General features: G+C 44.7%; 179 protein-coding genes, 5 tRNA genes, 3 rRNA genes, 1 other RNA gene and 2 other annotated features (1 of these 190 cut by a window edge). Of the genes, 122 read left to right on the top strand and 66 right to left on the bottom strand.

Annotated elements, in window-relative coordinates; translation table 11 throughout:
- Nucleotides 1–39: 39 nt before the first annotated feature.
- The gene (gene leuA / locus OCU50_RS01845; protein WP_060467116.1) at nt 40–1,587 is read right to left on the bottom strand and encodes a 2-isopropylmalate synthase; all 1,548 of its coding nucleotides are present in this window, start codon (nt 1,585–1,587) and stop codon (nt 40–42) included.
- Nucleotides 1,588–2,154: 567 nt separating this feature from the next.
- On the opposite strand from leuA, the gene OCU50_RS01850 reads away from it, so the two are divergent.
- The 9 genes from OCU50_RS01850 (at nt 2,155) to ilvN (ending at nt 15,143) form a co-directional block, all read left to right on the top strand.
- Complete coding sequence (locus OCU50_RS01850) at nt 2,155–2,814, top strand: TetR/AcrR family transcriptional regulator (RefSeq protein ID WP_060467232.1); 660 nt, start codon at nt 2,155–2,157, stop codon at nt 2,812–2,814.
- Nucleotides 2,814–4,151 (top strand): efflux RND transporter periplasmic adaptor subunit, encoded by a 1,338-nt coding sequence (locus OCU50_RS01855; protein WP_060467117.1) that lies wholly within the window; start codon nt 2,814–2,816, stop codon nt 4,149–4,151. The genes OCU50_RS01850 and OCU50_RS01855 overlap by 1 nt, the downstream gene beginning before the upstream one ends.
- A complete protein-coding gene (locus tag OCU50_RS01860) occupies nt 4,148–7,255 on the top strand; it encodes an efflux RND transporter permease subunit (RefSeq protein ID WP_060467118.1) in 3,108 nt (1,035 codons plus the stop codon). The genes OCU50_RS01855 and OCU50_RS01860 overlap by 4 nt, the downstream gene beginning before the upstream one ends.
- 210 nt (nt 7,256–7,465) lie before the next feature.
- Entirely contained in the window at nt 7,466–7,990 is a 525-nt protein-coding gene (locus tag OCU50_RS01865) for a phosphatase PAP2 family protein (protein WP_060467119.1), read from the top strand.
- 53 nt (nt 7,991–8,043) lie between these two features.
- Nucleotides 8,044–9,099: an MJ1255/VC2487 family glycosyltransferase gene (locus OCU50_RS01870; RefSeq protein ID WP_060467120.1), complete on the top strand. Its 1,056-nt coding sequence runs from the start codon at nt 8,044–8,046 to the stop codon at nt 9,097–9,099.
- A gap of 346 nt (nt 9,100–9,445) precedes the next feature.
- The gene (gene leuO, locus OCU50_RS01875; protein WP_060467121.1) at nt 9,446–10,405 is read left to right on the top strand and encodes a transcriptional regulator LeuO; all 960 of its coding nucleotides are present in this window, start codon (nt 9,446–9,448) and stop codon (nt 10,403–10,405) included.
- A 234-nt stretch (nt 10,406–10,639) separates the two neighbouring features.
- The gene (locus OCU50_RS01880; protein WP_060467122.1) at nt 10,640–12,448 is read left to right on the top strand and encodes an AMP-dependent synthetase/ligase; all 1,809 of its coding nucleotides are present in this window, start codon (nt 10,640–10,642) and stop codon (nt 12,446–12,448) included.
- A 459-nt stretch (nt 12,449–12,907) separates the two neighbouring features.
- Nucleotides 12,908–14,647 (top strand): acetolactate synthase 3 large subunit, encoded by a 1,740-nt coding sequence (locus OCU50_RS01885; protein ID WP_060467123.1) that lies wholly within the window; start codon nt 12,908–12,910, stop codon nt 14,645–14,647.
- Between the two features lies 1 nt (nt 14,648).
- Nucleotides 14,649–15,143: an acetolactate synthase small subunit gene (gene ilvN, locus OCU50_RS01890; RefSeq protein WP_060467124.1), complete on the top strand. Its 495-nt coding sequence runs from the start codon at nt 14,649–14,651 to the stop codon at nt 15,141–15,143.
- Nucleotides 15,144–15,814: 671 nt separating this feature from the next.
- Here the strand turns inward: ilvN and pykF are convergent.
- Nucleotides 15,815–17,227: a pyruvate kinase PykF gene (gene pykF, locus OCU50_RS01895; RefSeq protein ID WP_060467125.1), complete on the bottom strand. Its 1,413-nt coding sequence runs from the start codon at nt 17,225–17,227 to the stop codon at nt 15,815–15,817.
- A gap of 429 nt (nt 17,228–17,656) precedes the next feature.
- Between pykF and OCU50_RS01900 the strand changes: the two genes are divergently transcribed.
- A complete protein-coding gene (locus OCU50_RS01900) occupies nt 17,657–18,427 on the top strand; it encodes a DeoR/GlpR family DNA-binding transcription regulator (protein WP_060467126.1) in 771 nt (256 codons plus the stop codon).
- 101 nt (nt 18,428–18,528) lie between these two features.
- A complete protein-coding gene (glmS, locus tag OCU50_RS01905; protein WP_060467127.1) occupies nt 18,529–20,361 on the top strand; it encodes a glutamine--fructose-6-phosphate transaminase (isomerizing) in 1,833 nt (610 codons plus the stop codon).
- A 115-nt stretch (nt 20,362–20,476) separates the two neighbouring features.
- Here glmS and OCU50_RS01910 read toward each other — a convergent pair whose 3' ends face one another.
- From OCU50_RS01910 to rpsU, 6 genes are all read right to left on the bottom strand, one after another.
- Nucleotides 20,477–21,745 carry an O-acetylhomoserine aminocarboxypropyltransferase/cysteine synthase family protein gene (locus tag OCU50_RS01910; RefSeq protein WP_060467128.1) on the bottom strand — a complete coding sequence of 423 codons (1,269 nt, stop codon included), beginning with the start codon at nt 21,743–21,745 and terminating at the stop codon, nt 20,477–20,479.
- A gap of 205 nt (nt 21,746–21,950) precedes the next feature.
- Nucleotides 21,951–22,026, bottom strand: a tRNA-Ile gene (locus OCU50_RS01915).
- Between the two features lie 165 nt (nt 22,027–22,191).
- Complete coding sequence (rpoD, locus tag OCU50_RS01920) at nt 22,192–24,033, bottom strand: RNA polymerase sigma factor RpoD (protein ID WP_017055998.1); 1,842 nt, start codon at nt 24,031–24,033, stop codon at nt 22,192–22,194.
- A 99-nt stretch (nt 24,034–24,132) separates the two neighbouring features.
- Entirely contained in the window at nt 24,133–25,884 is a 1,752-nt protein-coding gene (dnaG, locus tag OCU50_RS01925; protein WP_060467129.1) for a DNA primase, read from the bottom strand.
- A 119-nt stretch (nt 25,885–26,003) separates the two neighbouring features.
- Complete coding sequence (locus tag OCU50_RS01930; RefSeq protein ID WP_017056000.1) at nt 26,004–26,447, bottom strand: GatB/YqeY domain-containing protein; 444 nt, start codon at nt 26,445–26,447, stop codon at nt 26,004–26,006.
- Nucleotides 26,448–26,472: 25 nt separating this feature from the next.
- Nucleotides 26,473–26,688: a 30S ribosomal protein S21 gene (gene rpsU / locus OCU50_RS01935; protein WP_004396009.1), complete on the bottom strand. Its 216-nt coding sequence runs from the start codon at nt 26,686–26,688 to the stop codon at nt 26,473–26,475.
- Nucleotides 26,689–26,946: 258 nt separating this feature from the next.
- On the opposite strand from rpsU, the gene tsaD reads away from it, so the two are divergent.
- Both tsaD and OCU50_RS01945 read left to right on the top strand, forming a co-directional pair.
- Entirely contained in the window at nt 26,947–27,966 is a 1,020-nt protein-coding gene (gene tsaD, locus OCU50_RS01940; RefSeq protein ID WP_060467130.1) for a tRNA (adenosine(37)-N6)-threonylcarbamoyltransferase complex transferase subunit TsaD, read from the top strand.
- A 98-nt stretch (nt 27,967–28,064) separates the two neighbouring features.
- Nucleotides 28,065–28,880 (top strand): alpha/beta fold hydrolase, encoded by an 816-nt coding sequence (locus OCU50_RS01945; RefSeq protein ID WP_060467131.1) that lies wholly within the window; start codon nt 28,065–28,067, stop codon nt 28,878–28,880.
- 93 nt (nt 28,881–28,973) lie between these two features.
- Here the strand turns inward: OCU50_RS01945 and plsY are convergent, their stop codons facing one another.
- Nucleotides 28,974–29,570 (bottom strand): glycerol-3-phosphate 1-O-acyltransferase PlsY, encoded by a 597-nt coding sequence (gene plsY, locus OCU50_RS01950; RefSeq protein WP_060467132.1) that lies wholly within the window; start codon nt 29,568–29,570, stop codon nt 28,974–28,976.
- A 138-nt stretch (nt 29,571–29,708) separates the two neighbouring features.
- On the opposite strand from plsY, the gene folB reads away from it, so the two are divergent.
- The 3 genes from folB to OCU50_RS01965 are packed head-to-tail and all read left to right on the top strand — an operon-like array spanning nt 29,709 to nt 31,365.
- Nucleotides 29,709–30,068 (top strand): dihydroneopterin aldolase, encoded by a 360-nt coding sequence (gene folB / locus OCU50_RS01955; protein WP_060467133.1) that lies wholly within the window; start codon nt 29,709–29,711, stop codon nt 30,066–30,068.
- The gene (gene folK, locus OCU50_RS01960) at nt 30,065–30,547 is read left to right on the top strand and encodes a 2-amino-4-hydroxy-6-hydroxymethyldihydropteridine diphosphokinase (protein ID WP_060467134.1); all 483 of its coding nucleotides are present in this window, start codon (nt 30,065–30,067) and stop codon (nt 30,545–30,547) included. Before folB ends, folK begins: the two co-directional genes overlap by 4 nt.
- 14 nt (nt 30,548–30,561) lie before the next feature.
- Nucleotides 30,562–31,365 (top strand): undecaprenyl-diphosphate phosphatase, encoded by an 804-nt coding sequence (locus tag OCU50_RS01965; RefSeq protein WP_017056006.1) that lies wholly within the window; start codon nt 30,562–30,564, stop codon nt 31,363–31,365.
- Between the two features lie 100 nt (nt 31,366–31,465).
- Here the strand turns inward: OCU50_RS01965 and OCU50_RS01970 are convergent, their stop codons facing one another.
- Complete coding sequence (locus OCU50_RS01970) at nt 31,466–32,782, bottom strand: multifunctional CCA addition/repair protein (RefSeq protein ID WP_060467135.1); 1,317 nt, start codon at nt 32,780–32,782, stop codon at nt 31,466–31,468.
- 36 nt (nt 32,783–32,818) lie between these two features.
- Here OCU50_RS01970 and OCU50_RS01975 point away from each other — a divergent pair, with 36 nt between their 5' ends.
- Both OCU50_RS01975 and OCU50_RS01980 read left to right on the top strand, forming a co-directional pair.
- Nucleotides 32,819–34,489 carry an ExeA family protein gene (locus OCU50_RS01975; RefSeq protein WP_201023936.1) on the top strand — a complete coding sequence of 557 codons (1,671 nt, stop codon included), beginning with the start codon at nt 32,819–32,821 and terminating at the stop codon, nt 34,487–34,489.
- Nucleotides 34,489–35,439: a general secretion pathway protein GspB gene (locus OCU50_RS01980; protein ID WP_060467137.1), complete on the top strand. Its 951-nt coding sequence runs from the start codon at nt 34,489–34,491 to the stop codon at nt 35,437–35,439. Before OCU50_RS01975 ends, OCU50_RS01980 begins: the two co-directional genes overlap by 1 nt.
- 120 nt (nt 35,440–35,559) lie before the next feature.
- Here OCU50_RS01980 and OCU50_RS01985 read toward each other — a convergent pair whose 3' ends face one another.
- The 3 genes from OCU50_RS01985 to OCU50_RS01995 all read right to left on the bottom strand — a co-directional run bounded on the left by OCU50_RS01985 (nt 35,560) and on the right by OCU50_RS01995 (nt 38,449).
- Entirely contained in the window at nt 35,560–36,171 is a 612-nt protein-coding gene (locus OCU50_RS01985) for a TIGR04211 family SH3 domain-containing protein (protein ID WP_060467138.1), read from the bottom strand.
- Between the two features lie 205 nt (nt 36,172–36,376).
- Nucleotides 36,377–37,639, bottom strand: coding sequence for an inorganic phosphate transporter (locus tag OCU50_RS01990; RefSeq protein WP_060467139.1), 1,263 nt, complete (start codon nt 37,637–37,639; stop codon nt 36,377–36,379).
- 129 nt (nt 37,640–37,768) lie between these two features.
- A complete protein-coding gene (locus OCU50_RS01995) occupies nt 37,769–38,449 on the bottom strand; it encodes a TIGR00153 family protein (protein WP_017056012.1) in 681 nt (226 codons plus the stop codon).
- Nucleotides 38,450–38,656: 207 nt separating this feature from the next.
- On the opposite strand from OCU50_RS01995, the gene OCU50_RS02000 reads away from it, so the two are divergent.
- Entirely contained in the window at nt 38,657–40,174 is a 1,518-nt protein-coding gene (locus OCU50_RS02000; protein WP_060467140.1) for a CYTH and CHAD domain-containing protein, read from the top strand.
- 39 nt (nt 40,175–40,213) lie between these two features.
- Here the strand turns inward: OCU50_RS02000 and OCU50_RS02005 are convergent, their stop codons facing one another.
- Nucleotides 40,214–40,963: a potassium channel family protein gene (locus OCU50_RS02005; protein ID WP_060467141.1), complete on the bottom strand. Its 750-nt coding sequence runs from the start codon at nt 40,961–40,963 to the stop codon at nt 40,214–40,216.
- Nucleotides 40,964–41,060: 97 nt separating this feature from the next.
- Between OCU50_RS02005 and OCU50_RS02010 the strand changes: the two genes are divergently transcribed.
- The 3 genes from OCU50_RS02010 (at nt 41,061) to hldE (ending at nt 46,921) form a co-directional block, all read left to right on the top strand.
- Nucleotides 41,061–42,317 (top strand): methyl-accepting chemotaxis protein, encoded by a 1,257-nt coding sequence (locus OCU50_RS02010; RefSeq protein ID WP_060467142.1) that lies wholly within the window; start codon nt 41,061–41,063, stop codon nt 42,315–42,317.
- 203 nt (nt 42,318–42,520) lie between these two features.
- Nucleotides 42,521–45,370, top strand: a complete 2,850-nt coding sequence (gene glnE, locus OCU50_RS02015) for a bifunctional [glutamate--ammonia ligase]-adenylyl-L-tyrosine phosphorylase/[glutamate--ammonia-ligase] adenylyltransferase (RefSeq protein ID WP_060467143.1) — start codon at nt 42,521–42,523, stop codon at nt 45,368–45,370.
- Between the two features lie 120 nt (nt 45,371–45,490).
- Nucleotides 45,491–46,921, top strand: a complete 1,431-nt coding sequence (gene hldE / locus OCU50_RS02020) for a bifunctional D-glycero-beta-D-manno-heptose-7-phosphate kinase/D-glycero-beta-D-manno-heptose 1-phosphate adenylyltransferase HldE (RefSeq protein WP_060467144.1) — start codon at nt 45,491–45,493, stop codon at nt 46,919–46,921.
- A 94-nt stretch (nt 46,922–47,015) separates the two neighbouring features.
- On the opposite strand, the gene tolC is transcribed toward hldE, so the two are convergent.
- Nucleotides 47,016–48,341 (bottom strand): outer membrane channel protein TolC, encoded by a 1,326-nt coding sequence (gene tolC / locus OCU50_RS02025; RefSeq protein ID WP_060467145.1) that lies wholly within the window; start codon nt 48,339–48,341, stop codon nt 47,016–47,018.
- 227 nt (nt 48,342–48,568) lie between these two features.
- Here tolC and nudF point away from each other — a divergent pair, with 227 nt between their 5' ends.
- From nudF to parC, 6 genes are all read left to right on the top strand, one after another.
- A complete protein-coding gene (gene nudF / locus OCU50_RS02030; protein WP_060467146.1) occupies nt 48,569–49,198 on the top strand; it encodes an ADP-ribose diphosphatase in 630 nt (209 codons plus the stop codon).
- A 4-nt stretch (nt 49,199–49,202) separates the two neighbouring features.
- Nucleotides 49,203–49,643, top strand: coding sequence for a DUF1249 family protein (locus OCU50_RS02035; RefSeq protein ID WP_060467147.1), 441 nt, complete (start codon nt 49,203–49,205; stop codon nt 49,641–49,643).
- A gap of 59 nt (nt 49,644–49,702) precedes the next feature.
- A complete protein-coding gene (gene cpdA / locus OCU50_RS02040) occupies nt 49,703–50,527 on the top strand; it encodes a 3',5'-cyclic-AMP phosphodiesterase (protein WP_060467148.1) in 825 nt (274 codons plus the stop codon).
- Between the two features lie 31 nt (nt 50,528–50,558).
- Entirely contained in the window at nt 50,559–51,164 is a 606-nt protein-coding gene (gene yqiA, locus OCU50_RS02045; RefSeq protein ID WP_060467149.1) for an esterase YqiA, read from the top strand.
- Between the two features lie 239 nt (nt 51,165–51,403).
- On the top strand, nt 51,404–53,284 hold the full coding sequence (gene parE, locus OCU50_RS02050; protein ID WP_060467150.1) for a DNA topoisomerase IV subunit B: 1,881 nt from the start codon (nt 51,404–51,406) through the stop codon (nt 53,282–53,284).
- A 3-nt stretch (nt 53,285–53,287) separates the two neighbouring features.
- Nucleotides 53,288–55,546, top strand: coding sequence for a DNA topoisomerase IV subunit A (gene parC / locus OCU50_RS02055; RefSeq protein ID WP_060467151.1), 2,259 nt, complete (start codon nt 53,288–53,290; stop codon nt 55,544–55,546).
- A 156-nt stretch (nt 55,547–55,702) separates the two neighbouring features.
- Here parC and degS read toward each other — a convergent pair whose 3' ends face one another.
- The 3 genes from degS to zapG form a co-directional block, all read right to left on the bottom strand.
- On the bottom strand, nt 55,703–56,767 hold the full coding sequence (gene degS, locus OCU50_RS02060; protein WP_060467152.1) for an outer membrane-stress sensor serine endopeptidase DegS: 1,065 nt from the start codon (nt 56,765–56,767) through the stop codon (nt 55,703–55,705).
- 211 nt (nt 56,768–56,978) lie between these two features.
- Nucleotides 56,979–58,334, bottom strand: a complete 1,356-nt coding sequence (locus tag OCU50_RS02065; protein ID WP_060467153.1) for a DegQ family serine endoprotease — start codon at nt 58,332–58,334, stop codon at nt 56,979–56,981.
- A gap of 126 nt (nt 58,335–58,460) precedes the next feature.
- Nucleotides 58,461–58,916 (bottom strand): Z-ring associated protein ZapG, encoded by a 456-nt coding sequence (zapG, locus tag OCU50_RS02070; protein WP_060467154.1) that lies wholly within the window; start codon nt 58,914–58,916, stop codon nt 58,461–58,463.
- A gap of 219 nt (nt 58,917–59,135) precedes the next feature.
- Here zapG and zapE point away from each other — a divergent pair, with 219 nt between their 5' ends.
- The 8 genes from zapE (at nt 59,136) to sspB (ending at nt 65,474) form a co-directional block, all read left to right on the top strand.
- Nucleotides 59,136–60,239, top strand: a complete 1,104-nt coding sequence (gene zapE, locus OCU50_RS02075) for a cell division protein ZapE (RefSeq protein ID WP_046223873.1) — start codon at nt 59,136–59,138, stop codon at nt 60,237–60,239.
- 247 nt (nt 60,240–60,486) lie between these two features.
- The gene (gene rplM / locus OCU50_RS02080; RefSeq protein ID WP_017056029.1) at nt 60,487–60,915 is read left to right on the top strand and encodes a 50S ribosomal protein L13; all 429 of its coding nucleotides are present in this window, start codon (nt 60,487–60,489) and stop codon (nt 60,913–60,915) included.
- A 13-nt stretch (nt 60,916–60,928) separates the two neighbouring features.
- Nucleotides 60,929–61,321, top strand: coding sequence for a 30S ribosomal protein S9 (gene rpsI / locus OCU50_RS02085; RefSeq protein ID WP_004740758.1), 393 nt, complete (start codon nt 60,929–60,931; stop codon nt 61,319–61,321).
- A 331-nt stretch (nt 61,322–61,652) separates the two neighbouring features.
- Nucleotides 61,653–62,243, top strand: a complete 591-nt coding sequence (gene petA, locus OCU50_RS02090; RefSeq protein WP_017056030.1) for a ubiquinol-cytochrome c reductase iron-sulfur subunit — start codon at nt 61,653–61,655, stop codon at nt 62,241–62,243.
- On the top strand, nt 62,243–63,508 hold the full coding sequence (locus tag OCU50_RS02095) for a cytochrome b (protein ID WP_017056031.1): 1,266 nt from the start codon (nt 62,243–62,245) through the stop codon (nt 63,506–63,508). Before petA ends, OCU50_RS02095 begins: the two co-directional genes overlap by 1 nt.
- Nucleotides 63,505–64,242 carry a cytochrome c1 gene (locus OCU50_RS02100; protein ID WP_017056032.1) on the top strand — a complete coding sequence of 246 codons (738 nt, stop codon included), beginning with the start codon at nt 63,505–63,507 and terminating at the stop codon, nt 64,240–64,242. The genes OCU50_RS02095 and OCU50_RS02100 overlap by 4 nt, the downstream gene beginning before the upstream one ends.
- Nucleotides 64,243–64,339: 97 nt before the next feature.
- On the top strand, nt 64,340–64,975 hold the full coding sequence (sspA, locus tag OCU50_RS02105) for a stringent starvation protein SspA (RefSeq protein WP_017056033.1): 636 nt from the start codon (nt 64,340–64,342) through the stop codon (nt 64,973–64,975).
- 19 nt (nt 64,976–64,994) lie between these two features.
- Nucleotides 64,995–65,474, top strand: coding sequence for a ClpXP protease specificity-enhancing factor (sspB, locus tag OCU50_RS02110; protein WP_201023937.1), 480 nt, complete (start codon nt 64,995–64,997; stop codon nt 65,472–65,474).
- A 150-nt stretch (nt 65,475–65,624) separates the two neighbouring features.
- Here the strand turns inward: sspB and OCU50_RS02115 are convergent, their stop codons facing one another.
- Genes OCU50_RS02115 through OCU50_RS02130 form a run of 4 tightly spaced genes read right to left on the bottom strand, consistent with a single transcriptional unit; the run spans nt 65,625 to nt 69,042 of the window.
- The gene (locus OCU50_RS02115) at nt 65,625–66,230 is read right to left on the bottom strand and encodes a BON domain-containing protein (RefSeq protein WP_060467156.1); all 606 of its coding nucleotides are present in this window, start codon (nt 66,228–66,230) and stop codon (nt 65,625–65,627) included.
- A 16-nt stretch (nt 66,231–66,246) separates the two neighbouring features.
- On the bottom strand, nt 66,247–66,837 hold the full coding sequence (locus OCU50_RS02120) for a phosphoheptose isomerase (RefSeq protein WP_010434705.1): 591 nt from the start codon (nt 66,835–66,837) through the stop codon (nt 66,247–66,249).
- 2 nt (nt 66,838–66,839) lie between these two features.
- Entirely contained in the window at nt 66,840–67,238 is a 399-nt protein-coding gene (locus OCU50_RS02125; protein WP_017056036.1) for a YraN family protein, read from the bottom strand.
- Nucleotides 67,225–69,042, bottom strand: a complete 1,818-nt coding sequence (locus tag OCU50_RS02130) for a penicillin-binding protein activator (RefSeq protein ID WP_060467157.1) — start codon at nt 69,040–69,042, stop codon at nt 67,225–67,227. The genes OCU50_RS02125 and OCU50_RS02130 overlap by 14 nt, the downstream gene beginning before the upstream one ends.
- A gap of 61 nt (nt 69,043–69,103) precedes the next feature.
- Here OCU50_RS02130 and rsmI point away from each other — a divergent pair, with 61 nt between their 5' ends.
- The 22 genes from rsmI (at nt 69,104) to OCU50_RS02240 (ending at nt 97,942) form a co-directional block, all read left to right on the top strand.
- Nucleotides 69,104–69,970: a 16S rRNA (cytidine(1402)-2'-O)-methyltransferase gene (gene rsmI, locus OCU50_RS02135; protein ID WP_060467158.1), complete on the top strand. Its 867-nt coding sequence runs from the start codon at nt 69,104–69,106 to the stop codon at nt 69,968–69,970.
- A gap of 176 nt (nt 69,971–70,146) precedes the next feature.
- An RNA gene (gene rnpB / locus OCU50_RS02140) (RNase P RNA component class A) lies at nt 70,147–70,586 on the top strand.
- 227 nt (nt 70,587–70,813) lie between these two features.
- Complete coding sequence (rsmH, locus tag OCU50_RS02145; RefSeq protein WP_060467159.1) at nt 70,814–71,764, top strand: 16S rRNA (cytosine(1402)-N(4))-methyltransferase RsmH; 951 nt, start codon at nt 70,814–70,816, stop codon at nt 71,762–71,764.
- A gap of 3 nt (nt 71,765–71,767) precedes the next feature.
- Nucleotides 71,768–72,085 carry a cell division protein FtsL gene (ftsL, locus tag OCU50_RS02150; RefSeq protein WP_060467160.1) on the top strand — a complete coding sequence of 106 codons (318 nt, stop codon included), beginning with the start codon at nt 71,768–71,770 and terminating at the stop codon, nt 72,083–72,085.
- Nucleotides 72,082–73,839: a penicillin-binding transpeptidase domain-containing protein gene (locus tag OCU50_RS02155; RefSeq protein ID WP_060467161.1), complete on the top strand. Its 1,758-nt coding sequence runs from the start codon at nt 72,082–72,084 to the stop codon at nt 73,837–73,839. Before ftsL ends, OCU50_RS02155 begins: the two co-directional genes overlap by 4 nt.
- 18 nt (nt 73,840–73,857) lie before the next feature.
- Entirely contained in the window at nt 73,858–75,342 is a 1,485-nt protein-coding gene (gene murE / locus OCU50_RS02160; RefSeq protein WP_060467162.1) for a UDP-N-acetylmuramoyl-L-alanyl-D-glutamate--2,6-diaminopimelate ligase, read from the top strand.
- The gene (locus OCU50_RS02165; RefSeq protein ID WP_060467163.1) at nt 75,342–76,715 is read left to right on the top strand and encodes a UDP-N-acetylmuramoyl-tripeptide--D-alanyl-D-alanine ligase; all 1,374 of its coding nucleotides are present in this window, start codon (nt 75,342–75,344) and stop codon (nt 76,713–76,715) included. Before murE ends, OCU50_RS02165 begins: the two co-directional genes overlap by 1 nt.
- Nucleotides 76,712–77,794: a phospho-N-acetylmuramoyl-pentapeptide-transferase gene (gene mraY, locus OCU50_RS02170; protein ID WP_017056044.1), complete on the top strand. Its 1,083-nt coding sequence runs from the start codon at nt 76,712–76,714 to the stop codon at nt 77,792–77,794. The genes OCU50_RS02165 and mraY overlap by 4 nt, the downstream gene beginning before the upstream one ends.
- Before the next feature lie 62 nt (nt 77,795–77,856).
- Nucleotides 77,857–79,173: a UDP-N-acetylmuramoyl-L-alanine--D-glutamate ligase gene (murD, locus tag OCU50_RS02175; RefSeq protein ID WP_060467164.1), complete on the top strand. Its 1,317-nt coding sequence runs from the start codon at nt 77,857–77,859 to the stop codon at nt 79,171–79,173.
- 22 nt (nt 79,174–79,195) lie between these two features.
- Nucleotides 79,196–80,392, top strand: a complete 1,197-nt coding sequence (ftsW, locus tag OCU50_RS02180) for a cell division protein FtsW (RefSeq protein ID WP_060467165.1) — start codon at nt 79,196–79,198, stop codon at nt 80,390–80,392.
- Nucleotides 80,393–80,404: 12 nt separating this feature from the next.
- Nucleotides 80,405–81,466, top strand: a complete 1,062-nt coding sequence (gene murG / locus OCU50_RS02185) for an undecaprenyldiphospho-muramoylpentapeptide beta-N-acetylglucosaminyltransferase (RefSeq protein ID WP_060467166.1) — start codon at nt 80,405–80,407, stop codon at nt 81,464–81,466.
- 13 nt (nt 81,467–81,479) lie between these two features.
- The gene (murC, locus tag OCU50_RS02190) at nt 81,480–82,940 is read left to right on the top strand and encodes a UDP-N-acetylmuramate--L-alanine ligase (protein ID WP_060467167.1); all 1,461 of its coding nucleotides are present in this window, start codon (nt 81,480–81,482) and stop codon (nt 82,938–82,940) included.
- Nucleotides 82,941–83,131: 191 nt separating this feature from the next.
- Nucleotides 83,132–83,911, top strand: coding sequence for a cell division protein FtsQ/DivIB (locus OCU50_RS02195; RefSeq protein WP_060467233.1), 780 nt, complete (start codon nt 83,132–83,134; stop codon nt 83,909–83,911).
- Nucleotides 83,904–85,172 (top strand): cell division protein FtsA, encoded by a 1,269-nt coding sequence (gene ftsA / locus OCU50_RS02200; protein WP_017056050.1) that lies wholly within the window; start codon nt 83,904–83,906, stop codon nt 85,170–85,172. Before OCU50_RS02195 ends, ftsA begins: the two co-directional genes overlap by 8 nt.
- 31 nt (nt 85,173–85,203) lie before the next feature.
- On the top strand, nt 85,204–86,436 hold the full coding sequence (ftsZ, locus tag OCU50_RS02205) for a cell division protein FtsZ (protein WP_046223883.1): 1,233 nt from the start codon (nt 85,204–85,206) through the stop codon (nt 86,434–86,436).
- A gap of 95 nt (nt 86,437–86,531) precedes the next feature.
- Nucleotides 86,532–87,449 carry a UDP-3-O-acyl-N-acetylglucosamine deacetylase gene (gene lpxC, locus OCU50_RS02210; RefSeq protein ID WP_017056052.1) on the top strand — a complete coding sequence of 306 codons (918 nt, stop codon included), beginning with the start codon at nt 86,532–86,534 and terminating at the stop codon, nt 87,447–87,449.
- Nucleotides 87,450–87,837: 388 nt separating this feature from the next.
- Nucleotides 87,838–90,564, top strand: coding sequence for a preprotein translocase subunit SecA (secA, locus tag OCU50_RS02215; protein ID WP_060467168.1), 2,727 nt, complete (start codon nt 87,838–87,840; stop codon nt 90,562–90,564).
- Nucleotides 90,565–90,746: 182 nt separating this feature from the next.
- Complete coding sequence (mutT, locus tag OCU50_RS02220) at nt 90,747–91,145, top strand: 8-oxo-dGTP diphosphatase MutT (protein ID WP_017056054.1); 399 nt, start codon at nt 90,747–90,749, stop codon at nt 91,143–91,145.
- Nucleotides 91,146–91,236: 91 nt separating this feature from the next.
- A complete protein-coding gene (dapB, locus tag OCU50_RS02225; RefSeq protein WP_017056055.1) occupies nt 91,237–92,061 on the top strand; it encodes a 4-hydroxy-tetrahydrodipicolinate reductase in 825 nt (274 codons plus the stop codon).
- Nucleotides 92,062–92,565: 504 nt separating this feature from the next.
- Nucleotides 92,566–93,720, top strand: coding sequence for a glutamine-hydrolyzing carbamoyl-phosphate synthase small subunit (carA, locus tag OCU50_RS02230; protein WP_060467169.1), 1,155 nt, complete (start codon nt 92,566–92,568; stop codon nt 93,718–93,720).
- 16 nt (nt 93,721–93,736) lie between these two features.
- The gene (gene carB / locus OCU50_RS02235) at nt 93,737–96,967 is read left to right on the top strand and encodes a carbamoyl-phosphate synthase large subunit (protein ID WP_060467170.1); all 3,231 of its coding nucleotides are present in this window, start codon (nt 93,737–93,739) and stop codon (nt 96,965–96,967) included.
- Nucleotides 96,968–97,162: 195 nt separating this feature from the next.
- Nucleotides 97,163–97,942, top strand: a complete 780-nt coding sequence (locus tag OCU50_RS02240) for a TSUP family transporter (protein ID WP_017056058.1) — start codon at nt 97,163–97,165, stop codon at nt 97,940–97,942.
- On the opposite strand, the gene OCU50_RS02245 is transcribed toward OCU50_RS02240, so the two are convergent.
- From OCU50_RS02245 to gltB (OCU50_RS02290), 10 genes are all read right to left on the bottom strand, one after another.
- Nucleotides 97,893–98,738 (bottom strand): LysR family transcriptional regulator, encoded by an 846-nt coding sequence (locus tag OCU50_RS02245; RefSeq protein ID WP_060467171.1) that lies wholly within the window; start codon nt 98,736–98,738, stop codon nt 97,893–97,895. The genes OCU50_RS02240 and OCU50_RS02245 overlap by 50 nt on opposite strands.
- A gap of 174 nt (nt 98,739–98,912) precedes the next feature.
- Complete coding sequence (locus OCU50_RS02250; RefSeq protein ID WP_060467172.1) at nt 98,913–99,530, bottom strand: TRIC cation channel family protein; 618 nt, start codon at nt 99,528–99,530, stop codon at nt 98,913–98,915.
- A 77-nt stretch (nt 99,531–99,607) separates the two neighbouring features.
- On the bottom strand, nt 99,608–100,477 hold the full coding sequence (gene btuF, locus OCU50_RS02255; RefSeq protein ID WP_060467173.1) for a vitamin B12 ABC transporter substrate-binding protein BtuF: 870 nt from the start codon (nt 100,475–100,477) through the stop codon (nt 99,608–99,610).
- A gap of 1 nt (nt 100,478) precedes the next feature.
- Nucleotides 100,479–101,432 carry a cobalamin biosynthesis family protein gene (locus tag OCU50_RS02260; RefSeq protein WP_060467174.1) on the bottom strand — a complete coding sequence of 318 codons (954 nt, stop codon included), beginning with the start codon at nt 101,430–101,432 and terminating at the stop codon, nt 100,479–100,481.
- A gap of 10 nt (nt 101,433–101,442) precedes the next feature.
- Nucleotides 101,443–102,138, bottom strand: coding sequence for a 5'-methylthioadenosine/S-adenosylhomocysteine nucleosidase (gene mtnN / locus OCU50_RS02265; protein ID WP_060467175.1), 696 nt, complete (start codon nt 102,136–102,138; stop codon nt 101,443–101,445).
- A gap of 125 nt (nt 102,139–102,263) precedes the next feature.
- Nucleotides 102,264–102,692, bottom strand: a complete 429-nt coding sequence (locus OCU50_RS02270; RefSeq protein ID WP_060467176.1) for a DUF1499 domain-containing protein — start codon at nt 102,690–102,692, stop codon at nt 102,264–102,266.
- A gap of 164 nt (nt 102,693–102,856) precedes the next feature.
- Nucleotides 102,857–104,269 (bottom strand): FAD-dependent oxidoreductase, encoded by a 1,413-nt coding sequence (locus tag OCU50_RS02275; RefSeq protein ID WP_060467177.1) that lies wholly within the window; start codon nt 104,267–104,269, stop codon nt 102,857–102,859.
- A gap of 16 nt (nt 104,270–104,285) precedes the next feature.
- Nucleotides 104,286–108,749 carry a glutamate synthase large subunit gene (gltB, locus tag OCU50_RS02280; protein WP_060467178.1) on the bottom strand — a complete coding sequence of 1,488 codons (4,464 nt, stop codon included), beginning with the start codon at nt 108,747–108,749 and terminating at the stop codon, nt 104,286–104,288.
- A gap of 423 nt (nt 108,750–109,172) precedes the next feature.
- Nucleotides 109,173–110,642, bottom strand: coding sequence for a glutamate synthase subunit beta (locus OCU50_RS02285; protein ID WP_060467179.1), 1,470 nt, complete (start codon nt 110,640–110,642; stop codon nt 109,173–109,175).
- The gene (gltB, locus tag OCU50_RS02290) at nt 110,642–115,189 is read right to left on the bottom strand and encodes a glutamate synthase large subunit (protein ID WP_060467180.1); all 4,548 of its coding nucleotides are present in this window, start codon (nt 115,187–115,189) and stop codon (nt 110,642–110,644) included. Before gltB (OCU50_RS02290) ends, OCU50_RS02285 begins: the two co-directional genes overlap by 1 nt.
- A gap of 530 nt (nt 115,190–115,719) precedes the next feature.
- Here gltB (OCU50_RS02290) and mnmL point away from each other — a divergent pair.
- The 4 genes from mnmL to OCU50_RS02310 all read left to right on the top strand — a co-directional run bounded on the left by mnmL (nt 115,720) and on the right by OCU50_RS02310 (nt 121,475).
- Complete coding sequence (mnmL, locus tag OCU50_RS02295; RefSeq protein ID WP_060467181.1) at nt 115,720–116,673, top strand: tRNA modification radical SAM protein MnmL/YtqA; 954 nt, start codon at nt 115,720–115,722, stop codon at nt 116,671–116,673.
- Between the two features lie 93 nt (nt 116,674–116,766).
- On the top strand, nt 116,767–118,518 hold the full coding sequence (locus OCU50_RS02300) for a GGDEF domain-containing protein (protein ID WP_060467182.1): 1,752 nt from the start codon (nt 116,767–116,769) through the stop codon (nt 118,516–118,518).
- Nucleotides 118,519–118,690: 172 nt separating this feature from the next.
- Nucleotides 118,691–121,024 carry an aerobic respiration two-component sensor histidine kinase ArcB gene (gene arcB / locus OCU50_RS02305; protein ID WP_060467183.1) on the top strand — a complete coding sequence of 778 codons (2,334 nt, stop codon included), beginning with the start codon at nt 118,691–118,693 and terminating at the stop codon, nt 121,022–121,024.
- Nucleotides 121,025–121,031: 7 nt separating this feature from the next.
- The gene (locus OCU50_RS02310; RefSeq protein WP_060467184.1) at nt 121,032–121,475 is read left to right on the top strand and encodes a hypothetical protein; all 444 of its coding nucleotides are present in this window, start codon (nt 121,032–121,034) and stop codon (nt 121,473–121,475) included.
- Between the two features lie 134 nt (nt 121,476–121,609).
- Here OCU50_RS02310 and arcA read toward each other — a convergent pair whose 3' ends face one another.
- Nucleotides 121,610–122,326, bottom strand: a complete 717-nt coding sequence (gene arcA, locus OCU50_RS02315; RefSeq protein WP_017056076.1) for a two-component system response regulator ArcA — start codon at nt 122,324–122,326, stop codon at nt 121,610–121,612.
- A 577-nt stretch (nt 122,327–122,903) separates the two neighbouring features.
- Between arcA and OCU50_RS02320 the strand changes: the two genes are divergently transcribed.
- On the top strand, nt 122,904–123,389 hold the full coding sequence (locus tag OCU50_RS02320; RefSeq protein WP_017056077.1) for a putative 4-hydroxy-4-methyl-2-oxoglutarate aldolase: 486 nt from the start codon (nt 122,904–122,906) through the stop codon (nt 123,387–123,389).
- A gap of 45 nt (nt 123,390–123,434) precedes the next feature.
- Here OCU50_RS02320 and OCU50_RS02325 read toward each other — a convergent pair whose 3' ends face one another.
- Nucleotides 123,435–123,911, bottom strand: a complete 477-nt coding sequence (locus OCU50_RS02325; RefSeq protein WP_060467185.1) for a hypothetical protein — start codon at nt 123,909–123,911, stop codon at nt 123,435–123,437.
- A 318-nt stretch (nt 123,912–124,229) separates the two neighbouring features.
- Nucleotides 124,230–124,349 (top strand) — a sequence feature (Thr leader region).
- 29 nt (nt 124,350–124,378) lie between these two features.
- Between OCU50_RS02325 and thrA the strand changes: the two genes are divergently transcribed.
- From thrA to thrC, 3 genes are read left to right on the top strand one after another with little or no spacing between them, the layout of a single operon-like run.
- On the top strand, nt 124,379–126,838 hold the full coding sequence (thrA, locus tag OCU50_RS02330) for a bifunctional aspartate kinase/homoserine dehydrogenase I (RefSeq protein WP_060467186.1): 2,460 nt from the start codon (nt 124,379–124,381) through the stop codon (nt 126,836–126,838).
- Nucleotides 126,839–126,855: 17 nt separating this feature from the next.
- The gene (gene thrB, locus OCU50_RS02335; RefSeq protein WP_060467234.1) at nt 126,856–127,812 is read left to right on the top strand and encodes a homoserine kinase; all 957 of its coding nucleotides are present in this window, start codon (nt 126,856–126,858) and stop codon (nt 127,810–127,812) included.
- The gene (thrC, locus tag OCU50_RS02340) at nt 127,809–129,092 is read left to right on the top strand and encodes a threonine synthase (RefSeq protein ID WP_060467187.1); all 1,284 of its coding nucleotides are present in this window, start codon (nt 127,809–127,811) and stop codon (nt 129,090–129,092) included. The genes thrB and thrC overlap by 4 nt, the downstream gene beginning before the upstream one ends.
- 77 nt (nt 129,093–129,169) lie before the next feature.
- On the opposite strand, the gene grcA is transcribed toward thrC, so the two are convergent.
- Entirely contained in the window at nt 129,170–129,547 is a 378-nt protein-coding gene (gene grcA, locus OCU50_RS02345) for an autonomous glycyl radical cofactor GrcA (protein ID WP_017059315.1), read from the bottom strand.
- A 326-nt stretch (nt 129,548–129,873) separates the two neighbouring features.
- On the opposite strand from grcA, the gene nfo reads away from it, so the two are divergent.
- The 3 genes from nfo (at nt 129,874) to OCU50_RS02360 (ending at nt 132,499) form a co-directional block, all read left to right on the top strand.
- Nucleotides 129,874–130,782 carry a deoxyribonuclease IV gene (nfo, locus tag OCU50_RS02350; protein ID WP_060467188.1) on the top strand — a complete coding sequence of 303 codons (909 nt, stop codon included), beginning with the start codon at nt 129,874–129,876 and terminating at the stop codon, nt 130,780–130,782.
- 395 nt (nt 130,783–131,177) lie between these two features.
- Nucleotides 131,178–131,858 (top strand): uracil-DNA glycosylase, encoded by a 681-nt coding sequence (gene ung / locus OCU50_RS02355; RefSeq protein WP_060467189.1) that lies wholly within the window; start codon nt 131,178–131,180, stop codon nt 131,856–131,858.
- A gap of 89 nt (nt 131,859–131,947) precedes the next feature.
- Entirely contained in the window at nt 131,948–132,499 is a 552-nt protein-coding gene (locus tag OCU50_RS02360; RefSeq protein WP_029626949.1) for a hemerythrin domain-containing protein, read from the top strand.
- A gap of 145 nt (nt 132,500–132,644) precedes the next feature.
- Here the strand turns inward: OCU50_RS02360 and OCU50_RS02365 are convergent, their stop codons facing one another.
- Nucleotides 132,645–132,833 carry a DUF3545 family protein gene (locus OCU50_RS02365; RefSeq protein ID WP_017056103.1) on the bottom strand — a complete coding sequence of 63 codons (189 nt, stop codon included), beginning with the start codon at nt 132,831–132,833 and terminating at the stop codon, nt 132,645–132,647.
- 711 nt (nt 132,834–133,544) lie between these two features.
- On the opposite strand from OCU50_RS02365, the gene OCU50_RS02370 reads away from it, so the two are divergent.
- Both OCU50_RS02370 and yaaA read left to right on the top strand, forming a co-directional pair.
- A complete protein-coding gene (locus OCU50_RS02370) occupies nt 133,545–134,972 on the top strand; it encodes an alanine/glycine:cation symporter family protein (RefSeq protein WP_060467235.1) in 1,428 nt (475 codons plus the stop codon).
- Nucleotides 134,973–135,199: 227 nt separating this feature from the next.
- Entirely contained in the window at nt 135,200–135,976 is a 777-nt protein-coding gene (gene yaaA, locus OCU50_RS02375; RefSeq protein WP_060467190.1) for a peroxide stress protein YaaA, read from the top strand.
- Between the two features lie 113 nt (nt 135,977–136,089).
- On the opposite strand, the gene srmB is transcribed toward yaaA, so the two are convergent.
- Nucleotides 136,090–137,355 carry an ATP-dependent RNA helicase SrmB gene (gene srmB, locus OCU50_RS02380; protein WP_060467191.1) on the bottom strand — a complete coding sequence of 422 codons (1,266 nt, stop codon included), beginning with the start codon at nt 137,353–137,355 and terminating at the stop codon, nt 136,090–136,092.
- 107 nt (nt 137,356–137,462) lie between these two features.
- Entirely contained in the window at nt 137,463–138,191 is a 729-nt protein-coding gene (locus OCU50_RS02385; RefSeq protein ID WP_060467192.1) for a tRNA1(Val) (adenine(37)-N6)-methyltransferase, read from the bottom strand.
- 314 nt (nt 138,192–138,505) lie between these two features.
- Between OCU50_RS02385 and brnQ the strand changes: the two genes are divergently transcribed.
- On the top strand, nt 138,506–139,819 hold the full coding sequence (brnQ, locus tag OCU50_RS02390) for a branched-chain amino acid transport system II carrier protein (protein WP_060467193.1): 1,314 nt from the start codon (nt 138,506–138,508) through the stop codon (nt 139,817–139,819).
- 121 nt (nt 139,820–139,940) lie between these two features.
- Here the strand turns inward: brnQ and fldB are convergent, their stop codons facing one another.
- A complete protein-coding gene (fldB, locus tag OCU50_RS02395) occupies nt 139,941–140,462 on the bottom strand; it encodes a flavodoxin FldB (protein WP_060467194.1) in 522 nt (173 codons plus the stop codon).
- 150 nt (nt 140,463–140,612) lie between these two features.
- Between fldB and xerD the strand changes: the two genes are divergently transcribed.
- From xerD to OCU50_RS02440, 9 genes are all read left to right on the top strand, one after another.
- Complete coding sequence (gene xerD / locus OCU50_RS02400; protein WP_060467195.1) at nt 140,613–141,527, top strand: site-specific tyrosine recombinase XerD; 915 nt, start codon at nt 140,613–140,615, stop codon at nt 141,525–141,527.
- Between the two features lie 26 nt (nt 141,528–141,553).
- Nucleotides 141,554–142,333, top strand: coding sequence for a thioredoxin fold domain-containing protein (locus tag OCU50_RS02405; RefSeq protein WP_060467196.1), 780 nt, complete (start codon nt 141,554–141,556; stop codon nt 142,331–142,333).
- Between the two features lie 80 nt (nt 142,334–142,413).
- Nucleotides 142,414–144,150 (top strand): single-stranded-DNA-specific exonuclease RecJ, encoded by a 1,737-nt coding sequence (gene recJ, locus OCU50_RS02410; RefSeq protein WP_060467197.1) that lies wholly within the window; start codon nt 142,414–142,416, stop codon nt 144,148–144,150.
- Nucleotides 144,151–144,385: 235 nt separating this feature from the next.
- Nucleotides 144,386–145,484 (top strand): peptide chain release factor 2 gene (gene prfB, locus OCU50_RS02415; protein WP_099049808.1). Its coding sequence is split into 2 segments (ribosomal slippage): nt 144,386–144,460 and nt 144,462–145,484, totalling 1,098 coding nucleotides; the frame shifts between segments, so codons are not numbered across the junction.
- A gap of 80 nt (nt 145,485–145,564) precedes the next feature.
- Nucleotides 145,565–147,097: a lysine--tRNA ligase gene (gene lysS / locus OCU50_RS02420; protein WP_017056113.1), complete on the top strand. Its 1,533-nt coding sequence runs from the start codon at nt 145,565–145,567 to the stop codon at nt 147,095–147,097.
- Between the two features lie 272 nt (nt 147,098–147,369).
- Nucleotides 147,370–148,704, top strand: a complete 1,335-nt coding sequence (gene vpsR / locus OCU50_RS02425; RefSeq protein ID WP_060467199.1) for a cyclic-di-GMP-binding transcriptional regulator VpsR — start codon at nt 147,370–147,372, stop codon at nt 148,702–148,704.
- 341 nt (nt 148,705–149,045) lie between these two features.
- Nucleotides 149,046–149,168 (top strand): hypothetical protein, encoded by a 123-nt coding sequence (locus tag OCU50_RS02430; RefSeq protein WP_260167372.1) that lies wholly within the window; start codon nt 149,046–149,048, stop codon nt 149,166–149,168.
- Between the two features lie 109 nt (nt 149,169–149,277).
- Complete coding sequence (locus OCU50_RS02435) at nt 149,278–149,529, top strand: hypothetical protein (RefSeq protein WP_046223909.1); 252 nt, start codon at nt 149,278–149,280, stop codon at nt 149,527–149,529.
- 193 nt (nt 149,530–149,722) lie between these two features.
- Nucleotides 149,723–150,034, top strand: coding sequence for a DUF6482 family protein (locus tag OCU50_RS02440; protein ID WP_046223910.1), 312 nt, complete (start codon nt 149,723–149,725; stop codon nt 150,032–150,034).
- A 44-nt stretch (nt 150,035–150,078) separates the two neighbouring features.
- Here OCU50_RS02440 and mutH read toward each other — a convergent pair whose 3' ends face one another.
- A complete protein-coding gene (mutH, locus tag OCU50_RS02445) occupies nt 150,079–150,744 on the bottom strand; it encodes a DNA mismatch repair endonuclease MutH (RefSeq protein ID WP_046223927.1) in 666 nt (221 codons plus the stop codon).
- Between the two features lie 617 nt (nt 150,745–151,361).
- Between mutH and rppH the strand changes: the two genes are divergently transcribed.
- Genes rppH through OCU50_RS02470 form a run of 5 tightly spaced genes read left to right on the top strand, consistent with a single transcriptional unit; the run spans nt 151,362 to nt 156,672 of the window.
- The gene (rppH, locus tag OCU50_RS02450; protein ID WP_017056118.1) at nt 151,362–151,880 is read left to right on the top strand and encodes an RNA pyrophosphohydrolase; all 519 of its coding nucleotides are present in this window, start codon (nt 151,362–151,364) and stop codon (nt 151,878–151,880) included.
- 2 nt (nt 151,881–151,882) lie between these two features.
- On the top strand, nt 151,883–154,132 hold the full coding sequence (gene ptsP, locus OCU50_RS02455) for a phosphoenolpyruvate--protein phosphotransferase (RefSeq protein ID WP_060467200.1): 2,250 nt from the start codon (nt 151,883–151,885) through the stop codon (nt 154,130–154,132).
- An 8-nt stretch (nt 154,133–154,140) separates the two neighbouring features.
- Nucleotides 154,141–154,932: a sulfite exporter TauE/SafE family protein gene (locus OCU50_RS02460; RefSeq protein ID WP_060467201.1), complete on the top strand. Its 792-nt coding sequence runs from the start codon at nt 154,141–154,143 to the stop codon at nt 154,930–154,932.
- A gap of 57 nt (nt 154,933–154,989) precedes the next feature.
- Complete coding sequence (gene lgt, locus OCU50_RS02465; protein WP_010434825.1) at nt 154,990–155,811, top strand: prolipoprotein diacylglyceryl transferase; 822 nt, start codon at nt 154,990–154,992, stop codon at nt 155,809–155,811.
- Nucleotides 155,812–155,820: 9 nt separating this feature from the next.
- Nucleotides 155,821–156,672 (top strand): thymidylate synthase, encoded by an 852-nt coding sequence (locus tag OCU50_RS02470; RefSeq protein WP_060467202.1) that lies wholly within the window; start codon nt 155,821–155,823, stop codon nt 156,670–156,672.
- 315 nt (nt 156,673–156,987) lie between these two features.
- Here OCU50_RS02470 and OCU50_RS02475 read toward each other — a convergent pair whose 3' ends face one another.
- The gene (locus OCU50_RS02475) at nt 156,988–158,133 is read right to left on the bottom strand and encodes a Na/Pi symporter (protein WP_060467203.1); all 1,146 of its coding nucleotides are present in this window, start codon (nt 158,131–158,133) and stop codon (nt 156,988–156,990) included.
- 387 nt (nt 158,134–158,520) lie between these two features.
- On the opposite strand from OCU50_RS02475, the gene nhaR reads away from it, so the two are divergent.
- Both nhaR and OCU50_RS02485 read left to right on the top strand, forming a co-directional pair.
- Nucleotides 158,521–159,411 (top strand): transcriptional activator NhaR, encoded by an 891-nt coding sequence (nhaR, locus tag OCU50_RS02480; RefSeq protein ID WP_060467236.1) that lies wholly within the window; start codon nt 158,521–158,523, stop codon nt 159,409–159,411.
- Nucleotides 159,412–159,511: 100 nt separating this feature from the next.
- Nucleotides 159,512–159,805 carry an ArsR/SmtB family transcription factor gene (locus OCU50_RS02485; protein WP_060467204.1) on the top strand — a complete coding sequence of 98 codons (294 nt, stop codon included), beginning with the start codon at nt 159,512–159,514 and terminating at the stop codon, nt 159,803–159,805.
- A 330-nt stretch (nt 159,806–160,135) separates the two neighbouring features.
- On the opposite strand, the gene rpsT is transcribed toward OCU50_RS02485, so the two are convergent.
- Nucleotides 160,136–160,396: a 30S ribosomal protein S20 gene (rpsT, locus tag OCU50_RS02490; RefSeq protein ID WP_017056126.1), complete on the bottom strand. Its 261-nt coding sequence runs from the start codon at nt 160,394–160,396 to the stop codon at nt 160,136–160,138.
- 252 nt (nt 160,397–160,648) lie between these two features.
- On the opposite strand from rpsT, the gene murJ reads away from it, so the two are divergent.
- From murJ to ispH, 6 genes are all read left to right on the top strand, one after another.
- Nucleotides 160,649–162,211: a murein biosynthesis integral membrane protein MurJ gene (gene murJ, locus OCU50_RS02495; protein WP_060467237.1), complete on the top strand. Its 1,563-nt coding sequence runs from the start codon at nt 160,649–160,651 to the stop codon at nt 162,209–162,211.
- A gap of 70 nt (nt 162,212–162,281) precedes the next feature.
- Nucleotides 162,282–163,217, top strand: coding sequence for a bifunctional riboflavin kinase/FAD synthetase (gene ribF, locus OCU50_RS02500; protein WP_060467205.1), 936 nt, complete (start codon nt 162,282–162,284; stop codon nt 163,215–163,217).
- A 63-nt stretch (nt 163,218–163,280) separates the two neighbouring features.
- A complete protein-coding gene (gene ileS, locus OCU50_RS02505) occupies nt 163,281–166,157 on the top strand; it encodes an isoleucine--tRNA ligase (protein ID WP_060467206.1) in 2,877 nt (958 codons plus the stop codon).
- Nucleotides 166,158–166,315: 158 nt separating this feature from the next.
- On the top strand, nt 166,316–166,816 hold the full coding sequence (gene lspA / locus OCU50_RS02510) for a signal peptidase II (protein ID WP_060467207.1): 501 nt from the start codon (nt 166,316–166,318) through the stop codon (nt 166,814–166,816).
- Nucleotides 166,817–167,001: 185 nt separating this feature from the next.
- Nucleotides 167,002–167,433, top strand: coding sequence for an FKBP-type peptidyl-prolyl cis-trans isomerase (gene fkpB / locus OCU50_RS02515; RefSeq protein ID WP_082710315.1), 432 nt, complete (start codon nt 167,002–167,004; stop codon nt 167,431–167,433).
- A gap of 176 nt (nt 167,434–167,609) precedes the next feature.
- Nucleotides 167,610–168,566 carry a 4-hydroxy-3-methylbut-2-enyl diphosphate reductase gene (gene ispH, locus OCU50_RS02520; protein ID WP_060467239.1) on the top strand — a complete coding sequence of 319 codons (957 nt, stop codon included), beginning with the start codon at nt 167,610–167,612 and terminating at the stop codon, nt 168,564–168,566.
- 151 nt (nt 168,567–168,717) lie between these two features.
- On the opposite strand, the gene btsR is transcribed toward ispH, so the two are convergent.
- The 3 genes from btsR to OCU50_RS02535 all read right to left on the bottom strand — a co-directional run bounded on the left by btsR (nt 168,718) and on the right by OCU50_RS02535 (nt 172,970).
- Nucleotides 168,718–169,449 carry a two-component system response regulator BtsR gene (gene btsR, locus OCU50_RS02525; protein WP_060467208.1) on the bottom strand — a complete coding sequence of 244 codons (732 nt, stop codon included), beginning with the start codon at nt 169,447–169,449 and terminating at the stop codon, nt 168,718–168,720.
- Nucleotides 169,450–169,543: 94 nt separating this feature from the next.
- Nucleotides 169,544–171,214 carry a sensor histidine kinase gene (locus OCU50_RS02530; protein WP_060467209.1) on the bottom strand — a complete coding sequence of 557 codons (1,671 nt, stop codon included), beginning with the start codon at nt 171,212–171,214 and terminating at the stop codon, nt 169,544–169,546.
- A gap of 262 nt (nt 171,215–171,476) precedes the next feature.
- Nucleotides 171,477–172,970: a carbon starvation CstA family protein gene (locus OCU50_RS02535; RefSeq protein WP_060467210.1), complete on the bottom strand. Its 1,494-nt coding sequence runs from the start codon at nt 172,968–172,970 to the stop codon at nt 171,477–171,479.
- 354 nt (nt 172,971–173,324) lie between these two features.
- Here OCU50_RS02535 and OCU50_RS02540 point away from each other — a divergent pair, with 354 nt between their 5' ends.
- A complete protein-coding gene (locus tag OCU50_RS02540; RefSeq protein ID WP_060467211.1) occupies nt 173,325–173,675 on the top strand; it encodes a DUF2799 domain-containing protein in 351 nt (116 codons plus the stop codon).
- A gap of 113 nt (nt 173,676–173,788) precedes the next feature.
- On the opposite strand, the gene murQ is transcribed toward OCU50_RS02540, so the two are convergent.
- Genes murQ through OCU50_RS02560 form a run of 4 tightly spaced genes read right to left on the bottom strand, consistent with a single transcriptional unit; the run spans nt 173,789 to nt 178,344 of the window.
- Nucleotides 173,789–174,709, bottom strand: coding sequence for an N-acetylmuramic acid 6-phosphate etherase (murQ, locus tag OCU50_RS02545; protein WP_060467212.1), 921 nt, complete (start codon nt 174,707–174,709; stop codon nt 173,789–173,791).
- Between the two features lie 45 nt (nt 174,710–174,754).
- Nucleotides 174,755–175,867 (bottom strand): anhydro-N-acetylmuramic acid kinase, encoded by a 1,113-nt coding sequence (locus tag OCU50_RS02550; RefSeq protein ID WP_060467213.1) that lies wholly within the window; start codon nt 175,865–175,867, stop codon nt 174,755–174,757.
- Nucleotides 175,864–176,748 carry a glucosamine kinase nucleotide-binding domain-containing protein gene (locus OCU50_RS02555; RefSeq protein WP_060467214.1) on the bottom strand — a complete coding sequence of 295 codons (885 nt, stop codon included), beginning with the start codon at nt 176,746–176,748 and terminating at the stop codon, nt 175,864–175,866. The genes OCU50_RS02550 and OCU50_RS02555 overlap by 4 nt, the downstream gene beginning before the upstream one ends.
- Before the next feature lie 3 nt (nt 176,749–176,751).
- Complete coding sequence (locus OCU50_RS02560) at nt 176,752–178,344, bottom strand: sodium:solute symporter (RefSeq protein WP_060467215.1); 1,593 nt, start codon at nt 178,342–178,344, stop codon at nt 176,752–176,754.
- Nucleotides 178,345–178,591: 247 nt separating this feature from the next.
- Between OCU50_RS02560 and OCU50_RS02565 the strand changes: the two genes are divergently transcribed.
- The 4 genes from OCU50_RS02565 (at nt 178,592) to tyrA (ending at nt 183,006) form a co-directional block, all read left to right on the top strand.
- Nucleotides 178,592–179,440, top strand: a complete 849-nt coding sequence (locus tag OCU50_RS02565) for a MurR/RpiR family transcriptional regulator (RefSeq protein ID WP_060467216.1) — start codon at nt 178,592–178,594, stop codon at nt 179,438–179,440.
- An 11-nt stretch (nt 179,441–179,451) separates the two neighbouring features.
- Nucleotides 179,452–180,441 carry a beta-N-acetylhexosaminidase gene (gene nagZ, locus OCU50_RS02570; RefSeq protein WP_060467217.1) on the top strand — a complete coding sequence of 330 codons (990 nt, stop codon included), beginning with the start codon at nt 179,452–179,454 and terminating at the stop codon, nt 180,439–180,441.
- 246 nt (nt 180,442–180,687) lie between these two features.
- A complete protein-coding gene (locus OCU50_RS02575) occupies nt 180,688–181,761 on the top strand; it encodes a 3-deoxy-7-phosphoheptulonate synthase (RefSeq protein WP_060467218.1) in 1,074 nt (357 codons plus the stop codon).
- Between the two features lie 117 nt (nt 181,762–181,878).
- Complete coding sequence (gene tyrA / locus OCU50_RS02580) at nt 181,879–183,006, top strand: bifunctional chorismate mutase/prephenate dehydrogenase (protein WP_060467219.1); 1,128 nt, start codon at nt 181,879–181,881, stop codon at nt 183,004–183,006.
- Nucleotides 183,007–183,162: 156 nt separating this feature from the next.
- Here the strand turns inward: tyrA and OCU50_RS02585 are convergent, their stop codons facing one another.
- The 3 genes from OCU50_RS02585 to ettA all read right to left on the bottom strand — a co-directional run bounded on the left by OCU50_RS02585 (nt 183,163) and on the right by ettA (nt 186,349).
- The gene (locus OCU50_RS02585; RefSeq protein ID WP_060467220.1) at nt 183,163–184,173 is read right to left on the bottom strand and encodes a M23 family metallopeptidase; all 1,011 of its coding nucleotides are present in this window, start codon (nt 184,171–184,173) and stop codon (nt 183,163–183,165) included.
- A gap of 49 nt (nt 184,174–184,222) precedes the next feature.
- Entirely contained in the window at nt 184,223–184,591 is a 369-nt protein-coding gene (locus tag OCU50_RS02590; protein ID WP_060467221.1) for a PilZ domain-containing protein, read from the bottom strand.
- 90 nt (nt 184,592–184,681) lie between these two features.
- Nucleotides 184,682–186,349, bottom strand: coding sequence for an energy-dependent translational throttle protein EttA (ettA, locus tag OCU50_RS02595; protein WP_017629779.1), 1,668 nt, complete (start codon nt 186,347–186,349; stop codon nt 184,682–184,684).
- A 263-nt stretch (nt 186,350–186,612) separates the two neighbouring features.
- Between ettA and OCU50_RS02600 the strand changes: the two genes are divergently transcribed.
- Both OCU50_RS02600 and trpR read left to right on the top strand, forming a co-directional pair.
- The gene (locus tag OCU50_RS02600) at nt 186,613–188,562 is read left to right on the top strand and encodes a transglycosylase SLT domain-containing protein (protein WP_060467222.1); all 1,950 of its coding nucleotides are present in this window, start codon (nt 186,613–186,615) and stop codon (nt 188,560–188,562) included.
- A 171-nt stretch (nt 188,563–188,733) separates the two neighbouring features.
- Nucleotides 188,734–189,027, top strand: a complete 294-nt coding sequence (gene trpR, locus OCU50_RS02605; RefSeq protein WP_060467223.1) for a trp operon repressor — start codon at nt 188,734–188,736, stop codon at nt 189,025–189,027.
- Nucleotides 189,028–189,143: 116 nt separating this feature from the next.
- On the opposite strand, the gene yjjX is transcribed toward trpR, so the two are convergent.
- The 5 genes from yjjX to OCU50_RS02630 form a co-directional block, all read right to left on the bottom strand.
- The gene (gene yjjX / locus OCU50_RS02610) at nt 189,144–189,668 is read right to left on the bottom strand and encodes an inosine/xanthosine triphosphatase (protein ID WP_060467224.1); all 525 of its coding nucleotides are present in this window, start codon (nt 189,666–189,668) and stop codon (nt 189,144–189,146) included.
- On the bottom strand, nt 189,631–192,009 hold the full coding sequence (locus OCU50_RS02615) for a bifunctional diguanylate cyclase/phosphodiesterase (protein WP_060467225.1): 2,379 nt from the start codon (nt 192,007–192,009) through the stop codon (nt 189,631–189,633). The genes yjjX and OCU50_RS02615 overlap by 38 nt, the downstream gene beginning before the upstream one ends.
- Before the next feature lie 347 nt (nt 192,010–192,356).
- A complete protein-coding gene (gene pheA / locus OCU50_RS02620) occupies nt 192,357–193,532 on the bottom strand; it encodes a prephenate dehydratase (RefSeq protein WP_060467226.1) in 1,176 nt (391 codons plus the stop codon).
- A gap of 12 nt (nt 193,533–193,544) precedes the next feature.
- Nucleotides 193,545–193,666, bottom strand: a sequence feature (Phe leader region).
- A gap of 110 nt (nt 193,667–193,776) precedes the next feature.
- Nucleotides 193,777–194,112 carry a ribosome hibernation-promoting factor, HPF/YfiA family gene (gene hpf, locus OCU50_RS02625; RefSeq protein WP_060467227.1) on the bottom strand — a complete coding sequence of 112 codons (336 nt, stop codon included), beginning with the start codon at nt 194,110–194,112 and terminating at the stop codon, nt 193,777–193,779.
- A gap of 467 nt (nt 194,113–194,579) precedes the next feature.
- Nucleotides 194,580–195,308, bottom strand: coding sequence for an outer membrane protein assembly factor BamD (locus tag OCU50_RS02630; protein ID WP_060467228.1), 729 nt, complete (start codon nt 195,306–195,308; stop codon nt 194,580–194,582).
- Nucleotides 195,309–195,445: 137 nt separating this feature from the next.
- Between OCU50_RS02630 and rluD the strand changes: the two genes are divergently transcribed.
- From rluD to mepA, 11 genes are all read left to right on the top strand, one after another.
- Nucleotides 195,446–196,420, top strand: coding sequence for a 23S rRNA pseudouridine(1911/1915/1917) synthase RluD (gene rluD / locus OCU50_RS02635; protein ID WP_017056156.1), 975 nt, complete (start codon nt 195,446–195,448; stop codon nt 196,418–196,420).
- A 2-nt stretch (nt 196,421–196,422) separates the two neighbouring features.
- Entirely contained in the window at nt 196,423–197,163 is a 741-nt protein-coding gene (gene pgeF / locus OCU50_RS02640; protein WP_060467229.1) for a peptidoglycan editing factor PgeF, read from the top strand.
- 142 nt (nt 197,164–197,305) lie between these two features.
- The gene (gene clpB, locus OCU50_RS02645) at nt 197,306–199,879 is read left to right on the top strand and encodes an ATP-dependent chaperone ClpB (RefSeq protein WP_060467230.1); all 2,574 of its coding nucleotides are present in this window, start codon (nt 197,306–197,308) and stop codon (nt 199,877–199,879) included.
- A 667-nt stretch (nt 199,880–200,546) separates the two neighbouring features.
- Nucleotides 200,547–202,099 (top strand): 16S ribosomal RNA (locus OCU50_RS02650).
- Nucleotides 202,100–202,166: 67 nt separating this feature from the next.
- Nucleotides 202,167–202,243, top strand: a tRNA-Ile gene (locus OCU50_RS02655).
- A gap of 14 nt (nt 202,244–202,257) precedes the next feature.
- Nucleotides 202,258–202,333 (top strand) — tRNA-Ala (locus OCU50_RS02660).
- 444 nt (nt 202,334–202,777) lie between these two features.
- A 23S ribosomal RNA gene (locus OCU50_RS02665) occupies nt 202,778–205,670 on the top strand.
- Nucleotides 205,671–205,796: 126 nt separating this feature from the next.
- Nucleotides 205,797–205,912, top strand: a 5S ribosomal RNA gene (rrf, locus tag OCU50_RS02670).
- The 16S, 23S and 5S rRNA genes sit together here with 4 tRNA genes alongside, the layout of an rRNA operon.
- A gap of 67 nt (nt 205,913–205,979) precedes the next feature.
- Nucleotides 205,980–206,056, top strand: a tRNA-Asp gene (locus OCU50_RS02675).
- Nucleotides 206,057–206,090: 34 nt separating this feature from the next.
- Nucleotides 206,091–206,167 (top strand) — tRNA-Trp (locus OCU50_RS02680).
- A gap of 310 nt (nt 206,168–206,477) precedes the next feature.
- Nucleotides 206,478–207,314, top strand: coding sequence for a penicillin-insensitive murein endopeptidase (gene mepA, locus OCU50_RS02685; RefSeq protein ID WP_060468435.1), 837 nt, complete (start codon nt 206,478–206,480; stop codon nt 207,312–207,314).
- Between the two features lie 272 nt (nt 207,315–207,586).
- Here the strand turns inward: mepA and OCU50_RS02690 are convergent, their stop codons facing one another.
- The 3 genes from OCU50_RS02690 to rdgC all read right to left on the bottom strand — a co-directional run bounded on the left by OCU50_RS02690 (nt 207,587) and on the right by rdgC (nt 210,401).
- The gene (locus OCU50_RS02690) at nt 207,587–207,841 is read right to left on the bottom strand and encodes a YfhL family 4Fe-4S dicluster ferredoxin (RefSeq protein WP_017056160.1); all 255 of its coding nucleotides are present in this window, start codon (nt 207,839–207,841) and stop codon (nt 207,587–207,589) included.
- Between the two features lie 20 nt (nt 207,842–207,861).
- Nucleotides 207,862–209,280, bottom strand: coding sequence for a prephenate-dependent tRNA uridine(34) hydroxylase TrhP (trhP, locus tag OCU50_RS02695; RefSeq protein ID WP_060468434.1), 1,419 nt, complete (start codon nt 209,278–209,280; stop codon nt 207,862–207,864).
- A 206-nt stretch (nt 209,281–209,486) separates the two neighbouring features.
- Nucleotides 209,487–210,401, bottom strand: a complete 915-nt coding sequence (gene rdgC, locus OCU50_RS02700) for a recombination-associated protein RdgC (protein WP_060468433.1) — start codon at nt 210,399–210,401, stop codon at nt 209,487–209,489.
- A 194-nt stretch (nt 210,402–210,595) separates the two neighbouring features.
- Here rdgC and phoB point away from each other — a divergent pair, with 194 nt between their 5' ends.
- Genes phoB through OCU50_RS02715 form a run of 3 tightly spaced genes read left to right on the top strand, consistent with a single transcriptional unit; the run spans nt 210,596 to nt 213,589 of the window.
- Entirely contained in the window at nt 210,596–211,285 is a 690-nt protein-coding gene (gene phoB / locus OCU50_RS02705; protein ID WP_004735064.1) for a phosphate regulon transcriptional regulator PhoB, read from the top strand.
- A gap of 31 nt (nt 211,286–211,316) precedes the next feature.
- Nucleotides 211,317–212,615 carry a phosphate regulon sensor histidine kinase PhoR gene (gene phoR, locus OCU50_RS02710; protein ID WP_060468432.1) on the top strand — a complete coding sequence of 433 codons (1,299 nt, stop codon included), beginning with the start codon at nt 211,317–211,319 and terminating at the stop codon, nt 212,613–212,615.
- Complete coding sequence (locus OCU50_RS02715) at nt 212,612–213,589, top strand: PstS family phosphate ABC transporter substrate-binding protein (RefSeq protein ID WP_060468431.1); 978 nt, start codon at nt 212,612–212,614, stop codon at nt 213,587–213,589. Before phoR ends, OCU50_RS02715 begins: the two co-directional genes overlap by 4 nt.
- A gap of 15 nt (nt 213,590–213,604) precedes the next feature.
- Here OCU50_RS02715 and ppx read toward each other — a convergent pair whose 3' ends face one another.
- Both ppx and ppk1 read right to left on the bottom strand, forming a co-directional pair.
- Nucleotides 213,605–215,062 carry an exopolyphosphatase gene (ppx, locus tag OCU50_RS02720; RefSeq protein WP_235588152.1) on the bottom strand — a complete coding sequence of 486 codons (1,458 nt, stop codon included), beginning with the start codon at nt 215,060–215,062 and terminating at the stop codon, nt 213,605–213,607.
- A gap of 115 nt (nt 215,063–215,177) precedes the next feature.
- Complete coding sequence (ppk1, locus tag OCU50_RS02725; protein WP_060468430.1) at nt 215,178–217,277, bottom strand: polyphosphate kinase 1; 2,100 nt, start codon at nt 217,275–217,277, stop codon at nt 215,178–215,180.
- A gap of 202 nt (nt 217,278–217,479) precedes the next feature.
- On the opposite strand from ppk1, the gene OCU50_RS02730 reads away from it, so the two are divergent.
- The 4 genes from OCU50_RS02730 to phoU all read left to right on the top strand — a co-directional run bounded on the left by OCU50_RS02730 (nt 217,480) and on the right by phoU (nt 223,044).
- The gene (locus OCU50_RS02730; RefSeq protein ID WP_060468429.1) at nt 217,480–219,711 is read left to right on the top strand and encodes an ABC transporter permease subunit; all 2,232 of its coding nucleotides are present in this window, start codon (nt 217,480–217,482) and stop codon (nt 219,709–219,711) included.
- 44 nt (nt 219,712–219,755) lie between these two features.
- Nucleotides 219,756–221,450 carry a phosphate ABC transporter permease PstA gene (gene pstA, locus OCU50_RS02735; protein ID WP_060468428.1) on the top strand — a complete coding sequence of 565 codons (1,695 nt, stop codon included), beginning with the start codon at nt 219,756–219,758 and terminating at the stop codon, nt 221,448–221,450.
- A gap of 1 nt (nt 221,451) precedes the next feature.
- Nucleotides 221,452–222,270: a phosphate ABC transporter ATP-binding protein PstB gene (gene pstB, locus OCU50_RS02740; RefSeq protein ID WP_017056170.1), complete on the top strand. Its 819-nt coding sequence runs from the start codon at nt 221,452–221,454 to the stop codon at nt 222,268–222,270.
- Nucleotides 222,271–222,345: 75 nt separating this feature from the next.
- On the top strand, nt 222,346–223,044 hold the full coding sequence (gene phoU, locus OCU50_RS02745; protein WP_060468427.1) for a phosphate signaling complex protein PhoU: 699 nt from the start codon (nt 222,346–222,348) through the stop codon (nt 223,042–223,044).
- 130 nt (nt 223,045–223,174) lie between these two features.
- Here the strand turns inward: phoU and OCU50_RS02750 are convergent, their stop codons facing one another.
- Entirely contained in the window at nt 223,175–223,924 is a 750-nt protein-coding gene (locus OCU50_RS02750; RefSeq protein WP_060468426.1) for a copper homeostasis protein CutC, read from the bottom strand.
- 315 nt (nt 223,925–224,239) lie between these two features.
- A complete protein-coding gene (locus OCU50_RS02755) occupies nt 224,240–224,848 on the bottom strand; it encodes a peroxiredoxin C (RefSeq protein ID WP_004740353.1) in 609 nt (202 codons plus the stop codon).
- Nucleotides 224,849–225,056: 208 nt separating this feature from the next.
- On the opposite strand from OCU50_RS02755, the gene OCU50_RS02760 reads away from it, so the two are divergent.
- A complete protein-coding gene (locus OCU50_RS02760; protein ID WP_060468425.1) occupies nt 225,057–225,962 on the top strand; it encodes a hydrogen peroxide-inducible genes activator in 906 nt (301 codons plus the stop codon).
- A gap of 102 nt (nt 225,963–226,064) precedes the next feature.
- Here OCU50_RS02760 and OCU50_RS02765 read toward each other — a convergent pair whose 3' ends face one another.
- Together OCU50_RS02765 and OCU50_RS02770 are read right to left on the bottom strand one after the other, a co-directional pair.
- The gene (locus OCU50_RS02765; protein ID WP_060468424.1) at nt 226,065–228,005 is read right to left on the bottom strand and encodes a HAMP domain-containing methyl-accepting chemotaxis protein; all 1,941 of its coding nucleotides are present in this window, start codon (nt 228,003–228,005) and stop codon (nt 226,065–226,067) included.
- Nucleotides 228,006–228,269: 264 nt separating this feature from the next.
- The gene (locus tag OCU50_RS02770; protein ID WP_060468423.1) at nt 228,270–228,713 is read right to left on the bottom strand and encodes a CBS domain-containing protein; all 444 of its coding nucleotides are present in this window, start codon (nt 228,711–228,713) and stop codon (nt 228,270–228,272) included.
- A gap of 335 nt (nt 228,714–229,048) precedes the next feature.
- Between OCU50_RS02770 and queA the strand changes: the two genes are divergently transcribed.
- Both queA and tgt read left to right on the top strand, forming a co-directional pair.
- The gene (queA, locus tag OCU50_RS02775) at nt 229,049–230,101 is read left to right on the top strand and encodes a tRNA preQ1(34) S-adenosylmethionine ribosyltransferase-isomerase QueA (protein ID WP_060468422.1); all 1,053 of its coding nucleotides are present in this window, start codon (nt 229,049–229,051) and stop codon (nt 230,099–230,101) included.
- Between the two features lie 190 nt (nt 230,102–230,291).
- Nucleotides 230,292–230,686: the 5' portion of a tRNA guanosine(34) transglycosylase Tgt gene (gene tgt / locus OCU50_RS02780; protein ID WP_017056177.1), read on the top strand. Its footprint extends 742 nt past the window's final position; 395 of the gene's 1,137 nt are visible here — the first part of the coding sequence; its start codon is at nt 230,292–230,294; the stop codon falls past the right edge of the window.

Below are 230,686 nucleotides of genomic sequence, written 5' to 3' on the forward strand. Positions count from 1 at the left end.
AAGCCAATAACATTGGCTCTAGGGCTCTGTTATTGGATATTAAACTGTCGCGATTCTTTGCTGTTTCATTTCTGCGATGGTGTCTGCGCGCTGAATACTATTAATAACGTGCAGTAGCGCTTGACCAGAAGCTTCAACGATATCGGTTGAAACGCCCGTACCGTGGTACTTGCGGCCTTTATAGTTAGCAATAATATCGGCTTGGCCTAAACCATCTTCGCCTTCACCTTTTGCGGTTAGGTCGAATTTGTCTAGTACGATTTCATAACCCGTTAAGCGGTAGATGCATTGGTATAAGGCATCAACAGGGCCGTTACCAACAGCCGCTTCGCATTTCTCTTCATCTCCACATTGCAGTTTGATGCTGGTGGTGGACATAACACTACCAGATTGTACGCTTAGGTAATTCAGTTTATAGAAGTCGTCTTCATCACGTAGGTTTGCGAAGTGCATTAGTGCTTCTAGGTCGTAATCGAACACTTGGCCTTTGCGGTCAGCAAGCTTTAAGAAGTCTTCGTACAATGAATCTAGGTTGTACTCATTGTCTTTGTAACCCATAGCGTCCATGTGGCTCTTAACGGCAGCACGGCCACTGCGGCTTGTTAGGTTCAATGCCTTGTTTTTCAAGCCAATAGACTCAGGGGTCATGATCTCATAAGTGTTTTTGTTCTTTAGCATGCCATCTTGGTGAATGCCTGAAGAGTGGCTGAATGCGTTAGCACCAACGATAGCTTTGTTGTCTTGAATTGGCATATGGCAAAGCTGGCTAACCAACTTACTGGTACGGTGAATCTCTTTATGATCCAAACCAGTATGAACACCCAAAAGCTCTTGGCGAGTTTTGATGATCATCGCGACTTCTTCTAAAGAACAGTTACCCGCACGTTCACCAATACCGTTAATCGTGCCTTCAATTTGGCGAGCACCCGCTTGTACCGCCGCAATGGAGTTAGCAACCGACATTCCTAAGTCATCGTGGCAGTGCACCGAGATGATGGCTTTATCAATGTTTGGAACTCGGTTGAATAGGGTTTGGATAATACCGCCAAACTCATTAGGCACTGTGTAGCCTACCGTGTCTGGAATGTTGATGGTTTTCGCGCCCGCGTTGATGGCGGCTTCCACCATGCGACATAGGTTATCAATTGGAGTGCGGCCTGCATCTTCACAAGAGAACTCAACATCATCAGTGTAGTTACGAGCGTGTTTAACGGCTTTAACTGCCATCTCAACCACATCGTCATAGCTACGACGTAGCTTATCTTGCACGTGAACTGTTGAGGTTGAAATGAAGGTATGGATACGGAATTGATCTGCGACTTTTAGTGCTTCTGCAGCGGCATCTATATCCTTGGCAACGGCACGAGAAAGCGCACAAATTCGGCTATCTTTGATGTGTTTCGCAATCGTTTGAACCGATTCGAAATCACCGGGAGAAGAAACTGGGAAGCCAGCCTCAATAACGTCCACACCCAGCCTCTCAAGAGCGTAAGCGATCTGTAACTTCTCTTTTACCGTGAGACTTGCTGCAAGAGCTTGCTCGCCGTCACGTAAGGTCGTATCAAAAATTATTACTTGATCGTTCATGGGTGCTTCCTTATATCGACAATAAATCGATTGCTATCCAAATTATTATTAAGAATGATGTTCTTTTAAAAGTGCCAGTTACAAAAAAACCCGCTCAGCGCGGGTTTTAATATTTGTGTAGTTCTTGACCCACAACTTACCCGCGCGATTGGTTCACGATAAGGAGAAGTTTCAGCAGTCGAGAAGAAGAAAAAATCATTACACAAATATCCGTAAATAAACTGTTAACACCATATTTACCGCAATTTATTCTGAGCGTCAAACGAGAAAATCCAATATCAGTGTGCTTTGGTGGTGTTTTTGTTTGGTTTGTGCTGTTTTTTGTTTCCATGTTAGATGTATCGACTGATTGGTGGTTTTGTACTGGCGGGTTAGTTTATCGATTGGCTTATGTATAGGTTAAAACTTTGTAGTAAATCTTTTTGTCGGAACGATTCATCACTAAATCGAATGTATGAGCAAATTAATTAATCAATCGATTAAATAGTGAGTAATTAATGTTCTACTACTGTGTTGATTTATCCCTATAATTAATCGTGTGATTAATTAATAGGATAGGTCTCAATGATGGCAGCGCGTAAAGCAGGACGACCTCAACAAAACCTTGATGTCAGGCAGCTACTCATCGAGCACGCTCGAGATCTGTTCGTTATTCAACCTTACGATAAAGTCTCGACACGTTTAATTGCAGAGCGTGCTGGAGTGAACATTGCGATGATCCGTTACTACTTTGGCAATAAAGCCGGATTGTTTGAAGCGATGCTGCGTGAAACGCTACGTCCGATGCAAATACAGATGCAGAAGTTGGTGACAGAGAGCAGCCATGAGAATTTTCTTGATTTAATGCGAACTTATTATAAAGAGATGGTTAAGGTGCCTAAGTTTCCTCGCTTGATTGCCCAAGTGATGAATATGCCTCCCTCTGAGGTTCAAAGAGAGTTGTTAGAAAAAGTATTTCAGGATGTGGCTAAGCCAGCCCAAGATGTCATCTTTGAAAAGTTAGTCGAGCAGGGCATATTGAAGAAGAACATGGATCCAAAACTGTGTCGCGTTTCGTACATTAGCCTGATGGTATTTCCTTTTATCGCACCGCCACCTTTGTTAGCGATCCACGGTATTGAGCTTAACGAAGCCTTTCTTAATCGTTTAATTGAACACAACATTCAATTGATGACCGAAGGCTTTATCAATGTATCTAGCGCTACTCCCTTGCAGGAATCAAGATAATGAAAATAAGTAAAAAACTCCTCTTTTTTCCAGCACTAGCAGTTGGTGTTATTGGTTTGGTGGTTGCGATTAATTTTAAGCTTGATCCGCCGACTAAACCCGCGGGAGATAGGGCTCGTTTAGTCGAAACGGTCAGCTTAGAACAACAGATGATCGCGCCGTTGGCGGTGGGCTTTGGCAGAGTGGTGCCTAAGGTTGAATGGAAAGCGATTGCCGAGGTGACAGGGCAGATTGTGTACCGTCATCCTGATCTAGAAAAGGGCCAAATTATTGCAGCGGGTACTGAGGTACTAAAGATCGACCCTTTGGATTACGAGTTAAAGTTGGTGCAAGCTGAAGCGGATCTTAAATCAAGCCAGACCTCACTCGCGAAGTTGAATCAAGAAGAAGACAACCTTAAGCAGACTCTTAAGATCGAAAAGAATCGTTTAGTGATCAGTAACAAAGAGCTGCAACGTAAACAGGATCTTCGTAAGAAAGGGCTTACCTCGCAATCGGATGTCGATCTACAACAACAAAGCGCCCTCTCTCAACAGAAGTTGGTGTTAGATATACAGAACCAAATCGCTTTGATGCCAGATGAAAAGCGCGTCGCGGAAGCGGTGATTAAGGTTAATGTATCTAAAGTGAAAGAGGCGCAACGTTCTTTGGATAAAACGGCCATCACTTTGCCGAGATCCATGCGAATCGCTCAGGTTGATATTGAACAAAACCAAGTGGTTAATCTTCAGCAAGAGATGTTTGTTGCTCACGGGATTTACGTTATGGAAGTTGAGGCGCAACTCTCTATTCACGATATGCAAACTTTAGCCTCAAGCTTTACTCAGTTCCCTCGTGATGCAGCAGGCATTCCTAACCCTTACCAAGTGCCGATTAAAGCGACGATCCAGATGAATAGTGGCAGCTTGAATCTGAGCTGGCCTGCGAAAGTCGCAAGAATCAGTGAAACCGTTGATGAAAACCAAGCCACAGCGGGGATCATTCTTGAAATCAATCAAGATTATTCAGCCCTACAGCCAAGCAGTGCCACCCCATTAGTGAATGGTATGTTCGTCAAAGCGGAGATTGAAGGTATGGCGAACCTGAGTTGGGTTGTACCTGAGCGTGCTTTGCATGGCGATAAGATTTATCTGATGGATGACAGCCAACGTTTGCAAGTGGTGAGTGTTGAAGTGCTGTATCGCAGAGACAACCAAGTGGTTGTGAGTGGCGAGCTACAAGCCGGAGACAAGCTGATTCTTAATGATGTTCTGCCTGCTATTGAAGGTATGTTATTGAAAGAGTCTCGTCCAAATGATGATGACCTTTCCGCTGATACTGAGGAGAGCGTCTCATGATCAAGTTCTTCTCTAGGCACCCAACCGCCGCTAATTTGTTGATGCTTGGGTTGCTGATCATGGGTTTGGCTTCTTTGTCCACCATCAAGCGCGAAACCTTCCCCGCGTATGATCCACCTTATATTATGGCGGCGATTGTCTATCCCGGCGCTTCGCCACAAGAAGTAGAAGAGAGCTTGTGTGTAAGAATGGAAGACGCGGTCGATGGCTTGGCTAACATTGAAGAAACTCAGTGTGAAGCGATCGAAGGCAGTGCCCGTTTAATCCTCAAGTTGAATGAGAAAGCAGATATCGGTCGAATGCTGGTGGACGTGCAAACTCAGATCAACTCGATCAATGACTTTCCTACTGAGATTGAATCACCAGTCGTACAAGAGTTGGATTGGAACGAACCGGTTGTTGATATCGCGATTACTGCAGAAACCTCATGGCCAGAACTTAAGGCATACGCGGAAGATCTAAAGCGCACCATCAAGCTCGATTATGACGTTTCATTAGTTGAAGTCAGTGGCTTTTCCGATCATCAATATCGTGTGGAACTGGATACCCAAGCCATTCGTCAGTTAGGTTTGAGTGTTGGAGATATTGCCGATCAGATTGGTCGTCAAAACGTAAAACTGCCTAGTGGTAACGTTGAAACGCCAGATAAAAACTTCCTGATTCGTTTTGATGAAAGACGAATTACACCTGTTGAACTGGAAAGCATTGTGGTTGGATCGGCGCCGAATGGTTCAGTGATCCGTTTACGAGATATTGCCAAGATAACCGATCGCTTTGAACTTGATGAGCAAAAAGTGTTATTTGATGGCAAACCATCGGCTCTGTTAAAGATCAGCAAGAACAAAGAAGATGATGCGCTACGAATTAAAGAAAACGTAACGCGATTCGTAGAAGATCAAAGTGCGATTGCTCCTGATGGCGTGACACTGCAAATGACCAATGATCTCTCGTCGGTACTTTGGGATCGTTTAACCATGATGGTACGCAATGGCTGGCAAGGTATTGTGCTAGTGTTTGCCACTATGTGGCTGTTCTTCAGTTTACGCTACTCGTTCTGGGTGGCGGCTGGCCTGCCGGTAGCCTTCCTTGGAGGCTTGTTTTTGATGGCCAATCTTGGCTTGTCGATCAACATCATGTCTCTAGTCGGCTTGTTGATGGCGATCGGTATTATGATGGATGACGCCATAGTAATAGCCGAATCGATCGCCTCCCATTTAGAGCGGGGACAAAACGTTGATGACGCGGTATACAACGGCGTTAAGAAAGTGCTCCCCGGTGTGTTGTCTTCTTTCCTAACCACAGTCTGTATTTTCGGTAGTTTACTATTCCTTGATGGGGAAATGGGCGCGGTGCTTAAAGCCGTACCTCAAGTGCTTATTTTGGTGCTCTCCTTGAGCTTGATTGAAGCCTTTCTTATTCTGCCAAACCACTTATCTCATTCATTACATAAAGAAAAAAATGATAAGCCAGCGCTGCGCTTCAAAGTGGTGCTGCTAGAGAAATTCGAGAACTTCCGTAATACCACTTTGATGAACATGGTCGAGAAGGTCGTGATATTCCGCTACGCCTTTATGGGCGGGGTGATTACCTTATTGCTTTTATCTATCTCTTTGATTGCTGGTGGGGTTGTGAAATTTCAGCCTTTCCCTGAGTTGGATGGCGATATTGCCGAGGCACGTATCATTCTTCCGCCGGGCGCATCACTCTCTCAAACCGAGAGAGTGGTCGACAAAATCATTGCGTCTGCTGAACGTTTGAACGCCCAGTGGAGCGAAGAGGTCGAAGAAGGCAACACACTGGTTGAGCACATCACCAGCCAATTCAATGCCAACGCAGATGCTAATGAATCAGGCCCGCACTTGGCCACAGTGCGTTTAGACTTACGTGGATCTGAGAGCCGTAACACGGTTATCGATGACTTCATTGATGCGTGGCGAGAGGATATTGGTGATCTGGCCGATCCTATTTCATTGGTGTTCAAGCAGCCTACTATGGGGCCGGGCGGTCGTTCGATTGAAATTCGCGCCAAACATGATGACCTAAGTGCATTGAAATCGGCTTCTTTGGATATTCAGGAATACCTCAATCAGTTTGATGGCGTGCACGGCGTGCTGGATGACATGCGCATGGGTAAAGAAGAGATCTTAGTGAAGCTGCGTCCGGGCGCTGAAACCTACAACGTGAATGGGCAGATGATTGCTTCCCAATTACGTGCTGCCTTCTTTGGTCAGACCGCAGATGAGATTCAAATTGGGGTTGAGAATATCTCGATCGAAGTGCGTCTTGATAAAGAGCAAGCCGGTGATTTACAACAACTGGCTAATTTCCCAATCATCACGGCTGATGGCAGTCAAATCCCGTTGGCGGCATTGGCAACGTTAGATTTTCAACGTAACTATGTGCGAATCCAACGTATTGATGGGCTGAGAACCATCAGTATCTTTGGTGACATAGATAATAAGAAGGCGAGCTCTTCCGCGATTTTGGCTCAGTTCCAAAAAGAAGAAGCGGCTAAGCTGATTCAAAAATACCCGGGCTTACGTTTTGATTTCGAAGGCGAAGCTAAAGATGCCGCTAAGACTGGAGCTTCGATGGGCAAAGGCTTCTTACTCGGCTTATTCGGTGTGTTTGCGATTCTTAGTTATCAGTTCCGAAGCTACTTGGAACCTGTGGTCGTGATGTTGGCGATTCCACTGGCGTTCATTGGTGTTGTTGTTGGTCACTGGTTGTTAGGTCATGCATTGAGTATGCCAAGCATGATGGGCTTTGTGTCGCTCGCAGGGATCGTGGTCAATGATTCGATCTTGTTGGTGCAATACATACGTCACCATGTCGATGAAGGGGATAGCGTGCATGATTCGGTTGTTAAAGCCAGCCGTGAACGTTTCCGTGCGGTATTTTTAACGTCTATGACCACCGCTGCCGGTTTGCTACCGCTATTAACGGAAACCAGCTTACAGGCTCAGGTTATTCAACCTCTGGTGATTTCTATCGTATTCGGGATATTTGCTTCAACCCTGTTGGTTCTGTTTATGATCCCAGCGGCCTATTCGATATTGGCTGACTTTGGTTTGGTTAAGAAGCACGAACCCCTTTCTCTATAGAGCTTTGAAGCCATAAAGTAAGCAATAAATGATAAAGCGGCCTAGAGTCGCTTTATTTTTATGAGAGATGAGTAAGCCATCCGATACGGCTGGATCAGCCACTTCTCAACCATGGAAAATTTCATTTTAGTTCATTCAAAACGTCACTTAACTGTCATTTGTGAGGCATAACTTGATCCTTAACTGAATAAGGATTGTTAAGGAGATCGTATGCGTACTATCGAACCTATTGTCCGCTGGGATGTGGCATTTTCTATTTTCTGTTTAAAGAGTCGTTATAGCGGACAACATGCAACACTCAGTAAAGCCGTGTCTCATACTGGAGATGGACACCTTTACGTTTTCATCGCTCTGATTGCATTACTGGCTGATGGCTATACGGGACGACAGTTTTTAATGGTTGGCTTGGCGGCCTTTGCTATTGAACTGCCTATCTATTGGCTAGCAAAAAATACTCTGAAACGACGTCGACCAGCGGAATTTTCCTCGTTACTTCATTCTCACATTGTGCCGTCAGACAAGTACAGCCTGCCATCAGGGCATGCCGCAGCTGCTTTTGTGATGGCGACCTTAATTGGGCATTTTTATCCAAGTCTATACTTATTTAGCTTGAGCTGGGCTGTCGCGATTGCTGGTTCTCGAGTCTTACTTGGTGTGCACTTTTTAACGGATATATTAATTGGCGCAGCCTTAGGTATTGCTTGTACCAGCCTCGCCATTAACTTCATTTTGTAAGTATTTCGTTGGTAACAACGATGAGTTTGAGTGTTCAAGTTAAAGGAAGATTCATGAAAATCTTATATGGCGTACAAGGTACTGGCAATGGTCATATTGCGCGCGCACGAGCAATGGCAGTGGCTTTTCGTCAACATAATATCGATGTTGATTTTCTCTTTTCAGGGCGTGAAGAGAGTCAGTACTTCTCAATGGAAGCGTTTGGAAACTATCAAACTCGCCATGGTTTAACTTTTTACAGTGAACAGGGGAAGGTTAAATACGGCAAGACATTGATGAAAAATAATATCTGGCGATTTCTCAGTGAGACTAATCAGCTCGATCTGACATCGTATGATTTAGTGCTTAACGATTTTGAGCCGGTGACCGCTTGGGCCGCAAAAAGACAGGGTGTGCCTTGCATAGGAATAAGTCACCAGAATGCGTTCCGTTATGATGTCCCAAAAGAAGGAGGAAACTGGCTAGAACACTCCGTGATCCGACATTTCGCCCCAACAGAGCACAGCATTGGGCTGCATTGGTATCACTTTGAACAGCCAATATTACCACCTATCGTTCACACGCTAGCTCGTCATGAAAAAACGATAGATCAACAACACTTCACTTTGGTCTACTTGCCATTTGAGAATCGGGATGCGATCTCTGAATTACTAATGAAATTCATTTCTCACAATTTTGTCTGTTACCACCCGAGCGTGATTGAGCCTAACCGAATCGAAAATATTGAGTTCAAACCACTCAGCCACACAGGCTTCCAGCTCGACCTAAATCGCTGCTCTGGTGTGGTAGCCAATGGTGGATTTGAATTGCCATCTGAAGCTTTAACGTTGGGTAAGAAATTGCTCCTTAAACCGCTCGAAGGGCAGTTCGAACAACAGAGCAATGTGGCGACGCTAGAGGCGCTTGGATTGGCTCAAACAATGAGTTTTTTAGACGCCGCTATCTTACGTGAATGGCTCAGCGAAAAGCAGGCTGAAGTGGTTACTTATCCAGATGTCGCAAATGCGCTCGTTGAATGGATATTGGCGGGAGATTGGTCCCATCAAGATGACTTAAGAAAACAACTTTGGGACAAGGTGGACTTCCCTAGTTATGTCTCGCTCACCTAACTCATAAGTGGTGTTTTTGAATGTACTGGTTAAATAATTCATGACTTCAATGGGTGGTGTGAAATGTAGCCAAACGATAGAACAGCTAAATAAGTAGCAATGATACTCATAAATACAGCATTTTATGTTTTTTTATAATTATTCAATTATTTGATTTTTAAGCACTATTTAATTGCGGAGGTAAAATAAAATTATTCTTTATCAATCTTGTTGTTAGCTCGAGATGTATTGGTTAATAGTAGTGGTAATTCGAAAAATATCGATATGATAAATATAAGAACTGGTGGTTATCTATTCCCACACCATTACCAATTTAACGCTGTCGAACTGACCAGAGGCAATTTGAATGTTAGAGAAAAAAGACGCAATGAGTGCAATTGCAAGCTACAGAATGGAAAGCACACTTCGTGGAGTAGATTTAAACCTTTTGACTGTATTTGATGCCGTAATGCAAGAGCAAAACATTACGCGTGCAGCTCATAATCTGGGAATGTCTCAGCCTGCTGTAAGTAATGCGGTTGCTCGCCTAAAAGTGATGTTTAACGACGAACTATTCATGCGTCAAGGTCGTGGTATTCAACCGACTCAACGTGCTCGTCAATTGTTTGGCCCAATCCGCCAAGCGCTGCAGTTAGTGCGCAATGAATTACCAAGCTCGGTATTCTCTCCAGAATCGTCTTCTCGTTTGTTTAAGCTGGCAATTTGCAGCCCTTGTGACATGCGTTTTGCTCCTAAGATCATGTCGAGAATCCATGGACAAGCGCCTAGTGTTAAATTGCACATGGATGCCGAATTTGATCGTCAGCTCTCTGAGCGTATGCGTTACCAAGAAATCGACTTCGTGATTGATTACGCTCGTTTTGATGAGCAGGGCTTCTCAAGTACTGAAATCTTCCAGGATGAGTTGGTTGTTGTTGCATCTGTTTCTCACCCTCGTATTAAAGGTGAAGTAACAGCGGCTGAGTTACTTAATGAAAAGCACGCTAAACTGTCTCGTATTCATGGCCAACGTAGCTTCTCAGAGCAAGCGTACCGTGACCTAAATTGTATGCCTTTTTACGAAGGTACGAGCTTGAGTAACGTTCTATACGTTGTTGGTCAATCGGAACTTGTCACGATTGCTCCGCGCTGGATGGTTGAACATGCAGCGAATAAAGAGCAGCTGCAGATCCTGGATTTCCCATTCAATAACGCAGCGATTTCTGGCTTCCTAAGCTGGCACGAATCAAGTGAAAAGGACAAAGGACACATTTGGTTACGAGATCAGTTAATGATGATCTGTGGCGAAGTCGTGGCACTTAACTAGACACTAATCCCTATGTTTTATAAGCCCTAAGCTAGGGGTCTGGCTTGGGGCTTTTTTGTACCTACTATTTTTTGTTGATAGGGCTTATGTTAGTAGAGAGCTTATGTTGATAGAAAACTTAGCGTGAGACGTACTATTACTGATAACTTTGAGCTTCATCAGTTGCCTTTTCCATGATCAGAGGTACACTTGTGCGCTCAAAAAAGCTTACAGGTGTAAGCCAAAGGTAAAGAGATGGCCAATTTAGATTTTCATATCGTAAAAAGACTGCGTGACCAAGTAGCCCAAGGCGGCAACCGTGTAGCTTTGAAGCATAAAGTAGACAATGTATGGCAAGGTATTAGCTGGGAACTGTTTGGACAACAAATCGATACGCTTTCATTAGCACTATTGGCTCAAGGACTGAGAGTTCAAGATAAGATCGGTATCTATTCAAACAATATGCCTCAGTGGACAGTGGCAGATTTTGCCTCTTTACAAGCCCGTCTTGTGACCGTTCCGATTTATCCAACCAATACCGCGGCGCAGTCTTCTTACATTATCCAAAATGCGGATGTGAAGATCTTATTTGTTGGCGAACAAGTTCAGTTTGATGCGGCAGTGAAGCTCTTTGATGAATGTGAACAACTCGAAGTCGTTGTTGCTATGTCTGACGATATCGACCTTCAAGACCACAGCTTTGCTGTCTCTTGGAAAGAGTTTATGGCTTGTGGTGTAGAATCACAGCAAGCTGAACTTGATACTCGTCTTGCCGATGCAAGCATGGACGACTTGCTGACCCTTATTTATACCTCTGGTACCACTGGCCAACCAAAAGGCGTAATGCTTGATTACACCAATATTGGCTACCAACTAGAAGGCCACGATGAGCGTCTTAGTTTAACGAAAGACGATGTCTCATTGTGTTTCTTACCTTTATCACACGTATTTGAGCGTGCTTGGACTTTTTATGTCCTTTATAAAGGCGCAACTAACTGTTACCTGCAAGACACCATGCAAGTTCGTGATGCGTTGAGCGACGTTAAACCAACGGTTATGTCTGCGGTTCCTCGCTTCTACGAGAAGATCTTTTCAGCGATTCACGAGAAGGTATCCAAAGCACCGTTTATCCGTAAAGTGCTCTTTACTTGGGCGGTGAACATGGGGGCTAAGCTCTCTGTTTGTCACCAAGAAGGTCGCACGCCATCGTTGCTCCTTAAAAAGAGTCATGCGCTAGCCGATAAGCTTGTGCTATCGAAACTACGCGCCTTGCTAGGTGGCAACATCAATTTCATGCCATGTGGCGGTGCGAAGCTGGATGAAACCATTGGTCGCTTCTTCCATGCTATCGGTATCAACGTAAAACTTGGCTACGGCATGACAGAAACCACGGCGACAGTATCGTGTTGGGATGATCGTTGCTTTAACCCTGACTCTATTGGTATGTCGATGCCGGGCGCAGAAGTAAAAATTGGTGCTAAGAACGAGATTCTTGTTCGTGGACCAATGGTGATGCGCGGTTACTATAAAATGCCAGAAGAAACAGCAAATACTTTTGACGAGCACGGCTTCCTGAAAACCGGTGATGCGGGCCATTTTGATGAAAACGGTAACCTGTTCATTACCGATCGCATTAAAGAGTTGATGAAGACCTCTGGCGGTAAGTACATTGCCCCACAAGTGGTTGAAGGTGCGATTGGTAAAGATCACTTTATCGAACAGATAGCTGTTATTGCTGACACGCGTAAATTCGTTTCTGCATTGATTGTCCCTTGTTATGACTCGCTAGAAGAGTATGCCAAAGAGCTTAATATCAAATATCACGACCGCGTTGAGCTGGTTAAGCATCACCAAATCGTCGAGATGCTAGAGAAGCGTGTGAATGACCTGCAACAAGAACTGGCTAAGTTTGAGCAAGTGAAGAAATTCAAACTACTGCCAAAAGCGTTTTCTATGGATGATGGCGAGCTGACGCCAACTCAGAAATTGCGTCGTAAGGTTATCAATGATAAGTATCAAGACGAAATCGAAGAAATGTACACTGAAAAGCCGAAAGATAAGTAGTTTTCTACTTAGATAAAGTTTCAGTTGTTTAAAAATCCCCCTACGAATGTGATTGCATTTTTAGGGGGATTTTTGGATCTATAGACTCAGTATAATGTGCGAAAGCGCACATCAATAAGGCTGTTATTTATCGATAAATAGCGATCTTTTTAAATATTAAGTGCTTTTTTTTTATTACCCATAAGTTTTTTAAACTGGTTGTTGAGCTTGGTTTGGATTTTATTTGTTGTTTTCAGCTAATAGTTGGTTGTTTGGCACAGTTGACGAATAATAGTGGTTAGACCCGATGATAATAAAGCGTTAAAGTTGTTTCGTATTACTGTTTGTTGTTATCACGATAGACAGACATAGCCGAAAAAGTGGAAGTATTTCGAATTAGGCTACGAATAAGCCCTAGACTATGAAAAACCAGCCCAACATGTTAACCAAATGTGATTGGAAACTGGTGAGGAGAGCAATATGACAACAAAACCTGAAACAGCCATGTTATCCGGCGCTGAGATGGTGGTGCAGTCTCTAATTGAAGAGGGTGTAGAACAAATCTTTGGTTACCCAGGTGGTTCTGTACTTGATATCTATGATGCCCTGCATGCTAAAACTGCTGAAATTAAACACGTATTAGTACGACACGAACAAGCCGCGACCCATATGGCCGATGGTTATACTCGTTCTACCGGTAAACCCGGTGTAGTACTTGTATGTTCTGGTCCTGGCGCAACTAATACCGTTACTGGTATTGCAACGGCCTACATGGACTCAATCCCAATGATCGTTATTTCTGGTAACGTACCAAATAACCTTATTGGTAACGACGCCTTCCAAGAGTGTGACATCGTGGGTGTATCCCGTCCGATTGTTAAACACAGCTTTTTAGTAAAGAAAGCGGAAGACATTCCAGACGTCGTTAAAAAAGCATTCTATATTTCAACGACAGGACGTCCCGGTCCTGTGGTTATCGATTTGCCAAAAGATATCCTAAATCCACAAATCAAACTTCCTTATGAATACCCAGAAACCATCAAAATGCGTTCGTACAATCCAACGCTTACTGGGCACAAAGGACAGATCAAGAAAGCATTGAAGGCACTTCTTGAAGCGAAAAAACCGGTACTTTATGTCGGTGGTGGTGCTGTTATTTCTGAGGCAGATAAGCCATTGTTAAAATTGGCAGAAGCTCTGAATTTACCCGTTGTCAGTACTTTAATGGGGCTTGGTGCTTTCCCGGGTACCCATGAGAACTCTTTGGGTATGCTGGGCATGCATGGTTTGTATGAAGCCAATATGGCGATGCACAATGCCGACTTGATCTTTGGTATCGGTGTACGTTTCGATGACCGTACTACCAATAACTTAGATAAGTACTGCCCTGATGCGAAGATCATGCACATTGATATCGACCCATCTTCTATCTCTAAGAACGTTAAAGTGGATCTACCGATTGTAGGCTCAGCAGAGAAAGTATTAGAGAGCATGGTGAACCTACTTATTGAGCAAGGCGGAACCAATGACGCGCAAGCGATGGAAAGCTGGTGGAGCGAAATAAAACAATGGCAAGAACGTGATTGCTTAGCGTATGACAAATCTTCTGAGCGCATTAAGCCACAGCAAGTTATTGAAACACTTCATAAAGTAACCAATGGCGATGCGTATGTTGCTTCAGATGTTGGTCAACACCAAATGTTTGCTGCATTGTATTACCCATTCAATAAACCACGCCGTTGGATTAACTCGGGCGGCCTAGGCACGATGGGCTTTGGTCTACCTGCGGGGATGGGCGTTAAGTTTGCTAAGCCAGAAGAAGAAGTGGTGGTCGTAACCGGTGACGGCAGTATTCAAATGAACATCCAAGAGCTGTCGACTGCGCTGCAATACAATATCCCAGTTAAGATTATTAACTTGAACAACCGTTTCTTAGGAATGGTTAAACAGTGGCAAGACATTGTTTATCAAGGTCGTCACTCTAACTCATATATGGACTCTGTTCCTGATTTTGCTGCTATCGCAGAGGCATATGGCCACGTCGGTATGCGCATTTCATCTCCGGATGAGCTGGAATCAGGTTTGGAAAAAGCACTGGCGATGAAAGACCGTTTGGTATTTGTCGATATCAGTGTTGATGATACCGAGCACGTATACCCAATGCAGATCAAAGGCGAGGGTATGGATAACATGTGGCTAAGCAAAACGGAGAGAACATAATATGAGACACATCATTTCACTATTAATGGAAAACCAACCCGGTGCGCTTTCTCGTGTGGTTGGCTTGTTTTCTCAGCGTGGCTACAACATCGAGTCGTTGAACGTATCTCCCACTGACGATCCAACGCTTTCTCGCTTGAACGTAACGACTAACTCGAACGAAATGCAGCTAGAGCAGATTCAGAAACAGCTGCACAAGCTTATCGACGTACTTAAGGTACAAGAAGTCTCTGAGCTTGAGCATATCGAACGTGAATTATTGATGGTAAAAGTACGTGCGAGCGGTTTTGCTCGTGCAGAAGTGAAACGTACCGCGGATATTTTCCGTGGCCAGATTGTGGATGTGACGGCTTCGCAGTATACGGTGCAAATGGCCGGTACCAGTGAGAAGCTGGATGCTTTCATTCAGGCGTTGTCTGAAGTAACGGAAGTACTTGAAGTGGCTCGCAGTGGGGTTGTTGGCATCGCTCGTGGTGAGCGAGCGTTAAAAGCATAAACAAGACTTATTTTAAGAGATAATGTTAAAGCCGCTTTTTTAAGCGGCTTTTATTTTGTCAACTTTGTCACTTTTCCATCTGAACAAAACAAGGTACTACTGCTATTCCATGTACCTTGCCCCCTTCTCAGCATCCTCTAAGGTAAGAGCCAGTTGTGCCTCCAAATATTTTATTAGGCGGGGTTCTTATCCATAGGCTACGGTTTTTGTATGATTAGACTAAAGTCTAATGTTGGCGATAATTTGAGCTAAACTGAAAAATAAGGAAACTACCTTGCTTCACATAGCACCCTATTAAATGGTGCAACAAATTAGAGTGTTTATTAGATGTAATAGGACGACACCGGTAACTTAATTTAACTGGTTAGCTAGACTTATCAATAACTTGAAAGGTAGCTGTCGAATTAGGTGAGTTGGAGCAAGAGTTTGAGGATCATACTGTCTGGTTAAAAGAGGCGTGGTATGTTTGTCGATTTTTTAGTGAGGTTAACCATAGGCACATTAGTCATACTTGGCTTTCAACTGAGTGCACTGTATTTTTTACCTATGGTTGTGCTGCTCAATACACATCATAAAGAGTTTTTTGGGTGGTAGTTCAGTCGTCATGCTGGATGCAAAAAAAACGGAGCTATCAGGCTCCGTTTTTATATTTTATGCGAATCGGTTCATTCTTATAGAACGTGAACCGATGCCGTGTTTGTAGTACCAGAAGCGACTAGAGCACCAGAAACCATTACTACGATGTCGCCTTTGTTACCTAGGCCAGATTGTAGAGCGATTTCTTTACCGTTGATGTAGAACGCGTCTGTGTTCTCGATAGAGTCAACAAGAACTGGTTTAACACCTTTAGTAAGAACTAGCTGTGCAGCTGTCTTTTCGTTCGTTGTTAGAGCAAGGATGTTTGCAGTTGGGAAGTACTTACGTACTGAACGTGCAGATTTACCGCCTTCAGTTGCAACAACGATTAGAGGAGCTGCTAGCTTCTCTGCTGTGTCTACCGCGCCTTTACATACTGCTTCAGTGATGCGTAGACGTGGGCTGTCTAGACGAGAACCTAGCTCAGCTTTAAGCGCTGAATCAGTGCGGTTCGCGATTTGAGCCATGATAGTAACAGCTTCAACTGGGTACTTACCTTTAGCCGTTTCACCAGAAAGCATTACTGCATCAGTACCATCCATGATTGCGTTCGCAACGTCACCCGCTTCTGCACGAGTTGGACGTGGGTTGCTGATCATAGAGTCAAGCATTTGAGTTGCTGTGATAACCATCTTACGTGCACGGTTACACTTCTCGATCATCATCTTCTGAGCGAAGATGACTTCTTCAGCTGGGATTTCAACACCTAGGTCACCACGAGCAACCATGATGCCGTCAGAAGCTTCAAGGATTGAATCGAAGTTATCGACACCTTCTTGGTTTTCAATCTTAGAAATGATGTGGATGTTCTCGCCGCCGTTAGCATTTAGCAGCTCACGGATTTCTTTAACGTCTTCTTCTTTACGGATGAAAGAAGCAGCAACGAAGTCGACGCCTTGCTCACAACCAAACTTAAGGTCAGCTTTGTCTTTCTCAGAAAGAGCAGGAAGTTGAACAGAAACGCCAGGAAGGTTAACACCTTTGTTTTCGCCTAGAGCACCGTTGTTAAGAACTTTACACTTAACTTCAGTATCTGTTGTTGCGATAACTTCCATTTCGATTAGGCCGTCATCAACAAGGATAGTGTTACCTGCAGCTAGGTCTTTAGCGAAACCTAGGTAAGTTACAGCTACTACGTTTTTGTTACCAACAACTGTTGCGTCAGTTGTAAAAGTGAACTCTTGACCAGCGACTAGATCTACGTCGTTACCATCTTCAAGTTTGATAGTACGGATTTCAGGACCTTTAGTATCTAGAAGGATAGCAAGTTGCTCACCTTTGTTTTCCATTACTTTACGGAAGTTCGCGATACGAGTGCCGTGCTCTGCGAAATCACCGTGAGAGAAGTTAAGACGCATAACGTTCATGCCAGCATCTACTAGTTCAGTTAGCTTCTCTACAGATTCAGTTTTAGGGCCAATCGTACATACGATTTTGGTCTTTTTCATGGAAGGTACTCTCCGGTAAGTATTGTTACAATTTGAAATTTATTTAAGTTCTGAAGATTGGTCCGCTACCTCAACATTTTGTGCCTGTTGAGTAAAAGTTTCGGACTATCACTATTGTCTTCAGAGTTGTAAGTCTTTCATCTATTTTAGTCATTTTATGACCAAAAGATTTTGATTCAACATCGGGTTTCTGTGACTTACGCCAATATATCAGGGGTAAGTTGCAAAAAAATAACGGTCAGTTCTGTAATTTTTTTTCTTTTCGGGTGCGGATTCTACCACCTAATGAGTTCAATATCACTGCTTAACAATTGTCTTAGGACAAGGTTTTATCTCTATTTATTAATTTTTTAGATCAAAATAAATGGACTAAATGGTTTCGTTGTAATTATAATATGTTTCATATCGAAACTTTGTGGCTTTTATTTAATGTCGAAACGAAACACTCAGCTCAGAAGACATGCGATTTCTAACCTAGTGAGCGAAAAAGGCGAGGTTAGTGTTGATGAATTATCCGCTAAGTTCGAAACCTCAGAAGTCACTATTAGAAAGGACCTTGCGTCTTTAGAGAAAAACGGTCAGCTTTTACGCCGTTATGGTGGTGCGATTTCTCTTCCGAAAGAAGTTGTCAACGAAGAGCTAGGTCAACAAGTTTCGACTCGAAAGGTTTTATTAGCAAAAGCCGCTGCAGATTTAATTCGCGACCATAACCGTATTGTTATCGATAGCGGAAGCACTACTGGCGCCCTAATTCAGCAACTCAATAGCAAGCGTGGTTTAGTGGTGATGACCAATTCATTGCACGTTGCTAATGCGCTTAATGAACTTGAAAGTGAACCGACATTATTAATGACGGGTGGTACTTGGGATACCCATTCGGACTCTTTCCAAGGAAAAGTCGCGGAGTCTGTACTTCGAGCTTACGATTTTGACCAGCTGTTTATCGGGGCTGATGGTATTGACCTAGATAGAGGCACAACTACGTTCAATGAACTGGTTGGCCTGAGTAAAGTTATGGCTGAAGTGTCACGAGAAGTCATTGTGATGGTTGAGTCGGAAAAGGTGGGGCGAAAGATCCCGAATTTAGAACTGGCATGGGAACACATCGACATTCTGATTACCGATACAGACTTAGGCGAAGAATCCCAAGCATGTATTGAATCACATGACGTTCGAGTGATCTTGACCGATCCAGCTTAAAAACAAATTTTAAGTATTTACCTTCCTATTATTGATCTTAATAAAGATATGGCCTTTGCTTGCTGCCAATAGGAATAAAACAAAATTGATGGAGTAAAAATATGTGTGGAATTGTTGGTGCAGTAGCACAGCGTGATGTAGCTGAGATTTTAGTGGAAGGCTTACGTCGCCTAGAATACCGAGGTTATGACTCCGCGGGTGTGGCTGTGGTTGATAATGAATCCAATTTAACTCGTGTACGCCGCCTTGGTAAAGTACAAGAGTTAGCCGATGCAGTAGAAGAGCAACACGTGACGGGTGGTACGGGGATCGCTCATACACGTTGGGCGACACATGGTGAACCATCTGAAGCGAATGCTCACCCACACATGTCTGGTGATATTGCTGTTGTGCACAATGGCATTATCGAAAACCATCAAGCACTACGCGCTATGCTACAAGAACGTGGTTACGAATTTACTTCACAAACCGATACTGAAGTTATCGCTCACCTAGTTGAGTGGGAACTTCGTACATCGGCTTCTCTCGTTGAAGCGTTGCAAAAAACAGCAAAGCAGTTAGAGGGGGCATACGGCACGGTAGCGGTTGATCGTAAAGATCCTAGCCGTATCGTTGTTGCTCGTTCTGGTAGCCCGATCGTTATCGGTTTTGGTGTCGGTGAGAACTTCCTAGCCTCTGATCAACTGGCGCTACTAAACGTCACTCGCCGTTTCATGTACCTAGAAGAAGGTGATGTTGCTGAGGTGACTCGTCGTGATGTCACGGTATTTGATGTAGCGGGCGAGCGTGTTGAGCGTGAAATCGTTGAATCAAACGCTGAACATGATGCTGGTGATAAAGGTCAATACCGCCACTTCATGCAAAAAGAGATCTTCGAACAGCCAACCGCGCTGATCAACACAATGGAAGGTCGTATCTCTGAAACTTCGGTTACCACTAACGCAATTGGTGTTAAAGCTGAAGAGATCCTAAGCAAGGTTGAACATGTTCAGATCATCGCATGTGGTACGTCTTATAACTCAGGCATGGCTGCGCGTTACTGGTTTGAATCTCTAGCGGGCGTAAGCTGTGACGTAGAGATTGCTTCTGAATTCCGTTACCGTGATTTCGTTGTTCGTCCGAACAGCTTACTCGTCACTCTGTCTCAGTCTGGTGAAACGGCTGATACGCTTGCTGCCCTTCGTCTTGCAAAAGAGAAAGGTTACATGTCAGCAATGACGATCTGTAACGTTGCGGGTTCTTCGTTAGTTCGCGAATCTGACTTTGCCTTCATGACTCGCGCAGGAACGGAGATCGGTGTTGCTTCTACTAAAGCTTTCACTACCCAACTAGCAGCGATGCTGATGATGGTCACTTCAATTGGTCGTTTACAAGGTCGCATCAATCAAGAGAAAGAAGCGGAAATCGTTCAAGCACTGCACCAACTGCCTGCGGATATCGAGAAAGCATTGGCGTTTGATAAAGAGATTGAGGCGCTAGCCCCTGACTTTGCCGATAAGCACCACACATTGTTCCTAGGTCGTGGCGAGTTTTACCCAATCGCAATGGAAGCGTCTCTTAAGTTGAAAGAGATCTCTTACATTCACGCAGAAGCCTACGCGGCAGGTGAACTTAAACACGGCCCTCTAGCGCTTATTGATGCAGACATGCCAGTAGTGGTCATTGCACCAAGCAACGACTTGCTAGAGAAGCTGAAATCAAACGTTGAAGAAGTACGTGCTCGTGGCGGTTTACTTTACGTATTCGCAGACCAAGACGCTGGCTTTGAAAGCGATGAGAACATGAAGATCATCAAGATGCCTCACGTAAATGAAGTTACAGCACCTATCTACTACACAGTACCGATGCAGTTGTTGTCTTACCACGTGGCATTAATCAAGGGTACCGACGTTGACCAACCTCGTAACCTTGCTAAAGCCGTTACCGTTGAGTAATCGTAAGCTTAGCTAGAAACATAGATAATAAGAAGCCCATCCTGTGATGGGCTTTTTTGTACCTGTTATTTTTCATGCAACATGGCACTTTAATCTCTTGGTGTCGCTACCTTGATTAAGCGTTAAGAGCCTGCTCTAGGTCAGCCAAGATATCTTCGATGTGCTCAATGCCTACTGAAAGACGAATCATTTCTGGTGATACACCGGCTTGCTTTTGTTCCGCTTCGCTTAGTTGACGGTGTGTTGTGGAAGCTGGGTGGCAAGCAAGAGACTTGGCATCGCCAATGTTTACTAGGCGCTTGAAGATTTGCAGCGCATCATAGAAGCGAACTCCCGCTTCATAACCGTCTTTCAAGCCAAAAGATAAAATAGCCGATGGCTTACCCTGCATGTATTTTTCAGCAAGCGGATAGAATTCCGAACTAGGCAGGCCGGCATAGCTTACCCAACTTACTTTTTCATGTTGTTTGAGATATTCCGCCACTTTCAATGCGTTCTCTGTGTGTCGATCCATACGTAACGACAACGTCTCCAAGCCTTGCATTAACATGAAAGCATTCATTGGTGACAGTGCTGAACCTGTATTACGCAATGGTACGGTTCGAGCGCGACCAATAAAGGCGGCCTCACCAAAGGCTTCGGTATACACCACACCGTGGTAAGAAGGCTCTGGCTGGTTAAATACAGGGAAACGATCTTTGTGATCTGCCCATGGGAATTTACCCGAGTCGACAATCACACCACCTAAGGTTGTACCGTGACCACCAACGTATTTGGTGAGTGAGTGCACCACGATATCAGCGCCAAAGTCGATAGGCTTGCATAGCACTGGAGTCGCGACTGTATTATCAACAATCACAGGTACACCCTGTGCGTGAGCAAGCTCAGCGACACGCTCTAAGTCGATGATATTACCAGCTGGGTTACCGATACTCTCACAGTAAACTGCTTTGGTTTTTTCATCGATCAGTGCCGCTAAGCTTTCTGGTTTGTCGTCTTTGGCAAAGCGAACTTCTATGCCTTGGTTTGGCAGCATGTGTGCAAACAGGGTGTACGTACCGCCGTAAAGCTGAGGCGTTGAGACAATGTTGTCACCGATCTGTGCTAACGTCTGAATCGCGTAGTTGATCGCCGCGCTGCCTGCACTCACGACTAAGCCTGCAATCCCACCTTCTAAGGCCGCCATGCGTTTTTCCAGCACATCATTGGTCGGGTTCATTATACGAGTGTAGATATTACCTGGCACTGCAAGGTTGAATAGGTCGGCACCGTGTTGTGCATCATCGAACTCATACGCGACGGTTTGATAAATAGGAGTTGCAACTGATTTAGTTGTTGGATCGGTTTCGTAGCCGAAGTGAATCGAGAGTGTTTCGTCTTTCATGAGTCTTCCCTGAACGAGTGAACGATTTGTGTACGCTCATATTGCCGATTTTTTTATAAAAGAAAAGTAAGCTTAGTCACAGAGAGTCAATTGGAACTATGTTCGGCGTGATTAGCAATTTGCGGGAAGTGTTGGGAGCACTAGTTAGACTGTTCCAGAAAAGCAAAAAGCCAGAGCAGTGTGAACTGTTCTGGCTTTTCTAATTTGGTGGCCCCTCCCAGATTTGAACTGGGGACCGAACGATTATGAGTCGTGCGCTCTAACCACTGAGCTAAGGGGCCGTATAGGGCATAGATTATAGGGGAACCGTTTAATGGTGTCTAGACTCTATCGGGGCCAATTCCGCTTACATCTTAGCCACTTAAATCACGCAGGCACAAAAAAGGTGAGCCAACGCTCACCTTTTCTATTTTAAGCTTAAAAGCTAACCACATTAAGGCGTGTGATTATTCGTCTAGGAAGCTGCGCAGGGTTTCTGAACGGCTTGGGTGACGAAGTTTACGCAGTGCTTTTGCTTCGATCTGACGGATACGTTCACGAGTAACGTCGAACTGCTTACCCACTTCTTCTAGAGTGTGGTCAGTGTTCATGTCGATACCGAAACGCATACGCAGTACTTTTGCTTCACGAGGAGTTAGGCCCGCAAGAACGTCTTTCGTTGCACCGCGTAGGCTTGTTGCCGTTGCAGAGTCTAAAGGTAGCTCAAGAGTCGTATCCTCGATGAAATCACCTAGGTGCGAATCTTCGTCGTCACCGATTGGTGTCTCCATTGAGATTGGCTCTTTAGCGATTTTCAGTACTTTGCGAATCTTATCTTCAGGCATTTGCATGCGCTCAGCCAGTTCTTCCGGTAGTGGTTCACGACCCATCTCTTGTAGCATTTGACGAGAGATACGGTTTAGTTTGTTGATCGTTTCGATCATGTGAACCGGAATACGGATAGTACGAGCTTGGTCAGCAATCGAACGAGTGATTGCTTGACGGATCCACCACGTAGCGTAAGTAGAGAATTTGTAACCACGACGGTATTCAAACTTATCTACGGCTTTCATTAGGCCGATGTTACCTTCTTGGATTAGATCCAAGAATTGTAGACCACGGTTTGTGTACTTCTTAGCAATCGAGATTACTAGACGTAAGTTTGCTTCAACCATCTCTTTTTTCGCACGACGAGCTTTCGCTTCACCGATAGACATACGACGGCTGATATCTTTAATGCTTTGAACCGTTAGAGACGTTTCACGCTCGATCATATCCAGTTTTTGGATAGAACGACGGATGTCGTGCTCGTTACGTTTGATCTTTTCAGCGTATGGCTTGTCTGAAGCAAGAACTTCATCCAACCATGCTTCGCTAGATTCATTACCAGTAAATAGGGCAATGAAAGATTTCTTCGGCATTTTGCCGTACTCAACGGTTTGACGCATGATTAGGCGTTCTTGAGTACGTACTCGATCCATTGACGTGCGAAGTTCATTTACTAGGTAGTCAAACTGTTTTGGCGTCAGACGGAATTCTTTGAATACGTCTTGCATCATTGTTGTTGCAAGTGTTGCTTTCGGGCTCTCGTGGCCGTATTCATTGATTGCTAGCTGACGGTTTTGATAGCTAGTACGAAGTGCTGTAAACTTCTCAAGAGCAAGTTCAGGATCGATACCTGTATCTTCTTCCTCTTCCTCGTCGTCTTCAGCGTCTTCTTTGTCTTCGTCTTCCAGATCTGTTTTAGCAAGCTCTGAACCGATGTGTGTTGCCGTTGGCGCTGCAGTGCCATCGTCATCAGGGTCAACAAAGCCATTAATCAGGTCTGTTAAACGAATCTCTTCTGCTTGTACGCGGTCAAACTGTTCCAAGATGTATGGAATGGTGCCAGGGTATTCAGCAACAGATAGTTGAACCGTATTGATACCATCTTCAATACGTTTCGCAATGTCGATTTCGCCTTCACGAGTCAGTAGTTCAACGGTACCCATTTCACGCATGTACATACGAACTGGGTCTGTAGTACGGCCAATCTCGCTTTCTACGCTTGAAAGCGCAGCAGCAGCAGCTTCAGCTGCATCTTCATCTATATTGGCATCGTCATCATTCAGTGCTAGATCATCAGCATCAGGTGCAGTTTCTACTACCTTAATACCCATGTCGTTAATCATTTGAATGATGTCTTCTACCTGTTCAGAATCCACGATTTCTGCAGGTAGGTGGTCGTTTACTTCGGCGTAGGTCAGATAGCCTTGTTCCTTGCCTTTAATAACAAGTAATTTAAGCTGTGACTGCGGATTTTGATCCATAGATGATATCCAACTTCAGGTCTGGTGAAGGACGTTGCATTCTCAAATGCAAACCAATTATGTTAACAAATTTATTAAATGCTGACTAATCAAACAGGGTTACGCTTTTAGATCTAGCATTAAAGCTAGCAGCTCCCTTTTTTCTTCGGCTGATAAACCGACACTTCTTGCTTTGGCCTGCAGGTTTTCAATTTGTTTTTCAACGCACTGGGCAAGGATGTTGTCCAATGAATCTAAAAATATGTCTTCTTGGTTGTCTTCAACGAGGGGGATTTCCCAACTCGCAAGACGAGACAGAAGAGCCTCATGTTTGCTTTCTCGCCAATTTTCTAATAATTGGCCTGTGCTGATATGGGGGTTCACTTGGCAGATATCAAGTACTTCGACGAATAAACTTAGTCCCGGCAGTTGTAAGCCTTTGACACTTGATAAATCCGGTACCATATCAGCATAGTTCGGATTTTGGATAAGCAAAGCGATAACTTCACGCATCGGAGTGCGCTTGAGCTCTTTATGCGGTTGAGGTGTCGGGTTCTTGTTATGAACGCGAGCACGTCTCAATTGATTATCAAATCCAGTTCGTTCGTCTAGCAATTTCTCGAGCAATTCTTGGAAGTAACTGTCAGGAATTTTATTAATCAAGGCGCTAGCGTGTGCACGCAGTGCTGATTTTCCTTCTGTCGTTCCTAAGTTTAGCTTATGTATTTCGATAAGGTTATCGAACAAATAAGTCGAGAGTGGTGTCGCATTTTGTACCAGTTGTTCAAAAGCGTCTTTGCCGTGTTCTCGTATATAGCTGTCTGGATCTTCACCATCGGGTAAAAAAAGAAACTTCAGCGTGTTACCTGTTTTTAGATACTCTAATGCGTTTTCTAATGCACGCCACGCCGCTTCTTTGCCTGCTCGGTCACCATCGTAACAACAAACCACGGTACTGGTTTGTCGGAACAACATTTGAACGTGATCACCCGTTGTAGAGGTGCCCAGTGATGCGACTGAGTAATCAACACCATATTGCGCTAGTGCGACGACATCCATGTAACCTTCAACCACAAGTACTTGCGGCGGTTCACGGTAGGCTTGTAACACTTCATAAAGGCCGTAAAGCTCTTTACCTTTATGGAAGATCGGCGTTTCTGGTGAGTTTAGGTATTTCGGTGTGCCATCTTCTAAAACACGACCACCAAACCCGATTACTCGGCCGCGACGATCGCGAATCGGGAACATCACGCGTCCACGGAATCGGTCGTATCGGTTGCCTTTATCGTTCTCTATTAACATGCCGCCAGTGACGAGCATGTCTTGGGATTCTTTTTGCTGCCCAAAATTTTTACGAACCAAGTCCCACTCGTCGGCCACATAACCAATGCCAAACTTCTGGACGATTTCGCCAGACAGACCACGATTTTTTAGGTATTCAATCGCAGGTTTGTTGGCTGATATTTTGAGTTGTGAGCGATAGAACTGGCTGATGCCGCCCATCAAATCATAGAGGTTACGTTTTTGTTCGCTGTTGGCTCTTGGTGTTGTTGATATTTCGCCGCTGCGTTGCTCCCTTGGAACATCTAAGCCTAGAAATGAAGCAAGCTCTTCAATCGCCTCTACAAAGTCGAGGCGTTCGAACTCCATCATGAAGTCGATGGCATTACCATGCACGCCACAACCAAAGCAGTGATAAAACTGTTTTTCTTGGCTTACGCTGAAAGAGGGAGTCTTTTCGTTGTGAAATGGGCAACAAGCACCATAGTTTTTGCCTTTTTTCTTAAGTTTCACGCGTGCGTCCACAATGTCGACAATGTCGAGACGCGCTAGGAGGTCATCGATGAAACTACGCGGGATGTGTCCTGCCATAAAACCTTAGAAAAATGCACTAACTGAGAGTGTGGGTCATAATAGTGTGAATAGGTTATAGATACAAACAAGCCGTGCGTTCCGAAGGATTGCACGGCTTGTTGCAATTTGATTTGGGATTAAGCGAGTTTAGAGCGAACTAAACCACTCACTTTACCCATATCTGCACGCCCTTGAATTTGTGGTTTCAAGATAGCCATTACTTTACCCATGTCTTGCATGCCCGCTGGTTGAGCTTCAGCGATTGCGCTATCAAGTAGTGCAATAACTTCTTCTTCTGTTAACGGTTGAGGCATAAAGCCTTCAAGTACAGCAATTTCTGCTTGTTCCACGTCAGCAAGATCTTGACGATTTGCTAATTCATATTGAGCAACAGAATCGCGACGTTGCTTAACCATTTTAACTAATACAGCAAGGATGTCGTCGTCGTTCAGAGTGATCCGTTCGTCAACTTCACGTTGCTTGATTGCTGAAAGAGCTAAGCGGATAGTACCAAGGCGCGGTTTGTCCTTGGCTTTCATCGCTAATTTTTGCTCTTCTTTGAGTTGTTCAATAAGAGCCATAACTCAGTCCTTATGGATTAAGTTATTAGTACAGGCGAACGCGACGTGCGTTTTCGCGAGCTAGCTTCTTAGCGTGACGCTTTTGAGCTGCTGCTTTAGCGCGTTTGCGAACTGTAGTTGGCTTTTCGTAATGCTCGCGACGGCGAACTTCAGAAAGGATACCTGCTTTTTCACAAGAGCGCTTGAAACGACGTAGTGCAACGTCGAACGGTTCGTTTTCACGTACTTTAACTATTGGCATATGCCTTTCACCTCAGGGGTTATTCATTATCGCTGGCCACTCAGTACCAAATCAGAGAAGTTACCCATCGAGCTAACTCTCTATTCGCGTTTGGCCATTAACCAGCTTGATCAAAAATGGTGCGGAATTTTAATCCGATCACAGTGGCTTTGTAAAGCACTTTGTCGATTATAGTCTGTACAATATTTGTTTGAAGCGCTTAGGCAGGGTAATATTGCGCTAATTTCCCATTTTAGATGAAAGCGTGCCGAGAAAATTATGCGCATTATTGGTATTGAAACCTCTTGTGATGAAACAGGAATCGCGATTTATGATGATGAGCAAGGGCTGCTTTCTCATCAACTATACAGCCAAGTAAAACTGCACGCCGATTATGGTGGTGTGGTGCCTGAGCTAGCTTCGCGTGACCACGTGAAAAAGACCATTCCACTGATTAAAGCAGCATTAGCGGAAGCGAACCTAACGTCGAAAGATATTGACGGTGTGGCTTACACGGCTGGCCCTGGTTTGGTTGGCGCACTGCTTGTAGGTGCAACCATTGGCCGCAGTATTGCTTACGCTTGGGGTGTGCCTGCGGTGCCTGTTCACCACATGGAAGGTCATCTTCTTGCGCCTATGCTAGAAGATAACCCGCCACCATTCCCATTTGTGGCTCTGCTGGTTTCTGGCGGTCATACCATGATGGTAGAAGTGAAAGGCATCGGTGAGTATCGAATTCTTGGTGAATCGATTGATGATGCTGCCGGTGAAGCGTTTGATAAAACGGCTAAGCTGATGGGCTTAGATTACCCTGGTGGCCCGTTGTTATCTCGACTCGCAGAAAAAGGCACACCAGGTCGCTTTAAGTTCCCTCGTCCAATGACAGACCGCCCGGGCCTAGACATGAGTTTTTCTGGTCTGAAAACCTTTGCAGCGAATACGATTCGTGACAACGACAATGATGATCAGACTCGTGCGGACATTGCTTACGCGTTCCAAGAAGCGGTTTGTGCGACCTTGGTCATCAAATGTAAGCGTGCCTTGGTAGAGACGGGCATGAAACGTATAGTGATTGCTGGTGGTGTAAGTGCCAACAAACAATTGCGTGTTGAGCTTGAAGCACTGGCCCAAAAAGTTGGTGGTGAGGTGTACTACCCACGCACTGAGTTCTGCACTGATAACGGCGCCATGATTGCTTACGCAGGTATGCAACGCCTGAAAAATGGTGAAACAGCCGATTTATCCGTTCACGCCACACCGCGTTGGCCGATTGATCAACTCGAGCCAATTGCTGAATAAAGCAGAGTGTTTGACATGCGGTCGCCTTGTGCGGCCGTTTTTATGTATCGTCGATTTATATACTTGAACGATATGCGTAGTAGATATTAGGGAAGAAAATGAAACAGTTCATTGTAGACAATCAATCGATGGCTTACCTAGATGAAGGTGAGGGCCCGGTTGTTGTATTGGGCCATAGCTACCTTTGGGATAGCGCGATGTGGAAGCCACAGATTGAGGCGTTGAAAACTCAGTACCGTTGTATTGTGCCAGAGCTTTGGTCTCATGGTGAGTCTCAAGCTGCACCGAACTCGATGCGTAACTTGAAGGACTACGCTCAGCACGTGTTGTCATTGCTGGATCATTTGGACATCGAAGAGTTCTCTGTTGTTGGCTTATCGGTTGGTGGCATGTGGGGAGCCGAGTTAGCGGAGCTAGTACCAGCGCGAATCAAGTCTTTGGTTCTAATGGATACTTTCGTTGGTCTAGAACCAGAAGTGGCTCACACGAAATATTTCCACATGTTAGATACCATCACCCAAACAAAGATGGTGCCTCAACCGATTGTAGAAGCGGTTGTGCCATTGTTCTTTGCTAACGATGCTCAAACAAACACCCCCGATTTGGTTGCAGGCTTTACTCAGCAGCTATCGGCTCTTGAGGGTGAGCAAGCTGAAGAAGTCGCACGAGTTGGTCGCATGGTGTTTGGTCGCCGAGATATGATTGAAGCAGTAGAGAATTTTGCTCTGCCGGTTTTGATTGCCGTTGGACAAGAAGATAAACCGCGTCCGGTACTTGAGTCTTACTTAATGCACGATTGCATTACTGGCAGTGAACTGGTGGTGATTCCTGACGCTGGCCATATTAGCTCGCTAGAGCAACCAGAGTTTGTGAATAAGATGTTGAAAGGCTTTTTAGACAAGCACCTACTTTAAGCTATTCAGAGTCGAGTATCATTACTTGGCTGTAGCTTTATTCGACTTAAACTTGCTTTTTCTACTTGCTTCGGCATAGACATATAGAGCGGTTTAAGTCGATTTTTTTTGTCCGATTTTTGGTTCACTGCCATCGAGTAGGCGACGGATATTCTGATGATGACGCAGCACGATCAAGCAACATAGCATGGCGACTGGCAGCGTATATTGAGGTTTGACTAACCAAGCGTAAAACGGGGCAAGTAGCACAGTGACTATTGCTGCTAAAGAAGAGTAGCGAAACAAAAACGCCATCACTAACCAAGTCGCCATGATCATTCCCGTTAGATCGAATCCAATTGGGGCGATGGCGCCAAGTGCCGTTGCGACGCCTTTTCCACCTTTGAAATGGAAAAATATTGGGTACATATGACCAAGGCATGCGGCTATTGCGACAACACCTAAGATGATTGGATCGATATTGAGATAATAGCCAAGCCAGACGGGAATAGTGCCTTTTAGCATGTCACAGAGTAGTACTGATGCCGCGGCACCTTTGCCTCCGACACGTAACACATTGGTTGCTCCGGGGTTATTCGAGCCCACCGTTCTTGGATCTGGGAGCCTTAAGACTCGGCATATCAAGACCGCGCTAGAGATTGAACCTAGTAAATAGGCAGCAATGATCATGATAAGAGCCAATGGGGTCATGTCTGTCCTTAAACGGTTATAAGCTTAACGGTGGGAAAATAATGCTCAATCTAAGAGTAATTGGTATCATATCTGGAATTACGCTAATAATACGTTTTTTTCCCCAATATGGGTATCCGACCTCTAAAAGGACAAGTCATGGCACTGGATAAAGTTTTCATTGAACAGCTAGAAGTAATTACAACGATCGGTGTTTACGATTGGGAGCAAGAGATTAAACAAAAACTTGTGCTCGATATTGAAATGGCTCATGACAACCGCCCAGCTGGCAAGAGTGATGATGTGGTTGATGCTTTGGACTACTCGACAGTGAGCACGGCTGTACTTGAACATATTGCTAATGGCCGATTCCTATTGGTTGAACGTGTGGCAGAAGAAGTCGCTGAATTAATCATGACTCAATTTTCAGTGCCTTGGGTTAAGATCCGTTTAGCGAAACCGGGCGCGGTACCACAAGCAAAAGCCGTTGGCGTGATCATCGAAAGAGGTCAGGCATGACAATAGCCTATGTTGGTGTTGGCACGAACATAGACCGCGACAAGCATGCAAGGGTGGCATGGACGGAGCTTCAATCGTTAGGGACTAACCTTAAATGCTCTAAAATCTATCACTGTGAGCCTGTCGGTTTTAATAGCCACTCGTTTTATAACTTTGTGATAGAACTCGACACATTACTCTCATTGACTGAATTTTCACAGCAACTGCGTAAAATTGAGTTTAAATGGGGTCGTTCTCAAGATGCGCATAAACTTCAAGATCGAAAGCTCGACCTTGATATTGTGCTGTTTGGAGAGGTGGTTTCTGAGAGTGATCCAGAATTACCACGCAGTGATATCTATAAATACCCTTTTGTAACACAACCACTTTATGATCTCTGTCCTGCGAGAGTGATCCCGCAAGACGGAAGAACTGTCCGTGAAATATGGCAGAAGATGCAGCAATTAGACTCGCTCTCTGTCGTAGATATAAAATTATAATTTTAAGGTAAGTAATGAGTTATTTTGAAGCGTTTATGTTGGCGTTGGTACAAGGCTTTACTGAATTTCTACCTATTTCCAGTTCTGCACACTTAATTCTTCCTTCCGCTGTATTAGGTTGGGAAGATCAAGGCTTGGCTTTTGATGTCGCTGTCCATGTCGGTACTTTGGCGGCTGTGGTGATCTATTTCCGCAAAGAAGTTGTGTCTCTTTTGAGTGCTTTCTTTGGCTCGGTATTTAAGGGCGATCGCAGCAAAGAAGCGAAGCTGGCGTGGATGATCATTCTCGCGACGATTCCAGCCTGTATCTTTGGTCTGCTGATGAAAGATATTGTTGAGCTTTATTTACGCAGTGCGTGGGTCATTGCCACGACCACAATTGTCTTTGGTCTGTTGCTATGGTGGGTCGATAAAAACTCAAGTCTGCGTGATGATGAATATCAAGCAGGTTGGAAAAAAGCGTTGTTTATTGGCCTCGCTCAGGCAATGGCGATCATTCCGGGGACATCGCGCTCTGGTGCGACCATTACCGCGGCACTTTATCTTGGTTTTACTCGTGAAGCCGCGGCTCGATTCTCATTCTTAATGTCTATTCCAATCATCACTTTGGCTGGTGGTTACTTAGGTCTAAAGCTGGTGACGAGTGGTGATCCAATCCATGTAGGTACTTTGCTTACGGGTATCGCGGTTTCTTTTATTAGTGCTTATATCTGCATTTACTTTTTCTTGAAGCTTATTTCGCGGATGGGCATGACACCGTTTGTTATCTACCGCTTGATTCTCGGTTTTGGTCTGTTTGCTTTCTTAATGATGCAGTAGCACTCGACTTACGTAGACAAATGTTGCGTCCTAAAGATTGAAACGAAAAAACCCGCTTAGTCGCGGGTTTTTTAATGCATGGTAATCAGCGTTATGAAGATCAATGATCTGCAAGTTCTGATAGGGCGTTTTCAATCGCGGTAGCTCTACGCTTCTCTTGCTCTTCTCGAATATCTTTACCTTGAAAACCATCGGCAATAATCGCTTTCACTTCGACTTGTAACGCGGCTTGATAAGCTGCCTCAAAACGTGCTTTCTGAGGATAAGGCTGATCTTCTAATCCTTTACGACCAGCATGGTCGGCTTGGCAGCAAAGCAATATGTCGTTGAGCCTGTCTGGTTTACGCCAAACATCAAACTTGTTCAGAACCTTGAGGAAGGTCGTCGGTTTGAGCTCTCCTGCACGGTGAATATTAGAGTGTTGCTCACACACTAACAGTGCGAGATCTCTAAATTCATTAGGCACTCTTACTCTGCCACATAGCTTCTTAATGACCTTCAAGCCAGTATGACAGTGCATTTTGTGGCTTGGCCACTCGCTTTCTGGCGTAATACCTTTACCTAAATCATGCACTTGAGCGGCAAAGCGTACTGGTAACGATGGGCTTAATAGCGCAGCTTGTTGAGCCACCATCAGAGTGTGAATACCCGTGTCGATTTCTGGGTGCCACTTTTCAGGTTGAGGTACGCCAAACAAGGCATCAATTTCTGGAAGAACGACCGCTAATGCACCGCACTCTCTTAAAACCGAGAGGAACACTTCAGGGTGTGGTGTACTGAGTGATTTGTGCCACTCTTGCCAAACTCGCTCTGCGGTAAGGTGTGCCAGTTCACCTGATTGCACGATCTCACTCATCATCACCATGGTTTCAGGTGCGACTGTAAAGTTGAGGTGGTGAAGTTTGGCAGCGAAACGCGCAACACGCAGCACACGAAGCGGGTCTTCAACAAAAGCATCGGAGACATGTCTTAAAATGCGATTTGAGAGATCTTGTTGGCCGTGGTACGGATCGTAAAGCTGGCCTTTGTCATCTTGAGCGATGGCGTTGATCGTCAGATCTCGACGCATCAGATCTTCTTCTAGGCTTACGTCTGGGGCAAAGTAACATTCGAAGCCTGTGTAACCAGAACCTGACTTTCTTTCGGTACGAGCCAGTGCGTGTTCTTCCTTGGTTTTTGGGTGCAAGAATACGGGGAAATCTTTTCCCACAGCAGTAAAGCCGAGGTTTTCCATCTCTTGAGGGGTACTCCCTACCACGACCCAATCTCTATCATAACTGTCAATATTAAGCAGTTTATCGCGCACTGCTCCACCGACAAGATAGCGTTGTAGGCCATGACCTTTTGGTAGGCTATCGTATATTTGCAACTTATCACCTCGAAATGTTTTATCACTGCTGGACTTTACGGCAAGCAATGGTACTTTCCATTAATCGTAATTATAGGGCAGCACATGTATAAGGAATATTTTGGCTTCGTTGAGATGCCATTTTCGATTGTACCAAATTCTCGCTATTTGTTTTTGAGTCAGCGCCACCAAGAGGCAATGCAGAACCTACAAGCCGGTTTAGGCGAGGGTGGGGGCTTTGCAATGCTTACTGGTGAGGTAGGTACTGGTAAAACAACGGTCGCTAAGGCGATGTTGTCTTCACTCGATAGTCAGACTCAAGCTGGCCTTATACTCAACCCTACGTTTTCCAATACCGATTTGCTTGAAGCTATCTGTGATGAGTTTGAGGTGGAATACCCTGAAAAAGCATCGCTCAAGCAGCTGAGTCAGGCGATTCATCACTTTCTGCTTGATAGCCATGCCGACGGTATTCAAACCTTATTGGTCATTGATGAAGCTCAGCACCTCGCTGCCGATGTGTTGGAGCAGTTACGCCTTCTAACCAATTTGGAAACTGATAGTCGTAAACTGTTAAAAGTGCTGCTGGTTGGCCAACCAGAATTGCAGCAACATCTACAGACCACGCAATTGCGTCAGCTTGCTCAGCGCATTACTGGTCGTTATCATCTATTGCCTCTTAACACTGAAGAAACCGGCAAGTACATCGCGTTTCGTTTGGAAACTGCAGGCGGCGAGCAGATGTTGTTTTCCAACCGTTCTATCAAGCTGATCGCTCAATACACTCATGGCATTCCAAGATTGATTAACTTGGTGTGTGATAAAGCATTGCAGCTAGCTTTCCATGATGGTGAGCAAACGCCTTCAAATGAGACGGTTAACCGAGCTTGTCAGCAGATTATGGCTTTTCAAGCTGAGGTGTATCACGTTGAAAGCCCTCGAGTTTCCCACGTAGCAACTAAATTATTTCAATACGTAGGAATTGCCACGTTAAGTGTTGGCCTCGCGGTAGCGACGTTTAACTTCGCCCCAGCATACATAGATTCATGGTTACCGCCTAAAAGTTCAGGCGAAGCACCAGCTCCAGTATCTGCAAAAGCTCAGCGCTCTTTGGTAGCAGAGGCTCCCAAATTAGTCGTTGAGCCTGAACCTTCTAAGTTTGAGTTACCCAAACATATTCAGCAGCACTTGATGCTGGGAACTAACCGATCTCTTGCGATTCAGGATCTTTATACCCTGTGGGGGTATCAATCTTCTCTGCGAGATGGCTTGTGTTTAAGTGAGCCACAAAGCGTATTTGTGTGTGAGCAATATCAATCCAATTTAGAGTCGTTGATAGCGCTTGCGGTACCTGTAGTACTTCACCTCAAGGTAGATAAAGAGTCCGTGTTTGCGGTACTTTATGGCGCGTCTGAGGATTCAGTGGAACTACTCGTTAATGAAAAGCTATTGGTGATGCCGAAGCAATCCTTAAAGAAAATTCGGCAAGGCGATTATGTCGTGATTTGGAAACAGCCGCTAAGAGAGATGCTTAAACAAGGGCATCAAGGTGAGGCGATTGCGTTGCTTGATCTGTTACTGTCTGAAGTCTTGGGTGAAGGTGTCTCTGGCAGTGATGTGTTCGACAATGAGTTAAAAATGAAAGTTGAAGCTTTTCAGGCTTGGCAGGGGATATCTGTAGACGGCATCGCTGGAAAACAGACGTTAACAAGATTACAAAGATTAGCTCAACTTGATTCTCCCAAGTTGATGTCACTAGAAGGGGGCGAAAGCTAATGTCACGTATTATGCACGAGCTCAAACAGTCGTCTCACAAACAGTCTTCTATTAATAAACCCGCCTTCAAAGGCTACCAGAATCATCATGTTCCTAATTCTGCAAAAGGGGTTAGCAACAAACGAGGTTCATCGTTAGCGATGGGGTTGCTCTTAATCTTGGTTCCTTCTTTGTTGGTGGGTGGCTTTCTGGTTTATCAATCACACAGCCAACAACAGGTGTTCTCGGCCAATCACCCCGTCAGTCTCGTGCAACCAGAGTCAAAGACTCAGCCTGAGCTTGAAACTCAAACGATTGAAACCAGAACACAGACTGAAGCTACAGCGGTGGAAGCGGATGAAGCGTTGTTTGCTGTTCGTGTAGCGCCGACAAGTAAGACGTTAAAAGCATTACCTCGCCAAGAAGTGTATGCACACGTTGATCTTGAAAGTACCAATGTCGCAGCCGACACAGCAGTAGTGATGGCCAATACTAATAGCACAATGCAAACAACAGCCAGTGCTGAGTCAGGTCGTGCTCAACCAACGGTTCAGTCAAGTATGATCGGTGAGAGTAACGAATTGCAATCGGATAGTGACTTGCTGAAAGGGTTAGACTTTAGTGAGTTACCACCAGAGTTGGCATTGAAGCTTGAATCCATCATGGGCGAGCAACAAAGTGCGCCTGAGCCGATGGATTCACGACCAGTAAAACAGGTGGGATCTCAAGTCATTGAGTTAGAGTATCATCGCAACAGTTTGTCTGGGGTGTTACCTAAGTTAAACCTACAAACTCATATGTATTCTAGTAGTGAAACCAAACGCTGGGTCAAAGTGAATGGCCAAGAAGTGGCTCAAGGAGATTGGATAGGACAAGACATTCAGCTGTTAGAGGTTAAGCCTCAATCGGTGATCATTGAGTTCAACCAGCAGAAGATAGAGATCCCAGCCCTGTACGAATGGCAAGGCTAGTGGAAAAGCGAGGTTGTTTGAGTTGATGACCAAAGTGACAGGCAAATAAAAAGGAGCACCGCGGTGCTCCTTTTTGATATTCGATACTGAGTTCACTGTACCTGACACAAAACGATAAGCTTACGCCCAACCGTTTGGCGACTTTCTGCGACGAGGCATAATGTGTGGCAGGATAAGGCCAAGAAGTAAACCAACACCAGCAACACCACCACCGTACATGAAGTACTTCAATAATAGGTCATCTTTCTGAGTATCGAGTTTAGCACGCAGTTCACGGTTTTCTGTTTGAGAGCTCGTGAGCTGTTGGCTAATCTCGCTGTAGTTTTGCTCAAGTTCAGCAATTTGCTTGTTACGAGACTCTAGAGAGCTGGCTAGACCAGCTTTTTCACTGTCAGCACTTTGGCGTGCATTGGCTAGTTTACCCTTTACCTCTGTTAACTCTTTCTCTAATTTCGGCATGCGCAGTGCCATACTTTCTTGAGTGCTTACAAACTTACTCTCAACCCAACCTTTACGGCCACGGCTGTCTTGGATCTGAGTGTAACCCGTGCTTTTGTTGGTTTGTAGATATGTAATCTTTTCACCAGCGTCAACACTGCCGATAATACGGTAGGTATTGTTTGGGCCAGAATGCATATAAGTAAACAGTTTGTCAGCAATATAACGGTCTTGTGCAAAGGCAGCTGGAGCCGCAAGCATTGCGAACAAAACTAAGCTAATCAGTTTTTTCACAGTAAATCCCTTAACGATTCAAATTGGGTAGGCGTATGAGTCTGCCTCAATCAGCAAATGATATTTAGTTTTTTTATGTGGTGCAACAAAGAAGGGAGGCAAAGCCTCCCTTTCTGTGCGTTTGAGTCAATAATGACATGACATTTACATATCATTACTGAAACTTACCGTTTTCTGACGCTAGTGCTTACTAGCGTAAGGGCTATTACATGGTAAACATAGCCTGAATTGCATAAAAGAATACAACAGCAAGTAGAGCACCTGCTGGCAGTGTTACAATCCAAGAAGCTACGATGTTACGCACAACGCCTAGGTTTAACGCTGCGATACCACGAGCAAAGCCTACACCTAATACCGCACCCACCAATGTTTGTGTGGTAGAGATTGGAAGGCCAGTACCAGAAGCCAGTACAACCGTACATGCTGTAGCTAACTGAGCGGCAAAGCCACGGCTAGGTGTTAGTTCTGTAATACCAGTACCCACCGTCGCCATTACTTTATGACCCATTGTTGCAAGACCCACAACGATACCAATACCGCTGAGTGGAAGAATCCACCATGCGATAGTGCTCTTACCTGAGATTTCACCCATGTGTTCAACGGTTGAAACAACCGCAGATAGAGGACCAATCGCGTTAGCTACGTCGTTTGAACCGTGTGCGAATGCCATTGCACAAGCAGTGATAACCATAAGTACGCTGAAGATGCCTTCAACGCCAGCAAAGCCATGGTCTTCTTCGCGATTAGCAAATTTCTTTTGAATGTATAAGTAACCGCCAACCATGACTAGAGCAGAAACACCAGCTGCCCATAACCAGGCTTCAGTGCCGCTTAGGTGAAGACCAACGTGTTTAAGACCTTTCTTGATCGTTACAAGTGCAATAACCATTGTCGTAATGAACATGTACACAGGTACAAAACGCTTAGCGTTAAACAGCGGGTTTTCTGTATCGAATATCAGTCGCTGAGCACTGACAAAAATGAGATAGGCGAAGATACCGGAAATTAACGGTGTGACAATCCAACTACCCACAATACCTTGGACGCTGTTCCAGTCTACAGCTTCAGTACCTACAGACACACAAGCAAAACCGATGATTGCACCGATGATAGAGTGAGTCGTTGATACTGGCCAGCCCATGTATGATGCTAGAAGCAACCATGTACCAGCAGCCAGTAGCGCAGACATCATACCGTACACAAGTACATCCGGTTGATGAGCGAAGAGAGATGTTTCGATAACACCTTTACGGATAGTGTCAGTGACTTCGCCACCCGCAAGGTAAGCACCTGCGAACTCAAAGATCATTGCGATAATGATCGCTTGTTTTACGGTTAGAGCTTTAGAGCCTACTGAGGTGCCCATTGCGTTCGCAACGTCATTTGCACCAATACCAATAGCCATCAAGAAACCGAAAGCTGCTGCAACAATAATCAGGACAGTGCCGTAGTTAGCAAGGATATCCATCGTAATACCTAGTTGTTTGATAACAAGCGGAGCAAATTTAGACGCAAAAAACCGCTCAGCGAGAGAAATACTCAGCGCATAAGTGGTTTGGTTGAAAAAGTGCTCTTCGTTATATGGTTAACGTATGATTTAAGATCGAGAAAGCATTACTTCAAGACGAGCGCCGACACGCTGTGCTTGATCTGCAATACCACCAACCCATTCAAGAATCTTGTATAAGAACATGATGTCAACTGGATTCAGATCGCCTTCAATCGCCATTAGCTGCTGGCGTAGTTCGATCTGCATCGCGTCGGTATCATCTTCAATAACATCTAATTGATGAATCATTTCAGCAACGAGTGTTACTTCACGGCCTTTAAAGCCAGTTTCAAGTAATTCGTCTAGTTCATTGATTACTTTTTGTGCTTGGTTCGCTGCATCTAGGCAACGTTTAACGTAAGCGATGAAGTTCTGTTGCATTGGAGCTGGAATGACAAGTTGGCGACCATATACACGGCCGGCAATGTCTTTCGCTAGGTTTGCAAGTTTGTCTTGTTGAGTTAATAGCTCCAACATATCGGTGCGATCAACTGGCATAAACAAACCGCGAGGAAGTTTCAGGCGAATTTCACGTTTTAGTACGTCAGCTTCTTTCTCAAGGTGAGAAATTTGAGCTCGAATTTCTGATGCTTTTTCCCAATCACCTTTTGAAGATACTTCAAAGAAATTAATCAGGTGAGAACAACATTCGTTCACGCATACCACGTGACGCTGCAAAGGTTTAATTGGGGACTTTGCAAATAACCCCATAATTGTATTTACTGGCATGGTCATCCAACCTAATAAATAATAACCTTAAAACAACATACACCATATTCACGGTGAAATGTTAAGCGATGGCTACAAAGTCGCGCATGTTAACCTAATCAATCTCTCATTAAAACTGTTTTAGATCATCATAAGGGCGATATTTCTGACTTGCCGAGTGTTCAAATTGGCAATATCCTGTCCCTATCTTCACAGAAAGGTATAACTATGGAAACCGAGATAGAACTGAAGTTTTTTGTTTCGCCTGATTTTTCAGAGACTTTACGCAATAAAATTTCTGAAACTAAAGTACTTCAGCACAGTTGTCGTGAGCTAGGTAACATCTACTTTGACACCCCTGACAACTGGTTACGTAAGCACGATATCGGCTTGCGCATTCGACGCTTTGATGACGTATTTGTACAAACCGTAAAGACTGCAGGACGTGTCGTTGCTGGCTTGCATCAAAGGCCTGAATACAATGCCGAACACGACAATAACGAACCTAAGTTATCTTTGCACCCTGAGGACATTTGGCCAGAGGGGAAAGATATCGACACGCTGCAAGCTGAGCTTACGCCTCTTTTCTCTACTAACTTCACTCGTGAACAATGGTTGATTGGCATGCCTGATGGTAGCCAGGTTGAGGTTGCGTTTGACCAAGGCTTTGTTGAGTCTGGTGAACTGCAAGAGCCTATTTGTGAAGTTGAGTTAGAACTTAAATCAGGTCAAACGGACGCTCTGTTTACTCTATCTCGTCAATTCTCTGAGCATGGTGGCATGCGCCTCGGTAACCTCAGTAAGGCAGCCAAAGGGTATCGTCTTGCTCAAGGTTATCAAGGAGATGAAGTGACTCCTTTAACCTTAGTTGATACCGACAAAAGTGACACCGTTGAATCGTGTTTTATTCAATCGTTAGAGCATGCTCTCGCTCATTGGCATTACCATGAGCAGATTTTCACAGAACGCCAATCAATAGAAGCACTGCATGAGATCAGTCATTCGCTGAGTTTTATTCGTCAAACCTTCACCATTTATGGCGGTATTGTACCAAGACGTGCAAGTGCTATTTTACGCCAAGAGCTTAAGTGGCTTGAGCAAGAACTCGACTGGCTAAAAACCTATGACCACTTTGAAGATTTGCTGGAAGATAAAGGCCATGTCCTGCGTAAGTTAGATGCCCGTAAGTTTTTAGTGACTGAGCTGAAAGAGATGCAAGAGCAACTTCCAGACCGCGAAGAGCTACTTACCTTACTGAGCTCTTCTCGCTACACAGGGCTATTATTAGACCTAAGCCGTTGGATTTTATCTCGTGGTTGGCAGCCATTTTTAGACGATAAAGCTCGTGAGCAAATGGCTCGTGGCATTGAATGGTTTTCGGTGCAACAGCTTGATCGTACATGGGCCGATCTCATGGAGGTTTTTCCACCAGAACGAGTGATGACCAGCCAAGCGTATATTGACCAACAATACCGTTTGATGCGCAGTCTATATACTGGCGTCGGTTTTGCGAGCTTATACGACGATGATGAACGTAACAGTTTCCGCTTACCGTGGGCCGACATGGTACAAGGGATTGATGATTTGCTGATGCTAAGAACGCTAGAGCCGCTGACTGAAAAGTTGGAAGGCGATGAGAAAGTTCAGCTGGAACGTTGGTTAGCTCGCCAAGAAGTTTCCATCTTGCATGCAATGGAGCAGACGCGCCAAATCAGTGTAGAGGTTGAGCCGTACTGGCAAGACTAAATCCCACACCAATATGAATGATAAAATAGGGCTTCGGTCCTATTTTTTTGTTTGTTGCTCAAGCCTTTCTAGTCGTTCGAGTATCAATTGTTGCTGCTCTACAATCATATCCAGCTTACGTTCTTTATTCTCCAATTGCTGATTTTGTAAATCGGTTGGAGAAGTAATGAGTGAGGTTATCAAACCTGAAATCATACCAAAAACACCTACCCCACAAACGATAACTAGAGAAGCCACCAATTTTCCTGAATTGGTCACCGGAAAGTGATCGCCGTACCCTACGGTACTGATCGTTACGAAAGCCCACCACAACGCATCATAGCCGGTAGTAATGTTCGCGTTAGGATCTTTGTGTTCTAACAAAAGAATGGTACCGGCGCCGATAGTAAGCAAAATTACCAATAACAGAATGATTGAGGCGAGTGTGGTCTCTCTGCGGTTGCGAAATAGTTCTCTGAAAATGCGCTTACTGGAGCGTAATACCAAGATGACACGCAATATCTGAAATATACGAGCGAAACGAAGCGGTTCGATCATTGGGATGCTCGCTAAAAAGTCGATCCAATGAACTTTTAAGAATTCGGTTTTGTTTTGTGATCTGAATAGGTCTATTGTGAGCTGAAAAAGAAAAACACTACAGATTATAAAATCGAGGCCGATAAGGACTTGTTTCGATTCTTTATCAATAGGTGCAAACAATAAGCTTGAGATCACAAATAACGCTAAGAAAGAGAGAATCAGTGATAATAAGCTCATCGGCTTGGTTGTGTCTTTGATACTATTTAACATTCATACGAGGCTCAAAATAAATTGCGAATTTTGACTGACATAGCCATCTCGCGGATATAGAAGCCATCAATATATAAGAGTTAATGGAGAACTGACAATGACTAAAGTGTCATTCAAGCCGTGGGAAAGGGTAATCTCTGACGTTCGTCTCGTTCCGAAAATGATCATGCTGATGGTATTCAGCACGATTTTGATCATTTCAAAGCAGTTATGGGACGCCAGTACGTTTTACGATTCATTGCTTGCCGCAACAAACAATACCCAAGTTGCCCAGCAGCATTATGAAACTTACCTCGTTCAAGTCGCTTGGCAAACCGCCTTGATGATCATCGTATTTGTGGTTCTTCTATTAGCAGCGGCTCGCGTTATGCTCCGTCAAACACAATACCTGAATGATGCAATCAAAACGATGGCAGACAAGAATTTGTCAGTGCCAATTCATATGGATTGTAAGGATGAATACGGCGATGTGGCACGCGAACTCGAAAAAACGCGAGTTCAATTGAACGACATGATCAAAACTCAGGTAGCCTCTTCTAATGAGTTATTTGCTTTGACAGAAGTGATGACCATCAGTATGTCGGAAACCAAAGATTCGGCTCAAGAAGAGTTCAATGAGATCGATCAGCTTGCGACAGCAATGAGTGAGATGACGTCAACGGTACAAACCGTAGCCGAACATGCACAAAGTGCCTCTTCTCTAACAGAGCAGGCATCAGGTCAAGCTCTTACTGGTCAGAAGTTCGTTCAGGGATCGGTTTCTAAGATGAGTGAACTGTCTTCCGACATCGCAGCATCAGCAGCGGCGGTAAACCAAGTTGAAGAGCGCGTTGATTCAATCGGCAGCGTGGTTGGTACTATCCAAGGTATTTCAGAACAAACCAACTTACTGGCGTTAAACGCAGCGATTGAAGCGGCGCGTGCTGGTGAAGCGGGTCGTGGTTTTGCAGTCGTTGCCGATGAGGTTCGTAATCTTGCACAGCGAACTCAGCAAGCGACAGTAGAAATCCAAGACATGATCAGCCACCTACAAAGCAGTGCTAACTCAGCGGTTGAGCTCATGGAGAAAAGTGTTGTGGAGGCGGCCGAAGGCGTTGATCTGGTGACGAATGCAGGCTCTGAGCTTGATGGTATCGTCAGCCAAGTCAACCAAATCAATGATATGAACTTCCAGATCGCAACCGCTGCGGGCCAACAAAGCAGTGTTGCTGAAGAGATGAGCGTTAACCTGACCAATGTTCGTGAACTTGTTGAAGCATCTGTAGTGGTGGTTGGCGAGCTTCTTGAGACTTCCCAGCTTATGGAAAGCAACGCGCAAGAGCTCGACGGTAAGATCAAACTGTTTAAGGTTTAACCTTTAAAGCCTAATCTTTGTCTCTAAGAATTAGGCTTAGAGACAAAGGCCTAACTCGATAAGTTCACCGATAAAACGCCCACATTACTCATGTGGGCGTTTTTTATTGGCGTAACTTTGGTATAACTTATCTTTAGTTATTAATACTATTTACTTAAGAGCAGAACTGACTGTTCAGCGCGCAGCTAACACAAGGAAGAAACATGCTATTGCCTTCTCAACTCGTCACTCATTCGCAGTCTGCTTTTGAGCAATTGTTAGAACATCAAAGTGAAGCCATTAGTCATTGGCCCGAGCCATTGATTGACGACCTTAAGTATGTATTAGGTTTGAGCTGTTTTATTGGTGATAGCTTACAACGTGATGCGGTTTTATCTAACACCTTTCCGACCATGTTGGCATGTGAAGAGCGAGCTGAAGGTTATCGTGAGCGATTGGCCGAATTGCTGTCTGGTTGTGCTGATGAAATGAGTGGTCAGCATGTGTTGCGTCAATTCCGTAATCGAGAAATGACTTATATCGCCTGGCGTGACTTCATGGGCTCTTGGGAGCTAGAGAGGAGCTTAAATCATTTATCGATGTTGGCTGAGGCGATGATCTTCGAAACCTATCAATGGCAGTACGATATTTGCTGTAAGGAATGGGGCACGCCTTGCAACGAACAAGGTGAAGCACAGCCGATGCTGATCATTGGTATGGGCAAGCTAGGTGGCGGTGAGCTCAACTTCTCTTCTGATATCGACCTGATTTTTACTTATCCTGAAAATGGTGAAACGCAAGGCGCAAGACGTAGTATCGCCAATGCGCAGTTTTTTACTCGTTTAGGCCAGCGTATTATCAAGGCGCTTGATCAGCAAACCTTTGATGGATTCTGTTATCGAGTTGACATGCGTTTGCGCCCGTTTGGTGAGAGTGGCCCATTGGTGATGAGCTATGCCGCACTTGAGGATTATTATCAGGAACAAGGCCGTGATTGGGAACGTTATGCGATGGTTAAGTCGCGAGTGATGGGGAGTGAAATGTACCCCGAATACCAAGAATTACGCCAGATGTTGCGGCCATTTGTGTTCCGTCGCTATATTGACTTTAGTGCGATTCAGTCGCTTCGCCGCATGAAGTCGATGATCAGCAGTGAAGTACGCCGTCGTGGTTTATCAAACAATATTAAACTTGGTTCTGGTGGTATTCGTGAAGTTGAGTTCATTGCTCAGGTCTTTCAGTTAATTCGTGGTGGGCGCGAACCGAGTCTTCGTAGTCGAGGCTTGTTGAAAACGTTAAGTGCTATTGAATCTCTCCAGTTATTAGAGGCCGAAGAAGTTGACCATTTACGCAATGCTTATATGTTCTTGCGTCGACTTGAAAACCTATTACAAGCCATGGCTGACAAGCAAACTCAAACCTTACCAGATAGTGAGCACGAACAACTGCAGCTTGCTGTTGCGATGCAATTTTCTGATTGGGATAGCTTGATTACTGCAACTCGTGCACATATGGCGAATGTACATACCGTATTTGAAGATCTTATTGGGATGGAAGAAGAGGATGCGAACCCCGTCGCGAGTTACTTCAACGAGTTGTGGGATATGGCTCATAAACCCGATGTGATTGAGCATGTATTAGAACACGACATCGCGGTAGTTAGTCCGCCAGAAGCGGCGAAAACGATCATTCAGTTTAAAGCTGACCTTGCTAAGAAAACCCTTGGTCCACGTGGGAGGGAGGTCTTAAATCGTTTAATGCCTAAAGTCTTTCAAGCTCTGTATACCAATAAGTATGCAGAGTTTGGTTTGTCTCGGGTATTGCATCTATTGCACAAAATAGTCACGCGTACCACTTATCTCGAGCTATTAGATGAACACCCTGCTGCATTGACTCAGTTAGTTCGATTGTGTACTGCCAGCCCGATGATCTCGGAACAACTTGGTCGTTACCCTATTCTTTTAGATGAACTTATCGACCCTCAACAGCTCTATCATCCTGTGCCATTAGAGTCCTACAAAACAGAGTTGCGTGATTATCTTGCTCGTATTCCTGAAGATGATATGGAGCAGCAGATGGAAGGTCTGCGTCAATTTAAACAGACTTGTATTCTCCGAATCGCCGCCGCTGATATTGCGGGCGTACTTCCGGTGATGAAAGTGAGTGATCACTTGACGTATTTAGCTGAAGCGATTGTTGAGGCGGGTGTCAATCAAGCTTGGTTACAGGTGTCAGCGAAGTTTGGTGAACCTACTCATCTGAAAGACCGCGAAGGTCGTGGGTTTGCGGTTATTGGCTATGGCAAGGTGGGAGGCTGGGAACTTGGCTATAATTCCGATCTCGATATCGTATTCATGCACGACTGCCCTGTCGATATCTATACTGATGGTAAGAAAGAGATCGATGGACGTCAGTTTTACCTCAGGTTGGCACAGCGTATTATTCATATTTTCTCAACCAGAACCGCTTCTGGGATTTTATACGAAGTGGATACTCGTCTGCGTCCTTCGGGTGCCTCTGGTCTAATGGTTAGCCCAACCGATGCCTTTGATGAGTACCAACACAAAGACGCTTGGACCTGGGAGCATCAAGCTTTGACTCGCGCCCGTATGATTTTCGGAGATGAACGGTTGGCTACAGCGTTCAATAAAACGCGTCATGAGGTGTTGTGTCTTCCACGTGACGAAGCCACTTTAAAAAAGTCGGTTGTTGATATGCGTGAAAAAATGCGTGGTCATCTAGGTGGAAAAAAAGCCGGTCGTTTCATGCTTAAGCAAGATGCGGGTGGGATTACTGATGTTGAGTTTTTAGCGCAATACTTAGTGCTGCGATACAGTAATGAAAAGCCGAAACTTACTCGCTGGTGCGACAATGTGAGAATCTTTGAAAGTTTGCTGTCGCAAGGGATTATGGACGAGCAACAAGGTATGGCATTGACCAATGCCTATACGACGTTGCGTGATGAAATTCATCATAGAAACTTACTTAATCTGGATGCCGACGTAGCGATTGATAAGTTCGAAATGGAAAGAGAACATGTGGTTCAAGCTTGGAAGCAATGGATGGAAGTATAAGTTGTCTTTTGCTTATCTTTCGCAGTGCCTATCGAGATAGGCTTTACTGATTTTTATATGTTTTAGCCACTGTAATCGGTGTGCTAGACTCTAGCCAGATTCGATTTTTGGAGTTCAACAATGAAACCAATTCTACCTGACTACAGCCAATCAGGTGTTCTTATTGTCGGTGACGTCATGCTTGATCGTTACTGGTATGGCCCAACTGGCCGTATTTCACCAGAAGCACCTGTCCCTGTTGTAAAAGTAGAAAATAACGAAGAGCGTCCAGGTGGTGCTGCCAACGTTGCAATGAATATTGCTTCTCTTGGTGGCCATGCTCATGTTGTTGGCTTAACGGGTAAAGATGAACCAGCCGAGGTGTTAAAAGATACCTTGGCGGCTTTAAAGGTTAAGTGTGATTTTGTTGAGTTGAAAGATTACCCAACGATTACCAAACTGCGCGTGATGAGCCGTGGTCAGCAGTTGATTCGTCTTGATTTTGAAGAGAAATTTGAGAACACGGATCCTGAACTTATTTTGTCTCGCATGGAACAAGCACTTCCTAATGTACGTTCGGTAATCCTATCTGACTACGCCAAAGGCGCTTTGGAGCATGTGCAGAGCTTTATTCAAAAAGCACGTGCTGCGAACGTTCCGGTTTTTATCGATCCCAAAGGTGCCGATTTAGAACGCTACCGTGGTGCGACTCTGCTTACGCCAAATATGGCAGAATTCGAGCTGGTGGCAGGAAAGGTTAAGTCAGAAGAAGATCTCATCGAGAAGGGTATAGCCTTGATTGAGAAGTATGACTTTGAAGCCTTGTTGGTGACTCGTAGTGAGCACGGTATGACACTGCTGCGTAAAGGTCAGGCACCATTCCACTTGCCGACTCAAGCGAAAGAAGTGTATGACGTGACGGGTGCTGGCGATACGGTTATCTCGGTACTGGCGGCTTCCGTTGCGGCGGGCAAACCACTGGATGAAGCGTGTGCGTTAGCAAATGCGGCAGCTGGAGTGGTTGTTGGTAAGCTAGGTACATCGACGCTGTCTACGATTGAGTTAGCGGAAGCGATTCACGGTAGCCAAGATACAGACTACGGCGTGATTTCTGAAGCTGCATTGGTTGAAGCGGTGAAACGTGCTCGTGCGAAAGGCGAGAAAGTGGTAATGACCAATGGTTGCTTTGATATTCTGCATGCTGGCCATGTTTCTTACATGAACCATGCTGCTGAATTGGGTGATCGTTTGATCGTTGCAGTGAATACTGATGAGTCAGTGAAACGCTTAAAAGGGCCAGGTCGCCCTGTTAATCCAACCGATCGTCGTATGGCGGTATTGGCTGGCTTAGGCGCTGTTGATTGGGTGGTTCCGTTTTCTGAAGATACACCGCAACGTTTGATTTCTGAGGTATTGCCAAGCATTTTAGTGAAAGGTGGCGATTACAAACCTGAAGAGATCGCGGGTGGTGCTGAAGTGATTGCGGCTGGTGGTGAAGTGAAAGTGCTTAACTTTGAAGATGGTTGCTCTACGACTGAAATCATCAAAGCGATCAAAGGTGGTCGAGGCTAACGTTCTGTCTTTTCGCTTCTAAGCTATAGCTTTTAATAGATAATAAAAATGCCGCTCAATGAGCGGCATTTTTGTAACGGTAACTTATTAAGAATTACTTACTTGCTACTTTTAGACCGGCATTTACATCAACAATGTCTTGTTCGCTTAGCGTACCAACTGCTTGGCGAAGCTGAAGTACACTTAGGATGTAATTGTAACGAGCATCTGAAAGGTTTTTGTTCGCATCGTATAGACGACGAGTCGAATCCAGTACGTCAACGATAGTACGAGTACCAACGTCAAAACCGGCTTCTGTTGCTTCTAGAGCAGACTGAGCAGAAACCACAGATTGTTCGTAAGCGCGTAGAGCACCAATTGAAGCACTGATGTTGTTGTTGAATGCACGTACGTCTTTTACAACGCTACGGTAAGTTGCTTCTAGATCTTCACTTGCTGCAACGTAGTTGTATTCAGCCTGTTTAGTCAAAGAAGTTGTGTTACCACCCGTGTATAGAGGCACAACTAAGTTTAAGCCTAGGTTTAGGTTGTCTTGATCATAATTTTGAGAGCTGTTTGATTGATCTGACAGGGAGTAGCTACCATCTAACGTTAAGCTTGGTAAGTGACCTGAGCTTGCTAGAGAAATGTTATCTTTTGCTACGTCTTGAGAGATACGTGCAGCGAGTAGGCTAAGGTTCTTTTGTTCCGCTTGTTCTACAAGTGCCACTGCAGACTCAGAAGATTTGCTTGCTGAGAAGCGATCCGTATCTAGGATGCTTAGGTTAGCGTGTTCTTGACCTGTAATCTCACGTAGACCTTCGTAACTATTCGTTAAGTCGTTTTCTGCAAGCACTTCATCAGCTAAAACACCATCGTATTGAGCTTGCGCATCATGTACATCGGTAATTGCTGAAAGCCCCACTTCAAAACGCTGCTTAGTTTGTTCTAGTTGACGAGCAACCGCTGCTTTTTCTGCACGAACAAACTCTAGGTTATCTTGAGCTCGAAGTACTTCGAAGTATGCTGTCGAAACACGAAGAATCAAAGCTTGTTGTTCGGCCGCGTAAGCTGAATCAAATTGACGAGCCGTTTTTTCTGCTGTATCTAGCGTGATCCATGAAGAGCGTTGGTAAAGCTCTTGAGTGAAGCCGATCGCTGCTCCCCAAGTGTTGTTATCAATACTTGAGCTACCTGTACCAGAGATATCTCTATCACCACGGTTAATGTCGTAGTTCGCTGTTAGATTAATTTGTGGTAACAAATCACTACGGCTTGACGTTACTGCTTCAAAAGCGGCATCGCGCTGCGCTGCTGAACGAAGAAGTTGTGGATCGTTCTGTTTTGCTTGGTCGTAAACTTCAGCTAGCGTATCAGCGAAAGCTGACGAACTCAGGCTGCCAATTGCTGCACTGATAAATAGTGGAAGCAGTTTTTTCATTTTCCCATTCCTGCCTTTCATAGAATTTTCTTTAAAAGAGTTTAACCCAGTTTGGTGGTGATTTACTCGAAACTTTGCACTTTTTTACAGTTAACTGTCCACTTGTGCAATATTTATTTTTTAAAACTTAACTTTAATTATAAATTTTATACAAAAAGTTGAACCTTATCCTTGGTAGTTAACTCGGACAATGAGTAAACTGTAAAGATCACTTAGCGAGGTACCAAATGCAACAGTATGACAAGCAACGACATGAGTTTACTCCGCAAGATGTGGAAATAGTCTCAAAAGAGACGCTGTTTCGTGGTTTTTTCAAAATGGTTAAATATACATTTAAACATAGACTGTTTGAGGGGGGCTGGAGCCAACCAATAGAACGTGAGATGTTTGAGCGTGGTCATGCTGCCGCTTTGTTACCTTATGATCCTGTGCGCGATGAAGTCGTGATCGTTGAGCAGATTCGCGTTGGCGCTTTAGAGCATGAGAACCCATGGCAATACGAAATTGTTGCTGGAATTATTGATACGGATGAGCCTCCGCAAGACGTTGCTCGTCGAGAAGCGATGGAAGAGGCGGGAGTTGAAGTCGGATCTGTACTACCTATTACTTCGTATTACCCTTCATCTGGTGGCTGCTCAGAAAAGCTCGATGTTTTTGTTGGCTGTGTTGATGCAACCACAGCAAAAGGGGTACACGGGTTGGATTACGAAGGTGAAGACATTCGTGTACAAGTGATGAGTCGCAAAGCCGCTTATCAGTTAGTAAAAGATGGTGTGTTTGAAAATGGAGCCACGATCATTGCGTTACAGTGGCTGCAATTGAACTACCAAGAATTACAATCAGAGTGGGTAGATTAACGTCATGCCAAATATAGCGGTCAAAAAACCGTATCATGTTGATCTTGCTGAGTTGATGCGAGTTTATGAGACGAACTACGCCAAACTCAACGCTCTGTTACCGGTTGGGCATGAGGTTGGCGACGTTCGCTGCTATCAAGCCGTTAATATGGTTTATCAGTTGACAGTGAATGAGGTCACAAAATACACCACATTAATAGACATATGTCAGAGTGACGCGATGCCAGTGTTTCCTTTGCCAAAAATGTCTGTCAGGCTATATCACGACGCTCGAGTTGCAGAAGTGTGCGCTAGTGGGGACTTTTCACGAGTCAAAGCGAAGTATGACTACCCCAACGCTAAGCTTCTGCAAAAGGATGAGAAGTTTCAATTGAATAAATTTCTTGGGGAATGGTTAACGTTTTGTTTAAAAACCGGTATCAGCCGAGCCCCAATTGCTTTTTAATTGAGCCTATTTAAAGAACACTTTAAAGTCTAAACAGTAACGTATCTGGATTTGTTATTTTGGAATTATTACACACTTCAAAATTTGATGAGAGCAGTATTAAGCTTGTTCAGCTAACGGACACGCATTTGTTTGCGCCGAGCAATGGCAGCTTATTAAGCATCAACACTCAAGATAGCTTTCGTGCTGTAGTCGATGGCATTGTTAGTCAAGGCTTTGACTATCAAGCGGTTCTGGCAACTGGTGATATCTCTCAAGATCACAGCGCTGAATCGTACCAGAAATTCGAGTCAGGAATTCAGCCTTTGGAAAAGCCATGTTACTGGCTGCCCGGAAACCATGACTTCAAGCCTAATATGGGCAGTGTTTTACCATCACCACAAATACAGTGTGTTGAGCATGTCTTGCTAGGCGATAACTGGCAGATGGTTATGCTGGACTCACAAGTGGTTGGTGTGCCGCACGGCCGCCTCAGCGATCAGCAACTTGATCTGCTAGAGCAAAAATTGTCGGAATTCCCTGAGCGTAATACTTTGGTTCTTTTACACCACCACCCGCTCTTGGTTGGCAGTGCATGGCTGGATCAACATAACCTGAAAGATGCAGAGCAATTTTGGGGTGTGGTCCAACAGCATACCAATGTAAAAGCCGTACTTTGTGGACACGTTCATCAGGACATGAATCGAGATCATCATGGTGTACAAGTCATGGCAACCCCGTCGACTTGTGTGCAATTTAAACCCAACTCGAATGACTTTGCGGTGGATACCTTGTCTCCAGGCTGGAGAGAGATTGAATTACATCAAGATGGCACGGTAAGCACGCAAGTTCGCCGTTTACCTCATGGACAATTCTTACCTGATTTTGATGCGGCTGGTTATTGATGCCAGTGAAGAACGATGTAGGAGGCTATTAATGTCTGATTCTAATCAGCAAACTGCTAAGCCACCGCTGCTTCTCTATATTCACGGTTTCAACAGCTCATCACGTTCTCACAAGGCGACAGTGATGGCTGACTACTGTGCAGAGTATCGTGCTGATATTAAGGTGATTACGCCTCAGCTGCCGAGTTTCCCTCAGCAAGCAGCACTTCATTTGCAGCAGTTGGTGGAACAGTATAAAGATCAATACCAGATAGCATTAGTCGGCAGTTCGTTGGGGGGCTACCTTTCAACATGGCTTAATAGTCACTATGGTTTTAAAGCGGTGGTTGTTAACCCTGCGGTGAGACCTTATGAGCTTCTTGCTGATTATTTGGGTGAGCAAGTAAATCCTTACACAAATGAACGATATGTACTGGAAGCAAAACATATCGAGGAATTGAAGGCGTTAGAGGTTCCGGCTCTCGAAAAACCGAGTGACTTCTGGTTACTTCAACAAACGGAAGACGAAGTTCTGGATTACCGACAAGCGGTAGAGAAGTACCAAGGTGCAACACAAACAGTAGAAGAGGGTGGGGATCATAGCTTTGTTGACTTTGAGCGCTACCCACAACAAATTATCACCTTTCTAAAGCTATAATCTGCTTTACTGGTTGATCGATTCTCTCTTGTTTGCCTGTTATTTCATCTATCAATGGTGAAATATCATAGTTTGATGTCTTAGTTTTTGAACTAGCTTGACATCATTACTCAGCTTCCAGACTATATTCCCCAATACTTCGCTCGTTCGCTCTACTATGACGGTTCATAGTAATGATTCTGCTTTAGTGAAACTAGAGCCAGTGAACTGACGCAAACTTTTTGAGTAAACTCCGTATTATGACTGAACAATATAATGCAAAAGACCTCGAGGTACTTGAAGGTCTCGATCCTGTGCGACACCGCCCGGGAATGTATACCGAGACAGAAAGACCGAACCACCTTGCCCAAGAAGTCATTGATAACTCGGTCGATGAAGCACTAGCGGGACACGCTAAGAAAATTAAAGTTGTGCTTCATGCAGACCAATCGCTAGAAGTTACTGATGACGGCCGTGGTATGCCCGTTGATATTCACCCTGAAAAAGGGATTTCTGGTGTTGAGTTGATCCTAACTAAGCTCCACTCCGGCGGTAAATTCTCAAACAATAACTACAAGTTTTCTGGTGGTTTACACGGTGTCGGTATCTCGGTTGTAAACGCACTTTCAAAACGCGTTGAAGTGACAGTGCGCCGAGAAGGCCAGGTTCACGAGATCGCACTTGAAGGGGGTCATGCCGTAACAGAACTGACCGTAACAGGTACTTGCGGCAATCGTAACAGTGGTACATCCGTACATTTCTGGCCCGATCCTAAATACTTCGATAGCCATAAGTTTTCGACACTTCGCCTTATCAACAACCTACGAGCGAAAGCAGTACTTTGCCCTGGTTTAGAAATCACCTTTGTCGACAAAGTGGGTGGTGAAGAACACAAATGGTTCTATGAAGATGGTTTAAAAGACTACCTTGCCGAGGGCGTGAAAGGTTACACCTTACTGCCTGAAGATCCGTATGTCGGTGAGTTTGTTGCTGAAACGGAAATGGCGAATTGGGCGATCATCTGGCAGCCAGAAGGCGGTGAAATGATCACCGAGAGTTACGTGAACTTAGTACCGACCAAGCAAGGGGGTACACACGTAAACGGTCTTCGCCAAGGTCTGCTTGATGCAATGCGTGAGTTCTGTGAATTCCGTAATCTTCTGCCTCGTGGCGTGAAGCTAACCGGTGACGATATCTTCGACCGTTGTTCATACGTACTGTCGGTGAAGATGCAAGATCCGCAGTTTGCTGGTCAAACAAAAGAGCGTTTGTCTTCTCGTCAAACCGCTGCGTTTGTTTCTGGTGTCGTAAAAGATGCCTTCAGTCTATGGTTGAATGAAAAACCGCAATTGGCAGAGCAACTGGCTGAAGCTTGTATTGCTAATGCTCATCGCCGTATGCGTGCGAGCAAAAAGGTTGTGCGTAAGAAGATCGCGTCAGGCCCAGCACTGCCGGGTAAGCTTACCGACTGTTCGGTTCAGGATTTAAGCCGCACTGAGATCTTCTTCGTGGAAGGGGACTCGGCGGGTGGTTCTGCGAAACAAGCGCGTGACCGTGAGTTCCAAGCAGTGATGCCACTTCGCGGTAAGATCTTAAATACATGGGAAGTATCTGCTGACCAAGTATTGGCTTCACAAGAAGTACACGACATCTCGGTTGCTTTGGGGATCGACCCTGATAACGATGATTTGTCAGGCCTGCGTTACGGTAAAATCTGTATCCTTGCCGATGCAGACTCGGATGGTCTTCATATCGCGACACTACTCTGTGCACTGTTTACTCGCCATTTCCCTGCTTTGGTTGAAGAAGGGCACATCTATGTGGCAATGCCTCCTCTGTATCGTATCGATTGCGGTAAAGAAGTGTTCTACGCACTCGATGATGCAGAGAAAGATGGTGTGCTTGAGCGACTATCGCAGAAGAAAGCCAAAATTAACGTGCAACGATTCAAAGGTCTGGGTGAAATGAATCCACTTCAGTTGCGCGAAACCACCATGGATCCAAATACTCGTCGCCTTGTTCAATTAACGATTGATGACAGCGAAGCGACCAATGAGATGATGGACATGCTGCTTGGTAAGAAACGTGCAGATGATCGCCGTACATGGCTACAGACTAACGGTGATATGGCCGAGGTATAATGGATGTCTAACGAAATTACATTTGATGGCGTTGAACAATTGCCTATGCGCAAGTTCACCGAAGACGCTTACTTAAACTACTCAATGTACGTGATCATGGATCGTGCATTGCCTTATATCGGCGATGGCTTGAAGCCCGTTCAGCGCCGTATTATCTACGCGATGTCTGAGCTTGGTCTATCGGCCGCATCGAAATATAAGAAATCGGCACGTACCGTTGGTGATGTACTAGGTAAGTATCACCCACACGGTGACTCTGCTTGTTACGAAGCGATGGTATTGATGGCACAGCCGTTCTCTTACCGCTACCCATTGGTAGACGGTCAAGGTAACTGGGGTGCTCCGGATGATCCGAAATCATTTGCCGCAATGCGTTATACCGAAGCGAAACTGTCTAAGTTTGCTGAAGTTTTGCTGAGTGAACTAGGTCAAGGTACGGTTGAATGGCAACCAAACTTTGATGGCACGATGAAAGAGCCACAAATGCTGCCAGCTCGTCTGCCCCATATTCTACTGAACGGTATCACTGGTATTGCGGTTGGTATGGCGACGGATATTCCACCGCATAACGTGCGTGAAATTGCCGAGGCAACCATTAAGTTGATCGATAGCCCTAAATCTGAGCTATCGGACATTATGGAAAGCGTGCAAGGTCCTGACTATCCAACGGAAGCAGAGATCATCTCGCCGAAATCGGATATTGAAAAGATCTACCGTACTGGCCGTGGCAGCATCAAGATGCGCGCTGTTTGGCACAAAGAAGGCTCTGATATTGTTATCACCGCTCTGCCTCATCAAGTGTCAGGCGCTAAGCTACTTGAGCAAATCGCTAACCAGATGCGCGCTAAAAAGCTACCAATGGTTGACGATCTGCGTGATGAGTCAGATCACGAGAACCCAACGCGTATCGTTGTGGTTCCACGCTCGAATCGTATCGATTGTGATCAGTTGATGAGTCACCTGTTTGCTTCGACGGACCTAGAGAAAAACTTCCGCGTTAACTTGAACATGATTGGCTTGGACAGTCGCCCTCAAGTTAAAGGTCTGGTTCAAATTCTAAAAGAGTGGATTGAATTCCGTCGTACAACGGTTCGTCGTCGTTTGCAATACAGACTCGATAAGGTACTCGCTCGCCTGCACATCTTAGAAGGCTTGCTGGTGGCTTACCTGAATATTGATGAAGTGATTGAGATCATCCGTACAGAAGACGAACCATGTCCTGTATTGATGAGCCGCTTCAATATTACAGAAACACAAGCGAATGCTATCTTAGATATAAAACTTCGTAACTTAGCCAAGTTAGAAGAGTTTAAGATTCGTGCTGAGCAAGAAGAGTTAGAAGCAGAGCGTGATAAGCTTGAAAAGCTATTGGGCTCTGAGCGTCGTTTAAACACGCTGATCAAGAAAGAAATTCAAGCGGATGCTGAAAAGTATGGCGATGACCGTCGCTCACCATTGATTGAGCGTGCTGAAGCCAAAGCACTCACAGAACGTGATTTAGTTCCGAGTGAACCGATCACGGTTGTGCTTTCTGAGAAAGGCTGGATTCGTCATGCTAAAGGGCATGAGGTTGATGCTGAAGGCTTAAACTATAAGTCTGGTGACAAATTCTTAGCAAGTGCTAAGGGTAAGAGTAACCAACAAGCGGTGTTCTTGGGTAGTGACGGTCGAAGTTACTCCCTTGAATCACACTCACTACCGTCGGCGCGGAGCCAAGGTGAGCCTATTACCGGTCGCTTGAACGTTAGCCCTGGTACCTCTATCCGTCAAGTAGTGATGGGTGAGGATGATCAGCTTTGGTTAGTCGGTTCAGATGCCGGATACGGCTTTGTTTGTAAGGGGGGCGATTTGCTGTCTAAGAACAAGAGCGGTAAAGCGTTGGTGAACTTGCCACAAGCTTCTGAAGTGATGATGCCAAGTCCGATTGCTGACTTGGACAGTAACCAGATCTTAGCGATTACGAACCAAGGGCGTATGTTGCTGTTCCCGATTAAAGACCTACCTCAACTGACTAAAGGTAAGGGTAACAAGATCATCAACATTCCTTCTGCGAAAGCAAAAGAGCGTGAAGAGTTTGTGTCGCATTTGATGGCTATCCCAGAGAATGCAACGCTGACAATCTACGCGGGTAAACGTAAGCTTGGCTTAAAACCAGCGGATCTTGAAAACTTCCGAGGTGAGCGTGGTCGTCGTGGTGGCTTATTGCCGAGAGGATTACAGCGAGTGACTCGCGTCGATATCGATGACCCAAGCGAGTCATAGAAAAAAGAGTCGCGTGATGTCATGATTGATAAAAGAAAACCCAGCTTGAAAGCTGGGTTTTTTGTTTATGTGTTCTAGCTCATTAAGCTGTGTAGATAAAACAAATTGTATAGATAAGACAAACCGTGTAGAGAGCGGCTAAGTGTGATACTTGATTTACAGGCGCGTGTCTTCGGCGATGGTGACCTTAAGTGTCTTGCTTTCACCTTGTCGTAATACGCCGACATCGATGACCGTGCCCGGTCGCAGATCAGTCACGATGTCCATAACACTCTGACGGCCATTAACTTGAGTATTGTTGATACTGACAATAATATCTTGTGCTTCAAACCCCGCATCGGCTGCTGGGCCGTTCGGATCTATGCCTAATACAACAATCCCGCCAATGTTCTTAGTTCCAAGCAAACGTGATGTGACTGAATTGATGTCTTGCCCATCGATGCCGATATAACCACGAATGACACGACCATCAGCGATGATCTTCTCCATGATTTTATTAGCAAGTGGATAGGGGATCGCAAAAGAGATTCCGTAGGTTTCCATATCGGTGGCTTGTTGGAACGAAGCTGTATTAATGCCGACTAGTTCACCTTGTGAGTTCACCAATGCCCCGCCTGAGTTACCTTCGTTAATTGCCGCATCGGTTTGAATAAAGGCTTGGTGACCGTCAGCACTGATTGACGATCGGCCTGTTGCCGAGATGATACCAAAGGTTGTCGTTTGACCTAGGTTGTACGGATTGCCGATAGCCAGTACCACATCCCCGACATTGGCTTTGTAATTGGGGTTAAGTGGAATCACCGGTAGGTTATCACCGCTGACTCTAAGTATCGCGATATCGGTACGCTTGTCTGAGCCGACAAGTTGCGCGGCGGCTACGCGTCCATCTTGAAGTGCGACTACAATTTGGTCAGCCTGAGCAACAACGTGGAAGTTGGTAATGATGTAACCTTTTTCGCTGACAATAACCCCAGAACCTAAACCTTGAGTGAGCAGCTTGCTGCGATCGCTTTCTGCGTACTTACGGCTATAAATATTTACTACCGCAGGTGCTGCACGGCGTACAGCTTGGTTAAACGAAATCTGAAGCGAGGTAATATTATCGACTTTAGGGCTTGTCACATCTGAAACAATTGCTGGCCTTAAGCTTGGAAATACGAGAAGAATAAGCACCGCTGAAACGAGTCCAAGGGAAATAGAACGAAATAGAAAGGACAGCATGTTTCCCTCTTCAACAAGTAAGGTATGAAGCATCCGTAGATGGATGATTGACTTGATTACTAGGGCGTGTCGGTCTTTCGCTGTCAAAATTAGCTCGCAAGGTCAACACGTCCTAATGAAGCATAGCATTTTGATTCATCTAAAGAAAAGGGAGACTGAGTAAGTTTAAAGCAAACTTACTGAGCCTCCCTGTTATTACGCTGACTTATAGTTATCGAATAACGAGGTAAATAGTCCTATCGCCTCGCTGGATATTAAGCGCCAATATGCCTGGTTGTTTCTCTAGGAGTGCTCTAAATTCAGCAAGATTCTTAATTGGTTGACGGTTTACGCCAATGATGATGTCGCCTTTGATCAGTTGGTACGCTTCTGCTGGTGAGCCCTGAGCTACACTCGATATTTTAACGCCCGTTACTGAGTCACTTTCGGTTGTGTTAGTAAGCTCGGCACCGGCAAGTCCTTCATGAAGTTTTTCTGCTTGTGTTTTACTATTGGTCGATTCACCAAGAGTTACGTCAAAGCTCTTACGCTTTCCGTCACGAACCACACCAAGCTCAATCTGTTTGCCTGCACCTAAGGTTGCCACTTTAGCTCTTAGCTCACTAAAGGTATCAATACGCTTGCCATTGATAGAAACAATAATGTCGCCCGCTTCGAGACCTGCTTTGTCTGCGGCGCTATCGGGGACAATTTGGCTGACAAAGGCACCTTTACTGGATTCATATCCCAGCGCCTCTGCTAACTCAGAGGTGATTTCTCCGCCTTGAACACCAAGCATGCCGCGTTTTACTTCACCGAAATTGAGAATCTGTTCTGTCAGGTTTTTCATCATATTGGATGGGATAGCAAAACCGATACCGACATTACCTCCATTCGGACCAAGGATGGCGGTGTTAATACCAATCAGTTCACCGTTAAGATTCACCAGTGCACCACCAGAATTACCACTGTTTATCGCGGCATCCGTCTGGATGAAGTTTTCAAAGTTTTCTAGATTTAGGCCGCTACGACCTAGTGCAGAAACAATACCGGATGTCACCGTTTGCCCAAGTCCAAATGGGTTACCAATTGCGACACTAAAATCACCGACTCTTAACTTGTCTGAGTCTGCGACTGTTATCTGGGTAAGGTTCTTGGCTTTTTCGAGTTTAAGCAGTGCGATATCAGACATCTGGTCGCCACCGATGAGCTCGGCATCGTACTCTCGGCCATCATGAAGTTTTACTTTGATATCGTCGGCACCATTAATTACATGGTAATTGGTCACGATATGGCCTTTCTTAGCATCAATGATGACACCAGAACCTAACCCACGGAACGGCCGCTCTCGTGTTTGTTCTGGACCAAAAAAGAATTGAAATTGTTCAGGAATTCGCTGACGTTGTACCTGTTTGCCTTTGACGGCAATACTCACTACAGCGGGGGTAACTTGTTCAAGCATAGGGGCCAAACTCGGTAACTGTTCATTACCGACATTTAGGGGAAGTGCAGCTGTCGCTTGAATTGGGGTGATGATTGAACTTAAGCTTAAGGTCAGTACTGATAAAGCAAGCAAAGGTTTTTTCATCATAAACTCCTCTCTAGTTAAGGTCTTACATCTCTCATATTTGGTATAAGTATGAGAAGTTTCAAGTGACCTGAGTGAAAGTTATGACTCAAAAACCTTTGTAAAGTTCACTGAATTGTTAAATGTTTACGATGCTTTTGCTGTGACAACATCTGGAGTATCAATGATTTCTTTCTTTTGTTCTTTAAATAAACCCGTTGCACCATTGGCGTAATCTTTAGGTTGCTCTTCAAGCGTTTCCTTTTTAGATGTCGATTTCTCTTGCGGCTTATCTGAATGGGCAGCAGCTGTTTTTACAAACGGGTTGTCTTGCTCGGGCATGTTTGGGATTAGCTCTGAGCTTGTTTTCTCCATGTGTTGATACAGTTTCGTGTAGTCCTTACCTAAGGTATCTAACATTTCTGCTGATTTCGCAAAGTGATCTGCAAGCTCTTGTCGTTGCTGTTCAAGGGCAAACTTTGCGCTATCTAATTCTTTCTGTACGTTCTTTTGTTTTTTGTATTCAGGTGTCATAAAACGAGAAATAGCGACTCCTAAAATAACTCCTACTAGTAAACCGGCAACGGCATACATCCAAGACATAACAGCTCCTTATTATTGTTTTTTAACATGTTTATTACTGCTTGGTTACACGTGATACTGCTCCATGGTACTATGAGAAAGCCGCAGTATAAAGAGAAATGCGTGTGCGCTACCTAGCAGTTTGATGCTGATTTATTCGCCGCATGTCATGGTCTCTCATACTGTTTAGGTGCATTTTTCTTCGCTGTCTGATGTCGCTTTCATTGTGGAAATATCGTCATGAATCCCGTTAAAAAATACGAACAAGATATAAAAGAACATGGATTTCAAAGAGATCCAGCACAAGAGCAAGCTGTTAAATCTTTAGATGAACTTTTTCATCAATTCCAAGATTACATGAATACGCCCATTCCTCAACTGACTCGATTTCAGAAATTACTGGGCAAAAAAACAGAATTACCACAGCCACCTAAAGGTCTCTATTTTTGGGGCGGTGTCGGGCGTGGGAAAACTTATCTAATGGATACGTTTTACGACGCACTACCAACCACTAAAAAAATGCGAGTCCACTTCCACCGTTTTATGTATCGCGTACATGACGAGTTAAAAGCGCTCGGGAATGTCAGTGATCCATTGCCTTTAGTTGCGGATAAGTTTAAGCAAGAAGCGGATATTGTCTGTTTCGACGAATTCTTCGTTTCAGACATCACCGATGCGATGATCCTAGGCACCTTGTTCCAAGAGTTATTCGCTCGAAACGTTATCTTGGTGGCGACCTCTAATATTCCACCTGCGGATCTGTATCGCAACGGGTTACAGCGAGCGCGTTTCTTACCGGCCATTAAGCTCATTCAAGACAACTGTCATATCCTTAATGTCGATAGTGGCATTGATTATCGTCTACGTACTTTAGAGCAGGCTGAGATTTATCATTACCCGCTGGATAGCCAAGCGAATATCAATCTCGAAAAATATTACGCCCAGTTAGTTGGTGACGATAAAGAAAAGTTCACACAGATTGAGGTTAATCACCGTCAGCTGGATGTCATTAAAGTGAGTGATGGCGTTTTACACGGCACTTTCGCTCAGCTTTGTCAGTCGGCGCGTAGCCAAAATGACTATATAGAGCTATCTCGGGTTTATCACACCGTTCTGTTGGCGGATGTTGTGCAAATGGGCGCAACTTCAGATGATGCAGCAAGACGCTTTATTGCGTTAGTGGATGAGTTCTATGAGCGCAACGTGAAATTGATTATTTCAGCGGAAGTTGAGCTAGAAAAATTGTATACCCATGGCCAGCTAGAGTTTGAATTTAAACGTTGTCAGTCTCGTTTAATCGAAATGCAGAGCCATGAATATTTGGCAAAAGAACACTTAAGTTAGCTGTGATTATCTCGAATAAGAAATAGAATTAAAAAAATCGTGATTTTGTTCAAAAAGAGGTGATTTTTTCTTCGCTCTTCTCTATAATCCTGCGACCTACCGTTACTGCGGGCCTCTAGCGATGAGTAAAATCACGTTATGCCAAGAGTTTTCCAACACTCGAAGGGGTGATGAATGGTAACTCTTAGACAGTGGGAATACGCGAGTATTCCTTAAGTGTAAATTTTTTAAATAGGTAATTATTAGCATGAAAACTTTCGTTGCTAAACCAGAAACTGTAAAACGCGACTGGTATGTTGTAGACGCTGAAGGCAAAACTCTTGGCCGTCTAGCAAGTGAAATCGCTTCTCGCCTTCGTGGTAAGCATAAAGCAGAATACACTCCTCACGTAGACACAGGTGATTACATCATCGTTGTTAACGCTGAGAAAGTTGCTGTAACTGGTAACAAAGCTAAGGGTAAGGTTTACTACCGTCACTCTGAGTTCCCAGGTGGTCTTAAGTCTATCACTTTCGAAAAGCTGATCGACAAGAAGCCAGAGATGGTTATCGAACTAGCTGTTAAAGGTATGTTACCACGTGGTCCTCTAGGCCGCGCAATGTACCGTAAGCTAAAAGTATACGCTGGTGCTGAGCACAACCATGTTGCTCAACAGCCACAAGTACTAGACATCTAAGGGGATTAAGACAATGGCAGAGAATCAATACTACGGCACTGGTCGTCGCAAAAGCTCAGCAGCTCGTGTTTTCATCAAACCAGGCTCTGGTGAGATCGTAATCAACAAGCGTAGCCTTGATGTTTACTTCGGTCGTCCAACTTCTCGTATGGTTGTTAAACAACCTCTTGAGCTAGTTGAACTAACTGAGAAACTTGACCTTTACATCACCGTTTCTGGTGGTGGTATTTCTGGTCAAGCTGGCGCAATCCGCCACGGTATCACTCGCGCTCTTATGGAGTACGATGAAACTCTACGTCCTGCTCTACGTGCAGCTGGCTATGTTACGCGTGACGCTCGTTGCGTTGAACGTAAGAAAGTTGGTCTACGTAAAGCACGTCGTAAACCTCAATTCTCTAAGCGTTAATTTTTCTTTACGAAAAAGTACACGCTCTCAGTTTTATTACTGGAATTGTGGTTCAAAGCTCGGCTATATGCCGGGCTTTTTGTTTTTATCCCCCCCTCTAAATGCTTTCCATCCCTCGTTTTATTTCCAAATTCTTATATTTTGAAAGCTTTTGTAACCCAATGTGCGCTTTGCCTCATGATTGTTACAAAAAGGTAGCTTTATCTTGTCAAAAAGTAGGGTTTTATTTATCATTTGCCGTCAATAAATAGAACTAAATACATATTTTGTTAGCCATGCTCTTTAATCGGAATGATTTCAATCCATAAAGAGCAAATGGGAGAATGTTTGGATGAGCAACGCGCCTTTAAATAACGGTCGCAGGCGTTTCTTAACCGCAACAACAGCCGTTGTTGGTGGTTTAGGAGCAGCTGCTGTAGCCGTGCCTTTTATAAAATCATGGAACCCGAGTGCCAAGGCGAAAGCTGCCGGTGCACCGGTGGAAGTGGAAGTCAGTAAGTTAGAACCGGGACAAATGGTTCGTGTCGAGTGGCAAGGTAAGCCTGTATGGGTTGTACGCCGAGCTGAATCGGTACTTGAGAACCTAAAATCGATCGGTGGTCAACTTCGTGACCCTCAATCTGAAACTGAACAACAACCAGAATACGCACAGAACGAGTTCCGTTCGATTAAGCCGGAATTCTTCGTTGCTGTTGGTTTCTGTACACACTTAGGTTGTTCTCCTACTTATTTGCCTGATTCTTTCGCAGAGCAAGTTCAGGGTGTTAAGTCTGGTTTCTTTTGTCCTTGTCATGGTTCAAAGTTTGATATGGCAGGTCGAGTATTCCAAGGTGTACCGGCACCGTTGAACCTTGTGGTGCCAAAGCATATGTATTTGAGTGACACTAAGATCATGATCGGTGTGGACGAGGGAGACGCATAATGCAAGGACTTCTTGATTGGGTAGAGAAACGTCTACCCGCGATGAATGCTTATAAAAAGCACTTATCTGAATACCCAATGCCTAAGAACTTTAACTTTTGGTACCTTTTTGGTTCTTTAGCAATGTTGGTACTGGTTAACCAAATCCTTACCGGTATTTGGCTAACAATGAACTACGTACCATCTGGCGATGGCGCATTTGCATCTGTTGAATACATCATGCGTGATGTGGAATACGGTTGGTTACTGCGTTATATGCACTCGACGGGCGCTTCGGCATTCTTCGTCGTTATCTACCTGCATATGTTCCGTGGTCTAATCTACGGTTCTTACCAAAAACCTCGTGAGTTACTTTGGATCTTCGGTATGTTGATCTTCTTAGTACTTATGGCTGAAGCTTTCATGGGTTACTTACTACCATGGGGTCAAATGTCTTACTGGGGTGCTCAGGTAATCATATCTCTATTTGGTGCAATCCCTGTTATTGGTGATGACCTAACGCTGTGGATCCGTGGTGACTACATCATCTCTGGTGCAACGCTGAACCGTTTCTTCGCACTGCACGTTATCGCTCTACCAATCGTACTATTGCTGCTTATCGTACTTCACGTATTAGCGCTGCACGAAGTGGGTTCGAATAACCCTGACGGTATCGAAACTAAGCTTCCTAAAGGTACAATGGGCGACGACTATAAAACTCAGTTCCCATTCCACAAGGATTATACGAAGAAATATGACATCATCGATTCTATTCCTTTCCACCCATACGGGACGGTAAAAGATATGGTTGGTGTTGCTGGTTTCCTATTCTTGTTCTGTTATGTATTGTTCTTTAACCCAGAGATGGGTGGATACTTCCTTGAGCCGCCTAACTTTGAAGCTGCAAACCCACTGAAAACACCAGAGCATATTGCTCCAGTTTGGTACTTCACACCGTTCTATGCTGTACTTCGTGCTGTTCCTGATAAGCTGATAGGTGTCTTAGCAATGGGCGCATCTATTGTGGTGCTATTCCTACTGCCATGGTTTGACCGTTGTAAAGTGCGTTCTTACCGTTACCGTAGCAAACTGCATTTAATTAATATCATCCAATTCACAATAAGCTTTATTGCCCTTGGTATACTTGGTGCGCTTCCAGCAACGCCAACGTATACGCTGCTGGCTCAAATATTTAGCTTAGGTTACTTCATGTTCTTCGTTCTACTGTGGTTCTACAGTAAAAATGAAGTGACGAAACCATTACCAGAAAGGGTGACATTCAAATGAAAAAGTGGATTGTAATTTTATTTGCTATGTTGCCGTCACTGGCGATGGCAGCGGGTGCAAACGTACCATTAGACAAAGCGAACAATGATTTAACTGACAAAGCTTCATTGCAAAACGGCGCTAAGCTGTTTATGAATTACTGTTTCGCTTGTCACTCAACGCAGTACCAACGCTATGAGCGTGTTGCGAATGATTTAGAGATCCCTGTCGATCTAATGAAGGAAAACTTGATTTTCGATCCGGAAGCGAAAGTCGGTAGCTTAATGATTAACGCTATGCCATCAGAACAAGCGGCAAGTTGGTTTGGTGCTCCGCCACCTGACCTAACCTTAGTGGCTCGTGTGCGTGGTGCTGACTGGCTATACACGTACCTTCGTACTTTCTATGAAGATCCGTCTCGTCCATTTGGTGTGAACAACATTGTTTTCCCAAGTGTTGGTATGCCGCATGTTCTTGAAGAGCTGCAAGGTATTCCAACGCCAATCTACGATACTCATATGGTCGATGGCGAAGAGGTAACAGTAGTTGTTGGTACTGAAACTGACGGCTCTGGCGAACTCAGTACTGGTGAATACGACGAAGCGGTTCGTGACCTTGTGAACTTCTTGGTTTACTCGGGTGACCCAGTTCAACTTGAGCGTCACGCTATGGGTTGGTGGGTAATGGCCTTCTTAGTCATCTTCACTATCATCGTGATTCTGCTGAAGAAAGAGTATTGGCGTGATGTGCACTAATTGTGCTATAATGCCTCGCTAATTTCCAAATTATGTTAATGTTCAATGGAGGCTTTAGGCCTCCATTGTTTTTATTTAAAGTGTACTGGAGGGCTCCATGGCTGTAGCTGCCAATAAACGTTCTGTGATGACTCTTTTCTCAAGTGCCTCTGATATGTATAGCCATCAGGTGCGCATTGTTCTTGCTGAAAAAGGCGTAAGTGTTGAAGTTGAGTTGGTTGATGAGAAAAATCTCCCAGCAGAGCTTGTTGAATTGAACCCGTACAAATCAGTACCTACTCTTATTGATCGTGAGCTTGCTCTATATGACTCAAAGATCATTATGGAATATCTTGATGAGCGTTTTCCTCATCCGCCATTGATGCCTGTATACCCGGTTGCTCGTGGTAATAGCCGTCTAATGATGTACCGAATTGAGCGTAACTGGTATTCAGTTGCAGAGAAGGTAGTTAAAGGCAATGCTGAAGAATCTGAAGCAGCTCGCGTTAAACTGCGCAACGACCTACTGACTCTTGCTCCTATCTTTGCTGAATATGAGTATTTCATGAGCGAAGAGTTTAGCTTAATTGATTGTTACCTAGCTCCGCTACTATGGCGTTTACCCGAGCTTGGTATCGAACTGATTGGCCCTGGTTCTAAAGAGCTTAAAGTGTACATGAACCGCGTCTTTGAACGTGACTCATTCCTAGCTTCTTTAACTGAAGCTGAGCGTGAGATGCGACTGGTTCGCTAGCGTTATGGATATTTCAAATATGACACCACGCCGACCATATATGCTTCGTGCATTTTACGACTGGCTGGTTGATAACGAACTGACTCCACACCTTGTTGTTGAAGCAACCTTGCCGGGTGTACGAGTTCCAGAAGAGTTTGTTCAAGATGGTCAGATCATTCTGAACATTGCGCCTCGTGCGATTGGACAACTCGAACTGGGTAACGAAGCTGTGACATTTAGCGCTCGCTTTAGCGGTCGTCCACACTCTGTGATTGTGCCACTTTACGCAGTACAAGCAATTTATGCTCGTGAGAATGGTGCTGGTACCATGTTTGAACCTGAAGAGGCCTACATGGAAACGTTTGAAGAAGGGATTGAAGAAGCTCCTTTTGAAGAGGCAGAAAAAGGACCATCTTTGAGCGTAGCAACGGCAGACGTCGATGCTGAAGAGCCTGACTCAGATTCTGAGCCACCTCGCCCAGCGAAAGGCCGTCCAAGCCTTCGTGTTATCAAATAGCGTTAGTTAAAATAGCGACCAAATAAAAAAGCAGCGACTCGTCGCTGCTTTTCTTTTTTTGTTTTCTGATTCGGTCGCCAATAAATTTGACTGTTTTAGCTTAGCGACGTTCTAACACTAATGTCTTCCAATATTGATCATATGAGCTAGTTAATTAACAGAAGCTTCTTCGTCACCATATTCAAAGGCGCGTATTACCTGTTTTACCCCTGAGATATTGCGTGCGACTTCTGTCGCGATATCTGCATGCTCTCGAGAAACCAATCCAAGCAGAAATACTTCTGAATCTTCAGTAATTACCTTCACTTTTATACCGTTTAGCTCTGATTTAGCTAACAACGCTGATTTCACCTTAGTGGTAATCCAACTGTCGTTACTGATGGCACTGATAGACAATGGCTGCTTAACGCGAACCTGATTGTGGATGCTCTCTACACCAGCCACATCTTTGGCTTGGTTTTCAAAAGCACGACGCTCAGCGTCTGTGGTCGCTTGTCCCATCAATACCACTGAACCTCGGTAAGAGCTCGCGGTGATGCGAACATTGCCACGGTAGGGTTGTTTATTGGTAATAGCTGCTACTTCAAATTCGATATTGTTGTCGTTCCAAATCTCTTTGGTTGTTCGAGTATCAGTGACTAAGTTCGCAGTGGTTGCTGCACCAGCAATGAAAAGGCCAGCACAACCAGATAGGGATAGTGTAAGTAGCGAAACACTAATCAGCTTAAATAGCTTCATAGAGGTTAATGATTTCATTGTGATGCTCCGTATATCACTCTTCGTGAGCTGGGAAGAGTACTTGATCGATTAGGTCACATAGGCAGTGTAGTGTCACCATGTGTACTTCATGAATGCGCGCGGTACGGTGTGAAGGGATACGAATCTCGACATCGTGTTCACCAAGCAGGCCAGCCATCTCGCCACCATCTTTACCCGTAAAGGCGATGATTGTCATGTCTCGAGTAACCGCCGCTTCCATTGCCTTAATGATGTTCTTGCTGTTACCGCTGGTCGAGATTGCCAGTAAAATATCACCGGTTTGACCAAACGCGCGTACCTGCTTAGAGAAGATCTCTTCATAGTGGTAGTCGTTGGCCACTGCCGTTAACGTAGTGTTGTCTGCCATTAGTGCCATAGCTGGAAGGCTAGGGCGCTCGGTTTCAAAGCGATTGAGCAGGCACGATACAAATTGCTGAGCATTCGACGCCGAACCACCATTACCACAACAAAGAATTTTGTTCCCGTTCAGCAAGGTCGCAACCATGGCTTGAGCGGCATGCGTGATTGCGTCTGGCAGAGCTTCTGCTGCCGCAATTTGGATTTGAATACTTTCTGTAAAACTTTCTTTAATGCTGTCTAGCATGTTTATCCTTGGGTAATCGCGTTTTGAATCCAGTTGATATTGTCATTCGGCCCTTCAATGGCAACGATATCAAACCTGAAATCTGTAGAGTGCACCGACAGGCCTTGCTTCATCAGCCAGATATTAGCTGTTTTGAGCAGCTTCTGTGACTTTTTGGCTGTTACCATTTCAGCGGCATGTCCGTAGCGGGTCTGCTTGCGGTATTTTACCTCAGCAAACACAACCGTGTTGTTATGGCGCATTATAAGATCAATCTCACCACATTTTGCTATGAAGTTTTCTTGAACTAACGATAAACCGTGGTTTATCAGATAAGATTTTGCCATAGCCTCGTATTTATCACCCACTTGTTTGTGGGTGATTGTTGGTTTAGTTAAACATTTTCGGCTAAAAAGCCCCATGTTCTGCCCAACTGATTTCACGTTGTACAACGCAGTTGTTATCGATGGTCAATACACCGGTTTCACCAGGAATACTGTGCCCCTGAACGGCTTTCATCAATGGCAGTGCACCCATCAGGTAGTAAGCATCCATCCCTAGCGCTTGTAGACGCTTTTGGCCGTTTGAGTTGGCTGGCCATAGGTCATTTAGCTCTTTGTTCAGTTCGTTTTTGTTGTCAACTAACAGAGGAATGTCGCTGTAAAAAACACCTGTTAGATCTTCATACTGCCTATCACCGCTATTACTACGTGAGTTTGAGAACAATGCGGGTTGGTCTGCATCAGGATTAATTGCAACCTCGATGAAAGGTTTGATTAGCGTGAGTTCTGAGTTTTTAGCCACAATGTAGACGGAATCTATATCGCGACGACTGCGAGGCTCGGTTTCTAGGTCTAGGTTCAGTAGTCCATCCATTTGAGCGATACGCTGCTGGCTTTCTTGTAATCCGAATACCTGATTCACATTGCGTTGTAATTGGCGTTTGTCAGAGAAAAAGCTCATGGCGACATCGTTGTTACTGTATTTTTTCCACTCTTTCTTAAACGCTTGCTCAACTCTGTCACCTAGGCGCCCTTTCGGAGCTAGGATTAGCGGGTACTTATAGCCTTGAGAAAAAAGGTGTTTCGCGGCTTGAGCGACTTCTTGCTCTGGCGACAAGGCGAGATAGCAAATATTGCTATGCGGTTCTAGTTGAGTTGGGATGTTTAGCGCAAGTGCTGGAATTGCATTTTCATGATCTTGTTGTGTTTCTTGAAGCTTGACAATGTTGTTCTTAATGAGCGGGCCAACAATAAAATCTACGTTGTTTTCTTCCAACGTTGCTTTTATTTCAGCGATGCTTTGGGTGTTGGTGTCCAACACCGTTAGCGTTGCGTCTTTTTCACGCTCTTTGTCATTCATCATAGCGAAAATGAAGCCATCACGGACGAGTTGTGCTTGCTTACCATACTTACCCGTTAATGGTAGCAATAGCGCGGTACTGGTTGGTTTACTGATCTCTAAAGCGGCAATGTCATTGATTGCTTGGGGTGTGTAGGTCGCGGCAGGATGACGCGGGTTCTCTGCCAACCAATCAGACAGTGTTTTCTGTAGTTCAGGAAGGTTAGCATTCAGTGTTTTAGTATAAATAGACAGTTGTAACCAACCAGCAAGAACGTCTTCTGTTGGCGACGTTTTGAGTTCAAGAATCTCGTATTGAGAGTAGCTATTCAGGTTTTGCCAAATACGGTTAGCGGTTTGCTGTTGGCTTTCGTCGTCGCTGTCAGCGTATTCAGAGTAAAGGACTAGCTCACGAGCCGCTTCGAAATATTCGCTTTTCATCTCTAAAAGATTCGCGCGTAGCTCGTGATAATCTTTCCATTGCTCGTCGGGAAGCTTCCACCAAGGCTGAAAGTTCAGTTGTTTATAGGCTTGACCTGGTTGCGAGTTATTAACCAACAGCTGCGCTCGAGCTAGTTGCCATTCGGCTTGCTGGACTTCACTCAGCTCTTGTCTCGCTAAGCGTTTGATAAGCAGAGTTGCTTGATCGGTTTTTCCTGCTTGCACAGAAGCTTTAAGCGCCATGATTAACCAGTCGTTTTGTAGACTACCTTTGCTACTATCCGCCTGGATCATATAACTTTCAGTTGATTGCGCGGGATCGAGTGTGATATCAACACGCGTTGGTGCTTGAGGACCTGAAGAACAAGCCGCCAATGTAATTGCTAATGCAATTGGAGTGAGTAAGCGTGGTACACTGAGTCTCTTATGGTTCATCGTTGCCATGAGTTCTTTAAATTCCGTATCAATTTGTATCTATATTAATCGTTGAAGTGATGGTAAACAAATGACAGATAACAAAACCTTGCTCACAGAGAGCCCAACTCTCTATATTGTGCCAACCCCCATCGGAAATTTGGGAGATATCACTCAAAGAGCAATTGAAATTTTATCAAGTGTCGATGTTATTGCAGCCGAAGACACACGTCACACGGGTAAGCTTCTCGCTCACTTCAATATACCGACCAGAACGTTTGCTCTACATGATCATAATGAACAAACCAAAGCGCAAGTTCTAGTTGAAAAGTTATTAGAAGGTCAGTCTATCGCATTAGTCTCTGATGCGGGAACCCCTTTAATCAGTGACCCAGGTTACCATCTTGTATCGCAATGTCGTCAAGCGGGTGTGAGAGTTGTGCCACTTCCTGGTGCTTGTGCTGTGATTACGGCGCTCAGTGCTTCAGGTTTGCCGTCTGATCGTTTCAGTTTTGAAGGCTTCTTGCCACCAAAGAGCAAAGGCCGTAAAGACAAATTCTTAGAAATTGCCAAGGCAGAGCGCACGTGTATCTTCTATGAATCACCGCATCGTATTTCCGACTCTCTGCAAGACATGCTAGAGATTCTAGGGCCTGAACGTGAGGTTGTGTTGGCGCGTGAGTTGACTAAGACCTTTGAAACGATTCAAGGTCTGCCACTCGGTGAGCTGATTGAGTGGATTGAAGAAGATTCGAACCGTAAGCGCGGTGAAATGGTGCTACTGATTCATGGTCACCGTGAAGCAGCAACCACAGAACTGCCTGATGAAGCGACTCGCACGTTGGGAATTCTAACCAAAGAACTGCCCCTTAAAAAAGCAGCGGCTATGACGGCCGAGATCTATAACCTGAAAAAGAACGCTTTATACAAATGGGGCTTAGAGCATCTAGACAACTAGAGCGCGCTTTACAGAGTCGCTAACTTGTATTGAAAAGCTTCTGAGGAGTGAGGGGAATACCGTCGCTCCTTTTTTTGTGCCTAAATTGTGTGGAATTTGTGCACTTGCTTAACGGTTTGCAGCATATTTGTGATCTCGCTAGACACTGCACATTAATCTCTATACAATCCGCCCTCGGAGTTGAACGGGTAATCGCTGCTTTATTGATGTCCTTCGGGAGACTGACATTGAGGTCCTTCGGGAAACTGATGTTGAAGTCCTTCGGGAGACTGGTAAAGGGGAGGAACGTCCGGGCTCCATAGAGCAGGGTGCCAGATAACGTCTGGGGGGCGCGAGCCCACGACAAGTGCAGCAGAGAGAAGACCGCCGATGGCCTCATTTCTTCGGAAGAGGCACAGGTAAGGCTGAAAGGGTGCGGTAAGAGCGCACCGTGCGACTGGCAACAGTTCGTAGCAAGGTAAACTCCACCCGGAGCAAGATCAAATAGGCCCTCACATAGCATTGCTCGTGTTTGGGGGCGGGTAGATTGCTTGAGCCTGTGAGCGATTGCAGGCCTAGACGAATGGTTACCGCCGCGCAAGCGGAACAGAACCCGGCGTATGTGTCAACTCCACCTATATAAAGAACCCATCATTACTTAACGGTAGTGATGGGTTTTTTGCTTTATATTGACGTAAATGATTTAGATTTCCTTAAAATCTTTCATCCTGATATAAATTTGGGGCAAAAATTCCAAAGCCTGTACACAATATGGTGGAGATACAGTGTGAAATCAGTACACTAAAACGTTAATAGAACCAATTATTGCCGAACTAATGGCTCAATCCACTCACTGAGAAGACTATGACAGAAGCATTCAAACATATTTCAGTATTGCTTAACGAATCTATTGACGGACTTGCGATAAAACCTGACGGTACCTACATTGATGGTACCTTTGGACGTGGTGGTCATAGCCGTACAATCCTGTCTAAACTGGGCGAGAATGGGCGACTCTTTAGTATCGATCGCGATCCACAAGCGATTGCTGAAGCACAAAAGATTGATGACCCTCGTTTTACGATTATTCATGGCCCATTTTCAGGTATTGCTGAATACGCAGAGCGTTATGATTTAGTCGGTCAAGTGGATGGTGTTTTATTGGATTTAGGTGTCTCTTCACCGCAGTTGGATGATGCTGAACGTGGGTTTAGCTTTATGAAAGACGGCCCATTGGACATGCGTATGGATCCAACTACGGGTATTCCGGTATCGCAATGGTTAGTTGAAGCGGATCTTGATGACATCACATGGGTTATCCGTGAATTCGGTGAAGATAAACACGCTCGTCGTATCGCGAAAGGCATCATTGCTTATCAAGAGAACGAAGAGAACGAACCGTTAACGCGTACTGGCCAATTGGCTAAGCTTATCTCTGATGTAGCGCCAAAAAACTTCAAAGAGAAAAAGCACCCAGCCACCCGGGCTTTCCAAGCATTCCGTATTTACATCAACAGTGAGCTTGAAGAAATTGATACGGCACTAAAAGGTGCGGCAAGTATCCTTGCTCCTGAAGGCCGTTTGTCGGTTATCAGCTTCCACTCACTGGAAGATCGCATGGTGAAACGCTTTATCCGTAAAGAGAGTCAAGGCCCTCAAGTACCTCATGGTTTACCACTGACAGAAGATCAAATTAAAGCGCTAGGCAGTGCCGACCTTAAGCCTGTTGGTAAAGCGATTAAACCATCGAAAGATGAAGTGGATGAGAACACTCGTTCACGTAGTTCAGTACTACGAATTGCAGAAAAACTTTAGTCAATGAAGACCTCTAAGCCTAATTTAGCCAAGATAATATTTTTTGATTTGATCTCTGTGGGCAAGGTCCCATTGGTGCTTCTTATCTGTATCTTTGCGAGTGCGATGGGGGTCGTTCTCACAACACATATGTCACGTCAGGCGATCACGCAAAAAGACACGGCATTGGTAGAGCGAGAGCAACTTGATGATGAGTGGCGTAATTTAATGCTTGAAGAGACAGCACTGGCTGAACATAGTCGTGTTCAAGCATCGGCAAAAAGAGATTTAGACATGAAACGTCCAGACTCTGACAAAGAAGTTGTGATCACACTAAAATGACCGCTAAAAAGGAAAAAGCACGCACGAGAGCTGTTAATAAATCAACGAAAGAGCGTGTGAAGAGCGAAAAGGGTTCTAATCCAACTCTAATTAAATGGCGTTTTAACGTCGTTATTGCTTTCGTGTTCCTTGCCTTTTCGACATTGGTTGCCCGTGTGGCCTATATCCAAATCATTGAACCAGATAACTTGATTCGCCAGGGCGACCTTCGTTCTGTACGTGTGAAGGCAATTCCTTCTGCTCGCGGTATTATCTCAGACCGCAATGGCGAACCGCTTGCGGTTAGTGTTCCGGTTGAAGCGGTATGGGCTGACCCAAAAACTATTTTCGATAAAAATGGCATGGCCCAAATCGATCGTTGGTATGCGTTAGCGGATGTACTTGGTTTAGAACGACAATCGATGATCGATAAAATCTCTAGTAACAAGTCCCGTCGATTTATTTATCTGCAAAGGCAAGTTAGCCCAGCGATGGCTAAGTATATCCGTGATCTAAAACTGGTCGGCGTTGGTCTTAAAGCGGAATCTCGTCGTTATTACCCTGCGGGTGAGATCAGTGCGCACTTGATTGGTGTGACGGGTATCGATGGTCATGGGCTTGAAGGCGTAGAGCGCAGCTATGATCAATGGCTCACTGGTGAAGCGGGTAAGCGAACAATACGTAAAGACCGTTATGGCCGTGTGGTAGAGAATATTGCATTAGAGGAGCGTGAACAAGGTAAGCAATTAGAGCTCACCATTGATCAGCGTTTACAAGCAATAGCCTATCGAGAAATTAAGCAAGCGGTCGCTGATCATAAAGCGACTTCGGGTTCTGCAATTTTATTGGATGTAAAAACTGGCGCTGTTTTGGCAATGGTTAATGCTCCTTCGTATAACCCGAATAACCGTGCTGACCTGCAAAGTTTTAAGATGCGTAACCGTGTCTTAACCGATGCGATGGAACCGGGTTCGACAGTGAAACCTTTCGTGCTTTTAGCCGCACTAGAAAATGGCACAGCTAACCCTGATACGGTTATCAATACTGGTAATGGCATCATGCGTATTGGTGGTAGCCGTGTTCGTGATACATCGAAAGTTGGCAAAGCTGATTTAGCAACGATTTTAAAGAAGTCGAGTAACATCGGTGTAGCAAAATTGGCGCTTGATATGCCACTAGAAGCTTTGCTTGGGATGTATAGTTCTGTCGGATTGGGTGAAATGTCTGGTCTAAACCTAGTAGGGGAAACCAGTGGTATCTTCCCGAATCGACGCCGTTGGTCTAAGTTTGAAATTGCCACCTTATCATTTGGTTACGGGCTATCTGTGACGCCGCTCCAGTTAGCGCATGCTTATGCGACACTGGCGAATAAAGGCTTGTATGAGCCGATTCATATTATTAAGAGTAATGATCGGAGTTTCTCTAAGCAGATCATCAAGCGCGAGAACGCTGAACTGGTACTGCAAATGCTAGAAGGGGTAACCCAAAAAGGCGGTACGGCAACAAGAGCCGCAGTGCCTGGTTACCGAGTGGCCGCCAAGACGGGTACATCTCGTAAAGCCGAAGCTGGTGGCTATAGTGATGAGTATATCGCTGTTACATCAGGTTTTGCCCCGGTTAGCGACCCAAGAGTTGCACTGGTTGTGGTGGTCAATGAGCCTCAAGGCGATCTTTACTACGGTGGGTCGGTAGCCGCTCCCGTTTTTTCTGAAATCATGAAGGGTGCACTGCAAATACTGAATATCCCTGCTGATGAAAACAAATTTCAAGAATAGAGCCAATCAGGATTCAATATGAGTAATAGCCTCACGCTGTCATCTTTACTTTCTCCTTGGGGGGATTTTAGTTCACCTGAACTGGATGCGATTACGGTTGAGCAGTTGGAGTTGAATAGCCGCATAATCAAAGACGGTGATATTTTTGTTGCCATCGTTGGACATGCCGTTGATGGTCGTCGCTTTATCGACAAAGCGGTCGCGCAAGGTGCAAAAGCCGTAATAGCACAAGCGGGTGATGATAAAACTCATGGCTTGGTCGAGTGGTTAAATGCAGTTCCTGTGGTTTATGTTTCAGAGCTAAATTCAATTCTCTCTGAACTGGCTGGTCGAGTTTATTCTTCTCTAGCGACCAAATTGATTGGCGTTACAGGCACCAATGGCAAAACCACCATCACCCAGTTGATTGCTCAATGGCTAGATCTAGTCGGTCAACGCTCTGCGGTGATGGGCACCACAGGTAATGGCTTCTTAGATAATCTAAAAACAGCCGCTAATACCACAGGCAGCGCGATTGAAATACAGCGCACACTGAGTGAGTTGGCTGAAGAAAATGCCGTTTATACCGCGATGGAAATCTCTTCTCATGGTTTGGTTCAAGGCCGAGTAAAAGCGTTGGATTTTGAGGTTGGTGTATTCACTAACCTGAGTCGTGATCACCTTGATTACCATGGCACGATGGAAGAGTACGCATTGGCTAAGAAGAGCCTGTTTACTCAACACAAATGCAAGCATGCAGTGATCAATGTGGATGATGAAGTAGGCAAAGCGTGGCTGTCAGATTTGCCCAATGCGATAGCCGTTTCACTGTCGCCGTTAACGGGCTATCAACAATCAATATGGGCATCTGATGTCGCTTATGCAGAAACCGGTATTCAGCTGTCTTTCGATGGTCGTTGGGGACAAGGGAAGCTTTCTGTTCCACTGATTGGTCAGTTCAACGCATCAAATGTTCTGGTTGCTTTTGCGACTCTGCTTTCGTTGGGTATCGACAAGCAAACCTTGCTCGACACTGCACCTCAGCTTCAACCTGTCATTGGTCGTATGGAGCTATTCCAAGTGCCGAACAAAGCAAAAGTGGTTGTCGATTACGCGCATACACCAGATGCACTAGAAAAAGCATTAGCAGCATTGCGCGTGCATTGCTCTGGGCAACTGTGGGCAATCTTCGGTTGTGGTGGTGATCGCGACACAGGTAAGCGCCCAATGATGGCGATAACGGCAGAGCAGTTCGCCAACAAAATTATTATTTCAGATGACAATCCTCGCAGCGAAGATCCTGCTTTGATTGTTAAAGACATGCTAGCTGGTTTAAATGAACCAGAATCGGCGTTCGTCGAGCATGATCGCTATCAAGCGGTTAAGTTTGCTTTAGAGCAAGCGGGTCGCAATGACATTATTCTTTTGGCTGGTAAAGGCCATGAGGATTACCAAGTATTGAAAGACGAAACGATCCATTACTCAGACCGGGAGTCTGCGCTTCAACTTTTAGGTATTTCATAATGATTGATGTATCACTCGAGCAGATTTGTTCTGCTGTCGGCGGTGAGCTGATTGAGGCTGGCAAGTCAAACCATAGCGTAATTAATGCCGTTTCTACTGATACTCGCACCGTTGAAGAAGGTGCACTGTTTGTCGCTATCGTTGGTGAACGTTTTGATGCACATGATTTTTGCCATCAAGCAGTGGAGGCAAATGCGAGCGCGTTGTTAGTCGAACGAAAACTTGACCTAAATATTACTCAAATTGTTGTTGAAGACACTAAACTGGCTTTAGGTCAGCTAAGTGCCTGGATTCATGAACAATGTAATGTCCCAACCATGGCGATTACAGGCAGCTGCGGTAAGACGACCGTTAAAGAAATGGTCGCAAGTATTCTACAGCAACGTGGCAAGGTGCTGTTTACAGCAGGCAACTTCAATAATGATATTGGTGTACCACTAACCTTGTTACGCAGTGAGCCAAGCGATAATTATACCGTGATCGAGTTAGGCGCTAACCATATCGGGGAGATAGCCTACACCACACAACTGGTGAAACCGCAGGTAGCTTTGGTGAACAATGTCGCCGCGGCGCATTTAGAAGGCTTTGGTTCTATTGACGGTGTGAAACAAGCGAAAGGTGAAATCTTTCAGGGGCTTGCTACCGGTGATACTGCTATTGTTAATTTAGAGAGTAACGGTGGCGACTTTTGGTGTGAAGTACTTGCAGATAAAACGGTACTGACATTTTCAGAAAACGATAACACGGCGGATTACTTTGCTAAGAATCTTCGCATTAATGAGCTAGGTGAAGCTTGTTTTGACATGCAAACGCCACAAGGCGCTATGCCTGTTGAACTCGGCATTATCGGCCAACATAACGTAGCGAATGCGTTAGCGGCTACAGCGTTGAGTATTCAATTTGGTGCCACGCTGGATGAAGTAAAAAATGGTTTAGCGAATCTTATCTCGGTTAAAGGACGAGTTGAGGTTCAACAATTAAGTCAGAATATCAAGCTGATAGATGACAGTTATAACGCCAGCGTGCCAGCAATGAAGGCGGCAGCTAAATTGCTGTCAAGCTTCAAAGGTCAACGTTGGCTAATTTTAGGCAATATGGCTGAATTAGGTGATGAAAGCCTTGCACTTCACCGTCAAGTCGGTGAATATGCTGCCCCATTCGCTTTTGAGCATGTACTCACTTACGGTAATGATACCAAAGTGATTAGTGAGATCTGTCATGGTACTCACTTTGACACGCATCAAGCGATGATCGCGCACATAGAGCAGCACTTATGCTTGCCAGAAAACGCGTCACATACCTTGTTGGTAAAAGGCGCAAATAGTGCAGGAATGAGTAAAATAGCCGCTGCTTTACAGGAGAACTTTTCATGATAATTTGGCTTGCAGAGCTACTACAGCCACACTTTTCTTTTTTCCGTTTGTTCGAATACTTATCGTTTCGTGCAATCGCGAGTATTTTGACTGCTTTGTGTCTGTCGTTGTGGATGGGACCTCGTTTAATTGAGCGTCTGCAAATGCTACAAATTGGTCAAGTTGTTCGTAATGATGGACCTGAATCTCACTTTAGCAAACGTGGTACACCGACCATGGGTGGTGTGATGATCTTAGCTGCGATCATTATTACAGTATTGATGTGGACTGATCTTTCGAACCCTTACGTTTGGGCCGTATTAGTTGTACTTGGTGGTTACGGTGCGGTCGGTTTTGTTGATGACTATCGTAAGGTGGTTCGCAAGAATACCGATGGCCTGATTGCTCGTTGGAAATATTTTTGGCAGTCGGCTATTGCATTGGTTGTGGCGTTTGCTCTGTATGCTCATGGGCAAGATACCGCGGCAACACAACTGGTTGTTCCTTTCTTTAAAGAAGTGATGCCACAGTTAGGATTGTTGTACATAGTACTGACGTACTTTGTTATTGTTGGTACCAGTAATGCGGTAAACCTAACGGACGGTCTAGATGGCTTAGCTATTATGCCTACGGTTATGGTGGCGGCTGGCTTTGCTGTGATTGCTTGGGCAACGGGTAACGTTAACTTTGCGGCGTACCTACACATTCCCTACATTCCATACACATCTGAACTGGTTGTGGTTTGTACGGCAATTGTGGGTGCTGGGCTTGGTTTCTTATGGTTCAACACATACCCTGCTCAAGTATTTATGGGCGATGTTGGCTCCCTAGCGCTGGGTGGTGCATTGGGTGTCATTGCTGTGTTAGTTCGCCAAGAGTTGGTACTGGTTATTATGGGTGGTGTTTTTGTGATGGAAACCTTGTCCGTTATTCTGCAAGTGGGTTCTTACAAACTGCGTGGTCAGCGTATTTTCCGAATGGCACCGATTCACCACCATTATGAACTTAAAGGTTGGCCGGAGCCGCGCGTAATCGTACGTTTTTGGATCATCTCAATGGTATTAGTACTGATTGGTCTAGCGACATTGAAAGTCCGTTAATCCTAAGCGAGCCTCTCAACTCGTAGAGGCTCTTTCAAACTATTAAGAGCGTCTTGTTTAAAATGGAACGTTGGCAGAATATTCAAAATGTAGTGGTTGTAGGGCTCGGTATTACCGGGCTCTCTGTCGTTAAACATCTCGTAAAATATCAGTCTCATACTCATGTGAAGGTGATTGATACTCGTGAGCGACCGCCGGGCAGAGAATCATTACCTGAATCGGTGAAACTGCATTCTGGAAGTTGGAATAGCCAATGGTTAGCGGAAGCTGACTTGGTCGTTGCTAACCCAGGTATCGCCTTAGCGACGCCAGAAATTCAAGATGTTGTTCAAGCGGGCACGCCTGTTGTTGGTGACATCGAGTTGTTTGGTTGGGCGGTGAATAAACCTGTTGTGGCAATTACAGGTTCAAATGGCAAGAGTACGGTGACCGATCTAACTGGTGTGCTTGCTAAAGCTGCTGGTCTTAACGTGGGTGTTGGTGGCAACATTGGTATTCCAGCTTTAGACCTTCTTGAGCTCGATGCCGATTTATATGTCCTTGAGCTATCAAGCTTTCAATTAGAGACAACATCGAACCTAAACCTAGTGGCGGCAGCGTTTTTGAACCTGTCAGAAGATCATATGGATCGCTACCAAGGTATGGACGATTATCGTGATGCCAAGTTAAGAATTTTTAATCATGCTCTGTGTGCGATTGTAAACCGCGAAGACAAAGAGACTTATCCAGAGCATACGATGCCGTTGGTGACATTTGGTCTCGATAACCAAGAGTTTGGTGTTGCAACGAGTAGTGGCATCGAATGGCTAGTGGATAGCAATGAACTGATAATTCCTACCCAAGATTTAACATTGGTTGGACGTCATAATGTGGCGAATGCGTTAGTCTCTTTAGCACTATTGAAGCAAGTAGGTATTGATTACAGAAAGAGCCTTGAAGCTCTGAAAGCTTACAATGGCTTAACTCATCGTTGCCAAGTGGTGGCTGATAAACGCGCGATCAAGTGGGTCAATGACTCAAAAGCGACCAATGTGGCCAGCACATTAGCGGCTCTTACTGGTTTAGAGTGTCAAGGTACTTTGTATCTCTTGGTAGGCGGTGTGGGGAAAGGTGCCGATTTTAGTGAGCTTAAACCTGTGTTATCAGAACTAGAGCGTGTTCAACTATGTTGCTTCGGTGAAGATGCGATGCAGTTTATGCCTCTGCACCCATCGGCTAAGACGTTTGAAACTATGCGCGATATTATCGAGAGCATTTTTAAACAGCTCGCTCCGGGGGATATGGTGATGCTGTCTCCTGCTTGTGCAAGCTTCGATCAGTTTAATAATTTCATGGCGAGAGGTGATGCGTTCACTGAACTTGCTCATGAGTATGCTTAACGTGTTGAAGGACTAACATTTAGTGCTAAGAGTGAAAGAGATTAACCAATTCATTTGGCAATGGCTGAACCGTGCCACACCAGAGGCACTTTACGATCGTCAATTGGTATGGATTGCTCTTGGATTGATGTTAACGGGGTTGGTGATGGTAACGTCGGCTTCGTTTCCTATCAGCGCTCGCTTAACCGATCAGCCATTTCACTTTATGTTTCGTCACGCCATCTTCCTTGTTTTGGCGTTAGGCGTGTCCAGCGTGATTCTACAGATACCGATGAAGCGCTGGTTTCAATACAGCACGTATCTACTGGGTTTATCATTCTTTCTACTGATCGTGGTATTGGTCGTAGGTAAATCGGTTAACGGTGCATCGCGTTGGATTCCACTTGGGCTGTTTAACTTACAACCTGCCGAAGTCGCTAAATTATCGCTGTTTATCTTTATGGCTGGCTATTTGGTTCGAAAACAAGATGAGGTGAGAAAAACCTTCTTTGGTGGTTTTGCTAAGCCCATCATGGTGTTTGGTGCCTTCGCTGTGTTGCTACTGGGTCAACCCGATTTGGGGACGGTCGTCGTAATGTTGGTGACCTTGTTTGGTATGTTATTCATTGCGGGGGCTAAGCTCTCACAGTTCATCGCACTGATGGTTGCTGGTATTGCCGCTGTGGTTGGTTTGATTGTGGTTGAACCTTACCGTGTCCGACGTGTGACCTCATTCTGGGAGCCTTGGAATGACCCGTTTGGCAGTGGTTACCAGTTAACTCAATCACTCATGGCGTTTGGCCGTGGAGATTGGATGGGGCAAGGTCTCGGCAACTCAGTTCAGAAGTTAGAGTACCTTCCAGAAGCACATACCGATTTTGTATTTGCTGTATTGGCTGAAGAGTTGGGTTTTGTTGGCGTGACTTTAGTGCTGATTCTTATTTTTAGTTTGGTCTTTAAAGCGATCCTAATTGGGAAGAAAGCCTTCGAGAGCGACCAATTATTCAACGGCTATCTTGCCTTTGGTATTGGCATTTGGTTTGCTTTTCAGACACTTGTTAACGTCGGCGCTGCTTCAGGTATCGTTCCAACGAAAGGTCTAACATTGCCGTTGATCAGCTATGGTGGTTCAAGTCTCATTGTGATGTCAGTTGCTGTTTCCATGTTGTTACGTATCGATCACGAATGTCGATGGCAAGAAAAAGAACAAACAGATAATCAAAACGAATCAATAGAGTAAGAATCTAACGTGATGAAACAAAATAAAAAACTCTTAGTGATGGCTGGTGGTACTGGCGGTCACGTTTTTCCTGGGTTGGCGGTGGCGAAAAAGCTTCAGCAACAAGGTTGGGAAATTCGATGGCTAGGTACGGCGGACAGAATGGAGGCTGACTTAGTGCCAAAGCATGGTATTGAGATAGACTTCATCAAAGTTAAAGGCCTTCGTGGTCAAGGCATTAGCAAATTAATTAAAGCACCATTTCAGATTATTAATGCCATACTTCAAGCAAGACAGCACATCAAAGCGTGGCAACCAGATGTAGTGCTTGGCATGGGCGGATACGTCAGTGGGCCTGGCGGTATTGCAGCTTGGTTGTCTGGTATTCCGGTGGTTTTGCATGAACAAAATGCGGTGGCAGGTTTAACCAACCAATGGCTTTCTAAAATAGCGAAAAAGGTCTTCCAAGCTTTCCCTGGCGCTTTCTCTACAGCAGAAGTCGTGGGTAACCCAGTACGTGAAGATGTTGTGAGTCTTCCTGAACCAGAGCAACGCATGGCAGAGCGTGATGGCGATATTCGCATCTTGGTGATGGGCGGTAGCCAAGGGGCTAAAATACTTAACGATACTCTGCCAATGACCTTGGCTCAGTTGGGTTCTGGTTTTACTGTGATGCACCAAGCCGGAAAAAATAATCAACAACAGGTCATGGATCAATACAAATCACATTCTGTAAATAATGTTCAAGTGACAGAATTTATTGATGATGTGGCGCAAGCTTATGAGTGGGCCGATCTACTAGTGTGTCGCTCAGGCGCATTAACCGTCTCGGAAGTGTCAGCAGCGGGTGTGGGTTCTATCTTTGTTCCGTTTATGCACAAGGACAGGCAGCAAGCTCTGAATGCCGATCACCTAGTTGAATGTGGCGCCGCGTTAATGATTGAGCAGCCTCAGTTGACGGCTGATAAGCTAGCGAGCACTATCGCTCAGCTTGATAGAAATGAATTAAAAATGATGGCTACAAAAGCTCGTCAAGCAGCTAAGCTTGATGCCGATGTGACCGTCGCTGAAGCGATTAAAGCTTTAGCAAAATAATGAGATTGAATTGATGACGATTGAACATACCCAAGACTTAGCGCAAATCCGTGCAATGGTGCCAGAGATGCGCCGTGTTAAATCTATCCACTTCATTGGCATTGGTGGCGCCGGAATGAGCGGGATAGCTGAAGTCTTGCTGAATGAAGGCTACCAAATTACCGGGTCTGATATTGCTCAAAATCTAGTGACTGAGCGTTTGATTAGCAAGGGCGCGACTATTTATATCGGTCACCAAGCAAGTAATGTTGCTGATGCTAGTGTGGTGGTGGTTTCAACCGCTATCAACGAAGAGAACCCAGAAATTATTGCCGCTCGTGAAGCGCGCACACCGATTGTTCGTCGTGCAGAAATGCTGGCTGAGCTGATGCGTTTTCGTCATGGTATTGCTGTGGCAGGTACGCACGGTAAAACAACGACCACAGCGCTAGTGACACAGATTTACTCGGAAGCGGGTTTAGATCCAACTTTCGTCAACGGTGGCTTGGTGAAAAGTGCGGGTACTAATGCTCGTTTAGGCTCAAGCCGTATTCTTATCGCTGAAGCTGATGAAAGTGACGCATCGTTTTTACACCTGCAACCAATGGTCAGTATTGTAACGAATATTGAAGCTGATCACATGGACACCTACGGCGGTGATTTTGAAACGCTAAAGCAGACCTTTATTGATTTCTTACATAACTTACCATTCTATGGTCAGGCGGTGATGTGTATTGATGATCCTGTAGTACGTGAGCTTATTCCTCAGGTTAGCCGTCAAATCATTACTTACGGTTTCTCAGAAGACGCCGATATTCGTATTGAAAACTACGTACAAGAAGGTCAGCAAGGTAAGTTCACAGTGGTACGTGAAGGTAAGGCTAACCTAGATATCACGCTAAACATTCCAGGGCGCCACAACGCACTGAATGCATCTGCCGCGATTGCGGTTGCTACTGAAGATGACATCAGTGATGAGGCGATCCTAAAAGCGATGGCGGGAACGGAAGGTACTGGTCGTCGTTTTGATCACCTTGGTGAATACGAAACAGGGAACGGCGTGGCAATGTTGGTCGATGATTATGGCCATCACCCGACTGAAGTGAATGTAACCATTCAAGCGGCTCGCAGTGGTTGGACTGATAAACGTCTTGTGATGATTTTTCAACCTCATCGTTACAGCCGAACGCGAGATCTGTACGATGACTTTGCAAATGTTCTTGATCAAGTTGATGTCTTAATCTTATTAGATGTTTATTCAGCAGGTGAGAAACCTATTGCTGGTGCTGACGGGCGTTCATTGAGCCGAACTATTCGCGGGCGTGGTAAGATTGACCCAATTTTCGTGGCTGATATCAATACTCTGCCATCGGTTTTAGCGAACGTAATTCAAGGTGGAGACCTTGTTTTGACGCAGGGTGCAGGTGATGTTGGTCGTGTAGCCAAGCAGCTTGAATCGTTACAATTAGATATAAATAAGATGTTGAACGCGTAACAAAATACTGTTTACAGACTGTGGTTGATCGCTCACTTCTTGCGATTGACCTAAAATTGACCAAAAATCTTCTTATCAACGTTTGATAGTTTGATTTTGCTCAGTATAATTCATAGGTTAAAGTAAGTACTTTTACCTCTATTATGAAGATAGGGAATAGAATTGCGAACCAACTACAGGGAATGCGGGCTTTGGTAGAAAGTACTTTTAGCGAAAACCGCCACCTATTCAGTTTACCATCGCTCAAGAAACATGCCCTAGAAGGGTCTTTTTTTGTCATGGTATTGCTATTCATTGGGTTTCTTTTCTATACCACACTGACTTGGATGTGGGACGATCAACGATTGCCTCTCTCCAAAATAGTACTTCAAGGCGACTTAACTTACGTAACCGCTGGTGATGTTCAACATGCATTTAGCGAGATTGAGCATATCGGTACATTCATGTCACAAGATATCGGTGTATTGCAAGAAAGTTTGGAAGCGTTGCCTTGGGTATCAGTTGTCTCTATTCGTAAACAGTGGCCAGACACAATAAAAGTATTTTTGACTGAATATCAAGCGGCAGCAATCTGGAATGGCAACATGCTGCTGAATGAAAATGGTCAGGTATTTAATGGTGATATCGGCCTTTTGAAGGGCGATAGAGTTAAGCTTTATGGCCCTGACGGCACCAGCCAAGTAGTAATAGAAAAGTGGCGACAGATAACCCCTTTGATTAATAGTTTAGGGTTGACGGTTACCTCGCTCGTTCTCAATGAGCGTCGTGCTTGGCAAATAATCCTAGATAACGGTATCCGTTTAGAGCTAGGTAAAGATTCTTTAGATGAGCGTGTTGAACGCTTCATTTCGCTTTATAACGAATTAGGAAGTAAAGCGAATCAAGTGAGCTACATTGACCTCAGGTATGATACGGGAGCCGCTGTAGGCTGGTTTCCAGAGCAAGAGTTAGAAGAGAGCACAGATGACTAAGACCGCAGATGACAACATAATCGTTGGTCTTGATATAGGCACTGCGACCATATCAGCTCTGGTTGGTGAAATACTGCCTGATGGTCAAATCAATATCATTGGTTCAGGGCAAAGCCCATCCAGAGGTATGGATAAAGGTGGTGTAAACGACCTAGAGTCGGTAGTGAAGTCGGTTCAGCGAGCTATTGATCAAGCAGAGTTGATGGCTGAATGCCAAATCAGCAATGTATTTATCTCGCTATCGGGCAAGCACATCGCAAGCCGAATTGAAAAAGGCATGGGCACTATCTCTGATGAAGAGGTGTCTCAAGACGATATGGATCGAGCGATCCATACCGCGAAATCAATTAAAATAGGTGATGAACAGAGAATTCTGCACGTAATTCCACAAGAATTTACCATTGATTATCAAGAAGGAATTAAGAACCCTCTTGGTTTGTCTGGTGTTCGAATGGAAGTCAGTGTTCACCTAATTTCTTGTCATAGCGATATGGCAAGAAATATTATTAAAGCTGTCGAACGATGTGGTCTCACTGTAGAGCACATCGTGTTTTCAGGACTTGCCTCAAGTAATGCGGTAATTACTGAAGACGAGAGAGAGCTTGGAGTGTGTGTGGTTGATATCGGTGCTGGTACGATGGATATTTCCATTTGGACTGGCGGCGCACTGCGACACACAGAAGTCTTTTCCTACGCAGGAAATGCAGTAACCAGTGATATTGCCTTCGCTTTCGGCACGCCAGTAAGCGATGCTGAAGAGATAAAAGTAAACCACGGTTGCGCTCTGAGTGAACTCGTAAGCAAGGATGATTCTGTTAACGTCCCAAGTGTTGGTGGTCGTCCATCGAGAAGTTTGCAAAGACAAACTTTGTCGGAAGTGATTGAACCACGTTACACTGAACTTATGGGGCTTGTTAACCAAACTATTGATACGGTTCAATTGCAGCTACGAGATGAAGGTATTAAACACCACCTTGCAGCTGGCGTCGTTCTCACTGGTGGAGCAGCACAAATTGACGGGTTGGTAGAGTGTGCGGAACGTGTTTTCCGCAATCAAGTTCGAGTTGGTAAGCCATTAGAAGTTAGTGGCTTAACTGACTATGTTAAAGAGCCGTATCATTCTACGGCGGTTGGTTTACTTCATTACGCAAGAGATTGTCAGATCAGTGATGAAGGTGATTACAGCGAACCTAAGCGTTCTGCACCTTCAATGTCTGGTTTATTTGGCAAATTGCGTAATTGGATACAAAAAGAGTTTTAACCTGAGTTGCAGGAAAAAACGGAGATAACACATGTTTGAACCGATGATGGAAATGTCTGACGATGCAGTAATTAAAGTCGTTGGAGTTGGTGGCGGTGGCGGTAACGCTGTTGAGCACATGGTACGTGAATCAATCGAAGGCGTAGAATTCATCAGTGTTAACACTGATGCACAAGCACTTCGTAAAACAAGCGTGAGCAGCGTGATCCAAATTGGTGGTGATATCACTAAAGGTTTGGGCGCTGGTGCAAACCCACAAGTAGGCCGTGATGCAGCTCTCGAAGATAGAGAAAGAATTAAAGAAGTTCTAACTGGCGCCGATATGGTATTTATCGCAGCTGGTATGGGCGGTGGTACAGGTACAGGTGCTGCTCCAGTTATTGCTGAAGTTGCGAAAGAGCTTGGTGTACTAACGGTTGCTGTTGTAACTAAACCGTTTAGCTTTGAAGGCAAAAAGCGTTTAGCGTTTGCTGAGCAAGGTATTGAAGAGCTTTCTAAGCATGTGGATTCTTTAATTACGATTCCAAATGAAAAGCTACTTAAAGTACTTGGCCGCGGCGTAACACTGCTAGAAGCTTTCGCAAGTGCAAATGATGTACTTAAAAACGCGGTACAAGGTATTGCTGAGCTAATTACTCGCCCTGGTATGATTAACGTCGATTTCGCGGATGTTCGCACCGTAATGTCGGAAATGGGTCATGCAATGATGGGTAGCGGTATCGCAAAAGGTGATGACCGTGCTGAAGAGGCCGCTGAAACGGCAATTTCTAGCCCATTACTAGAAGATATCGATCTAGCTGGTGCGCGTGGCGTTCTTGTGAACATCACAGCAGGCCTAGATATGCGTCTAGATGAGTTCGAAACTGTGGGTAATACAGTTAAGGCATTCGCATCTGATAATGCAACAGTAGTGATAGGTACTTCTCTAGACCCTGATATGACGGATGAAATCCGTGTAACTGTTGTAGCAACTGGTATCGGCACTGAGAGAAAACCAGACATTACTTTAGTTGCTGGTGGTAATACTAAAGTTGCGTCAACCCCTCAACCACAGGTAGCGGCTCAAACAGCAGCAAAAGTGGAAGAGAAAGTGGCACAGCCATTGCAAGAAAAAACTGAGGTAAAATCTCAAGTTAAGCAACAGCCAACAACGTCGTCACCGGCTTCTTCAGGTTCAGGCGCTAGCCAAAATGCTGCACCTAAAGCTGAGAAAGAAAGTGGGTATTTAGATATACCAGCATTTTTACGACGTCAGGCTGACTAGCAAACACCCAAAATTTGACTATAGTCGAATTAATGGTAAAATCCGCGGTCGGTAAATACTGGCCGTGATTTGTAGCACTGATAAGAGGCAAGCAGATGATCAGACAACGTACTCTGAAAGAAATTGTGAAAACAACTGGTGTGGGTCTCCACTCTGGTCGTAAAGTCACACTTACTCTTCGCCCGGCAGCTGCAAATACAGGCATTGTTTACCGTCGTACTGATGTAAATCCACCTGTAGATTTCCCAGCTGATCCAGCATCAGTTCGTGACACTATGTTATGTACTGCTCTTGTTAATGATGAAGGCGTACGTATTTCTACAGTGGAGCACCTTAACGCCGCTCTAGCGGGTATGGGCATCGACAACATTATTGTTGAAGTGGATGCACCAGAGATTCCAATTATGGATGGTAGCGCAAGCCCATTCGTATACTTGCTACAGCAAGCGGGTGTAGAAACACTGAATACAGCGAAGCGTTTTATTCGAATCAAAAAGCCTGTTCGTTTTGAAGATGGTGATAAGTGGGCAGAATTTGTTCCATTTAACGGTTTCCGCATGGACTTTGAGATCGACTTTAACCATCCTGCTATTGAGTCTGACGAGCAACGTTTATTATTTGATTTCTCTTCACAAGGTTTTGTGAAAGAAATTTCTCGTGCTCGTACGTTCGGCTTTATGCGTGACATAGAATATCTACAATCTCAAAACCTAGTACTTGGCGGCAGCTTCGATAATGCTATCGTACTTGACGAATACCGAATTCTTAATGAAGAAGGCCTTCGTTTTGAGAATGAGTTTGTAACACATAAAGTGTTGGATGCGATTGGTGACCTTTACATGTGTGGACACGCTATTATTGGTGAGTTCCGAGCATACAAATCAGGTCATGGCCTAAACAACCAACTATTACGTGCAGTACTTGCTGACGCAGAAGCTTGGGAGTGGGCAACATTTGAAGAAGAAGCTGGCTCTCCTGTTGCATTTGCTGAACCAGGAATGGTTCTAGCGTAATTATTGTTTACAATAATATAAGATTTCGAAAACCAGGTCATTGACCTGGTTTTTTTGTATCTAGAAAATAGATACAGTGTCGTTAACCTACGGAAATTGTTGGACAATGGGTCGTAGTTTGCTTAATCCATCAGCAATTAGAAAGAAAAGTTCCAAGCACATCAAACAAATGGTGTTCTAAATGGTCGTTAGTGTGAAAATTACTTACACTAAAGGGCATTAATTTTAACTCAAGCCTTGAAAACTCTACTCTCAAGTACAATATCAAAGATACTAGATTTATCTCAGTATCCTTGGTTAGTAACTGAAGACTAGTTCATAGCTAGTAGAGACTGACGGCATTTAAAATAGATCGCGGACGATCTGAGAACGAAGAGATTCCAAGCACATGATTACTAAGCTGCTGACAAAGGTAATTGGCAGTCGCAATGACAGAACACTGCGCCGCCTTAGAAAAATTGTAAAAGAAATTAATAACTACGAACCAACGTTTGAAGCCCTTTCTGATGAAGAGCTAAAAGCAAAAACGGTTGAGTTTCGTGAGCGCTTAGATAAAGGTGAATCGTTAGATCAACTTCTACCTGAAGCTTTCGCTACGGTACGTGAAGCGTCTAAGCGTGTTTACGGTATGCGTCATTTTGACGTGCAATTGATTGGTGGCATGGTTCTAAATGCCGGCCAAATTGCAGAGATGCGAACTGGTGAAGGTAAAACCCTTACTGCAACCCTACCTGCTTATCTAAACGCCCTTCCAAGTAAAGGTGTTCACGTAGTAACGGTGAACGACTACCTAGCGAAGCGTGATGCGGAAACAAACCGTCCATTATTTGAATTCCTTGGTATGACGGTTGGTGTCAATGTGCCAAACATGGCTCCACCAGAGAAAAAAGAAGCCTACCAAGCTGATATTCTATACGGAACAAACAACGAGTTTGGCTTTGACTACCTACGTGACAACATGGCTTTCCGTGCTGAAGATCGTGTTCAACGTGAACGTTTCTTCGCTGTTGTCGATGAGGTTGACTCCATCTTAATTGATGAAGCTCGAACTCCGCTAATCATCTCTGGCCCAGCTGAAGATAGTTCAGAACTTTACACGCGCATTAACACTCTGATTCCTAGCCTTGAGCGCCAAGATAAAGAAGATTCAGAAGAGTACCGTGGTGAAGGTCACTACACCATGGACGAAAAATCGAAGCAGGTTCACCTGACTGAAAATGGTCAAGAGTTTGTTGAAGAGTTAATGGTGAAAAATGAGCTAATGGAAGAGGGGGATACACTTTACTCTCCAACCAATATCAGCCTGCTTCACCACGTAAACGCGGCTCTTCGTGCGCATGTATTGTTTGAGAAGAACGTAGACTACATCGTTACTGATGAAGGCGAAGTGGTTATCGTTGATGAACATACTGGTCGTACAATGCCAGGTCGTCGTTGGTCTGAAGGTTTACACCAAGCGGTTGAAGCTAAAGAAGGTGTGAAAATTCAGAATGAAAACCAAACACTAGCATCGATTACCTTCCAGAACTTCTTCCGACTGTACGAAAAACTGTCTGGTATGACAGGTACAGCCGATACTGAAGCTTTCGAATTCCAGTCTATCTACGGCCTCGAAACGGTGGTTATACCAACCAACAAACCTATGGTTCGTAACGATATGCCTGACGTGGTTTATCGTACTGAAGAAGACAAGTTTAATGCGATCATCGAAGACATTAAAGATCGTGTAGCGGCTGGTCAGCCATCACTGGTTGGTACAGTTTCTATCGAGAAATCTGAGCTACTGTCTAACGCACTGAAAAAAGCAAAAATTAAGCACAACGTTCTAAACGCTAAGTTCCACGAAATGGAAGCCGAGATCGTTGCACAAGCAGGTACGCCAAGCGCGGTAACTATCGCAACTAACATGGCCGGTCGTGGTACCGATATCGTGTTAGGTGGCAGCTGGCAGGCACAAATTGAGAAGCTGGATAACCCAACTCAAGAGCAGATCGACAAGATCAAAGCTGACTGGAGAGTCATCCACGATAAAGTACTTGAGTCTGGTGGTCTGCACATCATTGGTACTGAGCGTCATGAATCTCGACGTATCGATAACCAGCTACGTGGTCGTTCTGGTCGTCAAGGTGATGCCGGTTCTTCTCGCTTCTATCTATCAATGGAAGACTCTCTGCTACGTATCTTTACATCAGATCGTATGGCTGGCCTTATCCAAAGTGGTATGGATGAAGGCGAAGCGATCGAATCTAAGATGCTTTCTCGCTCAATTGAAAAAGCTCAACGTAAAGTAGAAGGTCGTAACTTCGATATTCGTAAGCAGCTTCTTGAGTACGATGATGTAGCCAATGACCAACGTAAAGTGGTTTATGAGCTTCGTGATGAACTGATGAGTTCTGACGACATCAGCGAAATGATCGAACACAACCGTGAAGACGTGTTTACTTCGGTTATCGATGAGTATATTCCTCCTCAATCTCTTGAAGACATGTGGGATATCGCTGGTCTACAAGATCGTCTGAAGAATGACTTCGATCTAGACTTTGATATTCAAGGTTGGCTAGACGAAGACGATAAGCTTTATGAAGAAGCATTGCGTGAACGTATTCTTGGTATGGCGGTTGATTCCTACAAACAGAAAGAAGAAGTGGTTGGTGCTCAAGTACTGCGTAACTTCGAGAAGTCTGTGATGCTACAAACGCTAGACGGTCTTTGGAAAGAGCACTTGGCTGCGATGGATCACCTTCGTCAAGGCATCCACTTACGTGGTTATGCTCAAAAGAACCCGAAGCAAGAGTACAAGCGCGAGTCGTTTGAACTGTTTGAAGGCCTACTAGATGTACTAAAAACCGACGTTGTTACTATCCTTTCTAAAGTTCGCGTTCAGCAACAAGAAGAAGTCGAAAAGATGGAAGCTCAACGTCAAGCTCAAGCTGAAGAAGCGGCGCGTCGTACACAAGCACAACATGCAACCGCTGAAAATCAGCTAGGTGACGATGAAGCTGAACCAGTATCCCCACAAACGGTAGTACGTGATGAACGTAAAGTGGGTCGTAACGAGCCATGTCCATGTGGAAGTGGTAAAAAGTACAAGCAGTGTCACGGTCAGATTAACTAAGTTTCTATGAATCGTCGCCGTAGCGCTTAATAGCTGCGTTGGTGGTACTCACTTACTACCGTAAGCTCCGTGCCACCGCCTTGCTCTCAAGCACTACAGCTTAGCTTCAGAAAAACTGACAATGAAAATATAAAGAGTCGCTTAGGCGGCTCTTTTTTTAAGCTAATTTTGAGGAAAGCTTAATGAAAAGAATCCATATTGTTGCAGGCATTGTCTTTAACCAAGATAAGTCGCAGGTATTTATCACTAAACGACCTGATGATAAGCACAAAGGCGGCTTCTGGGAATTTCCAGGCGGTAAGGTTGAAGCGGACGAAACCATTGAACAAGCCATGACGCGTGAACTTGATGAAGAGATTGGCATCAAGGTAACTGAACAGTCTCTGTTTGAACACCTTGAATTTGATTACACCGATAAATCGCTTAAGTTCGATTTCATCCTTGTGACCGATTTTGAAGAGCAACCTTATGGCAAAGAAGGTCAACAAGGTGAATGGGTAAGCCTAGAATCATTGAATCAATACGCCTTCCCAGAGGCAAATGTGCCAATTTTAGAGCGAGTGATAAAAGAGTTTTCGTAATTGCTAGCCTGAGTTTGAGATTGTTGTTAGTTTAAAGATATTAACCGAATGAACGTTGCTGCAGAGGTAAGCGGTAACGGTAACCAAAACAATGGAGATATTCGCAGTGGTAAGAATTGCAATTGCAGGAGCAGCGGGCCGTATGGGTCGCAACTTGGTGAAAGCCGCTCATCATAATTCAGAAGCAAGTGTTGGTGCTGGCTCAGAGCGACCAGAATCATCTTTGGTCGGCGTTGATATCGGCGAGTTATGCGGTGAAGGTCGTTTTGATGTGGCTCTAGTCGATGACCTCTCGAAAGCGATTGAAGAATTTGATGTTATCGTCGACTTTACTGCGCCTGTTAGCACATTAGCGAATATTGAACTTTGTAAACGTCATGGTAAGAAGCTGATCATAGGGACAACAGGTTTCTCTGAAGAAGAGAAGCGAGTGATTGATGCGGCTTCAAAAGAGATCGCTATCGTAATGGCACCTAACTATAGTGTGGGTGTGAACCTGGTATTTAAGCTGCTAGAAAAGGCCGCTAAAGTCATGGGTGATTACTGTGATGTTGAGATCGTTGAGGCTCACCACCGTCATAAAGTTGATGCGCCTTCTGGTACTGCTATTGGTATGGGCGAAGCGATCGCGGGTGCGATGGGCAACGAGTTAAATGATGTCGCCGTATGGTCACGCGAAGGTATTACTGGCGAGCGTACTAAAGATGAGATTGGTTTTGCGACGATTCGTGCCGGTGACATCATTGGTGAGCACACCGCTATGTTTGCTGATATCGGGGAGAGAGTTGAAATTACTCATAAAGCCACAGATCGAATGACCTTTGCTAATGGCGCAATCAAGGCCGCGGTTTGGTTAAATGGTAAGTCAGCAGGCTTTTATACCATGACAGATGTCCTTGGATTGAATGACCTATAAATAGATATTTATGCGCTGGCAATTGCCGGCGCTTTCTTTGTTTGGTACCTTTCCCTCCGCTATTCCTCCTTTTACAAGTTTCTCTCTACTTTCTTATTATCGTCGTTTTTCTATGACTTAACTGTAATTTTTGTCTGGTATTGTTTGTTTTCTATTTTAGGTGTCTAAATTATAGGGTTTTCTCTTTATGTTTATCGATTGCTTTTTGTCGGTGATATTTTTATCACTATATGATTGGTGAAAATGAAGGGTAAAGATTAGAAAATCTTAATATTCGAACTAAACGAGCATTAAAGTTGAACTTTTGAAGCTTTGGTGGCAAAAGTTGAATTAGCCTATATAAATGTTTAATTTCTTTTGCGTTAAATGTTGACACGTATCACGTGCATCACTAAAATACCGCCAATTTGTCTAATTTCCATAAACACGCAGTTTCTGGTGTTGCAGGAAGGTATATTTGCAAATTAAGTCAATTTAAATGCATTTTTATTTCTGGAGGTTGTCTTGAAGAAGTCAGCACTACTCGTCCTAGAAGATGGGACAGTATTTCACGGTGAAGCCATTGGCGCTGTAGGTTCTGCAGTTGGTGAAGTCGTTTTTAATACCTCGATGACGGGGTACCAAGAAATCCTCACTGATCCTTCCTATTCTCAACAAATCGTTACCCTTACTTACCCTCACATTGGCAATACCGGAACCAATTCCGAAGATGAAGAATCTTCTTCAATCCACGCTCAAGGCCTTGTGATTCGCGATCTCCCTCTTATCGCTTCTAACTTCCGTAATGAACAATCCCTTTCTGATTACCTTAAGTCGCAAAACGTTGTGGGTATCGCTGATATCGATACTCGTAAGCTGACGCGTATTCTTCGTGAAAAAGGTGCTCAAAACGGTTGTATCGTAGCAGGCTCTTCAGTAAACGATGGGAACCTAGACGAAGCTTTGGCTCTAGCTAAAGCAAAAGAATTCCCTGGCCTAAAAGGTATGGATCTTGCGAAAGAAGTTACAACAAAAGAAGCGTATCAATGGAAACAAGGTTCGTGGACGCTTACGGGTGGACTTCCTGAAGCGAAAGCAGACTCTGAATTGCCATACCACGTTGTTGCTTATGACTTCGGCGCAAAACGAAACATCCTACGAATGCTTGTTGACCGCGGCTGCCGCCTAACGGTTGTTCCTGCTGAAACTTCTGCTGAAGAAGTACTAGCACTGAACCCAGACGGTGTGTTCCTTTCAAATGGCCCTGGTGACCCAGAACCATGTACTTACGCAATTGAAGCGACAAAAGTGTTCCTAGAAAAAGATTTACCGATCTTCGGCATCTGTCTAGGTCACCAAATTCTTGCTCTAGCGTCAGGTGCTAAGACTGTGAAGATGAAGTTTGGTCACCACGGTGCAAACCACCCAGTTAAAGATTTAGATCGTGATGTTGTGATGATTACTTCGCAAAACCACGGCTTTGCAGCTGACGAAGAAACCCTTCCAGAGACATTACGTGCAACGCACAAATCACTGTTTGATGGTTCTCTACAAGGTATTCACCGTACAGACAAACCCGCGTTTAGCTTCCAGGGTCACCCTGAAGCAAGTCCAGGTCCAGAAGACGCAGCGCCGTTATTTGACCACTTCATTGAATTAATTAAACAGCACACAGCTTAATCCGGAGTAGTAGACAATGCCAAAACGTACTGACATTAAAAGTATTCTTATTCTAGGTGCTGGCCCGATCGTTATCGGCCAAGCATGTGAGTTCGATTACTCTGGTGCTCAAGCTTGTAAAGCGCTTCGCGAAGAAGGTTACCGAGTTATTCTTGTAAACTCGAACCCAGCGACAATCATGACTGACCCAGAGATGGCAGATGCAACTTACATCGAACCTATTCAATGGGAAGTGGTGCGTAACATCATCGCTAAAGAGAAGCCTGATGCCGTTCTACCTACTATGGGTGGCCAAACGGCATTGAACTGTGCTCTAGACCTAGAAAGGCATGGCGTTCTTGAAGAGTTCGGTGTTGAAATGATTGGTGCAACGGCTGACGCTATTGATAAAGCAGAAGACCGTTCACGCTTCGATAAAGCAATGAAAGCAATTGGCCTTGAGTGTCCAACTGCTGATACAGCGAAATCGATGGAAGAAGCTTACAAAGTTTTAGACATGGTTGGCTTCCCTTGTATCATTCGTCCATCGTTCACGATGGGTGGTACTGGTGGCGGTATCGCTTACAACAAAGAAGAATTTGAAGAAATCTGTCGTCGTGGTTTGGATTTATCTCCAACTAACGAACTTCTTATCGATGAATCACTTATCGGTTGGAAAGAGTACGAGATGGAAGTGGTTCGTGACAAAAACGACAACTGCATCATCGTATGTGCGATTGAAAACTTCGACCCAATGGGTATTCACACAGGTGATTCAATCACTGTGGCTCCAGCTCAAACGCTGACCGACAAAGAATACCAACTAATGCGTAACGCATCTCTAGCTGTACTGCGTGAGATTGGTGTTGAAACAGGTGGTTCAAACGTACAGTTTGGTATCAACCCGAAAGATGGCCGTATGGTTATCATCGAGATGAACCCACGTGTATCTCGCTCTTCTGCGCTAGCATCTAAAGCAACGGGTTTCCCAATCGCTAAGATTGCCGCGAAACTGGCTGTTGGCTTCACGCTAGACGAGCTAATGAATGACATCACTGGTGGTGCAACGCCAGCATCATTCGAACCAACAATCGACTACGTAGTCACTAAGATTCCTCGTTTTAACTTCGAGAAATTTGCAGGCGCTAACGACCGTCTAACGACGCAAATGAAGTCGGTTGGTGAAGTGATGGCTATCGGCCGTAACCAACAAGAATCTCTACACAAAGCACTTCGCGGCCTAGAAGTTGGCGCGACTGGTTTTGACGAAATGGTAGACCTAGACGCACCAGATGCGCTAACGACTATCCGTCATGAACTTAAAGAAGCTGGCGCAGAGCGTATTTGGTACATCGCTGACGCATTCCGTGCTGGTATGTCGGTAGATGGTGTATTCAACCTAACGCAAATCGACCGTTGGTTCCTAGTTCAAATTGAAGATATCGTAAATCTTGAGCAAGAACTGAAAGCGAAAGGTTTTGCTGGTCTAAATAAAGACGAGCTAATCAAGCTTAAACGTAAAGGTTTTGCAGATGCGCGCCTATCTAAGATTCTAGGAGTCGCAGAAAGCGAAATCCGTCGTATGCGTGACCAATACGATATTCACCCAGTTTACAAGCGTGTAGATACGTGTGCGGCTGAGTTCTCTTCAGATACGGCTTACATGTACTCATCTTTCGATGAGGAGTGTGAAGCGAACCCAACAGACAAAGACAAGATCATGATTCTAGGCGGCGGTCCAAACCGTATCGGCCAAGGTATTGAATTTGACTACTGTTGTGTACACGCCTCACTAGCACTACGTGAAGATGGCTACGAAACTATCATGGTTAACTGTAACCCTGAGACCGTTTCTACAGACTACGATACCTCTGACCGTCTGTACTTCGAACCAGTCACCCTGGAAGACGTACTAGCTATCGCTCGCGTTGAGAAGCCAAAAGGCGTTATCGTTCAGTACGGTGGTCAAACGCCACTTAAACTGGCTCGTGCTCTTGAAGCGGCAGGTGTGCCTATCATCGGTACTAGCCCTGACGCAATCGACCGTGCAGAAGACCGTGAGCGTTTCCAAGTTGCTGTAGACCGTCTAGGCCTGCTTCAACCAGAAAACGCGACAGTAACAACAATGGAGCAAGCGGTTGAGAAATCTCGCGAAATCGGCTTCCCATTAGTTGTACGTCCTTCTTACGTACTTGGTGGTCGTGCGATGGAAATCGTATACGACGAGCAAGATTTACGTCGCTACTTTAACGAAGCAGTAAGCGTATCAAACGAGTCTCCAGTACTACTGGATAGCTTCCTAGACGACGCTGTTGAAGTAGACGTCGATGCGATTTGTGACGGTGAGCGCGTTGTTATCGGCGGTATCATGGAGCACATCGAGCAAGCGGGCGTTCACTCAGGTGACTCAGCATGTTCTCTTCCTGCCTACACGTTAAGCCAAGAAATCCAAGACGTAATGCGCGAGCAAGTTGAAAAGCTAGCGTTCGAATTGGGTGTTCGTGGTCTGATGAACACGCAGTTTGCAGTTAAGAACAATGAAGTGTACCTAATCGAGGTTAACCCTCGTGCAGCACGTACGGTTCCATTTGTATCTAAAGCAACGGGCGCGCCAATCGCTAAGATTGCGGCTCGTGTAATGGCAGGTCAATCGCTAGAGTCTCAAGGCTTTACGAAAGAAATCATCCCACCTTACTACTCAGTGAAAGAAGTTGTACTTCCATTCAACAAGTTCCCTGGTGTTGACCCACTGTTAGGCCCAGAAATGCGCTCTACTGGTGAAGTTATGGGTGTTGGTGCGACGTTCGCAGAAGCATACTCTAAAGCTGAATTGGGTTGTGGCAACATCTACCCAGAAGGCGGCCGTGCACTTCTTTCTGTTCGCGAAGGCGACAAAGAGCGTGTTGTTGACCTAGCATCTAAGCTATCTAAGCTTGGTTACCAGCTAGACGCAACACACGGTACAGCGGTTATCCTTGGCGAAGCGGGTATCAACCCACGTCTAGTAAACAAGGTACACGAAGGTCGTCCTCATATTCTTGACCGTATCAAGAACAACGAGTACACGTACATCGTGAACACAGCTGCTGGTCGTCAAGCGATTGAAGATTCTAAAGTACTTCGTCGTGGCGCACTTGCTGAGAAAGTTAACTACACGACTACGCTAAACGCTGCATTCGCGACTTGTATGGCGCATACTGCAGACGCGAAGACGTCAGTAACTTCAGTTCAAGAACTGCACGCACAGGTTAAAGCTTCTCAAGCTTAATCGCCTAAAGTGTATCGCTGTTAAGCGGATATAAATGCTCAAAGCCCACTCTTCGGAGTGGGCTTTTTTATGTCTGTTATCTAGCATGAGTTAAATGATGAAAATCTGGAATAGGTTAGAATCTTGTGTTTCGTTGTTGATCGTTTGCTCACGGTGGTAACTTGTCGCTACACGAGAATTTAAGGCACTGAGTATATGGAAATCACTCTAGAAATATTGGCTATTTTGTTTGTTGTCGCAACGGTGGCTGGCTTTATTGATGCGATGGCTGGCGGCGGTGGCTTATTAACTTTACCTGCATTACTCGCGGCGGGTGTTCCACCGACACAGGCTCTTGCTACTAATAAACTTCAAAGCTCTTTTGGCAGCTTCTCGGCGACTTGGTATTTCGTGCGCAATGGTATCGTCAGTATTAAAGAGATGCGTTTTGCGATCATCTGCACTTTTATTGGTTCGGCTATTGGGGCTGAATTAGTCCAATATATAGATGCAAGCTTACTGACGAGTGTTATCCCACTGTTGCTTATTGCTATCTCTCTCTATTTTCTGCTTGCACCTCCAACAACGGTTTCTAAAGGCAAGCAAAAGATCTCTGAGGCAATGTTTGCGCTGTGTATTGGCGGTGGTGTGGGTTTCTACGATGGGTTCTTTGGTCCAGGGACGGGGTCTATTTTTACGGTTTGCTTTGTCGTCATCGGGCATTTCTCTTTGGTTGATGCTACAGCTCGCACCAAGGTACTTAATTTCACCTCGAACATTGCCGCATTGATCTTCTTTATTTTGGCGGGCTTGCCTATTTGGGAGTTGGGATTAGTGATGGCGGTTGGCGGCTTCATGGGCGCTCAGCTCGGCGCTAAAGTGGTAGTGACAAAAGGGCAGAAGTGGATTCGCCCTCTTGTGATCGTAATGTCGATGCTAATGGCGTCTAAACTGCTTTGGGAACAGCATCAACAATCGATTCTATCACTGTTTTAACCCTTGGAGAGTGGTAGCTATTTGGCCTTACACAGATATGAATTGGTCGAATTAAGCCTGCTAATTCTGGGAAGCTATACAGGTATTGAGGCTCAATATTAAGTGTTTTTACGATAGAGAGCGGGATTAAAGCTGGCCCCGTTCCACCTAACGCAAGTTGAGCCGCTGCGGTGTAGGCATCCATCTCCATTAAGGGCGTGATATCGAATTTTGCAAGCACAGATAACTGATAAGAGTTGGCTGGGTTCGTCATATCATTGGTAATGACCAATGGAGGAAGTGCCGTGAGCGGCTGCTTACTCACAATGTAAAACGGCTCATCAAACAGGTGGAAAGTCATCAATCCATGATGTGGAGGTAACAAGCCAGCGCAAAGCCCTAGGGTCGCCTTGCCAGACTGCACTCGCTCTATGATTCTTGGAGTATGATTAGTGGTGATGGTGATGTGTTTATCTTGTTTGATAAATTGCCCCATCATCTCACCTAGATAGCCTGCTATCAGAGACTTAGAGCTATCTAAAGTGATGAGCGTGGTATCTTCCAACTCTTGCTGTTCATAAATAAGGCCACGAAGCTCGTTGAATGCAGGGCCGATACTCTCGACTAGTGCAATCGCATCCGGCGTCAGTTTGATCTGTCGGCCACTCGGCTCTATGAGTTTCTTGCCTAACTTCTTCTCTAAGTTAGCAATCCGTTTGCTGACCGCTGATTGGCTGATATAAAGCAAACTGCCGGTGCGACTCATGGTTTTTGCTTTACTTAAAACCAATAGAGTTTCAATTCCTTCGAGTAGCATAGGGTTATATTCATGAAAGTTGGGAATAATTAAACCAAGTTACCTCAAACGGCACTCATTCTCTAGTCTTGAGACTTGGAGAGGTTAGCTTAAATAAGATAACTATATAAGGATTAGCGAGGCAGAAATAAAAAAAGCTCCTAGCGGAGCTCTTTTCTATTGGGTAACGATAGCCTATTTGATTGCAAAAGTCGGCAATGATAAGTGCCAGCGAATAGCGCCAAGTCTAATCAATAGTGTTGTGAACACACCAGCTAAAAAGGCGGTTTCTGAATCGTGGCCCATACTGATCGCCATGGTATGAAAAGCACCGCCAATGATACAAGCCGTTGCGTAGACTTCACTTCTTAGGATCATCGGAACTTCACGTGCAAGTACGTCACGAATAATACCGCCCCCACAACCTGTGATAACACCCATGATAATAGCCACCAATGCAGAGTCTTGATAAATCAGTGCTTTTTCTACACCAATGCCAACAAACACCGCTAAGCCGATCGCATCACATACCGGTAGTATCCACCAAGCCAGACGTTTTGGACGTCTTACAATAATCATGGTCAGCAAGCAGGTAGTGATGATGACCCAAAGGTAGGTGGTATCAGTGATCCAAAATACGGGAGTCGCGCCCAATGCCATGTCTCTAATGGTACCGCCACCAATCGCGGTCACACTGCCTAAAACGGCAACACCAAAGGGGTCCATTTTAAGGCGGCCTGCGACAAACACACCTGAAATAGCAAAGATGGCGGTGCCGAATAAATCGATAATATAAAGCAGCATGGAATCCATGTTACTGGTGCTCTTATTGGTTGAAGTTATAGGAACTGACGTTGGTGGCGAATTGTACGAAAAAATGCAGCAAATAGTTAGCGATTTTGCCTAGCTCTATCGAAGAAATCGCACACTTGTTGAATTGCTTTTGAAGTTCTGGTTGTCGGGCGATTGATCCAGTCAGAATTGAGTGACCAAATCTGATCTTGAGCGACAGCTGGGATCTCCTCTTCCCAAGTTTGCCACATGGTTCCATTCTCTATTGCGTGCTGAGAGGTGAAGATCACCTCAGGTTTCTTTAGTACAACTTGTTCAATACCAACTTGCGGATAAGGGGAGGCGCTGTCTTCAAAAATATTGTGGCCACCACAAAACTCAAACACCTCACTTGGCCAGTGCCCTTGAGCTACGGTGATGATCGGCTTTTCACTAAGCTGATAAAAGTAGCTTACTGGCTCGGCATCTTTATATTTTAGTCTCAACGCGTTGAGCTGCTCTCGGTATTGCTTAGCATTGTTCTCTCCAATACTCGGATCAGTAGAGTATTGGCTGAGTTGCTCGATATTGGTCGCAATGCTGTCTAGGCTTTTGGTTTTAGAGTAGTAAATATTAAATCCAAACTGCTCTAGCTTTGCGAGTTCTCTCGGCGGGTTGCCAGCAGGCCACGCAAGAATCAGATCTGGCTGCAGTGCGATGATTTTCTCAACCTTAATACCTTGGTAGTTCGCCACTTTCTCAAGCTTGTCTGCTTGTGGTGGGTAATCACTTCGCTCACTTACTGCAACAAGCTTATTACCTAAACCTGCACTGTACGCGAGCTCAGTGGCGTGAGGAGCAAGGCTTATCACGCGTTGAGCTGGTTGTACTTTTTCTGGAGTCAGTGATGCTTCTTTTGCAAATGCTAAAGGCAGCCATAAGCTGGAAGACAAAATAGTAAGGCTTGTAACAAGTGCTGAAGATTTCACTCTAAATCCCTTGGTGAATAAATAATAAGGCTAGGCTTTGTAAAAGTATCCAGATAGTGATGCGACCAAATAGCAGTTTCTGAACCTGAGATAGATGCAGAGCTGATGGGGCGATTCTACCGCCTAATTTGGCGCGAATGGCTTTGGTGTGGTCGTAAATCGCAGGGCCACCCAATGACAGCTCAAGCTTGTTGCCGACAGCGGTAATTAACCATGCAGGGCCGGGCAGTGGCCAAGAGCGACTTTGGACTAGCATCATTTTAAATGTGTGCTTGGCTTTATCACCACATACGATCATCAAAGCAAACAGACGCATCGGTATGAATTCGAGGATAGCGACTACCTTAATCGCTGTTGAGCCGAATGGGGAAAATTGCTGACGACTTGGTGACCAAGCCCGCGCTAACTCGACGGTAAGGCGATACATGAGAGCGGCGATTCCACCACCAATGGCGTACCAGAACAACACACAAATTACGTTACGAGCGTAACCCATGATGATGGTTTCTGTGGCGGCTTTGCCTAGGCCAAGTGATGAAAGTGACTCGGTCTGACGATTGACAATTGGAGCCAGTAACTGGCGAGCGGCAGCTTTATCTTCTCGGCCAAGGGCTTTGATCAGTTGATTCGCCAGCTTTTCATTATTACGCCAATCAATCGCGAGCAATAACAGCGCTAGTTCAAACAGTTGAGATTGCCAAACCAGTGGCTGCAGTGCCAATAGAATAACCAGAGTTGGCAGGACCATTAATCCCCAAGCTAACGTGCCTGAAATTAAGCTTTGGGAAAAATTTTGATTGGTATTAACCTTAGTTGCTAAAAGCTCTGCAAATTTATGCCATAAGGTCGTGGGGTGTGCGGAATGGGGGATAGGTAAAATTAAATGAAAAAGCAGTGCCCCCCACATTACAAGGAGCACGCCATTTGCAAATACCTGATCAAACAGTGTTTGCATGTCTAGTCGCTTACTTTAGTAGAGCAACCATCTTGATAACCATTTCAGAAGAGCTTTGTGCTGCTAGTGGCAGGAACTCTTCGAAGCTCATTGGTGATTCTTTGTCTGCAACGTCAGAGATTGCACGAACAACCACGAATGGTACTTGGAATTGGTGACAAGCTTGAGCAATCGCAGATGCTTCCATCTCTACAGCAACGACAGATGGGAAGTGCTTACGGATGAACTCTTGGCGTTCAGCCGTACATACAAACGCGTCGCCAGTACAGATAAGGCCACGAACAGCGTGCTTACCTTCCATTTGTGCTAGTGCTTGTTCTGCAACAGTCATCAGCTTGTCATCAGCTTTGAACGCTGCAGGTTGACCAGCCATTTGGCCGATTTCATAACCGAAAGCGGTTACGTCTGCATCGTGATGACGAACTTCAGTTGAGATCACGACATCGCCAAGGTTCAGTGTTGAGTCAAAACCGCCAGCTGAGCCAGTGTTTAGAACGACATCTGGTTGGTATTCGCTTAGAAGGATTGAAGTACCAACAGCGGCTGCTACTTTACCAATACCTGATTGAAGCAAAACAACGTCAACACCATTTAGCTGACCAGAGAAAAAGGTACAACCGCCTTTATTCACTTCAGTGATATCTGAAATTGCTGCTTTTAGGATAGCAATTTCTTGCTCCATTGCGCCAATGATGCCGATTTTCATGTGTAGTCTCTTAATAAAAATATGTAAACAGTAGAACGAAATTGTAGCATGGAAGAGAAGCGTCGAGCGACTGCCCAGAGGCACTTCTCATCCTAATACAGACGATTATCCACGTATTCTTTTATCTATTTGATTAGGCCTTCACTTTTTAGGCTTGTGCGAAGTTGTTCAGCACGCTTTCGGTTCACCCCAAAGTCAGAGTAGCCAGTACGAGACTCTGAACGTACGATCAGCTTACCACCAGTAACCTTAAGTTCTAAGTCATCGACAAAGCGCATGATGCGAGAAGTGCATTCAATACGTAGGTAATTTTCGGTTTTGTTGGCTGTTTTCGCGCCCGGTAAGGTTAACGTAACCTGTTCAATAGCATCGAGGTTTGCTGAATCTGATAATTCAAATGCGGCCAATGCATGCTGCTCACGATCATCTTGGGTCGATACACAGTTTGGTTTGTCGCCACAAGGTGATGAAGTTCTGTCTTCCATGTCCGTGATACCTTGGCTGCAAGCGGTTAAAGTCAAAAGAGAGAGAAAAAGGAGAGCTGTTTTTTTCATAGTGTTTCCTATGCGTTGTTTTAATTGTAGTTATAGGTATTAGCTTGTTTACGATTGTTTTACGTATTTTCGTTATGCTTGTGATAAACGTATCTAATTCAAAAAAGGATCCATCATAGGATCCTTTTTTTATAGTAACGAACTGAGTAATAAAGGAAACCCAGTCACACTTCTAGGTAGTCCAAGATCCCTTCTGCGGCTTTACGGCCTTCATCGATAGCGGTCACCACCAAGTCAGATCCTCGAACCGCATCGCCACCGGCAAATATCTTGCTGTTGGTGGTTTGGTATTGAAACTCTTGTTGTCCGGGAGCCTTGATACGGCCCCATTGGTCCAAATCAACACCAAATGGTGCTAGCCATTCCATCGCATGAGGTTGGAAACCAAATGCCATAATTACGGCATCAGCCTCAAGAACATGTTCACTGCCTTCTACGGGTTCAGGGCGACGACGGCCAGCGTCATCAGGCTCACCTAAAGCGGTTTTCACGACTTTGACGCCAACGACATGACCAGCGTTGTTAAGCTCTAAGCCAATAGGCTGAAGGTTGAACATGAACTTCACGCCTTCTTCTTTGGCATTCTTCACTTCGCGACGAGAGCCTGGCATGTTGGCCTCATCACGACGATAAGCACAGATAACATTGGCAGCATGTTGACGGATTGAGGTTCGGACACAGTCCATCGCGGTATCACCCCCACCAAGCACAACCACTTTTTTGCCTTTCATGTCGATGAATGGGGTTGGGTTATCCAGGTCCATGACCTTGTAGGTATTGGAAACAAGGAAGGGGAGAGCATCGTAAACCCCCGGTGCTTCTTCATTATCTAGCCCAGCACGCATGTTTTTATAGGTACCGACGCCTAAGAAAACGGCATCATAGTCATCAACCAGTTGTTGTAGCTGGATATCTTTGCCTACTTCGGTATTCATTTGGAACTCAACGCCCATTTCGCTAAAGATATGACGACGGTTTTCCATGATGCCTTTCTCAAGCTTGAACGACGGAATACCAAACGTTAGAAGGCCGCCGATCTCTGGGTAGCGGTCAAACACCACGGCCTTGACACCATTTCGAACTAAGATATCAGCAGCAGCAAGACCTGCGGGGCCAGCCCCGATGATCGCGACTTTTTTGTCGGTCCATTCAACGTGGGACATGTCTGGTTTCCAGCCCATCTCAAACGCTTTGTCGGTAATGTATTTTTCAATGTTACCTATCGTTACTGCACCAAAATCATCATTGAGGGTACAAGAACCCTCGCACAGTCGGTCTTGAGGGCAAACGCGTCCACACACCTCTGGCAAGCTGTTGGTTTGGTGAGCCAATTCGGCTGCTTCGATAATGCGCCCCTCATTGGCGAGCTTAAGCCATTGAGGGATATAGTTATGGACAGGGCACTTCCATTCACAATATGGGTTACCACAGTCTAAACAGCGGTCAGCTTGCGCTTTAGCTTGTTGTTTCGTGAAAGGTTCGTAGATCTCTACAAACTCAATCTTACGTATCTTGATTGGTTTCTTCGCTGGGTCTACGCGATTCACATCAATAAATTGGTATACATTCTGGCTCATTATTGGCTCCTTCCAATTATTGCGCTTGAACACGAAGTTCAGCAGAGCTGCGGCTTTGGTGGCCGAGCAAGGTGTTAAGATCCGCCGTCTTTGGTTTCACTAGGTAGAACTTCGGAATCCATTCATCAAAGTTCGCCAGAATAGCTTCAGCGTGTACTGAGCCAGTCTCTTCTAAGTGCTCAGCAATTAAGCCTCGCAAATGTTCTTGGTGGATAAAGAGGTCTGACAGAGAAAGTGCTTCGACCGATTCGTTGTTCACACGACCTTGGAAGTCTTCATTGTTATCCATGACATAAGCAAAGCCGCCTGTCATACCGGCGCCGAAGTTCACTCCGGTTGCGCCAAGAATGGCAACAATACCGCCAGTCATGTATTCACAGGCGTTGTCACCCGCCCCTTCTATCACGGCGACGGTCCCTGAATTACGTACCCCAAATCGTTCACCTGCGGTGCCTGCAGCAAATAGTTTGCCTCCGGTCGCGCCATATAAGCAGGTATTGCCGATGATGGTCGCTTCGTTACAAGTAAATGCTGTGCCTTGGTGAGGCTTGATAACCACTTTTCCGCCCGCCATGCCTTTACCGACATAGTCATTGGCATCGCCAGTCAGATACAGCTCTACGCCACCAGCGTTCCAAACCGCAAAAGATTGGCCTGCTGTGCCATCGAGGTACAACTTAATCGGTGATCCCGCCATGCCTTGGTTGCCGTAGCGTTTTGCTATTTCGCCAGAGATACGAGCGCCAATGGAGCGATCGGTGTTGATCACGTTGTAGTAGAGGCTGGTGGATTGGCGTTTATCAATCGCATCAAGTGCATCATCAAGGATCTGTTGGTTAAGCTGAGCTTTATCAAATGGCGTGTTTGGCTCTGTCCAAAACAGTGGGTGACCTTCTGCAGATACCGGAGCTTCCAATATCGAAGAGAGATCGAGCTTGCTCTGTTTCGCTGTCAGGCCTTGAACGGCTTCAAGTAAATCAGTACGACCGATTAGGTCTGTTAGTTTTTCTACCCCAAGATCTGCAAGGTATTGGCGAACCTCATCGGCTAAGCCGGTAAAGTAGTTCACCACCATTTCAGGTAAGCCTTTGAAGTATTCACGGCGTAGGGTTTCATCTTGAGTCGCCACACCCGTTGCACAGTTGTTGAGGTGACAGATTCGCAAGAACTTACAACCCATTGCGACCATTGGCGCGGTACCAAAGCCAAAGCTTTCAGCACCTAAAATCGCACCTTTGATAACATCGAGTCCGGTTTTTAAGCCACCATCGACTTGCAGACGGATCTTATGACGTAAGCCATTGGCAACGAGTGCTTGCTGGGTTTCGGCTAGCCCTAGTTCCCAAGGACAGCCTGCGTATTTTACTGAGGTCAGTGGGCTTGCCGCGGTACCACCGTCGTAACCGGAGATCGTAATCAAGTCGGCATACGCTTTTGCTACGCCTGTTGCTATCGTGCCTACGCCCGGTTCCGATACTAATTTTACTGACACCAAAGCTTTAGGGTTAACTTGCTTAAGATCGAAGATCAGCTGTGCCAGATCCTCGATAGAATAGATATCGTGGTGTGGAGGAGGGGAGATCAGTGTCACGCCTTGAACCGAATATCTCAGTTTGGCGATTTCTGCCGTGACTTTATGGCCCGGCAGCTGGCCGCCTTCTCCTGGCTTTGCCCCTTGTGCGACCTTGATCTGCAGAACATCTGCATTGGTTAAGTAATGTGGCGTTACACCAAAACGACCAGAAGCTATCTGTTTAATACGCGAGTTACGATCAGTCCTAAAGCGTCGTGGATCTTCACCACCTTCACCAGAGTTGGAGTAGCCTCCCAAGCGGTTCATCGCCATGGCTAGCGCTTCATGAGCTTCGGGGCTCAAGGCGCCAATTGACATGGCTGCAGAATCAAAGCGTTTAAAGAGATCGCTATTTGGTTCTACTTTTTCTAGTGGCAGAGGTTGTTCGGCTTTTTTCAGACTCATTAAGTCACGCAGCATCGCCGCAGGGCGAGCATTAACTTGCTTCGCAAAAGATTGATAATCTGATGTTTCGCCTGTCTTGACGGCTGTTTGTAAAGTACTGACTACGTCTGGGTTGTAGGCGTGATATTCGCCGCCATGTACATACTTGAGTAACCCACCATGCTCGATTGGTTTGCGTTTCGTCCACGCTTTACGAGAGAGGTTATAAAGATCTTGTTGGAAATCGCTAAAGCTTGCACCTTGGATTCGTGTGGTTACGCCACGGAAGCAGAGCTCAACGACGTCAGTATGTAAGCCAACGGCTTCAAATAGTTGTGAACAACGATAAGATGCAATGGTTGATATACCCATTTTCGACATGATCTTATACAGACCTTTGTTGATGCCGTTTTGGTAGTTTTGCATCGCGGTACGATAGTCTTTATCTAAAGAGCCATCATCCAACATTTTACCTAACGTTTCATAAGCAAGGTATGGGTAAACGGCGGTCACACCGAAGCCAAGCAGTACTGCAAACTGGTGTGGGTCGCGTGCTGTTGCCGTTTCAACCACAATGTTGGCATCACACCGTAGGTCCGTGTCCGCTAGTCTCGTTTGTACCGCACCAACAACCATAGCGGCTGGGATGGGCAGTTTGCCTTTCTCTAAATCTTTATCCGATAGAATAATTAAAACTGCACCTTCACGGACTTTTTGCTCTGCACTATCACATACCGCCTTGATCGCCTGTTCAAGATCTTGATGATTATGATCGTAATGCATGCTGAGAATAACATGGCGGTAATGTTTTTGGCTTAATTGCAGAAGCTGCTGCATGTCTGAGTAAAGCAGTATTGGTGAATCAAACGTGACACGATAGGCGTGACCGTCTGTTTCACAGAATACGTTCATCTCTTTACCAATACTGGTCGCCAAAGACATCACGTGTTTTTCACGCAGTGGATCGATTGGTGGGTTGGTCACCTGAGCAAACTTTTGACGGAAATAATCGGTGATGAGGCGCTCTTTAGAAGACAGCACGGCCATCGGCGTATCATCGCCCATCGAGCCGACCGCTTCTTGCCCCATGTCACCAAGCACACGCAGTACTTGGTCTGACTCTTCGTTACTCATCGCAAACTGTTTTTGATAAGTCTTTAGTGTGTCATCGTCAAAGCTACGCTTACCGACTTGATCATCTGACAATTTGGAAAACGGTGTCAATTTGTGAACGTTCTTTTCCATCCACTCTTTATAGGGGTGGCGGCCTTTGAGGTCATTGTCGATCTCGTTGGATTGCCACAGCTTGCCACGACGAGTATCAATTACCAGTAATTCACCTGGCCCAACTCGACCTTTTTTTGCAACTTCATCCGGGGCGTAATTCCAGATGCCGACCTCAGATGCCAGAGTGATCAGGTTGTCTTTAGTAATGACATAACGTGCCGGGCGCAGGCCGTTTCTGTCGAGGTTACACGCGGCGTAACGACCATCAGAAAGGACGATACCTGCGGGGCCATCCCACGGTTCCATGTGCTTGGAGTTGAAGTCGTAGAATGCACGCAGATCTGGGTCCATATCTGGGTGGTTTTGCCAAGCGGGCGGCACAAGCATACGCATTGCTCGGAATACATCCATACCCCCGGCAAGGAACAGATCGAGCATGTTATCTAGGCTTGATGAATCAGAGCCTGTCTCATTCACAAAGGGGGCGGCCGTTTGTAAGTCGGGCAGCAGTGGTGAAGAGAATTTATAAGCACGAGCTTTAGCCCATTGACGGTTACCTTCGATGGTATTGATCTCACCATTATGTGCTAAATAGCGGAATGGTTGAGCCAGTGGCCAACGTGGCTGAGTATTGGTTGAGAAGCGCTGGTGGAACAGACATATTGCTGATTCCATGCGTAAGTCTGCAAGATCGAGGTAAAATCGCGGAAGATCGGCCGGCATACATAGACCTTTATAAACCATGACTTGGGTCGACAGGCTACAAATATAGAAATCTTTGTCTTCGGTGATCTGCTTTTCAATTCTGCGACGAGCAATGTATAGGCGCCGTTCAATATCACGTTCACGCCAACCGGCAGGGGCTGAGATAAACACTTGTTGAATGTTGGGAACCGAGTCTTTTGCGATTGGACCCAAAACGTCGGTATTGGTCGGCACAACACGCCAACCTGCGACGGTGAGTGTCTCTTGAGCGAGCTCTTTATTGACGATGTCTTGCGCGGATTGCGCTTTGATTGGATCTTGGCTGAAGAAAATCATACCGACAGCGTATTGCTTGCCGAGCTTGAAGTTATTCTCTTCCGCAATAATTCTGAGATAAGAGTCTGGCTTCTGTAGCAATAAGCCACAACCGTCTCCGGTTTTACCATCCGCAGCAATACCACCACGGTGTGTCATACGATCGAGGGCTGAAATAGCAGTTCGTACCAACTTATGACTAGGTTGGCCTTCCATTTGCGCTATTAAACCAAATCCACAGTTGTCTTTTTCAAGACTAGGATCATATAGAGCCATTGCAATTCTCCCTTTTGCTTCTCTGTCATCCAGACAGTAAATGACTAACTATTCATGTACTTGTTATTTTTTATAAACTTATTATTTTTTAGCTAGTTAAAACGTATTGGTTGTATGAACAATACCGTTCGGTTTTGTTTTCACCAGATTTACAACGTATAGCTAATTGTGTTTAAGGTCAAGTTCATGGTTAATTATCATGCATAAACGCGATTAGCCACTTAATAATCTAAAATAGTCGATGGATATCAATGAGATATAAGAGAGCGGATATTAACGATATTTAACATATGCAACAAAGTGGCATGAGAAGCTACGGGCGGATAGAAAAAAGGCTAGCATCAAGTGCTAGCCAAATATAAAAGTTAGGAAGGGTGTTGCCTTTCCTCTAAGCTAGCGTCATCAACGCTAGCCCGAGAAATATTATGCGGAAAGCATGAGTGAATCCGCTTTCGCTTCTAAGTTTGAGTTACCCATTAAGAAATCATCAATGGCAATGGCACATTCACGACCTTCATTAATACAACGTACAACCAGAGATTGACCAGTACGCATATCACCAGCAGCGAAAACGCCTTTCTGGTTCGTCGCAAAACCTTCAGAAGCGACGTTACCGCGCTCGTCCAGTTTAATGTCTAGTTGAGCAAGTACGCCTGTTGGCTCTGGGTGTAAGAAGCCCATTGCAAGAAATGCCATGTCACAAGGAATAACACGTTCAGAGTTCGCTACTTCATCAAAACCTGGACGCTCACCTGGTTTTGCGTCTTGCCAAACGATGTCAGCAATACGTAGGCCCGTCACTTGACCTTGATCGTTACCGATGAACTCTTTGGTTAAGATGTTCCAGTGACGTTCACACCCTTCTTCGTGAGAAGTGGTGGTTTTCATGATCATTGGGTATTGAGGCCAAGGCATGTTTGCAGGGCGCTTCTCTGGTGGGATCGGCATGATCTCAACCTGAGTAATGCTTGCTGCCTTATGACGGTTTGATGTGCCCACACAGTCAGAACCCGTATCACCACCACCGATAACCACAATGTGCTTATCTTTAGCGTGAATCTCTTCTGTCTTAAGGTCTAAGTCGTTAGCACGGCGGTTGTTTTGACCAAGGAATTCCATGGCAAAGTGAACGCCTTCCAGCTCACGACCTGGGATTGGCAAGTCGCGCGGAACCGTAGAACCACCCGTTAGCAATACCACATCAAACTCTTGGCGCAGCTGTTGAGCATTAACATCAACACCGATGTGTTGGTTAACTTTAAACTCAACGCCAGCTTCAGCCATTAGGTTGATCTTACGATCAATCACGTCCATACCCAGTTTAAAATCTGGGATACCGAAGCGCAGTAGGCCACCCACTTTCTCGTCACGTTCAAATACCGTCACAGAGTGACCAGCGCTGTTTAACTGCTCAGCTGCGGCTAGACCTGCTGGGCCTGAACCGATAACAGCGACAGTTTTACCTGTGCGATAGCGTGGTGTTTTAGGCTTTGCGTACCCTTCACGGTACGCAGTTTCTACAATCGTTTTCTCGATATTACAGATAGTGATTGGATCTTGGTTGATGCCAAGAACACAGGCACTTTCACAAGGAGCAGGGCAAACACGACCCGTAAACTCAGGAAAGTTGTTGGTAGAGCTTAGAATGTTCCAAGCTTCTTCCCAGCTGTCACGATATACCGCGTCATTGAACTCTGGGATGATGTTACCAATCGGACAGCCGTTGTGACAGAAAGGTACGCCACAGTCCATGCAACGAGAGGCTTGAGTATTGATCTTGTTACCAAACTCTTCGTTAAGTACGAACTCTTTGTTGTCTTCGATACGAACTGACGGGTCGAGCTTCTTTGGAAGCTCACGACCGTGTTCTAAAAATCCAGTAGGCTTACCCATTATACTGCCTCCACTTCTTCCGTTTGTGCCTGTTGTGCTTCAGCTTTACGCTTTTCAAGAACCGCTTTGTAGTCGCGAGGCATGACTTTAACCAGTGATGCAACACTTGCTTCAAAGTTATCTAGGAAAGACTGAGCAACTTCACTTCCTGTGAATTCAACATGCTTAGTTAGCATATCTAGTAGAAGATCTTTATCTTCTTGTTCAATTGGATCTAGGTCGACAAGTTCCGAGTTAAGCTTGGTTTCGAAGTCACCCGCTTTATCCCAAACATAAGCCACACCGCCACTCATACCAGCAGCAAAGTTACGACCTGTTGAGCCGAGAATAATTGCAACACCGCCAGTCATGTATTCACAACCGTGGTCACCAACGCCTTCAACAACAACCTTCGCACCAGAGTTACGAACACAGAAACGTTCGCCAGCCATACCGCGAATGAAAGATTCACCTGAAGTCGCACCGTAGAAACATACGTTACCTACCACGATGTTGTCTTCAGCAACGATAGTCGATTTCGCATCTGGGTACAGTACCAACGTACCGCCAGACAGACCTTTACCCCAGTAATCGTTCGCGTCGCCTTCTACTTCGAACTTAACGCCTTTCGCCAGGAATGCCCCGAACGATTGACCCGCGCTACCGTGGAACTTAACGTTCATTGGTTGTGGCAAACCTTGGTCTTTGTAAACCTTCGAGATTTCGTTCGACAGCATGGTGCCCGTAGAGCGGTCTGTGTTGATGATAGGGAAGCTCGCATTCACGGCTTCGCCTTTCTCAAGTGCAGGCATCGCGGCTTGAATCAACTTACGGTCTAGAACGTCTTCAAGGTTGTGGTTTTGTTGTGTCTGGTTGTAGATACCATCTTCTTCACGAGCATGCTCAATATGCAGAACTGGTGTTAGGTCTAGGTTCTTGTACTTCCAGTGACCGATGTCATCACGAACTTTCAGTTTGTGAGATTGCCCAACCATTTCATCGATAGAACGAAAGCCAAGTTCAGCCATGACTTCACGTAGGCCTTCAGCCATGTATTGGAAGAAAGTCACTACGTCTTCTACACGGCCGTCGAAACGCTCACGTAGAGTTTTGTTCTGTGTTGCGATGCCAACAGGGCATGTATTCTTGTGACACTTACGCATCATAATACAGCCTTCAACCACTAGCGCTGCTGTTGCTACGCCCCATTCTTCAGCGCCAAGTAACGTTGCAACGGCAAGGTCACGTGGTGTTTTCATCTGACCATCAGACTGAACAACGATACGGTTACGTAGGCCGTTTTTCAGTAGTGTTTGGTGCGTTTCCGCTAGACCCAGTTCCCAAGGCAGACCAGTGTGACGGATAGAAGACATCGGAGATGCACCCGTACCACCATCAAAACCTGCGATAAGTACTACGTCAGCTTTCGCTTTTGCTACACCTGATGCAATCGTCCCTACGCCAGCCTCTGATACTAGCTTCACGTTTACACGGCCGTTACGGTTCGCGTTTTTCAGATCGTAGATTAGCTGAGCCAAATCTTCGATTGAGTAGATATCGTGGTGTGGCGGTGGCGAGATAAGACCTACGCCCGGAGTCGAGTGACGCGTTGCGCCGATCCAGTCATCAACCTTATCACCAGGTAGTTGACCACCCTCACCAGGCTTCGCACCTTGAGCCATCTTGATTTGCAGCTCATCAGCGTTAGATAGGTAGTAAGACGTTACACCAAAGCGACCAGAAGCCACCTGTTTGATAGCTGAACGTTCCCAGTCACCGTTTTCTTTACGTTCGAAACGTGCTGGGTCTTCACCACCTTCACCTGAGTTTGATTTCGCGCCAATGCGGTTCATTGCAACAGCCAGTGTTGAGTGAGCCTCATGCGAGATTGAACCAAAGCTCATTGCGCCAGTAGCGAAACGCTTAAGGATGTTCTCAATTGGTTCTACTTCTGCTAGAGGAATAGAGCCTGCAGGGTTCTTGATGAAATCAAGTTGGCTACGTAGCGTTGCTGCGTTGTCGCCTTGGTCATCGACTGCTTTTGCGTACTTCTTGAACTGACCGTAATCTTTGTTACGCGTCGACTCTTGAAGTAGAGAAATCGTTTCTGGGTTGAATAAGTGTTTCTCACCACGTTGTTTCCACTGGTAAACACCACCAACATCAAGGATTTGAGCTGGGATTTCACGAGCTGGGTAACCAACACGGTGGCGAACAAGCACTTCACGTGCGATATCGTCGATCGTTAGACCTTGGATACGAGAAACAGTACCAGTGAAGTATTTTTCAACCACTGATTTGCTTACACCAAGTGCTTCAAAAATTTGTGCACCGTGGTAAGACTGCAGCGTAGAGATCCCCATTTTAGAGAAGATCTTCAGTAGACCGCCGTTAACACCTTTACGGTAGTTATCGAAGAACTCGCGTGGGTGTACGTTTGGATCGAGCTTTTTAGTACGTTGCAGTTCAATAATCGTTTCAATCACTAGATATGGGTTTACGGCGTTTGCACCATACCCGATAAGCGTTGCAAAGTGGTGCGTTTCACGAGCATCGCCCGTTTCAACCACGATGTCACACTTAGCACGTAAACCTTTGCGGATTAGGTGGTGGTGAACCGCGCCAACTGCCAGCATCGCTGGTATAGCGGCGTGGTTTGAGTTAACCGCACGGTCTGTCAGCAGGATGATAGAGTAACCATCAATCACGGCATCTTCAGCATATTGGCAGATGCGTTTTAACGCACGTTCCAATTTCCCTTCACCACCGTTTGCCTGGAATACGATATCAAGTGTCTTTGATTGCAGGTGATCGTTATCGATTGCACGCAGTTTTTCTAACTCAGAGTTAGATAGAACTGGCGATTCAAGTTCTACTTTTTGACAGTGTTCCGGTGTTTCAGCAAGTAGGTTCTGATCTTTACCTAGGTAGGTGTTCAGAGACATCACCATACGCTCACGAATCGGGTCGATTGGCGGGTTAGTTACTTGAGCAAACAGCTGTTTGAAGTAGTTTGAAAGGTGCTGCGATTGGTGAGAAAGAATCGCTAGCGGCCAGTCAGCACCCATTGCAGAAAGCGGCTCATAGCCCGTTTTCGCAAGCGGTAGAATGATTTCGTTTACTTCTTCAGAGCTCACGCCAAACGATTGTTGTTTGTGCAGAAGTTTCTCTGGAGAAGGTTGGTTAGATTCGTTGCTCGCATCTGGTAGCTTTTTCAAGCTCAGAAGGTTCTCTTCAACCCATTTCTCGTAAGGTTGCGCTTTCGCGATACCATCTTTTACTTCTTCATCAGAAATAATACGGCCTTGCTCAAGGTCAGCAACGAAGATACGACCAGGTTGTAGACGACCACGGTATTCAACGTTTTCTGGTGCGATTTCAACGACGCCAGACTCAGACGCCATGACTAGGAAGTCGTCTTTTGTCACTGTGTAACGAGAAGGGCGCAGACCGTTACGGTCAAGCGTTGCACCAACTTGAACACCGTCGGTGAAACATACTGATGCAGGGCCATCCCATGGTTCCATTACGTTCGCATGGTATTGGTAGAACGCACGACGAGTTGAATCCATGTTTTTGTTTTCTTGCCATGCTTCCGGGATCATCATCATCAACGCGTGTGGCAGAGTACGACCTGAAAGAACAAGTAGCTCAAGCGCCATATCGAAGTTTGATGAATCCGAGCTACCTTCCTGACAGATAGGCAGTAGCATGTCGATTTCAGCTTGTGTAAACAGATCCGATTCGAGGATTGCTTCACGTGCTTTCATCCAGTTTAGGTTGCCGCGAACCGTGTTAATTTCGCCATTGTGCGCGATATAACGGAAAGGCTGAGCCAGACGCCAACGTGGGAATGTATTGGTAGAGAAGCGAGAGTGTACTAGTGCTAGAGCTGTCACCATGGTTGGGTTTTGCAGGTCTAGGAAGTACTGAGGAACTTGTTCTGTTGTTAGCTGACCTTTGTACACCAATGTTTTGTAAGACATTGAGTTGATGTAGAAGTCATCACCAATGTTTGACACGCTTTCTAGGCATACACGAACAGTGTAGTTACGTAGAACATACAGTTTGCGTTCAAGCTCTTCTGGAGTAATACCGGGGCCGCCAGAGATAAATACGTGTTCAAATTGAGGTTCAGTGCTTAGTGGGTCAGCACCAATCATTGAATTGTCCGTTGGAAGTTCACGGTAACCGATAACTTCTAACTCTAGGCGTTGTGCATTGCGTTCTAGAATGTCACGACACTGTGCACGTTTGTGTTCATCTTTCGGGAAAAGTACAACACCAACGCCATATTTTTCAAAAGATGGCAGTTTAATTCCAAGTTTTACGGCTTCTTCTAGTAAGAATTCGTGTGGCTTCTGTAGCAGGATACCTGCACCATCACCAGAACACGGGTCACAGCCTTGGCCGCCACGGTGTTCCATACGTGCAAGCATATCGAGTGCTTGAGTTACTACATCATGAGATTTGCGATTCTTTAGATGCGCAACAAAACCGATACCACAAGCGTCATGCTCCAGTTCAGGAGTATACAGACCCTGTGAGTTCTGCTCTTGATCTACCATAGATACATCCTTCCAGTTAAATCTAGGCGCAACTTATTTGTATAAAGTTAGCCTTGTCCTTTTATATTTATGGGTCTAAACCTGCCTATGCTGGCGGTTTGAATCCTTTCCGTATCTCGCAGGAAAAGTATTGCGAGAAAAACAATCCTTAGTGATATCCGTTTATTTTTAGCCACAAACTAGTGGTTTATATAGGTGGGATATGGATATCACCGACTTATTAACAAGTTTTCGTTGTAAGTAAATACACAAAAATAGCCAATATGTGTAAGTATCCTACAATTTTGTCTAGGCGAATTGCAATGAAAGTTGACCCATGTAGACCATTTTTTTCGTTTTATTTTGAATTTAATGTCTAACAAATGTGCAACATTAGGCAAATAGAGCCGAATTTTTGCATGTTTATTGATATTTGATAGGTTGCTCGCAAAAGGCCTTGAGTAAACTAATTGGTTGAATTTTGCAGGGATGTAATTTTTTTTCAGAAATAGAGTGATATTCATTCTTATTTACTTGAGCACTTTCAAAATATGCAATTACACGAGTTGGTTAACACTATCGGCCAAGACCTTCAGCGCCGTTATGGCGAAAAGGTTCACAAACTGACACTGCACGGTGGCTTTAGCTGCCCTAACCGCGACGGAACAATCGGCCGTGGTGGGTGTACTTTCTGTAATGTCGCTTCATTTGCCGACGAACAAACTCAAATTCAAAGTATTGCTGATCAGCTAAAAGCTCGTGCGGGTGAAATTGCCCGAGCTAAGAAGTACCTTGCCTATTTTCAGGCTTACACCAGTACTTATGCTGAGGTGCAAGTGCTCAAGAATATGTACGAAGAAGCGCTTAGGGCTCCAGGTGCTGATATTGTTGGTTTGTGTGTAGGAACAAGACCTGATTGTGTTCCAGATTCGGTGTTGGAACTGCTGGCGGGTTATGTGGAGCAAGGTTATGAAATATGGCTTGAGCTTGGTTTGCAAACGGCTAATGATAAGACTCTCAAACGAATTAACCGCGGACACGATTTTGCGGTGTATGAAACGATCACCAACCGTGCACGTGCGTTAGGTATTAAGGTGTGTACTCATCTGATTGTTGGTCTACCAAAAGAGACCAAAGCGGATAATCTTGAAACCTTGGATAAGGTATTGGCGGTGGGCACCGATGGCATCAAACTGCATGGCCTGCATATTGTCGAGGGCAGTACCATGGCTAAGGCGTGGAAAGCTGGAAAACTCGAGGCGCCAACCTTAGAGGAGTACATTGATATCGCCTGTACAATTATCCAACGCACACCTGCTCATGTGGTCTATCATCGAGTTTCTTCTGCCGCACGACGTCCAACTTTGCTTTCTCCTTTATGGTGTGAAAACCGATGGCTAGCGATGACTGAAATTGGCCGTTCGTTAGACAAGACGGGTGCCCAAGGCATTGAGACGGGCGCTGCATTTGAATACAGATTACCGGTATTAAACCGCGGGAATTGATAGATTTGAACAGAAAGTAGGTAACAGCAGATAATCCCTATAATTAGTGGTAACATTTCCCCTCACAGAATTGATGGTATAGATTGAGAGTAAATGGAACAGGTTATGACTTGGTTGTGGGATAGAGCATATGGCTACGGCATCTATATCGTTATCGTATTGCTGACTATTCTCATCTGCTGGCACCTTTATTCACGTTATCAGTTACATATAGAAAAACTTCTCGTTGCTACTCCATCACCCCTCTATTTTGTTGATGTACGAAGTGGTGAGATTTTATATGCCAATCGCCAAGCCATGCAGTTGCTCGGCATCCGCCAGCTCGGCGTTAACTTTCGTTTTCCTACTGTGGAAAGTGAAAACAGCTTCCGTCATCACCTAGCCAATCACATAAACTCTCAATCATTTGAACAGCTCTCAATTTGGGCACTTTCTGAATTTGAGCATTTTAAGATCAACTTGGTTGGTCGCAGGATCCTTTTTAGAGGCAAAAGGGCTTGGATGATTCATGCCTCGCCTTATAACAATACCAATGAAGAACTATCTCAAGAGGTTCGTGAGCTTAATGTCGCGCGCACTGCTTTGGACTCTTTATCTGAGTTGATCTATGTAAAAAATCAAAAGGGTGAGTTGGTCGCGAGTAATCGTTCGTTTAAAAAATTTTGGTATGGTCGCCCAGAAGAGGGCACTTTGAGTGTTTCCAATGGTGCACTAAAAGGCCGAGTGAGTGAGCGAGCATGGACCACAGACCAAGATGGAAAGGGCTGTTTGCTGGAAACCTATCAAAGCGTTTTACTTTCTCAAGATGGGGAAGCGATTGGTACGCTTTCCATCAGTCATGATGTGACCGATTGGCATGACATGCAGCAAAAACTGCGTGGCGAAATGGAAAAGCGAAAAGACACTGAGGTTGCGCTTGCTCAACGTGACACCATTTTACAAAACATCTTAGAAGCAAGCCCTGATTCTATCGGTATCTTCAACGAAAATATGGTTTACCAAGCGTGTAACAAGCCGTTTGTTGCAGCTCTTGGTATCTCTGAAGTGAGTGACTTAGTTGGTAAGCGCTTGCAAGATGTAGTGCCAAATAATATTTATATGCGCCTTTCCAATACCGATCACCAAGTGCTTCATCAAGGCAAATCATTACGCTATATCGATAAGGTTGTTTCTAGTGATGGTGAGTGCACTTGGTATGATGTGGTGAAATCACCGTTTAAGGACCCGGCATCGAGTACAAATGGTGTGTTAATTATGGCGCGTGATATTACCGAGCGTTATCTAGCAGAGCAAAAGCTTGAAGAAGCCAATCTTGAGCTGGAACGTCTCAGCTTCATGGATAGTTTAACTGCGGTTTCGAACCGGCGACGTTTTGATGAGCAGTTGGCGGCATTGTGGTATTACCATGCTCGAGAAAAATTGCCATTGACGATCATGCTATGTGATATCGACTTTTTTAAGGGATATAACGATTTTTACGGGCATCAACAAGGTGATAATGCGTTGATTAAAGTCTCTCAGGCATTCAAGCAGGTACTTAATCGCTCTTCGGATTGCGTGGCCCGTTATGGTGGTGAAGAGTTCGGTTTTATTCTACCGAATACGACGATTGAAGGTGCACAGTTGGTGGCACAAAGAATTCATGATGAAGTCCTTAAATTGGGGTTGGTGCATGAGAAGTCGACAGTCTCTGAATTCATCACTGTCAGCATCGGTATTATCTCTTATATACCGATGCCCGGTGACGAAATGGAGTCGGCGGTTGCCTTAGCAGATAGTGCGCTTTACCAAGCTAAGTCTGAGGGGCGAAATCGTTCGATTGTGCACCCGTCTTCAACTCATTAACCCTATAAACTCTGTGATTTTGTTAACAGGTGCATTTTGGCTTAGTTAATATTTATATTGATTCATTAACCATGATATTGCGTTGGATCTCTTGCTGCATGTGATGTAGCTAGCTTACCTCCTACCTTCAAACAAGGTAGAATACTGCTAGTCTTATCGCATGGAGCGCTAAATGAAACCCATGAAAAATCTTGCTCAATATTACGTGGATCTACTCGTAAAGTTGGGAATTGTCCGCTTTTCTATCTTGCTCGCCTTAGCGCTTGTTGCCCTCGCCGTTGTTGTGCAGGTCGGCATAACCCTCGCACTCAAAGGTAATGTTGATGATATCGACATTATTCGTTCTGCTTTCTTCGGTTTAGTCATTACACCGTGGGCGGTTTATTTTCTTTCAGTGGTTGTTGATCAACTGGAAGAGTCTCGTCAAAGATTGGCGAAGCTGGTTTCTAAGCTTGGCGATATGCGTGAGCGAGACCAAGAGCTAAATAGCCAGTTACAACTTAATATCGAGAAGCTTAATCAAGAAATTGAAGAGCGAGAAAAAGCGGAAGAAGCACGTGCTGAAGCGATGCAGGATTTAGAAAATGAGGTGTTTCAGCGTGAACGAACTCAGCTTGAATTAGCAGAACGTACCGCACTCCTGCGCTCGTTTATCGATGCTTCACCCGACCTTATCTACTACCGTAATGAAGATGGTGTGTTTTCAGGTTGTAACCGCGCGGTTGAAGAACTCACTGGAAAAACAGAAAAAGATCTGGTTGGTTTGACACCTTGGGATGTATACAGCAAAGAGATCGCTCAACAAGTTGTTGAAACTGATAAGAAAGTTTTTGCTGATAATCAGGCTCTGACCTATGACCAATGGCTAGAATACCCTGATGGGCGTAAAAGCTATTTCGAACTGCGCAAGGTGCCTTTTTACAGCAAAGATGGGCGTCACTTGGGCTTAGTGGGCTATGGCCGTGATATTACTGAACGTAGAGAACATCAAAAGTCGCTAGAGAAAGCCAGTCGCGACAAGACCACGTTCATTTCAACCATTAGTCACGAATTAAGAACGCCGCTCAACGGTATTATTGGCTTGAGCCGCATGCTATTAGATAGCCAGCTGACTACCGAGCAGCGCAAGCACATGCAAACCATCAAGGTGAGTGCGGTGACTCTGGGTAATATTTTTAACGACATTATTGATATGGACAAATTCGATCGTCGTAAGCTTGAGTTATTCCCAACGCCGATCAACTTTGAAGATTTTGTTGTCGAGATCGAAAGTATTTCTGCATTGATGGCGGAGCAAAAAGGGTTGAGGTTTGATTTAGAAAGATTATCCGACCTTCCTGCTGCGGTTGAAGTGGATGGTACTCGCCTGAGACAAGTGCTGTGGAATCTCGTCAGCAACGCGATGAAATTCACCAAAGATGGTGGTGTGGTAATGACAGTTAGCGCCGATATTGATGGCGACTTTGCCAACATTACTATGGAAGTGGAAGACACCGGCATTGGTATACCTGAAAGTGAAATCGAGAAGATCTTCGCGATGTATTATCAGGTGAAATCTGGAACGGATAATCTGCATGCGGTGGGGACAGGTATTGGCCTCGCGGTATCTCAGCAGCTGATCAACATGATGGATGGTCACATCGAAGTAACCAGTGAAGAAGGTTTTGGCAGTACCTTTACCGTTTCGATTCGAGTTCCTGTCAATCACGACACTCAAGCACTCATTAAAGCACCAAGAAAGCAGTCGCATCTTAAGATCTTCATGGTCGAAGATATTGAACTTAATATCACGGTGGCTCGCTCTCTACTTGAAAGCCTGGGTCACGAAGTGACAGTGGTGATGACAGGTAAAGAGGCTCAAATCGTATTCAACCCACAAGACTACGATTTGGTGTTGTTAGATATTCAATTACCTGACATGACAGGCTTTGATATCGCCCAGTATTACCGAGAGAAATACAGTCAGTTACCGCCTTTGGTCGCATTAACCGCGAATGTTTTAAATAACAAGCAAGAATACCTACAAAAAGGCATGGATGAAGCGATCAGTAAACCACTGTCTGTTCGTGCTATTCAAGATGTGATCAGTAAATTGATCGAAGGTGCTCCCGAGGTTATCGAGAAAGTAGCAGAGGATACGCCTACTATTTCATTGGTTGACACCGCTTTGCTTGATATTGATATGCTAGAGTCTTACGTTGATATTGTTGGGCCGAAACCGGTTTTAGATAGCATAGCGATGTTTGAAGATATGATGCCGGAGTATATGGAAATATTGAACTCTAACATGGTCGCGAAAGATCAAGCCAGCATCGTTTCTGAAGCGCATAAGATTAAAGGTGCGGCAGGTTCCATTGGCCTGAAGCGTATACAGCAAGTCGCTCAGAAAGCGCAATCTCCCGATCTGCCTGCGTGGTGGGAGAATATTTCAGATTGGGTAGATGAAATTAATAATGAATATCAGAATGACATTGAAGTCCTAAAAAGTTGGTTAAACCAAAGGTAGAAGAATAATGAAAAAATTAGCACTTTCCGCATGTGTGTTGGCATTAGCGGGTTGTTCTACGCCACAAGTAGAATGGCAAAAAGGTACTCAGGTTGAAGTCTCAACCGCGATAGTCACAATGAAAAGCAACCTTTGGCTAAACAAAATGCCGATGATTGGAGAGGATCAAGATGAGACTTTGCATGGTGTTATTTATCTAGAGTCAACCTCTCAATTACCAGCAACGCTTGCTGTCGAAAGTGTTACAGTTAAGCAGGGGGCGGATACCTTACTGGTGACTGCCGACGATCTTGATTTGAGAATTCAAAGTGAAACTCAGTGGGAAGTCGCTTTTGTATGGCAGCTAGATATCGAAAGTGAGAAAGCTGTTGATGTTGCAGTACAACTTAGAGATGGCGAAATCGTAAAGTGGCTAGTGGAGAAAGATGTGAAGGTTGATACAGTCTACTAGACCTTTCGGATTCATGATCAATAAAAAAGGGAGAATGCGTTGGCATTCTCCCTTTTTAATAACGATTGATTATGCTTCTGATGTTAGAAGTGCTAACCGGTTAGAAGAACTAAACGGGCAGAAGCGTAATCAAATTAGTCTTCTAGGTCACCACAAAAGCGGTAGCCTTCACCGTGAATCGTTGCGATGATTTCTGGCGTACCAGAAATAGATTCAAAGTGCTTACGAATACGACGAATTGTCACGTCTACAGTACGATCGTGTGGCTTAAGCTCACGGCCAGTCATCTTCTTAAGAAGGTCTGCTCGTGTTTGGATCTTACCTGGGTTCTCACAGAAGTGAAGTAGAGCACGGAACTCTGAACGAGGTAGCTTGTAGCCTTCGCCATCTGGACTAACTAGAGAACGGCTATTGATATCTAGTACCCAACCGTTGAACTCGTACTTTTCAACGCTACGCTTTTCTTCTTGAATAGAGCTAGTGCTCATTGAACGGTTAAGAAGATTACGTGCACGAATAGTCAGTTCACGAGGGTTGAAAGGCTTAGTGATGTAATCATCAGCCCCTATCTCTAGGCCAAGAATTTTATCAACTTCGTTATCACGACCTGTTAAGAACATAAGCGCTACGTTTGCTTGCTCACGTAGTTCACGCGCAAGTAGTAAGCCATTCTTACCTGGAAGGTTGATGTCCATAATTACAAGGTTAACTTGGTTGTCAGATAGCACTTGGTGCATCTCTTCACCGTCGCTAGCCTCAAAAACAGCATATCCCTCTGCTTCAAAAATACTCTTTAGAGTGTTACGAGTTACTTGCTCATCTTCAACGATCAGAATCTGCGGGGTTTGCATTTGGCGGTACCTAAATTTGTGACGAAACTGTGCTAATAGAATAAATTCTAGGCAAAAACATAACATACAGGTAATGTAATTTTGATGATAACTTAAAGTTTTCAAAAAAACACTTACTTCCAGTTATCTGCCTTCCTTGAAGTATTGCCCAATAACGTAGATCCAGTACGCCTTTTAATCATTCTCTTAGTGATTGTAGAGGATTCTATAATGTTAACAGCATGCTAACAACGTGAGAATGTTAATTCCATTCACTTTGTTGATTTACATCAATTGCCGAATCGCAACAAACTTTAATAGTATGGCTACAACTTAACCGATATTATGGTTGATTATTTAATAGCAAACCAGAATGGTTATTCGCGATTGTTCTCATATCTGACTTGTTTAAGACATGAGAATGAACCAAGGAAGCCAAGTTGTTCTGATAGTCTAGTAGATAAATATGCTTAATCAAATTTTTATTCATTATTGAATTGAGCATAATATGATGAAAACAAAGGATTAAATTTAATAACATATAAAAGCATAGAGGTTTACCTTGTTTTATAGGTAGCGCCTTACTCACGGAGGATATATGCACGATATAACACCAGACTTATGTGATGAGTTTGAAAGCAAAGTTACCCAATTGAACCTGCCGCTACAGAACTTTGGTCAACGTGGTGCGTTCTGGGGAAAAATTGTAACAGTTCGTTGTTATCACGATAATTCCAAGGTTCGCGAGGTTTTAGAGACCGACGGCAGCGGCAAAGTGCTGGTTGTTGACGGAAATGGTTCGTGTCAGAAAGCGCTGCTTGGTGACCAACTTGCAATTCTCGCGATAGAAAATGGCTGGGAGGGCGTGATTGTTAATGGTGCTGTGCGTGATGTTGGTATGATGTCGCAAATGGATTTGGGCGTTCAAGCTCTAGGTGCATCACCATTCAAAACTGAGAAGCGTGGTGTTGGCCAAGTGAACGTGACGCTGACAGTACATAACCAGTTGGTGCAGCCTGGTGATTACATTTATGCAGATTGGAATGGCGTGTTAATTTCGTCGGAGCTGTTGCTTGAATCATAACGGCTATTTGATTCGCAATTGTTAATGGGTAACAAGCTTATTGAATTAGAAGCGAAACCCTAATCCGACTTCAACACCTTGCTGCCACTCTTCATAATCAAGGGTGGCATGCAGATCTAAATTATCAGTAAGTTGTACTCGGCTTGAAACTTCTGCTGCTACCGAATTTTCGCTGTTCTCTTCTTCATCTTTATAGGTATGCAACGAACTGTTGAAAGAGACCTTTTCTGAGAATTGATAACTGACACCACTCAAGAATCCGCTTTCATATTTCAGTGAAGCACTGTTGATACGTGTACCGACATAAAGATCGACATCAGCAAACAAGCTATAAGAGTAGCCACTGTCGATCTTCCAAGTGTCGAAGCTTTCACTCGAGGCATTTTGAGTTGAAATAAAGAATTTATGAGAAGATCGATCGATTTGAGCGGGTAGTAGAGGCAGGTTGCTCAACAGAGGCAAGCTATTTGCTGAACAAACAACAGGCGCAGCAAAGATTAAAAGAATAAGCAATCTCTTCACTTCCCCACTCCTGATACCATTATTGTTGTTTTAAAAACGTTATCGGTTAATTAAAGCACAAAACCTGTACGTTCGCCGCCCAAACGATATGTAAATTTGTCATGACTTTATATGAGCCTAGTTACCTTTCTTGTTCTGAAGGGGAAATCCAGTATCTGAATTGAAGGTGTAAACGGGGTGTTTTATCCCTTAAATGGCGGTTTGCTCTGAAAAACGGTGTGAATGTAAAAAAAACGCAACTTTTCATTGACGTCTAGTGGTAAAAATTGATACACGTAGAGTAAAGCACAAGCAGAGAATTTGATATGCAGCACGTAAGCCACCTAGTAATGACCACAACCATTATTATTACCGACATTAACATTGTTGGGGCAGGCTGCTAAGTAACGGATTTTAAAAAAAAAGGCCTGTATCCAACAAGATACAGGCCTTTTTTTGTACCATTTTTATGACTTATGGAGAAAGGGATGCGCGTTTTAAAGTTTGGAGGTTCATCATTAGCTGATGCCGATCGTTTTTTACGAGCGGCTGATATCATCGCTAATAACGCCCAGCAAGAAGAGCTAGCTGTTGTACTGTCGGCTCCAGGAAAAACAACCAATAAGTTGGTCGCTGTTATTGAAGCTGCACTGAAACATGGTGAAGCCGATACGCAAATTGCAGAGATCGAATCATCATTTGTTTCACTGTTTACAGAGATCAAAGCCGTCGTTCCTTCTATCGATGGTTCGGCATTCCAAGAGCAGGTCGATACCTCTCTTGCTCAGTTGAAGCAGTTCGTGAACGGCATCAATTTACTTGGTATGTGCCCGAACCACGTCAATGCTCGCATCATCAGTAAAGGTGAGCGAATCTCTATCCAGTTAATGAAAGCGGTACTTGAAGCAAAAGGCCAACCAGCAAGCCTGATTGACCCAGTTCAATACCTATACGCTAAAGGTGATCACCTTGAAGCTATGGTCGATGTGGATGTGTCAACTCAGAACTTCCGTCAATCGCCACTTCCACAAGGTCACGTGAACATTATGCCGGGCTTCACTGCTGGTAATGATAAAGGCGAGTTAGTCACGCTTGGCCGTAATGGCTCTGACTATTCTGCTGCGGTATTGGCGGCATGTCTTCGTGCCGATTACTGTGAGATCTGGACAGACGTAGACGGTGTTTACAATTGCGACCCGCGTTTAGTACACGATGCTCGTCTTCTTAAGTCATTGAGCTACCAAGAAGCGATGGAGCTTTCTTACTTTGGCGCTTCAGTTCTTCACCCGAAGACTATCGCGCCTATCGCACAATTCCACATTCCTTGTCTGATCAAAAACAGCTTTAACCCTCAGGGTGCAGGTACTTTGATAGGCCAAGACACTGGCGAAGATAACCTAGCAATCAAAGGTATTACGACGCTAAGTGACCTAACGATGGTTAACGTATCAGGCCCTGGCATGAAGGGCATGGTAGGCATGGCAAGCCGTGTATTCGGTGCGATGTCTTCTGCTGGCGTTTCTATTGTCCTTATTACTCAATCTTCTTCTGAATACAGCATTAGCTTCTGTATTGAGTCAGCAGATAAAGTAAAAGCGAAGCAAGTACTGTCTGATGCATTTGAACTTGAACTTAAAGATGGCCTATTAGAGCCAGTTGAGTTCATGGACGACGTAGCGATTGTAACGCTGGTGGGTGACGGTATGCGCACTTCACGCGGTGTTGCTTCTCAGTTCTTCTCTTCTTTAGCCGAAGTGAACGTGAACATTGTTGCTATTGCTCAAGGCTCTTCAGAGCGCGCTATCTCTGCGGTTATCCCTGAAGATAAAATCTCAGAAGCGATCAAAGCGTGTCACGAGAACCTATTTAACTCTAAGCACTTTCTTGACGTCTTCGTTGTGGGTGTTGGCGGTGTTGGTGGCGAGCTGGTTGACCAAATCCAACGTCAACAAGGCAAACTGGCTGAAAAAGGCATCGTGATTCGCGTATGTGGCTTGGCAAACAGCAAAGGTTTGTTGCTAGACAGCGATGGCCTACCGCTAGAACAGTGGCGTGACCGCATGTCGAGCGCGACAGAAGAATTCAGCCTAGCTCGTTTAGCGGCTCTGGTTCAACGTAACCACATCATCAACCCGGTATTGGTTGATTGTACGTCTAGCGAAGATATTGCGGCGCAGTATGCAGACTTCCTAGCGGCAGGTTTCCACGTGGTAACACCAAACAAGAAAGCGAACACAGCAAGCATGGCTTACTACCATCAGCTTCGTGAAGTTGCACGTAACTCACGTCGTAAGCTGATGTACGAGACAACAGTAGGAGCAGGTCTGCCGGTAATCGAAAACCTACAGAACCTAATTTCTGCAGGTGATGAACTTGAGAAGTTCAACGGTATCCTTTCTGGTTCACTGTCTTACATCTTTGGTAAGCTTGATGAAGGCATGACGTTAAGCCAAGCAACCAACATTGCTAAAGATAACGGCTTTACTGAGCCGGATCCTCGTGATGATCTGTCTGGTATGGATGTCGCGCGTAAGCTGCTGATTCTTGCTCGTGAAGCTGGCATGGCACTTGAACTTGAAGACGTTGAAGTTGACCAAGCATTGCCACCAGGTTTCGATGATTCAGGTACGGTTGACGAGTTTATGGCTCGCTTGCCAGAAGCGGATGCTTATTTCAAAGAGCAGTCAGCTATCGCCGCAGAAAAAGGTAAAGTACTTCGTTATGTTGGCGAGATCGCTGAAGGTAAATGTAAGGTTCGTATCGCTGCTGTTGATGGCGACGACCCGATGTTCAAGATTAAAGATGGCGAGAACGCTCTGGCATTCTACAGCCGTTACTACCAGCCAATTCCACTCGTTCTACGTGGCTACGGTGCAGGTACTGAAGTTACAGCAGCAGGCGTATTCTCTGATGTGATGCGTACTCTTGGTTGGAAATTAGGAGTTTAGGAATGAGTTCAATTGATATGGATATTGTCGTTTATGCTCCGGCATCAATCGGTAATGTCAGTGTAGGTTTTGATGTGCTGGGGGCCGCTGTGTCTCCAGTGGATGGCACATTGCTGGGTGATCGAGTCATGGTTAAAGCTGGTGACCAACCATTCTCACTAAAAACAGCAGGCAGTTTTGTTTCTAAGCTGCCAACTGAAGCAAAAGAAAACATCGTCTACGACTGCTGGGTGGTATTCTCGAGAGAGCTTGATAAAAAAGGCGTTGCGCTAAAGCCATTGGAAATGACACTCGAAAAGAACATGCCTATCGGTTCCGGTTTAGGATCAAGTGCATGTTCAATTGTCGCGGCGCTTGATGCGCTAAACCGTTTTCACGGTCAGCCATTGAATGAAACTGAACTGCTTGCTCTGATGGGCGAAATGGAAGGTAAAATTTCAGGTGGTATTCACTACGATAATGTTGCGCCATGTTACCTTGGTGGTGTGCAGCTTATGCTTGAAGAATTAGGCATCATTAGCCAAGAAGTTCCATGTTTTGATGATTGGTATTGGGTAATGGCTTATCCGGGCATTAAAGTATCTACGGCGGAAGCGAGAGAGATCCTACCATCTCAATATCGTCGTCAGGATATCATTGCTCATGGGCGCCACTTAGCGGGCTTTATCCACGCGTGTCACTCAGGTCAACCTGAACTGGCGGCGAAGATGATCAAAGACGTGATCGCTGAACCATATCGTGAGAAACTACTTCCAGGGTTTGCTGATGCTCGTAAATACGCGTTATCGGCAGGTGCATTAGCTACTGGTATTTCTGGTAGTGGCCCAACTCTATTTAGCATTTGCAAAGAACAAGATGTCGCCGAGCGTGTTGCACGTTGGTTAGAACAAAATTACGTACAAAATGAAGAAGGATTCGTCCACGTTTGTCGCTTAGATAAGCAAGGTTCGATCGTTACAGGAAGTGAGTTATGAAGCTGTACAACATCAAAGAAAATGACGAACAAGTCTCTTTTGGCCAAGCCGTTCGTCAAGGTTTAGGTCGTAATCAAGGTCTATTTTTCCCATCAGAGCTGCCTAAGTTCGATGACATCGATGCACTACTTGCAGAGGACTTTGTCCCTCGTAGTTCAAAGATTCTTTCTGCTCTCATTGGTGATGAGTTACCAAAAGAGACGATTGATCAACTAGTGGATGCGGCATTCCAATTCCCAGCTCCGATCAACCAAGTGAAAGACGGTGTTTACGCACTTGAACTGTTTCACGGTCCAACGTTAGCATTTAAAGATTTCGGTGGCCGTTTTATGGCTCAATCTTTGGCAGCGGTTTCTGATGGTGGTCAAATCACAATCTTAACGGCTACATCGGGTGATACTGGCGCTGCTGTTGCGCATGCTTTCTACGGCATGGAAAATATCAATGTTGTGATCCTTTACCCGAAAGGCAAGATCAGCCCACTGCAAGAAAAGCTGTTCTGTACACTAGGTAAGAACATCCACACTGTCGCGATTGATGGCGACTTTGATGCGTGTCAGGCACTAGTAAAAGACGCGTTTGACGACGCTGAACTGCGTAAAGAGATTGGCTTGAACTCAGCAAACTCAATCAACATCAGCCGTTTGATGGCTCAGATTTGTTACTACTTTGAAGCGGCTTCTCAGCTGACTAAAGAGCAACGTGAAAATCTCGTTATCTCTGTACCAAGTGGTAACTTTGGTAACCTAACGGCTGGTCTATTGGCTAAAGCTCTAGGTCTACCAGTTAAGCGTTTCATTGCTGCAACTAACGAAAATGACACGGTTCCTCGTTACCTAGAAACAGGTCAATGGGATCCAAAACCGACCGTTGCAACAACATCGAACGCGATGGACGTAAGCCAACCGAACAACTGGCCTCGTATCGAAGAGCTTTGCCAACTGAAAGGTTGGGGCTTAGATACACTAGGCAAGGGTAAAGTATCTGACGAGCAGAGCGCTGAATCAGTACGCGACCTAAAAGCACAAGGTTACCTATGTGAACCACATGGTGCGATTGCTTATCGTCTATTGGAAGAGCAACTGCAAGAGAACGAAACTGGCTTGTTCCTATGTACAGCGCACCCAGCGAAGTTCAAAGAAGTGGTTGATGACATCCTAGGTTCTGATATTGAACTGCCTGGCCCACTAGCAAAACACGCGGCGATGGAGTTGTTGTCTGAAGATCTTGATAACGATTTCGAAGCGCTAAAAGCAGTGCTTCGTCGAGTTCAACCGTAATGTACATTTGTTTTTTGAACAAATAAAAACGGCGCTCAATGAGCGCCGTTTTTGTATTCTAATTTAAGCTCTATAAATTATAGAGACTCAGTGAACGTACGTGCGATAACGTCACGTTGCTGTTCAGTTGTTAGAGAGTTGAAACGTACAGCGTAACCCGATACACGGATTGTTAGCTGAGGGTAGTTCTCTGGGTGAGCAACTGCATCTTCTAGCGTTTCACGCTTAAGAACGTTAACGTTTAGGTGTTGACCACCTTCGATGCGTGGTGCTGCTTCGATTGCAACTTCACGGCTTTCGTACTCGCCTAGGTCTGCAGCTGAGATAACTTGGTCAGCTTCGAAACCTGCAGTAGCAACAACGCAACGAGCTTCATTCTTCTCGCTATCTAGTAGCCAGATTGAGTTTAGTAGGTCATCGTTTGCTGCTTTAGTAATTTGAATACCTTGGATCATAACTATCTCCTAGTCCACTGAACGTGGTTTGATTATGGTGTTAACTTTCGATTTTTATTGAGCTGGGTAATATATACCTAATGTTTGTAAGGTTAACATTGATTTAAGTCAAAAAACAACCAAAAACCATATTTTTACAAAGGTGATTATATTGAGGTAAATCAATAAAACCTTTGAAAACAAAGTAATTACAAAATATTTTAAAGTATAAAAAATATTTAACAGTCTTATTTGGTGTAATCTTACTACATTTGTTGTGTTTTAATTGAACTACAACCGATATGACCCTTTATTTATGATGCATTCTGAAAGTGTAAAGTGATTTAATGACAAACAAAATTTCATCCTCAAAACCTGAGACAAATATTAAATTTATTGGCGCTCACGTGTCGGCGGCGGGCGGTGTTGATCAGGCACCCATGCGTGCGCGTGAGATCGGAGCTAATGCGTTTGCACTGTTTACTAAAAACCAGAGACAGTGGGCCGCGAAGCCACTAGAAGCCAAAACCATTAGTGCCTTCAAGGCCAATTGCAAAATGTTGGGCTTTGCTGCTGAACATATTCTTCCTCATGACTCCTATCTGATTAACCTAGGGGCGCCTGAAGAAGAGAAACTCGAGAAGTCACGTGCTGCTTTTATTGATGAAATGGAGCGTTGTAATCAACTTGGATTAACGCTACTGAATTTTCACCCGGGTAGTCATTTAAAGAAGATCTCAGAAAGTGAGTGCTTGGCTAAGATCGCCGAATCGATCAACTTAGCTCATCAAGCGGTGCCAGATGTGATCGCAGTGATCGAGAATACGTCTGGACAGGGGAGTAATCTTGGTTGGAAATTTGAGCACCTAGCGGAGATCATCGATCAAGTAGAAGATAAGTCGCGTGTTGGTGTGTGTTTAGACACCTGCCATACCTTTACTGCTGGTTATGATTTACGAACAAAAGCAGCGTGTGACCATACTTTTACCGAGTTCGACCGCATTGTGGGCATGCACTATCTAAGAGCAATGCACATCAATGATTCAAAAGCTGAGTTCGCGAGCCGAGTCGATAGACACCATTCTTTAGGAAAAGGCAAAATTGGCTGGGATTGTTTTGAGTATATTGCTTCTGATTCTCGCTTTAATGGTATCCCTCTTATCTTGGAAACCATTGATTCGACGATCTGGAAAGAGGAAATTCAACAACTTAGAATGTTTCATCGCTCAGCAACGCTAGCGATCGAAGAAGCGTAATAGTAGAGGGGGAAATTTATTTCCGTCTATTTCTAAAAATTGGCACCTTTTTTTCATAGTCTTAAAGTGAATATGTAGTTCACGAAGTCTTAGAGGAGGTGCCTTTATGTATTCAATCACCCAAACTTCAATTTTTGCTGTCGCAAGTCGTTTACCAACACCAAACCGTCACGTGCATAACCACGGCCACCACCGTACGCAGCAGAAAAGTGGTTAATCGAGTAAACACAACTTGAACTGATTATTATGATTCATCAACAAGTGAACCCTACACATCATGTTTATTGATAGCTGTATGAGGTATAACTAGAGCCTTATTTAGGACAGTTAGCCGATACAGCTATTTTTTTGTCTGGCGAAAGCCTCTAGAAACCTTGATGATTGGGAAGTAAACGATGAGCGCACCAAAGACTTGGGAATCCATTATTAATGATGAACGTGACAAAGAGTACTTTCAGAGTGTCCTCGCGTTTGTTGAGCAGCAACGTAATAGTGGGAAAACCATCTACCCGCCACAAGAGCAGGTGTTCAATGCTTTCGATATGACGCCTTTCGAGTCTGTGCGAGTGGTTATTTTAGGTCAAGATCCTTACCACGGTGCCAACCAAGCTCATGGCTTAGCATTCTCAGTGCTTCCTGGTGTGAAAATTCCTCCTTCTCTGCGCAATATGTACAAAGAGCTTGCACAAGATATAGAGGGATTTGAGATCCCTAATCATGGTTATCTCGATTCTTGGGCATCGCAAGGGGTGTTGATGCTGAACACAGTCCTTACCGTAGAAGAGACAAAAGCACACTCACATGCTAAGTGCGGTTGGGAAACGTTTACCGATGCCATCATTGCTGAGCTGAACCAGCGTTCTGAGCCAATCATCTTCTTACTGTGGGGCGCGCATGCCCAGAAGAAAGGCCAAGCTATTGATTCGGAAAGGCATCATGTATTGACGGCTCCGCATCCATCCCCATTATCAGCACGCCGCGGCTTCTTTGGCTGTAAGCATTTTTCATTGACTAATAAGATACTATCCTCAATCGATCAAAACCCTATCGATTGGCGTTTACCTAATGAAGTATAGATAGACTGGTTGTTTTCTGAGCAGAGTCAAACCATAAATTGGCATCTTCGTATACACTGATAAATAGTAGGTGTAATGGAGTCAATATTATGATGATTGAAAGGATAAGACGAGAGCATGGCTATATGGCTCGCTTGCTCGCGATTCTCAAAAATAAACTTGAATTACTTAAGCAAGAGCGTGAAATCAACTACAGCCTTATCGCTGAAGTGGTTCATTATTTGATGAATCATTCTGATAAGGTGCATCACCCTAAAGAAGACATCATCTATCGTTATTACCTCAATAAGTATGGTAATGATCAAGCCATTGAAGATCTTGAACTAGAACATCAATTGCTTGCCGAGAAAACCGCTGACTTTTTAGGTGTGGTGGATATGATTCTTCAAGATGCCGTCGTACCTCAAGAAGTCTTTATTGAACAGCTTGAAGAGTTTGTTCATACCCAGCGCAAGCATATGGAGTATGAAGAGAAATACGTTTTGCCCATGATCATTACACTATTCACGGTGAAAGACTGGCAAGAGGTGGAATCACAATGGTCTCAACCTGAAAATGATCCTGTATTCGGTGATACGATTGCAGATCAATATCGCCAGTTAGCTGATCGAGTTCGTCAAAATGAGCAAGAGTGCTTATAGCGCAAGCGAGTCATTATATTTGATCGCGTGAGTTTGCTATAAAAAAGCAGCGCTATTAAAAAGGCGCTGCTCTAAACAATAAAAAGGCACCATTAAGGTGCCTATTGTGCTATCCACTTGTACTGCTCAAAGCTTTTTGTACTGGCTAAAGCTTTATATCGTCAAGGCTAAAATCGAGTCCTAAATTCATATCCATTAGTTCTTTTTGGAGTCGACGTCTGTCATTTATTTCTTCAATTTCGCGCCATTTACGCTTGAGCGGTTTAGAGCGTGTTTTTTGAGTTGCTCGACGCATTTCTAGTTCTGATACATCATCGAAGTGAAAGCTATCCATAAGTCATATCTCCTTCCGTGGGACTCGTTCCTACGAACCATTGAATATCATATTTAGGCTTACAATAACCTTGATTTATTTCTCATTTGTTTCAAGTATATGAAGATTTTGTTTTGATTTTTTATGTATGCTCACACATTGTGGTGACTTTTTTGTACAAAAAATAATCAAACGAACTTAGGTAAACGATTAAATTAAGGGGGGCGGAATGTTAATTCATTGTGCGAAAGGAATAACACTCTAACCACAATGCATTTAGCTGCGTACTGTATTGTGTAGGATGGGTATCTCGTTGCCCGAGAAAAAAACGTGGATCTTCACTATACCTTGTAAAACCTAGGCTCGCGCATTTTTATAGGATGCTGTTCTTGTTTTGATTGAGGTGTGGTTTTTGTTGATATTATGTCCCGATAATGTGACTTTTGTTTGGCGAAATTGTTGAGGTTTGTGTTAACGAAAGGTGTATTATTAGTGAAATGTCATTCTTGTATGGGTTTAATTTCATATTGATTTTTAGCCCGTCTCGCTGCATTATCCGCCCGTCAAAAAATACACTGATACGTAAAATGGATGCATGAAGCGACATTTACAATCTAGATCGCAGCAAATAAATCAAAAACTAATGCCGACACAACTATTGACACTGGCATAGGTGATCTAGAGGAAGGCTCGGAAGCAAGATCAGTGCTTAAACTCAATTACGAGGTTCACGTGACAGACTTAATCAATTTGATGAACGATCTCCTTTGGGGATCTATCTTAGTTTACTTACTGGTTGGTGTGGGGATCTACTTCACGATACGACTAGGCTTCATTCAATTCCGCCATTTCGGCCACATGTTCTCTGTACTAAGAAACAGCCGTAAAGCAGACAGTGCTGGTATCTCTTCTTTCCAAGCTCTTTGTACTAGTCTCGCTGCTCGTGTAGGTACGGGTAATATGGCTGGTGTTGCAGTAGCACTCACCGCTGGTGGCCCTGGTGCTATCTTCTGGATGTGGCTAATCGCAATGCTAGGTATGGCAACATCGTTTGCAGAAAGCACGTTGGCACAGCTATACAAAACGCGTGATAACGACGGTAACTACCGCGGCGGCCCTGCATACTACATGGAGAAAGGCCTAGGCATGCGTTGGATGGGGGTTCTATTCTCTATCTTCCTAATCATTGCATTTGGTCTTGTATTCAACGCGGTTCAAGCAAACGCGATTGCAAGCGCAATGAACACGGCATTCGACCTTGAGCGTAGCTACGTTGGTGTTGGTATCGTAATTATCTCGGCATTCGTTATCTTCGGTGGTATCCGTAAGATTGCGCGTACTGCAGAAATCATCGTTCCAATCATGGCATTAGCTTACCTATTGATCGCAATGTACGTGATGTTTGCGAACATCGAGAAACTGCCTGACGTGCTGGCTCTTATCTTCAAGAGTGCATTCGGTCTGCAAGAAGCTGCGGCGGGTGGCCTAGGTTACGCAATCGCACAAGCAATGATTAACGGCATCAAACGTGGTTTGTTTTCGAACGAAGCCGGTATGGGTTCTGCGCCAAACGCGGCGGCATCTGCCACGCCTTACCCACCACACCCTGCATCACAAGGTTATGTGCAAATGCTAGGTGTGTTTATGGATACTATTGTTATCTGTTCTGCAACCGTATCAATTATCTTAATGTCTGGTGAGTATGTACCACACGGTGAAGTCACGGGTATTGAGCTCACGCAACGTGCACTAACGGCGCAAGTTGGCGAATGGGGCGGCATCTTTGTAGCGGTAGCGATTTTCTTCTTCGCTTTCACTTCAATCATTGCAAACTACTCGTACGCTGAAACGAACCTTATCTTCCTAGAGCACAACAACAAGAAAGGCCTAGTGCTGTTCCGTATTGTTGTATTAGGTATGGTTATGTTCGGTTCTCTCGCGACACTGCCAACGGTATGGGCACTGGCTGATGTATCGATGGGCCTAATGGCGATTGTTAACTTGGTGGCGATTATCCTGTTGTCAGGCATCGTGATTAAGCTAGCGAAAGACTACAACCGCCAACTCGACGCGGGTAAAGTACCGACATTCGATTCGAATGATTTCCCTGAGCTTAAATCTCAACTGGAAGACGGTATTTGGGATAACAACAAGAAATAATCTTGTTGGGGCACTAAACCGCTCACCCTAAAATGATTAGAAAGGCTAAGGTTTCGACCTTAGCCTTTTTCTTTATCTGCCATTTGTCTCATTTTGTCTATCAAAGCTCATTCTCTCTATCGAAGCTCATTCTCCCTATCAAAGTAATAGGAAGAGTCATAAAGACAAGTTGATGTTTTTTCTATACTCTAGCAGCATCCAGTTAGATAACCGATTAGGGTAAAGTTATGTTAGTTGTCGTTTCTCCAGCCAAAACACTTGATTACGAATCACCATTAGCGACGGAGCGCTTCAGCCAGCCAGAGTTTGTTGAACACTCTGCCGAGTTGATTGAAGAGTGCCGTAAGCTGACGCCAGCAGATATTTCAGCATTGATGAAAGTCAGCGATAAAATTGCAGGGTTGAACGTAGCGCGTTTTGAGCAGTGGAGTGAGACCTTTACCCAAGATAACGCACGCCAAGCCATCCTTGCTTTCAAGGGCGATGTGTATACAGGCCTAGACGCTGAAACGCTATCGGATGAAGATTTTGACTACGCACAAAACCATCTGCGCATGCTTTCTGGGTTATATGGCTTGCTTAAGCCGCTCGATTTGATGCAGCCATACCGCCTAGAGATGGGGACACGCTTGGCGAATGCTCGTGGTACTAACTTGTACCAGTTCTGGGGCAACATCATCACAGACAAGCTGAATGAGGCGCTGAATGCTCAAGGCGACAATGTGTTGATCAACCTAGCGTCGAACGAATACTTTAAAGCCGTGAAGCCGAAGAACCTAGATGGTCAAGTGATTACACCGGTATTCAAAGACTGCAAGAACGGCCAATACAAGGTCATCAGTTTTTACGCAAAGAAAGCACGGGGCATGATGGCTCGCTACATTATCGAAAACAAAGTGGACTCAGTCGAAGCGCTGACCAAGTTCGATACCGCGGGTTACTACTTCGTTGAAGAAGAGTCGAACGCGAAAGAATTCGTCTTCAAGCGTGAAGAGCAAAACTAGACGTTATTGATTAAAGGCCGTCACGCTCTATAGTGAGATGCCATCCAGATAGAGAAAAGCCCCATGCAGCGAACTGCATGGGGCTTTTTTATTGAATCGTTGAAAGCGTTAGATTACTTGTTTTTTACCGCTTTCTTTTTCTTAGCAATTTTCTTCTTCTTCGCGATCTTCTGTTTCTCTACCGCTTTTTTATCTTCTTTCTTTGGTTTCTTTTTCTTCGTTACGGCTGCTTTCTTATGTGTTGGGCGCATGCCTTCGATGAAGCGTTCTTTGATTGGTTCGTCTGTGTAACGAGCCACACGCTCAATCATCAGTTGATCGTGCGCTTCGATGATAGAAACCGCGTTGCCTTTCTTACCAGCACGAGCGGTACGGCCAATACGGTGAAGGTAGACGTCAGCCGTGCGAGGCATGTCGTAATTGATTACGTGGCTTACGTCGGGAAGGTCGATACCACGAGCAGCAACGTCAGTCGCTAGCAGTACGTTGACAGAACCGTCACGGAAACGAGCAATCGCATTGTTACGACGATCTTGAGGCATTTCGCCTTGGATCCATGCGCATGGGATTTGCGCGCTTTCAAGTTGAGCTCGGAGATCACCTAGGCGATCACGTGTCTTCAAGAACACGATGCTGCGTTCAGCTTCCTTGGTAATGATGTGTTTTAGCAATTCAAGTTTGTGTTCTGCTGTGTCAGCACGGTGATACCACTGAGTGATCTTCTTACGTTCACGCAGTGATGATTTCGCATCGATCTCCGCCGGGTTCTTCAGGAGATCTTCAGTGAAGCCTTCAACACCTTTACCTTCTAGTGTTGCTGAGAAAAGTAAAGTTTGTTTACGCCAGCGACACTCTGCAGACAGACGGTCAACAACAGGACCAAAGCCCATGTCTAACATGCGGTCGGCTTCATCTAAGATTAGCCATTCAATCGCACGACAGTCAAAGCGCTCTGCTTCAATGTATTCCATCAGACGACCAGGAGTTGCAACCACGATGTCTTGTGTTGTACCAAGGATATCAGCGTGCTCTTGGTACATTACACCACCGGTGATGGTGAAGATGTTCAGTGCCGTATACTTTGCTAGCTCACGAGCTTGCTCAGTGATTTGCATTGCCAGTTCACGAGTTGGTGTCAGGATAAGCATACGGGCAGGACCCGCTTTTTTACGAGGGAAATCCTGTAAGTACTGTAGTGCTGGCAGAACAAATGATGCTGTTTTACCAGTGCCTGTTGGCGCAGAAGCCAAAACGTCTTTTCCATCTAACGCTTGTGGGATCGCTTCAGCTTGTATCTGTGTTGGGCGTTCGTAGCCCATTTCGTCAATTGCTTTTAGCAGCTCTTGGTTTAGATCGAGTTCTGCAAAGGTTCTGATCACTGTTGTTTCTCCACAAGCAATAAATGTTTCTGCCTCAAAAAGCAGACGATAAAAAAGAGTAGTCGGACATTATAGAAGCATTAGTGATTAGGATCACATGGTATTTGCTACATCTTGAGATAAAAATCTTTAGTAAGTGCAATAAATGCTGCGCTATAACCACCTTGATGATGAATTGTCAGCGATTCACGCTGCAAATCTTGCTCGCAAACAGGATCTTTAGATAACTCAAACAAGATTCGGCTCGCGGGTTTTTTGTCTGTTGTTTTCACATCAAGACGTTTTGCTAAGTGCCAGCCACATTGTTGGGCAAGTTTGATGAAGTCTTCCCCCTCAGGTGTTGGCAGGATAAAGCTGGCGGTTGCTGAGTCTGTCGTTATATCGAAACAACGATTGGCCAGTTGAAGATGATCCAAGCTGTCACTGTGTCTAGCCGTGGCCCTTTGGCTTTGTTGTGCCTGTGCTCCAGAGTTGAAGTAGGGTGGGTTACATATGATGGCATCGAATAGTTGCGGAAAATCTGTCGTTAAAATACTGCCATGATGAAGGCAAATACGATCTTGCCAAGGCGACTGTTTAATATTGATGGCTGCGGCATGGATCGCGTGCTGATCAATATCAATGGCTGAGATTGAGGCCTCTGCGAAACGTTGTGCAACCATTAAAGCCAATAACCCTGTCCCTGTTCCTATATCGAGTGCGGATGTTTTTTTCGCAAGGTTAACCCATGCTCCGAGTAATACGCCATCGGTGCTGACAGGCATACCGCTTTGTCCACCGTAAATAGAGAATTGTTTAAAATTGAAGTTTTTGGTTTCTACTATTTTATATTTCATGAATGTTCTGGCTATCGATATATTTTAAGTGATTGGCTCTGATGTTAGTCAATTGTATAAGTAAATGTTCTGTATGACTGAATGTTGTTAAAATTTATGGTTAGTTTATAATTATGTCTATTTTTCTATATCCAGTCGAATCCACTGCTTTTTGTTTGAATATGCAAATTTATATGGTGTTTTTTTATGGTGACTTGCAGCTAGCCAAGTGTTTCGTCATTATGCGCGACTATTTTATAGATTGATTGGCAGCCTTAGGCTGTAACATTCATGTAAGCACAACACAAATTCATAAATATAATTAAGGATTATCTGTGAAACAGAGTCTTAAACTAACAGATGTATTAGCATTGGGCTTTATGCTTTTTGCGTTTTTCTTAGGTGCGGGTAACATCATCTTCCCACCTCTTGCTGGCCAACTGGCTGGTGATCATTTTCTTCCAGCGATGTCTGGTTTTCTGCTGACCGCCGTTGGTCTGCCGTTAATCACTATCGTTGCTGTTGCAGTGGCGGGTGGTTCTTGGGGGCACTTAACAAAAGATCTTCCTAAGCAAGCGGCGACTATCATGGCTGTGCTGATCTTTATTATTATTGGCCCAGCATTTGCTGCACCTCGTACCGGCCTTGTTGCCTATGAGATGGCGGTGAAACCGTTCTTCATCGATGCATCTCAAGCTCACCTTACTCTCTTTTCTATTGCATTTTTTGTCGTTACGATCTTCTTCTCATGGTCGCAAGGGAAACTAATTGATGTGATTGGCAAGGTACTAACACCAGCGTTATTCGTTGGTTTGGTTATACTAGCCGTTGCTGTGTTTGTTAACCCTCAGGGTGATATTCTTGCTGCTCATGGTGAGTACATTACGCAGCCACTAACCAAAGGTTTCCTTGAAGGCTACAACACCATGGATACTTTTGCTTCTTTGATGTTTGGTATGTTGATTGTTGAGGCTATTCGCAGCAAAGGTATTACTGATCGTACGGCAACAACTAAGTATTTAATTAGCGCAGGTTGCATCGCGGCTGCTGGCTTAGCCTTTGTCTATATCTCTTTGTTTTTCTTGGGTGCCACAAGTGCAACAGTCGCTGCGGGTGTAGACAATGGCGGCGCTATCTTAAGCCTTTATGTTCAATCGTTGTTTGGCCCTTCTGGTCAGCTAGTGCTTTCTGTGATCGTACTATTGGCGTGTCTAACAACAGCGATTGGTCTGGTATCAGCATGTTCTGATTACTTCAGCTCGCTAACGCCTCTGTCTTACAAGACTTGGGTGATCATTAATGGTGTGGCTTGTGCAACGGTAGCGAATGTGGGTCTTTCTCAACTGATTTCTCTATCGGTACCTGTGCTATTTGCACTTTACCCAGTAGCCATTGCCTTGGTCGCGCTGACGTTCCTGCGTAGTCGCTTCCCTAACCCAAAAGTGGCTTACCGCGTAGTGGTATTAGTGTCACTGCTGTTCGCTCTTATCGATGGTGCTAAAGTTGCGGGTATCGATGTATCAGCACTAGACATAATGCCACTGTTCGATATCGGTATGGGTTGGTTGCTACCAACAACTGCAGCAATCATCTGTATGTTCTTTGTTGGTAAATCAGCAGAGCAAGAGATGGCAGAAGAGACGGTTTAATCTTTCCGTCGAGATTAAATAATCACTAGACATAGAAAAGGCCTCATTACTTCGCAGTAATGAGGCCTTTTTGTATTCTGCTTCATCTTACATGAACAGGTGTTTGAGAGCGTATGTGTGCTTATAGTTTTTCGCTGTACTCAACCAGAACTTGTTCTACCCAAGTTGCGATACGTTCGTCGCTCAGTTCGTACTGTGAATCTTCATCGAGAGCTAAGCCTACGAATTGTGATTGGTCTTCTGTTAACGCTTTAGACGCTTCGAACTCGTAGCTGTCATCGTTTGGCCAGAAGCCAACAAACTCTGCACCGGCGGTTTTCAGTTCGTCATGCAAGAGCCCCATCGCATCTAAGAACCATTCGCCGTAACCTTCTTGGTCACCCAAACCAAACAGTGCCACAACTTTGCCTTTAACTGGCGTTGTTGCTATGTCGTCCCACAGTTCATTCCAATCTTCTTGAATTTCACCGAAGTCCCACGTTGAAATACCGAGCAGCAGAAGGTCGTAGTCAGCCATCAATGAAAGCGGGCTTTCTTTCACGTTATGGATATCAACTAGGTCTTCACCAATAATGCCGCGAATCTTTTCTGCTGCCATTTCTGTGTAGCAGGTGGTTGAGCCGTAAAATAATCCAATTTTCATAGCAAACGTTCGATTTTAATTTCAGATGGCGAATTCTAACCATAAATCGACTTCGATTGCAGCGATTATCCGCTCAAGTCGTAATTTTTATGGCATTCATATTTGCTCTGGCATACTCTCAAAACAGTTTCCAACATTGTGAGTAACACTATGCAGTCGCCTCAAGGGCAGAGCGCAGACCACGGTCTCGTTGAGCAGTTTTTAGATGCTATGTGGATGGAGCGAGGGTTATCTGAGAATACGCTTGTTTCATATCGTACTGATTTGTCCAAACTACTGACCTGGATGGAAAAGAACAACTACCGCCTCGATTTCATTAGCCTTTCAGGGCTACAAGATTATCAAGGCTGGTTAGCCGACGCTGAATTTAAGCAGACTTCCCGTGCACGCATGTTGTCGGCAATTCGTCGCCTGTTTCAATATTTACACCGTGAGAAAATCCGAGCGGATGATCCAAGCGCCTTGTTGATCAGTCCTAAGCTGCCACAGCGCTTACCAAAAGATTTGAGCGAAGAACAAGTGGATGCCTTACTCGAGGCGCCGGATCCGAACGATCCTATCGAGCTTCGCGATAAAGCCATGCTTGAGTTACTCTATGCCACCGGCTTACGTGTGACTGAACTGGTGAGTTTGACGATGGAAAACATCAGCCTGAGACAAGGCGTGGTACGTGTTATTGGTAAGGGCGGTAAAGAGCGCTTGGTGCCAATGGGCGAAAATGCCGTGGATTGGATCGAGACGTTTATTGAACAAGGTCGTCCTCAGCTGCTCGGTGAAAAGAGCTCCGATGTCGTTTTTCCGAGTAGGCGTGCTAAGCAAATGACCCGACAAACGTTCTGGTATCGTATTAAGCATTATGCGGTTATCGCGGGTATCGATACTGAATTGTTGTCACCGCACGTGTTAAGACACGCTTTTGCGACGCATTTACTGAACTATGGTGCCGATCTCAGGGTCGTACAGATGTTGCTTGGGCATAGTGACTTATCGACAACCCAAATTTATACTCACGTGGCGACCGAAAGGCTGAAGCAAATTCACGCTCAGCATCATCCACGTGCTTAAATCCATTTATTTTTAAGGTGAACTTAATGAGCGTATTACGCCGTCTTCCTCTATTAGCGCTTCCTCTGATGATTACTGCATGTAATGCATCAGAAGCGAAAGTAGAACCAACATCAACAGCCGTAGAAGTTGCTTCCGCTCAAGCGATTGATACAGCAGCATTAACTAAACGCTTTGAAAAAATCGGTATCAAAGTTGATAAGATTGTTCCTTCAGATATCGACGGTCTGGTAGAAGTTCAAACCAACAGCGGCGTTATCTTCTCTTCTCCAGAGGGTGATCACTTTCTAGCGGGTACACTTTACTCTTTGGATGACAACGGTAAGTTCAGCGATGTTTTGGCTGAGCGTCAAGCGCCGTTGAATGCTGAAAAAGTCGCGGCTATGTCGGATACGGTTATCGAATATAAAGCGGATAACGAAAAGCACGTTGTGACTGTGTTTACTGATATTACGTGTGGCTACTGTGTTCGTCTGCACAGCCAAATGCAGGGTTACAACGACCTAGGTATTACCGTTCGTTACATGGCTTACCCACGCCAAGGTGCAACAGGCCAAGTGGCTGGCCAAATGGCAGCAATTTGGGCTTCTGAAGATCCAAAAGCCGCAATGCACAATGCGAAAGTAGAACGTCAGATGCCGGCATCAGGTAAAGACCTTGCTGAGCAGAAACAGATCATCGCAAAACAATACCAACTAGGCCGTGAGCTTGGTATCAATGGTACGCCAGCAATCGTATTAGAAAGCGGTGAGTTGGTTAGTGGTTACTTACCGCCAGCGCAACTGCTTCAGCGTTTAGAGCAATAAACTCGTTTTTTGTATCGCCAATTTATCCCCCATGTTTTTGATTTAAGGAGTGGCCTGATTGTTATCGGGCCCATTTTTATATGATAGAGATCCAACGCCGTCCTGAGGTCGACACTTCAGTTTTACCTGCTCACTTACCTGACTTGTTAAAGCGCATCTATGTGAGTCGTGGTATCGACAGTGCTGACCAACTTGAGACTGCTGCGAAAGGCTTGCACTCTTATCAGAAACTGGGCGGTATCGATGCTGCGGTTGAGTTGTTGTTCAACGCGATTCAGCAGCAAAAACGCATCATCATTGTTGGTGACTTTGATGCCGATGGCGCGACGAGTTCTGCGTTGTCAGTGCTTGCTCTGCGTATGTTGGGCAGCTCTAACGTCGATTATCTGGTACCAAACCGTTTTGAAGATGGTTATGGCTTGAGCCCTGAGGTTGTCGAACAGGCAATCGAGCTTGGCGCTGAAGTGATCATGACGGTCGATAACGGTGTCTCTTCGATTGAAGGTGTGCGTTTTGCCAAAGAGAAAGGACTGGAAGTTCTGGTTACCGATCACCACTTGCCGGGTAATGAACTGCCAATGGTCGATGCGATGGTGAATCCGAACCTTGAAAGCTGTGCTTTTCCTTCCAAAGCCCTGGCGGGTGTTGGTGTGGCCTTCTACCTGATGATGGCACTGTGTGTCCACATGCGTAAGCTGAATTGGTTTGCAGAGCGTGGCATGACCGAGCCTAAGCTGATGGAGTTGATTGACCTTGTGGCGCTAGGCACCGTAGCCGACGTGGTGCCACTCGATGAGAACAACCGAATCTTGGTACACCAAGGGTTGCAACGCATTCGTGCGGGTAAAGCGCGTCCGGGTATTCAGGCCTTGATCGAAATTGCCAAGCGAGACGCTAAGCGCTTGGTCGCCTCTGATTTTGGTTTTGCGTTAGGTCCTCGTATTAACGCGGCTGGCCGATTGGATGACATGTCCTTTGGTGTTGAACTGCTGATGAGTAACAACATCCACGCAGCGCGTCGAATGGCGAGTGAGTTGGATGGCTTGAACCAAACGCGTAAAGAGATTGAAGAGGGCATGAAACAAGAGGCGATGGCTTTTTGTGAGCGCCTTGAGTTTGGTAAAGACGATCTGCCTTCTGGTTTAGCTTTGTTCCAACGTGATTGGCACCAAGGCGTGATTGGTATCTTGGCTTCGCGTATTAAAGACAAATACCACCGCCCGGTGATTGCGTTTGCAGATGGCAGTGAAGGCAGTATTAAAGGCTCTTGTCGTTCAATTCCGGGGTTGCACATGCGTGATGCTTTGGACCGTATCGACACTCAAAATCCAGGCTTGATTCTAAAGTTTGGTGGCCACGCAATGGCGGCGGGCTTAACCATCATGGAAAAGGACTTTGAACGCTTCAGTCAGCTGTTCAATGATGTCGTGAAGAATGAACTTGGAGAAACAGCACTGAAGGGCATTATCTTGTCTGATGGTGAGCTGTTACCTGAAGAGTTCTCAATGCACACCGCTGAAACGCTTCGTTCAGGAGGTCCGTGGGGACAAGCTTTCCCTGAGCCAATCTTTGATGGCGAGTTTAAAGTGCTGCACCAAAAGCTGGTGGGTGAGAAGCACCTTAAGCTGATGCTAGAGCCGCTCTACAAAGGTCATCCAACTAACGTGATGATTGACGGTATTGCTTTTAACGTCGATTTACGCCGCTGGCCTGATGCCTCGGTGAAAACCGTTCACCTTGCATTTAAGCTCGATATTAACGAATTTCGTGGCAACCAATCGTTGCAGCTGATGATTGATCATATCGAAGCCAAATAGTTCTTTTTGGATCAATAATGCTCATCGTATAGCGCTAAACTCAGCAAGCTCTGTTCAAAAACAGGGCTTGTTTTCCTTCCTTCCCTTACAAATTTTACGTGTTTTTTCTGCCTGTCAATTTTATATCCCATTAAGTTGTTGAATCTTCGTTCACCACTCTAAAAAATTCTGTATCTCCGTCACACTTTTGAGTACAATTCTCCGGTTAAATTCTACTCATAAATGATGAGCTAAAATGTTTGAAATCAATCCTATAAAAAACCGTCTGCAGGATGTGTCTGAGCGCACAAATATCCTGAGGGGGTATCTTTGACTATGACGCTAAGAAAGAGCGTCTAGAAGAAGTAAACGCAGAATTAGAACAACCGGATGTATGGAACGAACCTGAGCGTGCTCAAGCGCTAGGTAAAGAACGTTCTGCATTGGAAGCGGTAGTAGAGACGATCGACCAACTTGACCAAGGTGTTGAGGATGTTGATGGTCTACTAGAGCTTGCGGTTGAAGAAGAAGATCAAGAAACGTTCGATGAAATTGAACCAGAACTGGCTGAGCTAGAAGCTAAGCTAGAGAAGCTGGAATTCCGTCGTATGTTCTCTGGTGATCACGATGCATCAGATTGCTACATCGATCTGCAGTCAGGCTCGGGCGGTACAGAAGCTCAAGACTGGACTTCAATGATGTTGCGTATGTACTTACGTTGGGCAGATTCGAAAGGCTTCAAAACTGAAGTTATCGAAGTGTCTGAGGGTGATGTTGCTGGCCTTAAAGGCGCAACAGTACGTATTTCTGGTGAGTACGCTTATGGTTGGTTACGCACAGAGACCGGTGTTCACCGTCTAGTTCGTAAGTCACCATTTGATTCAAGTGGCCGTCGCCATACTTCATTCGCCTCTGCGTTTATCTATCCTGAGATTGATGACAACATTACGATCGACATTAATCCTTCTGACTTACGTATTGACGTATACCGTGCCTCTGGCGCTGGTGGTCAGCACGTAAACACCACGGAATCGGCGGTACGTATTACTCACGTTCCGACTAACACCGTAGTTCAGTGTCAGAATGACCGTTCGCAGCATAAGAACAAAGATCAAGCGATGAAGCAGCTACGTGCTAAGCTTTTTGAACTTGAGATTCAAAAACAAAATGCTGAAAAACAGGCGAGCGAAGAAACGAAATCAGACATCGGTTGGGGCAGTCAGATCCGCTCTTACGTACTGGATGATTCTCGTATCAAAGATTTACGCACCGGCATCGAAAACCGTAATACACAAGCGGTTCTTGACGGTGACTTAGACAAATTTATTGAAGCTAGCCTGAAATCAGGCCTGTAAGCTTACCAAGTATATTTGTAAAAATGCCTATATTTGCAAAGATATAGCGGTCCAAATTATAAAAGCAAGGTACATCTCTAATGACTGATGCTGTTCAAAACGAAAACGTACAAGAAGCTTCTTCACCTGAAGAAAATAAACTCATTGCTGAGCGCCGTAGCAAGCTGGATCATATCCGCCAAAACTGCAAAGCAAATGGTCACCCAAATGATTTCCGTCGTGAGCACCTAGCTGGCGATCTTCAAGTGGAATTCGGTGAGAAGACTAAGGAAGAGCTAGAAGAGCTTAACCACATCGTTGCGATCGCTGGTCGTGTTATGGCGAAGCGTGGTCCATTCCTTGCGATTCAAGAAACTTCTGGTCGTATCCAAGCATACGCAGCGAAAGACGTACAAAAAGTACTGAAAGAGAAGTACCAAGGCCTAGATATCGGTGACATCATCGGTGTTAAAGGTGCGCTTCACAAATCGGGTAAAGGCGACCTTTACGTAAACATGGAAGAGTTTGAGCTGCTGACTAAAGCACTTCGCCCTCTACCAGAGAAGTTCCACGGTCTAACTGACCAAGAGATGCGTTACCGTCAGCGTTACGTTGACCTAATCGTGAACGAAGATTCTCGCAATGCATTCATCGTACGTTCTAAGCTTGTATCTTCAATCCGTAACTTCATGAGTGCTAAAGGCTACCTAGAAGTTGAAACGCCAATGATGCACGTGATCCCGGGTGGCGCAACTGCACGTCCATTCATTACTCACCACAATGCATTAGACATCGACATGTACCTACGTGTTGCTCCAGAGCTTTACCTTAAGCGTCTAGTCGTTGGTGGTTTTGACCGTGTATTCGAGATCAACCGTAACTTCCGTAACGAAGGTCTGTCTCCACGTCATAATCCAGAATTCACAATGATGGAATTCTACCAAGCGTACTCTGACTACAAAGATCTAATGGATCTAACTGAAGAGATGTTAAGCACAGCAGCAATGGACGTTCTTGGTTCTACTTCTATGCCTTACGGTGACGAAACGGTTGAGTTCGGTGGCACTTACGCTCGCATGAGCATGTTCGATGCAATCAAACACTACAACCCTGAGCACGCTGAGATTCAAGCGCTTACAGAAGCCGACCTACAAGACCGTGAGAAGATGGTCGCTATCGCTAAATCTGTACACGTAGACGTAGAAACGTTCTGGACATGTGGCCAGCTTCTTGAAGAGATCTTTGGTGAAACGGCTGAGCCTCAGCTAATTCAACCAACGTTCATCACTGGCTACCCAGCGGACATCTCTCCTCTAGCTCGTCGTAGCGATGACAACCCGTTCTTCACAGACCGTTTTGAATTCTTCATCGGTGGCCGTGAAGTCGCGAATGGTTTCTCTGAGCTTAACGATGCACAAGACCAAGACGAGCGTTTTAAAGCGCAAGTTAACGCGAAAGATGCAGGCGATGACGAAGCTATGTACTACGATGCAGACTACATTACTGCACTAGAGCACGGTCTACCGCCAACAGCGGGTCAAGGTATCGGTATCGACCGTCTAGCAATGCTATTTACAAACACGCACACAATCCGTGACGTGATCTTGTTCCCGGCAATGCGTCCACAAGCGTAATTTTTGCTTACAGGCCGTCGCAGCCCATTCAATTAAAAAGCCATCTTCGGATGGCTTTTTCTGTTTTTAGGCTTCAAAACCTAGCCTGTACCGCACTCTTGATTCGAATAATCATTATTTCTGGCGTAGTCTTACTATTGAGACGGGAAATCTAAGATAGTTCTCACTACTATACATATCGGCGCTGAATATGATCTCGTGGCACTTCGTAGAATTAAGAATCATGGAACTCGTATTAGCCAGACTTAAATAAAATAGAATAAGGAAGAAGGATGGGAACTCAATTTAAGATGGATTCCTTACCAGGTTCTCTTATCGTTGTTGGTGGTGCATACGAACCTTGGTTATCTGTATTAGAACAAGTGGGTTGGCAATGCACTCAGTGTGCGGATTTACGAAAAGCCGATGCCTTGATTGCTGACATTGGCCCATGCATTGGTATTGTTGATCTTAGCCACGATGAGTTCAGTCTTAACGGTATTGCTAACCTTGTGAGTAATAACAAACAGGTGAGGTGGCTCGCTTTTATTCGTGAATCACAATTAAGCTCTGATACGATCTGCCAATTTATCGTTAACTTCTGTATCGACTTTTTCACGGCACCAATCCCTGATGCTCAGCTATTGAGTACCATTGGCCACCAATTAGGAATGCTCAAACTTGAGCAGAAAGTATGGCCAAACTACGGTATTAACAACAATATGGGCTTGCTAGGTGACTCTGTAGCTGTGAAGCGCTTGAGAGAGCAAGTAAAGCGCATTGGGCCGACAGATGTCAGCATCTTGATCTACGGAGAGAGTGGGGCTGGTAAAGAGACGATTGCGCGTTCTATTCATCAAAACTCGTCGCGAGCGCAGAAATTGTTTCTAACGGTGAATTGCCGTGCCTTGTCTGAGTTGAGAATAGAAACCGAAGTGTTTGGTATTTCAACACAGCAAGCCACAGCGCCATGCATGCTAGAAGAAGCCGATGGCGGAACCATCTTACTTAATGATGTTATAGCGATGCCGCGCAATCAACAATTGAACCTGCTGCGCTTTCTACAAGAAGGTAAAATAGAAACCGCGAATGGACCTAAATCCGTTGATGTGCGCATTCTCGCAGCGAACTCCTCTGATATCGAAAAAGCGTTAATTGAAGGGGACTTTAATGAAGAACTCTATCATTACATTAATGTTCTACGGATTCATGTTCCGAGCCTGAAAGAGCGTATGAGTGATATTGCTGTACTGGCGAATCATTTCTTACGTGAGTACTCGAAAGAATTTAATGCTCAGGCGAAGAGTTTTTCTGAGGATGCGGTGCGCTCCATGAATCGCTACCACTGGCCTGGTAATGTTCGCGAACTGATGAATCAGATAAAGCGTGTTGTTCTGATGTCAGATGCGGTGATCATTGAAGAGCACCATCTTGATTTACCCAAACAAAATGATGAACGCCGCAGCTTGAAAAGCATTCGTGAGCGTTCAGAGCGTGATGCATTGCTGATTGTATTGGAGTCCTACGGTGGACAAGTTTCGTTGGCAGCTAAGGAGCTTGGGGTATCACGAGCAACGATGTACCGCTTGCTGAACAAACACTGCCTTATTTCTGAGGGTGTAGTGTAGAACTCTCTGCTAAGTGATTAAATCCGTTAGTAAAATTTAAGAGCCACGCGTCATGCGTGGCTCTTTGTTGTTAATCGCTGCGTATATTGAGTGATTAACTTTCGGTCTCTAAGAGAGATGTTCTGTGATTTTATATAATCATAGTAAATATCTTATATATAAACCAATATGCAACTGTTATTTCAGGCGAATGCATTGTTTTTAAAATGTTAATAAATTATCGGTTGAATAACATACTCAGTTGGTTAGACTTTAACCGTGAAAGCAGCGGTTTAACAAAGACTTGTCTGCTTTAACTTCCCCATTTCTTTTTGGATTTTTTAGTTAACTTGGAGGCGCAAATGAAACATTTCGATTTTATACAGCATATTTGCGCGTCGTTTGATCCGTGTACTGACATGGTGACTGATATGTCACAAACATCAGCCATGGCCGATCGAAACACCCAAGATAAACCTAACTAATAGATCCGTACCCTTATTTGGCTGCGGAAAAATAGCAGCTAAGTGAGAAGCCCTCATACGATCTAACACGCTATTTTTCCTCAGTTGATTCAACAACTGGAGAGTTATTATGCGTCACTCAGTATATTTAAAATTAGCAACAATCCTTATCCGTGCCGATCTCCGTCGTGAAGAACGCGAATGGCAACGAAAAGTTCGCCGTAGTTCATATGAGCTACCTTGGAACAATACTCATTTATTAAAAGATATTGGTCTTGAAGCCGATGGTCGACCGATTGGTTTTTCTGAACCAGAAGTTGTCACTATTGAACGTCGAGTACGTCACCTTCGTCGTGTCCTAAGTGCGCGAATACCGACGTAATCTTAGGGGTTGATAGCACCGTTCAACCCCTAAGATAACTTACAGTGATAGTTATGGCGTCGAAAGTGCAAACTTTTGAACTAGAACTGGACAAAAAAGAGAAGCACTTGCTTCTCTTTTTTGCTTTTTTAAGCCGTTATCTAGTAAAGGAAAAGAGTTCTACTACGCTTTATAGAGCAGGGGGAGAACGTTTATGCAAAAGCATCAATTAGACATGTGGTTACATGGAGAGCACAAAGACTCTTATCAAACACCCAAAGTGTACGTTATTGGCTGTTCTGATATCTCAGAATATCTATTAGCGGTGGAGTACAAACATAAGTTGGAACCGGTAAAACAAGACGGCGTGCCACTTCATTTTGGATCTTTAGATCAAGTGAAAGAGGAGTTACTCCGGCTCGGCTTTGAAAAGGCCTATCTTCGCTTACACAACGCGTATGAAGAGTTTGGCAATGAACCAAGTCATAGCTACTGTGATATTGAATTGGCCCTCAAACCTCATTAGAAAGCGTATATAACGTATTTATAAACAGAGCTTGTTATTACGATCTATGCGTAGTGTGTTGTCAGTAATTTATGGGTGAATTGAGTTCGCAGGTAGAAACCACGTGGTTTGGTCTTGATGGGTTTGCCACTTGCACCGTAAGCTTCAGTTAACACTCGGCTGTTAGCGGCTTTTGGTCGAAGATGCAATGCTTCACCGTGCCTTGCTGTTATCTGTCCAACATTACCTAACACGATCAATTCCATCAGTTCTTCCCAATCCCTTTTTAGAAGCTCATCTTCAGCTTCGTTTGGTGTCCAAAGTAAGGGAGAGCCAACATGCCTTTCTGCCAATGGAATTTCCCTTTCACCTTCTACAGGGATCCACAATACTTTAGATAGCTTGTTTCGGACGTGGCTGGTTTCCCATGTTAATCCCTGCACCCCCATCAGTGGGGCGACACAAACAAAGGTCGTTTCGAGTGGCTTTCCAGAATAGCCAATTGGAATGCTTTTAAGCTCGATACCTAGTTTAGCAAAATCTTGTTCTGGCTTACTGCCTGCTGGGGCGCCTAAGTGCCATTCCAGTAATTGTCCAACCCAACCTTTATCACGCTTAAGGTCGTTTGGCATCACCATCTCGGCTTCATCCGCGAGCTCTTTAAAAGTCATTCCGGCAATCGCATACGCTCTGTCTAATAACTCTTGTTGTGTTTGTGGTTCTGGTTTCATAATAAAAGGTATGATCAAAAAAACGATTTTATCAGAAGTTATCACCAAATGCCGAGTGGTTAATAAATGATCTCCTTGTTATAAAAGAGATCAAACTCATGGTTATCCACAGGACATAAACGTAATTAATTGAAATATTAATTTAGTGGATAAATAAACAGGGTTTAGTGGGGGATAAAATGCTTGCTAAATGATGTTTAAAATGAATCTTTCACTTACTAGTGTGGATAAACTGCTGGGTGATTGATCTTTGACCATGTTGGGTTTTTGAAAGATCTTCTGCTGTTTTTTAATTCTAAAATACACAGGTTTACGTTTTATATTACTGATATTTAAATCTTTTATTTTTAATTTTGGGTTTTGTTATTTATGGTTCTGATGAGTTTATGGATTAAAAAAAACGATTTCTGGTAATTCTTCACATAGTTATTCACAGAAAAGGTGAATAAATGTGGTCTATGTCTCACTCTTGTGTGGGTAACTAATATTTGAGCAAAACTTATCCATATTCTTAGTTAATATTCATAAATATAGCGCTTGTCACGTCACTAAGTTTGCTCCAATTGGGGATATGTGGAAAAATCAGTGTAATTAAAAATTTAGATAGAGGTTGGCCAGTGATAGATGGCGATGGTTACCGATTAAATGTTGGTATTGTAATCTGTAACAACCATGGTCAGGTCTTCTGGGCTAAACGATACGGACAACATTCATGGCAATTTCCTCAAGGGGGAATAGATGAAGGTGAAACTCCGGAACAGGCAATGTACCGCGAGTTGTATGAAGAGGTTGGCCTTACAAAAAAGGATGTAAAAATCGTCGCGACAAGTCGTCATTGGTTACGCTATAAGCTACCCAAACGACTGGTTCGGTGGGATTCGAAACCTGTCTGTATTGGACAAAAACAGAAGTGGTTCCTTTTACGCTTAGATTGCGATGAATCGTGTATCAATATGCAGCGTGGAAGTACACCTGAGTTTGATGGTTGGCGTTGGGTGAGTTACTGGTACCCAGTTCGACAAGTTGTTTCTTTTAAGCGAGATGTTTATCGTCGAGCGATGAAAGAATTCGCATCTTTGGCAATGCCGTTTAAAGAGCGAAAAACAAAAGGAAAACGCAAATTGCGTAGAGGTTAAGCATGCTCAGTCAACTAAGGGAAATAGTTGAACACGTATCAAGAGTTGAAGATGTGTCAACGGCTCTGGATATTTTAGTTAAAGAGACATGCAGTGCGATGCAGACCGAGTGCTGCACCGTTTATTTAGCAAATAATGATATGCAGCGCCTTGAGTTGATGGCAACTCAAGGCCTGATCTTTAAAGGCAATAGTATTCACATTGGTTTTGACGAAGGTCTGGTTGGCCTTGTCAAAAGAAGTGCTGAGCCAATCAACCTCGCACAAGCCTCTGCTCACCCCGATTATAAGTTTTTTCCAGAGCTGGGAGAGAAGGTTTATCACTCTTTTCTTGGCACTCCCATCATCTATCGCAAGCAAGTGCTTGGCGTTTTGGTTATTCAACAGAAGTCCCCTCGTTTATTCAGTGAAATGGAAGAGTCTTTTCTCGTCACGCTCTCAGCACAACTTGCCGTTATTGTTGCGCATGCTCAAACACAAGGTCATTGGTTATTAGAGCAGCAAAAGCTGCCTGCGACTAAAGGTGTCGCTGCGTCATCGGGTGTGGCGATTGGTGATTTGTGGTGGGATAACACGCAGCCTGAATTAACCGATGTTTATCCTGCGTCGACGCTTAATGTCGAAAGGGAGCATGAGTTGTTGGCGGTTGCGGTTGAAAATGCCCTCAATGATTTTAAGCGTATGCGCAAGCGCTTGGATAGTGATATTAATAAAGATGCGCTGGCGATCTTTGACCTATTTACGCACTTACTGAATGATCCGATGTTACGTAAGGATCTGAAAAACCAAATTCAGAAAGGCGATAAGGCCGATTGGGCATTAAGACAAGTTGTTGAGAGTTACTCTAACCGTTTTGCTCGTATGTCTGATGTTTACCTTCGAGAAAGGGCACAAGATATTCGTGAGCTTGGTCAAAGGTTGCTCTATTTCCTTCATAACTCAGAACAGGAGTTACGTACGTTCGATAAGCCGATTATTTTGGTTGTGCGTGAGTTGACGGCATCAGTATTAGCTTCAATACCGAAAGAGAAGCTGTTGGCTGTTATTTCTTTAGAAGGGGCGGCAAACTCGCATGCGGCGATTTTATCTCGTGCGCTTGGCATTCCTTCGGTAATGGGCATTAATCTCAACCTAGCTCAAGTGAATGGCAAACAAGCCATTGTTGATGGGTACAGCGGTGAGATATTTATTGAGCCGACTCAGAGTCTACTGATTGAATATCAAGGGTTTATTTTAGAGGAGAGTGAGCTCTCTTCTATGGTTAGCCGAGAGCTCTCTTTACCTGCGAAGACACAAGATAACAAGCAAATTGAAATCCTACTTAATGCGGGATTAAGTGCTGATACCAACATTGCTATCAACCAAGGTGTTGATGGGGTTGGTCTGTATCGAACCGAAATCTCTTTCTTGCTTCAGCAAAGGTTCCCGTCAGAAGACGAACAGTTCAAGCAGTATCGCTCTGTACTCGCGAGTTACCCTGAGAAACAAGTGGTGATGCGAACTTTGGATATTGGTGGCGATAAGGCATTACCTTACTTCCCAATAGAAGAAGACAACCCATTTCTTGGCTGGCGTGGTATTCGCTTTACGCTCGATCACCCCGATATATTTATTATCCAGTTGCGTGCGATGTTACGTGCGAGTTGTGATAGCCAGAATTTGAGTATCTTGTTGCCAATGATCTCTAGCACTCAAGAACTGGATGATACTGTTCAACTCATCGAGCAAGCCTACGATGAAGTGCATGAGCTCGACAGTCGAGTTCGTATGCCTCGTATCGGTATCATGATTGAAGTGCCATCAATGCTTTACCTTCTTCCGCTTATTGCGGATAAAGTTGATTTCGTTTCGGTGGGCACCAATGATTTAACTCAATATTTATTGGCGGTTGATCGGAACAATTCCCGCGTCTCTGATGTCTATGAATCCATGCACCCTGCAGTGATCATGGCATTGAAACACATTCATGATACTTGTAAGCAATATCAATTGCCTGTGTGTATATGTGGAGAGCTTGCGGGTGATCCAATGGGCGCTTTGCTCTTGATTGGATTAGGGTATGAGACGTTAAGTATGAATACCTCAAATGTCGCAAGGACTAAATATTTGATTCGTCAATCTAAGCTTAGTGAACTGCAAGATCTGGCAAATAAGGCACTTTCAAAACCGTATGGTTGTGACATCTATAGTATGATGCTCAACTATTTCGAAGAGCGTGAATTTACAGGCTTCATTCGAGCAGGTAAAAAATAGGATTTAACGTGTCATATGAACTAATAGGCTTGTTAGCTGGCCTTGGGGCTGTTGTTGGTGTTTTAGCGGGGTTGCTAGGCATTGGCGGTGGCTTACTGGTGGTTCCTGCCTTACTGTTTTTGCTTCCTAAAGCGGGTATCCCTCAAGAGTTTGCAATGCAAATGGCATTGGCGACCTCATTATCGACCATTATTGTTACGTCAGGATCGTCTGCGATTAACCACTTAAAATTGGGTAATGTAGAGGTGTTTGTCGTTAAATGGTTGATGCCAGGTGTAGTAGTGGGTGGTTTTCTCGGTTCTTTTGTCGCCGACGTAATTCCAGCTCAATACCTACCGAAAGTCTTTGGTGTGATTGTATTGGTATTAGCATTACAAATGCTGTTATCGATTCGTTCTACGAGTCAGAAAGCGATGCCAGGCTCTGCAAAAACTATATTATGCGGTGGTGGTATTGGCTTAGTCTCAAGCTTAGCGGGCATTGGTGGTGGATCTTTATCTGTGCCTTTTCTTAACCATCATGGTGTAGAAATGCGCAAGGCGGTAGGGTCATCTTCGGTGTGCGGCTTTGTTATCGCTATTTCAGGAATGCTCGGGTTTATTTGGCATGGCTCGTCTGTCGATGATCTTCCAGCGTTTAGTCTGGGCTATGTTTACCTGCCTGCTTTGGTCGCAATTTCTTGTACTTCAGTGCTGACTACGCGAGTTGGTGCGAAACTGGCCACTCAATTGCCAACCCCTGTGCTAAAGAAATTCTTTGCGGTATTTTTAATGTTTATAGCAGCCACAATGCTGCTGTAGTGTCTTTTCTGTTAGCTGCTGAGCTGACCGTTATTCAATTTAGATAGAGAGCCAAATATGTCTCAGGGTTTTATCGAATTCCCAAATATCGATCCTGTTCTTATTGAACTAGGACCAATTTCAGTTCGCTGGTATGGCTTAATGTACTTAGTCGGTTTTATGTTTGCTCTTTGGCTAGCAAATCGACGAGCTGATCAACCTGATAGTGGGTGGACTCGAGAGCAAGTCTCAGATTTACTGTTTGCAGGATTTCTAGGTGTGGTGCTTGGTGGTCGTATTGGCTACGTACTTTTCTATAACTTTGACCTTTTCCTTGCAGACCCTCTTTACTTATTCAAGGTATGGACCGGTGGTATGTCTTTCCACGGTGGTTTGCTTGGTGTTATTACTGCGATGTTTTGGTATGCCAAAAAGAACGGTCGCACCTTCTTTGGTGTGGCAGACATGATTGCACCATTGGTGCCATTTGGTTTAGGCATGGGACGCTTAGGCAACTTCATGAACAGCGAGCTTTGGGGCCGTGTGACGGATGTGCCATGGGCGATTGTGTTCCCTAACGGTGGTCCGCTTCCTCGTCACCCATCTCAGCTTTATGAAATGGCGCTCGAAGGTATTGTGCTGTTCTTCATCTTAAACTGGTTTATTAAAAAGCCGCGTCCTCTTGGGTCGGTATCAGGGTTATTCCTCGCAGGATATGGTACATTCCGCTTCTTAGTTGAATACGTACGTGAACCTGATGCTCACCTAGGTTTGTTCGGTGGATTTATCTCTATGGGACAAATTTTGTCACTGCCAATGGTTATCATCGGTGTGCTGATGATGGTGTGGGCATACAAGCGTGGTCACTACAAAGATGAATTACCACAACAAACGAAGTAAGGAATTGGTGTGAAACAGTATTTAGATCTCTGTCAGCGTATCGTTGATGACGGTACTTGGATTGAAAATGAACGCACGGGCAAGCGCTGCCTAACTGTGATCAATGCTGACCTTGAATATGATGTTGGTAATAACCAATTCCCACTGGTAACAACACGCAAGAGTTTCTGGAAAGCGGCGGTTGCTGAACTGCTTGGCTACATCCGTGGTTACGACAATGCTGAAGATTTTCGCAAACTAGGGACAAAAACTTGGGATGCGAACTCGAACCTGAATGAAGCATGGCTGAATAATCCTTACCGCAAGGGTGAAGACGACATGGGCCGTGTTTACGGCGTTCAAGGACGTGCATGGGCAAAACCTGACGGTGGTCATATCGACCAACTGAAGAAGATTGTTGATGATTTAACTAACGGTATTGATGACCGTGGCGAGATTTTAAACTTCTACAACCCAGGCGAGTTCCACATGGGTTGCTTGCGTCCGTGTATGTACAGCCACCACTTCTCTCTGCTTGGTGACACTCTGTACCTAAACAGTACTCAGCGATCTTGTGATGTTCCGCTAGGCCTGAACTTCAACATGGTTCAAGTGTATGTGTTCCTCGCTATCATGGCGCAGATCACCGGCAAGAAAGCGGGCGTGGCTTACCACAAGCTTGTTAACGCTCATATCTACGAAGACCAATTGGCACCCATGCGTGATATCCAGTTAACGCGTGAGCCTCTAGCTGGCCCTACATTCCATATCAACCCAGAGATTAAGTCTCTAGAAGATTTGGAAACATGGGTAACGATGGATGACTTCTGGGTTGAAGGCTACGAATGCCACGAAGCGATTAAGTACCCATTCTCGGTTTAATCTCATTCGCTTTGCTTGATTGAAAGGCTGCCATTGTGCAGCCTTTTTTGTATCTAAGGGAACAGTGACGAGTAATCGGGATGCGAGATACGAAGAACAAAAGTACTCATCACCCCCTAGACTGACCAAGGAAGTAGAAGTGAATCTCTTTTGTAGTGTGTTGGTGACGCTCGAGTCTCTCTGTAGAGAATAATGGTTTTTATCTACTTTTGCTTTTCGTCACTCGTTTACTCGTATCCCTAATCTGCTTTTCAGAAAAGAAAAAGCCCGCAACCTAGGTTGCGGGCTTTGCTATAAGCGATGTTTGTTTTTCTATTAAGCAGTAAGAGCTAACACGGTACCAGGCAGTACAAGGAATACTGCAACAAGGTAACCAGCGACTACCGCTTTGTTCTTCACTGCCATGTCTGAAATCATGTCTGCTGCTTTAACTGGTAGTTCACGTAGGAACGGAATGCCGAAGATGAATACCGTTGCCATAATATTGAATACCAAGTGTACTAGAGCAATCTGCAGTGCGAATACAGCGAACTCACCAGATACTGCTGTTGCTGCAAGTAGAGCGGTAATACAGGTACCGATGTTTGCGCCCAGAGTGAATGGGTAAACGTCACGCACTTTAAGAACACCTGAGCCTACGAGCGGAACCATCAAGCTTGTTGTCGTTGAAGAAGATTGAACAAGGATAGTAACGATAGAGCCAGAAGCGATACCGTGAAGTGGACCACGACCGATTGCGTTCTTTAGAATCTCACGAGCACGCCCAACCATTAGGCTCTTCATTAGCTTACCCATTACTGTGATCGCTACGAAGATAGTCGCGATACCAAGAACGATAAGCATGATGCCGCCAACTGTGTCGCCAAACGTTGATAGTGGCTCTTTAATCGCGCTTACTACAGGTTTAGTGATTGGCTTGATGAAGTTAAGACCCTTCATGCTCATATCACCTGTTGCTAGCATTGGAGACACTAACCAGTGAGAAATTTTCTCTAGAATACCAAACGCCATCTCTAGTGGTAGGAAGATAGCAACGGCTAATAGGTTAAAGAAGTCGTGAATTGTCGCGCTTGCGAATGCTCGTTTGAACTCATCTTTACAACGAACATGGCCAAGGCTCACTAGCGTATTGGTTACCGTAGTACCAATGTTTGCTCCCATGATCATAGGGATGGCTAGCTCAACAGGCAAACCACCGGCTACAAGGCCAACAATAATTGAAGTAACGGTACTTGATGATTGAATAAGTGCTGTTGCCACTAAACCAATCATTAAGCCTGCAACTGGGTGTGAAGCAAATTCAAAAAGTACCTTTGCTTGCTCGCCTGTTGCCCATTTGAAGCCTGTACCAACCATTGAAACTGAAAGTAATAGTAGGTAAAGCATGAATGCCAAGTTAGCCCAGCGTAGCCAACGAGTGGTACTCGAAATAGGCGCTGCTGCAGTAGTAGCTTGGTTCATAATGTTTTCTCCATTGGACCGTTTAAGTCTGAGTGTGGTCTGTTTGTTTAATCTGAGCGAGATGTTAGAGATTAAATATGTCAGTAATATTACATTTTGATTTCGGTGAGGCTTTTTTGCATCAATTTACTATTTAAATATTTCCCCCATAAAAGACGTTTATTTAAGTCTTTGTTTATTAGTTTATTTTTGAGTTTGTGATGATGGGGGATATGGTTTTTGACAGGTAAGGAAAATGGGAAATAATCACTTTCATATTACATTGTTCAATTTCACTTATCGGAAAAACAAATGTTTACTGGTTTTTCTTTAGGTTTTTCCGAGTTCATTGAGTGGGAAGGGGATATTTGTTATAACAAGGCATCTACTCTCTATTACGGCACATTTATGTCGCACCTCAACTATAATCATGTCTACTATTTCTGGATGGTCTGCAAGCAAGGCTCTGTTACTAAAGCGGCGGAAGCTCTATTTTTAACGCCACAAACAGTAACGGGTCAAATTAAAGCGTTAGAAGAACGTATGGATGGCAAGCTGACTAAGCGTAATGGACGCAGCGTTGAGCCTACTGAGCTTGGTCAGCTGGTCTTTAAATATGCCGATCGTATGTTTGGTCTGAGTTATGAAATGCTCGATATTGTGAATTACAGCCAGCACTCAAATATTTTGTTTGATGTGGGGGTCGCGGATGCGCTATCTAAAAGATTAGTCAGCAAGATATTGATGTCGACGATCCCGCCAGACAACAGTATTCACTTACGTTGCTTTGAATCTACCCACGAAATGCTGCTTGAACAGCTCTCTCAGCATAAGCTGGATATGATCTTGTCTGATTGTCCGGTTGACTCTAGCCAAAGCCCTGGCTTGTTCAGCAAGAAATTGGGCGAAAGCAGTCTGAGTTTTTTCTGTTCAGGTAATGTTAAAGAGGTAAGTTTCCCCGCTGTATTAGAGCAAAGAAAATTGTTGATCCCAGGTAGCCGTACCTCAATGGGGCGTAAAGTGCTGCAATGGTTCGATAGGCAAGGACTTAAACCTGATATCTTGGGGGAGTTTGATGATGCAGCATTGATGAAAGCTTTTGCTCGTTATCACCATGATGCTATTTTCTTAGCGCCCACACTCTATATGTCTGAGGTTGATCAAGACACATCGCTGCAGTTGCTGGGTGACATTGAAGAGTTAAAAGAGGAGTACTATGTCATATTCGCTGAGAGGATGATCCAACATCCAGCAGTAAAAAACGTATGTGACGCAGATTTTAGCAAATTGTTCGAGTGAGGTAGTTTGTTAATGAATTGATATCGATTATTATGATCACCCAATGTACCGGAAATACTGATAGCCCGTAGTTGGCGTAGAGGTGGTAGGGAGCCAAACTATGAACTTAAAAGAGATGGAGAAGAACTCAGCAAAAGCTGTGATTCTACTCAAAGCCATGGCCAACGAACGTCGTTTACAGATCTTGTGCCTATTGCATGGTACTGAGCTGTCGGTTGGAGAGTTGTGTGGTAAGTTGGAACTGAGCCAATCGGCTTTATCTCAACATCTTGCTTGGTTGAGAAGAGATGGTTTAGTCGAAACTCGCAAAGAAGCTCAAACCGTGTATTACACATTGAGTAGTGAAGAAGTTAAAGCAATGATTAACCTACTGCATGGCCTATATTGCAAGTAGCTTATTGTTGGTGAGGAAGGTGATTCTTTATCAGGATAAGGTCGACACAAGGAAGTGTCAGTATTTCACGTCGAACGTTAATGCCTATCTGTGATCTTTTATAAATCCACTCTCTTTTGTTGATCGGTTAGCCGTTTATCTATTTGTTTATTTGTCTATCGGGAAGCGAAATAATTTTTAGTAAACAAATTATTTCTCAATAAGCCAATAGCTGTCAGTAAGAAAAATAACGTTCAGTAAGAAATCAAATAAAAACGTTACTCAAAATTTAGATATAAAAAAACCGGCCTAGGCCGGTTTTTTTCGTTTTGCGTTGTAATCAAATTTCTATTAAAGAGCTTTGATTGCAGCCGCGAAACGAGACTTATGACGTGCAGCTTTATTCTTATGAATAAGGCCTTTAGTCGCCATACGGTCAAGAAGTGGTGTAACTTCTACAAGAGCAGCAGTTGCAGCTTCTTTATCACCAGCTGTGATAGCTGCGATAGTCTTTTTCATGTAAGTGCGCATCATAGAACGACGGCTAGCATTGTGCTGGCGACGTTTCTCAGCTTGGATAGCGCGCTTCTTAGCAGATTTACTGTTTGCCAAGGGTCTAACTCCCAAAAACTTAGTTCGGTGACAATTTAAGGGCGAGGACTATCCCTCATTAGCGCTTAATTGTCAAATGATTTGTGCAAAAACCAGTCGTAGCCAAACAAACTTTGGTATAGAAAGGTCATCGCGGTTAAGATGGCGGGGATTCTAACAGCATTTTTATACCAATGCTAATAATTATGCTTCTTAGGACAGGATAGTATTTATCCCCCGCTTAAAAGTAATCAACTAGTGTCAGAGGTTTCTGTGAGTAAACGACTATTAAAGTCAGGCCTGATTGTCAGTGCAATGACTTTTGTTTCCCGTGTGTTGGGGCTAGTACGTGATGTAGTAGTAGCAAATTTGATGGGGGCAGGAGCAAGTGCCGATGTATTTTTCTTCGCTAATAAAATTCCTAATTTCTTACGTCGACTTTTTGCAGAAGGTGCATTTTCTCAAGCGTTTGTTCCTGTATTAACGGAATATCACGCTGCTGGTGATAAAGATAAAACTCGAGATTTAATCGCTAAAGTTTCGGGTACGCTCGGAGTATTAGTTTCGATCGTAACGATTGCTGGGGTACTGGGGTCTGGAGTGATCACCGCGATGTTTGGTGCAGGTTGGTTTATCGACTGGCTTAACGACGGCCCTGCGGCACCAAAATTTGAGTTGGCGAGCTTTATACTAAAAATTACCTTTCCTTACTTATGGTTTATCACCTTTGTGGCTTTGTCTGGTGCGATTCTTAATACCTTAGGTAAGTTTGCTGTCTCTTCTTTTACGCCTGTGTTCTTGAACGTAATGATCATTGGTGCTGCATGGTTTATTTCCCCTAACCTAGAGCAACCCGAAATTGGCTTGGCAATTGGTGTGTTTCTTGGAGGTCTCGTTCAGTTCCTTTTCCAAATGCCTTTCTTAATAAAAGCGGGTGTGTTGGTTAAGCCGAAGTGGGGCTGGAGAGATCCGGGGGTGGTTAAGATCCGCACATTAATGATCCCAGCACTGTTTGGTGTGTCTGTTAGTCAAATTAACTTATTGTTTGATACCTTCATTGCCAGTTTCCTAGCAACGGGCTCTATCAGTTGGTTGTACTACTCAGACCGACTACTTGAGTTTCCACTCGGTTTATTCGGTATCGCGATTGCGACGGTAATTCTTCCTGCTTTATCTCGTAAACACGTAGACGCTCAAGGGGAAGGGTTCGCACATACGATGGACTGGGGCGTGCGCATGGTTTTGCTGCTTGGTATTCCTGCGATGTTAGGTCTTATCGTTTTAGCTAAACCCATGCTGATGGTGCTCTTCATGCGTGGTGAGTTCTCTCCATACGATGTACAACAGGCATCGATGTCTTTGGTTGCTTACGCGTCTGGCTTGCTTAATTTCATGCTGATCAAGGTATTGGCTCCGGGTTACTACTCTCGCCAAGATACGAAAACACCGGTTAAGTACGGCATTATCGCCATGGTGACCAATATGGTGTTTAACGCGATCTTTGCTTATTTCTATGGTTATGTTGGTTTGGCGATTGCGACAGCCTTGTCTGCTTTCGTGAATATGTCATTGTTATATCGCGGATTGCACCTTGCTGGTGTGTATCAATTATCTAAGACCACTTTGTTATTTAGCGCTAAGTTACTTATCTCAGGTAGTGTGATGGTTGCGGCTATTTTGTGGCAGCTTGATAGCATGCAAAAGTGGCTTGAATGGGGATTCAGTCAGAGAGCGATGACATTAACAGGCTTGATTGGACTTGGTGGCTTTGTTTATATTGTTTCTGTATTGATTTTAGGTGTCCGAGTAAAACATTTAAAAGCAGCGACAGATTAATACTGATTAGTATATAATCCGTCGGTTTCACACAATAAATGATGCAAATAGCAGGTTTTAGTTGATCATAATGGAACTGATCCGAGGTATACACAATATAAAAGCGCAGCATCGTGGCTGTGTATTAACCATAGGTAACTTCGATGGTGTTCATTTAGGACATCAAGAGGTGCTAAGTCAGGTTTCTAAACAAGCGGCAGTATTAGGACTCCCCTCTGTTGTCATGACGTTTGAACCACAGCCTATGGAGCTGTTTGCCCGAGATAGAGCGCCAGCACGTTTAACTCGCTTGCGAGATAAATACGTGCAACTGAGTAAGCTAGATATCAGTCGTTTACTGTGCGTTAATTTTAACCAGTATTTTGCAAGTTTATCTGCGGAAGCATTCATTAAAGATCTTCTGGTTGATAAGCTGGGTGTTAAGTTCTTGGTGGTTGGTGACGATTTTTGTTTTGGCAAAGGTCGCACGGGTAATTTCGCTATGCTTAAAGAAGCTGGCGAAAAATATGGTTTTGAGGTGGTAAGCACCCAGAGCTATTGCTTAAACCAATTACGAGTAAGCAGCACCGAGATACGAAATGCATTAGCGGCTGATGACTTGGCTGCAAGTGCAACCATGTTAGGGCGTGATTACAGTATTAGTGGTCGTGTTTCTCATGGTCGAAAATTAGGGAGAACCATAGGTTTCCCTACCGCTAACATTCCATTAAAGCGTTGCGTTTCTCCTGTTTCGGGAGTCTATGTTGTTGAAGCTTTGGATATCGACGGTGTTCCTGTCGGTGGCGTGGCTAACATTGGACAACGACCAACGGTTAATGGCGTAAGGCAGCAATTAGAAGTGCACTTTTTTGACTTTAAAGCCAATTTATATGGTAAACAGTTAGAAGTACGACTTTTACACAAACTGCGCGACGAGATAAAATTTGAATCGTTCGACGCATTAAAGAATCAAATAGAATTGGATGCTGAAGCCGCAAGGGTGTGGCTGCTTCAGCTAAAGAATTAATCGGATGATTCCACCGGTTAACATAATGTCTAACTTCGCCCAATATAACGGAATTAAGAATCGATGAGTGATTATAAAACTACCCTGAACTTACCAGAAACAGGGTTCCCAATGCGTGGCAATCTGGCAAATCGTGAGCCAGAAATGCTTAAGCGTTGGTATAAAGAAGATCTTTACGGCGAAATCCGTAAGGCAAAGAAAGGTAAAAAATCTTTCGTACTGCATGATGGCCCTCCATACGCGAACGGCGACATTCACATTGGTCACGCGCTGAATAAGATTCTTAAAGACATTATTATTAAATCTAAGACCCTTTCTGGTTTTGATGCACCGTATATCCCGGGTTGGGACTGTCACGGTCTTCCAATCGAGCTAATGGTTGAGAAGAAGAAAGGTAAGCCTGGTCAGAAGATTTCGGCTGCTGAATTCCGCGAAGAGTGTCGTAAGTACGCTGCGGGCCAAGTTGAAGGTCAGAAAGAGAGCTTCAAACGTCTTGGTATCATGGGCGAGTGGGACAAACCTTACCGCACTATGGATTTCGGCACAGAAGCGAACATCATTCGTTCTCTAGGCAAAATTGCAGACAAAGGTCACCTTCTGAAAGGTTTCAAACCAGTGCATTGGTGTACTGACTGTGGTTCTGCTCTAGCTGAAGCTGAAGTTGAATACAAAGATAAAGTTTCTCCATCTATCGATGTGAAGTTTTCTGCAGCTGACGAAGCGGCACTTCTAGAGAAATTTATGCTAGCTGGTGAGCACGCTGGTCAAGGTGAAATTTCTATCGTTATCTGGACAACAACACCATGGACTCTGCCTGCTAACCGCGCAGTCTGTCTACGTGATGATCTTGAATACGTACTTATCCAAGTTGAAGCGAATGGCGACCAGCCTGCTCAACGTATCGTTGTTGCTTCTGATCTAGCAAAAGACGTAATGGATCGTGCCGGTATCGAGCACTTCCATAACCTTGGTTTTGCAACTGGTGCTGATCTTGAGCTTTCTCTGTTCAACCACCCGTTCTACGACTTTACGGTTCCTGCTGTTCTTGGCGACCACGTTACAACGGATTCAGGTACTGGTGTAGTTCACACTGCGCCTGGTCACGGTCAAGAGGATTTCGTGGTTGGTAAGAAATACGACTTAGAAATCGCTAATCCAGTAGGCTCAAACGGCGTTTACCTGCCAGATACTGAGCTATTTGCTGGTCAGCATGTATTCAAAGCGAACGACTCTGTTTTAGACGTCCTAAAAGAGAAAGGGGCACTTCTGCATCACCACGCTTACGAGCACAGCTACCCACACTGTTGGAGACACAAAACTCCAATCATCTTCCGTGCAACACCACAATGGTTCATCTCTATGGATCAAGCTGGCCTACGTGCAAAAGCACTAGAGTCAATCAAAGGTGTTGAGTGGTTGCCGGAATGGGGCCAAAGCCGTATCGAAGGTATGGTTGAAGGTCGCCCTGAGTGGTGTATCTCTCGTCAACGTACATGGGGCGTACCAATTGCTCTGTTCGTTCATAAAGAGACGTCAGAACTTCACCCAGACAGCCCTGCGCTGATTGAAAAAGTAGCGAAGCTAGTAGAAGAGAAAGGCATTCAAGCTTGGTGGGATGTAGATGCTGCTGAACTTATGGGCGCAGAAGACGCTGATAAGTACGAAAAAGTCATGGATACGCTAGACGTATGGTTTGACTCCGGTGTGACGCATTTCTCTGTTGTTGATTCTCGTGAAGAGTACAACTTCCCGAATGAAGAAAGAACGCACAGTGCCGATCTTTACCTTGAAGGTTCTGACCAACACCGTGGCTGGTTCCAGTCTTCTTTGATTTCATCTATCGCGATGAAAGACGAAGCACCATACAAGCAAGTGCTAACGCACGGTTTCGTGGTGGATGGTAAAGGCCGTAAGATGTCTAAATCTATCGGCAACGTTGTTGCTCCTAAAGATGTAACCAACAAGCTGGGTGCGGATATCCTACGTCTATGGGTTGCTTCCACAGACTACACCGGTGAAGTGGCGGTTTCTGATGAAATCTTGAAGCGTTCAGCTGATGCTTACCGTCGTATTCGTAACACGGCTCGTTTCTTCCTAGCGAACTTGAATGGTTTCAACCCTGAAACTGACCTAGTACCTGCTGAAGAGATGGTTGCACTTGATCGCTGGGCTGTTGGTCGTGCTCAAGCTGCACAAGAAGAGATTGTTAAAGCATACGGCGAGTACAACACTCACGGTGTGACTCAACGTTTAATGCAGTTCTGTTCTATCGAAATGGGTTCTTTCTACCTAGACGTAATTAAAGATCGTCAGTACACAGCGAAGCAGGGCAGCCATGCTCAACGTAGCTGTCAAACGGCGCTTTACTACATCGTAGAAGCTCTAGTTCGTTGGATGGCACCTATCATGTCGTTCACTGCCGATGAGATCTGGAACGAAATGCCCGCTTCTCTTCCAACCGGCGAAAAACGTGACAAGTTTGTATTCACAGGCGAGTGGTTCGAAGGTCTATTTGGTCTTGCTGAAGGCGAAGAGCTAAGCAACGAATTCTGGACTGAAATCCAGTCTGTTCGTGGCGCAGTGAACAAGCTCCTTGAAGATGCTCGTAAAGAGAAAACGATCGGTGGTGCACTGCAAGCTGAAGTGACTCTGTACGCTGACGACGCACTAGCGGCTAAGATCAACAAGCTAGAAGATGAGCTACGTTTCGTACTTATTACTTCTACTGCGGTTGTTAAGCCACTAAGCGAGAAGTCTGATACAGCTCAAGCGACAGACGTTGAAGGTCTATTCGTTGAAGTAGCGGCGACTGAAGCTGAGAAGTGTGACCGTTGTTGGCACCATACTCCAGATGTAGGCACTATCGAAGGTCACGAGAAAGTTTGTGGTCGTTGTGTGTCGAACATTGACGGTGAAGGCGAAGTGCGTAAGTTCGCATAACCGCTCAGAGAAAGACTGAACTTTTTGTAAAAATTATAGCCCCAGTATCAACTGGGGTTATTTTTAATTATAGGAAATGTGTTTCGCCAAGTTGAGTACTGATGATCACTTAAATCGAGTGAAAATGAATACTAACTTAGTAAATACTAGGAATAGAAATGAGTGAAGTTTCGTTAAAACAATCTGGTGTGCGTTGGTTATGGTTGGCTCTGCTGGTTTTCCTTGCCGATATCGGCATTAAACTTTTCGTCATGGACAACATGGGTTATGGCTGGGTAAATCGTATTGAGGTGCTGCCGTTCTTTAACTTTTTGTATGTTCATAACTATGGTGCGGCTTTTAGCTTCTTGAGCGACCAAAGTGGTTGGCAGCGTTGGTTATTTACCGGTATCGCATTTGCAGTAACAGGCATGCTGACGTACTGGATGAGCAAACTACCAGCGACAGAAAAGTGGAACAACATTGCTTATGCGATCATTATTGGTGGTGCGGTTGGCAACGTATTTGACCGAGTAGTACACGGCTTTGTTGTCGATTACTTAGACTTTTACTGGGGCACTTACCACTGGCCTGCTTTCAACTTAGCGGATATGGGAATCTGTATCGGTGCAGCGATGATCATCCTCGATGGTTTCCGCAAGAAAGACGAAAGCAAATAAGTGAATAAGCCTTAAGTAAAAACGCTTTGAAATAGATTGCCTTAAAGTCAGTCTATGACTCACAGAATAGAATAGCCCTAAGCGCTGTCGGTTGATTCCGGTGGCGCTTTTTTTTATGCTTCAGTCAACAAGGAAGCAAAGCACCATGCGTCCCCTAAATAATAAAGAAGTCTAAGGAAAGTAACGTGGCAGCAATTAAAAACGATTCAGCAGTAACCCTACATTTTACGATTAAAATGAAGGATGGTTCCGTTGCCGATAGCACCGAAAATATGGGTAAACCCGCGAAGTTCGTTATGGGTGATGGTAGCCTAAGTGAGAACTTCGAAGCGTGTTTGCTTGGACTTGAAACCGGTACTGAAAAGTCTATCGAACTGAAAGCACAAGATGCGTTTGGTATGCCGAACCCAGACCATATCCACCATATGGATAAAACAAAATTTGCTGGTGATGCTGATGTTGAAGTTGGCACTATCATGGCATTCTCTGGCCCTGACGGTATGGAAATCCCTGGGATTATCACTGATATCGCGGGAGACTCAGTAACGGTTGATTTTAATCACCCGTTAGCAGGTCAAGACGTTACTTTTGATGTCAACATCTTAGCGGTAGAATAGTTATCTTCACGGTGGAGTAGCTAGTTTAACGGTAGAATAACTATCTTAACGTTAGAATAGCGCCGCCTTACAGGTGTGATACAACCCAGAGCTTCACTGTCTAGGCGCTTCACTGTAGAATGCGAACCTCGCTGACGGCGAACTCTAGAGAAACAACCTTAGTACCGCGGTAAATGATGAGCAATGAAATGAAAATAATGTTAGCTAACCCTCGTGGCTTCTGTGCCGGTGTCGATCGTGCGATCAGCATCGTAGAGCGCGCACTTGAAATATATCAGCCACCGATTTATGTTCGCCATGAAGTGGTACATAACCGCTTTGTTGTTGAAGGGCTTAAGCAACGTGGTGCTATTTTTGTCGAAGAGCTGAGTGAAGTGCCAGACGATAACATCGTGATCTTTTCTGCTCACGGTGTATCTCAAGCGGTTCGTAAAGAAGCGAAAGAGCGCGATCTCACCGTATTTGATGCGACGTGTCCATTGGTCACTAAAGTTCATATGGAGGTTGCTCGTGCGAGTCGCAAACATATGGAAGTGGTGTTGATTGGTCACGCAGGTCACCCTGAAGTGGAAGGGACTATGGGTCAGTACGCTAGCCAAACCGGTGGAATGTATTTGGTTGAAAGACCAGAGGACGTACAAAACCTAGTAGTGAACGACCCAACTAACTTACATTACGTTAGCCAAACCACCCTGTCAGTTGATGAAACCGCAGATGTGATTGAAGAACTGCGCCGTGTATTCCCACAGATCCAAGGCCCACGTAAAGACGACATCTGTTATGCGACTCAAAACCGTCAAGACGCAGTACGTGATATGGCAAATGATGTAGACGTAGTGATTGTGGTTGGTTCTAAGAACTCATCGAACTCAACACGTTTGAAAGAGCTGGCTGAGAAGCTAGGCACACCGGGTTACCTTACGGATTGCCCTGAAGACATTCAAACAGAATGGGTTGAAGGCAAGAAGAAAATCGGTGTAACGGCAGGGGCTTCGGCTCCAGAAGAGCTAGTAAACCAAATCTTGGACCGCATTCGTGAGTTGGGTGCTACCGAGGTTGAAGAGATTCAAGGTCGTGAAGAGAATATGTTCTTCGAAGTGCCCAAAGAGCTGCAGATTAAACAAGTCGACTAATCTTTATCGACTTGTGATGCTAGCGATTCGCAACACAGTTGAATCGTAAACACTATCGATTTGCAAACACTATTGATTTGTAAACAGCAGGAAGCCAACGTTGATGCGTTGGCTTTTTTGATCGTGCTTTATGTCCCACCCTGAAATATGTTTACTGAAGGCCGAGCTGTTCTTTTAACGTTTTGAGGTAGCGACGGCTAACAGGGACTTCAAAGCCCGTCAGCGTGATGATCTCGGCTAATCCATTTTCTAATAGCTTGATCTCTTGGATCGATTTTATGTTGATCAAATACTGTCGGTGACAGCGGATCAAGTCGGTTTTTTCTTCTAAGGTCTTCAAGGTTAACTGTGAGGTTGCGGTTTGCGATGAGCTACGTACGTGGACACCGCTGATATCGGAATACGCGCACTCGACCGTTTGGCTTGCCATGATCACTATACGGTTATGTCCAATACACGGAATCTGCTCTAAATGACAAGGGGCGATGACTGATATGTCTTGTTCTGGCGCTTTGTGGTTCTGTTTGATGATCTTATTCAGACGACAAACACTTTTGTTTAATCGACAAGGCTCAACAGGCTTGAGTAGGTAATCAAAGGCATTATCTTCAAAGGCTTGAATCGCATATTGGTCATAGGCTGTTACGAATACTACGTAAGGCATAGTGTCTGGATCAAGCATGCTCAGCAGTTCAATTCCGGTAACTTGCGGCATTTGAATATCTAAATACACTACATCAGGCTTGAGCTGGTTGATCTGCTTTAGGCCTTCGATCGCGTTGCTTGCTTGACCGATGACTTCCACTTCTCCAGTTTCAGTCAGTAGTTCAATCAGTTCTTCACGAGCAAAAAGCTCATCATCGACAACTAATGCTTTTAACATCCTACAATCTTCATCTTGATTCTATCCCTGTTTGATTCACGTTTGGCTTCTAAATAGTACGGTTACTTAGAGGCTATCATCTACGAAAGCACCGTTATTTTAGTATAGGTATGATAAAGCTCATTCGAGTAAATTGCTGTGGTTGAGATTCTATTTTTAGTGCTGAGTCTTGTCCAAAGAAATTCGCAAGTCGTTTATCAACAATTTCCATTCCTAACCCCACATGGTCTTGAGACGGCTTCTGATAGTTGCCTGCATTGTCTTCCACGATCAGCTTGAATCCCCCCTTGAAAGCCTCGCTATAAATCTTCACTTTGCCGCCTTCTAGCATGTTTGAAATGCCATGTTTTATGGCATTTTCAACCAGTGGCTGCAGGGTAAAGCTCGGCAATTGAGAGTCATACAGTAGCGGGTCGATATCCAATTCCACTTCTAAGCGGTCGGTAAAGCGTGCCTTTTCTATGGTCAGGTAAGCATTCACGTGTGCCAGTTCGTCTTTGAGTTTCACAGTGTTGATGTTCTGCTTAAGGTTGCTTCTAAAGAAGTGAGATAGGTGCTGAATAAGCTCTCGTGCTTTATCTGGGTCACGACGTGTAACGGCACTGATGGTATTCAGCGCATTGAACAAGAAGTGCGGGTTAACTTGAGCGTGCAGCAGTTTGATTTCAGCTTGGGTGAGCAGGGTCTGCTGCTGCTGATAGTTGCTGAATAGGATCTGGCTTGAAAGCAGTTGAGCGATACCTTCTGCCATCGACATGTTAATGGTCGAGAACAGTTTCAACTTTGGCTCATACAGTTTGATGGTACCGACGACTTCATTACCCGCGCGCAATGGGATAATAAGCGCAGAACCTAACTTGCAATCTTGAGATAGAGAACATTGGTATGGGTTCTCTTTACCATCAAGGTAGATGATGTCGTTTTGTTCCATCGAGGTGAGGGTGCTCTGCGATGAAATTGGAGTGTTAGGGATGTGGTGTTCATCGCCAATGCCGACGAACGCGAGAATTTTTTCTCGGTCGGTAATCGCCACCGCACCGACGTTGGTTTCTTCGTAAACGATACGCACTATTTTTTGTGCGTTATCGGAATTGAAGCCACCATGCAGAATACCCACAGAACGCTCGGCGATGGTTAATGCGCGGCGCGAGAAAGTAGCTGAATATTTCTCGAAGATGGTTTTCCTGTCTTGGATGATGCTCATGAACAGCGCGGCACCCACTGAGTTGGCGATGATCATTGGCGCGGCAATATCGGAAACTAAAGCATAAGATTGCTCAAATGGCTTAGCGACTGCGAGCAGAATCAACATCTGAATGATCTCTGCAAACAGGGTGACAGAGAACACCACCAGCGGATTAAACAGTTGGCTGGCTTTGTTTTTTCTCACTAAGTAAACGTGTAACAGTCCGCCAATCAAGCCTTCTGCTGTCGTGGAAATAGCACAAGCTAAGTCCGTAAAGCCACCTAATGAGTAACGATGAATACCGCCAGTAAAGCCGACGGCAAAGCCAACGACAGGGCCACCAAACAGACCACCCATCACTGCGCCCATCGCTCGCGTGTTGGCGATGGCGTCATTGATCTGTAAGCCAAAATAGGTGCCCATAATGCAGAACAGGGAAAACAGAACGTAGCAGCTGATCTTATGACTTAAACGTGAAGAGATGCTCAACAAAGGGAGAATCAGTGGGGTTTTACTTAGCATGTAAGCAATCACTAAGTAGACACAGGTTTGTTGCAGCAGAGAGAGAATGAGTTCCATATTTTCACCTATTGAGACGCTTGTTAAGTGTAAAGCTCATTGCTTGGTAACGGTAGCTTTGCTTGTCTTTTCGCTGGATATATAGGCTTCCAAAGGGGCAAAATTAATGCCTAAAAACAATAAAGCCCATCACAGTGGACGGGCTTTAGTCTTATTTTCCACGAATCACCGAGTGATTACGGGAGCAAGCGAAGTGTGTTTGGCTTGTTCTTTTGTCTCTTTCTATGAAGATTGGTCTCTTGTTATCAAGAGCTTTAAAGAACTAGGCTGTTTTAGTCACCGGTTTTGATTCTTGATCTTGTTCTTCGTCAGCTAGGTCGATATCGCCTTTGCCTTTTGAAATCTTGATAACGTAAGCCGTAATCAGTAGAGATGACACCACGCCTACGATTGTTGAGATTTGCATAGGCAGACCAAAACCCAGTTGGCTGTTGTTCAGGATGAATGTGATACACACAGACGTCATGAAGATAGCTGGAACCGTTGTTACCCAGTGCAGTTTGTTGTGACGAAGTAGGTAAGCTGAAGCTGTCCACAGCATCATTACTGCCGTTGATTGGTTAGCAAAACCGAAGTAGCGCCAGATGATGCCGAAATCTACTTGAGTCAGGATGCCACCAAGAACGAATAGCGGTAGTGCCATCAGTAGGCGGTTGCGCAGTGTTTTCTGTTCCATGTTGAAGTATTCAGCAAGGATAAGACGGCTTGAACGGAATGCTGTGTCACCAGAAGTGATTGGTAGGATAACCACGCCAAGGAAAGCAAGGATACCGCCAAATACACCCAGTAGACCAAATGACGCGCTGTATACCACGTTACCCGGGCCGCCGTTTGCAATCGCGTCAGACAGAGACTCAACTGAACCGAAGAAAGACAGAGCAAGGGCACACCAGATTAGAGCGATGATGCCTTCACCAATCATTGCGCCGTAGAATACGAAGCGACCGTTCTTCTCGTTTTCCATACAACGCGCCATCAAAGGAGACTGAGTTGCGTGGAAGCCAGAGATTGCGCCACAAGCGATGGTGATGAATAGAGCAGGCCAAAGTGGTAGATCATTCGGGTTCATGTTGGTGAACATGTCTTTCATCTCAAAGCCACCCATGATTTGGTGCTCGTCAGATAAACCAATCGCAGTGATTAGGCCAACAGACATAAAGATAAGCAGCGCGCCGAACAGTGGGTAGAAGCGACCAATGATTTTATCGACAGGGACAATCGTTGCGATGATGTAGTAAGCAAAGATGATAACAACCATCGTCGTTGCAGACATCGCGAAATCAGTTTGGTCGTTCACTAGGTTAGTGATCATACCTGCAGGAGCAGATACGAAAACCACACCAACAAGAAGCAGTAGAACAATGGCAAAGATGTTCATAAAGTGTTTTGCGCCATTGCCTAAGTAACGTCCAGTGATGGTTGGAACCGAAGCTCCGCCATTACGAATAGATAACATACCTGAGAAGTAGTCGTGTACTGCACCTGCGAAGATACAACCTAGAACGATCCAAAGCATTGCTGCTGGGCCGTAAAGGGCACCCATGATTGGACCGAAGATTGGACCTACACCTGCAATGTTAAGCAGCTGAACTAGGTAAACCTTTGGTGTTGACATTGGAACGTAGTCCACGCCATCTTGCTTGGTATGAGCGGGTGTTTGGCGCTTTTCATTGATACCGAAAATCTTCTCGATAAAGGTACCGTAAATAAAGTAGCCACCAATGAGTGCTGCAACACAGGTAAGAAACCACATCATAATTTGTTATCCCTGAATGTATTAATTAAGTCAGGGTGTATATTAAAGGAGTCGATGAGAAGAAACTTCCGCTATGAGAGTGAGTGGTCGAATAGCCAATTTAACGGTGCTATGAATGATTGAGTGGTTTGTTCACTGTGTTGAGTGGCGGATATTTCTATCGAGAGGCTTCTTGCCTCTATAAAGAGGTTGTTTGAGTTGGCTTAGCGGCGGCGACTGACTTTGAGTGGTCGGAATTAGCCTAAAGTGGCAAACATTAGACAATAAGTGGACATCAACAGGCGTTCAGCGGAGAATCACCACCAAGGCAACGCTTCGTCAGAAAGTGGTGAAGTAACAATATAAAGGATTGAAATGAAAAAAATAATCGCACTATTCGCCGTGGCATTTAGCCTTGCAGGATGCAGCGCCAATATTCAAGATTTAGCGGCAGAAGGTAACTGGCAAGAGATTGGTTTCCGTGACGGTATTAAAGGCAATACTCAGCGTTCGTATTCGGAGATGACTGAGCTTGGCGCAGTCGATCAAGCAAGTTACACCGAAGGTTATCACCTAGGTGTGACGGAATATTGTAATCCGAACCATGCTTATCAGATTGGCTTGTCTGGTCAGATGTATGAAGGCGTGTGTTCTGGTACGAAAGACGCTCAACGTTTCCGTATGGAGTGGCAACGTGGTTGGGATGAGTTCTCAAACGACTATTAAGCCCAAGCTGGCGATAAAAAATTAAAACTAAAAAAGACCAGTACCGCATGTGTACTGGTTTTTTTGTATGTCGCGGCGTAACACTCAACAGCATAAGCATAAGCATAAGCAGATTACTGATTATTCTCGACCGCTTTTCTCAAGAAGCCATTTTGTTGGTCAAGCTGAGCCTTGGCGGCCTCAAGATCAAGCCCTGTCAGGATCATCAAAATAGCGAGCTTCACGTCATAATCGGTGGTTTTTAGCGTCGATACGGCCAGTGCTTTATCACACTCCGTCGCTTGAATCACGATACGAGCGGCGCGGGCAACCAGCTTCTCATTGGTCGCTTTAACATCGACCATCAGGTTCTGGTAGCTTTTACCAATGCGGATCATGCTCGCAGTGGTTAGCATGTTGAGCACTAGCTTTTGTGCCGTACCTGATTTGAGCCGTGTTGATCCCGTTAGTGCTTCTGGGCCAACCACTGGGCTAATTGCGATCTGTGCGATCTCGGCAATTGGAGAATCAGGGTTACAAGACAGCGCTACGGTCACCGCACCGATTTGATTGGCATAGTTGAGCGCACCAATCACATAAGGTGTACGGCCACTGGCTGCGATACCGACCACAACATCGTTTTCTGAAAATTGAATCGCTTTCAGATCTTCAATACCAAGAGTCAGCGAGTCTTCCGCGCCTTCTTTGGCTTTTAAAATGGCTTCTGGGCCGCCAGCGATGAGACCGATAACCATTTTGTCTGAAACACCAAACGTCGGTGGGCATTCTGATGCGTCTAACACACCTAATCGACCACTGGTGCCTGCGCCCATATAAATCAGTCGACCGCCGTTTTGGAAGGCGTGAGCGATCTTGTCAACGGCTTGAGCGATCTGTGGCAGTTCGGCCTCGATAGCGAGTGGTACTTGTTTGTCTTGTTGGTTAATCTTTTCAACCACTTCGAGAGAGGTGAGTAGATCAATATCCATAGTATCAGGATTTCTCCCCTCCGAAACGAGGTGCGAGAGCGCTGATATGAGAGCGTTGTTACTCATAATGATCCTTAAATGGTGATTCTAAAATGATGGTTCTAAAATTGTTTAGTCAGCACGATAAAGAACGCCTAGAGAGGCAGCCCTGCTTGCGCCAGTCACTTCGGGTAAATTGCTTGGCAGTTGATGGACATGACGTTGAGCAAGCCACGCAAAGGCCATCGCTTCCATGTAGTCGGCATCAACGCCTTTACTGGTGGTCGATTCCACTTCCCAGCTAGGAAGCAGTTCAGACAATCTTTTCATCAACAATGGGTTTCTCGTACCGCCGCCACATACATAGAGTGCTGGTTGGTTACCCAAGCGATAAGTCTCCACTTCATTGGCTATCGTCAATGCGGTGTATTCACAAAGCGTGCGCTGAACATCTTCTGCTGAGATGTCGTTAAATTCTGTTAATTGTTGCTCTAGCCAAGGCAGATTAAATAGCTCTCTGCCAGTACTTTTCGGCGGCATCTGAGATAGATAAGATTCATTGAGCAGCTGTTCGAGTAAAGCTTGATTGAGCTTGCCTTGAAGTGCGAACTGCGCATCACGGTCAAACTTTTCACCTGTGTGTTTATCTACCCACGCGTCCATCAACATATTGCCCGGGCCTGTATCATAACCAAGCGTTGGCTGATTTGGGCGCAGCACTGAAATATTCGAGATACCACCAATATTCAACACCACAACCGAGCTCTCTTGCGGGTGGAAAATCGTATGGTGAAAAGCGGGGACGAGTGGCGCACCTTGCCCGCCAAGCGCCATGTCTTTGCGTCTGAAATCGGCGACGGTTTGAATCTCTGTTTTCGCTGTAATGATATTGGCATCACCCAACTGCATGGTAAATGGCGATTCGCCGGTAGGCTGGTGGAATACCGTTTGACCATGATTACCAATGGCCGTCACTGAAGATGCTGGAGTACCTGACTTTTCGAGAAGTTGCAGAACCGCATCAGCAAATAGATGGCCAAGCTGGTGGTCAAGTTCACCAATGGCAATCAAATCCGTTTTCTGACCAATACACACCTCAAGCAGACGGGCTTTTATATCTTCAGGCATAGGGAATTCATCATGAGCAAGCAATGTGATACGAGTGCCTTCTATCGACACTAAAGCCGTATCAACGCCGTCCATACTCGTGCCTGACATCACGCCAATATATAACTCTGACTTCATTGTTCATTTCCTAAGTTGAGCATGTGGATCTTCTGGTGAGCGATAACTTCGGCACCATCCTGAGCGTTACCTTGAATGTCTAAAGCGCGAGCTTGAAGCCCTTGAGAGAGCTTAGAACGATAGAATTGTCCTAAGCTGCCTAAAAACATAATCGGTAAGCTGTTATTTTCTGCGCATGTTCGTGTGAGCTTCTCTATTTCTTCAATACCTTGTTTTAATATGGTACTTGCCGTTGAGCAGCGCTGTTCTATATCAACGAGCTCTCGTGCAAATTGCGCATAATCGGTCGCATTGGCCGTGTTGAGCCACTTTAGAATGTTACTACGTTCGCTGCCTATTTTATTCATGACAAGCTGGCTTGTTAAAGAGGATCGTTTGTCATCAAATTCGGCTAGAGTTTGCTGCACAGCTCGAAATCCAAGCCAAGCGCCACCCCCTTGATCGCCAATCGGGAACCCCCACCCACCAAACTGATGAGTCACATGTTGGGTATCTAACTGAATGGCAACCGAACCGGTCCCAATAGCAATGCAGTTAACGCCTTGCCCTGTGTTAGCACCAAACACTGACGCTTCAGCATCGGTTGTCACATATAGGTGTGGGAAGTGGGCTAACGCCGATTTTAGCTTGGCTTTTAAATGACTATTTCCAGCACCAGCAACGCCAACCACAATATAGCACTGTTTGGCTTTAATCTGATTTACACTCAACATTTCCTCAATATAATGAGTCAGTTGAATGATTGCCGCCTCACCATACAAGGTCAATGACGTTGCCGCTAAAGTACGTTCTTGAATGACACTTGGTGTCGTTGATATTTGCTTCAGTCTCATGGCGGTTTTGGTTCCACCGCCATCGACTGCCAAAGTATGGGTAATCATTGGCTAAACCGTTTGTAGTTTATTAACTTCTTGAGTCTGTTTCTTACCTAGAAGGCACACGATTAATGATACAAAGGTGCCCACGCAGAGTTGATACGGAAAGGCTAATCGAACACCCACCCAATCCGCGTTAACCGCGCCCATCACACTGTCCCATACATAAGCTTGCATCAGTAATGTCGTTAAGAAGCCTGCCATTAGAGCTAAAGCGACTGAAGTTTCGTTGCCGCGTTCAGTGAAAATTGCCGTGAAGTAGACGCCCAGTAATCCGGTGTAAGCAAACACCATCACACTTAAAGCGAACGATAACAGTGGCATGTCTGTGTACTGTTGCCAGTAGTAACAAAGGATACCCATGCTACCCAAGGCTACGGCCGCTGCAGCCATTCCAAAACGGCCAGCTTTTACGTAATGGAAGTCATCTTGTTCTCCCTTACGAGCTTCTAACCAAGGCTTGTAAATATCTTGTACCGCAACTGAAGACATCGAGTTTAAGCCAGAGTTTAGTGTCGATAGTGCCGCGGCAACCACCCCAACCGTTACTAAGCCACGAAGACCTGCAGGCATTTCATTCAGCACGTAGTACATGAAGATCGTGACGTTTTCGCCATTAAAATTTTGCACGACGTCTTTGCCTTCAACACCCATCAGTTCAGGTCTTTGGTAGAAGACATACAAGAGTAGGCCAATCGACATAAATACCAACACGACAGGAATCGAGAAGATGATTGAGTTGATCATCGCCTTTGAACCTTGCTTGGCATCTTTACAAGTCAAAACGCGTTGCGTCATGTCTTGATCAAGGCCAAATGCCCCTATGTTTAACAGGACAAAACCAGTGATACATGCCCAAAAACTGAAGGTGCCAGCAGGGCTAAAGTCGAGCGTGAAATCGAGTAGAGTCAGCTTCGAGGATTGTCCTTCACCCGGATTAGTAAGTACCTGAGCAATTTGGCTAAAGTCTGCAGGGATCTGACCCAGTAGATAGACAATTACCGCAATAGCTGCGCCGACGTACACAACAAGCTGGATTAAGTCACTCCAAATAACGGAACGAATGCCGCCCATGTAGGTATAAGCGAGGCCAACGGCGACAAGAATGACCACCGAAGTGACTACGCTGCTTGGGTCAATGTTGGTAAACAGAATCATGGATACTGCGATAGCCGCCATGTATAGGCGCGCACCAGAAGCAAACACACGGCCCACCAAGTACATCACACCTGCGCGCTGTTTGGTCTTCTCACCAAAGCGTAGTTTCAGTAGTTCATAAACGGTAGAGACTTTGTTGTGGTAGAAACGAGGAATTAGAACGAGCGCGACAAAAATTGCACCAAGAATACCGCCGATGTTGGTCGCTAGGTAAGTGAGATCACCACGGTAGCTAGACTCTGGTCCACCTAAAAACGTCGCTGCGGATTGTGAGGTCGCCAGTACCGAGATAGCAACAACCCACATTGGCATTGAGTTACCACCTAAGAAATAGTCCTTGGTACTTGTGATTTTTGTTCGGCTAAAGTGCCAACCAGTAAAAGCGATAATGGCGAAATATATCGCAAATACCGCCCAGTCCAGCGAGGTAAATAGTGAATTCATAGCAGCTCCGTAGCATGAATAGGGTAGAGGGTGTTTATTATTATTTTTTCAGAATGTCAGTTTGAATAATGAGTTTCAAAATCTATTCCTTGGTGGAATAGTGACCAATGGTTTTCTTTGACAGTGATCCCAGAAGGTTGTGTCAGCTATTCCAAACAGCAGAGTGTGAAGGAATAATTATTCCAATTAAAATACAAAACTCGTTATGATAACGAGATTCGGTCATAGGGAAGGGGAAGAGCGTTTAATGAAAGGCATTGCGAAAGTTAAAGCGTTATTACCAAAACTCTCTCCATCAGATTCGCTGGTGGCTCGTTACGTACTGGATCATCCACAACAAGTTAAGCAACTCTCCTCTCCTGAGTTGGCCAAAGCGGTAGGCGTGAGCCAGTCGACGATCGTAAAGTTTAGTCAGAAACTCGGTTACAAAGGGTTTTCTGAGATGAAGATGAAGCTCTACCAGAGTGACATGACCTATCAGCCAGTGTCACAACGCGGGATTCATGGCACGATCACCAGAAAAGATCCGCCTGATACCGTGATGGACAAACTTCTTGCAAGTAAAACACAATCGCTTGAGCGTACCGTGTTATTAAATGAAGGCGAACAGCTGAGCAATGCCGCTGATTTACTGCACCTTGCTAATAAGGTACAAATCTCAGGAGTGGGTGCATCGTCTCTAGTCGCCAAAGACTTCGCTTATAAACTGATGAAAATAGGTCATGCCGCAAATGCAGAGCAAGATGCCCATATTCAGATTGCTAATACCGCTTCTCTCTCTGAAAATGATGTCTTGGTTGCGATTTCCTACTCGGGAGAAACCAGAGAAGTGGTGAAGGTTGCGCAGCTGGCGAGGTCGAAAAAGGTCAAGGTGATTGTGATTAGTCAATTATCTCCTTCTGCTTTAGACAAATATGCGGACATCAAACTTATCTCGGCAGCTGACGAAAATCATATTCGCAGTTCATCGATTACAGCTCGAGATAGTCAGCTTTTTATTACTGACTTGTTGTTCATAGCGTTAACTCAGCAAGAAGAGCAAGCCGACCAATTAATTGAACAAAGTAAATCTGCAGTAGCGGAATTTAAGCAATAGAAGGAAATGTTATGGGACCGTTGTGGGTTGATGTTGCAGGCTACGAACTGACCGCTGAAGACAGAGAAATTTTAGAGCATCCAACCGTTGGTGGTCTCATCTTATTTGCTCGAAACTACCACGATAGTAAGCAACTATCGGCGTTAAACAAAGAGATCCGTAAAGTTGCGAAACGTCCTATTTTGATTGGTGTTGACCAAGAGGGAGGACGAGTACAACGCTTCCGTGACGGCTTTTCAATTATCCCAGCAGCTCAAGAGTTTGCGACCAAAAACAATGGCGAACAATTAGCAGAACAAGCGGGTTGGTTGATGGCAGCGGAATTGACTGCCCATGATATCGATCTTAGCTTTGCGCCTGTTTTAGACAAAGGTCACGACTGTAAAGCGATTGGTAGCCGAGCATTTGGTGAAGATATCGACACTATCGTTCGCCACAGCAGCGCTTTTATTAAGGGCATGAAATCGGTTGGCATGTCAACAACAGGCAAGCACTTCCCAGGACACGGTGGCGTGATTGCTGACTCACACCTTGAAACGCCTTATGATCCAAGAGACGACATCTTTGAAACCGACATGGCGATCTTCAAGGCGCAGATTGAAGCGGGAATATTGGATGCCATGATGCCTGCACACGTGGTTTTCTCTCATTACGATGATCAGCCAGCAAGTGGCTCTCAGTATTGGCTGCAGAAAGTATTGAAGCAGCAGCTTGGGTTCAAAGGTTTAGTTTTTTCTGACGACTTAACCATGGAAGGGGCTGCCATTATGGGTGGGCCTGCCGACAGAGCAAAGGCTGCCTTGAATGCGGGTTGCGACATGGTGTTGATGTGTAATAAACGAGAGGCACAAATTGAAGCTCTCGATCACTTAGCGATTCAAGAGGTGCCTTTAGCCACCTCATTGCTTAAAAAATACAGTTTTGATTTACCGACCCTTCACTCAGATGCTAGGTGGAAAGAGACCTCAGAGACGATCAAGCGAATGCTCGGCAGTGAGTGATAAATAAACACATAATAAATTTAGATAGGGCGATATGAGAAATATCGCCTTTTTTGTATGTGCGAGGCGTGGTTTAGGTCTTTTTATTACTCTGAACAAGCTAAAGTAAGAGTGTAAATTTAAATTTACAGCTAATGTTTTTTTAAATGTACACTTGAAATCGTTTTTTTAGCTGTTATTGTGTTTTTAAAGATTGTTAGCCCAAATGGAAATGTTGGGTGTAAAAATAAATATACAGGTTGGGTTATGCAGAAAAGTGAATTAAGCAATGTCAATATCATCGACGAACAGGTACTGATTACTCCTGAAGAGTTAAAAGCAAAACTGCCTTTGAGTGATAATGCTCGTCGTTTCATTCAAGAGTCTCGTCAAACTATCGCAAACATTATTCATAAGAAAGATCATCGCATGCTTGTTGTATGTGGCCCATGTTCTATCCATGACATTGAAGCGGCGAAAGAGTACGCGAAACGCCTAAAAGCACTTTCTGAAGAACTGAGTGATCAACTGTATATTGTAATGCGTGTTTACTTTGAAAAGCCTCGTACTACCGTTGGCTGGAAAGGCTTGATCAATGACCCTCATCTAGATGGTACTTTTGATATTGAGCATGGTCTGCATGTTGGTCGTGAGCTACTGGTTGAACTTGCTGAGATGGAAATTCCACTAGCAACAGAAGCATTAGACCCAATCAGCCCGCAATACCTAGCAGACACGTTCAGCTGGGCAGCCATCGGCGCGCGTACCACTGAATCACAAACTCACCGTGAGATGGCAAGTGGTCTTTCAATGCCAATCGGTTTTAAAAACGGTACCGATGGCAACCTAGGCACAGCAATCAATGCAATGCAGGCGGCGTCTTCTAGCCATCGCTTCATGGGGATCAGCCGCGAAGGTCAAGTTGCACTACTAACAACGCAAGGTAACCCAAATGGTCACGTTATTTTACGTGGCGGTAAGCAGACGAATTACGATTCAGTGTCAGTACATGAATGTGAACAAGAACTTGGTAAGTCAGGCTTAGATGCGGCACTGATGGTTGACTGCAGCCACGCGAACTCTCGCAAAGATTTCCGTCGCCAACCCCTAGTTGCTGAAGATGTGATTCACCAAATTCGTGAAGGCAACAAGTCGATTATCGGCCTTATGATTGAAAGTCATATTAACGAAGGAAATCAATCTTCGGATATACCTCTCAATGAGATGAAATACGGCGTATCTATAACCGACGCGTGTATCAATTGGGATTCAACTGAGGCACTATTGAAGCATGCACATACGGAATTAGTCCCGTTCTTAGAGAACCGTTTGAAAGGTTAGTCAGAGTTTATATTTAAGTGCCTCATCTAATGGGGTATTTTAAGATCTGTTGCTAACGAACCTGCGTCAGTGCGGGCTTATAGATTAGTACGGGTTTATAGATTAGTAAGGAATAAAATGGCCGTTGAACTGAACGAATTACGCGACCAAATCGATGCTGTCGATAAACAAATGCTGGATTTACTGGCTCAGCGGTTGGCTCTAGTAGAGAAAGTTGGTGAAGTAAAAAGTGAACATGGTTTACCTATTTATGTGCCAGAGCGTGAAGCAGCAATGCTGGCATCTCGTCGTCAAGAAGCCGAGAAAATAGGGGTTCCGCCACAGCTAATCGAAGATATTTTACGTCGTACTATGCGTGAGTCTTATGCCAGCGAAAAAGATTCTGGTTTTAAGTGTCTTAACCCAGAGTTACGTTCAGTGGTTATCGTTGGTGGTAATGGTCAACTTGGTGGCTTGTTTGGCCGTATGTTTAAGCTTTCTGGCTACGAAGTGAAAATCCTTGGCAGCCAAGATTGGGATAGAGCCGACGAGATTTTAGATAACGCAGGGCTTGTGGTTGTTACCGTCCCAATTCACCTAACGGAAGGTGTAATTGCAAAACTGGGTAACTTACCAAGCGATTGTATTCTTTGTGATTTAACGTCGATTAAATCAAAGCCTCTGCAAGCAATGATGAACATCCACCAAGGCCCTGTGGTTGGATTACATCCAATGTTTGGCCCTGATGTTCCAAGCCTTGCCAAGCAAGTGATTGTTTACAGCGATGGGCGTGGCTCTGAAAGCTACCAATGGTTACTGAATCAATTTGGTATCTGGGGCGCGAGCCTTTGCCAAATGGACGCCGCTGAGCATGACCACGGCATGACATTGATTCAAGCACTGCGTCACTTCACCTCTTTTGCTTACGGTTTACACCTGAGTAAAGAGAACCCGAACATTGACCAACTTCTGAAGTTAAGCTCGCCAATCTACCGTCTAGAGATTGCGATGGTCGGTCGTCTGTTTGCTCAAGATCCGAACCTGTACGGTGATATTATTCTTTCTTCGGACGAGAATATTGAAATGATTCGACGCTTTCACCGTCGTTTCGGTGAAGCGTTAGAAATTTTAGATGGCAAAGATAAAGCTAAGTTTGTTGATAGCTTTAACCAAGTGAGCGAGTGGTTTGGTGATTACTCTCAACAATTCTTGCAAGAGAGCCAAAGCCTGTTAAAGCAAGCACATGACTCGATTCATCGTGGCTAATTACGGTTTGAATAATAAAAAAGAGCGATCATTTGGTCGCTCTTTTTGTTTGTGTTGAATGACTCTAAAGCATTTGGCCTACAGTAGGCTAAAAGGAATTAGATCATCATAGGCCAAACCAACTTGCCCTAATAACTAATAACTAATGGTTAATAACTAGTTAGTCGCGATAGGCTTTTTAATATCTTCACTCGACACGGTGTCGATGGTCGAACTGATGTAAGGTACGTTTGTCAGGTTGATCTGCAAGCGAACCACATTATCAATCAACTGAACCAGCGGGCCCCACTTCACTTTATTTTCTTTTTCAAAAACGTAATTGAAGTTTTCAGGCGTCCAATCCATCAGATATTGAGGGTTCAGTGAGCGACCTAGGAAGCGTACTTCATAATGTAAATGTGGACCGGTTGAGCTACCGGAGTTACCACAGCTTGCGATCACATCACCTTTGCTCACAAATTGCCCGCTACGTACTTTGAATTTCTGCAGGTGAGCATAAGAACTCATGAAACCAAATGAGTGGCGCATGGTTATGAAGTTACCGAAGCCTTTGTTACTTGGGCGAACCGTTTCAATGACACCATCTGCGGGTGCTAAGATGTCTTCACCACGCTTACACGTCAGGTCGATGCCTGTATGAACGTGGCGTTTACCTGTAATAGGGTTAGTACGGCGACCATAAGAAGAAGAGATACGTTGATAAGCCATAGGGCTGTCGTTTGGAATCAAACGGAACATGGTGGCTCTTACTGCTGAATCGACGGCAGCGGCATCAATTCTGTCTTCTAAAGAGACATCATCGGTCAGTAGTTCTTCGTCAGCAAGGCCAAGTACCGATTCAACGTCAAATACACGCTTACCAAGCAGTTGAATCGTGCCTTCTTTCTCTGTCAATGTTTGCGATAGAGAATGATTGGTATCAACTTGTTCAGCATAAAGAAACTCGGTTTGTTCTTTTTCAACAATCAGCGTTTCAATCAACTGTTGGGCATCACCCGCTTGCTGTGCGAGTTCTTGTTTACTCTCGAAGTGCATGTATGCCGCTCCGCCAATTAATAGCGGTACTGAAAAAATCGCAGTGGTGCACATGAGCACGGCTTTTCGGCCGAAGTAAAACGTCTGTTCCCCCTGACTAGAGGGAATAGTAATGGAAACTTTTTTAGACATGGTTCTGTACTAATTAGATGCTTTTAATAGAAAAAAGGTAACTGAGATCTTATTCACAACCTAAGTCGGTAAGGTGTTTAATCTCTCTATAAAGCAATTCATCATCGCCAACATTAAGTTCCACAAGGCGCTTAAGGTGACTGATACTATCAATATCTAAATGCTCTATGCGTAAACGCATTGAGGTATTGATGGTAGAGACTATCGTTGCTTCTAACTGAATATTGATATCACTGCTTGTCAGCGTAAAGCTGACCTGAACAGGAATATTGTCGCTGAGTTGTTGTAATTCATTACATTGAATGAGTAGGCCATGAAGAGATAAGTCTTGTATTGAGCCAGATATGTTTACTTGTCCTTGTGACAATTTTACTGGGACTTGATAAACAACTCGTGAAAACTGACGTCTTTCTATCATAACGAATATCTCTATATCAATGTGTAATACGTAATTCAGATATATCAAAGGCCGCTATTATCGCGGCCTTTGTTCAGAATACAAGCTAATTTACTTAGATATACGCTTGTACTTGATGCGGTGTGGTTCCGCCGCTTGAGCGCCCAGAGTCTGTTTTAGCCACTCAGTGTACTCAGTGTAGTTACCTTCGTAGAAGTTAACTTGACCTTCATCACGGTAGTCTAAGATATGGGTTGCAATACGGTCAAGGAACCAACGGTCATGCGAGATAACCATTGCACAACCAGGGAACTCAAGCAGTGCTTCTTCAAGAGCACGTAGCGTTTCAACGTCAAGGTCGTTGGTTGGTTCATCGAGTAGCAGTACGTTACCGCCTGCTTTTAGCAGTTTCGCTAAGTGAACACGGTTACGTTCACCACCAGAAAGCTCACCGATGATTTTCTGTTGGTCGTTGCCTTTAAAGTTGAAACGAGAGCAGTATGCACGCGCAGGGATTTCGAAGTTGTTGATCTTAATGATATCAGCGCCTTCAGAGATCTCTTGGAATACTGTCTTGGTGTCGTCCATGCTGTCACGGAACTGATCAACAGAAGCAAGCTTAACGGTTTCACCAAGTTCAACTGTACCTGAATCTGGCTGTTCTGCACCGCTTAGCATCTTGAATAGTGTTGATTTACCTGCACCGTTGGCACCAACGATACCGACGATAGCGCCTTTAGGCATGCTGAATGATAGATCGTCGATAAGAACGCGATCACCAAACGATTTAGTCAGGTTGTTCACTTCAAGAACTTTGTCACCTAGACGCTCACCCGGCGGGATGAACAGTTCGTTAGTTTCGTTACGCTTCTGATATTGACCAGTAGTCAGTTCTTCAAAACGAGCCATACGAGCTTTAGACTTAGCTTGACGGCCTTTAGGGTTTTGACGAACCCATTCAAGTTCTTTCTCGATTGTCTTTTGACGTGCGCTTTCGCCCGCTTTTTCTTGTTTAAGACGCTCGTCTTTCTGTTCTAGCCAAGATGTGTAGTTGCCTTCCCATGGGATACCTTCACCACGGTCAAGCTCTAGGATCCAGCCAGCTGCGTTGTCTAGGAAGTAACGGTCGTGGGTAATTGCCACAACAGTGCCACTGTAATCAACGAGGAAGTGCTCAAGCCATGCTACTGATTCTGCATCCAAGTGGTTGGTTGGTTCATCAAGAAGCAGCATGTCTGGCTTCTCAAGAAGTAGACGACAAATAGCAACACGACGACGCTCACCACCTGATAGGAATTCAATTTTCGCATCCCACTCAGGAAGACGAAGTGCGTCAGCTGCACGCTCTAGAGCGGTTTCTAGGTTGTGGCCGTCTTTTGCTTGAATCAGTGCTTCTAGTTCGCCTTGCTCTTTAGCAAGTGCATCGAAGTCTGCATCTGGTTCTGCGTAAGCTGCGTAAACTGCGTCGATACGCTTAAGTGCGTCAGCAACGTCAGAAACCGCTTCTTCTACGATCTCACGCACTGTTTTTGATTCGTCTAGTACAGGTTCTTGCGGTAGGTAACCGACTTTAAGACCTTGCTGTGCACGAGCTTCACCATCAATATCAGTATCAATACCAGCCATGATACGTAGTAGGGTAGATTTACCTGAACCATTTAGACCCAAAACACCGATTTTAGCGCCAGGAAAAAAGCTAAGAGAAATGTCTTTAAGAATTTGACGCTTAGGTGGAACCGTTTTGCTCACCCGAGACATGGTATATACGTATTCAGCCATTGCCGATCGATCCTAATTATTGTTCAAAATTGTCTGCTATTTTATACCAATATCCCCAAAGATGTTACTCCTAGGGCAGAAAAGGCACTCTTGAAGGAATCCTTACCTATTATTGTCACATTGGTCATTAAAACTATATTTAATGATCTTCTGAGGTGAAGTGTTAAATATTAATAATATTTACACTCAAATCCTTTACATTTGATGTGAGGTCGGGCGTAAATAGATTTCACGTATTCATACACGCACTAAGGAAAGAGCGAATGTTTTTCCGAATTGGTAATACGAAAATTGCTGTGGTTGCATCGGCAGTTTTGTCTTCATTTTCACTGGCTCCGATGGCTTTAGCGAGCAATGCATCCGAGCTTGAAATGCAGCGTGATGTTTATGATAGAGCGCAAGAGGTTTTAGACAACCATGATCTAAAAGCCTATTCCGCGCTACGTAACAAGATTCAAACATATCCTTTAACGCCTTATACCGATTATCGAGCTTTTCTTATTGGCTTAGGAGAGCGTACACCGGCTGAGGTGGATGCTTTTATTGAACAGAATAAAGCACTGCCATTTTCTAATCGTATGCGCGCACCTTATTTGGATTCATTGGCTTTTCAAAAACAGTGGAAGACCATCCTTGAGTTTCAAACTAAAGAACCTGTTGGTGAAAAATACCAATGTATCTATTACCGAGCGCATTACGAACAAGGCAATCAAGAGCTTGCTTTTAAAGGGGCTAAGCAACTTTGGTTAAGTGGTAGTGGTGTTGATGACGCCTGTGATCCTCTGTTTGAGAGCTGGGATCAAGCCGGTTTAAGAACGGATGAGCTGATACTAGAAAGGATGTTGTTAGCGTTCGAAGGTCGCAGCGGTAAATTGATGACTTATCTAATTAAGCAATTAGATAGTGATGAGTCAATTGCCCAAGCGAAACAGATGAAGGCGTTGTACAACAAACCCGAGGATGTCCTCGCTTTCGCTAAAAAGCACCCTGAGAATGAATTTTACCAAGCTCAAACCGAGTTTGGTTTCGAGAAATTGGCAAGGAAGTCAGCAAGCAGTGCTCAGGAGGTGTTTGATGAGGTCATCAAGGCTCAGAAGTTCTCGAAAGAAAAATCTCAAGAGCTTGCCGATTACCTAGCATTTCGTTTGATTAATACGGATTCTGAAGAGTTGATGGCGTGGCGAGACAAAATACTCGTGAGTTCATCAAAACAAGTGTTGCTTGAACGACGTGCTCGTTTAGCGATTCAGCATGCAGATTGGACTGGTTTACAAGAGTGGATAGCACGCTTGGATGATAAACATCAAGCTTCGCTTCGCTGGCAATATTGGCTGGGTAGAACTGAGATAGCGTTAGGTGATACTGCCAAAGGCAATAAGCGACTAGCCGGTATTTTAGGTAGGCGTAATTTTTACAGTGTCGCGGCGGCTAAACAGTTAGGTAAGCCCGTTCAATATCCGACATCAGTACTCAAATACAATGCTGAGATGATGAAGCCGTTCGACACCTCTTTGGTTCGTATTGGTGAGTTGATTGACCGAGATAAAATTGCGGCAGCGAAGAGTGAATGGCGTTGGTTATTAACCAATGCGGACAAAGAGCATAAGGCGATGTTTGCTGCCCATGCCGCGACACAGCGTTGGAATCACTTAACAGTAACGGCGAGTATTGCAGCGAAGATGTGGGATAACCTTATTCTGCGTTTCCCTGTTGCCCATAAATGGTGGTTTAATTTCTACGCCGAAAAGCACGATATTGATCCCATCACTTTAATGGCTTTATCGAGACAAGAGAGCGCTCTGGACTCAGAGGCACGCTCTCCTGTTGGGGCGCGTGGTATCATGCAAATCATGCCGAAAACGGCTCAATACACGGCTAACAAGCATCAAATTAAGTATCAGGGTAGCGATGATCTTTATGATGTTGGCAAGAACATTGAGATTGGTAGTCACTATTTAGATGGTTTACTTTCTCAATACGACAACAACCGTATTTTTGCTTTGGCTGCTTACAATGCCGGACCGAGCCGAGTGAGGCAGTGGCGTTCGCGCAGTGACGAAAAGCTCGATGCGTATGCCTTTATTGAAATGATCCCTTTTAAAGAGACTCGTGGTTACGTCCAAAACATCTTGATGTTTGAAGCTTATTACCGAGATATCTTAGGAGTGAAGGGGGAATTCTTGGCTCCTCATGAGGTAAAAACGAAATACTAATACTCGGTGCTTTGTCCTAAATTGAGTGGTATCGAAAGCAGTGAGTGCGAACCATTTGCACTTACTGCTTTTTTACATTGGATTACATCAAGTGTTTAGGTATAAAGTGTTGAACGCTTTTAATCATTAAGCGAATACTTAAAGTCATAATTTTAAAGTAAGTGTAGAGATATGACATCAAAACCTGAATATGATAATTGGCAACAACTAATGGACTTGGTAAAAATAGCGGCTGAAAAAGATCAGCATGAGTTGTTGTTGACCATGATGATGACCTCTGACGAACGCGATGCTTTGGTTGCTCGAGTAAACATCCTTTGTGAACTTATGAAAGGGGAGATGTCTCAGCGTCAAGTGAGTCAAATGCTTGGAGTCGGTGTGGCGACTATCACAAGAGGCTCGAATGAGTTAAAAGCCAAATCTGGACAAGAGAAAGCCGCTATTGCCGAACTATTGCTGAAGTAAATACTGAATAATGTCAGTTCGAATCTAACAACAAACGCTAACGAAATGTTAGCGTTTGTTGTTTCTATATAGCACTGTTTGACTTCTTGAGGTTGTAATGAAGGTTGTTCGTATGACTAGTTATCGGGGAAATGTTCAGGGTTTACAAATGGGATCAATGCTAAGATCAAAGCCTGATGATATACCGAGCTGCGCGAGAGTTGGTTGTGTGTCAGCAGACCAATCGCCCCACCTTTTTGCTTGATGTTGTCTGTACCGAAGACTTCATCCATTACATCGCCTAACTCGTTTGCATGTTCTAGCTTCTCAAGTACCGCTGGTGGCAGCATCAGACTTGCCGAGCGTGACTCTCCACGCTGACCATTCGCTTCAATCACCATCCATGCAAAGGTAACACTGTCTTCTATTCCAGCTTCTAGACCAACATAAAAGTCCGCATCCGACTGCGCTTGAATAGCGTTGTGCACGCGGTTCACTGCACCTTGATAGGTTTCATCATTGCTCATGGGTTGTTCAGCAACCCCGCTGGGTACGCTAACACCGATGAATTCGAATTCAGTATTAGGAAAAGCAGACAAGAACGCGCTTTTAACAGCGTTAACTTTAGCTGGGTTCAGTGATGCAATGACGACGGATTTCATGTGTTGGATTCTTACTATTGTTGATTAGATTGAGTTGATGCTGTCGGTACCACTCATGCAGTTCTTCTAGTGGCATGGGTTTACCAAAGTAATAGCCTTGCAGCATATCGCATTGTGCTTCTTGCAACCACTGATGCATATCTTTTGTTTCTATACCTTCGGCTGTTACCTTTTTGCCTTGAGCATGGCACAGCCCGATAATCGGTTTCACGATGTTTTGATTATCGGTCTTAATCAAGGTATCCAAAAATGCTTTATCCAACTTGATTTTCTGAGTTGGGTACTGCACCAGTTGAGTGATAGAGGTGTAACCAGAGCCAAAGTCATCAATCGCTAATCGGTAGCCCATCCTAGACAGCTCGTTGAGCAGAGGGAAGCCTTGCGAATTTGAATAAAAGGTTTCCGTGATTTCAAAATCAATCAAGCTTGGCGGAATAGTATTCATTTTAGCCTGTTCATCAATGAAGTCAGCAAGGTGTGTGGTTTCAATCCCGGCTGAAGATAAGTTAATCGACAGTTGAATTGAATGGGTAAATTGAGCCTGAAGTCGATGAAAAGAAGCAAAGGCATTCTGTATCACCCAGCAATCAACCATCTCAAATAACCCTGTTTGCTCGGCAATAGGAATGAATTCATCGGGCGGAACTAGACCAAGCTGCTTTGAATGCCAACGTAGTAAGACTTCAACGCCAATAATATGGCTTCCTGTTGAATCCATATAGGGCATATAAACGAGCTTAAATTCATCATCAAAGTTTTTGTCCCTGAGTGCGCGTTCAATATTTGCTTGGCGTTGAATCACTTTGTCTAAATCTCGTGAATAGTCAGCAAATTGGTTTTTGCCTGCACGTTTGGCTTGATACATAGCGGTATCAGCATTGGAGAGTAACTTTTCGATTGAGTAACCATCGTTAGGATACGTTGCAATGCCGATACTGACCGTAATTGGAAAGCTCCCAGACTGAGTAACAAAGCCTTTTTGCAGTGGAGTCAGTAAGTCATCAGAAAACCTATGGGCGATGTTTCCTCTGTGAGCTGGAGCGTTAATGTACACTACAAATTCGTCTCCTGAGAGTCGTGCGGGCATACAATGAGCCTCGAACTCTGTTTTATAGTGGGTACAAATATCGGAGATACGCTTGGCAAAACAGACCAGTATCGAGTCACCGATTTGATGTCCGTATTTGTCGTTTACAAACTTGAAGTTGTCCAAGTCGAAATAGAGTACCCAAGTTTCGGTGTTGGAGCTTGGTTTCGGAAGAGATTGCTGAACAAAGGTTTGGAACTGATGTCTGTTCGCTATTTGGGTTAATTGATCATTCTCTGCTAAAAGCTTGGTTTGTTGGTAGGTATTATCTAGCTCTTGGTACATGTCATAAAAACGCTGTGATAGGCGGCCAAGCTCATCGCGAGTGCCCAAGCGTTCAATGTTCTTGCGCTGCTTTTTTTCTACTTGTTGTAACTGTCGATCGAGTCGTGTTATCGGAGTAATAACATTGCGAGACAAGAGTATCAGCAGTAAAACGACAGTGATAAATGCCGATAGTGCAAATGACAAACTTAGCTTGTTCCAAATGGAGTTAAGCTTGTTCTCTAATAGAAACTGTGCAGGATCTACTGTGGCATATAGTTCAGGTGCGAGTTTTACTGAATGGGTGACCCCATTTTCTAGAGAAACTGCAACTGGTGTAAAGAACAGGCTTGTTTGATAGTCGAATTCTATTTGTTTTCTCAACGCAGTAAATTTGTCGAGAGAGACGGATGCGACAACAAAGAACACATCGTTGAATTGATGACTTGTGGTTGGGGAGGCCATTTCATTATCTAGCATTTCATAGTGGACCAACATTCCCTCCCCTTGAGAGTTTTGTATATAGTTGGTACTCGATGTCTCTAAGGTATCTTGATAATGTTGATCAACGAACTCCAATATATTTGCATCAATTTGGGCTAAATAGTCGTCACTATTGTCAGCGTAATAACTGAGTTTACGATCGCTATCGAGTATCGCTAATCCAGTATAACTTTCATCGCCATCTTGTAAGAAATATATGGCTTCTTTAAGGTTATTGACCAGTTTAAGATCGCGAGATAAATTTTGTTCCGTGAGAAAGTAACGCTTCACCATGTCACTTTGGGTCAAGGTATAAGCGTAGCTATGCAGAAATGACCGAGATTGTCGAAAATGCCCGGCTAACTTCTCCATGTTGAGCTGTAGAACGTTGTTTTCACGTTTGATGAAGCTGTTTTTCTGAGTTGAATAAATAATATAGCTAGAAGCAGCGGCACTGATCAGGATCACAGGGGCTATCAGTAGTAATATTTTAGTACTTAGCTTCATAGTTAATGACAACACTATTTATAATTCAGCGCTTGAGTTTATGTTACTTAATGTTCACTCGCTATTAATTAAACGTAGTTCGATGCATTCCTGTGAAGGGAATTAGATTTTTGTTCTATTGTTAGCGATGTCATGAATGAAAGGCGTAATTGGATAGCAAGATTTGCGAGGTGAGGGGGGGCTGCAGGCCTGAGAACAGCCTACTAACGAATAAATAATTGATATATAACGAAATATCACTTCTGTCTTTCGCCCAATATGTTCAGTTATTGCGTTAGCAGCGAGCTTATTTTATTTATTGACCTACAGTAGGCGAAATACTCCGCCTACTACTCGTAGATGAATGCTTACGATAACTTAACCTGAGTCGCTTTGATGTTTTCACTTGGGTAACAACCCAATACTTTCAAGTGACGAGTAATGGCTGTCAGTTCGGTTATTGCTTGTTGCATCTTATCTGAATCCAGGTGTGCTTCTAAATCCACATAGAACATCTCTTCCCACGGGTTACCCATGATAGGACGAGACTCCAGTTTCGTCATATTGATACCTAAGCGCTGTAAAATCAGTAGTGTTTCGACTAAAGAACCTGCCTCTTGAGAGGTCGACATGATCAGTGTCGTTTTTGCAGGGATTTGAGTCGACACTTCAACAGGTTTACGAGCTACTACGATGAAACGAGTATGGTTTTCAGTTTGGTTTGCAATATTGCCTTGGATTGCTTGTAGGCCGTAAAGCTTTCCGCTAGATGCATTACCAATAGCGGCAACATCATCGCCATCTAGCTCTTTTACTTTTTTCATTGCATCAGCGGTGCTTGCGCATGACTCGAGGTTCACCCCTTTAAGACGACTTAAAAATTCGCTGCATTGCTGATGGGGCTGTGGGTGCGAATAGAGTGTTTTGATGTCTTCCAAACGAATATCACTCTTCGCCACTAGGCAGTGTTCGATTGGTTGGGAAAGCTCACCAACGATGTAAAGCGTCGTGTGTTGCAGTAGATCATAGACTTCGTTAATTGAACCAGAGCTGGTGTTCTCGATAGGCAGTACACCGTAGTCGGCGTGACCTGATTCTACAGTTGATGCTACCTCTTTGAAATGATTACAGTTTAGCTCAATTAACTCCATATTTTTTCGGCTAAAATATTCACGGCTTGCCAGGTGAGAGTATGATCCTTTAGAACCTAAGAACGCAACACGAGCGAGTGGCTTACGACTTTGTGGGTTCGCAAGATTTTGCAAGTATGACTGTTGCAGCAACACGGAATCTTCGATGATAGTGTGGAATAGCTTAGTGATGTACTGCGCGTCTAATTCGTATTTATTTTTACCGTTGTTGATCAGCTTTACTAATAGTTGTTGCTCTCGTACTGCGTCTCGAACAGGCTTTGATGTTTCTACTTTGCTTTTCGCTACTTCGATACTTAGCTTGCGTCGTTCTGAAAGTAATTTCAGTAGTTCGTCGTCTAAATCATTTAGGCGAAGGCGGATATCATCCAGTGAAATTGAGCAGTCAGTCATAAATGTGTCCTTATAAAAAAGCCTCCCTAATGTGGGAGGCTTCTTGTTCGTTTTTGACTTGTTTTTCTAAAACGACCTAGCCTCCGATTTACGGAAGAAAAAAGAAGTCAAAAATAAACAAAGATTGAGTGTGCATAAAAAGTGATTGTTTTATGAATGTTTAAACACAATAAGCAAGCGAGCAACGAGCGTCAAGCAAAAAAATAGCGCCCTGAGGCGCTATTTTTTAATCTGTTATCTTTCCTTATTCTACTTCAGCTTCTAGCTCTTCGATTTCAGGCTTTTCAGCGCGGCGTGCTTCAGGTTTATGGCGCAGCTTATTGAGTTGACGCTCTAATTTTTGTTCTACTTCGTTGATAGCTACGTAGAGGTCGTCATGAATTGATGAAGCAACAAGTTGGCCTTTTGGCACCGTTAGAACGGCTTCAAATTTTTTCTTCTTGTTTGGTTCTTCACTAAAGCTCGCTTGGCAGCCAATGATGTCTACTTGCCATTTATCCAGCTTCTTAAATTTGCTTTCTATGTGATCACGGATTGCAGAGGTAATGTCGATATTTTTACCAGTGATATTTATTTTCATAGAAGTTTTCCTCTGTTGTATCCCTCATGGGTTAACTTCAGATTACGTCTTTTAGGAATAAAGAATGTGATGTAGATCTTGTTTTTGTTGGGTGAAATGAGCATTAAAATCAAATGTGATCTCACGCAAGTCTTGGTGTCTTTTTGTTGGAAAATACTTGTTATCCCTATGAAAAACGATAACTTGGAAACGAGGTTGCGCTAAAAATTTATACGGTTTTTAGGGGCGTTTTATCGCTTTTTGAAAGTGTTTGGTGAAAGCTTTCTCAACCGATCTTTATGACTTAAATCACAACAAAGAAGCCCCTGAATTTAGTAAGCAAAAGCCGCACAAGAAACTTGTGCGGCTTTTGTGTTTTCTAAGCCTCGCCTGTCGGTACTGTGATTAGTAAGCTCTGTGACAGGACGCTGGCTAATCGTCTCAGGATGACAAATAGGTGCGCTTTTTAAATTTATATAATTAATTGATTAAGGTAGTGGGTTTAGCTCAATTAATTTCTCTGTTCTTGCTACCGCATCTTCTAGACCAATTTTTTTATAAGCTTTTAGCTGTATTTCTAAAGACTTACGGGCTGCAATGGTATCTGGGTAAGTCTTTTGTAGCTCTTGTGTGCGGTTTACTGCTGCAATCCACGCTTCACGCCTTAGGTAGAAATCAGCCGTTGCTAGGTCATATTCCGCTAGGCGGTTTTTAAGTGCAAACATGCGTTTTTGTGAATCTTCAGCATAAGGGCTGCTAGGGAAGCGTTCGAGCAATCGCTTGAAATCAGCAAAGGCAAGCTTCACTGGTTCTGGATCTCGGTCACTTCGATCGATATTAAAAATATCGTGCATGAAATTTCGATCTTGCGCCATGTGCGTTAAGCCGCGCATGTAAAGAACCCAATCTTGTTTTTCATGAGTTGGGTTTAAGCGTAGGAATCGTGAGATGGTGGCAAGTCCGAGTGCCAAGTCATCATTTTTGTAGTACGCGTAAATCAGATCGAGCTGTACTTGCTCGGAATAGGCGCCGAAGGGATAGCGAGAGTCTAAGGCTTCTAGCTTTTCGATTGCAGAAAGCCAGCTACCGCTCTGCAGTGACTCTTGAGCGTCAGAGTAGAGAACCGATGGTGGTACATCTGGCACTATCTCTTCACTACTTGAACAACCAACCAAGAGTGATACGGCTAATAGACCCGATAAAGTAAGGTGTTTCATGTCAGGCGTCGATTCCTTGAATTAAATATTTCGTAAGCTTCCGTTACTTTCTAACCAGTAACAGATACAATGATGCAATTATTCTATTTTATCCATACTAATGGGTATTAGTCTCACGGTTTTTAAAAAAGTTCGATATGGCTCAGCAGATCACATTAACAGACACAGTAAAAAGCAGCCAGTTAGGTCAACGTTTAGACCAAGCTGTCGCTGAACTATTTACCGATTTTTCTCGCTCTCGTATTAAAGAGTGGCTTCTTGATGGCAAAATCCAAGTGGATGGTGAAGTTATCACTAAGCCACGTGTTAAGGTTTTAGGTGGTGAGGAGATCATCTTGCAAGCTGAACTTGCAGATGAAGAGCGCTGGGAAGCACAAGATATTCCTTTAGACATTGTTTATGAAGATGATGACTTATTGGTGATCAATAAACCTCGCGATCTGGTTGTACACCCGGGAGCAGGCACGCCGGATGGAACCATACTAAACGCATTGCTTTTCCATTATCCTCAGATCGCAGAAGTACCTCGTGCGGGTATTGTGCACCGTCTTGATAAAGACACCACTGGCCTTATGGTCGTGGCTAAAACGGTTCCAGCTCAAACTCGTTTAGTGCGTGCTCTTGCTAAGCGTCGTATCACTCGTGAATATGAAGCCATTGCAATTGGTAAAATGACCGCTGGTGGTGTAGTAGAGAAGGGCATTAGCCGTCATGCAACTAAGCGTACATTAATGGACGTGAACGAATTAGGAAAGCCTGCGGTAACTCACTATCGTGTTGCAGAACACTTCCGTGAGCATACTCGTATTCGCTTACGTCTAGAAACGGGTCGTACTCACCAAATCCGTGTTCATATGTCATACCTTCAGCACCCGCTGCTAGGTGATGTTGCATACGGTGGTCGTGCTCGTATTCCAAAAGGTGCATCTGAAGAACTAACGACAATGATTCGTTCTTTTGACCGCCAAGCACTACACGCCGTTATGCTTAAATTTGTTCACCCTATTACAGGTGAAGAAGTTGAATTTCACGCTCCTGTGCCAAATGACATGGTCGTGATGGCTGAAGCGTTACGTGTTGATGCTCGCGAAAACTTAGAAGACGACATTTAATCATGTCGATGATCATCCCTAACTGGAATGCCCCCCAAAACGTCAAAGCGTTTGCTTCGACGCGTGTTGGTGGTTTTTCTAGCGATGCGTATCAAGGTTTAAACTTAGGTACACATGTTGGGGATGATGCTTCATTTGTTGAAAACAATAGAGTATGGCTCAAGCAACAAGCTAACATGCCTGCTTCACCGATATGGTTAAATCAAACTCACTCAACAGATGTCGTTACGGTTTTAGAACCGACGACAGATATTATCGATGCTGATGGTGCATTTACCACTGCAAAAGGTGTTGTATGCTCTGCGATGACGGCCGATTGTTTACCGGTTATCCTCACTGATACTAACGGTACGCAAGTTGCTGCGGTTCATGCAGGTTGGCGTGGTCTTGCTGGTGGTATTCTTGAAAATGCAGTCGCAAAGTTCTCAAGTATTGATAAGGCTAACCAAGTTATCGCTTGGCTTGGTCCTGCTATTGGTGAGGATGTGTTTGAGGTAGGTAACGATGTATTGGACGCTTTTGTTCGTTTTGACCCTCAAGCGAAATTAGCATTTAAAGCCAAATCTGAACCTGGCAAGTGGTTAGCAAACATGTCTCAACTCGCGACTCAACGATTACATAAAGCTGGCGTGACTTCAGTGACAGATTCGAATCTGTGTACATACGCTGATTCAGATGCTTTCTATTCTTATCGTCGAGATGGTATTACTGGGCGTCAGGCTACTTTTATTTGGTTAGAGTAACCTCTAGCGACCGCAAAAGGCCACCCAGCTCATTTATATTTTCATATAAGCTCTATTCTTCATTCTTATCCCTTGAAAACCCTCGCTCTCGTATCCATCTTTTAGTCATAAGATCAATATCTCTAAGAGTAAGAAGGTTGATATGCGTCTCGATCGATTCACTAGTAAATTTCAAATTGCGATATCTGATGCTCAGTCACTCGCATTAGGTCGTGATCATCAATATATAGAACCCGTACACCTAATGGTGTCATTGCTAAATCAAGATAGTAGTGCGATTCGTCCACTGTTAACTATGTTGAATGTTGATGTTGTTCAGTTACGTTCGAAATTGAGCGAAATGTTAGATCGTGTGCCGAAAGTAAGTGGTATCGGTGGCGATGTTCAGCTCTCCAATTCAATGGGAACGCTATTCAACCTATGTGACAAGGTCGCGCAAAAGCGTCAAGACAGCTACATCTCTTCGGAAGTTTTCTTGCTTGCAGCCATTGAAGACAAAGGCCCTTTAGGTAACTTACTTAAAGAGCTAGGTCTTACTGAACAAAAGTTATCTCAAGCTATCGAGCAAGTTCGAGGTGGTCAAAAAGTTGATGACCCAAATGCGGAAGATAGACGCCAAGCACTAGAGAAGTTCACCATTGATCTGACTGAAAGAGCAGAGCAAGGCAAACTAGATCCTGTGATCGGTCGAGACGATGAAATTCGCCGTACTATTCAAGTTTTGCAACGTCGTACTAAAAATAATCCAGTTATTATCGGTGAACCTGGTGTGGGCAAAACCGCAATCGTAGAAGGTTTGGCGCAGCGTATTATCAATAATGAGGTGCCTGAAGGGTTAAGAGGTCGACGAGTACTTTCATTAGATATGGGATCTTTGATTGCCGGAGCCAAATATCGTGGTGAGTTCGAAGAGCGCTTGAAATCGGTTCTTAATGAGTTATCCAAAGAAGAGGGCAATATCATCCTCTTCATTGATGAAATTCATACTATGGTGGGCGCGGGTAAAGGCGAAGGCTCTATGGATGCCGGTAATATGCTAAAACCAGCATTAGCTCGTGGTGAACTTCATTGTGTCGGCGCAACAACACTTGATGAATATCGCAAGTATATAGAGAAAGACCCTGCATTAGAGCGTCGATTCCAAAAAATACTGGTCGATGAGCCAACGGTCGAGGATACCGTAGCTATCCTAAGAGGTTTAAAAGAGCGTTATGAGCTTCACCACCACGTAGAGATTACTGATCCTGCTATTGTTGCTGCGGCGACTCTATCTCATCGGTACGTATCGGATCGTCAGTTACCAGATAAGGCCATTGATTTAATTGATGAAGCGGCTTCAAGTATTCGCATGCAGATCGATTCAAAACCTGAGTCATTGGATAAATTAGAGCGGAAAATCATTCAACTGAAGATCGAACAACAAGCTTTAACCAACGAAAACGATGAAGCTAGTGAAAAGCGGCTCCGTACATTGCAAACTGAGTTGACCGATAAAGAGCGAGACTTCGCAGAGCTTGAAGAAGTATGGAATGCGGATAAAGCGGCCTTATCGGGTACGCAACATATTAAGTCAGAGCTAGAACAAGCTCGTATGGATATGGACTTTGCAAGACGTGCTGGTGACCTTAATCGTATGTCAGAGCTTCAATATGGCCGTATTCCTGAATTAGAGAAACAACTGGATCTAGCGACTCAAGCTGAAATGCAAGAAATGACATTGCTTCGTAATAAAGTCACTGATGCTGAAATCGCCGTAGTGCTGTCGAAACAAACGGGTATCCCGGTGTCCAAAATGCTAGAGGCTGAGAAAGACAAGCTTCTTAAAATGGAAAGTGCTTTGCATAAGCGAGTTATAGGCCAAGCCGAAGCCGTCGAAGTGGTGTCGAACGCCATTCGCCGTAGCCGTGCGGGTTTGTCTGATCCGAACAAGCCCATTGGTTCTTTCTTATTTCTTGGTCCTACAGGGGTGGGTAAAACAGAACTGTGTAAAACATTAGCGAACTTCATGTTTGATAGTGAAGATGCCATGGTACGTATCGATATGTCTGAGTTCATGGAGAAGCACTCGGTTGCTCGTTTAGTCGGTGCACCTCCGGGTTATGTTGGGTATGAAGAGGGTGGGTATCTAACAGAAGCGGTACGTCGTAAGCCGTATTCGGTAATTTTGTTGGATGAAGTTGAGAAAGCTCACCCAGATGTTTTCAACATTTTATTGCAGGTTCTTGATGATGGGCGCTTAACCGATGGTCAAGGTCGTACTGTAGATTTTAGGAACACGGTAGTCATCATGACATCTAATCTTGGTTCTGCTCGTATTCAGGAGAATTTCAATACGCTGGATTACCAAGGAATAAAAAATGAAGTGATGGAAGTGGTAGGGAAACATTTCCGACCTGAGTTTTTGAACCGTGTTGATGAAAGTGTTGTATTCCATCCATTAGATCAAGAACACATTCAATCAATTGCTTCTATTCAGCTTGAACATTTAAGTAAGCGTATGGAAGGCAGTGGGTATGAACTTGAAGTTTCAGACAAAGCGTTGAAGTTTATTGCTCAAACTGGCTTCGATCCTGTTTATGGTGCAAGGCCTTTGAAACGAGCAATCCAACAAAGTGTTGAGAACCCGTTAGCGAAAGCGATACTTGCTGGCAAAATAAACCCAGATAAGAAAGTACAGCTATTAGTAAACAACGGTAGAATTATCGTGCACCAATAATTTAACTACTAACAATAGGTACGATTGTCGAAACTATGGCCTAATCGTACCTATTTGGGGTGATTTGCTTGAATAATGTTCGAACGGTCACCTATAGCGGATTTTTTTCGTTTTTGGCCTTGTGCAAAGGATTATTCTCTTTATAATGCGCCTCCGTTGCCAAGGGAAACCAAGTGGTTTCAATTGACTAACAAGATGGTAATAAGCATTTAAAGTGCTTTAAAAAACTAGTGAAAAAGTGTTTGACACTGAAATCCAATTCGCTAGAATGACCGTCCACTTATGAGAGGCTCCTTACTAAAAGGAATCTTAAATAAGTAAAGCTCTTTAACAATTTAAACCTATCAATCTGTGTGGGCACTCGTTGATGAATATCAAAACGTTTTATCGTTAGATAAAACAGTTACTTCGGTAACAAATTGATTTCAATGAACTGAGTGACCAATTCAATTTGGTACAGCCTTGAGCTGTTTGATTTTACTTTTTAAAGTGAATACCAAAAAGAGCACAGTCAATTCATTATCTTTCTGTTCCTATTTATTTAAGAAGAGAGGGATAATAGCTTTAGAATTACATGTTTCTGTTCTTTTTCGAAAGAGCGGTAAATATTAGTTTTGAAGTCAGTATTCGTTGAGTCACACCTATTAATTTAGGTAATCAAAACTTTAAATTGAAGAGTTTGATCATGGCTCAGATTGAACGCTGGCGGCAGGCCTAACACATGCAAGTCGAGCGGAAACGACACTAACAATCCTTCGGGTGCGTTAATGGGCGTCGAGCGGCGGACGGGTGAGTAATGCCTAGGAAATTGCCTTGATGTGGGGGATAACCATTGGAAACGATGGCTAATACCGCATGATGCCTACGGGCCAAAGAGGGGGACCTTCGGGCCTCTCGCGTCAAGATATGCCTAGGTGGGATTAGCTAGTTGGTGAGGTAATGGCTCACCAAGGCGACGATCCCTAGCTGGTCTGAGAGGATGATCAGCCACACTGGAACTGAGACACGGTCCAGACTCCTACGGGAGGCAGCAGTGGGGAATATTGCACAATGGGCGCAAGCCTGATGCAGCCATGCCGCGTGTATGAAGAAGGCCTTCGGGTTGTAAAGTACTTTCAGTTGTGAGGAAGGGGGTAACGTTAATAGCGTTATCTCTTGACGTTAGCAACAGAAGAAGCACCGGCTAACTCCGTGCCAGCAGCCGCGGTAATACGGAGGGTGCGAGCGTTAATCGGAATTACTGGGCGTAAAGCGCATGCAGGTGGTTCATTAAGTCAGATGTGAAAGCCCGGGGCTCAACCTCGGAACTGCATTTGAAACTGGTGAACTAGAGTACTGTAGAGGGGGGTAGAATTTCAGGTGTAGCGGTGAAATGCGTAGAGATCTGAAGGAATACCAGTGGCGAAGGCGGCCCCCTGGACAGATACTGACACTCAGATGCGAAAGCGTGGGGAGCAAACAGGATTAGATACCCTGGTAGTCCACGCCGTAAACGATGTCTACTTGGAGGTTGTGGCCTTGAGCCGTGGCTTTCGGAGCTAACGCGTTAAGTAGACCGCCTGGGGAGTACGGTCGCAAGATTAAAACTCAAATGAATTGACGGGGGCCCGCACAAGCGGTGGAGCATGTGGTTTAATTCGATGCAACGCGAAGAACCTTACCTACTCTTGACATCCAGAGAATCCAGCGGAGACGCAGGAGTGCCTTCGGGAGCTCTGAGACAGGTGCTGCATGGCTGTCGTCAGCTCGTGTTGTGAAATGTTGGGTTAAGTCCCGCAACGAGCGCAACCCTTATCCTTGTTTGCCAGCGAGTAATGTCGGGAACTCCAGGGAGACTGCCGGTGATAAACCGGAGGAAGGTGGGGACGACGTCAAGTCATCATGGCCCTTACGAGTAGGGCTACACACGTGCTACAATGGCGCATACAGAGGGCAGCGAGCCAGCGATGGTAAGCGAATCCCAAAAAGTGCGTCGTAGTCCGGATTGGAGTCTGCAACTCGACTCCATGAAGTCGGAATCGCTAGTAATCGTGAATCAGAATGTCACGGTGAATACGTTCCCGGGCCTTGTACACACCGCCCGTCACACCATGGGAGTGGGCTGCAAAAGAAGTAGGTAGTCTAACCTTCGGGAGGACGCTTACCACTTTGTGGTTCATGACTGGGGTGAAGTCGTAACAAGGTAGCCCTAGGGGAACCTGGGGCTGGATCACCTCCTTATACGAAGATAGTCACGATGAGTGTCCACACAGATTGATTAGGTTTAGAAAAGTTAAGAGACGATATTGGGTCTGTAGCTCAGCTGGTTAGAGCGCTCGCCTGATAAGCGGGAGGTCGGTGGTTCAAGTCCACTCAGACCCACCAATATCGACCGAGATGGGGCTATAGCTCAGCTGGGAGAGCGCCTGCCTTGCACGCAGGAGGTCTGCGGTTCGATCCCGCATAGCTCCACCATCTTTAAGGGTTTTTCCCTAAGAATCTTTAAAAATGGTTCCCTTCTTTTAATAGAAGTTGAATCAAGCTCTTTAACAATTTGGAAAGCTGACTGATTACTTAATTGGTTTTCACTTTAAAAAGTGAAATCAAACAGCTCAAAGCTGTGATTAAGTTAATCAAATTTAAAAGTTCTCAATGTTTATCTGCTCTTATTGAATAAGAACAGCATAAACACAACAAACACATTCAAGTGTCTTGTATTCGAATGATCAGAAATGATTGTTCATTTTTTGATTCTACTTTTTATTAAAAAGTGGAAACAAAAAGTAAATTGAGTCCGGCAAACAGTCATTGAGAATTAACCCTTCTTAATGACAACCAAAAACCTTGGTTGCTTTTTGTCTTCACTTTCTAAAAGTGAAAGCAAATTTGTATCATACACAAGACCCTTTCGGGTTGTATGGTTAAGTGACTAAGCGTACACGGTGGATGCCTTGGCAGTCAGAGGCGATGAAAGACGTAATAACTTGCGATAAGCCCAGATTAGGTAGTAATAACCTTTTGAGTCTGGGATTTCTGAATGGGGAAACCCACGTGCATAAGCACGTATCTTGTTGTGAATACATAGCAACAGGAGGCAAACCGGGGGAACTGAAACATCTAAGTACCCCGAGGAAGAGAAATCAACCGAGATTCCGAAAGTAGCGGCGAGCGAAATTGGATTAGCCCTTAAGCTTTTAATGATGCAGGTGAAGCCTCTGGAAAGTGGCGCAGTAAAGGGTGATAGCCCCGTAACCGACACATCATCATCAGTGAAATCGAGTAAGGCGGGACACGTGATATCCTGTCTGAATATGGGGGGACCATCCTCCAAGGCTAAATACTACTGACTGACCGATAGTGAACCAGTACCGTGAGGGAAAGGCGAAAAGAACCCCTGTGAGGGGAGTGAAATAGAACCTGAAACCGTGTACGTACAAGCAGTAGGAGCACCTTCGTGGTGTGACTGCGTACCTTTTGTATAATGGGTCAGCGACTTAATTTTAGTAGCAAGGTTAACCGTTTAGGGGAGCCGTAGGGAAACCGAGTCTTAACTGGGCGTACAGTTGCTAGGATTAGACCCGAAACCAGGTGATCTAGCCATGGGCAGGTTGAAGGTTGAGTAACATCAACTGGAGGACCGAACCGACTAATGTTGAAAAATTAGCGGATGACTTGTGGCTAGGGGTGAAAGGCCAATCAAACCTGGAGATAGCTGGTTCTCCCCGAAAGCTATTTAGGTAGCGCCTCGGACGAATACTACTGGGGGTAGAGCACTGTTAAGGCTAGGGGGTCATCCCGACTTACCAACCCTTTGCAAACTCCGAATACCAGTAAGTACTATCCGGGAGACACACGGCGGGTGCTAACGTCCGTCGTGGAGAGGGAAACAACCCAGACCGCCAGCTAAGGTCCCAAAGTATAGCTAAGTGGGAAACGATGTGGGAAGGCTCAGACAGCCAGGATGTTGGCTTAGAAGCAGCCATCATTTAAAGAAAGCGTAATAGCTCACTGGTCGAGTCGGCCTGCGCGGAAGATGTAACGGGGCTAAGCTATACACCGAAGCTGCGGCTACGTACCTTAGGGTGCGTGGGGTAGGGGAGCGTTCTGTAAGCCGTTGAAGGTGGTCTGTAAGGGCTGCTGGAGGTATCAGAAGTGCGAATGCTGACATGAGTAACGATAAAGGGAGTGAAAAACTCCCTCGCCGGAAGACCAAGGGTTCCTGTCCAACGTTAATCGGGGCAGGGTAAGTCGACTCCTAAGGCGAGGCCGAAAGGCGTAGTCGATGGGAAACGGGTTAATATTCCCGTACTTCTTACAATTGCGATGGGGGGACGGAGAAGGCTAGGTGGGCCTGGCGACGGTTGTCCAGGTTCAAGTATGTAGGCGGAAGGTTTAGGTAAATCCGGACTTTCTTAACGCTGAGATACGATGTCGAGCACCTACGGGTGTGAAGTCATTGATGCCATGCTTCCAGGAAAAGCCTCTAAGCTTCAGATTGTAAGGAATCGTACCCCAAACCGACACAGGTGGTCGGGTAGAGAATACCAAGGCGCTTGAGAGAACTCGGGTGAAGGAACTAGGCAAAATGGTACCGTAACTTCGGGAGAAGGTACGCTCTTATCAGTGAAGTCCCTTGCGGATGGAGCAGACGAGAGTCGCAGATACCAGGTGGCTGCAACTGTTTATTAAAAACACAGCACTGTGCAAAATCGTAAGATGACGTATACGGTGTGACGCCTGCCCGGTGCCGGAAGGTTAATTGATGGGGTTAGACTTCGGTCGAAGCTCTTGATCGAAGCCCCGGTAAACGGCGGCCGTAACTATAACGGTCCTAAGGTAGCGAAATTCCTTGTCGGGTAAGTTCCGACCTGCACGAATGGCGTAATGATGGCCACGCTGTCTCCACCCGAGACTCAGTGAAATTGAAATCGCTGTGAAGATGCAGTGTACCCGCGGCTAGACGGAAAGACCCCGTGAACCTTTACTACAGCTTGGCACTGAACATTGAACCTACATGTGTAGGATAGGTGGGAGACTATGAAATTGCGTCGCTAGATGTGATGGAGTCGTCCTTGAAATACCACCCTTGTAGTTTTGATGTTCTAACGTTGGCCCCTGAATCGGGGTTACGGACAGTGCCTGGTGGGTAGTTTGACTGGGGCGGTCTCCTCCCAAAGAGTAACGGAGGAGCACGAAGGTGGGCTAAACACGGTTGGACATCGTGTGGTTAGTGCAATGGCATAAGCCCGCTTGACTGCGAGAATGACAATTCGAGCAGGTGCGAAAGCAGGTCATAGTGATCCGGTGGTTCTGAATGGAAGGGCCATCGCTCAACGGATAAAAGGTACTCCGGGGATAACAGGCTGATACCGCCCAAGAGTTCATATCGACGGCGGTGTTTGGCACCTCGATGTCGGCTCATCACATCCTGGGGCTGAAGTCGGTCCCAAGGGTATGGCTGTTCGCCATTTAAAGTGGTACGCGAGCTGGGTTTAGAACGTCGTGAGACAGTTCGGTCCCTATCTGCCGTGGGCGTTGGAAAATTGAAAGGGGCTGCTCCTAGTACGAGAGGACCGGAGTGGACGAACCTCTGGTGTTCGGGTTGTCATGCCAATGGCATTGCCCGGTAGCTACGTTCGGAATCGATAAGCGCTGAAAGCATCTAAGCGCGAAGCGAGCCTTGAGATGAGTTTTCCCTGGCACTATAAGTGTCCTAAAGGGTTGTCGTAGACTACGACGTTGATAGGCAGGGTGTGTAAGTGCTGCGAGGCATTGAGCTAACCTGTACTAATTGCCCGTGAGGCTTAACCATACAACACCCAAGGGGTTTTGTGGACTCAAAGAAAGACCAGACCTTGAATGAGTTTGAAGAGATAGACTTTTAAATCAGTTTTCCGAATTATTAATTGTCGCTGAGGCGTCAATTAAACAGAATTTGCTTGGCGACCATAGCATTGTGGACCCACCTGATTCCATGCCGAACTCAGTAGTGAAACACAATAGCGCCGATGGTAGTGTGGGGCTTCCCCATGTGAGAGTAGGACATCGCCAGGCTTTAAATTAAATCTTTAGGTTGACCGACCTGGAGATATGGACGCTCACTTAGTGAGTTGACCACTGCGGAGTGGTAGTTCAGTTGGTTAGAATACCGGCCTGTCACGCCGGGGGTCGCGGGTTCGAGTCCCGTCCACTCCGCCACTTATTCAGAGTTTCAGCTCTTTAAAACTGAAATAGGGGTGTAGCTCCAATTGGCAGAGCAGCGGATTCCAAATCCGCGTGTTGGGAGTTCGAATCTCTCCACCCCTGCCATATTTAAGGCTCTAGTCGAAAGACTGGAGCCTTTTTACTTTTTGGTGCTGAAACATGTCATTAGTAGAGCAGCGGATTCCCCCGATTTACCAAAACAGCGCGTGTTGGGAGTTCGAATCTCTCCACCCCTGCCATATTAAGGCTCTAGCAGAAATGCTGGAGCCTTTTTTATTTCTATTGTTTCAAAACTCGTTTCCTTCCATTTTCTCATTATAAAATGCCTCTTTTTCGCCAAAAATTACATTCAATACGTATATGTTTTCTGATGGCGACTAGTATGAAAAGTAGAGTTCATTCATTTGGAATAGTTATGAGGTTACTTTATACATCGGCTCTTATTTTTTATTCGCTTGCCGTATCGGCAACTCCGTGGGAAAAAGAAAAAAGCCCGACAAGAAATTCAACCTCATCAATAGGAAGTTATGCCAATGGTTGCCTCGATGGCGCACAGGCCCTACCGATTCACGGGGAGGGTTATCAAATTATTCGCCCTCAGCGAGAGCGCTACTATGGCCATACTGAAGCCATTCAGTTTATTGAAAGGCTAGGTATAATTACAAGCGAGCAACTCAACACCAACTTGTTAGTTGGCGATATTTCACTACCTCGAGGGGGCCGCTTCTCATCTGGTCATTCAAGTCACCAGACTGGGTTGGATATTGATATATGGTTGAGGTTAACCAGTAAGAGGCTTACTAAGAATGAACTTGCTGTCCCTAAGCCTGTGAGCGTTGTGGATCTTACTAACTACAAACTGCGTAAATCTAATTGGACCGATGATCACTTTCAAGTGATTCGCTATGCAGCGAAAGATGAAAAAGTGGTGCGTATTTTTGTTCACCCTGTCATTAAACAGGCCCTTTGTGATCAAGATAGCTCTGATGTTAATGATAGATCTTGGTTAGGTAAAATAAGACCTTGGTGGGGGCATCATTCTCACTTCCATGTTCGTTTAAAGTGCCCGGAAGGCAGTTCAAACTGTATAGCTCAAGCAAGGCCTCCTAAAGGTGATGGTTGTGGGTATGAATTAGCAAGCTGGGCTCCGAAAACTGTGCCAGATCCATCCCAAAAAGTAGCGAAAAAGAAGAAAAGAAAGAAAGTTAAAGTGATGCCTAGTCAGTGTTTGGCTTTAATATCAAATCAGTAATCTGAGTTTGGTCGATCATCTAAGCGTTAATGACGCACTCGTATTTTCGTCTAAGATGTAGGGGAAATGTCACTCGATTATTTGAGTTTATAAACATAAAATGGAATTTGTGACAGATATGAGTCGAGAGTATTTTATCTGATGTCTCTATCTCAGGTGAAAATTGACGAGAATAGCTTGAGTATCAGCATGAGAAAGAGGGGGCAAAGTATCTCTGCAAAGTACTGGATAAAAAAGGTTCAACTCAATGATTCAGTTGAACCTTTTATCTGTCAGGTTAAGCCTTGAATGATGACGAACTTTTCAAGTAACTCGTCATCAGTTTCAATATGATTTGGGTCAGTGATAATGCATTTGGTAATGGGGCACACTGATTGACATGTTGGCTTTTCATAGTGACCTTTACACTCAGTACATAAATCAGGATCGATCTCAAAGATTCTGTCGCCCATAGTGATTGCACCATTTGGGCATTCTGGGTCACACATATCGCAGTTGATGCACTTGTCAGTTATTAGTAGAGCCATCTATCTTTCCAAAATAAACGTTATTTACCTGATGCATTACGCGTATCTTGGCCTTTGTTCAAGTTGCGCATTAACAAACCGTACTGTAAGTCTAAATCTGTTGGTACAGGGATAAATACAAAGTGACCGTTGCCTTTCGCATCGTCTACAGCTTCAGATTTACGATTTTCCATGACTTCTAATTTGAAGACAACGTTACCTTTCGGTGTCATCATCTCTAAGCTATCGCCTAATAGGAATTTATTCTTCACTTCGACTTCCGCTAGGTCACCACGGCGCTTACCTGTGAACTCACCTACGAATTGTTGAGTATCAGAGATAGAGTAACCGTACTCGTAGTTTTGGTATGTGTCGTGTGTATGACGGCGTAGGAAGCCCTCAGTGTAGCCACGGTGAGCTAGGCTCTCTAGCGTACCCATTAGGCTTTCATCAAATGGTTTGCCTGCTACAGCATCGTCGATAGCTTTACGGTAAACTTGTGCTGTACGTGCACAGTAGTAGAAAGACTTAGTACGGCCTTCGATTTTAAGCGAGTGAACACCCATTTTCGTTAGTCGCTCAACGTGTTGGATTGCACGAAGGTCTTTCGAGTTCATGATGTAAGTACCATGCTCATCTTCAAACGCGGCCATTTTTTCTTCTGGCTTGTGTGACTCAGAAAGTAACACAACTTCATCTGTTGGTTTGCCAAGACCTAGTGTGTTGTCTGGACGCTCATCTTGAACTTCAATGTCTTGCGTTTCTACTTCTTGAATAGCAACACCTGTCGGATTTACTTCAACGATCTGACCGTTTTCGTCTTCTTTCGCAGCTTCTGTCTTGTATTCCCAACGACAAGCGTTCGTGCAAGTACCTTGGTTTGGGTCGCGTTTGTTCATGTAACCAGAAAGCAGGCATCGACCAGAGTACGCCATGCAAAGTGCACCGTGCACAAAAATCTCCAACTCAGTTTCTGGGCAGTGTTCGCGAATCTCTTCGATCTCTTCAAGAGATAGCTCTCGAGATAGGATCACACGCTCAACGCCTTGAGTTGACCAGAACTTAACGGTTGCCCAGTTTACTGCGTTTGCTTGAACAGAAAGGTGGATTGGCATCTCAGGGAATGCTTCACGAACCATCATGATAAGGCCAGGATCCGACATAATAAGCGCATCTGGGCCCATCTCAACAATTGGCTTAAGGTCGCGAATGAACGTTTTTAATTTAGAGTTGTGAGGCTGAATGTTACATACAACATATAACTTTTTGCCTTGAGCATGAGCTTCATCGATACCGATTTGTAGGTTTTCGTGATTGAACTCGTTGTTACGAACGCGAAGGCTGTAACGTGGCTGGCCTGCGTATACAGCATCAGCGCCGTAAGCGAATGCGTAACGCATGTTTTTGAGGCTTCCTGCCGGTGATAATAGTTCCGGTACAAATGGTTTTTGTGTCGTCATTGCTTCGTTCTCTAGTCTGATCTCAAGTCAGGTTGATACCACCAAGTGATATCAAAGGGGCGCAAATTTTACGCTAAAATGAGTTGGGTTGATAGCCCTAAAGATAACAATGGTATTAAGAAGAGAGCGGAGCTGGAGGAAATACGGCAAGGTAGCTGGGAATTAAGCTCAGGTGCTGTTGACACCTGGGCTTCAAATTTCATGAATTAAGCGTTAGGTTGAGTTAACCCGCCGAGTGACTCGAATAGATTTGGAAGGAACACGCTGAACTCGCCACACAGTAGTGAGAAGTCTGCATCAAAGCGCGCTGCTTGATCTTCGCGAGGAATGTCGTCGTTCTCATCTTTTAGTTCGTCACTGAATTTCAGGCGCTTGATGCTGCCATCTTCAGCAAGAATGAACTCAATGCGATCTTGCCAGTTGATCAGAAGCTTAGTGACCACTTTGTTGGCTTCGATGTGGTTTTTAATCTCATCAGCTTCTAGTTCTTGTTTCTTAACACGAACGATACCGCCGTCTTCTTGGATTGATTTAAGCTCTGCTTCATCGAGCATAGTGATACCTTTAGGTGTATCACCAGATTTCACCCACTCTGTCAGAGTCGTTTCAATCGCTTGCTCTGGAATAGCAGGCACTACTGGCAAGCTACCCATAGTTTTACGTAGTAATGCTAGTACGTCTTCTGCTTTTTTGTAGCTGCTCGCATCAACGACAATGAAACCCTCTTTTGGCATGATCAGCGCGTAAGTGAAATTACTGCGGCTGAATGCACGAGGAAGCAGATCAATGATGATGTCTTCTTTTAGGTTGTCTTTCTCTTTCTTTTTAAGAGGTGTTCCCGATTCTGCCTCAAGCGTTTCTACTTTTGCGTTCAGTGACTCTTTGATCACAGAAGCAGGTAGCATTTTCTCTTCTTTCTTTGCACAGATTAGAATGCGGTTTTCTGAGACGTGCGTCATCATATCGCCATGTTTACCCATTGCGTGTACCCAACCAAATTTCTGTTTGTCTTGGCTACCACAAGGAGTAAAGCGGAATTCTTCAAGTTGTTTCTCTAGCTGATCTGCATTGAAATCAATATCACGGTTGAAGCGATAGACTAGGCAATTTTTAAACCACATAAATATTTCTCATACCTTTTTAGAAGTGCCTCATGATATGAGATCTAATTCGATTTGTCCCTAGCTCTGTATCAAAACTTACAAAGTGAAATGTTTGAGACAGTTATATGAAAATTTGTTTTCAAAGGTCACAAAAGTGTCATAATTAACTCAGATAATGCAATGCGTTGATTACTTATAAAGGCTATTCAATTATGTCGAGAAGGATTCTGGTCGTTGAAGATGAAGCACCAATTCGTGAGATGTTGTGTTTCGTGCTTGAACAAAAAGGCTACCAAGCAGTAGAGGCTGAAGATTACGATACAGCGGTAAATAAGCTATGTGAACCTTTCCCAGATCTAGTGTTACTAGATTGGATGCTACCTGGTGGTAGCGGGATAAACTTTATCAAGCATATGAAGCGTGAAGAGTTAACTCGCAACATCCCTGTGGTGATGCTGACAGCTCGTGGTGAAGAAGAAGATAAAGTTCGTGGCTTAGAAGTTGGCGCTGACGATTACATTACCAAACCATTTTCACCAAAAGAGTTAGTAGCTCGCCTGAAAGCAGTTATTCGCCGTGTAACACCAACCGCACTGGAAGATGTGATTGATGTACAAGGTCTTAAACTAGACCCAGTCTCGCATCGCGTTACAGCAAGCGAAGGTCCCGTTGATATGGGACCGACAGAATTTAAAATGTTGCACTTCTTTATGACGCACCAAGAGCGTGTATACAGCCGAGAGCAGCTACTTAACAACGTTTGGGGTACGAATGTTTACGTTGAAGACCGCACCGTTGATGTGCATATTCGACGCCTACGTAAAGCGCTTGAATCGGCAGGTCACGATAAGCTAATTCAAACGGTTCGCGGCGCGGGTTACCGTTTTTCTACAAAAGCTTAATGTGGCTTCGCTGCAGTCTACGGAGTCCTGAATGGTTGAAAAGTTAACCTGGAAAAAGCTGGTTTGGGAACTGGTTTTTTTTTACGCACCATGGATTTTAGTCGGATGGGTATTCGGTTATTTATCTTGGTTACTGCTGGCTGCTACGGTATTGCAGCTCGGCTGGCATCTACATAATCAAATGCGTTTGTCCGCATGGTTGTGGGATGAGAAGCGTCTAACACCACCTTCAGGCTCAGGAAACTGGGAATCTCTGTTTAACGGTATTTACCGTATGCAACAGAGACAGCGTCGTAAAAGAAAAGAGCTGACCAACCTGATCCGCCGTTTTCGAAACGGTGCTGAATCTTTACCCGATGCCGTTGTGGTGTTTCGCGGTGAAGGGAATATTGTTTGGTGTAACAAGCTCGCTCAATATTTGTTGGGCTTTCGTTGGCCGGACGATTCTGGGCAACCGATCTCGAATCTGATTCGTACGCCAGACTTTATTAAGTATCTGAACAAGCAAGATTTCTCTGAGCCATTAGAGATGCCTTCGCCTCTGAACGTGGAGCGTATGCTTGAGTTACGTATTGTGCCTTATACCGAAGGTGAACACCTGATGGTAGTGCGTGATGTGACTCAACTAAAACAGCTAGAAGGCATGCGTCGTAACTTCTTTGCTAACGTTTCTCACGAATTGCGCACTCCAATGACCGTACTTCAAGGTTATCTTGAAATGACGGAAGATCCAGACATGATCGTCGGCCCGATGTGGACCAAGGCGCATGGTGTGATGACAGAACAATTGAATCGCATGAACAGTTTGGTGAACCAACTACTGACTCTTTCAAAAATAGAAGCGGCGCCAATGCACGAGCTAGACGAAGTCGTCAATGTACCGGCGATGCTCGAAGTTCTTGAAAAAGAAGCGGCGAGCTTAAGTGGTGACTGTGGGCACAAACTTGAGTTTGATATCGATACGAGTTTACGAGTATTAGCCGATGAAGACCAGTTGAGAAGTGCGATATCGAATCTGGTTTATAACGCGGTGAAATACACACCACCGGGCGCTACGGTTAGGGTTCGTTGGTACCAGACCAGTCAAGGCGCGTGTTTGGATGTGTCAGACACTGGAGATGGTATTGAACCTCAACACTTACATAGACTGACAGAACGCTTTTATCGGGTCGATAAGGCGCGTTCACGTGATACCGGCGGCAGTGGTTTAGGGCTCGCTATCGTTAAGCATGCGCTAAGTCATCATGATTCCCATTTAGAAATTCAAAGTGAAGTGGGTGTTGGTAGCCGTTTCCATTTCACGTTACCAAATAGATTAACCGTGTCATGAGTTGTTTAGTACGCAGGGTGCGTTTCTTAGTCAGTTCGTTGTTAGCATTTGCTTTGGTTCACACTGCTTATGCGGAACAGAGCGTCAAGCCTCTTCCCGATTATTCCAAGGTTCCAGGTATTTCGGGAAGTTTGTTGTCGGTAGGTTCAGATACCTTAGCGGGCATGACAACGTTGTGGGTTGAAGAGTTCAAATCTTACTATCCGAACGTGAATGCTCAGGTCCAAGCTTCAGGCTCGGCGACGGCCCCTCCAGCTTTAACAGAAGGTACAGCTCACCTTGGACCAATGAGTCGTCCGATGCGCTTACGAGAAATTGAAGCGTTCGAAAGAGAGCATGGCTATAAGCCTACCGCGCTCAGAGTCGCTATCGATGCGATTGGCGTGTTCGTACACAAAGATAACCCGATCAAAGGGCTCAACTTCCGTCAGATAGATGGCATTTTCTCGGAGACTTTACGCTGCGGTGGTGTTAGGAATATCGAAAATTGGCGAGAGTTAGGTATTAAACAACCTTGGGCAAAGCATCGCTTCCAACTGTTTGGGCGAAACTCGGTGTCTGGTACTTATGGTTACTTTAAGCAGAATGCTTTGTGCGGTGGTGATTTCAAGAATCGAGTCAATGAGCAGCCGGGTTCAGCTTCTGTTGTTCAATCTGTTGCTTTGTCGATCAGCGGCATTGGATACACAGGCATTGGCTATCGTGTTGCGGGGGTGAGACAGGTGCCTGTGGTTAAGACGGGTGATCAATATGTACACGCAACAAGAGAAAACATCCTAAGTGGCGCTTATCCGCTTTCGCGCTTCTTGTATGTTTATGTGAATAAACACCCAAACAAGCCGCTTTCTCCGGTCGAGCAAGAGTTCTTAACCTTTATCTTTTCTAAACAAGGTCAAGAGTTGGTGGAAAAAGACGGCTACGTTTCTATTCCTCACGAATACGCCAAACAAGAACTCGCAAAAGTAGGGCTTTGAGCTCCCGATTGGCAATTACGCTTTTTGATTATCATCGAAGCTTAGTTGCCATTCAGCATTACTCCACAGTTCCTGTTCTGCGGCTAAGTCCGCCGCTAATAACTTATTCTCATCAAGCCAATCACCATCGGCACCACAAATCTTCCAATGGTCTTTATCGATGACTTCAATGCGCGTTTTTAAACGAGCAGTATCGTTGCGTTGACCATTGAGAATGATGGATAGACGTAATATGCGAATTAAGCTGATCAAGTGCTTACTCTTAAATAAATTCAGTTCAGGCATGTCTTGAAGCTTAAGGGCTTTGCGCTGGAAGCGAGCTAATATCGACATGACCATTTGTTGCTCGCTGTTAAAGCCTGGCATATTGGTATGCTCAAGAAGATACGCAGAGTGCTTATGGAAGCCTGAGAAGCTGATACTCAGTCCGACCTCGTGTAATAGAGCACTCCATTCAAGCAGTTCAAACAGCTGACTTTTTTTCTTAATGCATAGCTCATCGCAGAGCTGATGTAAGAACTCGCTTGCTTGTTCTTTTACGCGAGTCGCGTGGTCGAAATCAACGGAGTGTTTGGCTGCTAGGTTTTCTGTAGTTCGCATGCGAATGTCCGAACGCTGAAAGCGATCTTCCATCTCATAGAGCAAGCCTTCACGAAGCGCACCGTCTGAAAAGTGCATCTCTTTGACTGAAAGAGCCATGAATATCGCAGTGAGGATAGCCACTCCGCCAGCAAAAACGGGTTGGCGCTCCTCTGTGAGTCCTTTGAGTTTTATCTCTTCAATAGTGTCGTGTTCGCACAATACATCAATTAAATGGCCTAATCGCTTTTCAGTAATAATGGCATCTTCATAGCCCATTCCGACCAAGACTTCTTTGATTGCTTTGATGGTTCCTGAGGAGCCAAGAGCTGCATCCCAGCCTTTATTTTTGTATTTAGCGGCTAGAGGCTCTAGACGTTGTTGAGCTGCAATGATGGCCTTAGAGAAGTTCTTGCGAGAGAGTTTCCCATTCGAGAAGTATCGCTGTGTAAAGCTCACGCAGCCCATCTGTTTACTGTTGACGAGCTTTGCCTCAAACCCTTTGCCGATAATCAATTCGGTACTGCCACCGCCAATATCCACAACTAATTTCGAATCTGACTCTGGCTGTGTGTGAGCTACGCCTAAATAGATAAGTCGCGCTTCTTCTTCCCCGGGAATTACTTCGATAGGAAAAGGAAGCACCTCACGAGCACGCTGGATAAAAATATGAGCGTTGTTTGCTTGGCGGAGTGTGTGGGTGGCAGCAATACGAACGTTTTCGACTTCAAAGCCTTGTAAGCGCTCGGCAAACATAGCGAGACACTCTAAACCACGCTCGATGGCTGCATTGCTTAGGTTTGATTGGTCATCGAGGCCAGAGCCAAGCCTGACTCTTTGCTTATGTCGGCTGACAAGTTGCAATTCTTGCCCTATGACTTTAGCCACAACCATGTGAAAGCTATTAGAGCCTAAATCGATGGCTGCAACGTGTTTGATAGGTAGTGGGGATACCGCCTCAAGTGAGCCGGTATTACTGGATTCTTCTGGCGTATTGGCCTTGGTTTTTTTAGCTTGGCTCATCGTGAGATTGTTGTTCCCTAGCTTTTCGAGTCTGTTTCTCTACCTGCTTGAGGTAATCATAGATGGCGACTTGTGAGCGGCGTTTTTTACGGTTACCACGAGGGACGTAAGCGTTGCTCATCTCTTTGTCTATCCACCTTGCTTTAACTGTATCGGTAAAATGAATATTTACAATGTCGATGATGCGTTGTTTCAAACGTTCATCACGGATTGGCGCTGCGACTTCAATACGGTGGTCGATGTTTCGTGTCATCCAATCCGCCGATGAGATAAACACCTTAGGGTCGCCATCGTTATGTGTAATCAAAACGCGTGGGTGCTCTAGGAATCGGTCGATGATACTGATGATTTCAATGTTCTCGCTGATGCCTTCTACTCCCGGAACCAGTGAGCACATACCTCGTATGATCATACGAATTTTGACTCCAGCATTGCTTGCACCATAAAGTTTGTTGATCAGCCCTTTGTCGACTAAGTTGTTCACCTTCAATGTGATTTCTGCTTTCTTGCCGGACTTGGCATTGGCAGTTTCTGTATCGATAAGACGGTAAAGTTTTTTACGTGAATTACGTGGCGACACAATTAAGTGGTCAAACTTTACAGGGCGGTAAGGGTTCTCAATATACCCAAAGACATTACGCACCTCGTTAGTTAGCTCTTGATCGGCGGTGAGCAGTGAGAAGTCTGTGTAAATTCTTGCTGTCTTTTCATGGAAGTTACCCGTACCGATATGCGCGTAATAAGTAATTTCTTCACCTTCTCGGCGGCTGATAAGAAGTAACTTAGAGTGGATCTTCAAACCTGTAGCACCAAAGATTACGTGAACGCCAGCGTCAGTTAGAATTTTTGACCATTCGATATTGGCTTCCTCATCGAATCGAGCTTGAAGTTCAACCACCACAGTTACGTTTTTCCCATTGTGAACCGCATCAATCAACGAGTTCATTAACTGAGAGTTTTTCGCTACACGATAGATGTTGATCTTGATACCGATGACTTTTGGATCAAATGAAGCCTGACGAACCAACTCAGCTATGTGATCAAAGGTATGGTATGGATAGTTTAACAAGATATCTTGATTCTTGATGGCATCAAAACTGTTATCAAACCCATCAAAGTCGGCGCATGACATAGGGGGTAACGGCTTGTTTTCTAAGTATTCACGACCAACATTCGGGAAACCAATGAAATCTTTAAAATTATGGTAACGACCACCAGGAATCAGGTTGTCGTAGTTAGAGATCCCTAATTTGCCACACAAGAAATCCAGCATATTTTTCGGCATTGTGTGTTCGTAAACAAAACGCACGGGCATTGCACTGAGCCTTTGAGCGACACCTTCCGACATTTGTTCTAGCAAACTATGTTCGACTTCATGACTAAGATCGTATTCGGCATCACGTGTCATTTTCATCGCGTGACAGTTGAGTTGATCGTATTCAAAAAAGCCTTTAAATAGGTCATCAATGCAGTATCTGATGATGTTATCAAGTAAGATGATGGTCTTGCGGCGCTTTCCTTTCTGCTCTGGAACCATGACAAAGCGCGGAAGGTGATCGGTCGGTATCTCTATGACGGCGTATTTGGATTGCTGCTCTTTTTGAAGTTCGACGGTCAGGTAGGCATATTCATCTTTTAAGAATTGAAGCACATTAATCTCGTCGGTCATCAAAAGGGGAGTAATGTGTGGAAGTACTTCTTTCTTAAAGTATTTTCTTATCCATTTCTTTTGAGGGTCATTCAGTTGCGTCTCGTTGACCAAGAAAATTCGTCGCCTTGCCATCTCTAGAATAAGCTCATTGTAGAGTTCATCAAAACGCTGGTTTAGCTTAAACGCTTTGGTTTGCATCTTGGTAAGCAAATGCTTTGAGTTATCGTGGATCCCACGTTCTTGGTTGATCAAAATACGACGTTTAACGTCAGAGAATCGAACTTTGTAAAACTCGTCTAGGTTATTAGAAAAGATCCCAAGAAATCGCACTCTTTCGATAAGAGGCACCGTTTTGTCCGCTGATTCTTGTAAAACTCTCTCGTTAAAGGAGAGCCAACTGAGTTCTTTTTCTATATAGAGTTTTTCAGCGTTCATAATCCATCCTAGACATCTTAAAGAGTGTGAGATTACTCAAATTGTAAAAATGAGCAGAGTATGCTGTTTTTGTTACGGTATTATTTCACTCTACAGTTTCAACAAAACTTACTATTCTTTTCAGTTGTTTAATGTGAGTTGTAATATAATTGTCATGTAAACGAAATATTATGATATTAGCTCAAAAAAGGTAGATAGACAGATGACCGCAGCCGAAATTTCATTGAAAAAACGAGATAAAAAAAGATGGTTGAAAGACCGTCTTATGCGTTTTGCAGTGACGTTAGGTGGTGTTAGCGTATTGGCGGCACTGGTTCTTATCTTTATTTACCTAGCGATGGTTATTCTTCCTATCTTTGCTGACTCAAGTTTAGAGACAGATCAAAAAGTCCAACCTGTGATAGTGCAAGATCCAATTACAATGACGATCGATGAATATGGTCAACATGCTTTAGTGATCGATCGCGATGGTTCGGTAGATTATTGGACTCTTGATAATACTCAATCGACTCCATACTTCTCAGCGTCAATTATTGAAGACTCGGTTGCGTTTGCTCGAAGCGCGCCCTCAGACAATTGGTTCGCCTTTGCTAATCGCCAAGGCCAAGTGCAGTTGTTTCAGCCGAAGTTCTTAAAGCCTCTTGCCGTAAGAAAAGGTCAAGCTGATAGCCCTCGCATCAACTACCTTCAACTCAACGGTAAACCGTTTGAATTTTTAGATGACATCGCTTTGAGTAGTGGCTTGAGCGTTGAAAAGCTAACATTTGCGACCGACAATAGTCTTCTGACGCTGGTGGCTCAGCTGTCCAATAACCGCATTCTAATAAAATGGTACCAAGCGTCATTGACTGGTGAGTATTCAGAGGTCAACTCACAATGGTTATCTAAAGAGTTTGGACTGCAAGACCAGCTTTTAATGACGCCTAACGGGCACACTCTATACCTTCGAAACGCCTCTGATCTTACGATTTTAACCACGGGAGCGAACGAGTTCTCGGTTAGGGAAGTGATCGACTTAAGTTTAGGTGATGAGCTGCATTCCGTTAAGAGTATTGACTTGTTGTCCGGTGCTTATTCTCTGCTCGTGAGTCATTTTGATGGGCGAGTCTCTCAATGGTTTGATGTATTGAGCAATGAGCAGCGTAACTTGACTCACATTCGAGACTTTAAGCTGCCTTCAGAGGTTCAATTCTTACTGCCTGATACGTATCGCAAAGGCTTTTACAGTTTCTATCAGAATGGCACGATTCAAAGCCACTATACGACCAGTGAAAAGTTATCTCTGTTTGAGAAAGCTTATAAGAAGTCGCCACAACTCGCGGCCATGTCTGCGAATGAACTTCACCTCGCGACACTGAGTGATGGCGTTATTAGTCTTGCTTTAGTCGATAATCCATACCCAGAGATATCTTTTTCATCGTTATGGCAAAAGGTTTGGTACGAGAGCTACCCAGAGCCTCAATATGTGTGGCAGTCCACTTCGGCAAATGATGATTTTGAAGGGAAATTCAGCTTAGTTCCTCTGACTTTTGGCACACTTAAGGCCGCACTGTTTGCGATGATGTTCGCGGTGCCTATTGCGGTACTTGGCGCTATTTACACCGCTTACTTTATGACTCCAAAGATGCGTCGAGTGGTAAAACCTTCGATTGAATTAATGGAAGCATTGCCGACAGTTATCATCGGGTTTGTAGCGGGTTTGTGGTTTGCTCCTATCGTGGAAACGCATTTAACGGCTATTGTCTCACTGTTATTGGTGCTACCTCTTAGCACGTTGGTTGTTGGTTTAATTTGGTACTGCTTACCACACGATTGGGTGAGCCGTTTTCCTAATGGTTGGCATGCACTGATTCTGGTTCCTGTTTTGATTGTGACCACTGTGATCGTGCTTAACTTGGGTGGGAAAATTGAATCGTTGTTGTTTGCTGGTGATATCAAGCTCTTTTTAAACCACCATGGGATCGATTTTGACCAACGTAACGCTCTTGTGATTGGGTTCGCGATGGGCTTCGCTGTTATCCCAACCATTTTCACTATCGCAGAAGACGCTATTTTCTCGGTGCCTAAGCACTTGTCGGATGGTTCTTTGGCGCTAGGCGCCACACCTTGGCAAACCCTTATTTATGTTGTGCTGCTTACTGCAAGTCCCGGAATTTTCTCTGCAATCATGATGGGGTTGGGTAGAGCGGTTGGTGAGACCATGATCGTGCTGATGGCGACCGGTAATACGCCTATCATGGATTGGAATATTCTTGAGGGGATGCGAACGCTATCTGCGACGATTGCTGTTGAGCTTCCTGAATCAGAGGTTGGCAGCCCTCACTTTAGATTGTTGTTCCTAGCTGCGTTACTTCTATTCGTCTTTACCTTCGCCGTGAACTCGATTGCGGAATGGGTAAGACAAAGGCTGCGAGATAAATACCGTGCTTTATAATTTTTATCAGAATCGTCAATCGCAACCAGTAAGAGAGCTTCTTCATGTTTAAGTGGATTAAATCGGGATCTCCTTGGATATGGTTAACTGGTGGTGCCGTTAGTATTAGTATGCTGTCGGTACTTGGCCTGATCTTATTTATTGGCTGGAAAGGGTTAACCTATTTCTGGCCTGCGCCCCTGTACCAATGGCAAGTGAATGAAACAGAAAGTCTTGCAAATGTGCCATTTCAGCATCAAGAGATGGCAAAGAACCGTTTAATCGGTCAACTCTATGATCGTAAATACATTCCGGTTGAACAACTGTCGAATGTGCAAGATAAGAAGTTGCCGCAAGAGATTATTGATAAAGGGGCAGTTCGACGTCTTAGTATCAAAATTGCTAACCGCGAACTGTACCCTGCGGATTTCGTATCTATTCTTGAGGTGAACCTTAAAGAACCAACCACACCAGAAGAGTGGGCTGTGATCGAGCGTAGCCGCGGTGGGTACTTCTTCGGAAAGCCGGTTGGCTTTAGGAGTGCTGACGGTGTTCTAACCGATGATATCGAGAAAGAACTGGTTGAAGGCTTAACTCACGCCGACACGCTGCGTGATGAAATTAAAAAGATCGTTAACCAAACAGTCCGCACAACAAGTTGGGCGTTAGAGCAATTACGTTTAGAAAAGCGTAAAAAAGAGCTCAATGACAACCTGTCAGATACAGAGCGACAAGAGCTCGAGTCTAAACGTTTGGCTTTAAGAAGTGAACTCGCCTCGGGAGAATATCAACTCGATTCTTTAAGACAACAGCTCAACCTCGATACTCTGATGGTTGAAGATATGACGGGCAAAGTTGTTGAGATTCCGCTGAGTGAGATCTTAGACTTTTGGTTCCCAAATCAGATGACCTACCCAGAGAAAGTGCTGCATTGGTGTGAGCAGGTCTGGAAGTTCTTATCTGAAAAACCTAGGGAGTCCAATTCTGAAGGGGGGGTGTTCCCTGCGATTTTCGGTACGGTACTTTTAGTGCTGATCATGTCGATTGTCGTTATGCCACTTGGTGTCATTGCCGCGATTTATCTAAATGAATACGCAAAAAACAATGCGCTAACTCGCTTGATTCGCATTGCGGTTATTAACTTAGCGGGTGTGCCATCCATCGTTTATGGTGTATTTGGTTTAGGCTTTTTTGTTTACACCATTGGTGGTTCTATAGATTCGTTGTTCTACGCGGAGCGTTTACCAGCGCCGACATTTGGTACACCAGGCTTGTTGTGGTCAGCATTGACTCTGGCTGTGTTAACATTACCTGTAGTGATTGTGACCGCGGAGGAAGGGTTAACGCGAATCCCGAGTTCTGTGAGGCATGGTTCTCTCGCTTTGGGGGCAACCCCGTCTGAAACCTTGTGGCGTATCGTTTTACCGATGGCGAGCCCTGCGATTATTACCGGGCTTATTCTGGCTGTAGCACGTGCTGCGGGAGAAGTGGCGCCATTAATGCTAGTGGGTGTGGTGAAATTAGCGTCGAGCTTACCGGTCGATGCTCAGTTCCCATATGTGCATCTCGACAGAAAATTTATGCATTTGGGCTTTCACATTTATGATGTGGGTTTTCAAACCTCAAACATAGAAGCGGCAAGACCCCTAGTTTATGCGACATCATTTTTGTTGGTTACTGTGATTGTTGGGTTGAACCTGACCGCGATTAATATTCGAAATAACTTGCGTGAAAAGTACCGAACCTTAGGACAAGATTAAGATGTTCTCAATTAATGAAACCTTGGGTTATCAAGCACCTTTAGATGTGCACAACCTAACTGAAGAGCAAACAGCCATCTCGATTGAAGGGCTGAACCTATACTACAAAGAAGCGCAGGCACTTGATGATATCTCGATGACAATACCTAAAGGGCAGGTGACGGCTTTTATCGGTCCTTCGGGTTGTGGAAAGTCGACACTGCTTCGCTGTATTAACCGTATGAACGATCTTGTTGAAGGCTGCAAAGTCTCCGGCAAAGTGAAGTTGTACGGAAACAATGTTTATCATCCTAAGGTTGATGTAGCGACCTTAAGACGTCGTGTTGGTATGGTATTTCAACGCCCGAATCCTTTCCCTAAATCCATCTATGAGAATGTGGTTTATGGGTTGAGGCTGCAAGGTCTGAGTAATAGTCGTGATCTTGATGATGCGGTTGAGCGTTCATTACGCGCAGCGGCGTTATGGGATGAAGTAAAAGATCGTTTGCATGAGAATGCCTTTGGTTTATCTGGCGGCCAACAGCAACGATTAGTTATTGCTCGAGCGGTTGCGATTGAACCGGAAGTACTTTTGCTAGATGAGCCAACATCGGCCTTGGATCCAATTTCTACTTTGACTATTGAAGAGTTAATCAACGAGCTAAAAACACAATATACCGTGGTAATCGTGACTCATAACATGCAACAGGCTGCTCGTGTTAGTGACCATACTGCTTTCATTCATATGGGGAAATTGATCGAGTACTCAGATACGGACTCAATATTTACGTCGCCATTGAAAAATCAAACAGAAGACTACATTACAGGTAGGTACGGTTAACTTTTGAGTTGGTGCCACCTAGAGTTAAACCACTCTATATAAACGGTTTGATTTATTTCTTTGCAAGGAGCTGATATGCATTTCGGTCGCCACATTTCAGGGCAATTTAACGTCGAATTAGAGTCGATCCGTACTCACGTACTCACCATGGGTGGGCTCGTGGAACAGCAACTTTCATTTGCAATGCAAGCGCTTCACAGAGATGACGTTGAACTGGCTAAGAAAGTGATTCGTGACGATCATAAAGTGAATGCGATGGAAGTGTCTATCGATGAGGCATGCACCCGTATTATTGCTAAGCGTCAGCCCACCGCAAAAGACCTTCGTTTGATTATGGCTATCATCAAAACGATTACTGATTTGGAAAGAATTGGTGATGTCGCTTCTAAAATAGCGCAAGGCGCGATAGAGGCCCCCTCGGCCAAAGACCAGAAGTTTCATGTTTCTTTAGAGCCTCTTTGTCGTCAAGCGATAACTATGCTCCATCAGGTATTGGATGCATTTGCACGTATGGATGTTGATGCCGCGGCTGAAGTACATAAGCTTGATGATAAGCTAGACGCTGAATACGAAGCTGTAATTCGTCAGCTAATGACTTACATGATGGAAGAGCCGAAGAATATACCTATTATCTTACAGGTTATGTGGTCAGCTCGTGCTATTGAACGAGTGGGCGACCGTTGTCAAAATATTTGCGAATATATTATCTATTTTGTTAAGGGAAAAGATGTTCGACATCTAGGTGAACAAAGCCTAGATGACGCACTAAAATAGATTGAACTCGTCCCTTCGAAAAGTGCTTCCCATACGACTTAAACCGACAGTTGGCAGTGACCGTACTGAACTTAATATGGCATGAGTGAGATTCGGCAATTTGGTACTCTTCGACTTATGTTAGTGGTTATTACTCTTTAATCGTTAAAGCGACCCTCACATCAAATACCTTGTTGGCGTCAGTGACAGGAATCTGGTAATCATCAATATCATCACTCCCCATTTGAGCGGACGAGCTGTTTTCCATTCGGCTAGCTCTTGTGGATCTCCCTGAAAGGTGAAGTGCGGGTACTTGGGTGGTGCTTTGAATCACTTTAGCGTTAGTCGCGTTTACGCCAGCGCCTGCCATGATATCGATTCTACCATTCGCTTGTGTGACCATGTCTGCCAATACATTGACTCCCTGCTCGGCATTAACAGCAAGCCCGGATGTTAGAACTCTTTCACATCCAAGTGAAATAACTTGTTCTAACGCCGTTTGGTAATCAGAGCTATGATCAATGGCTCTATGAAAAGTGATTCCTAGTTCTAAGGAGTGTGCTTTGTCTGCCAGTTGCTGCATTTTCGGCATATCAATACTTCCGTTAGGCATTAATACTCCTAGCACCACTCCATTCAATCCTGCTTTAGAGCTCGCTTCAATGTCTTCCAGCATGCAGAGCATATCGTCGTCATCGAAAATGAAGTCGCCCTGTCGTGGGCGTATCATAGCGTATACCGGAACCGATGAAATCTGAGCGGCTTGCTTCATCATTCCAAAGCTCGGCGTTAGTCCACCTAAAGCGAGTGAGGAGCAAAGCTCAATTCGATTTGCTCCGCCAGATAAGGCATTGTGTAAGGATTCTAAGTTATCAATACACACTTCAATTTCAGTGTTCATCCTATTTATCCGTTCAAAAAGATATTGATGAAATAATAGCAATCTAGATGCGATTTTGAATAGATGGTAACAGAGGAAAATAGGGGTAAAGTTTGGTCTTGCGGTTACCTCAATTCATGGCTAGGTAAATGGCGTGGGATCATTGATGTTGGATAGAGGAAAACAAAAAGCCCGAAGCGTTAACTTCGGGCTTTGAATAAGACTTTACTTCTTAACTGATTGGCGGTGCGCTTTGCGCTATTAGCTTATGCTTATTTCTCTTTAAAGAGATTCATCCAACCATTAACCCGTGTTGAGTTCGGGCTTAAGAGGTAATTACTTGCTTAGGTCGTCAGCGTGCTCAGATAGGAATGCTGCAACACCTTTTGGAGATGCGTCCATACCTGATTTACCTTCTTCCCATTGTGCAGGACAAACTTCACCGTTCTTCTCGTGGAAGTTTAGTGCGTCTACCATGCGTAGCATTTCGTCGATGTTACGACCTAGCGGAAGATCGTTAACTACTTGGTGACGTACAAGACCGTCAGCATCGATTAGGAAAGAACCACGGAAAGCAACACCTGCTTCTGGGTGCTCAACATCGTATGCTTTGCAGATTTCGTGCTTAACGTCAGCAACTAGAGGGTATTTAACTTGACCGATACCGCCGTCAGCGATAGCGGTGTTACGCCATGCGTTGTGAGAGAATTGTGAATCGATAGAAACACCGATTACTTCAACGCCTTTAGCTTGGAAATCTTCTAGACGGTTGTCGAAAGCGATTAGCTCTGAAGGACAAACGAAAGTGAAGTCTAGTGGGTAGAAGAAAACTACCGCTTTCTTACCTTTAGTGAATTCTGCGAAGTTGAAGTTATCAACGATCTCACCGTTACCTAGAACAGCTGCTGCAGTAAAGTCAGGGGCTTGACGACCTACTAGTACCATTTGGAATCTCCTAAAAATTAGTTGGCCCAACACATCTTTGTTTGGGCTCCGTTTCTACGGGACAAACTATAGTACAATATGTACTATAGAAAAAAGCGAATTAAATAGATTAAGTTAATCGAAAAAAACGATGAGCTTATTCTTTGCCCAGTCCTTAGGTCTGATGACCTTTACCTAATTTATCCTACTCATATTACAAAGTAATTTCATGAATAAATGGCCAAGTCTTAAGCAACTTCACTATCTTGTTACGCTTCACGAAACTCGTCACTTTAGTGATGCAGCTGATCGCTGTTTCGTCAGTCAATCTACATTAAGTAAAGGTATTCAAAATTTAGAGGAGCTGATTGGTTGCCCTCTTTATGAGAAGAAAGATAAAAAGAGCCCATTAGTTTTTACTCAAGCGGGTGAGCTGGTGGTGAAGTATGGTCGAGAGCTATTGGCGAAAGGGCAAGACTTAGTCGAGCTTGGTAGTTTGTGCAATGGCGATACGATGCAAGGTCAGCTGCGGCTGGGATGTATCCCTACTATTGCCCCGTTCCTATTATGCGATTTGGTACAAGAAGCGAATCAACGCTTCCCACAGTTGAACTTGCTGTTACGTGAAGACACGACAACTAACCTATTAGCTGCGCTGCGTCATGGTGAGTTGGACGTGTTGATTCTGGCTCTGCCTGTCGATATCGACAACATGGAAAGCAAAGTTGTGGGGCAAGATCCTTTTAGAATGGTGATCAGTCGTAATCAAGCAGATGGCATTCGTGTTCCTATTAAATACGCTGACTTGCCTGACGAGTCTGTATTCTTGTTGGAGAACGAGCACTGTTTAACAGAGCATGCAGTGTCAGCCTGTAAGTTAACCGATAAAGAGAAGATCAACCCGTTCACTGCAACAAGCTTACACACACTAGTGCAAATGGTGGCAAATGGCTTAGGAACCACCTTTATTCCTCAGATGGCTATCGATCACGGTTTGCTTGAGAATCAGAATCTCGTGGTTATCGATCCGCCAGGTCAAAAGGCCTACCGCGATATTGGCCTTGTATGGCGCCCAAGCTCTTCGCGTCGTGAAACATTTCACCAATTAGCCGATGTGGTTTCTGAATTGTTGTAGACAATATTGAAGCATCAAACCTAATTTTGAGCGGTGAGTTAAGTCGATCTTTTTGTAACGTCATTCGATAAGAAAAACGCCACAATAGTGGCGTTTATAACGTTATATTTTGAAAAAGCTCAGTAAGTCTTTTTGTTTCACAGCTAATGAAGACAGCTCTTCACTTGCTTGTTTGCTTTGCTCGATTCCAGAGACATTTTGGTGGACAATATCAAAGGTTAAAGAAACATTTTGTGAAATGTCCTGTGTGACCCCAGACTGTTCTTCAGATGCTGTCGCGACTTGTGTATTCATATCTGAAATCAGGCCAACGGATTCAGTGATTGATGCAAATGCAGTTCTAAGCTGTTCGCTGTAATGACGAGACTCCACGGCTAGCGACAGGTTAGATTGCATGAATTGATTAGCATCTTTCGCTTGTGCTTGAAGTCGAGATATTATTTCTTGAATGTCGATAGTTGACTGTTGTGTTTTAGCGGCCAGAGAACGAACCTCATCAGCAACCACTGCAAAACCTCTTCCTTGCTCGCCAGCTCGAGCCGCTTCAATGGCTGCGTTTAGCGCTAGTAAGTTAGTTTGATCCGATATGGCGTTGATCACTTCAATAACAGTGCCGATCTCCACTGAGTACTCTTGCAGTTGATTGACAATGTTTGATGTCTCTTCGATCGAGTCTTCAACCTTGCGAGAAATATCATCGGATCTATCGAGTGAAACGCCCCCCTCTTTTACATTGGAAGTTGCGCCGGTTGCTGCATTCTCAGCGCTAGCCGCATTTTGACTAACCTCATTTGCCGTACTGGAGAGCTCATTGATAGCGGTTGCTATTTGTTCCATTTGACTCAGTTCTTGTTTGGCATTTCCTTCGGTCTGACTCATCACTGCGGCTAGCTCAACTGAGGCTGCTGAAACGTTGTCTGAAATTTGGTGGAAACCATCAATGATTCGGCGCAGTTCCTGGCGCATCGCTAAAGTGTTAGCGTATATACCGGTTTCTTTACCTGTAATTGGGATCTGCTTAGAAAGATCACCAGAAGCAACCTCAGCAACAATTGATTGGATATCACTCGGCTCTCCTCCTACTACCTTCCAAACACTGCGGTAAATTGAGATGGCAATACTCAGGGAAGCCGCTACAACAATAATAGAAAGAACGCCGAGAACCCACTGAGCACTAGAAAATCGCTCGACCATACTAGGCCCGACAGAATCTTGTTTTGCTTGTGTCGATAGTTTGATTTCTTCAATGGTTTTAGCCGCATTGATACCAGCAAGATCAAGTGTCTCTGTAATGATGCTGTTGCGCTCGTTTATTGTGTTAGCGACCTTCGAAAATGTGGAGCGATAAATTTTGGAAGCATTAGTAAAGTCGTTTAGGTGGCCGATTTGCTCCATCGACATTAACTGCGATTCGATAGCTTTTGCTATTAATGCTGCAGAGGACAGCTCTTTTTCAGCACGCTGAGCATCTTCTGTTTTATTGCTGGCCAAAAACTTAGAGGCGTACAATCTTGATAGTAAGACATGCTGTTGAAGTTCCCCTGAACTTGCGGCAACCTCTAAATCCTCTTCGACCGAAGCTTGGAGCATCAAGCTCGTTACTGCTTTTCGCATATCGATACCTGATGGGTCTAAAGTTTCTTGAACTAGATTATTTTCCGTATTGACCAATTGAACAACTTTGCTAAAGCCATGGCTGTATTGCTCAAGCTGCTTCTTTATCATCAGAAATTCACTTTTGTTCAGGTTGTCAAAGCGAGAGTCTAGTAGGTCATCGATCAATTGATTTGATGCTGTGATACGTCTACTCAATTCAGATATATGTGAAGGAATCGGGTTCTTAATATATTTAAGTGCAGACAAACGAGCTTCCAGTATGTTGGCTTGGATTCGCCCTGTCGAGACACTGGTCAATGCAAGGGAACGGTAGCTATTAAACCCATCACTCGATTGATAAAAGCGTAATGAAGCAACGATTGAAATAACCAAAATTAGCGTGAGAATCACACCAAAACCCAAGGACAGCAATTTCTTTAAACTCATAAATATATTTCCTAGTGAAGCCGCTTTTTTATTCTTAATAATTCGTCATCATTCTAATGATAAATATATTAATAAATAGTGCTGTTTCACTATATTTTTACATCTAAGGATGATGTGTAAAGTAGGTTGTTGATATTCTTGTTTTTTGGTAGCTAGTTTCTAGTTTTTTAAAAAAGAGGGGAGGTTTAGAGGCGTTTGAGTTTCGATATGTGAAGAGCCTTAGATAAAAAGGCTCCAGAGGTTATTGCGAGTAAAATAAGTGGATTAATTTTCGACTTCTTCTGGCTCCGCATCTTCTTGTAGTTCTAGTAGGTTGATCGCTATCGTGACGAAGTCACTGTCTGTAATAATACCCACTAATTCATAATTTTCTACGACAGGCAAGCAGCCCACTTTGTGTTTCTGCATATAGATAGCTGACTCTTTTAATCCTGCACGCGGTTCTACCGACATAACGCTTTTGTGCATAATGTCATTGAGGGGAGTGGCAAGAGTAAAAGATTGAGCTTGTGGGATATTTTGTAGGCTGGATTCTTGAGCGGCGAGAACGTCTCGTTGGGTAACAACACCAAGTAGCTTTCTGTCAGCATCAACTACTGGGACATGGCGGATATCAAGCGCTTCCATCATGTGTTTAGCATCGGCCAGTGAGTGTGAGCGCAATAGAGTATGAGGGTTGCGAGTCATCATATCTTCAACCTTGATCATACGAACCTCCTTATTTTTTTATTTGTTGTTATCACTATAGTTTTTTATCTAAAAAATAACTGAGAGCTGGCGCATTTTTGAAACAGTTTTATGCAACTAATTATCTAACTTGAAGCGATGAGTCGGTAGCATTATTTTACGCCTCTTTACAATAATCACTTGCCGTAAACCTTGCTATTGCGGCTCGTGTGCCTATACTAGCCCACTGCGAAATTTTTAGTCGTGTTTGCGCTTTGTTTACGGTAACGATTTACTGGCCGTAACGAATGATTAGCGACAACGATTTATTATTCGTCAACGGCACAAATCTCATCAACTAAGACAAGACTAGACACATGCAAGTTTCAGATTTTCACTTTGACCTACCAGATGAACTTATTGCTCGCTACCCTCAAGAAGAGCGTACAGCAAGCCGCCTGCTTAAATTAGACGGCAATAATGGCAACCTGACAGATGGTTCGTTTAAAGACGTTTTAGACTTGGTTGAACCAGGCGATCTTGTTGTTTTTAATAACACTCGTGTTATTCCTGCTCGTGTATTCGGTCGCAAGGCATCAGGCGGTAAGCTTGAAGTGCTGGTTGAGCGTATGCTCGATGAGAAAAGCATTCTTGCGCATGTTCGTTGTTCTAAATCACCGAAGCCGGGCACTAAGCTGTTCCTTGGTGAGAATGATGAGTATGAATCTGAAATGGTGGCGCGTCATGATGCGTTATTTGAAATCCATTTCACCTCTGATCAAAGCGTATTAGAGATTCTTAACAGTGTTGGTCATATGCCACTGCCTCCTTATATCGATCGCCCTGATGAAGATGCAGATAAAGAGCGCTACCAGACTGTCTATAATGAAAAGCCGGGTGCGGTTGCAGCGCCAACAGCAGGCCTTCACTTTGATGACAAGCTGATGGCTGGTATGAAAGAGAAAGGTGTTGAGTTTGCTTACGTGACGCTTCACGTTGGAGCTGGCACATTCCAGCCCGTAAAAGTGGACAACATCAATGATCACCACATGCATGCTGAGTACGTTGAAGTACCGCAAGAAGTGGTGGATGCCGTAGCGGCTGCAAAAGCGCGTGGCGGGCGTATTATTGCGGTTGGTACAACATCGGTTCGTTCACTAGAAAGTGCAGCGCAAGATGCACGTAATAAAGGCACAGAGTTAGTCCCTTTCTTTGGTGACACAGAAATCTTTATCTTCCCAGGTTACGAATATCAGTTGGTGGATTGCTTGATTACTAACTTTCACCTACCAGAATCAACATTGATTATGTTGGTGAGTGCATTTGCTGGTTACGACAATGTGATGGGCGCATACGATCACGCCGTGAAGAGCGAATATCGTTTCTTCAGCTACGGCGATGCGATGTTCATCAATAAGAAAACGAGCTAATTTAAGCTGGTTTAAGCGATACAAAAATTTACGGGTGCTAGCAGTAAGCTAGGAGTCGGGCAGGGTGTCTGTCTAATCTCTCGCAAGGAATACGCGACCGCTCCTCATAGAACCCACTAGACTGAACTTTTGTTTGGCTTAAGGTTCTGAATTAACAGTCAGATTGTTTCTCTGGCATATTGGAGGCTTCGTGAAATTAAAATACGAACTTAAAAAAACTAATAGCGGCGCACGTCGTGGTCAACTTCAGTTTGAACGCGGTACCGTTGAAACCCCAGCATTCATGCCCGTAGGTACTTACGGTACTGTAAAAGGTATGACACCTGAAGAAGTAAAAGACACAGGTGCTGAAATCCTATTAGGTAACACATTCCACCTATGGTTACGTCCTGGTCAAGAAATCATGAAAATGCACGGTGACCTGCACGATTTCATGAACTGGCACGGTCCTATCCTGACAGATTCAGGTGGCTTCCAAGTATTCAGCCTAGGTGCAATGCGTAAAATCACTGAAGAGGGTGTTCATTTCCGTAACCCTGTCAACGGTGACAAGATCTTCATGGACGCTGAGAAGTCGATGGAAAT

The sequence above is a fragment of the Vibrio toranzoniae genome (assembly GCF_024347655.1).
GTDB classification, from domain to species: domain Bacteria; phylum Pseudomonadota; class Gammaproteobacteria; order Enterobacterales; family Vibrionaceae; genus Vibrio; species Vibrio toranzoniae.

Coding starts and splice junctions, on each gene's coding strand:
- leuA (WP_060467116.1), bottom strand. CDS start 1,587: ATGAACGATCAAGTAATAATTTTTGATACGACCTTACGTGACGGCGAG.
- OCU50_RS01850 (WP_060467232.1), top strand. CDS start 2,155: ATGGCAGCGCGTAAAGCAGGACGACCTCAACAAAACCTTGATGTCAGG.
- OCU50_RS01855 (WP_060467117.1), top strand. CDS start 2,814: ATGAAAATAAGTAAAAAACTCCTCTTTTTTCCAGCACTAGCAGTTGGT.
- OCU50_RS01860 (WP_060467118.1), top strand. CDS start 4,148: ATGATCAAGTTCTTCTCTAGGCACCCAACCGCCGCTAATTTGTTGATG.
- OCU50_RS01865 (WP_060467119.1), top strand. CDS start 7,466: ATGCGTACTATCGAACCTATTGTCCGCTGGGATGTGGCATTTTCTATT.
- OCU50_RS01870 (WP_060467120.1), top strand. CDS start 8,044: ATGAAAATCTTATATGGCGTACAAGGTACTGGCAATGGTCATATTGCG.
- leuO (WP_060467121.1), top strand. CDS start 9,446: ATGTTAGAGAAAAAAGACGCAATGAGTGCAATTGCAAGCTACAGAATG.
- OCU50_RS01880 (WP_060467122.1), top strand. CDS start 10,640: ATGGCCAATTTAGATTTTCATATCGTAAAAAGACTGCGTGACCAAGTA.
- OCU50_RS01885 (WP_060467123.1), top strand. CDS start 12,908: ATGACAACAAAACCTGAAACAGCCATGTTATCCGGCGCTGAGATGGTG.
- ilvN (WP_060467124.1), top strand. CDS start 14,649: ATGAGACACATCATTTCACTATTAATGGAAAACCAACCCGGTGCGCTT.
- pykF (WP_060467125.1), bottom strand. CDS start 17,227: ATGAAAAAGACCAAAATCGTATGTACGATTGGCCCTAAAACTGAATCT.
- OCU50_RS01900 (WP_060467126.1), top strand. CDS start 17,657: ATGTCGAAACGAAACACTCAGCTCAGAAGACATGCGATTTCTAACCTA.
- glmS (WP_060467127.1), top strand. CDS start 18,529: ATGTGTGGAATTGTTGGTGCAGTAGCACAGCGTGATGTAGCTGAGATT.
- OCU50_RS01910 (WP_060467128.1), bottom strand. CDS start 21,745: ATGAAAGACGAAACACTCTCGATTCACTTCGGCTACGAAACCGATCCA.
- rpoD (WP_017055998.1), bottom strand. CDS start 24,033: ATGGATCAAAATCCGCAGTCACAGCTTAAATTACTTGTTATTAAAGGC.
- dnaG (WP_060467129.1), bottom strand. CDS start 25,884: ATGGCAGGACACATCCCGCGTAGTTTCATCGATGACCTCCTAGCGCGT.
- OCU50_RS01930 (WP_017056000.1), bottom strand. CDS start 26,447: ATGGCTCTTATTGAACAACTCAAAGAAGAGCAAAAATTAGCGATGAAA.
- rpsU (WP_004396009.1), bottom strand. CDS start 26,688: ATGCCAATAGTTAAAGTACGTGAAAACGAACCGTTCGACGTTGCACTA.
- tsaD (WP_060467130.1), top strand. CDS start 26,947: ATGCGCATTATTGGTATTGAAACCTCTTGTGATGAAACAGGAATCGCG.
- OCU50_RS01945 (WP_060467131.1), top strand. CDS start 28,065: ATGAAACAGTTCATTGTAGACAATCAATCGATGGCTTACCTAGATGAA.
- plsY (WP_060467132.1), bottom strand. CDS start 29,570: ATGACCCCATTGGCTCTTATCATGATCATTGCTGCCTATTTACTAGGT.
- folB (WP_060467133.1), top strand. CDS start 29,709: ATGGCACTGGATAAAGTTTTCATTGAACAGCTAGAAGTAATTACAACG.
- folK (WP_060467134.1), top strand. CDS start 30,065: ATGACAATAGCCTATGTTGGTGTTGGCACGAACATAGACCGCGACAAG.
- OCU50_RS01965 (WP_017056006.1), top strand. CDS start 30,562: ATGAGTTATTTTGAAGCGTTTATGTTGGCGTTGGTACAAGGCTTTACT.
- OCU50_RS01975 (WP_201023936.1), top strand. CDS start 32,819: ATGTATAAGGAATATTTTGGCTTCGTTGAGATGCCATTTTCGATTGTA.
- OCU50_RS01980 (WP_060467137.1), top strand. CDS start 34,489: ATGTCACGTATTATGCACGAGCTCAAACAGTCGTCTCACAAACAGTCT.
- OCU50_RS01990 (WP_060467139.1), bottom strand. CDS start 37,639: ATGGATATCCTTGCTAACTACGGCACTGTCCTGATTATTGTTGCAGCA.
- OCU50_RS01995 (WP_017056012.1), bottom strand. CDS start 38,449: ATGCCAGTAAATACAATTATGGGGTTATTTGCAAAGTCCCCAATTAAA.
- OCU50_RS02000 (WP_060467140.1), top strand. CDS start 38,657: ATGGAAACCGAGATAGAACTGAAGTTTTTTGTTTCGCCTGATTTTTCA.
- OCU50_RS02005 (WP_060467141.1), bottom strand. CDS start 40,963: ATGTTAAATAGTATCAAAGACACAACCAAGCCGATGAGCTTATTATCA.
- OCU50_RS02010 (WP_060467142.1), top strand. CDS start 41,061: ATGACTAAAGTGTCATTCAAGCCGTGGGAAAGGGTAATCTCTGACGTT.
- glnE (WP_060467143.1), top strand. CDS start 42,521: ATGCTATTGCCTTCTCAACTCGTCACTCATTCGCAGTCTGCTTTTGAG.
- hldE (WP_060467144.1), top strand. CDS start 45,491: ATGAAACCAATTCTACCTGACTACAGCCAATCAGGTGTTCTTATTGTC.
- tolC (WP_060467145.1), bottom strand. CDS start 48,341: ATGAAAAAACTGCTTCCACTATTTATCAGTGCAGCAATTGGCAGCCTG.
- nudF (WP_060467146.1), top strand. CDS start 48,569: ATGCAACAGTATGACAAGCAACGACATGAGTTTACTCCGCAAGATGTG.
- OCU50_RS02035 (WP_060467147.1), top strand. CDS start 49,203: ATGCCAAATATAGCGGTCAAAAAACCGTATCATGTTGATCTTGCTGAG.
- yqiA (WP_060467149.1), top strand. CDS start 50,559: ATGTCTGATTCTAATCAGCAAACTGCTAAGCCACCGCTGCTTCTCTAT.
- parE (WP_060467150.1), top strand. CDS start 51,404: ATGACTGAACAATATAATGCAAAAGACCTCGAGGTACTTGAAGGTCTC.
- parC (WP_060467151.1), top strand. CDS start 53,288: ATGTCTAACGAAATTACATTTGATGGCGTTGAACAATTGCCTATGCGC.
- degS (WP_060467152.1), bottom strand. CDS start 56,767: ATGCTGTCCTTTCTATTTCGTTCTATTTCCCTTGGACTCGTTTCAGCG.
- OCU50_RS02065 (WP_060467153.1), bottom strand. CDS start 58,334: ATGAAAAAACCTTTGCTTGCTTTATCAGTACTGACCTTAAGCTTAAGT.
- zapG (WP_060467154.1), bottom strand. CDS start 58,916: ATGTCTTGGATGTATGCCGTTGCCGGTTTACTAGTAGGAGTTATTTTA.
- zapE (WP_046223873.1), top strand. CDS start 59,136: ATGAATCCCGTTAAAAAATACGAACAAGATATAAAAGAACATGGATTT.
- rplM (WP_017056029.1), top strand. CDS start 60,487: ATGAAAACTTTCGTTGCTAAACCAGAAACTGTAAAACGCGACTGGTAT.
- rpsI (WP_004740758.1), top strand. CDS start 60,929: ATGGCAGAGAATCAATACTACGGCACTGGTCGTCGCAAAAGCTCAGCA.
- petA (WP_017056030.1), top strand. CDS start 61,653: ATGAGCAACGCGCCTTTAAATAACGGTCGCAGGCGTTTCTTAACCGCA.
- OCU50_RS02095 (WP_017056031.1), top strand. CDS start 62,243: ATGCAAGGACTTCTTGATTGGGTAGAGAAACGTCTACCCGCGATGAAT.
- OCU50_RS02100 (WP_017056032.1), top strand. CDS start 63,505: ATGAAAAAGTGGATTGTAATTTTATTTGCTATGTTGCCGTCACTGGCG.
- sspA (WP_017056033.1), top strand. CDS start 64,340: ATGGCTGTAGCTGCCAATAAACGTTCTGTGATGACTCTTTTCTCAAGT.
- sspB (WP_201023937.1), top strand. CDS start 64,995: ATGACACCACGCCGACCATATATGCTTCGTGCATTTTACGACTGGCTG.
- OCU50_RS02115 (WP_060467156.1), bottom strand. CDS start 66,230: ATGAAATCATTAACCTCTATGAAGCTATTTAAGCTGATTAGTGTTTCG.
- OCU50_RS02120 (WP_010434705.1), bottom strand. CDS start 66,837: ATGCTAGACAGCATTAAAGAAAGTTTTACAGAAAGTATTCAAATCCAA.
- OCU50_RS02125 (WP_017056036.1), bottom strand. CDS start 67,238: ATGGGGCTTTTTAGCCGAAAATGTTTAACTAAACCAACAATCACCCAC.
- OCU50_RS02130 (WP_060467157.1), bottom strand. CDS start 69,042: ATGGCAACGATGAACCATAAGAGACTCAGTGTACCACGCTTACTCACT.
- rsmI (WP_060467158.1), top strand. CDS start 69,104: ATGACAGATAACAAAACCTTGCTCACAGAGAGCCCAACTCTCTATATT.
- rsmH (WP_060467159.1), top strand. CDS start 70,814: ATGACAGAAGCATTCAAACATATTTCAGTATTGCTTAACGAATCTATT.
- ftsL (WP_060467160.1), top strand. CDS start 71,768: ATGAAGACCTCTAAGCCTAATTTAGCCAAGATAATATTTTTTGATTTG.
- OCU50_RS02155 (WP_060467161.1), top strand. CDS start 72,082: ATGACCGCTAAAAAGGAAAAAGCACGCACGAGAGCTGTTAATAAATCA.
- murE (WP_060467162.1), top strand. CDS start 73,858: ATGAGTAATAGCCTCACGCTGTCATCTTTACTTTCTCCTTGGGGGGAT.
- OCU50_RS02165 (WP_060467163.1), top strand. CDS start 75,342: ATGATTGATGTATCACTCGAGCAGATTTGTTCTGCTGTCGGCGGTGAG.
- mraY (WP_017056044.1), top strand. CDS start 76,712: ATGATAATTTGGCTTGCAGAGCTACTACAGCCACACTTTTCTTTTTTC.
- murD (WP_060467164.1), top strand. CDS start 77,857: ATGGAACGTTGGCAGAATATTCAAAATGTAGTGGTTGTAGGGCTCGGT.
- murG (WP_060467166.1), top strand. CDS start 80,405: ATGAAACAAAATAAAAAACTCTTAGTGATGGCTGGTGGTACTGGCGGT.
- murC (WP_060467167.1), top strand. CDS start 81,480: ATGACGATTGAACATACCCAAGACTTAGCGCAAATCCGTGCAATGGTG.
- ftsA (WP_017056050.1), top strand. CDS start 83,904: ATGACTAAGACCGCAGATGACAACATAATCGTTGGTCTTGATATAGGC.
- ftsZ (WP_046223883.1), top strand. CDS start 85,204: ATGTTTGAACCGATGATGGAAATGTCTGACGATGCAGTAATTAAAGTC.
- lpxC (WP_017056052.1), top strand. CDS start 86,532: ATGATCAGACAACGTACTCTGAAAGAAATTGTGAAAACAACTGGTGTG.
- secA (WP_060467168.1), top strand. CDS start 87,838: ATGATTACTAAGCTGCTGACAAAGGTAATTGGCAGTCGCAATGACAGA.
- mutT (WP_017056054.1), top strand. CDS start 90,747: ATGAAAAGAATCCATATTGTTGCAGGCATTGTCTTTAACCAAGATAAG.
- dapB (WP_017056055.1), top strand. CDS start 91,237: ATGGAGATATTCGCAGTGGTAAGAATTGCAATTGCAGGAGCAGCGGGC.
- carB (WP_060467170.1), top strand. CDS start 93,737: ATGCCAAAACGTACTGACATTAAAAGTATTCTTATTCTAGGTGCTGGC.
- OCU50_RS02240 (WP_017056058.1), top strand. CDS start 97,163: ATGGAAATCACTCTAGAAATATTGGCTATTTTGTTTGTTGTCGCAACG.
- OCU50_RS02245 (WP_060467171.1), bottom strand. CDS start 98,738: ATGCTACTCGAAGGAATTGAAACTCTATTGGTTTTAAGTAAAGCAAAA.
- OCU50_RS02250 (WP_060467172.1), bottom strand. CDS start 99,530: ATGGATTCCATGCTGCTTTATATTATCGATTTATTCGGCACCGCCATC.
- OCU50_RS02260 (WP_060467174.1), bottom strand. CDS start 101,432: ATGCAAACACTGTTTGATCAGGTATTTGCAAATGGCGTGCTCCTTGTA.
- mtnN (WP_060467175.1), bottom strand. CDS start 102,138: ATGAAAATCGGCATCATTGGCGCAATGGAGCAAGAAATTGCTATCCTA.
- OCU50_RS02270 (WP_060467176.1), bottom strand. CDS start 102,692: ATGAAAAAAACAGCTCTCCTTTTTCTCTCTCTTTTGACTTTAACCGCT.
- OCU50_RS02275 (WP_060467177.1), bottom strand. CDS start 104,269: ATGAGCCAGAATGTATACCAATTTATTGATGTGAATCGCGTAGACCCA.
- gltB (WP_060467178.1), bottom strand. CDS start 108,749: ATGGCTCTATATGATCCTAGTCTTGAAAAAGACAACTGTGGATTTGGT.
- OCU50_RS02285 (WP_060467179.1), bottom strand. CDS start 110,642: ATGGGTAAGCCTACTGGATTTTTAGAACACGGTCGTGAGCTTCCAAAG.
- gltB (WP_060467180.1), bottom strand. CDS start 115,189: ATGGTAGATCAAGAGCAGAACTCACAGGGTCTGTATACTCCTGAACTG.
- mnmL (WP_060467181.1), top strand. CDS start 115,720: ATGCAATTACACGAGTTGGTTAACACTATCGGCCAAGACCTTCAGCGC.
- OCU50_RS02300 (WP_060467182.1), top strand. CDS start 116,767: ATGGAACAGGTTATGACTTGGTTGTGGGATAGAGCATATGGCTACGGC.
- arcB (WP_060467183.1), top strand. CDS start 118,691: ATGAAACCCATGAAAAATCTTGCTCAATATTACGTGGATCTACTCGTA.
- OCU50_RS02310 (WP_060467184.1), top strand. CDS start 121,032: ATGAAAAAATTAGCACTTTCCGCATGTGTGTTGGCATTAGCGGGTTGT.
- arcA (WP_017056076.1), bottom strand. CDS start 122,326: ATGCAAACCCCGCAGATTCTGATCGTTGAAGATGAGCAAGTAACTCGT.
- OCU50_RS02320 (WP_017056077.1), top strand. CDS start 122,904: ATGCACGATATAACACCAGACTTATGTGATGAGTTTGAAAGCAAAGTT.
- thrA (WP_060467186.1), top strand. CDS start 124,379: ATGCGCGTTTTAAAGTTTGGAGGTTCATCATTAGCTGATGCCGATCGT.
- thrB (WP_060467234.1), top strand. CDS start 126,856: ATGGATATTGTCGTTTATGCTCCGGCATCAATCGGTAATGTCAGTGTA.
- thrC (WP_060467187.1), top strand. CDS start 127,809: ATGAAGCTGTACAACATCAAAGAAAATGACGAACAAGTCTCTTTTGGC.
- grcA (WP_017059315.1), bottom strand. CDS start 129,547: ATGATCCAAGGTATTCAAATTACTAAAGCAGCAAACGATGACCTACTA.
- nfo (WP_060467188.1), top strand. CDS start 129,874: ATGACAAACAAAATTTCATCCTCAAAACCTGAGACAAATATTAAATTT.
- ung (WP_060467189.1), top strand. CDS start 131,178: ATGAGCGCACCAAAGACTTGGGAATCCATTATTAATGATGAACGTGAC.
- OCU50_RS02360 (WP_029626949.1), top strand. CDS start 131,948: ATGATGATTGAAAGGATAAGACGAGAGCATGGCTATATGGCTCGCTTG.
- OCU50_RS02365 (WP_017056103.1), bottom strand. CDS start 132,833: ATGGATAGCTTTCACTTCGATGATGTATCAGAACTAGAAATGCGTCGA.
- yaaA (WP_060467190.1), top strand. CDS start 135,200: ATGTTAGTTGTCGTTTCTCCAGCCAAAACACTTGATTACGAATCACCA.
- OCU50_RS02385 (WP_060467192.1), bottom strand. CDS start 138,191: ATGAAATATAAAATAGTAGAAACCAAAAACTTCAATTTTAAACAATTC.
- fldB (WP_060467194.1), bottom strand. CDS start 140,462: ATGAAAATTGGATTATTTTACGGCTCAACCACCTGCTACACAGAAATG.
- xerD (WP_060467195.1), top strand. CDS start 140,613: ATGCAGTCGCCTCAAGGGCAGAGCGCAGACCACGGTCTCGTTGAGCAG.
- OCU50_RS02405 (WP_060467196.1), top strand. CDS start 141,554: ATGAGCGTATTACGCCGTCTTCCTCTATTAGCGCTTCCTCTGATGATT.
- recJ (WP_060467197.1), top strand. CDS start 142,414: ATGATAGAGATCCAACGCCGTCCTGAGGTCGACACTTCAGTTTTACCT.
- lysS (WP_017056113.1), top strand. CDS start 145,565: ATGACTGATGCTGTTCAAAACGAAAACGTACAAGAAGCTTCTTCACCT.
- vpsR (WP_060467199.1), top strand. CDS start 147,370: ATGGGAACTCAATTTAAGATGGATTCCTTACCAGGTTCTCTTATCGTT.
- OCU50_RS02430 (WP_260167372.1), top strand. CDS start 149,046: ATGAAACATTTCGATTTTATACAGCATATTTGCGCGTCGTTTGATCCG.
- OCU50_RS02435 (WP_046223909.1), top strand. CDS start 149,278: ATGCGTCACTCAGTATATTTAAAATTAGCAACAATCCTTATCCGTGCC.
- OCU50_RS02440 (WP_046223910.1), top strand. CDS start 149,723: ATGCAAAAGCATCAATTAGACATGTGGTTACATGGAGAGCACAAAGAC.
- mutH (WP_046223927.1), bottom strand. CDS start 150,744: ATGAAACCAGAACCACAAACACAACAAGAGTTATTAGACAGAGCGTAT.
- ptsP (WP_060467200.1), top strand. CDS start 151,883: ATGCTCAGTCAACTAAGGGAAATAGTTGAACACGTATCAAGAGTTGAA.
- lgt (WP_010434825.1), top strand. CDS start 154,990: ATGTCTCAGGGTTTTATCGAATTCCCAAATATCGATCCTGTTCTTATT.
- OCU50_RS02475 (WP_060467203.1), bottom strand. CDS start 158,133: ATGAACCAAGCTACTACTGCAGCAGCGCCTATTTCGAGTACCACTCGT.
- nhaR (WP_060467236.1), top strand. CDS start 158,521: ATGTCGCACCTCAACTATAATCATGTCTACTATTTCTGGATGGTCTGC.
- OCU50_RS02485 (WP_060467204.1), top strand. CDS start 159,512: ATGAACTTAAAAGAGATGGAGAAGAACTCAGCAAAAGCTGTGATTCTA.
- ribF (WP_060467205.1), top strand. CDS start 162,282: ATGGAACTGATCCGAGGTATACACAATATAAAAGCGCAGCATCGTGGC.
- ileS (WP_060467206.1), top strand. CDS start 163,281: ATGAGTGATTATAAAACTACCCTGAACTTACCAGAAACAGGGTTCCCA.
- lspA (WP_060467207.1), top strand. CDS start 166,316: ATGAGTGAAGTTTCGTTAAAACAATCTGGTGTGCGTTGGTTATGGTTG.
- ispH (WP_060467239.1), top strand. CDS start 167,610: ATGAGCAATGAAATGAAAATAATGTTAGCTAACCCTCGTGGCTTCTGT.
- btsR (WP_060467208.1), bottom strand. CDS start 169,449: ATGTTAAAAGCATTAGTTGTCGATGATGAGCTTTTTGCTCGTGAAGAA.
- OCU50_RS02530 (WP_060467209.1), bottom strand. CDS start 171,214: ATGGAACTCATTCTCTCTCTGCTGCAACAAACCTGTGTCTACTTAGTG.
- OCU50_RS02535 (WP_060467210.1), bottom strand. CDS start 172,970: ATGATGTGGTTTCTTACCTGTGTTGCAGCACTCATTGGTGGCTACTTT.
- OCU50_RS02540 (WP_060467211.1), top strand. CDS start 173,325: ATGAAAAAAATAATCGCACTATTCGCCGTGGCATTTAGCCTTGCAGGA.
- murQ (WP_060467212.1), bottom strand. CDS start 174,709: ATGAGTAACAACGCTCTCATATCAGCGCTCTCGCACCTCGTTTCGGAG.
- OCU50_RS02550 (WP_060467213.1), bottom strand. CDS start 175,867: ATGAAGTCAGAGTTATATATTGGCGTGATGTCAGGCACGAGTATGGAC.
- OCU50_RS02555 (WP_060467214.1), bottom strand. CDS start 176,748: ATGATTACCCATACTTTGGCAGTCGATGGCGGTGGAACCAAAACCGCC.
- OCU50_RS02560 (WP_060467215.1), bottom strand. CDS start 178,344: ATGAATTCACTATTTACCTCGCTGGACTGGGCGGTATTTGCGATATAT.
- OCU50_RS02565 (WP_060467216.1), top strand. CDS start 178,592: ATGAAAGGCATTGCGAAAGTTAAAGCGTTATTACCAAAACTCTCTCCA.
- nagZ (WP_060467217.1), top strand. CDS start 179,452: ATGGGACCGTTGTGGGTTGATGTTGCAGGCTACGAACTGACCGCTGAA.
- OCU50_RS02575 (WP_060467218.1), top strand. CDS start 180,688: ATGCAGAAAAGTGAATTAAGCAATGTCAATATCATCGACGAACAGGTA.
- tyrA (WP_060467219.1), top strand. CDS start 181,879: ATGGCCGTTGAACTGAACGAATTACGCGACCAAATCGATGCTGTCGAT.
- OCU50_RS02585 (WP_060467220.1), bottom strand. CDS start 184,173: ATGTCTAAAAAAGTTTCCATTACTATTCCCTCTAGTCAGGGGGAACAG.
- OCU50_RS02590 (WP_060467221.1), bottom strand. CDS start 184,591: ATGATAGAAAGACGTCAGTTTTCACGAGTTGTTTATCAAGTCCCAGTA.
- ettA (WP_017629779.1), bottom strand. CDS start 186,349: ATGGCTGAATACGTATATACCATGTCTCGGGTGAGCAAAACGGTTCCA.
- OCU50_RS02600 (WP_060467222.1), top strand. CDS start 186,613: ATGTTTTTCCGAATTGGTAATACGAAAATTGCTGTGGTTGCATCGGCA.
- trpR (WP_060467223.1), top strand. CDS start 188,734: ATGACATCAAAACCTGAATATGATAATTGGCAACAACTAATGGACTTG.
- yjjX (WP_060467224.1), bottom strand. CDS start 189,668: ATGAAATCCGTCGTCATTGCATCACTGAACCCAGCTAAAGTTAACGCT.
- OCU50_RS02615 (WP_060467225.1), bottom strand. CDS start 192,009: ATGAAGCTAAGTACTAAAATATTACTACTGATAGCCCCTGTGATCCTG.
- pheA (WP_060467226.1), bottom strand. CDS start 193,532: ATGACTGACTGCTCAATTTCACTGGATGATATCCGCCTTCGCCTAAAT.
- hpf (WP_060467227.1), bottom strand. CDS start 194,112: ATGAAAATAAATATCACTGGTAAAAATATCGACATTACCTCTGCAATC.
- OCU50_RS02630 (WP_060467228.1), bottom strand. CDS start 195,308: ATGAAACACCTTACTTTATCGGGTCTATTAGCCGTATCACTCTTGGTT.
- rluD (WP_017056156.1), top strand. CDS start 195,446: ATGGCTCAGCAGATCACATTAACAGACACAGTAAAAAGCAGCCAGTTA.
- pgeF (WP_060467229.1), top strand. CDS start 196,423: ATGTCGATGATCATCCCTAACTGGAATGCCCCCCAAAACGTCAAAGCG.
- clpB (WP_060467230.1), top strand. CDS start 197,306: ATGCGTCTCGATCGATTCACTAGTAAATTTCAAATTGCGATATCTGAT.
- mepA (WP_060468435.1), top strand. CDS start 206,478: ATGAGGTTACTTTATACATCGGCTCTTATTTTTTATTCGCTTGCCGTA.
- OCU50_RS02690 (WP_017056160.1), bottom strand. CDS start 207,841: ATGGCTCTACTAATAACTGACAAGTGCATCAACTGCGATATGTGTGAC.
- trhP (WP_060468434.1), bottom strand. CDS start 209,280: ATGACGACACAAAAACCATTTGTACCGGAACTATTATCACCGGCAGGA.
- rdgC (WP_060468433.1), bottom strand. CDS start 210,401: ATGTGGTTTAAAAATTGCCTAGTCTATCGCTTCAACCGTGATATTGAT.
- phoB (WP_004735064.1), top strand. CDS start 210,596: ATGTCGAGAAGGATTCTGGTCGTTGAAGATGAAGCACCAATTCGTGAG.
- phoR (WP_060468432.1), top strand. CDS start 211,317: ATGGTTGAAAAGTTAACCTGGAAAAAGCTGGTTTGGGAACTGGTTTTT.
- OCU50_RS02715 (WP_060468431.1), top strand. CDS start 212,612: ATGAGTTGTTTAGTACGCAGGGTGCGTTTCTTAGTCAGTTCGTTGTTA.
- ppx (WP_235588152.1), bottom strand. CDS start 215,062: ATGGTTGTGGCTAAAGTCATAGGGCAAGAATTGCAACTTGTCAGCCGA.
- ppk1 (WP_060468430.1), bottom strand. CDS start 217,277: ATGAACGCTGAAAAACTCTATATAGAAAAAGAACTCAGTTGGCTCTCC.
- OCU50_RS02730 (WP_060468429.1), top strand. CDS start 217,480: ATGACCGCAGCCGAAATTTCATTGAAAAAACGAGATAAAAAAAGATGG.
- pstA (WP_060468428.1), top strand. CDS start 219,756: ATGTTTAAGTGGATTAAATCGGGATCTCCTTGGATATGGTTAACTGGT.
- pstB (WP_017056170.1), top strand. CDS start 221,452: ATGTTCTCAATTAATGAAACCTTGGGTTATCAAGCACCTTTAGATGTG.
- phoU (WP_060468427.1), top strand. CDS start 222,346: ATGCATTTCGGTCGCCACATTTCAGGGCAATTTAACGTCGAATTAGAG.
- OCU50_RS02750 (WP_060468426.1), bottom strand. CDS start 223,924: ATGAACACTGAAATTGAAGTGTGTATTGATAACTTAGAATCCTTACAC.
- OCU50_RS02755 (WP_004740353.1), bottom strand. CDS start 224,848: ATGGTACTAGTAGGTCGTCAAGCCCCTGACTTTACTGCAGCAGCTGTT.
- OCU50_RS02760 (WP_060468425.1), top strand. CDS start 225,057: ATGAATAAATGGCCAAGTCTTAAGCAACTTCACTATCTTGTTACGCTT.
- OCU50_RS02765 (WP_060468424.1), bottom strand. CDS start 228,005: ATGAGTTTAAAGAAATTGCTGTCCTTGGGTTTTGGTGTGATTCTCACG.
- OCU50_RS02770 (WP_060468423.1), bottom strand. CDS start 228,713: ATGATCAAGGTTGAAGATATGATGACTCGCAACCCTCATACTCTATTG.
- queA (WP_060468422.1), top strand. CDS start 229,049: ATGCAAGTTTCAGATTTTCACTTTGACCTACCAGATGAACTTATTGCT.